This is a genomic window from Streptosporangium brasiliense, assembly GCF_030811595.1.
GTDB classification, from domain to species: Bacteria; Actinomycetota; Actinomycetes; order Streptosporangiales; family Streptosporangiaceae; genus Streptosporangium; species Streptosporangium brasiliense.
Genome location: NZ_JAUSRB010000002.1, coordinates 1,587,258 through 1,809,089, shown reverse-complemented (window position 1 = coordinate 1,809,089; position 221,832 = coordinate 1,587,258). Strand labels below are relative to the sequence as shown.

228 protein-coding genes, 4 tRNA genes and 1 other RNA gene (2 of these 233 running past the window's edge) are annotated in these 221,832 nt (G+C 70.8%); 108 read left to right on the top strand and 125 right to left on the bottom strand.

What is annotated here, in order from left to right; genetic code table 11:
• On the bottom strand, positions 1-380 hold the 5' portion of the coding sequence (locus J2S55_RS17015) for a helix-turn-helix transcriptional regulator (protein WP_306861714.1). Its footprint begins 2,308 nt before the window's first position; 380 of the gene's 2,688 nt are visible here — the first part of the coding sequence; it begins with the start codon at positions 378-380; the stop codon falls past the left edge of the window.
• Between the two features lie 98 nt (positions 381-478).
• Here J2S55_RS17015 and J2S55_RS17010 point away from each other — a divergent pair, with 98 nt between their 5' ends.
• Positions 479-889, top strand: a complete 411-nt coding sequence (locus J2S55_RS17010) for a hypothetical protein (protein WP_306861712.1) — start codon at positions 479-481, stop codon at positions 887-889.
• 984 nt (positions 890-1,873) lie between these two features.
• Positions 1,874-2,527, top strand: a complete 654-nt coding sequence (locus J2S55_RS17005) for a putative DNA-mimic protein (RefSeq protein ID WP_306861710.1) — start codon at positions 1,874-1,876, stop codon at positions 2,525-2,527.
• Positions 2,528-2,718: 191 nt separating this feature from the next.
• Here J2S55_RS17005 and J2S55_RS17000 read toward each other — a convergent pair whose 3' ends face one another.
• Together J2S55_RS17000 and J2S55_RS16995 are read right to left on the bottom strand one after the other, a co-directional pair.
• Entirely contained in the window at positions 2,719-3,228 is a 510-nt protein-coding gene (locus J2S55_RS17000; protein WP_306861708.1) for an Imm21 family immunity protein, read from the bottom strand.
• A gap of 747 nt (positions 3,229-3,975) precedes the next feature.
• On the bottom strand, positions 3,976-4,107 hold the full coding sequence (locus tag J2S55_RS16995; RefSeq protein WP_306861706.1) for a hypothetical protein: 132 nt from the start codon (positions 4,105-4,107) through the stop codon (positions 3,976-3,978).
• 517 nt (positions 4,108-4,624) lie between these two features.
• Between J2S55_RS16995 and J2S55_RS16990 the strand changes: the two genes are divergently transcribed.
• Positions 4,625-5,308 carry a maleylpyruvate isomerase N-terminal domain-containing protein gene (locus J2S55_RS16990; protein ID WP_306861704.1) on the top strand — a complete coding sequence of 228 codons (684 nt, stop codon included), beginning with the start codon at positions 4,625-4,627 and terminating at the stop codon, positions 5,306-5,308.
• Positions 5,309-5,434: 126 nt separating this feature from the next.
• On the opposite strand, the gene J2S55_RS16985 is transcribed toward J2S55_RS16990, so the two are convergent.
• The gene (locus tag J2S55_RS16985; RefSeq protein ID WP_306861702.1) at positions 5,435-5,770 is read right to left on the bottom strand and encodes a hypothetical protein; all 336 of its coding nucleotides are present in this window, start codon (positions 5,768-5,770) and stop codon (positions 5,435-5,437) included.
• Positions 5,771-5,914: 144 nt separating this feature from the next.
• Here J2S55_RS16985 and J2S55_RS16980 point away from each other — a divergent pair, with 144 nt between their 5' ends.
• Both J2S55_RS16980 and J2S55_RS16975 read left to right on the top strand, forming a co-directional pair.
• Positions 5,915-6,610, top strand: a complete 696-nt coding sequence (locus J2S55_RS16980; RefSeq protein WP_306861700.1) for a tyrosine-type recombinase/integrase — start codon at positions 5,915-5,917, stop codon at positions 6,608-6,610.
• Positions 6,595-7,080 carry a tyrosine-type recombinase/integrase gene (locus J2S55_RS16975; RefSeq protein WP_306861698.1) on the top strand — a complete coding sequence of 162 codons (486 nt, stop codon included), beginning with the start codon at positions 6,595-6,597 and terminating at the stop codon, positions 7,078-7,080. Before J2S55_RS16980 ends, J2S55_RS16975 begins: the two co-directional genes overlap by 16 nt.
• 306 nt (positions 7,081-7,386) lie before the next feature.
• Here the strand turns inward: J2S55_RS16975 and J2S55_RS16970 are convergent, their stop codons facing one another.
• Positions 7,387-7,632 carry a hypothetical protein gene (locus tag J2S55_RS16970; RefSeq protein WP_306861696.1) on the bottom strand — a complete coding sequence of 82 codons (246 nt, stop codon included), beginning with the start codon at positions 7,630-7,632 and terminating at the stop codon, positions 7,387-7,389.
• A complete protein-coding gene (locus J2S55_RS16965; protein WP_306861694.1) occupies positions 7,633-7,965 on the bottom strand; it encodes a DUF6247 family protein in 333 nt (110 codons plus the stop codon).
• A gap of 154 nt (positions 7,966-8,119) precedes the next feature.
• On the opposite strand from J2S55_RS16965, the gene J2S55_RS16960 reads away from it, so the two are divergent.
• Entirely contained in the window at positions 8,120-8,269 is a 150-nt protein-coding gene (locus J2S55_RS16960) for a hypothetical protein (RefSeq protein ID WP_306861692.1), read from the top strand.
• A 56-nt stretch (positions 8,270-8,325) separates the two neighbouring features.
• Here the strand turns inward: J2S55_RS16960 and J2S55_RS16955 are convergent.
• Positions 8,326-8,401, bottom strand: a tRNA-Ala gene (locus tag J2S55_RS16955).
• A 270-nt stretch (positions 8,402-8,671) separates the two neighbouring features.
• Between J2S55_RS16955 and J2S55_RS16950 the strand changes: the two genes are divergently transcribed.
• The gene (locus J2S55_RS16950) at positions 8,672-9,409 is read left to right on the top strand and encodes a thermonuclease family protein (RefSeq protein WP_306861690.1); all 738 of its coding nucleotides are present in this window, start codon (positions 8,672-8,674) and stop codon (positions 9,407-9,409) included.
• A gap of 190 nt (positions 9,410-9,599) precedes the next feature.
• On the opposite strand, the gene J2S55_RS16945 is transcribed toward J2S55_RS16950, so the two are convergent.
• From J2S55_RS16945 to J2S55_RS16930, 4 genes are all read right to left on the bottom strand, one after another.
• The gene (locus tag J2S55_RS16945; protein ID WP_306861688.1) at positions 9,600-10,340 is read right to left on the bottom strand and encodes an HAD-IA family hydrolase; all 741 of its coding nucleotides are present in this window, start codon (positions 10,338-10,340) and stop codon (positions 9,600-9,602) included.
• A gap of 29 nt (positions 10,341-10,369) precedes the next feature.
• The gene (locus J2S55_RS16940) at positions 10,370-10,489 is read right to left on the bottom strand and encodes a DLW-39 family protein (RefSeq protein WP_210157488.1); all 120 of its coding nucleotides are present in this window, start codon (positions 10,487-10,489) and stop codon (positions 10,370-10,372) included.
• A gap of 154 nt (positions 10,490-10,643) precedes the next feature.
• The gene (locus J2S55_RS16935; protein ID WP_306861685.1) at positions 10,644-11,054 is read right to left on the bottom strand and encodes a VOC family protein; all 411 of its coding nucleotides are present in this window, start codon (positions 11,052-11,054) and stop codon (positions 10,644-10,646) included.
• 143 nt (positions 11,055-11,197) lie between these two features.
• The gene (locus J2S55_RS16930) at positions 11,198-11,482 is read right to left on the bottom strand and encodes a GNAT family N-acetyltransferase (protein WP_306861683.1); all 285 of its coding nucleotides are present in this window, start codon (positions 11,480-11,482) and stop codon (positions 11,198-11,200) included.
• A 566-nt stretch (positions 11,483-12,048) separates the two neighbouring features.
• Here J2S55_RS16930 and J2S55_RS16925 point away from each other — a divergent pair.
• The 3 genes from J2S55_RS16925 (at position 12,049) to J2S55_RS16915 (ending at position 13,769) form a co-directional block, all read left to right on the top strand.
• Positions 12,049-12,426: an STAS domain-containing protein gene (locus tag J2S55_RS16925; protein ID WP_306861681.1), complete on the top strand. Its 378-nt coding sequence runs from the start codon at positions 12,049-12,051 to the stop codon at positions 12,424-12,426.
• Positions 12,427-12,717: 291 nt separating this feature from the next.
• Positions 12,718-13,116 carry an ATP-binding protein gene (locus J2S55_RS16920; RefSeq protein ID WP_306861680.1) on the top strand — a complete coding sequence of 133 codons (399 nt, stop codon included), beginning with the start codon at positions 12,718-12,720 and terminating at the stop codon, positions 13,114-13,116.
• Positions 13,117-13,364: 248 nt separating this feature from the next.
• Positions 13,365-13,769: a GNAT family N-acetyltransferase gene (locus J2S55_RS16915; protein ID WP_306861679.1), complete on the top strand. Its 405-nt coding sequence runs from the start codon at positions 13,365-13,367 to the stop codon at positions 13,767-13,769.
• 43 nt (positions 13,770-13,812) lie between these two features.
• Here the strand turns inward: J2S55_RS16915 and J2S55_RS16910 are convergent, their stop codons facing one another.
• Positions 13,813-14,286: an NUDIX domain-containing protein gene (locus tag J2S55_RS16910; RefSeq protein ID WP_306861678.1), complete on the bottom strand. Its 474-nt coding sequence runs from the start codon at positions 14,284-14,286 to the stop codon at positions 13,813-13,815.
• A 207-nt stretch (positions 14,287-14,493) separates the two neighbouring features.
• Between J2S55_RS16910 and J2S55_RS16905 the strand changes: the two genes are divergently transcribed.
• Positions 14,494-15,552, top strand: coding sequence for a polysaccharide deacetylase family protein (locus J2S55_RS16905; RefSeq protein WP_306861677.1), 1,059 nt, complete (start codon positions 14,494-14,496; stop codon positions 15,550-15,552).
• Between the two features lie 87 nt (positions 15,553-15,639).
• On the opposite strand, the gene J2S55_RS16900 is transcribed toward J2S55_RS16905, so the two are convergent.
• A complete protein-coding gene (locus J2S55_RS16900; protein WP_306861676.1) occupies positions 15,640-16,896 on the bottom strand; it encodes an MFS transporter in 1,257 nt (418 codons plus the stop codon).
• A gap of 353 nt (positions 16,897-17,249) precedes the next feature.
• Between J2S55_RS16900 and J2S55_RS16895 the strand changes: the two genes are divergently transcribed.
• Positions 17,250-18,266 (top strand): alpha/beta fold hydrolase, encoded by a 1,017-nt coding sequence (locus tag J2S55_RS16895; protein WP_306861675.1) that lies wholly within the window; start codon positions 17,250-17,252, stop codon positions 18,264-18,266.
• Between the two features lie 25 nt (positions 18,267-18,291).
• Here J2S55_RS16895 and J2S55_RS16890 read toward each other — a convergent pair whose 3' ends face one another.
• A complete protein-coding gene (locus J2S55_RS16890; protein WP_306861674.1) occupies positions 18,292-18,774 on the bottom strand; it encodes a metallophosphoesterase family protein in 483 nt (160 codons plus the stop codon).
• A 194-nt stretch (positions 18,775-18,968) separates the two neighbouring features.
• Here J2S55_RS16890 and J2S55_RS16885 point away from each other — a divergent pair, with 194 nt between their 5' ends.
• The 3 genes from J2S55_RS16885 to J2S55_RS16875 all read left to right on the top strand — a co-directional run bounded on the left by J2S55_RS16885 (position 18,969) and on the right by J2S55_RS16875 (position 20,481).
• On the top strand, positions 18,969-19,475 hold the full coding sequence (locus J2S55_RS16885) for a DUF6153 family protein (protein WP_306861673.1): 507 nt from the start codon (positions 18,969-18,971) through the stop codon (positions 19,473-19,475).
• An 84-nt stretch (positions 19,476-19,559) separates the two neighbouring features.
• Positions 19,560-20,201, top strand: coding sequence for a DUF305 domain-containing protein (locus J2S55_RS16880; RefSeq protein ID WP_306861672.1), 642 nt, complete (start codon positions 19,560-19,562; stop codon positions 20,199-20,201).
• 91 nt (positions 20,202-20,292) lie between these two features.
• Positions 20,293-20,481 carry a DUF4396 domain-containing protein gene (locus J2S55_RS16875; RefSeq protein ID WP_306861671.1) on the top strand — a complete coding sequence of 63 codons (189 nt, stop codon included), beginning with the start codon at positions 20,293-20,295 and terminating at the stop codon, positions 20,479-20,481.
• A 25-nt stretch (positions 20,482-20,506) separates the two neighbouring features.
• On the opposite strand, the gene J2S55_RS16870 is transcribed toward J2S55_RS16875, so the two are convergent.
• The gene (locus J2S55_RS16870) at positions 20,507-21,160 is read right to left on the bottom strand and encodes a class I SAM-dependent methyltransferase (protein WP_306861670.1); all 654 of its coding nucleotides are present in this window, start codon (positions 21,158-21,160) and stop codon (positions 20,507-20,509) included.
• Positions 21,161-21,457: 297 nt separating this feature from the next.
• Complete coding sequence (locus J2S55_RS16865; protein WP_306861669.1) at positions 21,458-22,270, bottom strand: NAD(P)H-binding protein; 813 nt, start codon at positions 22,268-22,270, stop codon at positions 21,458-21,460.
• A gap of 314 nt (positions 22,271-22,584) precedes the next feature.
• On the opposite strand from J2S55_RS16865, the gene kdpF reads away from it, so the two are divergent.
• The 4 genes from kdpF to J2S55_RS16840 all read left to right on the top strand — a co-directional run bounded on the left by kdpF (position 22,585) and on the right by J2S55_RS16840 (position 25,733).
• The gene (gene kdpF / locus J2S55_RS16860; protein WP_306861668.1) at positions 22,585-22,674 is read left to right on the top strand and encodes a K(+)-transporting ATPase subunit F; all 90 of its coding nucleotides are present in this window, start codon (positions 22,585-22,587) and stop codon (positions 22,672-22,674) included.
• On the top strand, positions 22,675-23,985 hold the full coding sequence (locus tag J2S55_RS16855; RefSeq protein WP_370879680.1) for a potassium-transporting ATPase subunit KdpA: 1,311 nt from the start codon (positions 22,675-22,677) through the stop codon (positions 23,983-23,985).
• A 4-nt stretch (positions 23,986-23,989) separates the two neighbouring features.
• On the top strand, positions 23,990-24,112 hold the full coding sequence (locus tag J2S55_RS16845) for a hypothetical protein (RefSeq protein WP_306861667.1): 123 nt from the start codon (positions 23,990-23,992) through the stop codon (positions 24,110-24,112).
• 301 nt (positions 24,113-24,413) lie between these two features.
• Positions 24,414-25,733: an MFS transporter gene (locus J2S55_RS16840; RefSeq protein WP_306861665.1), complete on the top strand. Its 1,320-nt coding sequence runs from the start codon at positions 24,414-24,416 to the stop codon at positions 25,731-25,733.
• Between the two features lie 55 nt (positions 25,734-25,788).
• Here the strand turns inward: J2S55_RS16840 and J2S55_RS16835 are convergent, their stop codons facing one another.
• The gene (locus J2S55_RS16835) at positions 25,789-26,727 is read right to left on the bottom strand and encodes a MerR family transcriptional regulator (RefSeq protein ID WP_306861663.1); all 939 of its coding nucleotides are present in this window, start codon (positions 26,725-26,727) and stop codon (positions 25,789-25,791) included.
• 160 nt (positions 26,728-26,887) lie between these two features.
• A complete protein-coding gene (locus J2S55_RS16830) occupies positions 26,888-27,562 on the bottom strand; it encodes a TetR/AcrR family transcriptional regulator (protein WP_306861661.1) in 675 nt (224 codons plus the stop codon).
• Between the two features lie 22 nt (positions 27,563-27,584).
• On the opposite strand from J2S55_RS16830, the gene J2S55_RS16825 reads away from it, so the two are divergent.
• The 4 genes from J2S55_RS16825 to J2S55_RS16810 all read left to right on the top strand — a co-directional run bounded on the left by J2S55_RS16825 (position 27,585) and on the right by J2S55_RS16810 (position 32,185).
• On the top strand, positions 27,585-28,937 hold the full coding sequence (locus J2S55_RS16825; RefSeq protein ID WP_306861659.1) for an MFS transporter: 1,353 nt from the start codon (positions 27,585-27,587) through the stop codon (positions 28,935-28,937).
• Positions 28,934-29,446: a hemerythrin domain-containing protein gene (locus tag J2S55_RS16820; protein WP_306861657.1), complete on the top strand. Its 513-nt coding sequence runs from the start codon at positions 28,934-28,936 to the stop codon at positions 29,444-29,446. The genes J2S55_RS16825 and J2S55_RS16820 overlap by 4 nt, the downstream gene beginning before the upstream one ends.
• Before the next feature lie 214 nt (positions 29,447-29,660).
• Positions 29,661-30,986 carry an ATP-binding protein gene (locus J2S55_RS16815; RefSeq protein WP_306861655.1) on the top strand — a complete coding sequence of 442 codons (1,326 nt, stop codon included), beginning with the start codon at positions 29,661-29,663 and terminating at the stop codon, positions 30,984-30,986.
• Positions 30,980-32,185 carry a tetratricopeptide repeat protein gene (locus J2S55_RS16810; protein WP_306861653.1) on the top strand — a complete coding sequence of 402 codons (1,206 nt, stop codon included), beginning with the start codon at positions 30,980-30,982 and terminating at the stop codon, positions 32,183-32,185. The genes J2S55_RS16815 and J2S55_RS16810 overlap by 7 nt, the downstream gene beginning before the upstream one ends.
• A gap of 150 nt (positions 32,186-32,335) precedes the next feature.
• On the opposite strand, the gene J2S55_RS16805 is transcribed toward J2S55_RS16810, so the two are convergent.
• Positions 32,336-32,536, bottom strand: coding sequence for a hypothetical protein (locus J2S55_RS16805; RefSeq protein ID WP_306861651.1), 201 nt, complete (start codon positions 32,534-32,536; stop codon positions 32,336-32,338).
• 375 nt (positions 32,537-32,911) lie between these two features.
• Between J2S55_RS16805 and J2S55_RS16800 the strand changes: the two genes are divergently transcribed.
• Positions 32,912-33,910 carry a TerC/Alx family metal homeostasis membrane protein gene (locus tag J2S55_RS16800; protein WP_306861649.1) on the top strand — a complete coding sequence of 333 codons (999 nt, stop codon included), beginning with the start codon at positions 32,912-32,914 and terminating at the stop codon, positions 33,908-33,910.
• A 128-nt stretch (positions 33,911-34,038) separates the two neighbouring features.
• Here J2S55_RS16800 and J2S55_RS16795 read toward each other — a convergent pair whose 3' ends face one another.
• Positions 34,039-34,638, bottom strand: a complete 600-nt coding sequence (locus tag J2S55_RS16795) for a TetR/AcrR family transcriptional regulator (protein ID WP_306861648.1) — start codon at positions 34,636-34,638, stop codon at positions 34,039-34,041.
• Between the two features lie 93 nt (positions 34,639-34,731).
• On the opposite strand from J2S55_RS16795, the gene J2S55_RS16790 reads away from it, so the two are divergent.
• The 4 genes from J2S55_RS16790 (at position 34,732) to J2S55_RS16775 (ending at position 37,828) form a co-directional block, all read left to right on the top strand.
• Positions 34,732-35,913 carry an FAD-dependent monooxygenase gene (locus J2S55_RS16790; protein ID WP_306861647.1) on the top strand — a complete coding sequence of 394 codons (1,182 nt, stop codon included), beginning with the start codon at positions 34,732-34,734 and terminating at the stop codon, positions 35,911-35,913.
• Between the two features lie 238 nt (positions 35,914-36,151).
• On the top strand, positions 36,152-36,568 hold the full coding sequence (locus tag J2S55_RS16785) for an HIT family protein (RefSeq protein ID WP_306861644.1): 417 nt from the start codon (positions 36,152-36,154) through the stop codon (positions 36,566-36,568).
• 352 nt (positions 36,569-36,920) lie between these two features.
• Positions 36,921-37,247 (top strand): PadR family transcriptional regulator, encoded by a 327-nt coding sequence (locus J2S55_RS16780; protein WP_306861642.1) that lies wholly within the window; start codon positions 36,921-36,923, stop codon positions 37,245-37,247.
• On the top strand, positions 37,247-37,828 hold the full coding sequence (locus J2S55_RS16775) for a hypothetical protein (protein WP_306861641.1): 582 nt from the start codon (positions 37,247-37,249) through the stop codon (positions 37,826-37,828). The genes J2S55_RS16780 and J2S55_RS16775 overlap by 1 nt, the downstream gene beginning before the upstream one ends.
• A 98-nt stretch (positions 37,829-37,926) precedes the next feature.
• Here J2S55_RS16775 and J2S55_RS16770 read toward each other — a convergent pair whose 3' ends face one another.
• The 11 genes from J2S55_RS16770 to dnaA form a co-directional block, all read right to left on the bottom strand.
• Positions 37,927-38,376, bottom strand: a complete 450-nt coding sequence (locus J2S55_RS16770) for a hypothetical protein (RefSeq protein ID WP_306861638.1) — start codon at positions 38,374-38,376, stop codon at positions 37,927-37,929.
• 181 nt (positions 38,377-38,557) lie between these two features.
• Positions 38,558-38,631: transfer RNA gene (locus J2S55_RS16765), tRNA-Ile, on the bottom strand.
• A gap of 138 nt (positions 38,632-38,769) precedes the next feature.
• Positions 38,770-39,414 (bottom strand): DUF3566 domain-containing protein, encoded by a 645-nt coding sequence (locus J2S55_RS16760; RefSeq protein WP_306861636.1) that lies wholly within the window; start codon positions 39,412-39,414, stop codon positions 38,770-38,772.
• 72 nt (positions 39,415-39,486) lie between these two features.
• The gene (gene gyrA, locus J2S55_RS16755; protein ID WP_306861634.1) at positions 39,487-41,997 is read right to left on the bottom strand and encodes a DNA gyrase subunit A; all 2,511 of its coding nucleotides are present in this window, start codon (positions 41,995-41,997) and stop codon (positions 39,487-39,489) included.
• A 48-nt stretch (positions 41,998-42,045) separates the two neighbouring features.
• Positions 42,046-43,989 (bottom strand): DNA topoisomerase (ATP-hydrolyzing) subunit B, encoded by a 1,944-nt coding sequence (gene gyrB, locus J2S55_RS16750; RefSeq protein ID WP_306861632.1) that lies wholly within the window; start codon positions 43,987-43,989, stop codon positions 42,046-42,048.
• 300 nt (positions 43,990-44,289) lie between these two features.
• Entirely contained in the window at positions 44,290-44,838 is a 549-nt protein-coding gene (locus J2S55_RS16745; RefSeq protein ID WP_306861630.1) for a DciA family protein, read from the bottom strand.
• Positions 44,839-44,989: 151 nt separating this feature from the next.
• Positions 44,990-46,162, bottom strand: coding sequence for a DNA replication/repair protein RecF (gene recF, locus J2S55_RS16740; protein ID WP_306861627.1), 1,173 nt, complete (start codon positions 46,160-46,162; stop codon positions 44,990-44,992).
• 323 nt (positions 46,163-46,485) lie between these two features.
• A complete protein-coding gene (gene gnd, locus J2S55_RS16735) occupies positions 46,486-47,427 on the bottom strand; it encodes a phosphogluconate dehydrogenase (NAD(+)-dependent, decarboxylating) (protein WP_306861625.1) in 942 nt (313 codons plus the stop codon).
• A gap of 32 nt (positions 47,428-47,459) precedes the next feature.
• Positions 47,460-48,197 carry a 3-keto-5-aminohexanoate cleavage protein gene (locus J2S55_RS16730; RefSeq protein WP_306861622.1) on the bottom strand — a complete coding sequence of 246 codons (738 nt, stop codon included), beginning with the start codon at positions 48,195-48,197 and terminating at the stop codon, positions 47,460-47,462.
• A gap of 63 nt (positions 48,198-48,260) precedes the next feature.
• The gene (gene dnaN, locus J2S55_RS16725; protein ID WP_306861620.1) at positions 48,261-49,400 is read right to left on the bottom strand and encodes a DNA polymerase III subunit beta; all 1,140 of its coding nucleotides are present in this window, start codon (positions 49,398-49,400) and stop codon (positions 48,261-48,263) included.
• A 572-nt stretch (positions 49,401-49,972) separates the two neighbouring features.
• Positions 49,973-51,709: a chromosomal replication initiator protein DnaA gene (gene dnaA / locus J2S55_RS16720; RefSeq protein WP_306875450.1), complete on the bottom strand. Its 1,737-nt coding sequence runs from the start codon at positions 51,707-51,709 to the stop codon at positions 49,973-49,975.
• A 533-nt stretch (positions 51,710-52,242) separates the two neighbouring features.
• Here dnaA and rpmH point away from each other — a divergent pair.
• The 8 genes from rpmH (at position 52,243) to J2S55_RS16680 (ending at position 57,662) form a co-directional block, all read left to right on the top strand.
• Positions 52,243-52,380: a 50S ribosomal protein L34 gene (gene rpmH / locus J2S55_RS16715; RefSeq protein ID WP_010849920.1), complete on the top strand. Its 138-nt coding sequence runs from the start codon at positions 52,243-52,245 to the stop codon at positions 52,378-52,380.
• A 111-nt stretch (positions 52,381-52,491) separates the two neighbouring features.
• Positions 52,492-52,866 carry a ribonuclease P protein component gene (gene rnpA, locus J2S55_RS16710; RefSeq protein WP_306861596.1) on the top strand — a complete coding sequence of 125 codons (375 nt, stop codon included), beginning with the start codon at positions 52,492-52,494 and terminating at the stop codon, positions 52,864-52,866.
• On the top strand, positions 52,863-53,144 hold the full coding sequence (yidD, locus tag J2S55_RS16705) for a membrane protein insertion efficiency factor YidD (protein WP_306861594.1): 282 nt from the start codon (positions 52,863-52,865) through the stop codon (positions 53,142-53,144). Before rnpA ends, yidD begins: the two co-directional genes overlap by 4 nt.
• A gap of 4 nt (positions 53,145-53,148) precedes the next feature.
• A complete protein-coding gene (gene yidC, locus J2S55_RS16700) occupies positions 53,149-54,099 on the top strand; it encodes a membrane protein insertase YidC (RefSeq protein ID WP_306861592.1) in 951 nt (316 codons plus the stop codon).
• 33 nt (positions 54,100-54,132) lie between these two features.
• Positions 54,133-54,636, top strand: a complete 504-nt coding sequence (locus J2S55_RS16695) for a Jag family protein (protein WP_306861590.1) — start codon at positions 54,133-54,135, stop codon at positions 54,634-54,636.
• Between the two features lie 147 nt (positions 54,637-54,783).
• The gene (gene rsmG / locus J2S55_RS16690; RefSeq protein WP_306861588.1) at positions 54,784-55,494 is read left to right on the top strand and encodes a 16S rRNA (guanine(527)-N(7))-methyltransferase RsmG; all 711 of its coding nucleotides are present in this window, start codon (positions 54,784-54,786) and stop codon (positions 55,492-55,494) included.
• Between the two features lie 296 nt (positions 55,495-55,790).
• Positions 55,791-56,603: a ParA family protein gene (locus tag J2S55_RS16685; RefSeq protein WP_306861586.1), complete on the top strand. Its 813-nt coding sequence runs from the start codon at positions 55,791-55,793 to the stop codon at positions 56,601-56,603.
• Positions 56,604-56,675: 72 nt separating this feature from the next.
• Complete coding sequence (locus J2S55_RS16680) at positions 56,676-57,662, top strand: ParB/RepB/Spo0J family partition protein (protein ID WP_370879678.1); 987 nt, start codon at positions 56,676-56,678, stop codon at positions 57,660-57,662.
• 267 nt (positions 57,663-57,929) lie between these two features.
• On the opposite strand, the gene J2S55_RS16675 is transcribed toward J2S55_RS16680, so the two are convergent.
• The 4 genes from J2S55_RS16675 to J2S55_RS16660 all read right to left on the bottom strand — a co-directional run bounded on the left by J2S55_RS16675 (position 57,930) and on the right by J2S55_RS16660 (position 63,309).
• Complete coding sequence (locus J2S55_RS16675) at positions 57,930-58,442, bottom strand: P-loop nucleotide/nucleoside kinase family protein (protein WP_306861584.1); 513 nt, start codon at positions 58,440-58,442, stop codon at positions 57,930-57,932.
• 548 nt (positions 58,443-58,990) lie between these two features.
• Positions 58,991-60,052 carry a threonine aldolase family protein gene (locus tag J2S55_RS16670; protein WP_306861582.1) on the bottom strand — a complete coding sequence of 354 codons (1,062 nt, stop codon included), beginning with the start codon at positions 60,050-60,052 and terminating at the stop codon, positions 58,991-58,993.
• A gap of 686 nt (positions 60,053-60,738) precedes the next feature.
• Positions 60,739-61,695, bottom strand: coding sequence for a D-alanine--D-alanine ligase family protein (locus J2S55_RS16665; protein ID WP_306861580.1), 957 nt, complete (start codon positions 61,693-61,695; stop codon positions 60,739-60,741).
• A 381-nt stretch (positions 61,696-62,076) separates the two neighbouring features.
• Positions 62,077-63,309 (bottom strand): aminotransferase-like domain-containing protein, encoded by a 1,233-nt coding sequence (locus tag J2S55_RS16660; protein ID WP_306875446.1) that lies wholly within the window; start codon positions 63,307-63,309, stop codon positions 62,077-62,079.
• 295 nt (positions 63,310-63,604) lie between these two features.
• Between J2S55_RS16660 and J2S55_RS16655 the strand changes: the two genes are divergently transcribed.
• Positions 63,605-64,225 carry a hypothetical protein gene (locus J2S55_RS16655; RefSeq protein ID WP_012895722.1) on the top strand — a complete coding sequence of 207 codons (621 nt, stop codon included), beginning with the start codon at positions 63,605-63,607 and terminating at the stop codon, positions 64,223-64,225.
• Between the two features lie 445 nt (positions 64,226-64,670).
• Here J2S55_RS16655 and trxA read toward each other — a convergent pair whose 3' ends face one another.
• The 8 genes from trxA to J2S55_RS16615 form a co-directional block, all read right to left on the bottom strand.
• Positions 64,671-64,994, bottom strand: coding sequence for a thioredoxin (gene trxA / locus J2S55_RS16650; RefSeq protein ID WP_306861578.1), 324 nt, complete (start codon positions 64,992-64,994; stop codon positions 64,671-64,673).
• Positions 64,995-65,030: 36 nt separating this feature from the next.
• Entirely contained in the window at positions 65,031-65,966 is a 936-nt protein-coding gene (gene trxB, locus J2S55_RS16645; protein WP_306861575.1) for a thioredoxin-disulfide reductase, read from the bottom strand.
• Positions 65,967-66,100: 134 nt separating this feature from the next.
• On the bottom strand, positions 66,101-66,967 hold the full coding sequence (locus J2S55_RS16640; RefSeq protein WP_306861573.1) for an anti-sigma factor family protein: 867 nt from the start codon (positions 66,965-66,967) through the stop codon (positions 66,101-66,103).
• Positions 66,957-67,562: an RNA polymerase sigma factor SigM gene (gene sigM, locus J2S55_RS16635; protein ID WP_306861571.1), complete on the bottom strand. Its 606-nt coding sequence runs from the start codon at positions 67,560-67,562 to the stop codon at positions 66,957-66,959. The genes J2S55_RS16640 and sigM overlap by 11 nt, the downstream gene beginning before the upstream one ends.
• 154 nt (positions 67,563-67,716) lie before the next feature.
• A complete protein-coding gene (locus tag J2S55_RS16630) occupies positions 67,717-69,243 on the bottom strand; it encodes a protein kinase family protein (protein ID WP_306861569.1) in 1,527 nt (508 codons plus the stop codon).
• A gap of 195 nt (positions 69,244-69,438) precedes the next feature.
• A complete protein-coding gene (murJ, locus tag J2S55_RS16625) occupies positions 69,439-71,043 on the bottom strand; it encodes a murein biosynthesis integral membrane protein MurJ (RefSeq protein WP_306861567.1) in 1,605 nt (534 codons plus the stop codon).
• A gap of 28 nt (positions 71,044-71,071) precedes the next feature.
• Positions 71,072-73,213 (bottom strand): DUF6049 family protein, encoded by a 2,142-nt coding sequence (locus tag J2S55_RS16620; RefSeq protein WP_306861565.1) that lies wholly within the window; start codon positions 73,211-73,213, stop codon positions 71,072-71,074.
• A 46-nt stretch (positions 73,214-73,259) separates the two neighbouring features.
• Positions 73,260-73,781, bottom strand: a complete 522-nt coding sequence (locus tag J2S55_RS16615; protein WP_306861563.1) for an aminoacyl-tRNA deacylase — start codon at positions 73,779-73,781, stop codon at positions 73,260-73,262.
• Positions 73,782-73,941: 160 nt separating this feature from the next.
• On the opposite strand from J2S55_RS16615, the gene J2S55_RS16610 reads away from it, so the two are divergent.
• Positions 73,942-75,342: a CCA tRNA nucleotidyltransferase gene (locus J2S55_RS16610; RefSeq protein WP_306861561.1), complete on the top strand. Its 1,401-nt coding sequence runs from the start codon at positions 73,942-73,944 to the stop codon at positions 75,340-75,342.
• 58 nt (positions 75,343-75,400) lie between these two features.
• A complete protein-coding gene (locus J2S55_RS16605; protein WP_306861559.1) occupies positions 75,401-76,636 on the top strand; it encodes an adenosylmethionine--8-amino-7-oxononanoate transaminase in 1,236 nt (411 codons plus the stop codon).
• Here J2S55_RS16605 and J2S55_RS16600 read toward each other — a convergent pair.
• Positions 76,590-77,888, bottom strand: a complete 1,299-nt coding sequence (locus J2S55_RS16600) for an MFS transporter (RefSeq protein WP_306861557.1) — start codon at positions 77,886-77,888, stop codon at positions 76,590-76,592. The genes J2S55_RS16605 and J2S55_RS16600 overlap by 47 nt on opposite strands.
• Before the next feature lie 138 nt (positions 77,889-78,026).
• Here J2S55_RS16600 and idi point away from each other — a divergent pair, with 138 nt between their 5' ends.
• On the top strand, positions 78,027-78,608 hold the full coding sequence (idi, locus tag J2S55_RS16595; protein ID WP_306861555.1) for an isopentenyl-diphosphate Delta-isomerase: 582 nt from the start codon (positions 78,027-78,029) through the stop codon (positions 78,606-78,608).
• 116 nt (positions 78,609-78,724) lie between these two features.
• On the opposite strand, the gene J2S55_RS16590 is transcribed toward idi, so the two are convergent.
• Together J2S55_RS16590 and J2S55_RS16585 are read right to left on the bottom strand one after the other, a co-directional pair.
• Positions 78,725-79,804 carry an inositol-3-phosphate synthase gene (locus J2S55_RS16590; protein WP_306861553.1) on the bottom strand — a complete coding sequence of 360 codons (1,080 nt, stop codon included), beginning with the start codon at positions 79,802-79,804 and terminating at the stop codon, positions 78,725-78,727.
• Positions 79,805-79,831: 27 nt separating this feature from the next.
• A complete protein-coding gene (locus J2S55_RS16585) occupies positions 79,832-80,521 on the bottom strand; it encodes a PadR family transcriptional regulator (RefSeq protein WP_306861550.1) in 690 nt (229 codons plus the stop codon).
• Between the two features lie 545 nt (positions 80,522-81,066).
• Between J2S55_RS16585 and J2S55_RS16580 the strand changes: the two genes are divergently transcribed.
• From J2S55_RS16580 to J2S55_RS16570, 3 genes are all read left to right on the top strand, one after another.
• Complete coding sequence (locus J2S55_RS16580) at positions 81,067-83,700, top strand: transglycosylase domain-containing protein (RefSeq protein WP_306861548.1); 2,634 nt, start codon at positions 81,067-81,069, stop codon at positions 83,698-83,700.
• On the top strand, positions 83,700-85,007 hold the full coding sequence (locus J2S55_RS16575) for a glycosyltransferase family 87 protein (protein WP_306861546.1): 1,308 nt from the start codon (positions 83,700-83,702) through the stop codon (positions 85,005-85,007). The genes J2S55_RS16580 and J2S55_RS16575 overlap by 1 nt, the downstream gene beginning before the upstream one ends.
• A gap of 136 nt (positions 85,008-85,143) precedes the next feature.
• Entirely contained in the window at positions 85,144-86,262 is a 1,119-nt protein-coding gene (locus tag J2S55_RS16570) for a mannosyltransferase family protein (RefSeq protein WP_306861544.1), read from the top strand.
• Between the two features lie 58 nt (positions 86,263-86,320).
• Here J2S55_RS16570 and J2S55_RS16565 read toward each other — a convergent pair whose 3' ends face one another.
• Positions 86,321-87,079 carry a deoxyribonuclease IV gene (locus tag J2S55_RS16565; protein ID WP_306861542.1) on the bottom strand — a complete coding sequence of 253 codons (759 nt, stop codon included), beginning with the start codon at positions 87,077-87,079 and terminating at the stop codon, positions 86,321-86,323.
• A 103-nt stretch (positions 87,080-87,182) separates the two neighbouring features.
• Between J2S55_RS16565 and J2S55_RS16560 the strand changes: the two genes are divergently transcribed.
• Positions 87,183-87,365 (top strand): hypothetical protein, encoded by a 183-nt coding sequence (locus tag J2S55_RS16560; protein WP_031158341.1) that lies wholly within the window; start codon positions 87,183-87,185, stop codon positions 87,363-87,365.
• A 43-nt stretch (positions 87,366-87,408) separates the two neighbouring features.
• Here the strand turns inward: J2S55_RS16560 and J2S55_RS16555 are convergent, their stop codons facing one another.
• The gene (locus J2S55_RS16555; RefSeq protein ID WP_306861539.1) at positions 87,409-87,720 is read right to left on the bottom strand and encodes a hypothetical protein; all 312 of its coding nucleotides are present in this window, start codon (positions 87,718-87,720) and stop codon (positions 87,409-87,411) included.
• A gap of 221 nt (positions 87,721-87,941) precedes the next feature.
• Here J2S55_RS16555 and rpsF point away from each other — a divergent pair, with 221 nt between their 5' ends.
• From rpsF to J2S55_RS16515, 8 genes are all read left to right on the top strand, one after another.
• The gene (gene rpsF, locus J2S55_RS16550; protein WP_196439166.1) at positions 87,942-88,232 is read left to right on the top strand and encodes a 30S ribosomal protein S6; all 291 of its coding nucleotides are present in this window, start codon (positions 87,942-87,944) and stop codon (positions 88,230-88,232) included.
• Between the two features lie 77 nt (positions 88,233-88,309).
• Positions 88,310-88,888, top strand: coding sequence for a single-stranded DNA-binding protein (locus J2S55_RS16545; protein ID WP_306861536.1), 579 nt, complete (start codon positions 88,310-88,312; stop codon positions 88,886-88,888).
• Positions 88,889-89,010: 122 nt separating this feature from the next.
• Complete coding sequence (gene rpsR / locus J2S55_RS16540; protein WP_012895699.1) at positions 89,011-89,247, top strand: 30S ribosomal protein S18; 237 nt, start codon at positions 89,011-89,013, stop codon at positions 89,245-89,247.
• 14 nt (positions 89,248-89,261) lie between these two features.
• Positions 89,262-89,708, top strand: a complete 447-nt coding sequence (gene rplI / locus J2S55_RS16535; RefSeq protein ID WP_306861523.1) for a 50S ribosomal protein L9 — start codon at positions 89,262-89,264, stop codon at positions 89,706-89,708.
• 189 nt (positions 89,709-89,897) lie between these two features.
• The gene (locus J2S55_RS16530) at positions 89,898-90,758 is read left to right on the top strand and encodes an ABC transporter substrate-binding protein (protein ID WP_306861521.1); all 861 of its coding nucleotides are present in this window, start codon (positions 89,898-89,900) and stop codon (positions 90,756-90,758) included.
• Complete coding sequence (locus J2S55_RS16525) at positions 90,755-91,024, top strand: hypothetical protein (protein ID WP_306861519.1); 270 nt, start codon at positions 90,755-90,757, stop codon at positions 91,022-91,024. The genes J2S55_RS16530 and J2S55_RS16525 overlap by 4 nt, the downstream gene beginning before the upstream one ends.
• 4 nt (positions 91,025-91,028) lie before the next feature.
• Positions 91,029-91,913 (top strand): amino acid ABC transporter permease, encoded by an 885-nt coding sequence (locus J2S55_RS16520; protein WP_306861517.1) that lies wholly within the window; start codon positions 91,029-91,031, stop codon positions 91,911-91,913.
• 76 nt (positions 91,914-91,989) lie between these two features.
• Positions 91,990-92,733: an amino acid ABC transporter ATP-binding protein gene (locus J2S55_RS16515; RefSeq protein WP_306861516.1), complete on the top strand. Its 744-nt coding sequence runs from the start codon at positions 91,990-91,992 to the stop codon at positions 92,731-92,733.
• A gap of 69 nt (positions 92,734-92,802) precedes the next feature.
• Here the strand turns inward: J2S55_RS16515 and J2S55_RS16510 are convergent, their stop codons facing one another.
• Both J2S55_RS16510 and J2S55_RS16505 read right to left on the bottom strand, forming a co-directional pair.
• Complete coding sequence (locus tag J2S55_RS16510; RefSeq protein ID WP_306861514.1) at positions 92,803-94,308, bottom strand: APC family permease; 1,506 nt, start codon at positions 94,306-94,308, stop codon at positions 92,803-92,805.
• A gap of 138 nt (positions 94,309-94,446) precedes the next feature.
• Positions 94,447-95,757 carry an MATE family efflux transporter gene (locus tag J2S55_RS16505; protein WP_306861512.1) on the bottom strand — a complete coding sequence of 437 codons (1,311 nt, stop codon included), beginning with the start codon at positions 95,755-95,757 and terminating at the stop codon, positions 94,447-94,449.
• Between the two features lie 339 nt (positions 95,758-96,096).
• Here J2S55_RS16505 and dnaB point away from each other — a divergent pair, with 339 nt between their 5' ends.
• On the top strand, positions 96,097-97,452 hold the full coding sequence (gene dnaB / locus J2S55_RS16500) for a replicative DNA helicase (RefSeq protein ID WP_306861510.1): 1,356 nt from the start codon (positions 96,097-96,099) through the stop codon (positions 97,450-97,452).
• A gap of 106 nt (positions 97,453-97,558) precedes the next feature.
• Here dnaB and J2S55_RS16495 read toward each other — a convergent pair whose 3' ends face one another.
• Together J2S55_RS16495 and J2S55_RS16490 are read right to left on the bottom strand one after the other, a co-directional pair.
• On the bottom strand, positions 97,559-98,059 hold the full coding sequence (locus tag J2S55_RS16495) for an anthrone oxygenase family protein (protein WP_306861508.1): 501 nt from the start codon (positions 98,057-98,059) through the stop codon (positions 97,559-97,561).
• Between the two features lie 89 nt (positions 98,060-98,148).
• On the bottom strand, positions 98,149-98,985 hold the full coding sequence (locus tag J2S55_RS16490) for a Rossmann-fold NAD(P)-binding domain-containing protein (protein WP_306861506.1): 837 nt from the start codon (positions 98,983-98,985) through the stop codon (positions 98,149-98,151).
• A gap of 82 nt (positions 98,986-99,067) precedes the next feature.
• Between J2S55_RS16490 and J2S55_RS16485 the strand changes: the two genes are divergently transcribed.
• Positions 99,068-100,021: an AraC family transcriptional regulator gene (locus J2S55_RS16485; RefSeq protein ID WP_306861505.1), complete on the top strand. Its 954-nt coding sequence runs from the start codon at positions 99,068-99,070 to the stop codon at positions 100,019-100,021.
• Positions 100,022-100,168: 147 nt separating this feature from the next.
• On the opposite strand, the gene J2S55_RS16480 is transcribed toward J2S55_RS16485, so the two are convergent.
• Together J2S55_RS16480 and J2S55_RS16475 are read right to left on the bottom strand one after the other, a co-directional pair.
• Positions 100,169-100,912 (bottom strand): phosphodiesterase, encoded by a 744-nt coding sequence (locus J2S55_RS16480; RefSeq protein WP_306861503.1) that lies wholly within the window; start codon positions 100,910-100,912, stop codon positions 100,169-100,171.
• 82 nt (positions 100,913-100,994) lie between these two features.
• Positions 100,995-101,927 (bottom strand): NADP-dependent oxidoreductase, encoded by a 933-nt coding sequence (locus J2S55_RS16475; RefSeq protein WP_306861501.1) that lies wholly within the window; start codon positions 101,925-101,927, stop codon positions 100,995-100,997.
• A gap of 116 nt (positions 101,928-102,043) precedes the next feature.
• Between J2S55_RS16475 and J2S55_RS16470 the strand changes: the two genes are divergently transcribed.
• Positions 102,044-102,442: a winged helix-turn-helix transcriptional regulator gene (locus tag J2S55_RS16470; protein WP_306861499.1), complete on the top strand. Its 399-nt coding sequence runs from the start codon at positions 102,044-102,046 to the stop codon at positions 102,440-102,442.
• A gap of 126 nt (positions 102,443-102,568) precedes the next feature.
• Here J2S55_RS16470 and J2S55_RS16465 read toward each other — a convergent pair whose 3' ends face one another.
• On the bottom strand, positions 102,569-103,045 hold the full coding sequence (locus J2S55_RS16465; protein ID WP_306861497.1) for an Lrp/AsnC family transcriptional regulator: 477 nt from the start codon (positions 103,043-103,045) through the stop codon (positions 102,569-102,571).
• A gap of 105 nt (positions 103,046-103,150) precedes the next feature.
• Here J2S55_RS16465 and J2S55_RS16460 point away from each other — a divergent pair, with 105 nt between their 5' ends.
• A complete protein-coding gene (locus J2S55_RS16460) occupies positions 103,151-104,050 on the top strand; it encodes an SMP-30/gluconolactonase/LRE family protein (RefSeq protein WP_306861495.1) in 900 nt (299 codons plus the stop codon).
• Between the two features lie 154 nt (positions 104,051-104,204).
• Here the strand turns inward: J2S55_RS16460 and J2S55_RS16455 are convergent, their stop codons facing one another.
• The 4 genes from J2S55_RS16455 to J2S55_RS16440 form a co-directional block, all read right to left on the bottom strand.
• Positions 104,205-104,957, bottom strand: coding sequence for an SDR family NAD(P)-dependent oxidoreductase (locus J2S55_RS16455; RefSeq protein WP_306861493.1), 753 nt, complete (start codon positions 104,955-104,957; stop codon positions 104,205-104,207).
• Between the two features lie 27 nt (positions 104,958-104,984).
• Positions 104,985-105,566 (bottom strand): TetR/AcrR family transcriptional regulator, encoded by a 582-nt coding sequence (locus J2S55_RS16450; RefSeq protein ID WP_306861491.1) that lies wholly within the window; start codon positions 105,564-105,566, stop codon positions 104,985-104,987.
• 85 nt (positions 105,567-105,651) lie between these two features.
• The gene (locus J2S55_RS16445) at positions 105,652-106,386 is read right to left on the bottom strand and encodes an ABC transporter permease (RefSeq protein WP_306861489.1); all 735 of its coding nucleotides are present in this window, start codon (positions 106,384-106,386) and stop codon (positions 105,652-105,654) included.
• Positions 106,383-107,282 (bottom strand): ABC transporter ATP-binding protein, encoded by a 900-nt coding sequence (locus J2S55_RS16440; protein WP_306861486.1) that lies wholly within the window; start codon positions 107,280-107,282, stop codon positions 106,383-106,385. Before J2S55_RS16440 ends, J2S55_RS16445 begins: the two co-directional genes overlap by 4 nt.
• A 133-nt stretch (positions 107,283-107,415) precedes the next feature.
• Between J2S55_RS16440 and J2S55_RS16435 the strand changes: the two genes are divergently transcribed.
• Together J2S55_RS16435 and J2S55_RS16430 are read left to right on the top strand one after the other, a co-directional pair.
• Positions 107,416-108,939, top strand: a complete 1,524-nt coding sequence (locus tag J2S55_RS16435) for a sensor histidine kinase (protein WP_306861483.1) — start codon at positions 107,416-107,418, stop codon at positions 108,937-108,939.
• Positions 108,936-109,601 carry a response regulator transcription factor gene (locus J2S55_RS16430; protein WP_306861481.1) on the top strand — a complete coding sequence of 222 codons (666 nt, stop codon included), beginning with the start codon at positions 108,936-108,938 and terminating at the stop codon, positions 109,599-109,601. The genes J2S55_RS16435 and J2S55_RS16430 overlap by 4 nt, the downstream gene beginning before the upstream one ends.
• Before the next feature lie 58 nt (positions 109,602-109,659).
• Here the strand turns inward: J2S55_RS16430 and J2S55_RS16425 are convergent, their stop codons facing one another.
• Complete coding sequence (locus tag J2S55_RS16425; protein ID WP_306861479.1) at positions 109,660-110,142, bottom strand: MarR family winged helix-turn-helix transcriptional regulator; 483 nt, start codon at positions 110,140-110,142, stop codon at positions 109,660-109,662.
• 98 nt (positions 110,143-110,240) lie between these two features.
• On the opposite strand from J2S55_RS16425, the gene J2S55_RS16420 reads away from it, so the two are divergent.
• On the top strand, positions 110,241-111,689 hold the full coding sequence (locus J2S55_RS16420) for an MFS transporter (protein WP_306861477.1): 1,449 nt from the start codon (positions 110,241-110,243) through the stop codon (positions 111,687-111,689).
• 70 nt (positions 111,690-111,759) lie between these two features.
• Positions 111,760-112,545, top strand: coding sequence for an alpha/beta fold hydrolase (locus J2S55_RS16415; protein WP_306861475.1), 786 nt, complete (start codon positions 111,760-111,762; stop codon positions 112,543-112,545).
• 165 nt (positions 112,546-112,710) lie between these two features.
• Here J2S55_RS16415 and J2S55_RS16410 read toward each other — a convergent pair whose 3' ends face one another.
• Complete coding sequence (locus tag J2S55_RS16410; RefSeq protein WP_306861473.1) at positions 112,711-113,364, bottom strand: response regulator; 654 nt, start codon at positions 113,362-113,364, stop codon at positions 112,711-112,713.
• Between the two features lie 295 nt (positions 113,365-113,659).
• Here J2S55_RS16410 and dnaN (J2S55_RS16405) point away from each other — a divergent pair, with 295 nt between their 5' ends.
• A complete protein-coding gene (dnaN, locus tag J2S55_RS16405; RefSeq protein ID WP_306861471.1) occupies positions 113,660-114,757 on the top strand; it encodes a DNA polymerase III subunit beta in 1,098 nt (365 codons plus the stop codon).
• A 211-nt stretch (positions 114,758-114,968) separates the two neighbouring features.
• Here the strand turns inward: dnaN (J2S55_RS16405) and J2S55_RS16400 are convergent, their stop codons facing one another.
• The 6 genes from J2S55_RS16400 to upp form a co-directional block, all read right to left on the bottom strand.
• Positions 114,969-115,658 carry a FadR/GntR family transcriptional regulator gene (locus J2S55_RS16400; RefSeq protein WP_306861469.1) on the bottom strand — a complete coding sequence of 230 codons (690 nt, stop codon included), beginning with the start codon at positions 115,656-115,658 and terminating at the stop codon, positions 114,969-114,971.
• 108 nt (positions 115,659-115,766) lie between these two features.
• Positions 115,767-117,125 carry a helix-turn-helix domain-containing protein gene (locus tag J2S55_RS16395; RefSeq protein WP_306861467.1) on the bottom strand — a complete coding sequence of 453 codons (1,359 nt, stop codon included), beginning with the start codon at positions 117,123-117,125 and terminating at the stop codon, positions 115,767-115,769.
• Between the two features lie 132 nt (positions 117,126-117,257).
• On the bottom strand, positions 117,258-117,788 hold the full coding sequence (locus J2S55_RS16390; RefSeq protein WP_012895669.1) for a PH domain-containing protein: 531 nt from the start codon (positions 117,786-117,788) through the stop codon (positions 117,258-117,260).
• Positions 117,785-117,943 (bottom strand): hypothetical protein, encoded by a 159-nt coding sequence (locus J2S55_RS16385; RefSeq protein ID WP_012895668.1) that lies wholly within the window; start codon positions 117,941-117,943, stop codon positions 117,785-117,787. The genes J2S55_RS16390 and J2S55_RS16385 overlap by 4 nt, the downstream gene beginning before the upstream one ends.
• Before the next feature lie 131 nt (positions 117,944-118,074).
• The gene (locus J2S55_RS16380; RefSeq protein ID WP_306861460.1) at positions 118,075-118,305 is read right to left on the bottom strand and encodes a hypothetical protein; all 231 of its coding nucleotides are present in this window, start codon (positions 118,303-118,305) and stop codon (positions 118,075-118,077) included.
• Positions 118,306-118,442: 137 nt separating this feature from the next.
• Positions 118,443-119,081, bottom strand: coding sequence for a uracil phosphoribosyltransferase (gene upp, locus J2S55_RS16375; RefSeq protein WP_306861458.1), 639 nt, complete (start codon positions 119,079-119,081; stop codon positions 118,443-118,445).
• Between the two features lie 166 nt (positions 119,082-119,247).
• Here upp and J2S55_RS16370 point away from each other — a divergent pair, with 166 nt between their 5' ends.
• The 4 genes from J2S55_RS16370 to J2S55_RS16355 all read left to right on the top strand — a co-directional run bounded on the left by J2S55_RS16370 (position 119,248) and on the right by J2S55_RS16355 (position 120,840).
• A complete protein-coding gene (locus J2S55_RS16370; RefSeq protein WP_370879677.1) occupies positions 119,248-119,757 on the top strand; it encodes a tRNA adenosine deaminase-associated protein in 510 nt (169 codons plus the stop codon).
• 16 nt (positions 119,758-119,773) lie between these two features.
• Positions 119,774-120,265: a tRNA adenosine deaminase-associated protein gene (locus J2S55_RS16365; protein WP_306861455.1), complete on the top strand. Its 492-nt coding sequence runs from the start codon at positions 119,774-119,776 to the stop codon at positions 120,263-120,265.
• A gap of 17 nt (positions 120,266-120,282) precedes the next feature.
• Positions 120,283-120,726 (top strand): tRNA adenosine(34) deaminase TadA, encoded by a 444-nt coding sequence (gene tadA / locus J2S55_RS16360; RefSeq protein ID WP_306875443.1) that lies wholly within the window; start codon positions 120,283-120,285, stop codon positions 120,724-120,726.
• Positions 120,727-120,750: 24 nt separating this feature from the next.
• Positions 120,751-120,840, top strand: a tRNA-Ser gene (locus tag J2S55_RS16355).
• 72 nt (positions 120,841-120,912) lie between these two features.
• Here J2S55_RS16355 and J2S55_RS16350 read toward each other — a convergent pair.
• From J2S55_RS16350 to ypfJ, 4 genes are all read right to left on the bottom strand, one after another.
• The gene (locus tag J2S55_RS16350; protein WP_306861453.1) at positions 120,913-121,296 is read right to left on the bottom strand and encodes a hypothetical protein; all 384 of its coding nucleotides are present in this window, start codon (positions 121,294-121,296) and stop codon (positions 120,913-120,915) included.
• Positions 121,293-121,526 carry a hypothetical protein gene (locus tag J2S55_RS16345; RefSeq protein WP_306861451.1) on the bottom strand — a complete coding sequence of 78 codons (234 nt, stop codon included), beginning with the start codon at positions 121,524-121,526 and terminating at the stop codon, positions 121,293-121,295. Before J2S55_RS16345 ends, J2S55_RS16350 begins: the two co-directional genes overlap by 4 nt.
• Positions 121,527-121,658: 132 nt before the next feature.
• Entirely contained in the window at positions 121,659-121,961 is a 303-nt protein-coding gene (locus tag J2S55_RS16340; RefSeq protein WP_306861449.1) for a type II toxin-antitoxin system VapB family antitoxin, read from the bottom strand.
• Between the two features lie 71 nt (positions 121,962-122,032).
• A complete protein-coding gene (gene ypfJ / locus J2S55_RS16335; protein WP_306861447.1) occupies positions 122,033-122,887 on the bottom strand; it encodes a KPN_02809 family neutral zinc metallopeptidase in 855 nt (284 codons plus the stop codon).
• 669 nt (positions 122,888-123,556) lie between these two features.
• Between ypfJ and J2S55_RS16330 the strand changes: the two genes are divergently transcribed.
• The 3 genes from J2S55_RS16330 (at position 123,557) to J2S55_RS16320 (ending at position 126,730) form a co-directional block, all read left to right on the top strand.
• Positions 123,557-124,369 (top strand): S1C family serine protease, encoded by an 813-nt coding sequence (locus J2S55_RS16330; protein WP_306861445.1) that lies wholly within the window; start codon positions 123,557-123,559, stop codon positions 124,367-124,369.
• A 562-nt stretch (positions 124,370-124,931) separates the two neighbouring features.
• Positions 124,932-125,585: a hypothetical protein gene (locus tag J2S55_RS16325; protein WP_306861443.1), complete on the top strand. Its 654-nt coding sequence runs from the start codon at positions 124,932-124,934 to the stop codon at positions 125,583-125,585.
• Positions 125,586-125,611: 26 nt separating this feature from the next.
• The gene (locus J2S55_RS16320) at positions 125,612-126,730 is read left to right on the top strand and encodes a helix-turn-helix domain-containing protein (protein ID WP_306861441.1); all 1,119 of its coding nucleotides are present in this window, start codon (positions 125,612-125,614) and stop codon (positions 126,728-126,730) included.
• A gap of 136 nt (positions 126,731-126,866) precedes the next feature.
• Here J2S55_RS16320 and J2S55_RS16315 read toward each other — a convergent pair whose 3' ends face one another.
• Together J2S55_RS16315 and J2S55_RS16310 are read right to left on the bottom strand one after the other, a co-directional pair.
• Positions 126,867-127,955: an alanine racemase gene (locus tag J2S55_RS16315; protein ID WP_306861440.1), complete on the bottom strand. Its 1,089-nt coding sequence runs from the start codon at positions 127,953-127,955 to the stop codon at positions 126,867-126,869.
• Positions 127,956-127,990: 35 nt separating this feature from the next.
• Complete coding sequence (locus J2S55_RS16310; RefSeq protein ID WP_306861438.1) at positions 127,991-128,755, bottom strand: GntR family transcriptional regulator; 765 nt, start codon at positions 128,753-128,755, stop codon at positions 127,991-127,993.
• Positions 128,756-129,121: 366 nt separating this feature from the next.
• On the opposite strand from J2S55_RS16310, the gene J2S55_RS16305 reads away from it, so the two are divergent.
• The 11 genes from J2S55_RS16305 (at position 129,122) to J2S55_RS16255 (ending at position 139,131) form a co-directional block, all read left to right on the top strand.
• The gene (locus tag J2S55_RS16305) at positions 129,122-129,478 is read left to right on the top strand and encodes a WhiB family transcriptional regulator (RefSeq protein WP_306861435.1); all 357 of its coding nucleotides are present in this window, start codon (positions 129,122-129,124) and stop codon (positions 129,476-129,478) included.
• 1 nt (position 129,479) lies between these two features.
• Positions 129,480-129,650: a hypothetical protein gene (locus J2S55_RS16300; protein ID WP_306861433.1), complete on the top strand. Its 171-nt coding sequence runs from the start codon at positions 129,480-129,482 to the stop codon at positions 129,648-129,650.
• An 18-nt stretch (positions 129,651-129,668) separates the two neighbouring features.
• Positions 129,669-130,409: a M48 family metalloprotease gene (locus J2S55_RS16295; protein ID WP_306861431.1), complete on the top strand. Its 741-nt coding sequence runs from the start codon at positions 129,669-129,671 to the stop codon at positions 130,407-130,409.
• Positions 130,409-130,795 (top strand): RRQRL motif-containing zinc-binding protein, encoded by a 387-nt coding sequence (locus J2S55_RS16290; protein ID WP_306861429.1) that lies wholly within the window; start codon positions 130,409-130,411, stop codon positions 130,793-130,795. Before J2S55_RS16295 ends, J2S55_RS16290 begins: the two co-directional genes overlap by 1 nt.
• Positions 130,792-131,745: a hypothetical protein gene (locus J2S55_RS16285; protein WP_306861427.1), complete on the top strand. Its 954-nt coding sequence runs from the start codon at positions 130,792-130,794 to the stop codon at positions 131,743-131,745. The genes J2S55_RS16290 and J2S55_RS16285 overlap by 4 nt, the downstream gene beginning before the upstream one ends.
• Positions 131,746-132,794: 1,049 nt before the next feature.
• Complete coding sequence (locus J2S55_RS16280; protein ID WP_306861425.1) at positions 132,795-133,526, top strand: hypothetical protein; 732 nt, start codon at positions 132,795-132,797, stop codon at positions 133,524-133,526.
• Positions 133,527-133,570: 44 nt separating this feature from the next.
• Positions 133,571-135,664, top strand: coding sequence for a hypothetical protein (locus J2S55_RS16275; protein WP_306861423.1), 2,094 nt, complete (start codon positions 133,571-133,573; stop codon positions 135,662-135,664).
• 210 nt (positions 135,665-135,874) lie between these two features.
• Positions 135,875-136,234: a FliH/SctL family protein gene (locus J2S55_RS16270; protein WP_306861421.1), complete on the top strand. Its 360-nt coding sequence runs from the start codon at positions 135,875-135,877 to the stop codon at positions 136,232-136,234.
• A gap of 32 nt (positions 136,235-136,266) precedes the next feature.
• A complete protein-coding gene (locus J2S55_RS16265) occupies positions 136,267-137,466 on the top strand; it encodes a DUF3631 domain-containing protein (protein WP_306861419.1) in 1,200 nt (399 codons plus the stop codon).
• A 142-nt stretch (positions 137,467-137,608) separates the two neighbouring features.
• Positions 137,609-137,869 (top strand): helix-turn-helix domain-containing protein, encoded by a 261-nt coding sequence (locus J2S55_RS16260; RefSeq protein ID WP_306861417.1) that lies wholly within the window; start codon positions 137,609-137,611, stop codon positions 137,867-137,869.
• A gap of 122 nt (positions 137,870-137,991) precedes the next feature.
• The gene (locus J2S55_RS16255; RefSeq protein WP_306861414.1) at positions 137,992-139,131 is read left to right on the top strand and encodes a tyrosine-type recombinase/integrase; all 1,140 of its coding nucleotides are present in this window, start codon (positions 137,992-137,994) and stop codon (positions 139,129-139,131) included.
• 76 nt (positions 139,132-139,207) lie between these two features.
• Here J2S55_RS16255 and J2S55_RS16250 read toward each other — a convergent pair.
• Positions 139,208-139,296: transfer RNA gene (locus J2S55_RS16250), tRNA-Ser, on the bottom strand.
• Positions 139,297-139,403: 107 nt separating this feature from the next.
• Between J2S55_RS16250 and ffs the strand changes: the two genes are divergently transcribed.
• Together ffs and J2S55_RS16240 are read left to right on the top strand one after the other, a co-directional pair.
• Positions 139,404-139,499: signal recognition particle sRNA small type (ffs, locus tag J2S55_RS16245), an RNA gene on the top strand.
• 30 nt (positions 139,500-139,529) lie between these two features.
• Positions 139,530-141,716 (top strand): DNA polymerase III subunit gamma and tau, encoded by a 2,187-nt coding sequence (locus J2S55_RS16240; RefSeq protein WP_306861412.1) that lies wholly within the window; start codon positions 139,530-139,532, stop codon positions 141,714-141,716.
• A 159-nt stretch (positions 141,717-141,875) separates the two neighbouring features.
• On the opposite strand, the gene J2S55_RS16235 is transcribed toward J2S55_RS16240, so the two are convergent.
• Entirely contained in the window at positions 141,876-143,354 is a 1,479-nt protein-coding gene (locus J2S55_RS16235; protein ID WP_306861410.1) for a helix-turn-helix domain-containing protein, read from the bottom strand.
• Between the two features lie 329 nt (positions 143,355-143,683).
• Between J2S55_RS16235 and J2S55_RS16230 the strand changes: the two genes are divergently transcribed.
• The 5 genes from J2S55_RS16230 to J2S55_RS16210 all read left to right on the top strand — a co-directional run bounded on the left by J2S55_RS16230 (position 143,684) and on the right by J2S55_RS16210 (position 147,617).
• Positions 143,684-144,037 (top strand): YbaB/EbfC family nucleoid-associated protein, encoded by a 354-nt coding sequence (locus J2S55_RS16230; protein WP_306861406.1) that lies wholly within the window; start codon positions 143,684-143,686, stop codon positions 144,035-144,037.
• 3 nt (positions 144,038-144,040) lie between these two features.
• Positions 144,041-144,640 carry a recombination mediator RecR gene (recR, locus tag J2S55_RS16225; RefSeq protein WP_306861405.1) on the top strand — a complete coding sequence of 200 codons (600 nt, stop codon included), beginning with the start codon at positions 144,041-144,043 and terminating at the stop codon, positions 144,638-144,640.
• Positions 144,633-145,163 carry a DUF5063 domain-containing protein gene (locus J2S55_RS16220; RefSeq protein ID WP_306861403.1) on the top strand — a complete coding sequence of 177 codons (531 nt, stop codon included), beginning with the start codon at positions 144,633-144,635 and terminating at the stop codon, positions 145,161-145,163. Before recR ends, J2S55_RS16220 begins: the two co-directional genes overlap by 8 nt.
• 115 nt (positions 145,164-145,278) lie before the next feature.
• Entirely contained in the window at positions 145,279-146,553 is a 1,275-nt protein-coding gene (locus J2S55_RS16215; protein WP_306861402.1) for an aspartate kinase, read from the top strand.
• Entirely contained in the window at positions 146,550-147,617 is a 1,068-nt protein-coding gene (locus J2S55_RS16210; RefSeq protein WP_306861400.1) for an aspartate-semialdehyde dehydrogenase, read from the top strand. The genes J2S55_RS16215 and J2S55_RS16210 overlap by 4 nt, the downstream gene beginning before the upstream one ends.
• A gap of 221 nt (positions 147,618-147,838) precedes the next feature.
• Here J2S55_RS16210 and J2S55_RS16205 read toward each other — a convergent pair whose 3' ends face one another.
• The gene (locus J2S55_RS16205; protein WP_306861398.1) at positions 147,839-148,561 is read right to left on the bottom strand and encodes a hypothetical protein; all 723 of its coding nucleotides are present in this window, start codon (positions 148,559-148,561) and stop codon (positions 147,839-147,841) included.
• 209 nt (positions 148,562-148,770) lie between these two features.
• On the opposite strand from J2S55_RS16205, the gene J2S55_RS16200 reads away from it, so the two are divergent.
• The gene (locus tag J2S55_RS16200; protein ID WP_306861396.1) at positions 148,771-149,391 is read left to right on the top strand and encodes a TetR family transcriptional regulator; all 621 of its coding nucleotides are present in this window, start codon (positions 148,771-148,773) and stop codon (positions 149,389-149,391) included.
• An 82-nt stretch (positions 149,392-149,473) separates the two neighbouring features.
• Complete coding sequence (locus J2S55_RS16195) at positions 149,474-150,250, top strand: bestrophin-like domain (protein ID WP_306861395.1); 777 nt, start codon at positions 149,474-149,476, stop codon at positions 150,248-150,250.
• Between the two features lie 65 nt (positions 150,251-150,315).
• Here the strand turns inward: J2S55_RS16195 and J2S55_RS16190 are convergent, their stop codons facing one another.
• Complete coding sequence (locus J2S55_RS16190; RefSeq protein ID WP_306861393.1) at positions 150,316-151,056, bottom strand: hypothetical protein; 741 nt, start codon at positions 151,054-151,056, stop codon at positions 150,316-150,318.
• 198 nt (positions 151,057-151,254) lie between these two features.
• Here J2S55_RS16190 and J2S55_RS16185 point away from each other — a divergent pair, with 198 nt between their 5' ends.
• Both J2S55_RS16185 and J2S55_RS16180 read left to right on the top strand, forming a co-directional pair.
• A complete protein-coding gene (locus tag J2S55_RS16185) occupies positions 151,255-152,223 on the top strand; it encodes an LLM class F420-dependent oxidoreductase (protein WP_306861392.1) in 969 nt (322 codons plus the stop codon).
• A gap of 206 nt (positions 152,224-152,429) precedes the next feature.
• Positions 152,430-152,768 (top strand): YkvA family protein, encoded by a 339-nt coding sequence (locus tag J2S55_RS16180; protein ID WP_306861390.1) that lies wholly within the window; start codon positions 152,430-152,432, stop codon positions 152,766-152,768.
• On the opposite strand, the gene J2S55_RS16175 is transcribed toward J2S55_RS16180, so the two are convergent.
• From J2S55_RS16175 to J2S55_RS16165, 3 genes are all read right to left on the bottom strand, one after another.
• Entirely contained in the window at positions 152,749-153,945 is a 1,197-nt protein-coding gene (locus J2S55_RS16175) for an amidohydrolase family protein (protein ID WP_306861388.1), read from the bottom strand. The genes J2S55_RS16180 and J2S55_RS16175 overlap by 20 nt on opposite strands.
• A 169-nt stretch (positions 153,946-154,114) precedes the next feature.
• Positions 154,115-154,855 carry a tyrosine-protein phosphatase gene (locus J2S55_RS16170; RefSeq protein WP_306861386.1) on the bottom strand — a complete coding sequence of 247 codons (741 nt, stop codon included), beginning with the start codon at positions 154,853-154,855 and terminating at the stop codon, positions 154,115-154,117.
• A 36-nt stretch (positions 154,856-154,891) separates the two neighbouring features.
• Positions 154,892-155,677, bottom strand: coding sequence for an SURF1 family cytochrome oxidase biogenesis protein (locus J2S55_RS16165; RefSeq protein ID WP_306861384.1), 786 nt, complete (start codon positions 155,675-155,677; stop codon positions 154,892-154,894).
• Positions 155,678-155,858: 181 nt separating this feature from the next.
• Between J2S55_RS16165 and J2S55_RS16160 the strand changes: the two genes are divergently transcribed.
• Positions 155,859-156,527, top strand: coding sequence for a VC0807 family protein (locus J2S55_RS16160; RefSeq protein WP_306861382.1), 669 nt, complete (start codon positions 155,859-155,861; stop codon positions 156,525-156,527).
• On the opposite strand, the gene J2S55_RS16155 is transcribed toward J2S55_RS16160, so the two are convergent.
• Positions 156,460-156,969, bottom strand: a complete 510-nt coding sequence (locus J2S55_RS16155) for a winged helix-turn-helix transcriptional regulator (protein WP_306861379.1) — start codon at positions 156,967-156,969, stop codon at positions 156,460-156,462. The genes J2S55_RS16160 and J2S55_RS16155 overlap by 68 nt on opposite strands.
• A gap of 87 nt (positions 156,970-157,056) precedes the next feature.
• Here J2S55_RS16155 and J2S55_RS16150 point away from each other — a divergent pair, with 87 nt between their 5' ends.
• Both J2S55_RS16150 and J2S55_RS16145 read left to right on the top strand, forming a co-directional pair.
• Positions 157,057-157,575: a GNAT family N-acetyltransferase gene (locus J2S55_RS16150; RefSeq protein ID WP_306861377.1), complete on the top strand. Its 519-nt coding sequence runs from the start codon at positions 157,057-157,059 to the stop codon at positions 157,573-157,575.
• Positions 157,576-157,699: 124 nt separating this feature from the next.
• Positions 157,700-158,296 (top strand): TetR/AcrR family transcriptional regulator, encoded by a 597-nt coding sequence (locus J2S55_RS16145; protein ID WP_306861375.1) that lies wholly within the window; start codon positions 157,700-157,702, stop codon positions 158,294-158,296.
• Between the two features lie 64 nt (positions 158,297-158,360).
• Here the strand turns inward: J2S55_RS16145 and J2S55_RS16140 are convergent, their stop codons facing one another.
• A complete protein-coding gene (locus J2S55_RS16140; RefSeq protein ID WP_306861373.1) occupies positions 158,361-158,672 on the bottom strand; it encodes a hypothetical protein in 312 nt (103 codons plus the stop codon).
• 147 nt (positions 158,673-158,819) lie between these two features.
• Between J2S55_RS16140 and J2S55_RS16135 the strand changes: the two genes are divergently transcribed.
• Entirely contained in the window at positions 158,820-160,262 is a 1,443-nt protein-coding gene (locus tag J2S55_RS16135; RefSeq protein WP_306861371.1) for a DUF7059 domain-containing protein, read from the top strand.
• A gap of 313 nt (positions 160,263-160,575) precedes the next feature.
• Here J2S55_RS16135 and J2S55_RS16130 read toward each other — a convergent pair whose 3' ends face one another.
• Positions 160,576-163,644, bottom strand: coding sequence for an AfsR/SARP family transcriptional regulator (locus J2S55_RS16130; RefSeq protein WP_306861369.1), 3,069 nt, complete (start codon positions 163,642-163,644; stop codon positions 160,576-160,578).
• 316 nt (positions 163,645-163,960) lie between these two features.
• Here J2S55_RS16130 and J2S55_RS16125 point away from each other — a divergent pair, with 316 nt between their 5' ends.
• Positions 163,961-164,455 (top strand): hypothetical protein, encoded by a 495-nt coding sequence (locus J2S55_RS16125; protein WP_306861368.1) that lies wholly within the window; start codon positions 163,961-163,963, stop codon positions 164,453-164,455.
• Between the two features lie 104 nt (positions 164,456-164,559).
• Here J2S55_RS16125 and J2S55_RS16120 read toward each other — a convergent pair whose 3' ends face one another.
• Both J2S55_RS16120 and J2S55_RS16115 read right to left on the bottom strand, forming a co-directional pair.
• Complete coding sequence (locus J2S55_RS16120; RefSeq protein ID WP_306861366.1) at positions 164,560-165,204, bottom strand: GNAT family N-acetyltransferase; 645 nt, start codon at positions 165,202-165,204, stop codon at positions 164,560-164,562.
• 185 nt (positions 165,205-165,389) lie between these two features.
• Positions 165,390-166,670, bottom strand: a complete 1,281-nt coding sequence (locus tag J2S55_RS16115; RefSeq protein ID WP_306861364.1) for a pyridoxal phosphate-dependent aminotransferase — start codon at positions 166,668-166,670, stop codon at positions 165,390-165,392.
• Between the two features lie 98 nt (positions 166,671-166,768).
• On the opposite strand from J2S55_RS16115, the gene J2S55_RS16110 reads away from it, so the two are divergent.
• Positions 166,769-167,704 carry a LysR family transcriptional regulator gene (locus tag J2S55_RS16110; RefSeq protein WP_306861362.1) on the top strand — a complete coding sequence of 312 codons (936 nt, stop codon included), beginning with the start codon at positions 166,769-166,771 and terminating at the stop codon, positions 167,702-167,704.
• A gap of 10 nt (positions 167,705-167,714) precedes the next feature.
• Entirely contained in the window at positions 167,715-168,383 is a 669-nt protein-coding gene (rnhB, locus tag J2S55_RS16105) for a ribonuclease HII (protein ID WP_306861360.1), read from the top strand.
• Here rnhB and J2S55_RS16100 read toward each other — a convergent pair.
• The gene (locus tag J2S55_RS16100; protein WP_306861358.1) at positions 168,380-168,793 is read right to left on the bottom strand and encodes a HepT-like ribonuclease domain-containing protein; all 414 of its coding nucleotides are present in this window, start codon (positions 168,791-168,793) and stop codon (positions 168,380-168,382) included. The genes rnhB and J2S55_RS16100 overlap by 4 nt on opposite strands.
• The gene (locus J2S55_RS16095; protein WP_306861356.1) at positions 168,765-169,058 is read right to left on the bottom strand and encodes a nucleotidyltransferase family protein; all 294 of its coding nucleotides are present in this window, start codon (positions 169,056-169,058) and stop codon (positions 168,765-168,767) included. Before J2S55_RS16095 ends, J2S55_RS16100 begins: the two co-directional genes overlap by 29 nt.
• Before the next feature lie 202 nt (positions 169,059-169,260).
• Between J2S55_RS16095 and J2S55_RS16090 the strand changes: the two genes are divergently transcribed.
• On the top strand, positions 169,261-170,391 hold the full coding sequence (locus J2S55_RS16090) for an LLM class flavin-dependent oxidoreductase (RefSeq protein ID WP_306861354.1): 1,131 nt from the start codon (positions 169,261-169,263) through the stop codon (positions 170,389-170,391).
• Here J2S55_RS16090 and J2S55_RS16085 read toward each other — a convergent pair.
• Together J2S55_RS16085 and J2S55_RS16080 are read right to left on the bottom strand one after the other, a co-directional pair.
• Complete coding sequence (locus tag J2S55_RS16085; protein WP_306861352.1) at positions 170,388-170,774, bottom strand: SCO5389 family protein; 387 nt, start codon at positions 170,772-170,774, stop codon at positions 170,388-170,390. The two genes, J2S55_RS16090 and J2S55_RS16085, sit on opposite strands and share 4 nt — an antisense overlap.
• Before the next feature lie 63 nt (positions 170,775-170,837).
• Positions 170,838-171,803 carry an ATP-binding protein gene (locus J2S55_RS16080; RefSeq protein ID WP_306861351.1) on the bottom strand — a complete coding sequence of 322 codons (966 nt, stop codon included), beginning with the start codon at positions 171,801-171,803 and terminating at the stop codon, positions 170,838-170,840.
• A 115-nt stretch (positions 171,804-171,918) separates the two neighbouring features.
• On the opposite strand from J2S55_RS16080, the gene J2S55_RS16075 reads away from it, so the two are divergent.
• Positions 171,919-172,233 carry a DMT family transporter gene (locus J2S55_RS16075; protein ID WP_306861349.1) on the top strand — a complete coding sequence of 105 codons (315 nt, stop codon included), beginning with the start codon at positions 171,919-171,921 and terminating at the stop codon, positions 172,231-172,233.
• On the opposite strand, the gene J2S55_RS16070 is transcribed toward J2S55_RS16075, so the two are convergent.
• The 5 genes from J2S55_RS16070 to J2S55_RS16050 all read right to left on the bottom strand — a co-directional run bounded on the left by J2S55_RS16070 (position 172,165) and on the right by J2S55_RS16050 (position 177,056).
• Entirely contained in the window at positions 172,165-172,686 is a 522-nt protein-coding gene (locus J2S55_RS16070) for an RrF2 family transcriptional regulator (protein WP_306861347.1), read from the bottom strand. The genes J2S55_RS16075 and J2S55_RS16070 overlap by 69 nt on opposite strands.
• A 4-nt stretch (positions 172,687-172,690) precedes the next feature.
• Complete coding sequence (locus tag J2S55_RS16065) at positions 172,691-173,566, bottom strand: ABC transporter permease (protein ID WP_306861345.1); 876 nt, start codon at positions 173,564-173,566, stop codon at positions 172,691-172,693.
• On the bottom strand, positions 173,556-174,347 hold the full coding sequence (locus J2S55_RS16060; RefSeq protein WP_306861343.1) for an ABC transporter ATP-binding protein: 792 nt from the start codon (positions 174,345-174,347) through the stop codon (positions 173,556-173,558). Before J2S55_RS16060 ends, J2S55_RS16065 begins: the two co-directional genes overlap by 11 nt.
• A 40-nt stretch (positions 174,348-174,387) precedes the next feature.
• Complete coding sequence (locus tag J2S55_RS16055; protein ID WP_306861341.1) at positions 174,388-175,455, bottom strand: ABC transporter substrate-binding protein; 1,068 nt, start codon at positions 175,453-175,455, stop codon at positions 174,388-174,390.
• Positions 175,456-175,676: 221 nt separating this feature from the next.
• Complete coding sequence (locus tag J2S55_RS16050; protein WP_306861339.1) at positions 175,677-177,056, bottom strand: LCP family protein; 1,380 nt, start codon at positions 177,054-177,056, stop codon at positions 175,677-175,679.
• A 232-nt stretch (positions 177,057-177,288) separates the two neighbouring features.
• Here J2S55_RS16050 and J2S55_RS16045 point away from each other — a divergent pair, with 232 nt between their 5' ends.
• Positions 177,289-178,185, top strand: a complete 897-nt coding sequence (locus J2S55_RS16045) for a hypothetical protein (RefSeq protein WP_306861337.1) — start codon at positions 177,289-177,291, stop codon at positions 178,183-178,185.
• Here the strand turns inward: J2S55_RS16045 and J2S55_RS16040 are convergent.
• The 6 genes from J2S55_RS16040 to J2S55_RS16015 all read right to left on the bottom strand — a co-directional run bounded on the left by J2S55_RS16040 (position 178,143) and on the right by J2S55_RS16015 (position 184,048).
• Positions 178,143-179,063 carry an NAD-dependent epimerase/dehydratase family protein gene (locus tag J2S55_RS16040; RefSeq protein WP_306861335.1) on the bottom strand — a complete coding sequence of 307 codons (921 nt, stop codon included), beginning with the start codon at positions 179,061-179,063 and terminating at the stop codon, positions 178,143-178,145. The two genes, J2S55_RS16045 and J2S55_RS16040, sit on opposite strands and share 43 nt — an antisense overlap.
• Positions 179,064-179,102: 39 nt before the next feature.
• On the bottom strand, positions 179,103-180,590 hold the full coding sequence (locus tag J2S55_RS16035) for a class I adenylate-forming enzyme family protein (protein ID WP_306861333.1): 1,488 nt from the start codon (positions 180,588-180,590) through the stop codon (positions 179,103-179,105).
• Positions 180,587-181,708: a cytochrome P450 gene (locus tag J2S55_RS16030; RefSeq protein WP_306861331.1), complete on the bottom strand. Its 1,122-nt coding sequence runs from the start codon at positions 181,706-181,708 to the stop codon at positions 180,587-180,589. Before J2S55_RS16030 ends, J2S55_RS16035 begins: the two co-directional genes overlap by 4 nt.
• Complete coding sequence (locus J2S55_RS16025; protein ID WP_306861329.1) at positions 181,705-182,436, bottom strand: glycosyltransferase family 2 protein; 732 nt, start codon at positions 182,434-182,436, stop codon at positions 181,705-181,707. Before J2S55_RS16025 ends, J2S55_RS16030 begins: the two co-directional genes overlap by 4 nt.
• A complete protein-coding gene (locus tag J2S55_RS16020) occupies positions 182,436-183,395 on the bottom strand; it encodes a 3-oxoacyl-ACP synthase III family protein (RefSeq protein ID WP_306861327.1) in 960 nt (319 codons plus the stop codon). The genes J2S55_RS16025 and J2S55_RS16020 overlap by 1 nt, the downstream gene beginning before the upstream one ends.
• Before the next feature lie 71 nt (positions 183,396-183,466).
• Positions 183,467-184,048 (bottom strand): TetR/AcrR family transcriptional regulator, encoded by a 582-nt coding sequence (locus J2S55_RS16015; RefSeq protein ID WP_306861325.1) that lies wholly within the window; start codon positions 184,046-184,048, stop codon positions 183,467-183,469.
• A 139-nt stretch (positions 184,049-184,187) separates the two neighbouring features.
• Here J2S55_RS16015 and J2S55_RS16010 point away from each other — a divergent pair, with 139 nt between their 5' ends.
• From J2S55_RS16010 to J2S55_RS16000, 3 genes are all read left to right on the top strand, one after another.
• Positions 184,188-185,156: an AurF N-oxygenase family protein gene (locus J2S55_RS16010; protein WP_370879676.1), complete on the top strand. Its 969-nt coding sequence runs from the start codon at positions 184,188-184,190 to the stop codon at positions 185,154-185,156.
• A gap of 184 nt (positions 185,157-185,340) precedes the next feature.
• Complete coding sequence (locus tag J2S55_RS16005; RefSeq protein WP_306861322.1) at positions 185,341-186,780, top strand: MFS transporter; 1,440 nt, start codon at positions 185,341-185,343, stop codon at positions 186,778-186,780.
• A gap of 200 nt (positions 186,781-186,980) precedes the next feature.
• Positions 186,981-187,349, top strand: coding sequence for an ArsR/SmtB family transcription factor (locus tag J2S55_RS16000; protein WP_306861321.1), 369 nt, complete (start codon positions 186,981-186,983; stop codon positions 187,347-187,349).
• Between the two features lie 108 nt (positions 187,350-187,457).
• Here the strand turns inward: J2S55_RS16000 and J2S55_RS15995 are convergent, their stop codons facing one another.
• Positions 187,458-188,444, bottom strand: coding sequence for a GlxA family transcriptional regulator (locus tag J2S55_RS15995; protein ID WP_306861320.1), 987 nt, complete (start codon positions 188,442-188,444; stop codon positions 187,458-187,460).
• Between the two features lie 115 nt (positions 188,445-188,559).
• Between J2S55_RS15995 and J2S55_RS15990 the strand changes: the two genes are divergently transcribed.
• Complete coding sequence (locus tag J2S55_RS15990) at positions 188,560-189,909, top strand: peptidoglycan-binding protein (RefSeq protein WP_306861318.1); 1,350 nt, start codon at positions 188,560-188,562, stop codon at positions 189,907-189,909.
• A gap of 108 nt (positions 189,910-190,017) precedes the next feature.
• Here the strand turns inward: J2S55_RS15990 and J2S55_RS15985 are convergent, their stop codons facing one another.
• The 3 genes from J2S55_RS15985 to J2S55_RS15975 form a co-directional block, all read right to left on the bottom strand.
• Complete coding sequence (locus J2S55_RS15985; RefSeq protein ID WP_306861316.1) at positions 190,018-191,352, bottom strand: sensor histidine kinase; 1,335 nt, start codon at positions 191,350-191,352, stop codon at positions 190,018-190,020.
• A gap of 124 nt (positions 191,353-191,476) precedes the next feature.
• Positions 191,477-194,131, bottom strand: a complete 2,655-nt coding sequence (locus J2S55_RS15980; protein WP_306861314.1) for a helix-turn-helix transcriptional regulator — start codon at positions 194,129-194,131, stop codon at positions 191,477-191,479.
• A gap of 26 nt (positions 194,132-194,157) precedes the next feature.
• On the bottom strand, positions 194,158-195,570 hold the full coding sequence (locus J2S55_RS15975; protein WP_306861312.1) for an LCP family protein: 1,413 nt from the start codon (positions 195,568-195,570) through the stop codon (positions 194,158-194,160).
• Positions 195,571-195,783: 213 nt separating this feature from the next.
• On the opposite strand from J2S55_RS15975, the gene J2S55_RS15970 reads away from it, so the two are divergent.
• Entirely contained in the window at positions 195,784-196,296 is a 513-nt protein-coding gene (locus J2S55_RS15970) for a GNAT family N-acetyltransferase (protein WP_306861310.1), read from the top strand.
• A gap of 73 nt (positions 196,297-196,369) precedes the next feature.
• Complete coding sequence (locus J2S55_RS15965) at positions 196,370-197,044, top strand: NADPH-dependent FMN reductase (RefSeq protein ID WP_306861308.1); 675 nt, start codon at positions 196,370-196,372, stop codon at positions 197,042-197,044.
• A gap of 60 nt (positions 197,045-197,104) precedes the next feature.
• Here J2S55_RS15965 and J2S55_RS15960 read toward each other — a convergent pair whose 3' ends face one another.
• On the bottom strand, positions 197,105-197,305 hold the full coding sequence (locus J2S55_RS15960) for a hypothetical protein (RefSeq protein ID WP_306861306.1): 201 nt from the start codon (positions 197,303-197,305) through the stop codon (positions 197,105-197,107).
• On the opposite strand from J2S55_RS15960, the gene J2S55_RS15955 reads away from it, so the two are divergent.
• Entirely contained in the window at positions 197,294-197,878 is a 585-nt protein-coding gene (locus J2S55_RS15955) for an ABC transporter ATP-binding protein (RefSeq protein WP_306861304.1), read from the top strand. The two genes, J2S55_RS15960 and J2S55_RS15955, sit on opposite strands and share 12 nt — an antisense overlap.
• Positions 197,879-197,954: 76 nt before the next feature.
• On the opposite strand, the gene J2S55_RS15950 is transcribed toward J2S55_RS15955, so the two are convergent.
• The 12 genes from J2S55_RS15950 to J2S55_RS15895 form a co-directional block, all read right to left on the bottom strand.
• Positions 197,955-198,527, bottom strand: coding sequence for a glycoside hydrolase family 16 protein (locus J2S55_RS15950; protein WP_306861303.1), 573 nt, complete (start codon positions 198,525-198,527; stop codon positions 197,955-197,957).
• Between the two features lie 54 nt (positions 198,528-198,581).
• Positions 198,582-198,827 carry a hypothetical protein gene (locus J2S55_RS15945; RefSeq protein WP_306861301.1) on the bottom strand — a complete coding sequence of 82 codons (246 nt, stop codon included), beginning with the start codon at positions 198,825-198,827 and terminating at the stop codon, positions 198,582-198,584.
• Entirely contained in the window at positions 198,824-200,227 is a 1,404-nt protein-coding gene (locus J2S55_RS15940) for a hypothetical protein (RefSeq protein ID WP_306861299.1), read from the bottom strand. The genes J2S55_RS15945 and J2S55_RS15940 overlap by 4 nt, the downstream gene beginning before the upstream one ends.
• Positions 200,228-200,242: 15 nt before the next feature.
• The gene (locus J2S55_RS15935; RefSeq protein ID WP_306861297.1) at positions 200,243-200,974 is read right to left on the bottom strand and encodes a hypothetical protein; all 732 of its coding nucleotides are present in this window, start codon (positions 200,972-200,974) and stop codon (positions 200,243-200,245) included.
• A 23-nt stretch (positions 200,975-200,997) separates the two neighbouring features.
• Positions 200,998-201,990 carry a MinD/ParA family ATP-binding protein gene (locus J2S55_RS15930; RefSeq protein ID WP_306861295.1) on the bottom strand — a complete coding sequence of 331 codons (993 nt, stop codon included), beginning with the start codon at positions 201,988-201,990 and terminating at the stop codon, positions 200,998-201,000.
• A 49-nt stretch (positions 201,991-202,039) separates the two neighbouring features.
• Complete coding sequence (locus tag J2S55_RS15925; RefSeq protein ID WP_306861293.1) at positions 202,040-204,136, bottom strand: hypothetical protein; 2,097 nt, start codon at positions 204,134-204,136, stop codon at positions 202,040-202,042.
• Positions 204,133-205,764: a hypothetical protein gene (locus J2S55_RS15920; RefSeq protein WP_306861291.1), complete on the bottom strand. Its 1,632-nt coding sequence runs from the start codon at positions 205,762-205,764 to the stop codon at positions 204,133-204,135. The genes J2S55_RS15925 and J2S55_RS15920 overlap by 4 nt, the downstream gene beginning before the upstream one ends.
• Before the next feature lie 27 nt (positions 205,765-205,791).
• Entirely contained in the window at positions 205,792-207,027 is a 1,236-nt protein-coding gene (locus J2S55_RS15915; RefSeq protein WP_306861289.1) for a DUF8094 domain-containing protein, read from the bottom strand.
• Between the two features lie 823 nt (positions 207,028-207,850).
• Entirely contained in the window at positions 207,851-209,410 is a 1,560-nt protein-coding gene (locus J2S55_RS15910) for an MFS transporter (RefSeq protein ID WP_306861287.1), read from the bottom strand.
• Positions 209,411-209,637: 227 nt separating this feature from the next.
• Complete coding sequence (locus J2S55_RS15905) at positions 209,638-210,444, bottom strand: DUF2267 domain-containing protein (RefSeq protein ID WP_306861285.1); 807 nt, start codon at positions 210,442-210,444, stop codon at positions 209,638-209,640.
• 369 nt (positions 210,445-210,813) lie between these two features.
• Positions 210,814-211,086 carry a GlsB/YeaQ/YmgE family stress response membrane protein gene (locus tag J2S55_RS15900; protein WP_306861283.1) on the bottom strand — a complete coding sequence of 91 codons (273 nt, stop codon included), beginning with the start codon at positions 211,084-211,086 and terminating at the stop codon, positions 210,814-210,816.
• Between the two features lie 89 nt (positions 211,087-211,175).
• Positions 211,176-212,300, bottom strand: a complete 1,125-nt coding sequence (locus tag J2S55_RS15895; RefSeq protein ID WP_306861281.1) for an epoxide hydrolase family protein — start codon at positions 212,298-212,300, stop codon at positions 211,176-211,178.
• Positions 212,301-212,537: 237 nt separating this feature from the next.
• On the opposite strand from J2S55_RS15895, the gene J2S55_RS15890 reads away from it, so the two are divergent.
• Entirely contained in the window at positions 212,538-213,824 is a 1,287-nt protein-coding gene (locus J2S55_RS15890; RefSeq protein WP_306861279.1) for an NsdA family TPR-like regulatory protein, read from the top strand.
• Between the two features lie 160 nt (positions 213,825-213,984).
• On the opposite strand, the gene J2S55_RS15885 is transcribed toward J2S55_RS15890, so the two are convergent.
• From J2S55_RS15885 to J2S55_RS15850, 8 genes are all read right to left on the bottom strand, one after another.
• Positions 213,985-214,854, bottom strand: coding sequence for a GNAT family N-acetyltransferase (locus J2S55_RS15885; RefSeq protein WP_306861277.1), 870 nt, complete (start codon positions 214,852-214,854; stop codon positions 213,985-213,987).
• On the bottom strand, positions 214,851-215,642 hold the full coding sequence (locus tag J2S55_RS15880) for a class I SAM-dependent methyltransferase (protein ID WP_306861275.1): 792 nt from the start codon (positions 215,640-215,642) through the stop codon (positions 214,851-214,853). Before J2S55_RS15880 ends, J2S55_RS15885 begins: the two co-directional genes overlap by 4 nt.
• 73 nt (positions 215,643-215,715) lie before the next feature.
• The gene (locus J2S55_RS15875; protein WP_306861273.1) at positions 215,716-216,687 is read right to left on the bottom strand and encodes a 3-oxoacyl-ACP synthase III family protein; all 972 of its coding nucleotides are present in this window, start codon (positions 216,685-216,687) and stop codon (positions 215,716-215,718) included.
• Entirely contained in the window at positions 216,675-217,529 is an 855-nt protein-coding gene (locus J2S55_RS15870) for a TauD/TfdA dioxygenase family protein (RefSeq protein ID WP_306861271.1), read from the bottom strand. Before J2S55_RS15870 ends, J2S55_RS15875 begins: the two co-directional genes overlap by 13 nt.
• 15 nt (positions 217,530-217,544) lie before the next feature.
• Positions 217,545-218,747, bottom strand: a complete 1,203-nt coding sequence (gene hemA, locus J2S55_RS15865; protein WP_306861269.1) for a 5-aminolevulinate synthase — start codon at positions 218,745-218,747, stop codon at positions 217,545-217,547.
• Positions 218,748-218,888: 141 nt separating this feature from the next.
• Positions 218,889-220,085 (bottom strand): MFS transporter, encoded by a 1,197-nt coding sequence (locus J2S55_RS15860; protein ID WP_306861267.1) that lies wholly within the window; start codon positions 220,083-220,085, stop codon positions 218,889-218,891.
• Positions 220,086-220,361: 276 nt separating this feature from the next.
• The gene (locus tag J2S55_RS15855) at positions 220,362-220,544 is read right to left on the bottom strand and encodes a hypothetical protein (RefSeq protein ID WP_306861265.1); all 183 of its coding nucleotides are present in this window, start codon (positions 220,542-220,544) and stop codon (positions 220,362-220,364) included.
• 57 nt (positions 220,545-220,601) lie between these two features.
• Positions 220,602-221,832, bottom strand: partial view of an FAD-binding oxidoreductase gene (locus J2S55_RS15850; protein ID WP_306861263.1) — the 3' portion only. The gene runs 146 nt beyond the window's last position; 1,231 of the gene's 1,377 nt are visible here — the last part of the coding sequence; its start codon lies off the right edge, out of view — the gene reads right to left on this strand; its stop codon occupies positions 220,602-220,604.

Sequence of the window (221,832 nt, the reverse complement as noted above, 5' to 3'; positions counted from 1 at the left end):
AGCAGCGCGCCATCCCCTGCGATCTCGGAGAGAAGACTCAGCGTGGCCAACCCGACCAGGAACCGGTTCTCCGGCGCGACGTCACCCAGGCCCAAAGCCCCGCTGAGTGCGGTGGCCTGCGCGTCCGGCAGTGTGCGGATCCGGCCCAGCCCGGTGCGGAGAAGGGAATGAAGCGCGGCGAAGGGCAACTCGGCCTCGGACTCGATGCCGACACCGCGCAGCACTCGCATGTCTTCCGCCCGCGCGGCGGCATGGTGCAGGAGCGCCGACTTACCGATGCCCGCCTGGCCGCGGATGACAAGAGTCCCGCTCTGGCCGGCCCTGGCCTCCGCCAGGAGCCGTTCGATGTCCGCTTGTTCCCTTGATCGCCCGTACAGCACGTTCAGGAACCTACCGTCACGATGACTGATTCGGGGTTGTGCAGACCTGCGTAGCTTCGTGATCACACGCACGTCAGCACTGCGAAGGGAACTCCCAGATGGCCACCGTCGCCAGCACCGTCAAGACCGTCACCGACGCCAAGCTGCTCCGCTTCGCCCTCAAGCAGGATGCGATGGGCTCGGGCGCCAACGGAGTCGTCTACGTCGTCGTTGCGGCGATCTTCGGCGAGCTGTTCGGCCTCCCCGCCGCCTTCCTCTACCCCATTGGTGCGTTCCTGGTCGCCTGGGCAGCCGCTCTGCTCCTCCTCGCCTCCCGGGCGACGATGAGCAAGGCCGCCGTGGGCATCGTGATGGCTGTCAACGTCGCCTGGGTCGTCGCGAGCGCGGAACTGCTCATCGCCGGTTGGTTCCCGCTGACCAACCTGGGCATCGCGCTCGTGATCGTCCAGGCCGTAGTGGTCGCCGGCTTCACCGGCCTGCTGTTCGCCGGTCTCCGCAAGTCCGCGTGAACTCGCCACAGCCCATCGGTGCCCGTCCCTGGCCAGGAGGAACGGGCACCGGAACACGCGTTGACGATGCAGGAGGCCGTAGACCAGGCACCGGCCTACCGGCCTGGGACCGTAGCAGCCAGCGGCTCGGCACGGCACGGCACGGCAGCGTCATGGAACGGCCTGCGCTGCCGACGGTCGAGCCGCCCTCCCATCCCGATGCCGGGACGCCGGGCGGGCACGGTCTCGCGGCGGCGCAGAGCACCGCCGCTTCACCGGAGGCCGTCACCCGCGTGCCAGGAAAACGAGCAAATGCGCGCACAGTACGCGGGTGAGCAGTCGTAGGCTTCAACCCGGCCGATGAGGTGAGGCGGGCGGCGTGCGGGCGCGGTTGCGGAAGCTGTATGCGGGCGGGCGAGAGTTCGTATGGACGGGCCAGATCCACCACGTGTCCGGTGAGCATGACTGTCACAGGTGTATCCGCCTGCGGGTTTGGGGTGCCGGGAAGAACAGCCGTGTGCTCCAGGCGGATCTGTTGTCAAAGGCGGTCTTGCCGTGGGGCTGTGCGACTGATTCCACCTATCCGACCCCCAAGGACGTGCGGAGGGTCATCGACCACGCCTTGACACATGGCTGGGATCCTGACCTCGCCGGCGGGGCCTTCTTCCTGAGCGAGAACGAGCACGCTTCTGAGTTCGAGCTGGCTGACTTCCTCCTCACCGATCGCCTTCGGGACGATGGGGCACCAGACCCAACCGTGCGAGTGTTCCGGGCCTTCGACGAACACGGGACCGCCGAGGTCGGATCGTTGGTTGAGCCCTCGTCTCCAGCACGCGCGCCGCGATGATCTACCGCACTCCTGACATCCTGCCTGCAAACGGGAGCCGTCACGCCGTATAGGGCTCCCGGCCCTGGTCACGCGGCGGACACTGTCCGGTGATGTGTGATCGCGGCGGACTCAGGGCGATTCACGACAGCTCATATGAGAGAGCTACGTTCTACCGCATGGGTCTTGGCATATCTGTGGGAATCGAGTCGTGGGCGAGCGACGAAGAAGGCATCACGCACTACCGCGCGGAGATGGAGAGGCTGAGCACGGCCCTGATGCAGGAAGGGGTGACATGGCGTCAGCCGGAGGAACCGGTCCGGCACGGGCCGGAGAGCACGCCGCCGTTCATGCGCAGCCATGCGGCTTCGTTCCCCTACGGGTACCTGCACTATCTGCGTAGAGTTTTCGCCCTCATGAGAAGAGAGGAGCCGGTGACACCGATCTCCGGCCAGGAAGAACTCTCCCGGGACCACTACAAGGTCGAAGACGAGATCTTCAAGCTCTACTCACACCTGCTCTGCCACTCCGACTGCGACGGCTACTACGTTCCGGTCGACTTCCACGACCCGCTCTTCCTGTCCGATGACGCGGGGATCGCCGGAGGCGGGATGGTCGGGTCAAGTCACCGTCTTCTGGCGGAGTTGCGCGAGTGCGCTCCGGTGATCGGCATCCAGATCGAGGAGGACGGGTCCCTGTCGGACACCGAAGCCTCCCGGGTGTTCGCGCTGCCGGAGAGCGCACCGTTCGAGATCGAATCTGTGGTGTGGCTCACCCTGCATGAGGCGTGCCGGGCCAGCATCGCGACCGGCTGCGCGGTCATTTTCCACTGAGTGAGCCCAGGAGATTCGAATGCTGACCGCCCTTAATGGCACGCTGATGGCACGACGATCACGCTCGCCAGTTGCCGGCAGGTGACCAGGCGCGGCTCGTCCCAGGAGAGCGACACATCTGACACGCTGAGGCCCCCGGCTCCCGACCACGGGATCCGCGGAAGGGCACAGGTGCAGAGTACGCCCCAGGATCAGGTTGCTGGCTGGAGCTGGACGAGGATCATCCAGTTGTCCTCGTCCTTCGTATAGGTGGCTCGGACCCTGTACTGTCCAGGCCCAAGATCAATAATGAGGCGCTCGTCAGGCTGCAGCTCAGCACCGGGGATTGTGGAGTCGAAGAGCACGATTGACTCCCGCACCTCCCAGTTCAGGTCTTCGTCATCGTCCCAAGCTGGCTCCGCTGCGAGGGCCAGCTTGGCCGCCTCGACCAGCTCGGCTTCGGAGTTTGCTGCGGCCCATCGCAGGAAGAGGCGTTCGGCAGGCAGGTAGGTCGTCATGGCCGGTTCGTCGCCGAGAACGAGGGCCTGCTGCGCGCCAACGGTAACAAGGCCGATGTAGCCCTCAACGGCACAGGCGCGGCCGTAGTCGCCCCAGGTCTCCACAGGACCGCTGTTGTCGTCCACACCCGCCCAGCTGTTGAGCTCGGACTTGGGGACGGCGATAAGTGGCCCTCCTGCGGTGCTGACCCATGTATGCAGCACTGCTGGCCTCGCTTTCAATGCATGACCGTTATCGGGTGGTCAGAGTACGGGCATCGGCCAAATCCTCGGAAGGCGGCGCAGACGATCGGATGTCTATTTATGACCGAGGCAGTGCCGACATACCTGGGCCAAGCGACCCGAGGAGACCGCTACCCGGTGAGCCGGTGTTGAGGAACAAAGTGCCGGATCGTCGATTGCCCCCGACCACGAGCGGAGAGCAGCCATAACGAGGCGATCGTAGGGCTGTATATGTGCGGCGGCGCGGCGCTGACGTCGGTGAATTCGCTCGGTACGGCGCGCGAGGGCCGGCGTGGCGGCCCGGCGCTGCTGCCGCCCGGGACCGGCCCCCAGCCCGCACGCCCGGGCGGCGGGCAAGCGACGGGCCGCTGTACGGCGGCCCGGGGCGCCGCCGCTTGATCTCTATGAGCACAATTCGGCAGCACTTCAACCCCGAAGACGTTCACAGAGGCTCGTGTTACGGGACCATTTGCTCTTCAGTCAACCCGGGAAGGGGCGCGACCAGCACCGGCACCTACCCCGACCTGGGCAAACGGTCTACGATGGCCCATCACTGCCCGGTCCTGTCGGCGGCCGTTGTCACTCAGATGGCCACCCAGTACGGCGACGCCTGCGATCAGGCGGAACCCAGCGCGGAATGATCGGCCGGTCCACGAGGAGATCCACCCTTCCAAACCGGTACAGCCACTCTCGTCCTACATGGACGTGACGCACCTCGCGACGATGCTTTTACTCGGGGTCGCTCAACTCTCGATATGCCTCGCGTAGCTCGGCGGTCTCCGGCATGTGGCGCGTTTCAATGGCGTTGATCACCTCAGGTGCCCTCCAGTAGCTGGACGGCACCAGCACTCCGCTTGTCATGGCCGTGAGGGCAAACCGGCCGGCCTCGTCAGGTTGGTCGGCCGTCAGCAAGGCCAGTGCCAGGCCAAGGCGCACGGACACGGCCCTGCGTGGGCGGAACGGCTTTGCGTGGGCGGAACGGCCCATCTGCGGCCGGCGCCAATGCGAAGCACCCCGAAGGGGCCGTGAAACGGTTGGGGCCGGCGGTCGGAGCGGTGGCAAGCAAGGAACAAGCCGCTACCCATCACACGGAATGTCAGTCGGAACTGCTGATGTTCGGTCTCATCGGAGGCAAAGAAGTCTCATTGGACCTGATGAATCTTGCCGTTTGTCTCACTGCCGATCATGATCGTTTTCGGTTCTCAATGTATCTGTTCCACTCCCGCGTACCTGCTCCGTGGGCACGCCGCGCCTATTTAGCTGCTCCGCTTTAGCTGCTCCGCTTTAGCTGCTCCGCTTTAGCTGCTCCGCCCTCGCGGGTCCTTTCCTCCTGGAATGATCGGCATTCATGGGATATGTCGATGGTCAAGGGGGTCCGATGTCCGGCCGCGATGCGCTGGTTGCACTGACACAAGAAAGTCGGGCGTTGTCCGCAGTCCTGCGAGATTTGGAACCGGGATGCCTGAAGCTTCCAACGAACTGCCCACCCTGGGACATGCAGGAGCTCATCGTCCACATCACCGCCAGCATCGGCCTCGGCGACACCGGCTTTCCTGATGCCGAGCCGCATGCGCCACTCGTCAGTGCGGCCGATTACTATCGCAGACCTGAACGAGACACTCAGGTCTACCGGCAAAACAACGTCGATCAGACCCAGGAACTGGCCCGGAGGATCCTCGCCTCGACCTCTGCTGCTCAGTGGTTCGACGAGATTTCCCACGACTCAATCGCCAAACTGAGCCAAGAAGATCTGGACCGCGTGGTCCTGATGCCGGGCCGCGGTGCGATGAGACTGTCCGACTGGGTCGTCACCCGTGTCATCTCCGTCGCGGCCCACGGATTGGATGTCGCATTGGCCCTAGAGCGGACGCCGTGGACCACGCCCTCTGCACTGCACGTCATGCGGCCAGTTTTCACCGCGCTGCTCGGCATGGAACTTCCCGTCGACTTGAACTGGGATGACCAAGCGTTCCTGGCCGCAGCAACCGGTCGCCGAGCTTTGACAGGGGACGAGCGCACCCTGCTTGGTCCTCGAACGGAGCGCTTCCCGCTTCTGTCCTGACGCCGTCGTTTCCATTCCATCGGGGCATTGCCATATCGTCATGATCGGCGAGGCAGAGCAGTTGGACGGCTTGGACTTCCCCGTGCGGCGCGCACACTCCGCCCGCCTCAACCACCCATCCACTGGTCACGGCTGGTCGCGATCATCCCGGAGCCGAGCGCCCACGCCGGAGGCATGGTTGTCTTTTCGCCATTGGGCGACTGCGCAGACGAATGCTCCGAGCATCATCCCGAATCCCGCCTTTACCGTGATATCGAGGGTTTCGGAGCTGGCGGCGAAGGAACCGCCGAAGACGCCGGATGAGCTGACCAGAGCAAGAAGCAGCAAGGCCGCACCGGCGCCTAAGAATCCAGCTCGGAAGATCGTGAGTGCGGCGCCAGGGCTCATGATGGCGCGCCATATGGCGTTGCCAAGAGCGACCAGAGGGAGCAGGACGAGAAGGGGGTCAAAGAAAGTCATCACAGCGGCTGATCGTAGGGCAGTAGTGATGGGATCGGAATGGCTGTGAAGGCGGGTGGCGCATCCCGATCGCGGCCCGTGTGGCGGGCGCGCGAGAATGGCCCCCAGGCCGCACGCGCCGCCATGCGGCCCGCAAGCTCGGGCCGCATGGCGGCGCGGAGCGCCGCCCTTGAAAGACGCTTCGGACGCGTTCTGCAACTGCCCTCCGGCCGGTTCCAGGCTCGTTACACCGGCCCGGATGGGGTGGACCGCCCGGCACCGGAGACCTTCGCCGCCAAAACCGACGCTGAGGTCTGGCCGACCAGGAAAGAAGCGGAGATCGTCGATGACGAGTGGATCGATCCGGACGCAGGAAAGATCACATTAGGGGAGTACGGGCAAGACTGGATCGACGAGCGGCCGAACCTCCGCCTGCGCACGGTCGAGCTGTACGGCTACCTCCTCCGTACCCACCCCGTTCCCACCTTCGGCGAGAAGGCACTGAGCGAGATCAAGGACCCGCACGTCCGACGGTGGCGGAAGAAGCTGCTGGACGCGGGGGTCAGTGAGGTCACCGTGGCCAAGGCGTACCGGCTCATCAAGGCGATTCTCACCACGGCCGTGGATGACCGGCTCATCAAGCGGAACCCCTGCCGGATCAAGGACGCCGGCCAGGAGAAGTCACCGGAACGGCCGGTGCTGACGGTGGCCCAGCTCTACAAGCTCGCCGACACGATCGAGCCGCGTTATCGGGCTCTGGTGCTGCTGGGGACTTTCGGCAGTCTACGGCGGGGGAGCCGGCCGGCCTTCAGCGCCGAGACCTCGACCTGGACGCCGGAACCGTACGCGTGGAACGTCAGTTGACGCAGCTCACCGGCAAGGGGCTCGGCTTCACCGAACCCAAGTCTGCGGCGGGCAAGCGGACCGTGGTGGTACCCGAGCTGATCCTTGAGGACCTGCGGGCGCACGTGAAGGACTTCACCCAGGACGGTGACAAGGGTCTGGTATTCACGGGACCGGATGACGGGCCGCTCCGTGACACCAACTTCAACCGGCGTGTCTGGGCTCAGGCGCTCATGGACGCGGGCCTGCCAAAGATCCACTTTCACGACCTGCGGCACACCGGAAACACCCTCGCCGCGAACGCCGGGGCGTCGATCCGGGAGCTGATGGAACGCATGGGCCACTCCAGCACGAGGGCAGCGATGATCTATCAGCACTCGACCGACGAGCGGCAGCGGGAGGTGGCCCGCAAGCTCGACGACCTCGCCCGTGGGGCACTGAAGAAGGGATCGGGCACGCAACGGGCACGGGAACGGAAGAAAGCCGAATGAAGATCGAAGCCCAGGTTACGGCAACCTGCCTGACCTGGGCTTTTCCATGTCCGAGAAGGAGTGGAGCCTAGGAGATTCGAACTCCTGACATCCTGCTTGCAAAGCACCTCACAAGGGAGCTGGACCTCGACCGACACCCCTTCTCACCTGTGCATAGGGTCCATGGTGATCCATCGCTGTCCGGCCTCGTCCGTGGGCGTTGTCACTCAGTCGGTCACTCAAAGGTCCGGCCTTCGGAAGAGCTCAGGCGTGGACTCTGGCGTCTACCAGGCGGTTTCTCAGTCCGGCGGTCGTGCATGCGCAGAATTACGGCCATTCAACACGGATGAGATACACCTCACGTTGCTCATCCAGGACTACATACGTCGCGAGCCCCCGCTCGCCGAACGCATGAGTAAGCATGTTGGCCTTGGGATTAGCCGGGTTGTACGGCTGCCCGCTCCACGGCGCAATCTCCAGCAGGGTGAGCAGCTCGGCGAGCGGATGTAGCGCTTCCGCGGGGATCGCGGCGATCTGCTCTTCGGCGAGAGGATCAAGGGTGATCTCGTACACCTACAGGTCGACCCCGCGGGCACCGAGCACCTCACGCCACGGTCTTCCGGAGGAGACCGGTTCACCGGTAAGAACCTGCTCGGCTTTGGCATGCATTCGACGGCGTCCTTCTGGATCCCGTACCGAGTCACACGCGGAGATCCACCAGCGATGGACGAAGCCGTTCAGTGCACCGAGATCCAAGCTCACTCGAACCTCATCGAGCACTGCCTTGAGCCCCGCGTCGAACGCTTCGCGGTCCTGCGGCACGACCAGGGCGGCGCGGATGGCCCTCAAGTTCTTCTCAGGCATCGGTGAGCTGGGGGGCACGAACTCCTGCGGCTGTGCGGTCATGCTGAAATCTCCTCTCCCTGCTCATAGAGCCTACAGACTCCCGATGGGCTGGCTCAGGAATCCAGTCACTCGCGCAGGCGAAAACAGAACGATGGGCTGTGGCGTACACCTAGCCGCGCAACCGAGGGCGAGGCCGGGCAACCTCAAGGCGCGGGTGGGGCCCGACAGCGACCGGGCCGCGCTGATCTACCAGCACGCGACGCGGGACGCCGACCAGAAGATCGCCGACGCGCTGAGCGCACGCGTAGAGACCGAGCAGAGGAAGAACGACGGCGGGACGGCCGTGCCGGTTCCCGTGAGCTAATGGCCCGTTAATGGCCCGAGTGCCGCACACCAAGCTCCGTAGAGAGGTGTTCTGGCTGGTGGAGCCTAGGAGATTCGAACTCCTGACATCCTGCTTGCAAAGCAGGCGCTCTGCCAACTGAGCTAAGGCCCCGAGATTCAAGCCGTTGGCCTGCGCACATGCTCCGCTTACGGCTTGCTTCAGTCGTACACCGTAGCAACATGACCGGCTTGTGCGCCACTCGGCCCCCGGGTCCGGGCCGTGGCGGGCCGGAGGTCTCGTGAGCGGGGCCGCATTCCGCGTTATCCGCCACCCGTTATTGCAATTTAGTGCACTTCTTTTATGTCTATGAACTTCCCGTTTAAAACGGTCCAAATTCTGCTAGCTTGACGGTCCGGTCCTCTCAGGAATCAGGAGTTCCATATGAGAAGAGGCAGCACGGCCATCACGCTGGCCGCCATGGTCACATTCGCCACCGCGGGCTTCGCCGTCCCGGCCGGCGCCGGGCCGGCTCTGCCGGAGGGGACCGTACGGGCCAAGGTCAAGAAGGTCGTCGACGGCGACACCCTGCTCCTCCTTTTCGGCCGCAGGACGGTGAAGGTGCGGGTGCTGGAGGTGAACGCGCCCGGCGGGAAGGAGTGCTGGGCGAAGGAGGCGGCCGCCCGGACGGCCAAGCTGCTGCCGGCGGGCTCCACGGCGTACACGCTGGCCGACAGGAAACCGCAGGACAGAAATGGCCTGAGCCTTCTCTACGTCTGGAATTCCGAAGGGATTTCCATCAATCACGATCTCCTCCGGTACGGCTATGCGAAATGGAAGTCCATGACGCCGAACGACCGATTCACCGAATCCCTCAAGAAGGAGGAGAAGCGAGCCGCCGGGCAGCGGCTCCGGGTCTGGTCGGGCAAGTGCGGCGGGACGGCCACCCCGGCGCCGGCGCCGACCCCCACCCGCACTCCGAGTCCGCCGAAGCCGACGACCACACCGGAGCCGCGCCCCACACCGCGGCCGAGCGACACGGGGAGCGGCGGCACCGATCCGCGTTTCCGGACGTGCGGTGAGGCGAACGCCGCGGGTTACGGGCCCTACCGGCGTGGAGTGGACCCCGAATACGGCTGGTACCAGGACCGCGACGGGGACGGGGTGGTCTGCGAGCGCTAGCCGTGCGCAACCTCCGCGGCCGGTACGGCCTCCGTGGTCGATACGGGCTCTGCGGTCGATACGGCCTACGCTGCCGGTACGGCCGGGCCGGCGGGACCACAGTGTCGCCGGCCCGCCAGCGGGCGCGGAGGGGCCGCAGGGCGGTGCCCGCAGGCAACTGCTCAAAAGGCGGTGGGTGCGGAGGAGCCCGTCAGAGGGCGGCTGCACCCACGGGGACCCCCACCCGCTCGCCGCCGAACACCAGGGCGGGGAAGTCGGCGATGGAGTCCAGGATGTGCGTGGCGCCGCCCTTGAGGAGGCGTTCCTTGCTGTGCACCCCGGTCAGGACACCGGCGACCACCGAAGCGCCGGAGCGCCGGCCGCAGAGCATGTCGCTCTCGGAGTCACCGGCCACCGCGACCTGGCGGACGTCCTCGATGCCGAGGCGCAGGACCGCGGCGAGGACCATGTCGGGCATGGGGCGGCCGCGCCCGGCGTCTTCCGGGCAGAGCGCGAGGTCGATCTTGTCCGACCAGCTCAGGGTGCTCAGCACGCGGCTGAGAATGCCCCGGCTGAAACCGGTGATGAGGCAGACCTTGACACCGGCGGCGCGGAGCTTCTCCAGCGCCTCGACGGTGCCGGGCAGGGGGGCCAGGCCCGCGCGCCCGATGGCGCCCTCGTAGGAGCGCTCGAAGGTCAGGTTGGCCGCCTGGGCCTGGGCCTCGTTGTCGGGGAAGATGCCCCGGAAGACCTCGATCGTCGGGCAGCCCCGAGACCGGTGCACATGCACCATGGCACGTGCGTACGCACCGGTCCCGGGCACGATGCCCTGCGTGGCGATCGCCTCGGCGAACGCCCGTTCGACCATGGCGGTATCACCGATCGTGGTGCCCGCCAGATCCAGGCAGGCGAGCCTGATGGGAGTTACTTCCCCATCTTGGGCAAGGACCATGAAAGCACCTAAATCGGTAGCAGCGTTGTTCAGTTCTCGCTGCCGGTGGCCTCGGTCCACAGGTCCAGCTCGGCGCGGTCAGCCTGCACCTTGCGCCAGACCAGCAGTCCCCCCAGGGCGACGAGCGCCAGAACGATCAGCTTCTTCACGGTGTGACCCCACTTCTTGACGGTCTCACCTGCCGGGGTGAGACAACGCCCGGTTCCAACGGTTCCCTGCAGCCTAGCAAGGGATCGGGCCATGATCCGGTGTGCGCCGACAAGCCGACGTGGCAAATCTGCGCCAACCGGGTGATCTTTATCATCATGCTGTACGATCCGCGCTCGAATGATCGCCGATCGCGACGAGTTCGACCTCGAAGCCGTCCTCGTTCTCAAGATAACCCGCGTAATGGTCGGTTCCGCCCGCATGGGGATGCCGATCGGTGAACATCAGCGTCCATCCATGCCCGGGTGCCGCCGCGACCAGCGCATCTACTCTCTCGGATCCGATTACGCCGAAGGCCAAATGATTCAGACCCGGTCGGCATCGATCATGGGAGGGGGCGGTCGACGCGGGGGACTGTTCGACGACGACATATACGCCGTCCAGCTTCCAGCTCCGGCCGGCGCCCCATTCCTGGAAGGGCTGGTATCCCAGCTCCCCGAGCAGCCATCCCCATGACCTCACGGCCCGGCCGAGGTCCGGCACCCAGAGTTCGATGTGATGCAGCATGATCCGCATCCTGCCACCACGACCGCCGGGCCGGACCGGTGCGTCACGCGCCGCCCCCGTCCGAGGCTCCGGCCCGGCGGCCCGGCGGCCCGGGGGCCAAGGGGACCAGGGGGCTAAGGGGACCAGGGGAGACGCGTGACCGATCAGCTGCCCTTGACGAGGTCGGCGTAGTCGGGGTGACGCTCGATCCAGGTCTTCACGAACGGACAGCGCGGCACGACCTTCACACCTTCGGCCCGGGCCGCGTCCAGCGCCGTGCGGACGAGCGCGCCGCCCACCCCGTTGCCCTCGAACTCCGGCTCGACCTCCGTGTGGGTGTAGATGATGAGCCCCTCGTGCCGGGTGAACTCCAGCTGGCCCGCGTGCTTGCCCTCCATCTCCGCCTCGAAGAGATCGCCGCCGGGCGAGAGCTTGACTTCGACCTGCATGGAGCCTCCTCCGTCTGGCCGCCGGACGGCGGCGCACCGATCAGCCGGTTTTCCGCGGCATTCATTCCCCGGAAATTCATGACATGCGTCGGCGGGCCGGTCAATAGTCCCGGCGGGCCGGGTGCGGACAGTCCACCGGCGCGGCCGGAGCGCGCCCCACCAGGCAGGACGGCGGCGGACACTCTCCCTAAAGGGGATCCGACGGGATTTTGAAGGATAAGTAAACTGAGGAACGATGACGATTACGGCTGCGCCGATCCACCGGCCTTTCGCGAGGTGGCCGGCGCCCTCGCGGAAGGCTTGAGATTGCGGGTGAACAACCTCGGCGTTCGGTGGGTCACTCCGGCTCCACGGTCACCGCGCCCGGTGGCCGTACGGCATGCGCCGCGCCCGGTGGCCGTACGGCGCCGCGGCTCGGTGAAGTCTTCCGCCGGCGGGGCGGGTCTGGCGCCCCGCACCGGGGCGGCCGTGATCGGACAGGCGCTCACCGGGCCCGGTCCAGGTCTTTCCGATGGCACCGCCGCGTCGGCCCCTTTCGCCCCTCCACCGTCTGCAGAGGTTTCCCTGTGAGCACTGCCGTCCATGTCACCGCCGTATCCGACGGCACCGTGGAGCTGGAACATGTGTCCCTGCTGGCACTGACCGGTGAGCTCGACTACACCAACGCCGAGCGGCTCCAGCACGATCTCCAGGAGTTGCTCGGCACGCAGTCGTGCGATCTCGTCATCGATCTGAGCGGTCTGGCCTTCTGCGACTCCACCGGGATCCAGATATTCCTGGCCATCCGGAAGCTCGTCCACGGCCGTGGGGCCAGCATCACCCTGGCGCAGCTGCACCCCCGCCTGGAGCGGCTCTTCCATCTGACCGGGCTCACCCACGCCTTCGACATCCAGCCGACCGTCGGCGACGCCGTCGAGGCCCTGCGGTCACGGCAGTCGTCGTAGCGCTCCGCCCGGTAGCGCCCCCACCCAGTAACCGCCCCACCCGGTAGCGCCCCCACCCGGGCGGCCCGTCCACACCGCCGCGCGCCGTCCCCCGGCTCGCGGACCGGCCGCCGACACCCGCACCCGTGGCCGGCGGCTCTGGGCGGACAGCCCTTCTGCCCGTATGGTCGTAAGTTGGCAATGACCGGGCAGGTGTTTAGCATCATGTAACTCGTCAGCAACGCCCTGGGTCTGGAGCGGGTCGGCTCACCTCCCGGTGACTGCCAGACAAGGCGACGTCAAGGGGGTGTCGTGACCGGCGACCACGGCCAGCACTGGCCGATCGACGACGATCTCACCGCTCTGCGTCAGCGTCTCCTTCACCACGCGGCCCAGGCCGGTATGCGCGGCGAGCGTCTGGACGACCTGCTTCTCGCCGTCAACGAGGCCGTCATCAACGTCCTGGAGCACGGCGGCGGCAAGGGCACGCTGAGCATCTGGCACAACGACACCTGCATCACCGTCGAGGTCGTCGACCCCGCGGGCACCCTGGCCCCCCGGGACATCCCCCCGGAGCGCCCCACGGGCACCGTGCGGGGCTTCGGCCTGTGGCTGATGAACGAGCTGTGCGACGAGTTCGCCATCCAGCAGGCCGAAGGGGAGTCACGCGTCCGCCTGCGGATGTTCCTGCACCCCAGCCCCGCCCGGTGACCGCGTCCACATCCCCGGGCACCGGTAACGGCCCGCCCGGTCAACCCCCGCACCCGTAGCGGCCCGCCCGGTCAACCCTCCATACCGGTAACGGTCCCCCCGGTCACACCCCCACACCGGTAACGGTCCCCCCGGTCACACCCCCACACCGGTAACGGTCCCCCCGGTCACACCGCGTCCTGCCGCAGTTGGCGTCCGCGGACCGGCCGGGGGCCGCCATCCGCACGGCACATATCAGGAGCACCTTCATGATCCGTTATACCGACGCCGTCGACACGATCGGGGCCGACCGGCTCACGGGCTTCTTCGTGGGCTGGCCGGTCGCAGCTTCGCCGGAGCAGCATCTGGCGGTCCTGCGGGGGAGTTACCGCGCGTTCGTCGCGATCGACGAGGAGACCGAGCGCGTCATCGGTTCCGTGAACATGATCAGCGACGGCGTCCTGACCGCGTACGTCCCCTGGCTCGAAGTCCTCCCCGAATACCAGGGGCAGGGGATCGGGAGCGAGCTGATGCGGCGGATCCTCGCCGACACCGAGCACCTCTACTCCATAGACCTCCTCTGCGAGGCGCCGCTCCAGCCCTACTACGAGCGCTTCGGCATGCTCCCCGTCCCCGGGATGAGCCGCCTGCGCCGCTCCGCCCTCCAGGGCTGAGACCGCGGCCCCGGGCGACCGTCGGGCGTCCGGGGCCGCCCGCTCAGCCGGGGACGGCCCTGCCGTGCTCCAAATACACCGACTCACCGAGGTCACGGGCGGCGATCGCCGCCTTGACCCGCCGGGCCAGGCGCTCGGGCAGCAGACCGTCCAGCTCCTCCACGGGGTGGTAGCCGAAGCCCGTCAGCTCCTTGTCGGCGAAAGTGATCCGCGTGAGCGCCTCCGCGCCCAGCACGCCGCCGTCGAAGACGAACAGGACGATGTCGCCCATGCCCGGGTGAGGCGCCCAGTCCGCCACGAGCAGGCGGCCGATCGGCGGGTGGATGCCCAGCTCCTCGCCGACTTCGCGGACACAGGCCTCGTAGGGTGTCTCTCCCGGCTCCACACACCCGCCGGGGATGTCCCGTTCCGGCTTGTACGACGGCTGGACGATCATGACGCGGCCGGCTCCGTCGAAGAAGAGCGCACCCGCGGCCGCCCGCGCGCGGGCAGCGGGCGGGAACCCCTGCTCACTCATGATTCCGACTGTAGGCCAACTCCGCCCGCCGGGCCACGGTCCGGCGGCGCAGCGGGCCGGTGCCCCGGCCCCGGGCCGGCGGCGAGCCCGTGCGACCCGCGCCGCCGGGTACGAAGCTTTGCCTGAGCCGGAGATCAACCCGCAGGTCAGCGGGGGATGAGGTGCTTATCGTCTGTGCGCTGGGGGGATTCGATGGGCCTTCTTAGGGTGAGCAGAGTCGGCGCGGCGGCCGTGGCGGCGGGCGCCGTACTCGTCGGGTGCATGCCGTGGCAGGGTGAGGAAGCGCAGGAGAAGAAGGACGCGGGAGTGGCCGCAGCCGCCAAGGCGTCCGCGGCGGCGGCCGGACAGGCCAACCTCCGCAAGACCCGGCTGGCGGCCGCCGCGAAGGTCCGCGCCAACGAGCTGGGACAGATCCCCGTGCTCATGTACCACCGGGTGGTGGACAAGCCGACGACCCAGGACGACCGCACTCCCGCTCAGTTCCGCGCGGAGCTGGAGCGGCTGGCCCAGGAGGGCTACGTCCCGATCACCGCGGCCGAGTACGTCACCGGCCGCATCGACATCCCCGCGGGCCGGCATCCGGTCGTCCTCACCTTCGACGACTCCTCCCCGTCGCAGTTCGACCTGGATGGGGTGGGCGCCCCCAAGCCGCTGACCGCCGTCGCCATCCTCCAGGAGGTCGCTCAGCGCCACCCCGGGTTCCGCCCGGTGGCCACGTTCTACGTGACGCGTGACATGTTCGGCAAGGCGACGCCCGAGGAGCAGGCCCAGATGCTGATGTGGCTCCACGACAAGGGGTACGACATCGGCAACCACACCCGCGACCACAAGAGCCTCCGCGGCAAGCCGGAGAAGCAGGTGAACGCCGAGGTCGCCGCAGGCCACCAGCTCATCACCAAGCTGATCAGCACCAACCCGGTCACGCTGGCACTGCCGTACGGCAACCAGCCGGACCACAAGCAGTGGGGCCTCAAGGGCGCCACGGACGGCGTCTCCTATGACTACGGCGGGGTGTTCCTCGCCGGGTACACGCCCGCGATGTCGCCCTTCAGCAAGAATTTCGACCCGCTCGGCATCCCGCGCATCCGCTCGATGGACAAGACCGGCGACTGCGCGAAGTTCTGCTCCACCGCCTGGCTCGACTGGCTGAAGGCCAACAGCGACGAGCGCTACACCTCGGACGGCGACGTGAAGTCGGTGGCCTTCCCGAAGTTCAAGTCACCGTTCGTGGTCAAGCGTTTCAGCGAGCGCGTCCTGGCCTACTGACGGCATCCGGCCGGTCCGGCGGCCGCGGCCATCGGCGCCGCGGCCGGCGTGGCCGCCACGCGCCCGCGCCCACGCCCCGCCGCGGCGTCAGTGCGCCAGGACGTCGGGCTCCTCGGCGGGCTCCGGGGCCCGCAGGTTCCGCACCCCCGGCGAGAGCAGCGCGGCGAGGGAGGCCAGGACGACGACCGCGGCGCATCCCAGCAGCGCCGGCTCCGGGCCGATCAGGATCGCCAGCGGCCCGGCCACCAGCAGGCCGATCGGGCCGAACATCAGGGACCCGAGAGCGTCGTAGGAGCTGACCCGGGACAGGGACTCGGGCGGGATCTCCCGCTGCATCGTGGTGTTCCACAGCACGCCGAACAGGTCGAAGCAGACGCCCATCACGACCGCTCCGATGACGATCGTCCACAGCGGGGCGTCCAGGCCGAGCAGCAGGTAGGGCAGCGCCGTGGGCACGGTCATGCAGGTGCCGACCAGGATGGGACGGCGGGGCCGCAGCCGGAGCGCGAGGAAGACACCGCCGATCATGCCGACCGCCTCGCCGGCCAGGACCGCCGACCAGGCCGCCGCCCCGCCCAGGTGCTCCTTGGCCACCAGCGGGCCGAGCACCCCGTGCGCGGCCTGCACGGCCATCACCAGCACCGAGAACTGCGCGACCACCACCCACAGCCACTGCCGGGAGATGAACTCGCGCCAGCCGCCGCGCAGGTCGGCCAGGACCGAGTGCCGCTCGGCCGCGGAACGCTCCGCGGGGGTGAGGCGCAGCGCCGCGACGAGCACGGCCGCCACGGCGAACATGGCGCCGCTGACGACCAGGGCCCAGCCGCCGCCGAGCAGGACCACCGTGGCCCCGCTCAGGACGAGCCCGGCGACACGCGAGACGTTGGCGCCCAGCCCCATCAGGGCGTTGGCGGTCTGCAGCCGGTCGGCGGGGACGACGTCGGGGATGATGCCGGTCAGCGCGGGGAAGAGGATCGCGATCGCAACGCCGCTGACCGCCGCCGCCGTCACCAGGGCGGGCAGCGGGGTCCACCCAGTGAGCAGCATCACGGCCAGGCAGGAGAACGCCGCCGCGTTGAGCGCCTCACCGGCCATCATCACCCGGTGCCGGGGCAGCCGGTCGGCGATCACACCGCCCACGAGCATGAACGCCACCATCGGCAGCGACTCGGCGGCGAGGACCACCGACAGCGTCGTCGCCGTCGCCCCCGGCAGCGCGAGGACGCCGAAGGCGAGGGCCACGGGTGCGAACGAGCTGCCCAGCACCGAGATGGTCCGGGCGGTGAGCAGCAGGGCGAAGCGCCGATCCCGGAGCATCTCGAGATCGTGACGGTAGCTGTGCACCCGGCCGGCTCCTTCATGGGAAAACGCAAAGGAATTCCATCCTGTCGTCTCCCGGCCGCGATGTCGCTCGGATATTCGGATACGCGTCCCTCACCCGCTGGAGACGGTCGGCGGAGCCGTGCGCGGATCCGGGCCGGGCCGGGCCGGGTCCGGGGAAACTCCCGCTCCTCCATCGGAAGTGTGAAAGGTCTGCCGGGAACGCGGAAAGGCCCGGCACTGACCGTCATACAGCCATATCTACCTGCGAAAACAGGACGGGACGCGCTGCCTTTCGGATCGTGTCGAGAATAAAATGTGGACACGGCGCGCGGAGGGTCCGGCGATCGAGACCGGTGATCGGCAAGGAGGCCCCCATGGACTACGACGTCTTCGACCTGGGTGACGTCCGGCTGCAGGGCGGCGCCACGCTCCCCGGCGCCACGCTGGCGTACAAGACCTACGGCGAGCTCGCCGCCGGCAAGGACAACGCGATCGTCTACCCGACGTGGTATTCGGGCCAGCACTACGACAACGAGTGGCTGATCGGTGAGGGCATGGCGCTCGATCCGGCGAAATACTTCATCATCGTCCCGAACATGTTCGGCAACGGACTGTCGTCGTCCCCGAGCACCGCCCCGCCGCCGCACGACCGGGCGCGGTTCCCGCACGTGACGATGTACGACAACGTCCAGGCCCAGCACCGTCTGGTCACCGAGCGGTTCGGCATCGAGCGTCTGGAGCTCGTCACGGGCTGGTCCATGGGAGCCGGGCAGACCTACCAGTGGGCGGTCAGCCATCCGGACATGGTCCGGCGGATCCTGCCCTTCTGCGGTGCGGCGAAGACCAGCCTTCACAACATCGTCTTCCTTGAGGGCGTCAAGGCGGCTCTCACCGCCGACGCGGCCTGGGACGGCGGCTGGTACTCCGGGCAGCCGGGCATCGGGCTGCGGGCGATGGCCCGTGTCTACGCGGGCTGGGGTTTCTGCCAGCAGTTCTACCGGGAGAGGATCTACGAACGCGAGCCGCTCGGCTACGGCTCCCTCGAAGACTTCCTCGTCGGCTTCTGGGAGGGCCTGTTCGTCAAACGTGACGCCAACAACCTGCTCGCCATGTTGTGGACCTGGCAGAACGCCGACGTGGGCAAGACTCCGGGGTTCGGCGACGCGGCGGAGGCGCTCGCCGCGATCCGCGCGCCGGCGATCGTCATGCCCGCCGAGCAGGACCTCTACTTCCCGCCCGAGGACAGCGAGTGGGAGGTGGCCCACCTGCCCGACGCGGAGCTGCGCGTCATCCCCGGCGCGTGGGGGCACTTCGCCGGGGGTGGCCTCAATCCGGTGGACACCGAGTTCATCGACGACGCCCTCAAGGAGCTGCTCGCCACAGACACGTAGCCGGGAGGGGCACAGGACCGGCCGGTCAGGTGACCGGGGTGATCACGGCCTCGGCGAGGACACCGTCCTCGACGCGGAGCAGCCCCAGGGTGCCGTGGGGCTGGCGGCGCCGGTCGGTCGGCGACCCGGGGTTGAAGATGCGCAGTCCGGCGTCGCTCTCGTCCAGCGGGATGTGGGAGTGGCCGAAGACCACCAGGTCGGCCGAGGGGAACCGGCGGCGCATCCGGGCGAGCCGTCCCCGTGCCGCGCCGCTGTCGTGGATCATCGCCACCCGCAGCCCGCCGAGATCGAGTTCGAGCGTCTCGGGAGCCGCTATGTCGGGTCCGTCATTGTTGCCCTTGACGACGTGGACCGGCGCGTAGGCGGCGAGCTCGTCGAGCACATCGGCGGTGCAGACGTCACCGGCGTGCAGGATCAGGTCAGCGCCGCGGAGGTGCTCGGCCACTCTTGGTGGGCAGGACTTCCAGCGCCGCGGCGCGTGGGTGTCGGCGAGGACCACTACTTTCACCGTGCCATTGTCCCGCCCGTGCTCCACGGCCCGTCGCCCGCACCCGGCGGCCCGCATGCCCACTACGGGTCTCATATCCGCCGTGCCCGGAGTGCGCCAACTACGACGGCGGTGGCTCCAAACCGCCCTTGGTCATGCCGTCCGCACCGGGGTGACCTCCTCCGATACTCTACTATTGTAGATCGTAGGTTGCCGTGTCACAGCGGCCTGACCCCGCGTGCACGGAGGCGAGGATGGACGGCTCGGCCAGGAGGCGCCCGTCGTGGCGGTCTCGCCGGCTGCTGCTCCTCGCGCTCGTCCTGGGTGTCGCCGGGATGCACACCCTCGGTCATCTGGAGCACGGCGGCCCGTCGGTCACGGCTGGACACGGCGAGGTCATGCATCGGCGGGATCTCGCGCCGGTCCCCTCGCCCCCATCGGTGTCAGAGGCCGAGTCCGCTCTCATGTCCTCGCCCGCGACGGAGGCGGCGGGCGGGCGACGGATGTCCGGCACGGGCGACGATCTTCCCGGGCCCGACCCGTCCTCGGTCTGCCTGGCCGTACTGACCGCGCTCGTCGCCGTGTCCCTCGGCGCGGCGCGGGTGCGACGGCGGGCCTCGCAGGCCGCGGCCACCGCGCGCCCGTCGTCGTCGCCTGTCGCGAGGCCGCCGCCCGACAGGACGGCACTGCGCCTGGCACGTCTCTCGGTCCTGCGCATATAGGCCGATCGCTTCGGCGGACAGTCCCCGAGACCCGCCCGCCAACGGTCGCCAGGCAGATAACACCGAACCGGAAGAGACAAGCACATGACGTTCACCGACCGACCCGCCGACCGACCCGCCGGCCGCAGGCTCGCGCTCGCCGCCGCCGGAACCGGCCTGCTCGTGCTGCTGACCGCCTGCGGCGGGGGAACCTCGTCCACGGCGGCGGGCACCGGCGCGCCCAGCGGCGCTCCGGCCGCCGCCACCGCGAGCCCGCGTCCGTCGACCTCCTTCAACGAGGCCGACGTCACCTTCGCGCAGATGATGATCCCGCATCACGAGCAGGCGGTGGAGATGGCCGAGCTCGCCGAGAAGCGGGCCACCGATCCCGAGGTCAAGACACTCGCCGCGGAGATCAAGGCCGCCCAGGACCCGGAGATCGCCACCATGACCGGCTGGCTGTCGGCCTGGGGTAAGCCCGCCACCCCGGAGGGCGGCCACGGCGGGCACGACATGCCCGGCATGATGACCGCGGAGGACATGGCCAAGCTCCAGAAGGCGAAGGGGGCGGAGTTCGACCGGATGTTCGCCGAACTGATGATCGCCCACCACAAGGGGGCGGTCGAGATGGCCCGGACCGAGCAGGCCCAGGGGGCCGCCCCCGAGGCCAAGGCGCTCGCCGGGGAGATCGTGACCGCGCAGGAGGCCGAGATCGGGCAGCTGCAGAAAATCCTCGACAGGCTCTGACAGGGCATTACGCCAGGCCGGGGCCCGGGTGCACGCGCGCTCGGGCCCCGGTGCCCCCTCGGCGGCACCAGTCGGCCGGCAAGGTGTCTCAATGGAGATCGTCGACAACGGAGTGACGATGGTGGTGCCCGGCGCCATGGACGCCGGCCTCACCTCGGTCCTGTTCTGGGGCGCTCTCGCGTTCTCCCTGCTGGTGGCCTTCCTCGTCACCACCCCGATCAACAAGTGGATCATCGGCAGGGGCAAGGGACACGCGGTGGTCCACGCCTACCACCGCTGACGTCCCCCGGGCCGCCGCGCACGGCCTACCGAGCGCCGGCGGCCGGCGGGCGTGACGCCACACCGACGATGAAGAAGGAGACCGGGGTGCGGACCTCGGGGAGCAGGAAGCGCTCCAGCCGCTCCATGACGAACCCGGCGCGCTCGATCGCCGCGGCACTGTCACGGCCGGTGTGACAGCCGCCGGCAAGGCGCGGCCACACGGTGGCGTCCAGCAGCCGCTGCACCCGGACCAGGCCGGCCGAGTCGGCCCGGACGTGCTCCAGGAAGCGCAGTTGGCCGCCGGGCTTGAGCACCCGGCGGATCTCCCGCAACGCCGAGTCGGGATCCGGCACCGAGCAGAGCACCATCGACACCACCGCGGCGTCGAAGGTCCGGTCTCCGCCTGGAAGGCGGTCGGCGAGGCCGCCGACCACCTCGACCGGGACCGGGGCCGCGCGGGCGGCCGCCCGCGCGAGCCGGCGCAGCCGCGGTTCGGGCTCCACCGCGAGCACCCGGGCGACGGTGGGCGGGTAGTGGGCGAAGGTCAGCCCGTTCCCGGCGCCCACCTCGATCACCTGGCCCGACAGCCCGGCCAGCAACGTCTGCCGGCGGGCGGCCAGGCCGTGGCGCTCCACCACCGGGCTGACGCGGGCGTAGCACCGGGCGAAGATCGGGTGGTTGACCTGGGTCTCCGGCATGGCGTCCTCCCCCCTCGCCACCAGTTCACCAGCTGACCGGCGGCCGGACCAGGCCGACGGGCCGGAGACCGGCCCCGCGTCCGTGCCATCCGGCCCCCGAGGTGCCCCGCCGTACGAGTCCGGGACGCCTGTCCTCAGTGGCACGCCCCCGACAGGGGCACCCGTCGCGCGGAGCGGCCCGCCGTAAAGACTCGGAACGGCCCGCCGTACGAGTCCGGGACGCCTGTCCTCGGCGGCACGCCCCCGACAGGGGCACCCGCCGTACAGAGTGGCCCGCCGTACGGAATGGAAGGGTGCTCAGCGGAAGTCGGCGGCGTGGTCGGCCGCCCACTGGTGGAAGGTGCGGGCGGAGACGCCGGTCAGTTCCTCGACCGTGTGGGTGACCGGCTCCGGCTCGGCCACGATCCGCGCCCAGTGGTCGAGCGCGCCGTCGACGAAGGTGGCCTCGCCCCAGGCGGCGAGCAGTTGCTCGCGCGCGACCTCCCTGGGCAGCTCCTCGTAGCGTGCCGGGCGGCCGACCGCCTCTCCGATGATGCGGACCTGCTCGGCCTGGGTCACCACCGACGGCCCGGTGAGGTCGTAGATCTTCCCGGCGTGCCCGTCGCCGGTCAGCACGACCGCGGCGACCGCGGCGATGTCCCGCTCGTGGATGAGCGACCGCCCGGCCCGCGCGTACGGCCAGCGCACGACGCCCTCGCGGATCTGCTCTGCCCACATCAGCGTGTTGACGGCGAACCCGCCGGGCCGCAGGAACGTCCATTCCAGCCCGGACTCCCTGATCAGCGCCTCCAGCCCCCCGTGGAAGGTGCCCTCCGGGTTCATCGCCGACAGGTAGACGACGCGGCGCGCGTACTTGGCGATCAGCTCCACGACCGGCGCGGCCTGCTCGGCCGCGAACCCGGGCCAGAGCAGGAACACCGACTCGACCCCGTCCAGGGCCGCCTCCACCGTCGCCGGCCGGGTCAGGTCGCCGCGCACCGCCTCGACGCCCTCCGGCAGCCGGGCGGCACCGGGGTCGCGGACCAGCGCGCGCACCGCGGCGCCGGACTCCAGCAGCTGGGACACGATGTTGCGGCCGACGTTACCGGTCGCTCCGATAACCAGAATCATGGTCTCCTCCTTGGTCGCCCCCCATCCTGAAACTTGAACTGGACTTCAAGTCAACCCCGGCCAGGAGACCCGCCCGCGGTCACCGGATGGATCCCGCCCGAGGGCATGCCGTAGGGATCGCGTCAAAACTCAACCGCACGGCGTATGAAAGCCGCCAAGAACGGCAAAGTCCCACAAATAGCCCGGTTTGCTCTCTATGTGGCCACTTGGCCGTGAAGCAACGTCCGGACTTGAGGAGTGGGGATGGCTGACGTCATCTTCGTCGCCCTGACGATCGTGATCTTCGGGCTTGTCGTGAAGGCGGTGGAGCGCCTGTGAGCGCGATCAACGCCACCGGTCTCGCAGTGGCCGTCGGCCTGGTGATCTTCATGGTCGCGGCCCTGCTCTTCCCGGAGCGTTTCTAGATGAGCACGGCCGCGGCCGGGGCCTTCTTCATCGTCTCTTTGATCGCCGCGCTGGCCCTGGTGCACAGGCCCTTCGGCGACTACATGCACCGGACTTACACGAGCACCAGGCACACCGTGGTGGAGCGCTCCGTCTACCGCCTGCTCCGCGTCCGGGCCGACGCCGAGCAGCGGTGGGGCGCCTACGCGCGCAGCCTGCTGGCCTTCTCGGTCATCTCGGTCCTGGCGGTGTACGGGATGCAGCGCCTGCAGGACAGGCTCTTCCTGAGCCTCGGTTTCGGACCGGTCCCCGACCACATCGCGTGGAACACCGCGATCAGCTTCGTCACCAACACCAACTGGCAGGCCTATTCCGGCGAGAGCACCATGGGCCACCTGACCCAGATGGCGGCGCTGGCCGTACAGAACTTCGTGTCCGCGGCGGTCGGCATGGCCGTGGCGATCGCGCTGGTGCGCGGGTTCGCCCGCAGGGGCTCCGACACCATCGGCAACTTCTGGGTGGACCTGGTGCGCGGCTCGCTCCGGATCCTGCTGCCGATCGCCTTCGTCGGCGCGCTGGTGCTGGTGGCCGGCGGTCTGGTGCAGAACTTCGCGGGCCCGCACGAGGTGACCACACTGACCGGCGGCACGCAGTCGATCACCGGCGGGCCGGTCGCCTCGCAGGAGGTCATCAAGGAGCTGGGCACCAACGGCGGCGGCTTCTACAACACCAACTCGGCCCACCCGTTCGAGAACGCCACGGCGTGGACCAACTGGTTCGAGATCTTCCTGATCCTCGTCATCCCGTTCAGCCTGACCCGCACCTTCGGCAGGATGGTCGGCCAGGTCCGCCAGGGCTACGCGATCCTCGCCGTGATGGCCACGATCGCCGTCGTCAGCGTCACGCTCACCAACGTCTTCGAGCTGCAGGGCGCGGCCACCGTCCCGCAGGCGGTCGGCGCGGCCACCCGGGCGGTTAGCGTCAACCAGGCCTGCCCCGCCCGGCCCTTCGTCGCCCGCTACCAGGGCGTCGGCGTCGAGTGCGGCAGGCCCGGAGAGGACTACGCGGCCGGCCGTACCGTCCCCGTCCGCGGCGACGCCAGGGCGGTGGTGCCCGCCGACGCGGTCACCGCCGGCGGCTCCGGCCTCGACCCGCACATCTCGGTCGCCTACGCCGAGCTGCAGGCCCCTCGGGTGGCCAGGGAGCGCGGGATCGCCGTGGAGCGGGTGAGGCGGCTCGTCAAGGAGCACACCACCGGCCGGGCGCTCGGCTTCATGGGCGAGCCGGCGGTCAACGTGCTCCAGCTCAACCTGGCCCTCGACAAGGGGTGACCCGGTGCCGCGCGGGCGGCGGGGGGCCTACCCGGACGCGGTCCCCGGGGTGGGCGAGACCTTCGCGATGCTCGGCGAGAGCCGCCGCGGACGGCGCAGGGCGACGTCCATGCCCCGCAGCCCCTGACACCGCCGCCCGTGGGCCGGCTCGATCCGCCCGGGACCGGGTATGTTCCTCCACCCTGACCGAGGCACAGGAGCAGCGGATCGGACCGGCCACCGGCGTCAGCGGCGGGCTGCCCGCCACGTCGCCGCCGGCGACCGTCGACAACGGGGCGGCTGCTGCGGCTGGGCCGTACCGACCGGAAGGAAGCTCCCATGGCGGAGGGATGTCCCACCACGGCCCAGAAGGAGCCGCCGCGCCCCGGCTGCCGCCACGGATCGCAGGAGGACCGCCGCGAGCCGGTCGCCTGCCGTGGTGACCTGGGATGAGCGCCCCCTCCGGGGCCGCCGTCCCCGCGACGGGGGACGGCGGCCGAGCGCGTCCCGGGCGCGGGTGGCGCGTCGTCGCCGCGCTGGCGGTGACCCAGACCGCCGGCTACGGCGTGCTCTACTACGCCTTCTCGGTCTTCATCACCCCGATGGGCCGCGACCTGGGCGCCGGGACCGCCTCCGTCGCCGGGGCGCTCACCACGGCGGTGCTGGTCTCGGGCCTGGCCGCCCCGCTGGTCGGCCGGTGGCTGGACGGCCACGGCGGCCGCGGCCTCATGACGGCCGGATCGGCGCTCGGCGCGCTGGCGGTGCTGGGCTGGTCGCAGGTGACCACCCTCCTCCAGCTCTATCTGATCTTCACTGTCATCGGGATCGCCTCCGCGGCGGTGCTGTACGAGGCGGCCTTCGCGGTGATCGTGGCCTGCTCCGACGCCAGGCGGCGCTCGAACGCGCTGCTGGTGCTGACCATCGTCGCGGGTTTCGCCTCCACGATCTTCCTGCCGCTCACCGGCCTGCTGGTCCAGCGGTACGGCTGGCGCACCGCCCTGGTGGTCCTCGCCCTCGGCTACGCGCTGCTCGCGGTGCCGCTGCACGCCTTGGTGCCGCGCAGCCGTACCGCCACCGAGGCGGAACCCGCGGGCGCCGGGACGGAACCCGCGGCCGTCCGTCGGGAGGCGGCCGTCCGTCGGGAGGCGGCCGTCCGTCGGGAGGCGGCCGTCCGTCGGGAGGCGGCCGTCCGGAGCGCCCTGGGCGAGCGGCCGTTCTGGCTGCTGGTCGCGGCCTTCCTCGCGCACACCGGAGCCGTCGCCGTGCTGGGGGTGCTGCTGGTGACCTATCTGACCGTTCTCGGTCACCCGCCGGTCTTCGCCGCGAGCGTGGCCGGCCTGCTGGGGGTGCTGTCGGTCACCGGGCGCCTGGTCAGCACCGGCCTGCAGAGCCGCTGGCCGGTCTCGCTGGTCACCGCGGCGATCTTCGTCCTGCAGGGCGCGGCCGCGGCGCTCCTGCCGCTGGTCGGGCGCAGCGTCCCCGGGGCGGTCACCGCGGTGGTCCTGTTCGGTCTCGGGTTCGGCGTGGCGACCATCGCCCGTCCCGCGCTGCTGGCCGACCGGTACGGCACCGCCGCCTACGCGAGCGTCAGCGGTGCGCTGGCCCTGCCCGTCACCGTGGCCAAAGCCGTCGCCCCGCTGACCGCCGCGGTGATGGCGCAGATCGTCGGCTACGCCGCGGTGATGGGCGTCGTGGCCGCCGCCTGCGTCCTCGGCGCGCTCGCCCTGTCCGCCTACCACCGCGTATCGTTCAGACCCTCATCTGATTAGCGGGTTTCCCTCATGACGCCGGCCGGTACGGCGGCGCCGGGTCGCGACCGGCCCGCTACCCCGGTATCCGGGCACGCAGGGCCTGGATGAACCAGTCGAGCGCCGGCGCCAGGCTCTCCGGGGCGGGCCAGCCGTTGACCACCGCGAGCAGCCGGAGGTACAGCTCCCGGCGAGGGTCGTTCACGCTCTCCAGCCGGGTCAACAGCCGGCGCCGGAGGTCGGCGTCGTCGGGGCGGCCGAAGACGTGCGCGTATTGAGCCGTGACCGCCGCGACCACCGGATCGGCCTGCGGCGAGGCCGGGTCGATGCCGGCCGCCAGGGCCGGGCCGACCTGGTCACGGACCATCGCGACGGAGTCGCGGCGCAGGACCGTGGCGTCGCCCTGGGCGCGCTCGGCCGCATGGTGCTCCACCATGCGGCGCATCCCGGCGCGGAAATCCGGGTCCTGGGACAGTTCGGCCAGTTCCACCCACGCCTCGACCTGACCGGCCTCGGGGTCGTCGGGCAGTTCGGGGGTCATCGAGCGCCTGGCCCCCGTGAACTCGGGGGCGGCGTCCAGGCCGCCGAAGGCGGTGTCGAGGAAGTCGCCGATCAGACGTCGGCGCTCGTCCTCGGAGAGCTTGGCCAGCTTGTGCATGAGATCAATCTCCTCAGGGGTGGATCCACGCCTGGCCACCACCGTCAGCACCGCGCGCCGCAGACGCAGCGTCCGGATCTGCACCGCCAGTGCTCCGGCGTGCGCCGCGGCGACCTCGGGGAGCGAGACCTCCCGGTCCACGACCTTCCGGATCGTGGGGAGGTCCAGGCCCAGTTCGCGCAGCGTCCGCACGAGGTCCAGGCGTGCGACGGCGTCGATGCCGTAGCGGCGGTAGCCGGCCGGGCTACGGTCGGCCGGCGGCACGATCCCCCGGTCGGAGTAGAACCGGATGGCCTTGACCGTCAGCCCGGTCCGCCGGGCCAGGTCACCGATCGAGTAGAGCGTGTCGCCGTCCATTCCTCCACCCTCGCGTCTCCCCTTACTGGAGACTCAAGCCCATCTCCTTACTGGGGACTCAAGCCCGTCCGCCGGAGACTCAAGCCCATCCGCCCACCGGCGGCAGGCCGCTCCGCACCTCCGCGTCATCCACGGACCTGACGGCCCCGCGAGCCTGCGCTCAGGCGCCTTCACTCACCGTGGGCGCGGCGTGGGGGCGCAGCAGGCCGTCCACGATCGCGCGCACGCCCTTGTCATAGGTGTCGCGGGCGGTCAGCTCCTCCCAGCGCTCGCCCAGCGCCGCCAGGCGCGGGAGCTCCGCGGGGTCGAGGGTGGCGAACACCTGGCTGCGGTAGGTCGGCCTGTCCTCCTCGCGCCTGCGCGCCGCGGCCGCCCGCGCTGTGATCTCGCCCGCCGTGTAGTGCCAGATGATCCGGTAGGCGTCCACGGCCGCCTCCGGGGACAGTCCGGCGTGCACGGCCGCATCGATGATCGTTTCCGGGTACCACAGCGCACGGACGGACATCAGGTCGTCGGCTCTCAGCACCTCGACGATCCACGGGCAGCCGACGAGCGCGCCGTGCATGGCCGTGGCGGCGGCCACGACGCGCTCGGCGGGGGAGTCATCGGGCAGTTCGGGCCTGGGCAGGCCGGCGGCGTACTCGTCTAGGAGCAGATGGAGCAGTTCGTCCTTGTCATGCACGTGGTGGTACAGGGCCATCGGCGTGGCGCCCACCTCGCGGGCCAGCCGGCGCATGGTCAGGCCCTGCGTGCCCTCCGCGTCGATGATGCGGTGGGCCGCGGACACGATGTCCGCTCTGGAGATCTTGGGAGGTCGTCCCGTACGCGCCGGCATCCTGCCATGCTACTTTCTATACATGTATAAAAAGTCCCCGTGGACGGCCGTCGGCGTGCTCGCCTTCGCCGTGGCCGTCGGCACCCTCCAGATGACGGCGGTCGTGCCGATGCTGCCGGTGCTGCAACGGCAGCTCCACGCGCCGCTGCCCCTTGTCTCCTGGACCCTCACCGCCGCACTGCTGTCGGGCGCCGTCGCCATCCCGCTGCTGTCGCGCCTGGGCGACCTGTACGGCAGACGTCCCGTCGCACTCGCCGCGCTCGGCCTGCTGGTGGCCGGAGCGCTGCTCAGCGCCGTCGCCACCACGCTTCCCCTGATCATCGCGGGCCGGGTGCTGCAGGGCATGGCCGCTCCCCTGCTGCCGCTGGCCATGGGCATCGCCAGGCAGGCCGTACCCCGCGACCGGCTCCCCACGGCCATCGGCGTGCTGAGCGCCATGATGGGGGTCGGCAGCGGCGGCGGCATGATCCTCGCCGGGCTGGTCGGAGGCGGCTACCAGGCGCTGTTCTGGATCCTGGCCGGGCTCGGCGCGGCGAGCTTCGCACTGGTCGCCGTCCTCGTCCGCGAGCCCGCCCACGCCGCGCCCGGCGGCCGTCCCGACCTGGCGGGCGCGGCGCTCGTGGCCACCTGGCTGGTCTGCCTGCTGCTCGCCGTCAACAAGGGCACGGCCTGGGGCTGGACCTCGCCGAGCACCCTCGGGCTGCTGGCGGCGGCCGCCGTGGTGGCCGTCATCTGGGTGCTGTCGGCCCGCCGTACCGCCACTCCGCTGATCGAGATCCCGATGCTCCTGCACCGGGGGACGGTCGGCGCGACGGTGGCGTCGCTGCTGCTCGGGTTCGCGCTGTTCGCCGCGATCACCACGCTGTCGTCCGTCGCACAGGGATCGCTGGGCGCCTCGGTACTCCAGGTGGGCCTGTACCTGCTGCCGACGGCCGCGCTGATGCTGGTGATCTCACTGCTGGCCGGCCGGCTGATGCGCCGGTTCACGACGTCGTCGCTGGTCGGCAGCGGGTCTCTGCTGGTGGCCGCCGCCTCGCTCTGGCTGAGCGTCTCGCACGGCACCCCGTCCGACCTGTACGGCGCCGCGGCCGTACTGGGGGTAGGCATCGGACTCGGGTACGCCGCACTCGGCACGATGGCCGTCGAGCACGTCGAACCCGCCAGGACGGCGGCGGCCGGCGGCGTGAACGCGCTGGTCAGAGTCTTCGGCAGCAGCCTGGCGGGGGTGGTGACCGCAGCCGTGATCTCCAGCGCCGGGGCGGGGTGGAGCTTCGGCGCCTCGGCGATCGCCGCCACGATCTCGGCGGCTTCCAGCTACGTACACGGCGCTCTGGCCCGAGTCCCGGACATCGCCCTGACGAAGGAGACGGCATGAACCGGGGAGACGGCATGAACCGGGAGCACGACGCGGTCCGGGAGGACGACGCGGTCCGGGAGGACGGCGCGGTCCGGGGAGACGGCGGACGGCTCATCGCGTGGGGCGACGAACTGGTGAAGCTGCACGACGGCTTCCGCCGCGACCTCGCGGAGCTGCGCCGTACGTCCAGGTCGGCTCCCGGCCCGGGGCCGACCCTGCGGGAGCACTGCCTGACATTCTGTGAGGCCCTGCACGCGCACCACACCGGGGAGGACGACGTGCTCTTCCCCCACCTGGGCGGCACGCACCCCGAGCTGGCCGACGCCCTGGCACGGCTGCGCGAGGAGCACCAGACCGTGGGACGGATGCTGGCCAGGATCCGCGCCCTGGTGGACACCGGCGACCCGGCCATGATCGAGGCCGAGCTCGACCAGCTCACCCAGGCGGTGGAGGCCCATCTGGACTACGAGGAGGAGCAGCTCGTACCACTGCTCAACCAGATGACCGACGTCCCGGAAGATCTCTGATCCAGCCGCCTGCCGGCGTTCACCGCACGCCGACCGGTGCGGGCACGGCCGCGCCGGAGAGGGCGAGCGGCAGTCCGGGCAGCCGCATCGCCCTGGTGCGGGAGATCACTTGACCACCCTCCGGGCCGTTGCCCGGGGCATGTGGAGGATCAAGGTCCGGCATCCGCGGCTGGTAGTTTGACGCCCTGAAGTCGGACAGAAGGGATGTAGCTCCGTGCTCGACGATGCCGGCCTGCAGGCGCTCCGCGAGGCGGCGCGCTTTTCTCCGGACAACCTTCCCCTGCGACGGCATCTGGCCGACCAGCTCCTCACCAAGGGCTACCTCGGCGAGGCGGAGGCGGAGTATCGCGCCGCGCTCATGCTGGCACCCCGGGATCCGGACATCACGGCCGGGCTGGCGGAGGCGTTCACCCGCCAGAGCTCGTACGGCAGCGCGCTGTCGGTCCTGGAGTCACACCTGGCGACGCCCGGTTACCCGCCGCGCATGGGCGTGATCGCGGCCAGGGCGCTGCTGGGGGAGGGCGACATGGCCGGCGCCGCCTACCGCTACCACGAGGCGGTCTCCCGCGACCCCTCCGCCGCCGACCCCGACCTGGCCGCCCGGCTGGCGGCACCGCCGCCGCAGCCCGTGGTGGCCCCGCCGAACCTCCCTCCGGAGACCAGCGCGGAGGTCGAGCGCTCCCGCTTCACCTTCGCCGACGTGGCGGGCATGGAGGCGGTCAAGGAGGCGCTGCGGATCAAGCTCCTGCTCCCCGTCCAGCAGCCGGAGCTGTTCGCCGCGTTCGGCAAGCGGGCCGGCGGCGGGGTGCTGCTCTACGGCCCGCCGGGCGCGGGCAAGACCCACCTGGCCAGAGCGGCGGCCGGTGAGCTCGGCGCGGCGTTCGTCAACGTCGGGCTGGCCGACGTCCTGGACATGTACATCGGCTCCAGCGAGCGCAACCTGCGCGCGGTGTTCGAGATGGCCCGCCGCAACCGGCCGTGCGTGTTGTTCTTCGACGAGGTCGACGCGCTGGCCGCCCGCCGCTCCGACATGCGCCAGGCGCACAGCCGGCAACTGGTCAACCAGTTCCTGGCCGAGCTCGACGGCGTGGACGACAGCGCCAACGAGGGGGTGCTGGTGCTGGCGGCCACGAACGCGCCCTGGTACGTCGACGTGGCCTTCCGCCGGCCCGGCCGCTTCGACCAGCTCGTGTTCGTGCCGCCGCCGGACGCGGCCGCGCGTGCCGCCATCCTGCGCATCCTGTGCCGCGACAAGCCGCTGGCCGAGATGGACTACGACGTGGTGGCGAAGATCACCGACCACTTCACCGGCGCCGACCTGAAGGGCCTGGTCGACCGCGCGGTGGAGGCCAAGCTCCAGCAGTCGATCAGCGCCGGCCGCCCGATCCCGCTGTCGACGCCCGACCTGCTGGCGGTGGCTCAGCAAGTCAAGCCCACCGCGGTACGCGAGTGGCTGGCCACCGCCCGCAACTACGTGCTGCACGCCAACGAGTCCGGCGCCTGGGACGAGCTGATGCCGTGGATCAAGCGCAAGTGGTGACAGTCCAGGCCACGCTCGAACGCGCGCGCAGCCTGCTCGACCTGCGCCGCCCGGTGGAGGCGGCACGGGAGCTGCGCGGCGCGATCACCCACGACCCGCAGCACCCCACCGCACACGCCCTGCTCGCCGTCGCCCTGATCGAGCAGGGCGAGGTGGCCGAGGCCGCCGCCGAGGCCGACGAGGCGGTACGGCTGGCGCCGGACTTCTGGTTCACGCACTACACGGCCGGGCAGGTGTACTACCGCGCCCACCGGCCCGACCGGGCGCTGCCGGCCGTCGAGGCCTCGCTGGCGCTGGCCCCCGAGCACGCCAACACCTGGGAACTGCTGGCCCGGGTGCGCGTGCAGAGCGACCAGTGGGCCGAGGCCGCGCAGGCGGCGCGCCAGGGGCTGCGCATCGATCCGCAGGACTCCGACCTGGTGAGCCTGCTGGCAGTGGCCCTGGTCATGCTCGGCGACGCGGCGGAGGCCAGGCCGGCCGCGGCGCTGGCCGTACGCCTGAATCCGGAGAGCGCCACCGCGCACCTGGTGTACGGCCGTGCGGAGCTGGCCTTCGGCGACCCCAGGCGGGCGGCGGAGGCCTTCCGCGAAGTGCTGCGGCTCGATCCCTCCTTCGACCACGCCAGGGACCTGCTCGTCCTGGCGCTCAAACGCCGCAACCCCCTCTACCGCGTGCTGACCCGCCTGCGCGGCAGGTTCCGCGGCGGCCGGCGCATGGCACTGCTGCTGCCCATGGCGCCACCGCTCATCGCGGTGTTCGTCCTCATCGCGGTGCTGCACTGGGCGGCGTGGGTCGCCGAGTCATGGGCGACGCTGCGCCTGCACCGCGGCCGGACCACCCGGCTGCTGCTGGAGGGCGCGCAGGCGCGCGTGGCGGTGCTCTGCTGCGTACTGCCGGTGGCGGGCGCGCTGCTGCTGGCGTCAGGCGTGGCCTCCGGGCTGGAGGCGGTGGGCACGGCCGGCGCCGCGGTGATGGCGCTGGTCACCCCCGTCCAGGAGGCGGCGCACACCGGCTCCCGGCGCGGACGGTCCGTGCTGTACGGCTGGGCGGCCCTGCTGGCCCTCGCCATCGTCACGTCGCTGGTCCTGGCGGCGTCGCCGGCCACCGCCGGGACGGGGGTAACCGTCGCGCTGCTGAGTGCCTACGCCGCGCTGGCCACGATCTGGGGGGCGACCGCCGTCCGCGGCGCGACGGGGTGAGACATGCCCGGCCGTGCCGGAGCGTCCAACCGTGCCGAAGCGTCCGGCTGTGCGGGAGCGTCCGACCATGCCGAAGCGTCCGGCTGTGCGGGAGCGTCCGGCCGTGCCGGAGCGTCCGGCCGTGCGGTGGACCGGGCGGTGCGAGCGCCCTCAGCCCCGGTGGCGGCGTCCGCGCTGAGCGGTGCCCCGGCGCCCTGCGGCGGTCATCAAAGGGCGGCACGGAGGAGGCTGCTGAACGGGGACCGGTGGCCGGCGCCGTGGCGGCCCCGGCCACAGGACGGCGACGGTGACGGCCGCGGAGACCGTCAGCAGGACGCCCAGCAGCGTTTCGAGAAGCAGCGTGACCGACATGGAGCCCTCCCTCGGCCTTGCCACGCACAGGTGGCTACGAGGACGAAGGTCTCCCCACACCCCACGTCTGACGAGGGGCCACCCCGCCGGGCCCGCCTGTGCCCAGGGGCCGTGATGACGGTCGGGATGTCGGGCGGCGGGTACTCCCCTCCGCGTTGATTCCACTATCGGCGCAGGTCGGATCCTGGTCAAATGCCGACTGCCGGCCGGAGGGGGGAGACGATACACCCTGGTTTGACCTACCCTGGGATGGCGAGGGGAGTACTTCCCAAGCGTCGATCCGGTCAGTACGGACGCTCAAGCGTCCCCGGACGGCCGCCCATGCGGTATGGGTGAAGGAGACCTCGAACGGCCAAGCACGTTCGAGGAGGTTCCATGTTCATCGAGGCAGGTCTGCCGACGGCTGATATCGAAACGATCGGTTCACTGAAACTGTGGACGATCACGGTCGCCGCCCTGGTAGTACTGCTGGCCCTGGACTTCCTGCTGACCCGGCGCCCGCACGAGGTGCGGATGCGCGAGGCGGTGGCCTGGTCGGTCTTCTACCTCACGCTGCCCGTGCTCTTCGGCGTCTATGTCTGGACGGCGTTCGGATCCACCCAGGCGGTGGAGTTCTTCACCGGCTACGTGGTGGAGAAATCGCTGTCGGTGGACAACCTGTTCGTGTTCATGCTGTTGCTGTCGGCCTTCGCGGTCCCGGCCGCGCTGGCCCAGCGGGTCCTGCTGTACGGCATCATCGGGGCACTGGTCCTGCGCGCGATCTTCATCGCGCTCGGGGCGGCCGTCCTGCAGAGCGGCACGTGGGCGTTCCTGCTGTTCGGCGGGGTACTGATCGTCACCGCCGGGAAGATCCTCAAAGACGCACTGCGCGGCGAGGAGCAGGCGGTCGACATCTCCTCCATGCGCACGGTCCGGCTGTTGCGGCGCTTCATGCCGGTCACCGACGACTACCGCGGCTCCCGCCTGGTGGTCCGCGAGGGCGGCCGCCGTGCCCTCACCCCGCTGGCGCTGGCCATCGTGGCCGTCTTCGCCACCGACATCGTCTTCGCCGTCGACTCGGTACCGGCGGTGTACGGCGTGACCGAGGACCCCTTCATCGTCTTCGCCACCAACGCCTTCGCCCTGCTGGGCCTGCGGGCGCTCTACTTCGTGCTCTTGGGCGTCCTGGCGAAGCTGCGGCACCTCAACCACGGGCTCGGCATCATCCTGGCCTTCATCGGGATCAAGCTGGTCCTGCACTGGGCACACGGCCTGTGGCCGTGGGTTCCGGAGATCCCGATCCTGCTCTCGCTCGGGGTCATCATCGCGGTCCTGGTCACCGTCACGCTGACCAGCGTCTACGCCAATCGCCGCGACGCGGAGCCCGTCCCGTAGCGCCGACGGGCCCCATGGGGCCGACGGAACCCATGGGAACGGACCACACGGGAACGGACCACACGGGAACGGACCACACGGGAACGGACCACCTGGGATGGGAACGGGCCGCCCCTCACGCCCCCTGATCAGCCGGTCAGGCCGTTGAGGAGGAGTTCGGTGAGCGTGTCGATGATCTGGTCGTCGGTGAAGGCCGGGGCGTGCTCTCCCGCGGTGAGCACGGCGTAGCCGAGCATCGACAGCATCGCGCCCATCGCGGCCGCCACCAGCGTGGGATCGCCCGGCAGCGCATGCCCTTTCTCCCGCAGGAACTCCAGATGCTCCCGGAGGGTCTCGGTCTCGGCCGTGAGGTTCTGCCAGGCGTGGCCGGATCCCGGCTTCTCGGCGGCGGATGACTGGTACATCGCCACCACGACCGGCAGATGCTCGCGGAACAGCTTCCAGATGATCGCGACGTGCCAGCGGAGCTGGGCTCGATCGGTGAGGTCGTGGTCGCGCGGATGCGGCTCGATCTCGGCGTCCGAGTCCGCTTCGAGGTCGGCCAGCAGGCTCTTGAGCAGTTCTTCCTTGCTCGCGAAGTGGTCGTAGAACGACCCGGTGGCCCGTCCCGCCGCACGGGTGATGTCCGTGATCTTGGTGTTGAGATAGCCGTCCTCCACGAACAACCGCCGGGCCGCCTCCTTGAGCGCCGCCTCGGTCTCGGCCGCCCGCGCCTTCCGAACTCCCACTGGAACTCCCCTTGACGTCCATCGACGGCCACATGATACTGAACCTGCGTTCGCCGAATACACATTCAGTGAAACTGGATTCAGGGAGCATGCATGAAGGTGATTGTCGTCGGCGCGGGAGTCGCGGGGGCCGCGAGCGCGATCGCACTGCGGCGGATCGGCGCCGAGGTCACGGTGTACGAGGCGTACGAGGACCCCGCCGGGCGGGTCGGCTCCTTCCTGAGCCTGGCCACCAACGGACTGCGCGCGCTCGACGGGCTCGCCTGCCTGGAAGAGGTCCAGCGGGCCGGCTTCGAGGTCCCACGGCAGCGCATGTGGGCCGGCTCCGGGAAGCTGCTGGGCGATGTGCCCCGGGGCCGGCTCACCGGCGACGCGCTGAACAGCGTGACGCTGATGCGCGGAGACCTCGTGGCGGCGCTCCGCGCGGCGGCCCTGCGGTCGGGCGCCCGGATCGTCACCGGCGAGCGGCTGACCGACGCGGTCACCGCCCCTGACGGTGTACGGGCCGAGTTCGCAAGCGGGCGCGTCGCGGTGGCCGACCTGCTGGTCGGCGCCGACGGCATCTGGTCCACGACCCGCGGAATCCTCGCCCCGTCCGCCCCGACGCCGACCTACGCGGGGCTTTACAGCATCTCGGGCGTCGCCGAGGGCATCGAGGTCGAGCGGGGCACGTTCAACATGGTCTTCGCCCGAAACGGCGCTTTCATCTATATACCCACCCCCGACGGCTCCCTGTGGTGGTCAGCGCAGGTCGCCGCGCCCGAGCAGCCGGCGCCGGCCGGGACCGGGGACGCGGAACGGCTGGAGCGGCTGAGCGGGCTCTACCGCTCCGAGGAGCTACCGCAGGCCATCCTCAGAGCGACGACGGCCATCCACCGGCCGACGCTCATGCACACGCTCGCCGAGGTTCCGGTGTGGCACAACGACCGCGTCGTGCTCGTGGGCGACGCCGGGCACCCGGTCGGCGCCGGGCAGGGCGCGTCCATGTCGATCGAGGACGCGCTGGTGCTCGCGCAGGCGCTTGCCGGCACCACGACGATCCCGGCCGGACTGGAGACGTACGCCCGGAGGCGGCGCGCGCGCGTCGCCAGGATGGTCAAGGCCGCCGGCGACAACCGGGACGCCAAGACCGCCGGACCGATCGGCCGCCGTCTCAACGACCTGATCATGCCGATCTTCTTCCGGCACTTCCACGAGAAGGCCACCGGCTGGCTCTACTCCCACGACCTCGGAACGCTCCCCGCCCCGGCGGAGGCGGCGGTCCGGGAAAGCTGAGCCACCGGCCGGGAACCGGCGTCGATCCCCCGCGTGTACGTGCGGACTACCCGCCACCGCGTACATCAGCACGCGACGGCCACGGCCGATCAGGTGATCGCGGCTCACCGGCCGGGCGCGACCCGCGCACGTCCGTGAGCGGCCCGGGAAAACCTGGCCGGCGGACACGTCGTTCCAGGCAGGCGGTCATGAGAAATCCGGGTGCGGGAGACCTGGCGCGGCCGAGACCATGATCCGTATGAGCATCTGCATCTTCTGCGAGATCATCGCGGGGCGAGCCGAGGCCAGCGTCGTCTACGCCGATGACAGCGTGGTGGCCATCCTGGACCGCGCCCCAGCCACGGTCGGTCATGTACTGGTGATCCCACGCACGCACATGGCCGGGCCGGCGGACGCCGATGACGCGGTCGGTGCGGCGATCTGGCGGACGGCACAGCGTGTGTCGGTCGCGTTGCGGGCGTCGGGGCTCCGCTGTGACGGAGTGTGGCTGTCATTGGCCGACGGGGAAGCCGCCGGACAGGAGGTCTCCCATCTCCACCTGCACGTGGTGCCCCGTTACCCGGGGGACGGCGTTGTGGTCACCGCTGACTGGAAGGAGCGCTCGCGTGAGCTCCTCGACCAAGACGCGGCACTGATCCGGAAGGCGCTCACCTGATTGCTCCTCCGTCAGGGGCCTCTCGCCTCGCGAGGCGCTCATCCGCCCCGGCGTGGACGAGAACACCTTCGAAGAGATGACCTTCGATGAGCTCGATGAGCTCGATGAGCTCGTGGACGAGGAAGTGATGAGTTCGGGCGTGACGGCCCCGGCTACGTCGGTGCCGTGCAGCTCGACGGCTGGGCCGTGCTCGGCGAGCTCTGGGGCTGTCGGGTCGCCGTCAATGACGGCGTGCTGGACCGTGTCTCGAACCCCAGGACAGCGGCCTGAGGAGACCTGCGCTCGGTGAGCAGGCTCGCGACACGTACAGTCGATCTTGAATTAATAGTACGGGAAGCGATATATATCAGACATGGCGCTACGCGAGCAGAGCTACCTGATATTGCTGGCCCTCTCCCAAAGCCCGCTCCATGGATACGGAGTGATCAAAACAGTGCGGGAGCTCTCCGAAGATCGCGTACGACTCGGTGCCGGCACCCTCTACGGCGCTCTGGACCGGCTGGCGGGCGACGGACTGGTGATCGTGGTCAAGGAGGAGGTCGTCTCCGGCCGGCACCGCCGCTACTACGACCTCACCGGCCATGGACGTCAGGTGCTGGCCGATGAGACTGTCCGCCTGGCGCGTCTGGCCGCCACCGCTCAGCACCGCTTGAGCCTCCAGCCCGGAATGGGAATGTGATGACCCCCGATGCCACCGCCGACTACGAGCGCCGCTGCCGGTTGCTGATACGTCTGGCCTACCCGCCCCGCTTCCGGGAGTTCCGCGGCGCGGAACTCATGGGCACTCTGATGGACCTGGCCGGACCAGATCAGAGTAGCCCGACCTTGCGCGAGTGCCTGGACGTAATCCGTGGCGGGCTCATGCTGCGCCTGCGCGAACACCCGCCGTTGTGGCACTGGTTGCTCTACCGGCTGACACCGGTCCGATTGCCCTGGAAGTATCGCTGGTGGGCCAGGGACGATATCCAAGGCCGGTTCTTCCTTGAGCGACGGCTCGCCCTTGCCCTCCTCCTCGACCTCCCGATACTCCTGGTGATCACCCAGTCGCCTCCGTCGTACGCGCACATGGTGGGAGCGCTGTTTGTCTACCTGATCGTCCTGCCATCCAAGGGCTCGATGAGACGCACGATGCTCGCCAAACACGAGTTCCACCCTGATGGCACCTCTTACTTTCCGCGTCCACCGGAATTCCACCCTGAGAGTGAGGCCTATGAGCTCCGGCCGGACCACCTCCGGAGAACACGACGGCCAGGCCACTGACGCGCTCAACGCCACCTTCCACCAGGGCTGGAGCCTTCCCGTCTTCCTTCCCGCACCGAGCAGGCAAGCATGTCCAGATCGTCAGGCTTAAGCACTGTTCATGGCCGCGTCTCGGCGTCCGCGTTGGGCTTGTCCCCGGCCCGGGTCGCGCCGGCGATCAGGACGAGCGCAGCAACAGCACCGTAGAGCGGGAGCACGAACCCAGGTCCCTGCGAGCCCTCGGGGCAATAAGGGGCGAAGAACGCAATGGTCGACAGCGCGTAGTAAGCGGCTGTCGCGAGCGCTCCACCCGCTCCTATCCAGGCGAGGAGCCGGTGCCTTTGGGGCAGTGATCGCCGTGCGGCCACGGCCAGCGCCATCAAGGTAAGGGGAAGGAGAGTGGCCATCGCGCCGAAGCCCAGGCCGAGCACATCACGACCCGTGTATCCACCTTCGGTGTCCAAATAGGCGCAGATGTAGATCTCTGTATCCACTGGCAACGAAACCCAGTTAGGAAGGGTGGACAGAAGGACGGCACCCATCCAACACAACAGTGCGCGGTGCTTCATCGCCCATATCCCCCGGGACCCCGCAACCGCTCACCCTCCGGGCGGACCTCGGGACGGGGAGGCTCAGTGTTCCGGCTGTAGCTCGTGACCTTCGGACGAGATACGACCTTAGTCACTCAGTTAGTCACTCGGAAGATCAAAAAGGCCACTTCCCTTGCTGGGAAATGGCCTCTGAGCTGGGTGGGGCTACCAGGACTTGAACCTGGGACCTCTTCCTTATCAGGGAAGCGCTCTAACCGTCTGAGCTATAGCCCCTCGTTACGAGAGAGAACGGTATCGCATCCGCCTGCTGGAGGCGAATCCGTCCCGTTCGAACAGGGAAAAGCTTACCCTGTCCGGGCACCCACTCGCGCCATGTCCCCGGCCGGTGGGCCGGGGCATGGCGACAGGTGGTTACTCGGCCTCGCTGAAGGTGACTTCCACGCCGCCGACCAGGTCGGAGGCGATGTTGTAGATGACCGAACCGAGGGTGGACAGGGCCGTGATCAGCACCACGTTCACCGCGCCGATCAGGGCGGTGTAGCCGAGGATACGGACCGGCTCGAACCAGGAGGCGACGTCCACGCCGCTGGTGGACTTGCCGTCGGCCGTCGTGAGCTGGTTCACCGTCTGGATGATGTTGTCGAACACTCCCAGGCCGGACAGCACCATGTAGAGCACCGCGACCGCGACGAACAGCACCACGAAGCAGACCAGGGAGACCACGAAGCTGAACTTCATGGCCGACCACGGCTCGATGCGGCGCAGCACCAGGTGGGCCTTGCGCGGCGCCCGCGGAGGGGTGTCGGCCGCCTTCTTGTCCCGTGTCTCCGGCGCGGGGGACGACAGGCCGCCTGGAGCCCAGGAGGAGCTGTCGTTCTCTGCCCGCGGGCGGATGCGCACGGTGGAGTCGCCGGGTTTGCCGTCCTCGATCGCCGTCACGTTCTGCCTGCCCTTGAGGTCGTCGGTTACCGAATTATCGGTCTCCGGCGTGGGCTTACCACCGTCAGCCGGTGACTCGACCACATTGGCGGCGTCCGCTTCGGTGGTCTTATCCATCTTCTCCGTCACCTGGTCGCGTGTCGATGAGGAGGCCGGACGTGGACCTGGTCTGGCCTGAGCGCACACAGGTTACTCCCCTTCCCCGTTTTGCTCGGTCTCCAACGCCTCGTTTTGCTCGGTCTCCAACGCCTCGGCATTACGGGCGAGAGCCACGACGCTGTCCCCCTCTGCGAGATTCATCAGACGTACCCCCATGGTCTGGCGACCGGACTGCTTGATCTCCCCTGCGCTGGTCCGGATAACCCCGCCGGCGGACGTGATCGCGAAAACCTCGTCCTCCGGACTGACCATGGCAGCACCAACCAGCTTGCCACGAGCACTGACGATCTTCGCAGTCAGGACGCCCTTGCCTCCCCGTCCCTGGACAGGGTACTGATCGGCCGGGGTGCGCTTGGCATACCCGCCCTCGGTCGCGATCAACACATCGTCGCCGTCGGCGATGCGGTTCATCGCCAGCAGCTCGTCCCCGTCGAGGAAACGCATGCCGATCACACCGCTGGTCGCCCGGCCCATCGGGCGCAGGGCCTCGTCGGAGGCCGTGAAGCGGATGGACTGGGCGCCGCGGGAGACCAGGAGGAGGTCGTCCTCCTCGGACACCAACCGGGCAGCGATCACTTCGTCATCTTCTCGCAGGTTGATGGCGATCAGGCCACCCGAACGCGGCGAGTCGTATTCGGACAGACGCGTCTTCTTCACCAGACCGCTGCGGGTGGCGAGCACGAGGTAGGGGGCGACCTCGTAGTCGCGCAGGTCCAGCACCTCCATGACGACCTCGTCGGGCTGCATGGCCAGCAGGTTCGCCAGGTGCTGGCCGCGGGCGTCGCGGCCGGAGTCGGGCAGCTCGTAGGCCTTGACCCGGTAGACCCTGCCCTTGTTGGTGAAGAACAGCAGCCAGTGGTGGGTCGTCGTGACGAAGAAGTGGTCGACGATGTCGTCCTGCCGGAGCTGCGCGCCGCGCACACCCTTGCCGCCGCGCTTCTGCGCCCGGTAGAGGTCGGTGTTGGTGCGCTTGGCGTAGCCGCCGCGGGTGATCGTGACGACCATGTCCTCCTCGGCGAGGAGGTCTTCGATCGACATGTCGCCCTCGTAGGCGATGATCTCCGTCTTGCGCTCGTCGCCGTACTTCGAGGCGATCTCCGAGAGCTCGTCGAAGACGATGCCCCGCTGCCGCTCGGGCGAGGCGAGGATCTCCTGGTAGTCGATGATGTGCGCCATCAGCGCGTCGTACTCATCGGTGATCTGCTGCCGCTCCAGGGCGGCCAGCTTGCGCAGCTGCATGTCGAGGATGGCCTGCGCCTGGATCTCGTCGATCTCCAGCAGCGCCATGAGGCCGCCCTGCGCGGCCGACGCCGACGGCGAGCGGCGGATGAGGGCGATGACCTCGTCCATCCGCTCGAGCGCCTTGAGCAGCGCGCGCAGGATGTGGGCCCGCTCCTCGGCCTTGCGCAGCAGGTAGCGCGTCCGGCGGACCACGACCTCGATCTGGTGGGCCACGTAGTGGCGGACGAACTGGTCCAGCCGCAGGGTCCGGGGCACGCCGTCGACCAGCGCCAGCATGTTGGCGCCGAAGGTGGTCTGGAGCTGGGTGTGCTTGTAGAGGTTGTTCAGCACGACCTTGGCGACCGCGTCGCGCTTGAGCACGATCACCAGACGCTGGCCGACCCGGGAGGAGCTCTCGTCGCGGACGTCGGCGATGCCGGTGATCCGGCCCTCCTTCACCGACTCGGCGATCGACAGTGCGAGGTTGTCGGGGTTGACCTGGTAGGGCAGCTCGGTGACGACCAGGCACTGACGCCCCTTGGCGTCCTCCTCGACCTCCACGATCGCCCGCATCGTGATCGAGCCGCGGCCGGTCCGGTAGGCGTCGTCGATGCCGCGGCGGCCGACGATCAGCGCGCCGGTCGGGAAGTCGGGGCCCTTGACCCGGGCGATCAGCGCCTCAAGCAGCTCCTCGTCACCGGCCTCGGGGTTCTGCAGGGCCCACTTGATGCCTTCGGACACCTCGCGCAGGTTGTGCGGCGGGATGTTGGTGGCCATGCCGACCGCGATGCCCGCCGAGCCGTTGACCAGCAGGTTCGGGAACCGCGACGGCAGGACCAGCGGCTCCTGGGAACGCCCGTCGTAGTTGGGCTGGAAGTCGACGGTGTCCTTGTCGATGTCACGGATCATCTCCATGGCGATCGGCGCGAGCTTGCACTCGGTGTATCGCATGGCGGCCGGCATGTCGTTGCCCGGCGACCCGAAGTTGCCCTGTCCGTCGACCAGGGTGTAGCGCAGCGCCCAGGGCTGTGCCAGCCGTACGACGGTGCCGTAGATCGAGGAGTCGCCGTGCGGGTGGTAGGAGCCCATGACGTCACCGACGACGCGGGAGCACTTGAAGTAGCCGCGGTCGGGGCGGTAGCCGCCGTCGTACATGGCGTAGAGCACGCGGCGGTGGACCGGCTTGAGTCCGTCGCGGACGTCGGGCAGCGCACGGGCCACGATGACGGACATCGCGTAGTCCATGTAGCTGCGCTGCATCTCCGACTGGATGTCGACCGGCTCGATGCGCTCTGCGGGCGGAGTGTTCACATCCGTCACGGGTGGTGGATCCCTTTCAGAGTCGGAGGAGAGGCTGTACGGCTACCGCTACACATCGAGGAAACGGACGTCTCGCGCGTTTCTGATGATGAAGGAGCGGCGGGCCTCGACGTCCTCACCCATGAGAACGCTGAACAGTTCGTCGGCCTGCGCGGCGTCGTCGAGGGTGACCTGGCGCAGGACGCGGGTCTCCGGGTTCATCGTGGTCTCCCAGAGCTGGGAGGCGTTCATCTCGCCCAGACCCTTGAACCGCTGGATGCCGTCGTGCAGGCGCGGGTCGCGCTTGCCCCGGGCCATGCCGTCCGCGATGATCGCGTCGCGCTCCGGGTCGGAGTAGGCGTAGGAGGCGTCCTCGCCCCGGCGGTCCCACTTGATCTTGTAGAGCGGCGGCTGGGAGAGGTAGACGTGCCCGGCCTCGATCAGGGGCCGCATGAAGCGGAACAGCAGCGTCAGCAGCAGCGTGTTGATGTGCTGGCCGTCGACGTCGGCGTCGGCCATCAGGATGAGCTTGTGGTAGCGGAGCTTGGCGATGTCGAACTCGTCGTGGACGCCGGTGCCCATGGCGGTGATCAGCGCCTGGACCTCGGCGTTCTTCAGCACCTTGTCGATGCGTGCCTTCTCCACGTTCAGGATCTTGCCGCGGATGGGCAGGATCGCCTGGAACTTGGAGTCGCGGCCGCCCTTGGCGGAGCCGCCCGCCGAGTCACCCTCGACGATGAACAGCTCGCACTTCTCCGGATCGCTCCACTGGCAGTCGGCCAGCTTGCCGGGCAGACCGGAACCCGACTCCAGCAGCGACTTGCGCCGGGTCAGGTCGCGGGCCTGGCGGGCCGCGATGCGGGCGCGCGCGGCCTGCAGGGACTTGTTGATGACGTCCTTGGCCTCGCCCGGGTTGCGCTCGAACCAGTCGCGCAGGTGGTCGTTGCAGGCCTTCTGGACGAACGACTTGGCCTCGGTGTTGCCCAGCTTGGTCTTGGTCTGGCCCTCGAACTGGGGGTCGGCCAGCTTCACCGAGATGATCGCGGTGAGGCCCTCACGGATGTCCTCGCCGGAGAGATTGTCGTCCTTGCCCTCCTTGAGGAACTTCTGCTCGCGGGCGTAGCGGTTGACGATCGACGTCAGCGCCGCCCGGAACCCCTCCTCGTGGGTGCCGCCCTCGGCCGTGTTGATCGTGTTGGCGAAGGTGTAGACCGACTCGCTGTAGGAGTTGTTCCACTGCATGGCGATCTCGACCGAGATCCCCTCGCCGTTCTCCTCGAAGTCGATCACCGAGAGGTGCGCGGCTTCCTTCTTGGAGTTGAGGTGCTTGACGAAGTCGGACAGGCCGCCCTCGTAGTGGTAGACCACCTCGACGGGCTCACCGTCGATGTGGTCGGGCCGCTCGTCCCGGATGGAGATCGTCAGGCCCTTGTTGAGGAAGGCCATCTCCTGGAAGCGGCGCGAGAGCGTCTCGAAGCTCCACGTCGTGGTCTCGAAGATGGTCTCGTCGGCCCAGAACGTGATCGAGGTGCCGGTCTCGCCGGTCGGCTCGCCCTTCTCCAGGGGCGCCGTCGGCCGGGAGTCCGCGTAGGACTGCCGCCAGTAGTGACCGTCGGTGCGGATCTCCACCTCCAGCCTGGTGGACAGCGCGTTCACCACGGAGACGCCGACGCCGTGCAGACCGCCGGAGACCGCGTAGGACTTGCCGTCGAACTTGCCTCCCGCGTGCAGCACGGTCAGGACGACCTCGACCGCGGGGCGCTTCTCGACGGGGTGCATGCCGACGGGGATGCCACGGCCGTTGTCCACGACCCGCACGCCGTTGTCGGGGAGCAGGGTGATCTCGATCCGGTCGGCGTGCCCGGCCAGGGCCTCGTCGACGGAGTTGTCCACGACCTCGTAGACGAGGTGGTGGAGACCGCGTTCTCCGGTCGAGCCGATGTACATACCCGGGCGCTTACGGACCGCCTCGAGTCCTTCGAGAACGGTGATTGAGCTAGCGTCGTAGGACAAGTGCGGAATCCTCCTGCCGCGGACATGCAGCGGGAGAAACGAATCTCAGCCCCGCCGTGCCCGTCACCGTCGTGAATGCCCCGATGCGCTCACCCAGGGGAGTCGGCTTACGTGCCGGGGGTGACACGCAAACGGACGTGTCCGGAATTCGGTTTCATTCTAGCGGCTCGGCGCGCGTGATGTGGCATTGACGGGCTCCAGAACGCTCTGTCGCGCGTCGACCATCCACTCAAGCATCCCCCTACACGGAGGGGGGTCATCGCGCCAGAGAGGCCGCTGATCCGTTTTCCGGGAAGTCGATCACCCGTAGGTGTCACCCGGGCCGCGGCTGCCGGTGACCCGCAGACCACCGCTGGGACGCGGCCCGTTCTGCGGGCCGCGCACCTTCACCCGCTGCACCGTTCCGTCGCCGAGCTCCTCGTTCAGGCGTCTGACCAGGGTTCTTGCCAGCAGCCGCACCTGGGTCGCCCAGGCGGTGGAGTCGGCGACCACCACGACCTCGCCGTCGGCGAAGGTCTCCGGCCGGGTGTGCGCGGCCAGATCGGAGCCGACGATCTCGTGCCAGCGGCCGAACACCCCGCCCACGGCGACGGGCTGTTCCCAGCCGCGGTCGGCCAGCAGATCGGCGATGGCCCGGCCGAAAAGCTGGGGATCGCCGAAATCCCGGCGCGGGCCGGCCGCCCTGCGCCGGGGCTCCCGGCGGGGGAGCTGCCCCCTCCTGGCCGCGTCCGCCTTGGCCTGGGCCAGCTTCTCGCGGGCCAGCGCCGCGCCCTTGGCCGCCGCGCTCCTGGCCGACCCCGCCTCCGGCGTCTCCGGCCCGGGGACGGCCCGGCCGTCCGCTCCGGGCACGGCCCGGGGCTCCCCGGACGGTGTCGCGCCGGGCTCCGGCGAGCTCCCCGCGGCCGCGCTCCTGCTCTCCCTCTCCCCAGATGCGCTCCTGATCTCTCCGGCCGCGCTCCGGGGCTCCCCGGACGGTGCCGGGCCGTGCTCCGGGGACCTGTCATCGGACACGCTGCACGCTCCCCTCGGTGACGGCGTATCGGGCCCCGACCAGCTCCGCGGGCACGTCGTCGGCGACCGCGGCGGTGATCAGCACCTGCTCGGCCGGGGCGACGATCTCGGCCAGCCGGCGGCGGCGCTGGTTGTCCAGCTCGGCGAAGACGTCGTCGAGGATCAGCACCGGATCACCGCCGTCGGCCCTGAGCAGGTCGTAGGCGGCCAGCCGGAGTGCCAGCGCGAACGACCACGACTCGCCGTGGCTGGCGTAACCGCGCGCGGGCAGCTCCCCCAGGCCGAGGAACAGGTCGTCGCGGTGCGGGCCGACGAGGGTGACGCCGCGTTCGATCTCGGAGTCGCGGACCTCCAGCAGGCCGGCCCTGAGCCGCTCCTCCAGGGTCGCGCGGTCGGCCCCGGCCTCGGTGGGGAGCGTGCCGCGATATTCCAGGCAGGCGGGGGCCGAGCCGGGCGCGAGGGCCGCGTAGGAGGCCGAGACCAGCGGCCGCAGCGCCTCGACCAGCTCCAGCCGGGCCGCGAGCAGCTCCGCGCCGTGCCTGGCCAGATGGGCGTCCCAGACCTCCAGGGTGCTCAGGGGGTCTCCGGCGCCGGCCGCGGCGAACGCCGCGTCGTGCTCGGCCCGCCGCCCGCTCCGGCCGCCCCGCCGGGCCTGCGCCGCCGTACGCAGCAGGGCGCCGCGCTGCTTGAGCACCCGGTCGTAGTCTGCGCGGACCCCCGCGAACCGGGGCGCCCTGGCCACCAGCAGGTCGTCGAGGTAGCGGCGCCGCTCGGAGGGGTCTCCCTTGACCATGGCCAGGTCCTCGGGGGCGAACAGGACCGTGCGCAGCAGCCCGACGACGTCGCGCGGGCGCGAGACCGGCGAGCGGTTCAGCCTGGCCCGGTTGGCCCGGCCCGGGTTGATCTCCAGCTCGACCAGCGCCCGCCGGTCCTCCCGGACGATCACGGACCGGATGATCGCCCGCGCCGCCCCCTGCCGCACCAGCGGCCCGTCGCTGGCGACCCGGTGGCTCGACTGCGTCGCCACGTATCCCAGCGCCTCGACCAGGTTGGTCTTGCCCTGCCCGTTGGGACCCACGAAGGCCGTGACCCCCGGCTCCAGGCCGAGGTCGACGGTGTCGTAGGACCGGAAGTCGGTCAGGGAGAGGTTGGCGACATGCACCCCAGGAAGATTAGTCGGACACGCCCCCCGCCGGGGCCTCGCCTGGTCCGTACGGCCCGCGTCCACGGGCCGGCGCGGCCCGCACGCCCGCGGGAGGACGGGCGCTGACAAGCCCGCCGCCCATCGGTCCGTCGCCGGCAGGCCGGTCGTCCACCGGTCCGTACGGCCCGCGTCCGGTGCGGGGACGCGGGTCTCCACGACCGGCGCCGTACGGGCCGGCGCGGCCCGCCCGTCGGCGGGGTTGCGGGCCCGAGCCCGTGGGAGGGCTCGGGCGCGGGTCGTACGGGGCCGGTCGATCTTCCGGCCTCCGTCGGAGACCCGGTCTACTTCTCGGCCTCCACCGGAGGGACGACGTCGGCGCCCGGGGCGTCGGCGCCCTTGGCGGTCTCGCCCTCCTTGGAGGTGACGGCGTGCCCGCCGAACTGGTTGCGCAGGGCCGCGACGACCTTCATGGCCGGCGAGTCGTCCTGCCGGGAGGCGAAGCGGGCGTAGAGCGCAGCGGTGATGACCGGCAGCGGCACCGCGTGGTCCACGGCGGCCTGCACGGTCCACCGGCCCTCGCCGGAGTCCTGCGCGTAGCCCTTCAGCTCGGCCAGGGCCGGGTCCTCGTCGAGCGCGCGGACCAGCAGGTCGAGCAGCCACGAGCGGATGACCGTGCCGTTGCGCCAGCTCTTGAAGGCACCGGGGACGTCGGTCACGACGTCGGAGGCCTCCAGCAGCTCCCAGCCCTCGGCGAAGGCCTGCATCATGCCGTACTCGATGCCGTTGTGGACCATCTTCGCGAAGTGGCCGGCGCCGACCTCACCGGCGTGGACGAAGCCGCCCTCTTCGGGCTTGAGCGTGTCGAAGATCGGCATCAGCCGCTCGACGCCCTCCTTGGAGCCGCCGACCATCAGCGCGTAGCCGTTCTCCAGGCCCCAGATCCCGCCGCTGACCCCGCAGTCGATGAAGCCGATCCCCTTGGCGCCCAGCTCGGCGGCGTGCTTCTGGTCGTCCAGATAGTGCGAGTTGCCACCGTCGATGACGATGTCGCCGGACGACAGCAGGTCGCCGAGTTCCTCGACCGTCGCCTGCGTCGGCGCCCCGGCGGGCACCATGACCCACACCGTGCGCGGCGCCTGGAGGCGGTCCACCAGGTCCTTCAGGCTGGAGACGTCACTGACCGCGGGATCGCGGTCGTATCCGACGACGTCGTGACCGCCGCGGCGCAGCCGCTCGGCCATGTTGCCGCCCATCTTGCCCAGCCCGACCATGCCGATCTGCATACGAGCACCCCCTTCAGGGTTCCATCATCCACCTACACCCGGCGTGCCAGCGCAAGCCGTACCAGATCGGCGTTTCCATCAACGGGACCGCCCACAGGGCTGTGGAGAACGTCCTCGAGACCGATGCGCGTGGCCAGACCTAATTGCCCCGCTTCATCGACAAGTATCCAGGCAGGTTCTCCCTCCCCGTGGAGCAGCCGCGGGCCGGGGACGGCGAGCTCGTCGAGACGGCCGAGCACGGCGTGCGCACGCGACACGGCGGTGTCCGCGGAGCCTCCGATGATCTCGACGAGCACCCGTACGCACTCCAGCCCGGTCTCGGCGAGCGCTTCGGCGTCGCCGATGGACCAGACCCCTGCCTCGACGCCCACGCCGAGCCGCCGAAGATCATGCCACAGGTCGGAGAAGCCGGGTTCGGAGAGGTTCACCGACGCGAAGTCCGGCCGGTCCTCCACGGGCAGCGCGGCCCAGCCCCGTACGGCCTCGCGCCGCGCCCCCGCGTCCCCGCCGGTCATCCACAGCCCTGTGCTCACCCCGACGGGGAGCCCGGGGCACGCCCGCCGCACCGCGCGGACGGCCGCACCGATGTGGACGGCGCTGAGCGTCTCGCTGCCCGCCTCGTCACGCGGATGCATGTGCACGGCCGCCGCACCCGCCTCACGGGCCTCACGGGCCGCCTCAGCGAGCTCCAGGGGCGTCAGGGGGAGGGCCGGGTGCGCCCCCGGCTCCCTGTTGCCGTTGAGACACGCCTTGATCATGGCTAGGCCCATTCACGCCTCCCCGATCCGCTCCGCGCCCGCGGACGGATCCCGGGGACGCTCCGGGACAAGTATTCAGCTGGACAGGCGGATGGGCATGATCAGGTAGCGGTAGTCGGGGACGCCCCCGTCGTCCACAGGCTTGCCGCCGGTGAGGATGGCGGGCTTGGTGGAGGTCGTCATCTGCAGGCGGGCGACGTCGGAGTCGATCGCGCCCAGGCCCTCCAGCAGGAACTGGTGGTTGAAGGCGATGTTGATGTCGTCGCCCTCGAAGTCCACCGGGAGCACCTCGACGGCCTGGGCCTCGTCGCCGCTGCCCGCCTCCAGGACGACCTCGTCGCCGCGGAAGGCCAGCCGGACCGGGGTGTTGCGCTCGGCGACCAGGGCCACGCGCTTGACGGCCTCGACGAACGCGCTCGTGGACAGGTCCGCCCGCGCGGAGAACTCGGTCGGCAGCAGCGAGCGGTATTTGGGGAACTCCGGGTCGAGCAGCCGGGTGGTGGTGCGGCGGCCGGCGCTGGAGAAGCCGATCATGCCTTCGCCGGTGCCGCCGACGGAGCTCATCGCGATCTCGACCTCGGCGCCGGTGCTCCCCAGGGCCTTGGCGGCGTCGGCGAGGGTCTTGCCCGGGATCATGGCGATCGCCGAGAAGTCGGGCTGGCCCGGCTGCCACTTCAGCTCCCGCACGGCGAGGCGGTAGCGGTCGGTGGCGGCGAGGGTGACGGTGTCGCCCTCGATCTCCATGCGCACGCCGGTCAGCATCGGCAGGGTGTCGTCCTTGCCCGCCGCCACCGCGACCTGGCCGACCGCCGAGGCGAACACGTCGCTGCCCACCCGCCCGGCGGCCGGGGGCATCGTCGGCAGGGAGGGGTAGTCCTCCACAGGCATGGTGAGAAGTGTGAACCGGGCGCTGCCACAGGTGACGACAGCCTTGGCGCCCTCCACGACGAAGTCCACAGGCTGTGCGGGCAGCGCGCGGGTGATCTCGGCGAGGAGCTTGCCCGAGACGAGCACCACGCCCGCCTCGCCGCTCTGCGGTTCGAGGGTCACCTCGGCGGAGACCTCGTAGTCGAAGCCGGAGAGCTTGAGCTGCCCCGTCTCCGTGACTTCCAGGCGCATGCCGGCCAGCACCGGCACGGAGGGACGCGCCGGAAGACTGCGTGCCGTCCATGCGACCGCCTCAGCGAGTACGTCTCGCTCGATCCGGAACATCACGTGGATCTGCCTCCTGTGTGTCGAGCGCTCTTCGCTCGATGCCTTGGGTTCGAGTGTTCACTGTCCCGCACATGCGCTCCCCGGAACCCCTCTATGGGTCTTGAGTTTCTAGTTAGAGATACAAGGGGTCATCGCATTAGGGGCTGTGGAAACTGTGGAAGATCGCTGTTTCCGCAGGTCAACTATAGTTTTTTCATCCACTGGGGGTGTGGGTGACGGGTGTGGAGAACTCGCGGGGCTGGGGAGAACCGAGCTGTACACACAGGCCATCCCCAGATCTTGGTGCCGTCGTCCACCGGTTATCCACGAGGTTTCCCCAGGTTCTCCACGGGGTAGGAAGGCGTTTTGTCCCTGGGGAAAACTCTCTTCACAGGGCGTCCCCAGGTTCTCCCCAAGTTGTCCACGAGTTGTCCCCAGGTTCTCCCCAGAGTTGTCCCCAGGCCGTGTGGGCACCCGGAACCCCCCGATCCGGCGTTGATCATGGTCGGCGGCGCCGATCGAACCCGCCGGCCGGCCCCGTACCACTGATCCACAAGGTTTTCCACAGCCTGTGCATCACGCCAGGGCGAATCTCATCCATTGCGCGACTGCTGCTTGATCCGCGTGGTGAGTTCGTTGACCTGGTTGTAGATGGACCGACGCTCCGCCATGAGCGAGCGGATCTTCCGGTCGGCGTGCATGACCGTGGTGTGGTCGCGTCCGCCGAACTGCTGACCGATCTTCGGCAGCGACATGTCGGTGAGCTCCCGGCACAGATACATGGCGATCTGCCGGGCGGTGACCAGGACGCGTGAGCGCGACCCGCCGCACAGGTCGTCGATCGACAGGCCGAAGTAGGCGGCGGTGGAGGCCATGATCGTGGCGACCGTTATCTCGGAGCCGGCGTCCTCGGTGATCAGGTCCTTGAGCACGACCTCGGTGAGCTGCAGGTCCACCGACTGCCGGTTGAGGCTGGCGAACGCGGTGACCCTGATCAGGGCCCCCTCCAGCTCGCGGATGTTGGTGGAGATGCGGCTGGCGATGTATTCCAGCACCTCGGGCGGGGCGGCCAGGCCCTCCTGGATCGCCTTCTTGCGCAGGATCGCGATGCGGGTCTCCAGCTCCGGCGGCTGGACGTCGGTGATCAGGCCCCACTCGAACCGGTTGCGGAGCCGGTCTTCCAGGGTGACGAGCTGCTTGGGCGCCCGGTCGCTGGAGATGACGATCTGCTTGTTGGCGTTGTGCAGGGTGTTGAAGGTGTGGAAGAACTCCTCCTGGGTCTGCTCCTTGCCCTCCAGGAACTGGATGTCGTCAACGAGCAGGATGTCCACGGCCCGGTAGCGGCTGCGGAAGCCGTCGGCCTTGTGGTCGCGGATGGAGTTGATGAAGTCGTTGGTGAACTCCTCAGAGCTGACGTATCTCACCCGCGCGCCGTCGTAGAGGCTCTGCGCGTAGTGGCCGATCGCGTGCAGCAGGTGGGTCTTCCCCAGGCCCGAGTCACCGTAGATGAACAGCGGGTTGTACGCCTTGGCCGGCGCCTCGGCCACCGCGACCGCGGCCGCGTGGGCGAAGCGGTTGCTGGAGCCGATGACGAAGGTCTCGAAGGTGTATTTCGGGTTCAGCCGGGCGGGTTCGCCCTGGGTGCGGCCGCCGCGGCCGTCCCATCTGTTGGGCACCGGGCCGGCCGCCGGCTGCGCGGGACGCTCGAAGGTGTCGGGCTCAGGGCGCGAGGCGGGAGGGGGCTGCGGGGTGTATCCGCCGCGGCCGTATCCGCCGCCCTGCTCGGCCGGCGGCGGGGCCGGGGAGGGCTCCGCCGGGAGGTACGGCTGAGCCGGCTCCTCCATGTGCTGGTAGGAGTAGGAGAACGGCTGGGCCTGTGGTTGGTGCTGTGGATATTCGGTGGACGGCGGTGCGGCGGGCCCGGCGGCCGGGTAGGGGTGCTGGGGCCCGGATCCGCCGTGGTGCTGGGCGTTCACCGGCTGTGCATAACCCTGCTGCTGTCCACCGCCCTGTGGATAACTCTGCGGCGGCGCCTGTGGATAGGACTCCGGGCGGGAGGCGACGCCGGAGTCGGAGCCCGTGGCGCTGGGGTCGACCATGACCGCCACCCGCATCGGGCGGCCGAACTCCTGGGAGAGCGCGTGGCTGATCAGGGGACGGAGCTTGTTCTCCAGGACATCTCTGGCGAAATCGGTGGGGGCGGCGAGCACCACGGTGTCGTTCATGAGGCCGAAGGGCCGGGTCATGCTGAGCCAGACACGCTGCTGGGACGGGACGCTCTCGTTGAGGGAGTTCTCCAGAGCCCGTGCCCACACCGCGCCGAGGTCCATTCCATCCACTGCCCGGCTCACCTCCTCCGACGCGGCCCCCGCTGAGCTCACCGCGATCTGTTTATCCACACCGATGAACCGCCGGGCGCATCGGATTCCCCCGTTGTCCACATGTCGGCCTGCCCGTGGCCCGGCGGGGTCGCTGTCTGTAATCCACAGCGAATCCACACGGTGTGCACAGCCCCCCACTTGCCGCCTGACGCATTCCGGCAGCGGAGAGTGGGTCTGGGAGGGCCGACAGTAGCCCTGTCCACAGCCGTGTTCAAGACGTTGTCCACAGCCTAGTGGCACCACGAGGGGGGCTGAGTGCACATCCTGTGGACGGCGGGGTGTCGGTGGATAAAGGGGCTGTGGATCCGTGGATAACCTAGCTCCACGTGCTTTCCGGTTTGACCTGGGACACGCGTTCCCCGTAACGTACGACGGTCGGCTTACCACGCGACGGCTATTTCGCATGCCCCGCTTACCGTAAGCCAGCCACTGCCGAGCGTCCCCATGTGCTGGGGACGCGTTTTGAAGCCTGGAGCCCACTCGTGAGCAAGCGTACTTTCCAGCCGAACAACCGTCGTCGCGCGAAGACCCACGGCTTCCGGCTGCGGATGCGCACCCGCGCCGGCCGCGCCATCCTGGCCGCCCGCCGTCGCAAGGGCCGCGCCGAGCTCTCCGCCTGACGCATCCGTTGTGCCCGGTCCGCCGGGCCAAGGCAGCAGCGTCCCGTCGCCCGCCGGCCGTGATGTCGGCGGGCGATAGCCGTACCTGCCCAGGGTCACCAAGGTTCTCGCGTGTTGCCGTCCGGGTCCCGCATGCGCCGGGGCGATGAGTTCGCAAACGCGGTCAGAAAGGGAAGCCGTGCAGGCCGTCCCGCCCTGGTCGCGCACTTGAGCGTGCGCGCGGACGGCGACGAGCCACCCCTGGTGGGATTCGTGGTGAGCCGCGCCGTGGGAGGCGCGGTCGTCCGCAACAGAGTCAAACGTCAGCTGAGACACCTCGTCCGGGACCGTCTTCACCGTCTCCCGAGAGGTAGCCTGCTGGTTGTACGCGCCAATCCATCGGCCGCGTCCGCGCGGAGCGAGCGCCTTGCCGCCGAACTCGACGTCGCGCTGGATCGTTTACTCAGGCGGCGAGAGCCTTCCAAGGCTCACATGGATGGGCGATGATGACGGCGCAGCAGATCGCCGGAGTTTCTCCGGCAGCCAGGATCCTGATGGCTCCTATCCGGTTCTACCGGACATTCGTGAGCCCTCTGCTGGGTCCCCGTTGCCGCTTCCACCCTTCGTGCAGCGCTTACGGCCTTGAGGCGATGGCCGTCCACGGTGCGTTGCGCGGCACATGGTTGACGATCCGCAGAATCGGGCGTTGCCACCCATTCCATCCCGGAGGTTTTGACCCGGTGCCCCCACGCCCGGTCCGGTCCGACGAAACGCAAGGGAGCTAGCTCGGTGGAGCTGTCCTGGCTGAATTGGCTATACACAGCCGTCGCCCAAGTCATCACCTGGATTCACCAGGGTTATAGCAGCTTCCTCGCCCCTGACAGCGGGCTGACCTGGGCGCTGACCATCATCACCCTGACCGTGCTGATGCGGCTGCTGATCTTCCCCCTCTTCCTCAAGCAGATGCGCTCGTCGAAGAAGATGCAGGAACTGGCACCGAAGGTCCAGGAGATCCGCAAGCGTTACAAGAACGACAAGCAGCGCATGAACCAGGAGGTCATGGCGCTGTACCAGGGGCAGGGGGCCAACCCGCTGGGTGGCTGTCTGCCGATCGTGGCCCAGTTCCCGATCTTCATCTCGATGTTCACCGTGCTGAACGCGATGGCCCACGGCCAGCTCAAGTTCGGCATGACGCAGCATCTCGTCGACAGCGCCCGCGCGGCGCACATCTTCGGCGCGCCCCTGCCGGCGACGTTCTGGACCGACTCGGCCGACATCATCAAGCTGGGTGCCGACCCGATCGCCACCAAGGTCGTTCTCGCGATCTTCGTGGCGATCAGCTCGCTGACCACGTTCCTCACCGTCCGGCAGAGCGTGGGCCGCTCGATGGCGCAGATGCCGGACAACCCGATGGCGCAGCAGCAGAAGATCCTGATGTACATCTCGCCGCTGTTCGCGATCTTCTCGCTGAACTTCCCCCTCGGTCTGATCCTCTACTGGGTCACCACCAACCTCTGGACCCTCGGGCAGCAGCACTGGTTCTACAGCCGCAACCCCTCCCCGGTGGTCGACGCCAAGGGCAACATGGTGACCCCCGAGCCCAAGCCGAGCCTGCTGAGCAAGGTCAAGAAGGCCGCTCCCGAGCCCGAGGCGCCGCCCGCGCCGCCGGAGCCCAAGCCGACCCGCCAGCAGCCGACCCGCCAGCCGCGCAGCAAGCGGACCGGTAGCAAGAAGTCCTGACGACAACCTGACAGCACGAAGGAGTGGCCGGACGTGACCGAGGCCGAGGCCGAAAAGGAGACCGTGAAGGCGGCTCCGGATCTCGCTGCGCTGGAGCAGGAAGGCGAGATCGCGGCGGACTACGTCGAGGGTCTGCTCGACATCGCCGACATCGACGGTGACATCGACATGGACGTCGAGGGCGATCGCGCCGTGGTGTCGGTCGTGGACATCAAGGGCGGCGACCTCGTGGGCCCCAACGGCGAGGTGCTGGAGGCGATCCAGGAGCTGACCCGGCTCGCCGTCCACCGCCAGACCGGAGAGCGCTCGCGGCTCATGCTCGACATCGGCGGCTACCGCGACCGCCGCCGGACGGAGCTGCGCGAGCTCGGCAGCAAAGTCGCCGCGGACGTCAAGCGCAACGGCGAGCCGAAGGCGCTGCAGCCGATGACCCCGTTCGAGCGCAAGATCGTGCACGACGCGGTCGCGGCGGCGGGGCTGCGGAGCGAGTCCGAGGGCGAGGAGCCCCGGCGTTTCGTGGTGGTCCTGCCCGCATAACGCAGACAGGCACAGACACTGGCCGCCGTCCCCGGTTCCCGGGGACGGCGGCCTTTTTCGCGGCCCGCCCTTGTGCGCCCGTACGGGACGGGCCGTTAGCCTTAGAAAATCCTGACCCAGACAGTCCCGAGGAAGAGTGAGCGTCGAGTGAACGAGCAGATCCCCGAGCCGCCCGAGGTCGCGCGCGAGGTGTTCACCGGCGACGCCTGGTCCAGAGCGGAGGCGTTCGCGGCGTTGCTGGCCGGGCCCGGGGTGGTGCGCGGGCTGCTCGGGCCCCGCGAGGTGCCCCGCATCTGGGACCGCCACCTGCTCAACTGCGCGGTGGTCGCCGAGGCCGTCCCCGCCGACGTGCGGCTGGTCGACATCGGCTCGGGCGCCGGTCTGCCCGGCCTGGTCCTGGCGATCGTACGGCCGGACATCAAGGTCACGCTCCTGGAGCCGCTCCTGCGCCGGACGGTGTTCCTGGAGGAGTGCGTGGAGGCGCTGAAGCTCGACAACGTCGAGGTGCTGCGCGGCCGGGCTGAGGAGTTCGTGGGGAAACGCGAGTTCGACGTGGCCTGCGCGCGCGCCGTGGCGCCGCTCGACCGGCTGCTGAAGTGGTCGCTGCCGCTGTTGCGCGAAGGGGGCGAGCTTCTCGCGATGAAGGGAGAGCGGGCAGCGGAGGAGCTGGCGGACGCCGAGGGGCAATTGCGGTCCAGTGGGGTGCAGACCGCCGAGCTTGTATCGGTCGGGCACGGTAAGGTCGAGCCGCCTGCAACTCTCATCCGAGTGGTCGCCGGTCGGACCCCCGAAGGAGCGCGGCAGGCCTCTCGCCGGAAGGATCGTGAATCGCGATCGAAGCGGGCACGACGCCAGTAGACAGACCGAGTAAAGCGAGTACGAGGCCAGTGAGTGACCGTGTGAATGCGATCGTCAGCGCGGCGGGCGGTCTCGGCTGGCCGGAGAATCCTGTCACCCCGCCCCATCGACGCTCCTCTGGCCTGGGATGGCCCGCACCGGCTCCCGCCCCCGTAGCCAGCTCGGTTGAAAGGACGACGACCGTGACCCAGACCCCCCTTAATCCCGGCGACTCGCCGCTGGTACGAGAGGCACTCAGCTCAGTGGTTTCACGTGAAACATCGGCCCAGACGACCACGGCGGCTCCTGGAGGTTCCATGGGGACCCGGGGGGAAGGCTGGCCCCGCCCTCCCAAGACACGCATCTTCACCGTCGCCAACCAGAAGGGCGGGGTGGGCAAGACCACGACCTCGGTGAACCTGGCGGCGGCGCTGTCCATGCACGGGCAGCGGGTGCTCGTGGTCGACCTCGACCCGCAGGGCAACGCCTCCACGGCGCTGTCCATCGAGCACCGTGGCGACGTGCCCGACATGTACAAGGTCCTGGTGGAGGACATGTCCCTGGCGGAGGTCGTCAAGGAGGTCCCGGAGATGCCCGGGCTCTACTGCGCCCCCGCCACGATCGACCTGGCCGGCGCCGAGATCGAGCTGGTCTCCATGGTGGCCCGGGAGGCCCGCCTCCAGCGCGCGCTGGCCGCGTACAAAGAGATCGAGCTCGACTACGTCTTCATCGACTGCCCGCCGTCGCTCGGCCTGCTGACCGTCAACGCGTTGATGGCCGCCAACGAGCTGCTGGTCCCCATCCAGTGCGAGTACTACGCGCTGGAAGGTCTCGGCCAGCTGCTCCGGAACGTGGACCTCGTCCGCGCCCATCTGAACCCCGCGCTTGATCTGTCCACCATCCTGCTGACGATGTACGACGGGCGGACCCGGCTCGCCTCCCAGGTCGCCGAGGAGGTCCGCTCCCACTTCGGTGACACCGTGCTGAACACACTGATCCCCCGGAGCGTCCGGGTCTCCGAGGCCCCGAGCTACGGCCAGTCAGTCATGACCTACGACCCGGGCTCCAGCGGTGCGATGGCCTACATGGACGCCGCCCGCGAGATGGCACATCGTGGCGCGGCCGTGTGAACGTTGACAGACTTACGGCTGTCGTCGTCGTGGGAACGCCGAGGGCGCAGACCTTGAGCCGTGGGAGGGGCAGTGAGTAAGCAGCCGAGAAGAGGGATGGGCGGTAAGGGGTTGGCGGCCCTCATTCCGACGGGCCCACCCCCGGCGCAGACCGTGGCGCCGTCGGCGACCGCGACGATGGTCGCGCCGGAGCCGGTCGCGCAGCGGCAGCCGGCCCCGGACCTCAGGCCGGTCGCGGGGGCCTACTTCCTTGAGATCCCGATCGAGGACATCGAGCCGAACCCCCGTCAGCCCCGGGAGATCTTCGACGATCAGGCGCTGGAGGACCTGGCCACCTCGATCCGCGAGGTGGGCCTGCTCCAGCCCGTCGTGGTGCGCTCGGTGGACGGAGAGCGCTACGAGCTCATCATGGGGGAGCGCCGCTGGCGCGCCTCCAAGCTCGCCGGGCTCAAGGAGATCCCGGCGATCGTGCGGAGCACCCAGGAGGACAAGCTCCTCCTGGACGCGCTCATCGAGAACCTCCAGCGCGAGCAGCTCAACCCCCTGGAGGAGGCGGCGGCCTACCGGCAGCTGATCGACGACTTCGACGCGACCCACGAGCAGCTCGCCGCCCGCATCGGCCGTTCCCGCTCCCACGTGACGAACACGCTCCGGCTGCTCAACCTTCCTCCCCGGGTCCAGCTCCGTCTGTCGGCCGGCACGATCACCGCCGGGCACGGCCGCGCTCTGCTGACCCTGGACGACCCCGCGGCGCAGGAGCGGCTCGCCGACCGGATCGTGGCCGAGCTGCTGTCGGTCCGCGCCGTCGAGGAGATCGTGGCGGTGGGGGATGCCAAGGCGGCCCCGGCGCCTGCGCAGAAGACCTCGAGGGCGAAGCCGGCCGAGGAGCCCGCGCTCCGGCACCTGGCCGACCGTCTCTCCGACCGTTTCGAGACGCGGGTGAAGGTGGACTTCGGCCGCCGCAAGGGCCGGATCGTGGTGGAGTTCGCGACCATCGACGATCTGGAGCGCATCATCGGGACCATGGCCCCGGGCTCCATGCAGACAGCCGAGGAGTGACCCTCCCCTCCACGGACGAGGTTTCGAGGGCGGGCTCCCTGTTTCACGTGAAACAGGGAGCCCGCCCTCTTCTGTCCGCTCTCTTCTTGTCCAAGGGGGATACGGCGCCGGTACGGCAGGCGGAGGGAGAGCCGTCCCCGGGGCGTAGGTGCCTGGAAGGGGCCAGGGATGCCGCCGGGTCCCGTTCCGTGGATCAGCTGAGACGCCGCGCGCGGCGCCGGCCTCCGCCGGCTGCGGACATCGTTCCGAAGCGCTCGACAGGGGACCTCAGCGAGCATCGCCGAGGTGGGCCATGGCGACCCGCGCGTTGTCGGCCAGCGGAGCGGTGGAGTCGAGTATCAGGCGCTCCTCGCGCCAGGCGTCGAAGTTCGCGCGTCGCGCATCCACCGATGCCCAGGTCGGCTCGGCGAACCCGTCGATATCGCGCTGACGGGCCTCAAGCCGTCGCCGATGCAAGGCGCGGTCGGGACAGACCACTTCGATGTAGCGCAGCGCCACACCCCGCCGGCGGGCCAGGGCGCGCCACTGCTCCCGCGCCTCCTCGGCATCGTTCACCGCGTCGACGATGACTGTCTGCCCGAGTGCGAGAACGTCGGAGGCGAGCGCCTCCACCACGACGTAGGCCGCCAGCCCGGTCGGCTGGCCGCGCCCCACCCCCGCTCTCCACATCGCCGCCTCCACCGGGTCAACCGACAGCACCGGTGCTGGAAGCAGACGGCCCAGCTCTTGAGCGATGGAACTCTTGCCGACGCCGGGCAGGCCGCTCATCACGATCAGCATGACCGGAACACTGCCACACGGCACCGACAAGGCTTGTCCATGCCGGGGAAGACCTCTCGATGATCGTCGGCCGCGCCGCTGAACCGGTCGGCGCCTCCGACCTGATTCCGGAACACTCAGCGAGCCGGTGGCTCCCAAGGGCATCTCGCCCTGCCGCCTACCCACTCCGAGTACGGTGACCCTCCGCGTACCAGTGCCCTGTCCTCAACGGTGGCGTCGTTCTCAACGGTGGCATCCGGAAAGTGCGCGCCGGCATCGACTGAAGCGGCATCCCTGAGCGCTGCGGTCTCCGGTCGATCGTCCACCGTGGCCGGTCCGTGCGGGGCCGCTGTTTCACGTGAAACGGCGGCGTGGAGGACATGGCTCCCGGAAACCCGCCCCTCTGGCGAAGATCTTCTGTTTCACGTGAAACAGAAGACCAGCGAACGGCGCTCTCTGTTTCACGTGAAACCCTGCCCCAGGGGACCGTGCTTCTGTTTCACGTGAAACTCCGCCCCGAGAGGCGATGCCTCCGTTTCACGTGAAACAGTCGCTCCTTGAGGCGGTGATCACGCGCCGCTGCTCGCTCCGTGGACGGCGAGACGGATGTCGGAGACGAAGGTGTCGACATGCTCGGCCGTGGTGTCGAAGGATGTCACCCACCGCACCACGTTCTCGTCGGCGTCCCAGACATGGAAGAGATAGCGCTGCTGGAGCTCGGCGATCGCCTTCTCCGGGAGGACCGGGAAGACGGAATTGGACTGGACGGGGTAGCGGAGCGAGACGCCGGGAAGACCGGCGACGCCGTCGGAGAGGCGGTGGGCCATCGCGTTGGCGTGGGTCGCGTTCTCGCGCCAGAGACCACCGGTGAGGAGCGCGGTCAGCTGGGCTGAGACATAGCGCATCTTGGAGGCGAGCTGCATGCCCTGCTTGCGCAGGAACAGTGCCGGAGCGTCCAGCTCGGGATTGAGGATGACGAGCGCCTCCGCGCCCATGGCGCCGTTCTTGGTGCCGCCGAAGCTGAACAGGTCCACCCCCGCGTCCGTGGTCAGCGCGCGCATCGAGCAGTCGAGCCAGGCCGCCGCGTTCGCCAGGCGAGCGCCGTCCACATGAAGGAAGAGGCCACGCGCGTGGGCGAACTCCGCGAGCTCGGCGATCTCGTCAGCGGTGTAGCAGGTGCCGCACTCGGTCGCCTGGGAGATGGAGATGACGCGGGGCTGGGAGCGTTGCACGTTACCCAGTGCGGAGAGCTCGCCACGGATGCCGTCAACCGTTATCTTGCCGTTCTCCGTGGGGAGGGGGACCAGCTTGGCGCCGAGCAGGCGTTCGGCGGCACCGCACTCGCTGGTGTTGATGTGGGCCGTGGCGGGGCAGAGCACGGCGTCGTAGGAGCGCAGGGTGAGACCCAGCCCCACGACGTTGGCGCCGGTGCCGTTGAACATGGGGTAGACGGTCGCCCCGGCGCCGAACTCGGCACGGAAGACGTCCTCCATGGCCCGGGTCCAGCTGTCTCCGCCATAGGCGGGGGCATCTCCGGTGTTCGCGTCGACGACGGCGGAGAGAACCGCGGGGTGCACGCCCGCGTGGTTGTCGCTGGCGAAACTCTTGGGGAAGGGGGTGGGAGTCAGCACAGGGCCAGCCTAGGCGAGCGGCTCCCGTGACCCGCCGGTACGCCGCCGTGCCCCCGCGACCGTTGCATCCCTGCGCGCTGCTGTACCCCCGCGTGCTGCCGTACCTCTGAGCGCCGCCGTACCCCCGCGGCCGTTGTATCTCTGTGCGCCGCCGTACCTCTGAGCGCCGCCGCACCCCCGCGGCCGTTGTATCCCTGCGCCCCCACGGATGCCGTTCCCTCCTCCACCGATCAGCGGGTCCGGAGTGCTCCGCCGATCAGATCATCCGGAGGCGGTGGAGAGGCACGGCACCCGTGGGGGTCGCAGTGGCCACCCCGGATCGGGAGAACGGCATGAGGATCATCTGGAGCGGACGGTCCTGCCCAAGGCAGAGAGCGGCCCGGCATGGCGGGCGGAGCGACCGAGGCGGCGTCAGGAGCTTTCCGGCGACAGGATCTGTCCGGTGCGGGGCTTGTCCAGTGCGGGGCTGTCCGGATCCGGAGAGCAGGGCTGTCCGGAGACAGGAGCGGGCGCTCCTGGCGGCCGTCCCGGCCGGGACCGGGGCACCCGGGTGTGAGATCTGGGGTAGGGACTCCTGGGCTGTGAGACAGGGACGCCCGGCACCGTTCTGGGACGGAGTGATTCCATCCAGGGGTGCCGGGCGGCCGGTCCAGGACGCCGGGCGGTCAGGATGCGGGGCGGCGGGGTCAGGCGGCGCCACGGGCGGCGGCGCGCTCCAGCAGCACCCGGCAGACAGTGCCGAGGTCGTCGCCGGCGGCTTCGACGGCCATGGGGAGCAGGGAGGTCTCGGTCATGCCGGGGGCGACGTTGACCTCCAGGAAATGCGGCAGGCCGTCCCTGTCGACGATGAGGTCGGTGCGGGAGATGTCACGGAGACCGAGGGCGGTGTGCGCGGTCACCGCCATCTCGGCGCAGGCGGCCAAGGCTTCGGGCGACAGGCGGGCAGGGGCGAAGAACTCGGTGTGGCCGGCGGTGTAACGGGCCGCGTAGTCGTACACGCCCTTGTCGGGAACGATCTCCACGGGGGGCAGGGCCACCGGGCCCTCGCCGAGGTCGACCACCGCCACGCCCACCTCGACGCCTTCGACGCAGCGCTCGATCAATGCGGTGTCACCGTAGGCGAAGCAGCCGACCATGGCGGCCGGGAGGTCTTCGGCGGTGCGGACGGTCGACGCGCCGAGCGCGGAGCCGCCTCGGGAGGGCTTGACGAACAGGGGGAGCCCGAGGCGTTCCACGATGCGGGTCAGCACGGTGGAGGCGCCGAGGTCGTGGAAGGTCTCCTTGGGGAGCGTCACCGAGTCGGGAGTGCGCAGACCGACGGAGCGGACGACCGTCTTGGCGGTGGGTTTGTCGAAGGCCACGCGGCAGGCGTCGGGGCCGGCGCCGACGTAGGGGACGGAGAGGAGTTCGAGGACCGAGCGGATGGCGCCGTCCTCGCCCGCCCCACCGTGGAGGGTGACGAAGACCGCGTCCGGCGGATCGGCGAGGATGGACGGCACCAGCGAGGCGTCGGTGTCACGGGTCTCCACGACGATCCCCGCGTTGCGCAGCACCTCGCTCACCCGGCGGCCCGAGCGGAGGGACACCTCCCGCTCGTAGGACAGTCCGCCTGCCAGGACGAGCACATAGCCCAGATCACTCACCCGAAATACCTCTCTACGCAGCCTGCGCCGGACCAAGGGAGACGCTCACCACGATCAGGGTGATCGCCGCACAACGGCGCCGGAAATCACCGTACGGCAACTCGCCGCCCCGGCGCGCACCCGAGGGAGCCCATGTCGGCGGCCGCCTGTCATAGCGGGCGCCCGCCGAGGAAGGTGCCGGGTGAGGATCCGGGCCCCGGGCGCTCGCGCGGAATCGGGCGAGGACTGGTCCTGAGGATGATCCGCGCTGATGTGGGCGGGCTGGGGACCAGAGCCCCGGGGGGTCCGCGCCGATCTGGCCGGACGAGGGACCAGAGCCCCGGGGGGTCCGCGCTGATGTGGTCGGGCGAGGACTGGCCCCGGGGGTGTGTCCGGGTGGGATCAGGCGAGATCCGGCCCCGGGGTGTCCACGCCGATGTGGTCGGGCGAGGAGCCGGTGCCGAACGTGTCGCGCAGCCGCAGCTCCTGCTCGATCACTCCGGCCAGGCGGCGGACGCCTTCGCGGATGCGGTCGGGCTCCGGGTAGCAGTAGGACAGCCGCATGTGGCGGGCGCCGCCGCCGTCGGCGTAGAAGCCGGTGCCCGGGACGAAGGCCACCCGTTCGGAGACCGCGCGGGGCAGCAGCGCCTTGGAGTCGAGCCCCTCCGGGAGGGTGGCCCAGACGAAGAAACCACCGCTGGGGCGGGTCCAGGTGACGTCGGCGGGCATCAGGGCCTCAAGCGAGCTGATCATGGCGTCCCGGCGCTCGCGGTAGAGGACCTGGAAGGACTTGATCTGCTCACGCCACGGCTGGGTGGCGAGGTATTGGCCGACGGCGAGCTGGGTGAAGGAGGAGTGGGACAGGACCGCGGACTCCATCGCCAGCACCAGCTTGTCGCGGATGGCGTGCGGGGCGAGTGCCCAGCCGACCCGGAAACCGGGGGCCAGGGTCTTGGAGAACGAGCCGAGATAGACGACGCCGTCGGCGTTGTCGGCACGCAGCGCCCGCATGGGCTCGCCGTCGAACCCGAGCATGCCGTACGGGTTGTCCTCGACGATCAGCACGCCTGCCCGCTGGCAGATGTCGAGCACCTGCTGCCTGCGCGCGGTGTTGAGCGTCACCCCCGCCGGGTTCTGGAAGGTGGGGATCGTGTAGAGGAACTTGATCGGGCTGCCCGCGGTCTTCAGGGCGTAGATCGTCTGGGCGAGCGACTCGGGGATGATCCCCTCGGCGTCCATGGCGATGTGGACGACCTTGGCCTGGTAGGCGGAGAAGGTGCCCAGGGCGCCGACGTAGGAGGGACCCTCGGCGAGCACGACGTCGCCGGGGTCGATGAAGATCCGGGTGATCAGATCGAGGGCCTGCTGCGAACCGACCGTCACGACGACGTCGTCGGAGTTGGCCTCGATCCCTTCCATGCGCATGACGTCGCAGATCTGCTCACGCAGATGTGGGTCTCCCTGCCCGGAGCCGTACTGAAGCGCGACCGGGCCGCGGCGGGCCACCAGGTCGGCGACGAGCTCTCCCACGGTGTCGAGGGGGAGCGCGGTGACGTACGGCATGCCGCCGGCCAGCGAGACCACCTCGGGCCTCGACGCGACGGCGAAAAGAGCTCGAACCTCGGAGGCGACCATCCCGGCAGCTCGTGCGGCGTACCGATCGACGTAGGCATCGATCCGCGACCCCTGGGCCGCGATGGTCTGACCGTGATCTGAGTCTTGGGGCACGGTCCACCTCCTAGGTCATGTGGAGCACATGGTGCTCATGCTAGAGAAACCAGGGTACGTCAGTGGCGGTTGTCGTCTGCGTGGGGGGACGGGAGACCCTGAAACAGAGGCCCTCCCTGAGCTACGATGCCAGCTGAAGACGTCGTTTTCGCGCGGTTTTCGCCATGGCTTGCGCTCGTCTCGCCAGGATTGGGGCCAACAGGTGTCGCGTCGGCTGGCAAACGTCACACTCGACAATCTCGATGACCTGCCGCGCCGGTGCCGCCGGTGCGTCTTCTGGGAGCTCGACCCCGTCAACGGGAACCGGGCGGTCGAGGTGGGCGATCCGGGGCTGGAGAAAGAGGCCTGGATCTCCTCCACGCTGCTGGAGTGGGGGAGCTGCGGCAAGATCGTCTATGTGGACGGGGTGGCGGCCGGGTTCGTGCTCTACGCGCCGCCGCACTACGTGCCGCGCTCGGTGGCCTTCCCGACCTCGCCGGTCAGTGCCGACGCCGTGCTGCTGATGACGGCGCACATCGTCCCGGAGTTCTCCGGCGGCGGTCTGGGCCGGATGCTGGTCCAGGGTGTGGCCAAGGACCTGACCCGGCGCGGGGTCCGGGCGATCGAGGCGTTCGGCGACCTGAAGTGGGAGCAGCCGGGGGCCTGCCTGATGCCCGCCGACTACCTGCTCTCGGTGGGGTTCAAGACGGTCCGGCCGCATCTGCGCTTTCCCCGGCTCCGCCTTGAGCTCAAGACCGCCGTGTCGTGGCGCGAGGATGTCGAGGTGGCGCTGGAGAGGCTGCTGGGCTCCATGAGCCCGGAGAGGGCGCTACGGCCCGTCTGACGGTCTCTCCCCCCCGGCCCCGCCCCCGGGCCGCGCCCCCGCCCGGAGAGGGCGTCACGGCCGCCCTGTGAGGCGCTACGGCACGCCTGCCACTCGCGCCGGCCCTCAGTCGGCCGGCGCAAGCCGTACATGCCTCGGCCGGCGCAAGCCGTACATGCCTCGGCCGGCGCAAGCCGTACATGCCTCGGCCGGCGCAAGCCGTACATGCCTCGGCCGGCGCAAGCCGCACACCCTTCGGCCGGCGCAAGCCGTACATCCCTCGGCCGGCGCAAGCCGCACACCCCTCGCGGGGCCGCTCCGCCGTACCGGGGCGCGCGCCGCCGGACCCGCCACGGACGCGCGGAAGCCCCCTGCCGTCGGGCGAGGGGGCTTTCGCTGGGTGGGTGTGCCGCTCGGAAGCGGGTGGTACGGCGTGCGCTGTGGGGTGCGACCAGCCGCAGGGGGCCTAGATGATGCCCTCGAGCTCGCGGAGCAGCATGGCCTTCGGCTTCGCACCGATGATCTGCTTCACGACCTCTCCGTTCTTATAGACGTTCAGGGTCGGAATCTGGAGTACGCCGTAATTGCCGGCAGTTGACGGATTCTCGTCGACGTTCAGCTTGACGATGGTCAGCTTCTCGGCCTGCTCGTTGGCGATCTCCTCCAGGATCGGCGCGACCTGGCGGCACGGGCCGCACCACTCGGCCCAGAAGTCAACGATGACGGGCTTGTCGCTCTTGAGGACGTCGGCGTCGAAGCTGGCGTCGGTCACGTTCTTGATGGCACCCAAGGTTGCTGCTCTCCCTATCCGAGGTTGCGGTCGGTCTCAGTTGTCGTCGTGGTCGCTCAGCCAGCGCTCGGCGTCCAGCGACGCGGCGGTGCCGGTGCCGGCGGCGGTGATGGCCTGGCGGTAGGTGTGGTCGACGACGTCGCCGGCGGCGAAGACACCGTCCAGGTTGGTGCGCGTGGAGGGGGAGTCGACCTTGATGTAGCCCTCGTCGTCGAGCTCCACCTGGCCCTTGACGAGCTCGGTGCGGGGGTCGTGACCGATCGCGATGAACAGGCCGGTGGCCGCGAGCTCGCTCTCCTCGCCGGTCTTGAGGTTGCGCAGGCGCACCCCGCTGACCTTGTTCTCGCCCAGGACGTCGACGACCTCGCTGTCCCAGACGAAGCGGATCTTCTCGTTCGCGAACGCGCGGTCCTGCATGATCTTGCTGGCGCGCAGCTCGTCGCGGCGGTGCACGACGGTCACCGAGCCGGCGAACCGGGTGAGGAAGATGGCCTCCTCCATGGCGGTGTCGCCGCCGCCGACGACCACGATGTCCTGGCCGCGGAAGAAGAAGCCGTCACAGGTGGCACACCAGGAGACGCCGTGGCCGGACAGCCGCTTCTCGTTGGGCACGCCCAGCTCGCGGTAGCCGGAGCCCATGGCCAGGATGACGGCCTTGGCGTGGTAGGTGTCGGTGGCGGTCTTGACGACCTTGGGAGTGACGGTCAGGTCGACCTCGACGACGTCGTCGGCGACCAGCTCGGCGCCGAACCGCTCGGCCTGCTTGCGCATGCTGTCCATGAGGTCGGGGCCCATGATGCCGTCGGGGAACCCGGGGAAGTTCTCCACCTCGGTGGTGTTCATCAGCGCGCCGCCGGCAGTGACCGATCCCTCGAAGATCAGGGGCTTGAGGTCCGCACGCGCGGAGTAGACGGCCGCCGTGTAGCCGGCGGGACCCGATCCAATGATGATCACATTCCGGACGTCCATCACTGCTGCGCCTCTCCCTTTGTCATTGCCAGTGGCGTCAACAGATCCTAGGCGTCGGTGATTCCCGGGTGAGACGAGAAGGCCCGGCATGGACGGATCCATACCGGGCTTCTCCTTGGATGGGGTGTTACCGGAGGTTAGTTCCAGCTTGCGAGGGCCGGCTTGCGCAGGTCCTCACACTGCAGACCCACGACGTGGACGCTGACCGAGTTCTTGGCCTTGTTCTGCCAGAAGACCATGATGTTGGCCTCCTGACCGTTGTAGAGGCCCTGGTCCACGGCGAACGGAGACTTCCCGACCTTGCCGGTGACCTGCTGGACGCACTGCTGGAGCTTGGCGCCGGCGCTCATGTCCTTGGCGTCGACGATCTGCGCCGGACCGATGTAGTCGAGCAGCGAGCCTCTCAGCTCCCGGTCGGTGTAGTTCCAGTTGCTGTCGGTCACCTGGTAGCCCTGACCGGAGGCGGCCAGAGGCTGGGCGGTCGGGCTGCCGCGGTCCGCGCCCGGGGCGGAGAGAACACCGCTCGTCACCACGGTCCCGCCGACCACCGCCGCCAGCACTCCCGCCGCCGCGACGGGCATCGCCCACCGGCGCCGGCGTGTGGCCCTGCGCTGCCTGGCCGGAGTGATGGTGCCGTCGTCGCCGACGACCCCGAGCCGTGTCACCGGCTCCGGTTCAGGCTCGGGGAGAGGGGCACTCTCCCACGGCGCGTCGCGCATTATGTCGTCCCAGGCCGGTGCTTCCACCAGGCCCACTCCACCTCCACGGAAGCTTTCGGCCTCTGCGGCCAGCGCGCGGTCGATCCTGAGCGCGACTCCCATCGGCATCGCCGGGGTAGGCGTCGCCGACAGCACCTCGCGGACCGCTGCCAGGTCGGCAAGGCTCTCGCCACAGGGATCGCAGACCGCGAGATGCTCGCGTACCTGCAGGGCCGTGGCGGCGTCGAGGAGACCTTCGGCCAGTTCGGCCAAGATCTCCAGGTCGTAGTGCGTATCACCCGTCACGAAGTTCTGCTCCCTTCGCGGATGAGACGCGATTCAGGTCGGATCGGTTCCGTAGGTGGGCAAGAATTGGGGCGAGTTTCGCGCGTCCGCGGGCGCATCTGCTCTTCACCGTGCCGCTCGGCACCTCCAGGACCTGGGCGGCGTCCTCGACGGAGTAGCCCATCATGTCCACGAGCACCAGCGCGGCCCGCTGGTCGGCGGGCAGGAGCTTGAGCGCGGCCGAGACCTCCATGGAGACCTCGCGCTCGGCCGTCTGGTCGAGCACCGGGGTGTCGCGCTCGGCGGCCTCGACGAGCTCGTCGTCGGCGACCGGGCGTACGGATTTCCTGCGCATGCGGTCGAGGCAGGCGTTGACCACGATGCGGTGCAGCCACGTGGTGACGGCGGCCTCGCCGCGGAAGCTGTCGGCCTTGCGATAGGCCGAGACGAAGGCGTCCTGTACGGCGTCGGCCGCCTCGTCAGGGTCGCCCAGCGTACGCAGGGCGACCGCCCACATGCGGTCGCGATGACGCTTGACTATTTCACTGAAAGCGTGCGGATCCCCGGCGATGTGCCGGGTCAGCAGCTCGGCGTCGGACACTGCGGCCCGCGCCATCTGCTGTTCCGCCGCTGGCGGGGTCTCGGGTGGGGAATTCACAAGGAGAGTCCTGCTGCCGGTCCGGGGAGAACACCACTACGTGATAGATGGTGCCACGAAATCTCCCATGATCGTCAACAAGACGGGTAAAACCGATCAAATCGCGCTGGCGTCACTTCGTGGCGAGAACCTTGACCTCATGCACGGTGCCGCGGTACTTGCCCTGGTAGGTCGGCATCTTGGTGAACCAGACCAGGACGTGGCGGCCCTTCTTCGGAGAGTCGGAGCTGAAGGTCTTCTTGCCCGAGGCGTCGGTGGACTTGCCGAGCACGGTCATGTCCTTCAGGTTCTGGGAGTCGCCGACCCTGATCTCCACGGCGCCGCCGGAACCGCTGCCGAAGTCGACCGACACCTGCTTCACCGGCATGCTCTGGTCCAGGGTGAGCATCAGTCCGACGCCGTCCTTCAACCGGCCGAAGTCCTCGGAGTTGTAGGACTCGGAGTGCCAGTCGGTGGAGGGCTTGCCGTCCACCGCGTAGAGGGCGAGCTCCGGCCGCTCGGCGCCGTCGGTGCCCAGCGGGTCGAAGCCGGTGGCGGCGGCGGGCCTCACCTCGCGGGTGGCGGCCTTCGCGGTCGGCGTGGGCGTGGCGGTCCCCTCCGCGACCGGGGTGCCGGCGTTGCCGATGCTGCGGCCGAGCGTCCAGGCGCCCAGGCCGACGGCCACCATCACCAGCAGCACGACCATGGTCATGACGACCTTGTTGACCATTCCGCCGCCGCCCGCCGGCCGCGGCTGCTGGTAGTGGTGCTGCGGCAGGGGGGTGGGCGGGCTGGGGCGCGGGGGTGACGGGGTCTCGACGCCCTCCGAGCGCGAGGCCGTCATCGGGGAGGGGGACGGCGCCACCGCCGCGGGCATCGGCATGGGCATCGGGGTGGGCCGGGGCACCGAGGCGAGGACCTCGGCGATCGCCTCCGGCGTCGTCAGCGGCTCGATGCCGCGCCTGCTCTCGGGCAGGATCGCCCGGCAGGTGATGGTGTCGAGGTAGCCGGGGACGCCCGCGGTGACCTGGCGCGGCGTGCAGAAGTGACCGTCGTCCATGGGGGCGGCGGGCAGCCCGCTCTCCTGCTCCTCGCCCGGCCAGTGGCCGGTCAGCCCGGCGTACAGCAGGCGGCCGAGCCCCTCGGCGTCGGTCCTGGCCGGGTCGTCGCTCGTCACGTCGGCCAGGACGGCGTCGACACCCACCCCCAGCAGCTTGACCGTGCTGCCGGCCGTCCACACCAGGTGCTCGGGGGTCAGGCACAGGTGGGCCAGGTCGGCCTCGTGCGCGTGGGCCAGCGCCTCGGCGGCCTCGGCCACCAGCGCGGCGGCCCGCTCCGGCTCCAGCGGTCCAGCGGTGATCATGTCGGTGAGGGTCTCCCCGCTCACCCATTCGCTGACGACGTAGGAGTGGCCGTTGTCCTCGGTGGCGTCGAAGACCTGGGTCAGCCTGGGGTCGGTCAGCCGGCTGGCGGCGCGGGCGGCCGTGACGACCTCGTTGAGGCGGGGGAAGCCGGGGTCGAACGTGTGCACGGCGACGGGCCGGGCGAGCACCTCGTCGATGGCCTTCCACAGGGTGGCCCCGCCGGACTCGTGGACGCGGTCCTCGAGGCGGAAACGCTCTGCCAGCTTCGTGCCGGGCTCGACGGCGGGGGAACTCATGAGCGCTCCGTAACTGAGAACACGACAGCGCCATGCCGGGTTGACACATCAGGACACATCACGTGATGCCGGGTGGATCCGCCCACGCCCTCCTGCTTCCATTAGCCGCATGTCGTCACACGCGTCGCACCATGGTAGTCCCGCGCCGGTTCCGCCCGTGATCTGGTTGTCAGACGCTTGGGACAACCCTTTGGGTTACCGGCCTACCCTGCCCGCAACCATTCCAACGATCGAACTCACTTCCGGGATACGCATCCGGTGTGCGATGACCAGGTAGAGAACCATACCGAGACCGCCGCCCGCGGCCAGCATGATGGCCGCGCTGAGCGGGGTCAGGTCGGTCAGCTCCTGCGTGAGCCAGAGCACGCCGAGGGCGACCAGCGCGGCCGGGAGCGCGGCGACGTACATCCGCGACAGCCCGGCGGCCACGGCGCGCCCCTGAAGGCCCCGCACCCGGCGGGCGGCGAGGGTCCAGGCGATCGCGGTGCCCACCACGTAGGTGATCGCGAACGCGGCGGCCAGGCCCATCACCACGTACTCCGCCGGGAGGAGGGAGTAGGCGAGCAGGCTGAGCGCGATGCTCACCACGGTGTTGCCCGCGCCGATGAAGACCGGCGTGCGCGTGTCGCCGAAGGCGTAGAAGACGCGCAGCAGGAGCTGGAAGATCGAGAACGGGACCAGCGCCAGGCCGAAGACCTGCAGCACGTTGCCGATGTAGACCGCCGAGTCGATGGTCATGGTGCCCCACGAGAAGATCAGCACGGTCACCGCGGGCCCCAGCACCATCAGCATCAGCCCGGCGGGGACGAGCAGCGCCGACACCAGCCGCACGCCGGAGGCGAACTCCTCCCGGACCGACTCCAGCTGCCCGTCGTGCACCGCCCGGCTCATCCGGGGCAGCATCGCGGTGATCACCGAGACCGCGATGATCCCGTAGGGGAGCTGGAAGAGCTGGAAGGCGGAGGCGTAGGCGGAGTTGCCCGCTCCGGGCGCCGCCTCACCCGCGCCGGAGGAGAGCCTGGTGGTGACGAGGAAGGCGATCTGGCTGACGCCGACGTAGGCGAAGGTCCAGACCGCGGTCCGGCCCATCTCGCCGAGCCCGGCGTCGCGCAGGTCGAACCTGGGCCGGAACCGGAAGCCCGCCCGGTGCAGCGAGACGACCAGCACCAGGCACTGGGCCACGATCCCGGCGGTGGTGCCCAGGCCGAGCAGCGCCAGGTCGGCGCCGGTGACCTTGTCGATGTCGGCGCCCGCGTCGCCGAGCAGCAGGTAGTAGACCACCAGGACGCCGATCATCACCACGTTGTTCAGCACCGGCGCCCACATGGGGGCGCCGAACCGGTCGCGGGTGTTGAGGATCGCCCCGGCGATGGCCCCGATGCCGAAGAAGGCGATCTGCGGCAGGATGTACTGGGCCAGCGTGACCGCGACCTCGATCTTCCGGGCGTTCCAGCCCTCGGTGTAGAGGCCGATCAGCGGGCGGGCGAGCAGCACGGCCAGCACCGCGACCAGGGTCAGCACCACGGTCCCCAGCGTCATCAGCCGCTGCTCGTAGGCCCGGCCGCCGTCGGGGTCGTTCTTCTGCCGTTTGACGATCATCGGGACGACGACGCTGCTCAGGATCCCGCCGATGAGGAAATCGAACAGGATGAACGGGATCGCGTAGGCGACGTTGTAGGCGTCGCCCACGTAGGCGGTGCTGATCGCCGCGGCGAGCAACGCCGTACGGACGAAACCCGTGACGCGGGAGACCATCGTCCCCGCCGCCATGATCGCGCTCGCACGCAGAACCCTGCTCATCCGCTCTCCTCCGCTAAACCGCTGGTGCTCAGGACTCGGTGCCGGCCGGTGCGCTCGCCCGCCGGGGCGGCACGGAGGCCGCCGCGGCGCGGCGGGTCCCCCGCCGGCGCAGGACGCGCATGATCACCGCTGCCAGCATCACCAGGAGCGCCGCTCCGACGATCACCAGGGCGATCCCGGTGTAGCCGGTGGTCCGCACGGTCAGCTCGACGGGTCTGCCGTATTTGCGGCCGTCCTCCGTGGTGAGCTGGACCGTCACGGTGGTCTGCCCGCCGGTCGTCGTGGTCGCGGTCATCGGGACGCGGATGGTCCGGTTCTGGCCGCCCCGGATCACGATCGGGTCGTCCTGGGCCTCGTAGGGCTCGATCTTCAGCAGGTTGGGCTGGTCGGAGGTCACCTCCAGCTTGACCTCGACCTCGTTGCCGTCGACGTCCGGGCCCAGCCCGTTGTGGACGGTGATCGGCACCTCTCCGTTCTTGCCGGCCAGCGTGCGGACCTGGGTCTGCTCGGTGCCGGTGATGGAGATCTTCCCGATCCGCTCGTCGACGGCGGTCCCGACCTGCTTGACGTACGGCGTGGCGGTCTCAGCCCTGTCCCGCCAGGCGGAGGAGGTGAGCCGGAGCAGCGCGAGGTCGAAGACGTTGGCGTCCTGCCCGGTGGTCACCGTGGACGTCAGGTCGGCGCGGGCGGCCACCCGCCTGACACTCGACACGTACGGCCTGCCGAGCTCCTTGCGCCGGTCCTGGTCGGTGTAGGTCAGGTCGGTCCGGGCCGTGGGGACGCCCTTGCCCTTCTTGATCGCGTCGAGCGTGGCCGGGGCGAGCCACGGCAGGGTGGCGGCCGTCTTGGTCAGGTCGGTCACATAGGCCGGGTCCGGGTTCCAGCGCCGGGGCGGGGCGCCGATCACGGTCCTGGAGGTGGTGACGGGCTCGGAGCCGATCATCGCGGTCTCCGCGATGAACCGCTGGCGGTTCAGCAGGGCCGCGCCGGGGACGGAGGTGTCGGCGCCGATGACCTCGCTCAGCGCCGTGTCGGCGACCAGCGCGGTGACCGGGCCGCTCACGCTCTCCACGGTCGCGGAGGCGTCCGGGGTGGTGGCGGACGGGATCGCCGGCGGCAGGTTCGGCGCGTTCAGCAGCACGGTGCGGACGCCGCCGGTGGCCAGCAGGTCCAGCCCGTCGTAGTCGAGCAGCCCGTTCGCCGGCCAGTTGACGTCGGTGCGGACGTCGCGGCCGAGGATCTCCTTGGCGACGGTCCCGGCCGCCTTGATCCCGGTCGAGGTGATGTCGTCGACGCCGTTGTGGGCCAGCGCGGCCACGTCGGGGTCGGCGTAGGGGGTGGCCACGACCGGAGGCTCGGCGAGGGCCGTGCGGAGCTCACCGAGCCACTTGGCGGCCGTGGCGTCCGCCGGGTGGCTCTCGCCCGCCTCCTCGGTCCGGACCGTGTGCGCCTTGCTCAGCGCCCGCGCGTCGTCGAGCAGGGCGGGGTCGACCACCCAGGTGAGCCCCTTGGCCGAGGCCGTGTCCTGGGCGATCTTCAGCAGGTTGCCCAGGCGCTTGCCCTCGGCCATGGACGCCGACAGGCCGTCGTTGACGAAGATGCGGTCGTCGGCCCGGCGGGGCTGGTCGATGATCGGCAGGACCATGGCGAGCCTGGTGCGGGGCACCTTGGTGCCCTTGGGCAGGTAGGTGACGAAGGTGCGCTGGACGGCGAGCTGCTGGCCGAGCGGGTCGAGCACCTCGACCATGACCGGGTAGACGCCGAACCGGGACAGGCCCAGCTGCTGCGCCGTGGTGGGGAACTCCCACGGCACCTTGGCCGAGGGCGCGACCTGCGGGACGCTGGACTGGGTCCAGGTGACGGGCTGGAACGCCTGGCCGCTCAGGTAGGACGCCATGTCGGCGCGCTGGGCGAACGGCTGGGACGAGTAGCGCATCCGGATCCGGAGGTTGGTGAGGGCCTCGGTGCCGGGGTTGGTGAAGGAGCCGGAGATCTTGATCTCGGACGTCGGCTCACGGGGCACGTCGGGGCTGATCGCCTCCACCACGAGCTGTGGGCTCTGGCGGCTCACCGTGGTCGTCTGGGCGTTCGCCGTAGCAGGAAACACCACGGCCGCTGTGGAGAGCAGCGTGGTGGTGAGCACGGCGAGCAGCGCGGCCTTGTTGATCACATGCCGGCCATGGGTCGAGTACGGCGCACGCCCGTAATGCTATGGCCTATCCAGCGAGGGGAAAGGTCGTCTGCTCTCTCCGTGACCGGGAATGGACTAGGTCAATGGGCTTCCCTGAGACAAGTGTGAGCAGGTGGTCGGCGCGTATCCGCAGCGCCGTGTGACGCTCCCCGGTGGGAGTGTGAACGATCTGCGCGGTCCCGGTGAGCCGCTCGTCGACCAGCACGGTCAGCCCGTCGGGCAGCAGCAGCGGGCAGATCAGCCCGGCGGCGTAGTCGGTGACGGAGTTCACGGTGAAGGCCGAGGCGGGCCGGACCCGGCGGGCGCCCAGGGTGCCGCCGATCACGCCGAGCGGGAGGGGGGATCCGACAGTGCTGACGACCGCGACGGACTCGCGGCCGATCCGGGTCGTGACCTCGAAGACTGTGACCTCCACGCAGGTCGCCGGGCTCGCGGACAGCAGCTCCGGCAGCTCGTCGACGCATGTCATCGCGCGCGGAAGGCGTACGATCTCATGGTGGACCTGGTGTGCGAGGAGCCAGCGGTGGATCGCGAGGGCGTCCTTCATGTATGTGCTCCTTGCCTCGACGCACGGCCCCCGACGGTCTCCTGACTGACCGTAACCTGGTGATCGCTTCAGGTGTATCCCCAGAGGGGAACATGTTCCGTAACCGAAGGACCTACCCGGCTTGTCCCTTTCAAATCTGTCTGAGAGCCAGCGACACGGCATGAGCGAGCTGTTCCGAAAGATCGCTCCTGTGGCCGATGAGCTCGGCGAACTGTTCGCCGCCCGGGGGTACCAGATCGCCCTCGTGGGCGGCTCCGTCCGCGACGTCTTCCTCGGCAGGATCGGCAACGATCTCGACCTGACCACGGACGCGCGCCCTGAGGCGGTCCTGGAGCTCATCCGGGACTGGGCCGACTCCATCTGGACGATCGGCATCGACTTCGGCACGGTCGGCGTGCGCAAGGGCAACTGGCTGCTGGAGATCACCACCTACCGCAGCGAGTCCTACGGCCCCGCCTCGCGCAAGCCCGAGGTGGCCTACGGCGACACGCTGGAGGGCGACCTCGCCCGGCGTGACTTCGCGGTCAACGCGATGGCGCTGCGCCTGCCGTCCCGCGAGTTCGTGGACCCGCACGGCGGCCTCGACGACCTGCACGCCAGGGTGCTGCGCACGCCCGGCCCTCCCGAGCGGTCCTTCGACGACGACCCGCTGCGGATGCTCCGCGCCGCCAGGTTCGCCAGCCAGCTCGGCTTCGCCGTGGACCCCGGGGCGTTCGCCGCGATGACCGCGATGGCCGAGCGGATCGAGATCGTCTCGGCCGAGCGGATCCGCGACGAGCTGAACAAGCTGATCTGCGGCGAGCACCCCCGCGAGGGGCTCAAGATCCTCGTCGACTCCGGGCTCGCCTCCCACGTCCTGCCCGAGCTGCCCAAGCTCCGTCTGGAGATCGACGAGCACCACCGGCACAAGGACGTCTACGAGCACACGCTGATCGTGCTGGAGCAGGCGATCGACCTGGAGGAGAGCGGCCCCGACCGCATCCTGCGCTGGGCGGCGCTCCTGCATGACGTGGGCAAGCCCAAGACCCGCCGCCACGAGCCCGGCGGGCGGGTCTCCTTCCACCACCACGAGGTGGTGGGCGCGCAGCTGGCCAAGAAGCGCATGTCGGAGCTGAAGTTCCCCAAGGACGTGGTGGCCGACGTCTCCCGCCTGGTGGAGCTCCACCTGCGCTTCCACGGCTACGGCACCGGGGAGTGGACCGACTCGGCGGTGCGCCGCTACGTCCGCGACGGCGGGCACCTGCTCGAACGCCTGCACAAGCTGACCCGCGCCGACTGCACCACGCGCAACAGGCGCAAGGCCCAGGTCCTGTCCCGGACCTACGACCAGCTCGAGGAGCGCATCGCCCGGCTGGCCGACGAGGAGGAGCTGGGGAAGATCCGCCCCGAGCTCGACGGCAACGAGATCCAGGCGCTCCTGGGTGTCGCCCCGGGCCCGGTCGTCGGCCGCGCCTACAAGTTCCTCCTGGACATGCGCCTGGACAAGGGCGTCATCGGCAAGGAGGCCGCCGCCGACGCACTGCGCGGGTGGGCTCACGAGAACGGGCTGCTCCCTGAGTAGGGGCGCGGGCCACGACGGCGCGGTGGGCCCGGACGGCCTCGCGGGCCCGGACGGCGCCGTGAGCCCCGACGGTCTCGCGGGCCTGGACCGTGAGCACGTCTGGCACCCCTACGCGGCCGTGCCGCCGCGGGGGCCGGTCCACGTGGTCTCCCGGGCCGAGGGGGTACGGCTGACGCTCGCCGACGGCCGGGAGCTGGTCGACGGGATGTCGTCGTGGTGGGCGGCGATCCACGGCTACAACCACCCCCGGCTCAACCAGGCGCTGAAGGACCAGGTCGAGGACATGGCGCACGTCATGTTCGGCGGGCTCACCCACGGGCCCGCCGTACGGCTGGCCCACACGCTGGCCACCATGACCGGGCTGCCGAAGGTGTTCATCGCCGACTCCGGCTCGGTGGCCGTCGAGGTCGCGATCAAGATGGCCTTCCAGTTCACCGGCAGGAGCCGCCTGCTCACGGTCAGGGGCGGATACCACGGCGACACCTTCGGGGCGATGGCCGTCTGCGACCCGGTCAACGGCATGCACCACCTGTTCTCCGGCGCGCTGCCCCGGCACGTGTTCGCCGAACGGCCGCCGGCGGAGTTCGACGAGGGCTACGCGGTCCGGCTGGCGGAGCTGGTCGCCCGGCACGCCCACGAGCTGGCGGCGATCATCGTGGAGCCGGTCGTCCAGGGGGCGGGCGGCATGCACTTCTACCACCCGGCCTACCTGCGCCGGCTCCGCGAACTGGCCGACGAGCACGGCGTCCTGCTGATCGCCGACGAGATCGCCACCGGGTTCGGCCGGACCGGTGAGCTGTTCGGGTGCGACCACGCCGGCGTGCGGCCCGACATCATGTGCCTGGGCAAGGCGCTGACCGGCGGCTACCTGTCGCTGGCCGCGACGCTGTGCACCGAGCGGGTGGCGGCGGGCATCGGGGTGCTGATGCACGGGCCGACCTTCATGGGCAACCCGCTGGCCACCGCCGTCGCCGGCGCCTCCCTGGAGCTCCTGGCGGAGCGTCCGTGGCGCGAGGAGGTCAAGCGGATCGAGACCGGCCTGGCCGAGGGCCTGGCGGAGGCCGCGCGGGCGCCCGGGGTCAAGGACGTGCGGGTGCTGGGCGCGATCGGGGTCGTCGAGACCCACGAGCCCGTCGACGTCGCGGCGGTCCAGGACGTCGTCATGCGGCACGGGGTCTGGCTCCGCCCGTTCGGCCGGCTGATCTACACGATGCCGCCCTACTCGATCGGCGACGACCTGGAGAGGATCACGACGGCGATGACGGCAGCGGCTCGGGCGCTCGGCCCGGGGTGACCACCCGGTAGAGCGCCGCGCCGCCCACGTATCCGGCGGTGATGAGCCCCAGCACCAGCATCGACCGGCCGTCGGCCGGCAGCAGTGTCGCGGCCAGCGCCGCGGCCAGCACGTAGGTGCCGTTGAAGAGCATGTCGTAGATCGAGAAGGCCCGGCCGAGATAGGCGTCCTCGACGTCACGCTGGACGCTCGTGTCCGCGCAGATCTTGATGCTCTGCCCGGCGACGCCGAGCACGAAGCCGCCGACCGCGAAGCCCCACTGCTGGAAGGAGAAGCAGAGGGCGAACGTCAGCACCCCGGCGGTGGCGAGCATGGCCGGCACCCACCGCTCGATGCCGAAGCGCTCGGTGGCCCACGGCGTGACCAGGATGGCCAGGGCGTAGCCGACCCCGGAGGTGGCGACCACGAGGGAGGCGGCGTTCAGTGCGTCCTCGGCGCTGTCGGCGAAGTAGTAGCGCGACAGCATCACCAGCATCGCCGTGCACATGCCGTACATGAACCGGTGGGTGGCCATCGCCCCCATCGCGGCCGCGGCGGCCCGGTGGTGGACGATGTGCCGCACGCCGTCGGCCATGCCGGTCAGCACGTGGCGCACGGCCTCGCGGGCCTGCGGCCGGTCGGGGTCGTAGGCCGGGCCGAGCAGCCGCCTGTCCATGGTCCTGGAGATGAGCGCGCTGAACCCGAAGACGAGGCCGGAGACGATCAGCAGCACCGCGGTGCCCTGGTGGTCGGCCCCGAAGACCTTCCGCAGCAGGTAGCCCGCGCCCACGCCGACGAAGGTCAGCACGGTGCCGGAGGTGGGGGTGACCGCGTTGGCCACCATCAGCCGGTCGGCCAGGACGACGTGCGGGAGCGAGGCCCCCAGCGCGGCGAGGAAGAAGCGGTTGACCCCGAGGACGGCGAGCGCGGCGGTGTAGAAGAGCCCGTCGGGGGCGCCGGCGGCGACGAGGGCCGCGGCCACCAGCAGCAGCGCCCCGCGGACCATCGGTGCGATCACCAGGATCTGCCGCCGGGACCAGCGGTCGATGAACACGCCGACGAAGGGCCCCAGGATCGAGTAGGGCAGGAACAGCACGGCCAGCCCGGCGGCGATCGCGACGGCGCTGGTGCTCTTCTCCGGGCTGAAGAAGGCGAATCCGGTTACGCCGAACTGGAAGATCCCGTCGGAGAACTGTGAGACCAGGCGGGTGCCGAACAGCCGCCGGAAGTCCCGACCTTCCAGGACCACGCGTAGATCGGATACGAATGACACGCGCTCAGCCTACGCTCGACCGCCCCCGCGGAGACATCAGGAACTTCCCTGATATGCGTGAACGGACATTTCCTCACCTTTCGTGATCTAAAGCTGATCGGACATGACAGAGCGGCATGGTCACGTACCCTCGATCGGGTGACGCCTCATGAACACGTCGTGCTCGTCGACCCCGAGGGCAACGCGATCGGCACGGCCCCCAAGGCCGTGGTGCACGGTCCCGACACCCCTCTCCACCTCGCCTTCTCCAGCTACGTGTTCGACGGGCAGGGGCGGGTGCTGCTCACCCGCAGGGCGTCGCACAAGATCACCTGGCCCGGGGTGTGGACCAACAGCTGCTGCGGCCACCCCCTGCCCGGCGAGCCGATGCCGGAGGCGGTGACCCGCCGGCTCGCCCACGAGCTGGGGCTGCGGGCCGGCCGGGTCGACCTGCTGCTGCCGCGCTTCTCCTACCGGGCGGTCATGGACAGCGGGATCGTCGAGCACGAGCTCTGCCCGGTCTACCGGGTGGTCGTCGGGTCCGACGCGGTGCCCAACCCCGACGAGGTCGACGACGTGCGCTGGATGCCGTGGAAGGAGTTCGTCGACGGGGTGCTCGGCCACCGGCTGGCCGTCTCCCCGTGGTGCCTCGAACAGCTCCCCCATCTGGCCGAACTCGGCGCCGACCCCCTCGCCTGGCCGGTCGCCGACCCGGCCGGGCTGCCCGCCGCCGCCCGCTGACCACCGCCCGCTGACCACCGTCGCCGGCCCGGCCGACAGATCCGGCCGCCGGCCCGGCCGAAAGACGCGGACAGGCCCCCGCCCGGACGGGCGGGGGCCTGTTCACTGCCGGGCGCTCAGCGCTCGACCTCGCCGCGGATGAACTTCTCCACGTATTCGCGGGCCTCGTCGTCGGAATACTGCTCCGGCGGGGACTTCATGAAGTAGGAGGAGGCCGACAGGATCGGCCCGGCGATGCCCCGGTCCAGGGCGATCTTCGCGGCGCGGACCGCGTCGATGATGATGCCGGCGGAGTTGGGGGAGTCCCAGACCTCCAGCTTGTACTCCAGGTTCAGCGGGGTGTCGCCGAAGGACCTGCCCTCCAGGCGGACGTAGGCCCACTTGCGGTCGTCGAGCCACGGCACGTGGTCCGACGGGCCGATGTGCACGTCGGCCTTGCCCATCTCGTGCGGGATCTGGGAGGTGACGGACTGGGTCTTGGAGATCTTCTTGGACTGCAGGCGCTTGCGCTCCAGCATGTTCATGAAGTCCATGTTCCCGCCGAAGTTGAGCTGGTAGGTGCGGAGCAGCTCGACCCCGCGGTCCTCGAACAGCTTGGCCATCACGCGGTGCGTGATGGTGGCGCCGACCTGGGACTTGATGTCGTCGCCGACGATCGGGACACCGGCGTCGGTGAACTTCTGGGCCCACACCGGGTCGGAGGCGATGAACACCGGCAGCGCGTTGACGAAGGCGACCTTGGCGTCGAGGGCGCACTGGGCGTAGAAGCGGTCCGCCTCCTCCGACCCGACGGGCAGATAGGAGACCAGGACGTCGACCTTGCTGTCCTTGAGGACCTGCACGACGTCGACCGGGATCTCGTCGGACTCCTCGATCATGTCGCGGTAGAACTCGCCGAGACCGTCGAAGGTGTGGCCGCGCTGCACGGTGACGCCCAGGGGCGGCACGTCGCAGATCTTGATGGTGTTGTTCTCCGAGGCCACGATCGCCTCGGACAGGTCACGCCCGACCTTCTTGGCGTCGACGTCGAAAGCCGCGACGAACTCGACGTCGCCGACGTGGTAGTCGCCGAACTTGACGTGCATCAGGCCCGGCACCCGGGCGCCGGGGTCGGCGTCCCTGTAGTAGTGCACGCCCTGCACGAGCGACGTGGCACAGTTGCCTACACCGACAATGGCTACGCGCACCGAACCCATGGCACTCGCTCCCCTTGTTCTGAGTGGTCAGTTGTCTTCCGGGGCGGCACGCCGCCCCGAGTCATCCGCTCCGGGCGCGGGCGCCCGGAGCGTTCCTTCTTGTGTGGACTGTCCTTGTGCGGACTGCCGCTCTTCGTCGGCCGAGGAGCCGCGTCGCTCGGTGGCGATCAGCTCATTCAACCAGCGCACTTCGCGTTCGACCGACTCCAGGCCGTGACGCTGCAGCTCAAGGGTGTAGCTGTCGAGCCGCTCCCTCGTGCGGGCGAGAGCCGTGCGCACGCCGTCCAGCCGCTCCTCCAGCCGGCTGCGGCGTCCTTCCAGGATGCGCAGGCGGACCTCGGCCTCGGTGTGCCTGAAGAAGGCGAAATGGACCCCGAAGCTCTCGTCCTCCCAGGCGGACGGGCCTGCCTGGGTGAGGAGCTCCTGGAGCCGTTCCTTGCCCTCCGCGGTCAGCTTGTAGACGATCTTCGACCGACGCCCGGTGAGCGTTATGGGGCTCTCCGTAGGGGCAGAGGCCGTGTCGGACGCGCTGTCCTCCACGATGAGCCCGTCGGTCAGCAGCTGCCGGAGGCAAGGGTAGAGCGAACCGTAGGAGAACGCCCGGAACATGCCGAGCAGAGCGTTGAGCCGTTTGCGCAGCTCATAGCCGTGTAATGGGGTCTCGTGCAGCGACCCGAGCACGGCGAGCTCCAGCACGCCACCGCGTCCACCGGCCACTGGAAACCACCACCTCTCGCGCCGATGTATCGAGCCGATACATCTTGAGGATACGTCGAACCAACATATCTCTGCAATTAACGACTTTCCCAAGAGGTTGGGAGCAAACAGTAAAAAGCCGTAGTGTGACGCCTATGTGGTCATGGCGAATGGTGGCGGGCGATGGCCCCCGCATGGCCGGGACCGCCTTCCAATACGGGGAATCCCACGCTCACGTGGGAGAGGTCTGCCAAGGTTGTTCTCGGAACCACCCGCAGGTCTCGTCCGTCCCCGGGAATGGAGATCCACCCGCAGGAGTCGGCTACCACTAAGCCAAGGTGGTGAGATCCTCCGTGATCTGGAGGTAATCTCACCCGCCAGCACGCCGTCGTAGACCCCGATGACCCGAACGAGGACGCGTGAGTCACAGCAACAGCCATGACCCGGAGCCGGACGGACGCCAGCAGCGCCCGGACGCGTCGGCTCGCCAGGGGCGGCGCCGTCGCTCGAACCCAGGTGCCGCTCCCCGTGCAGTTCCCCCGCCCCAGCCGTCCCAAACCGGTGACATGAGCTGGAACCAGTCCCAGGCGCAGACGCAGGTGCAAGGGCGGGCGCAGGGCATGGGACCCGACCCTCGGGACTTCGGGCGGGCACCGCAGGGCGCCGGGTACGACCCCCGGGAGACCGGCCGGATGCCGCAGGGCGCCGGGTACGACCCGCAGGGCGCCGGGCCGCGCCGGCGCGACACCGACCCGGGCGGGGGCCGTCGCCCCGAGGCCGCCTTCGAGGACACCCAGGCCATGCTCGCCGCCCAGGCCAGAAGCGAGCGGTCGGCGGGCTCCGGCCCCGGTGACACCGGCGGGCGCGGCAGGCGGGGGCGCGGCACGCGCGGCGCGGCGGGCCCGCAGGGGCGCGCGGGCTCCGGCGGGCCGGGGGGTCCCGCCGGACGCGGTCCCGGCGACGGAGACGGCCCCGGCGACGATGACGGGCACGACAGGCCGGGGCGCCAGGGCTGGAAGCGCTTCCTGCCCAACTGGAAGATCGTGGTGGCCAGCTTCACCGTCCTCGCCGCGGGCGTCTTCGGCATGATCGCGGTCGCCTACGCCAACACGCCCGTCCCCAAGGTGACCCAGGACAGCGTCGACGACCAGGGCAGCGTCATCTACTACAGCGACAAGAGCGTGCTCGCCCGCCTCGGCGTCAAACGGACGATCGTGACGATCGACAAGATCCCGCGGCACGTCCAGGACGCGGTGATCGCCGCGGAGAACCGCAGCTTCCGCGAGGACAACGGCATCGACTTCAAGGGCATGGCCAGATCGCTGCTGAGCACCGTGAGCGGCGAGCAGGTCCAGGGCGCCTCGACCATCACCCAGCAGATGGCCCGTAACTACTACGGCGGCCTCAGCCAGGAACGGTCGATCCAGCGGAAGATCAAGGAGATCTTCGTCGCGGTCAAGCTGGACAAGGAACTGTCCAAGGACACGATCCTCGCGCAGTATCTCAACACCATCTACTTCGGCCGCGGCGCCTACGGCATCCAGGCCGCCGCGCAGGCGTTCTTCAACAAGAACGTCGGCGAGCTGACCCCGCAGATGGGCGCCTACCTCGCCGGCCGCATCCAGAACCCCGACGCCTTCGACCAGGCCGAGAAGGCCAAGAACCTGGCCCCCACCCAGGAGCGCTACGACTACGTGATCAAGGGCATGGCCCAGCTCGACCCCGGCAAGTACGGCCCGCTGCCCGCCAAGTTCCCCACGGCCCCCAAGCGGATCGCCCTGCGGACCAAGGACTACTACCAGGGCATCAAGGGCTACATGATCACCGAGATCCTCCGGGAGCTCGAGAAGCGGGGCATCAGCCAGGAGGACGTCGAGCAGCGCGGTTACAAGATCTACTCGACGTTCGACAAGAAGCTGATGCTCGCGGCCAAGAAGGCCGTCGAGGAGAACACCTCCGGTCTCTCCTCCGAGATCCACACCGGGCTCGCGGCCGTCGACCCCCGCAACGGGAGGGTCGTCGCCTTCTACGGGGGCCCCAGCTTCACCAAGCGTGAGTGGAACGACGCGTTCATGTCCGAGAAGCAGGCGGCGTCGGCGTTCAAGCCCTACGTCCTGGCCGCCTGGCTGGAGGAGGGCAACAGCCTCAACAGCTACCTGTCGGGCAAGGGGCCGATCAAGGCGCCGGGCACCAAGGACATCAAGAACTCCCACGACGTCCCCGGCGGCTCGGTCAACACCATCAGGGCCACCGCCGAGTCCATCAACACGGCGTTCGTGCAGATGGGCATGGAGGTCGGCCTGGACAAGGTCATCCAGATCGCGGCCGGCGCGGGCCTCAGTGAGCAGAAGCTCAAGGAGACCCAGGCCAGGCACGCCTTCGCGCTCACCATCGGGTCGGGCCCGGTCACCCCGGTCCAGCAGGCCGGCGGCTACTCGATCTTCGCCAACGAGGGCAAGCACTACGAGAACCACGTCGTGATCGAGGTCACCGACCGCGACAAGACGAAGGTGATCAAGGAGAGCGTCCAGCCGACCCAGGTCATCAGCCCCGACAGCGCGGCCGACGCCATCGTCGCGCTGCAGCAGGTGGTCAAGGACCCGCGCGGCACCGGCAGGGCCGCGGCCCTGCCCGACCGGCCGGTGGCGGGCAAGACCGGCACCAACGACGAGAACAAGGAAGCCTGGTTCGTCGGGTTCACCCCGCAGCTGTCCACCGCCGTCGGCATGTACCGGCAGGACAAGAAGACCAACGGCGAGATCTCGCTGGGCGCCGACATCCAGGGCGCCACCTACCCCACCCGGGTGTGGCACGCCTTCATGGCGGAGGCCATGAAGGGCAAGGAGGTCCTCCAGTTCCCGCCGCGCGCCAACGTCGGCGCGGACAAGAACCTCGCGCCCAAGCCCGTCCCGACGCCGACCCCGACGCCGGAGCCCGACGACCAGGGCTGCCTGCCCGGGGACATCACCTGCGACTCCGGCGACGGCACCGGCTTCCCCGACGAGGATGGCCAGCCGACCACGCCCGACGACCAGGGCTGCCTGCCCGGGGACATCACCTGCGACTCCGGCGACGGCACCGGTCTCCCCGACGGTGACGGCGGCGACATCGGTGACGGCGGCGACATCGGCAGCGGCGGCGGCGCTCCCCCGGCGGTCGCGCCGGACCCCCGGCACCGGTCGTCCGGGCAGCGTCCCTGATGGACAGCCTCCAGTCGGCGCGGAGCACGGTGTCCGGCCTCGGCGCGCGGGCGGTCCCCTACGTGCCCCTGGCCCTGTTCGCGGGGCTGGGGGCGGTGCTCGCCTACCTGTGGAAGTGGCCCTGCCGCTTCGGCGGGGCCTGGAACCACGGGACCCTGCAGTTCACGAACTTCTGCTACACCGACATCTACCCGCTGTGGTGGAACGAGAAGCTGAACGAGGGCAAGGTCCCCTACTTCGGTCATCCGGTGGAGTATCCCGTCGGCATCGGCGGGATCATGGAGTTCTTCCGCCGGATCGTCACGCCCATGAGCGACCCCGGGACGGCGTTCTACGACCTGACCGTGATCCTCATGGCGCTCTGCCTGGTCGTCGGCGTGCTGCTGATGGCCGCGCTGGCCGGGCCGGCCCGGCGCTGGGACGCGCTCTGGTACGCCCTGGCCCCCGCGCTGATCCTGACCGCCTACATCAACTGGGACCTGGCCGCCAACGCCCTGGCGCTGGGCGCGCTGCTCGCCTGGGCGAAGCAGCGGCAGTGGCTGGCCGGCGTCCTGCTCGGTCTGGCGATCGCCACCAAGTTCTACCCGCTGATGTTCCTCGGCCCGCTGTTCCTGCTGACGCTGCGGACCGGTAAATGGATGCCGTTCCTCAAGACGGTCGGCGGCGCGGCCGGGATCTGGCTCCTCGTCAACGTGCCGATCATGTTGACGGCCTTCGACGGTTGGAAGCGGTTCTACGTCTTCAGCCAGGAGCGCCCGGCCGACTGGGGCTCGATCTGGTATTTCTTCAACCAGAAGCAGTGGCCGATCCTCGGCGACGCCGAGCGGCTCGACACGCTGGGTGTCCTGTCGCTGGCGGCGTTCTGCCTGGCGATCGCGGTGCTCACGGTGACGGCCAAGACCCGTCCCCGGCTGATGCAGCTGTGCTTCCTCACCCTGGCCGCGTTCATGCTGACCAACAAGGTGTGGTCGCCCCAGTACGTGCTCTGGCTGGTCCCGTTCGCGGTGCTGGCCCGGCCCAACTGGAAGGCGATCGCGCTCTGGCAGGTCGCCGAGTGCTGGTACTTCTTCGCGATCTGGCTCTATCTGGTCGGCATCCAGCCGGGCAACGAGGCGCTGGGCATCTCCGGCGACACCTACTTCACCGCGGTGTGGGGCCGGGCGATCACCATCCTGATCATGATGGGTCTCGTCGTGCGGGACGTCCTGCGGCCGGACAAGGACGTGATCCGGCAGGACGGGACCGACGACCAGGCCGGTGGCGTCTTCGACGGGGCCCCCGACCGGTTCAGGATCGCGCTCTCGTAGTCTCTCCCGGTCCCCGGCGGGCCGCTGTCCCGCGGCTCCCGGTGGCCGCTGTCCCGCGTCGACTGGCCAGTGGTGGTCAATTTCATGACATTTCCGGCTGGCCGTAGAGCATCCTGATCCACCACAATTCCAGCATATGATCACCCCCCGCGAGTCTCCGCGCGACACCGCGACGGAGGCACTCATGCTCTGGCTGAGCTCCCGGCTGGGAATCGTCGTCCTCGCCGTCGTGGGGGCCGGGGCGATGTCGGGGGGAGAAGCCGTTGCGCCGTTCCTGGACCGCTGGAAGCACTGGGACACCGCGCTCCTCATCACCATCGCCGAGCACGGCTACGGCGGCGACCCCGCCGCCGAACCGGACAAGGGGCTGCCCGCGTTCTTCCCGGGGATGCCGTTGACGCTCCGCGCGGTGCACGCGGTCGTGGGCGACTGGACGCTCGCCGGGCTGCTGATCTCCTTCGTGGCCGGCGCCGTCGCGACGGTGGCGCTGGCCAGGCTCGCCGAGTTCGAGGGGCCGCCGGGCGCCGGATGGCGCGCGGTGCTGGCGCTGCTGCTCTGGCCGATGTCGGTGTTCCTGTTCACCGGCTACAGCGAGGCCCTGTTCCTGGCCTTCGCGATCCCGGCCTGGCTGGCGGCGCGTCAGGGCCGCTGGCCGCTGGCCGCCGGCCTCGCGGCGGGCGCCTCCTGCATGCGGATCACCGGACTGTTCCTGGCCCTCGCGCTGATCGTGGAGTTCTTCACCAGGCGGCAGGCCGTACGGCAGGCGTGGCTGCTGGTGCTGCCGTTCGTGCCGCTGGCGCTCTACTCCGCCTACCACTACAGCCGCAGCGGTGACTGGATGGCGTGGAAGCACGCCCAGGAGGCCGGGTGGGGGCGGCACATGGTGTGGCCGTGGGAGTCGCTGATCACGACGTGGAACTCGGCCATGGGAGAGGGGCGGTTCGCCTGGGCGTTCCGGCTGGAGATAGCCGGGGCGGTCGTCGGGGTCGGGCTCGTGCTGGTCCTGCTCTACCTGCGGCGGTGGAGCGAGTTCATCTATGTGGGGCTCCAGGTCGGCGCCCTGGTCTGCTCCGCCTACTACCTGTCGATCCCGCGCTCGGCGCTGCTGTGGTGGCCGCTCTTCCTGCTCATCGCGCGGGCCGGCACTCCGGGCGCGCGCTGGAGACGGTGGGTGATCCTCGGCTACGCGCTGGTGGTCGGCCCGCTGATGGTGCTCAACACGCTGACTTTCATGGACGGCGCCTGGGTGGGATAACTCTCCTTACCCACCCTTGGCGCGGAGTAATCCAGAAAAGTTATCCACAGGCTGTGGATCAAATGCGCTTCCTGAGGAGGGCGATGTCCTCGGCCTGGCCGGCGGCCGGCGTCTCCACCACGATCGGCGCGCCCGCGCTCCGGCACACCGCGAGGATGGCCTCGGTGTCGATCTGACCCGCGCCGAGGTTGGCGTGCCGGTCGGCGCCGGAGCCCGCGGCGTCGCGCGAGTCGTTGCAGTGGATCAGGTCGATCCGGCCGGTGATCGCCATGATCCGCTCGACCACGTCGGTCAGGTCCTCGCCGCCCGCGTGGGCGTGGCAGGTGTCCAGGCAGAAGCCCACGTCGAAGCCGTCGAGGGCCTCCCACAGCCGGGCGATCCGCTCCAGTCTGCGGGCCATCGCGTTGTCGCCGCCCGCCGTGTTCTCGATGAGCACCGGGACCTCGTGCTCCGCCAGGCGCTCGAAGACCTTGCGCCAGTTGTCGAAGCCCTTCTGCGGGTCGTCGCCGGCGTTGACGTGGCCGCCGTGGACGATCAGGCCCTTGGCGCCGACCTCGGCCGCCGCGGCGAGGTGGGCGCTCAGCAGCTTGCGGCTGGGGATGCGGATCCGGTTGTTGAGGGTCGCCACGTTGATTACGTAGGGGGCGTGGACGTAGACGTCCACGTCGGAATCCTTGATCTCCCGGGCCTTGTCGCCGACGACCGGGCCCTTCCAGCTCTGTGGATCACCGAGGAAGAACTGCACGACCTCGGCGTCGCGTGCCCTGGCGTGGGCGAGTGGGTCGTCCTGGTCGACATGGGCTCCGATACGCGGCATGTGTTCGAGCGTAACCCGTTTCGAGGGGCTGTTCACGGGAAGTCGCACGGCGCGCCCCGATGCCCGCTCCCCCCCTCGCGCGGGCCGAACGCAAGGAGTCGAAGTGGCTTACTACCGAAGAGGGATCAGCCTGATCGGCCTGATCTACATCCTGGTCGGCCTCTACGTGGCCTGGGTCTACGACTACATCACCCCCAAGCTCCTGAAGGACGTCGCCGAGGCGTTGCTGGCGGTCTTCCTCTGGTTCCTCGTCCTGCTCGGCGTCGACCTGCGGCTGGGCGGCTAGCCGTACGGGCCGGACGGGCGTGGCCGCCGGGCGGGCGGGGACCCTACGGGTAGAAACCACCGTGGTAGATGCCGAGGGCCACGCCCACGAACGAGGCCACGATGCCGACGATGTTCAGTGCACGCTCGGCCGTCGTGGCCGAGACGTACTGCGAGTAGAGACCTCCGAAGAACCCCACCGTCCCCAGCCACGCCCCGACCGCGTGGGCGCTGGGGACGAAGGCGCTCAGGAAGGCGATCAGCCCGCAGGCGAGCGTCACGACGCTCAGGACGTTCTCGACGGGGTGCCGTCGCCCGTCGCTGTTCAGTCTGAACCGGGACGGTCGGCCCCCGGTGGAACGGAACACGTGAGGCATGGCTCACCACCCCCTCTCCCCATGGTAGGGAGGTGCCCGGCGCGGCGGCCGTCCAACCCTTGACAGACTGGTAGGCTGGCACGGCTACGTTGCATGGGGCGTGTCATCGCCCGCCCTCCACCACGGCCGCCGAAATGGGCGTCCGGGGTGAAGACGTCAGCGTCCTCCTGTCACGGCACGGTGTCGTGACCGCAAGAGTCCAGAGGAGGTTGGAAGCCAGCATGCGTCGTTACGAGATGATGGTCATTCTCGACCCTTCGCTCGATGAGCGTACGGTGGCCCCTTCCCTCGACCAGTTCCTCACGGTCGTCCGCAATGACGGCGGCACCGTGGAGAAGGTCGACGTGTGGGGCCGTCGGCGGCTGTCCTACGACATCGCGAAGAAGCCCGAGGGCATCTACGCCGTCATCGACCTGACCGCTGAGCCCGCCACGGTCAAGGAGCTCGACCGGCAGATGAACCTCAACGAGGGCATCCTGCGCACCAAGGTCCTGCGTCCGGACGTGCACTAATCCCCGGCATTTTGTCGGGCGGCAGCCGTACTCTGAGCCGATAACCAGCTAAGGCCGCAGGAAGGGCAGCGCTAGCCATGGCAGCAGGCGACACCACGATCACCATCGTCGGCAATCTCGTCGACGACCCGGAGCTGCGGTTCACCCCGACGGGGCAGGCTGTGGCCCGGTTCCGCATCGCATCCACTCCCCGGTTCCTCGACAAGACGACCAACGAGTGGAAGGACGGCGAAGGCCTGTTCCTGACCTGCAACGTGTGGCGGCAGGCGGCGGAGAACGTCGCCGAGAGCCTCCAGCGCGGCATGCGGGTCATCGTTCAGGGACGGCTGCGCCAGCGGTCTTACGAGACCAAGGAAGGCGAGAAGCGCACGGTCTACGAGGTCGAGGTCGACGAGGTCGGCCCCTCCCTGCGTAACGCGACCGCCAAGGTCAACAAGACCGCCCGTCAGGGCGGTGGCGGTGGCGGCGGCTTCGGCGGCGGTCCCGCCAACGACCCGTGGGCCTCCGCGGCGCCCGCCGCCCCCCAGGGGGGCGGCTACGGCGGCGGTGGTAACAACTACGGCGGCGGTGGCGGCGGCGGCGGCTTCGGCGGCGGCCAGCAGCAGGGCGGCGGCAACTTCGGCGGCGGCGACTTCAGCGACGAACCGCCCTTCTAAGCCGAGCCCTCCAGGTCGGGCGGCCGTCCTGTCCGGACGGCCGGAGACCGCATCCTGAAACCCAGTCCATATCCGCAGCGACCATTCCCGCCGCACGGCGGGGCTCTGAAAGGAGCACCACGATGGCCAAGCCGGCACTGCGCAAGCCTAAGAAGAAGGTTTGCCTGTTCTGCCATGACAAGATCTCCTACGTCGACTACAAGGACACGGCGCTGCTCCGGAAGTTCATCTCCGACCGCGGCAAGATCCGTGCCCGCCGGGTGACGGGCAACTGCACCCAGCACCAGCGTGACGTGGCGACCGCTATCAAGAACGCTCGTGAGATGGCGCTCCTGCCGTACATGAGCACCGCGCGCTAAGGAGGTCCGGACAGATGAAGCTCATTCTCACCAGTGAGGTCTCCGGCCTCGGCGCCCCCGGCGACATCGTCGAGGTCAAGAGCGGCTACGGCCGTAACTACCTGCTCCCCCGCGGCTTCGCGATCCTGTGGACGCGCGGCGGCGAGAAGCAGATCGCCTCGATCAAGAAGGCCCGCGACGCCCGCGAGATCCGCGACCTGGGCACCGCCCAGGAGGTCGCCGGCCAGCTCAAGGCCCTGAAGGTGGTCCTGAAGACGAAGGCCGGCGAGTCCGGCCGGCTCTTCGGCTCCATCACCACGGGCGACGTCGCCGAGGCGGTCAAGGCCGCCGGCGGCCCGCTGCTTGACCGCCGCCGTATCGAGATCGCTCCCGCGATCAAGAGCCTCGGCTCCCACCGGGTCAGCGTCAAGCTGCACCCGGAGGTCTCCGCGTCCCTCGACATCGAGGTCGTCGCGGCCTGACCGGCCATGCGTGAGGAGGGCCCTTCCCGCTCGCGGGGAGGGCCCTTTCCGTGCAGGTAGGGGCCCTTTCCGTATGGGAGGGTCTCCGTATGGAGAGATGACGGGCATCCGGATAGCGAGACTGCGTCACTCGGGGTCACCATGCGTCCGTAGAATTCGTGAGTCGTTGCTTGATTTTGGAGGTTTGTCATGGTTCGTCCTTCGATGCTGCTTGCGCTCGGCGCCCTCGCGGTGGCCGCCGTGGCATGTGCGCCGGCTTCGGAAACGACGGCCAAGGCGAGTCCGTCCGCCCCGGCCACCTGCGCCAAGGACCAACTCACGCTGAAGACCCCGGGCAAGCTGACCATCGGCACCGACAAGCCCGCCTACGAGCCCTGGTTCAAGGACGACGACCCGGCCAACGGCAAGGGCTTCGAGAGCGCGGTGGCCCACGCCGTCGCCAAGCAGCTCGGCTTCGACACCGGCGAGGTGACCTGGGCCACGGTGAAGTTCGACTCCGCCTTCGCCCCCGGCGCCAAGCAGTTCGACTTCGACCTCAACCAGGTCTCGGTGACCCCTGACCGGGCCAAGGTCGTCGACTTCAGCAAGGGCTACTACACGGTCAAGCAGGCCGTGGTCGCGCTGGACGGCTCCAAGGTGGCCTCCGCGACGGACCTGGCCGCCCTCAAGGACGCCAAGATCGGCGTGCAGGTCGGCACCACCTCCCTGCAGGCGGTCAAGGACGTCATCAAGCCGGCGGCCGAGCCGAACGTCTACAACGAGCAGATCGACGCGGTGAACGCGCTGAAGAACAAGCAGGTCGACGCGGTGGTGGTAGACCTGCCCACGGCCTTCTACGTGACCGCCGCCCAGGTCGAGAACTCCAAGATCGTCGGCCAGTTCGGCGCCACCTCCGGCACGCCCGAGGTCTTCGGCGCGGTCTTCGAGAAGGGGAGCCCGCTGGTGGGCTGCGTGAACGAGGCGATCGACAAGCTGACCTCCTCCGGCGAGCTGGCCAAGATCGAGACCGAGTGGCTCGGCTCGGCCGCGGGCGCCCCGGAGCTGAAGTGAGCCGGACGAGCATCCCCGGTGCCGGTCTGAGGCCGGCGCCGGTCGCCCCGCCGGCCCGGGACGGTCTGCGCGGCCGCGACGGCCTGCGTGCCCTGGGGGGTCTGCCCGTCCGCGACGGCCTGCCTGTCCGTGACGGCCTGCGCGTCCTGGGCGGTCTGCCCGTCCGCGACGGCCTGCGCGGCTGGGACGGCCTGCGCGGCTGGGACGGCCTGCGTGCCCTGGGCGGTCTGCCCGTCCGGGGCGCCGCCCCCGCCGGAGAGCGGTGATCGCGTGACGGCTCCCACCGAGGAGAACGGTGATCCCGTGACGGTGACCCGGGCCGGCTGGGTGAAGAGCGGGCGGCAGGTGGAGCGGGAGCGGCTCCGCAGGAACAGGTCCATCCGGTCGAGCTCGATCGCGACCGCCTCGACCATCCTGCTGATCGTCCTGCTCGTCTGGGGGTTCACCAACTCGCCTGGCTGGCCCCGGGTCCAGGAGACGTTCTTCGACCCCGAGCAGTTCGCCAAGGCGCTGCCGGACGTGCTGAGCGGGTTCCTGCTCAACGTCAAGATCTTCCTTATCGCCGAGCCGCTGATCCTGATCCTGGGCCTGCTGGTCGCGCTGGCCCGCAACCTCACGGCGCCGGTGTTCTTCCCGCTGCGCGCGCTCGCGGTGGCCTACACCGACATCTTCCGCGGTGTGCCCACGATCCTGGTCATCTACCTCGTCGGCTTCGGCCTGCCCGCGCTCGGCCTGCAGGGCGTGCCGACGGATCTGGCGACGCTGGGCGTCATCGCGCTCACGCTGTCCTACGGGGCGTACGTGGCCGAGGTGTTCCGGGCGGGCATCGACTCGGTGCACCCGAGCCAGTGGGCGGCCGCCCGGTCCCTCGGCCTCAACCACGGCAAGACCATGCGTTACGTGGTGGTGCCGCAGGCCGCGCGCCGGGTCGTGCCGCCGCTGCTCAACGACTTCGTCTCGCTGCAGAAGGACACCGCGCTGGTGGCCACCATCGGCCCGCTGGAGGCCCTGCGCCAGGCGCAGATCCACGCCGCCAGCACCTTCAACTACACGCCCTACCTGGTCGCGGCGCTGCTGTTCATCCTGCTCACCATCCCCATGGCCCGCTTCACCGACTATCTGGCGGCCCGGTCGCAGCGGCGGCGGGGCCAGTGAACGCGCGCGGCGGGCGGCCCGGCGGGCCCGGCAGTCCCGACCCACGGCCCGGCGGCCCGCCGGGTGAGGAGAACCCATGAGCCTGCTGACCATCGAGGGCGTCTGGAAGAACTACCACGGCCACAGCGTGCTGCGCGGGATCGACCTGTCGGTCGAGGCGCACGAGGTGGTCTGCCTCATCGGCGCCTCCGGCTCGGGGAAGTCCACGCTGCTGCGCTGCGTGAACCTGCTGGAGACCGTCGACGACGGCACGATCCACCTGGACGGCGACGAGATCACCGACGTCCGGGCCGACGCCGACGACGTGCGCAGGCGCATGGGCATCGTGTTCCAGGCGTTCAACCTCTTCCCGCACATGACGGTGCTGGACAACATCACGCTGGCCCCGCGCAAGGTGCACGGGGTCGGCCGGGAGCAGGCCGAGGAGCAGGCGCGTGAGCTGCTGGCCCGGTTCGGCCTGGCGGACAAGGCGGGCGCCTACCCCGACCGGCTCTCCGGCGGCCAGCAGCAGCGCGCCGCCATCATCCGGGCCCTGGCCACCCGGCCCCGCCTGATGCTGCTGGACGAGGTCACCTCGGCGCTGGACCCGGCGCTGGTCAAGGAGGTGCTGGAGATCATCCGGGAGCTCAAGGAGGGCGGGATGACCATGATCCTGACCACTCACGAGATGGGCTTCTGCCGGGAGATCGCCGACACCGTCTGCTTCCTGGACGGCGGCGTGCTCCTGGAGCGCGGCACCCCCGAGCAGATCTTCACCGAGCCCCGGCAGCCCCGGACCCGGGAGTTCCTGCAGAGCGTGCTCGACGCCCGGCGGATGTAGGGCTTCCCCACGGCGGACCTCGGCGGCGCGCCCGGCCGGAGGCTCGGCCGCGGGGTTCGGCGGCGGGGCTCAGCGGCGGTGCCGGCCGCGGATCTCGGGGCCGAGCGGGTCCGCCGGGGGCCGTACACCGGCGAGCACGCTGTTGCGCCTGCCGTACACCAGGTAGACCAGCACGCCGAAGGCCATCCAGGCGGCGAAGTACAGCCAGGTGATGACCTGCAGGTTCACCAGCAGCCACAGGCAGGCGGCGATCGAGGCGATCGGCACGCCGGGGGAGAGCGGGACGCGGAAGCCGCGCGGCAGGTCGGGCATCGTCCGCCGCATCCTGATCACTCCGGCGGACACGGCGATGAACACGAACAGGGTGCCGATCACGACCAGTGGTTCGAGTGTCAGCACCGGCACGAGCTCGGCCAGCAGGATCGCCAGACCGCCGATGAGCAGGGTGACCCTGGTCGGGCTGTGGTAGCTCCGGTTGATCCTGGCCAGCGGGCGGGGGATAAGCCCGTCGCGGGCCATGGAGAACATCACGCGGGTCAGGCCGACGATCAGCACCAGGACGACCGTGGTGAGGCCGAGGACCGCACCGATGTTGATGATGTGCACCATGAAGCCCTCGCCCGCCTGGCGGAAGGCGTTGGCGAGCGGGGCCTTCGGGCTGATCTTGTCGTAGGAGGTCATGCCGACCATCACCACCGCGACCGCGATGTAGATCACCGTGGTGATCACCAGGCTGCGGATGATGCCCCTCGGGATCGACCGGGGGGCGTCCTCGGCCTCCTCGGCCGCGGTGGCCACGATGTCGAACCCGATGTAGGCGAAGGCGATGACCGCCGAGGCGGCGAAGATGCCGAACCAGCCGAACGCGCTCGTCTGGCCGAAGAGGATGCCCAGCAGCGGCGAGTGCAGGGTGTCGGCGGCCGTCTCGACGGGGGCCGCCGGGACCGGGATGGTCGAGAGGTTGTGCTGGTCGAAGTGCTTGGCGCCGACCACGATGACCGCGCCGACGGCCAGCAGCTTGGCGACCACGATGATCCACAGGGTGCGCAGGCCGACCCGGGCGCCCAGCGCCACCACGGCCGTCAGCGCCACCAGGATGAACAGTGCGAACAGGTCGAAGCCCTCGGCCTGGCCGGTGATCTTGGTCAGCGGGCCGGGCAGGCGCACGCCGAGGTCGGCGAGCATCTGGGCGGCGTAGAGGGACCAGGCCCGGGCCACCACCGCGGTGGCCAGCAGCAGCTCCATCACCAGCGCCCAGCCGACGATCCAGGCCCACACCTCGCCGAAGATGACGTAGGTGAAGGTGTAGGCGCTGCCGGAGGTCGGCATGGCCGACGCCAGCTCCGCGAAGCAGAAGGCCACGAGCAGACTGGTGATTCCGGCGATCATGAAGGAGAGGATCACTCCGGGGCCCGCCATGGTGGCCGCCTGGCGGCCGGCGACGCTGAAGATGCCCGCGCCGATCATGACGCCGACACCCAGTACGATGAGGTCCGCACGGCCGTAGGCTTTGGGCAGACCGTGGCGCGCACCTGTCCACCGGTCCGTGGCCTCGCTCGGCGGTAGGCGACGCACGATCGATGAAGCTGCACCTTCGGGCACGACGCGACCCAATCATGGGGGGGTGAAGACCCTTTTGTCGGACGTGTTCACAGTGCCGCAGGGGAATGCCTCGTACAAGGGGTAGCCGGTCACGTGGTGGACACCGCCAGATCACGCACCGATCACCAGCCACGCTCTGCCGTAGGCGCGCAATCCCAGAGTGACCAGCCGGGCCGTCATCCACACCCCCAGCGCCAGCCACAGCGCGATCAGGCCGCCGCCGACGGTGACCACCAGCAGCGCGGCGGGCAGGTAGGCGAGCGTCGTCCACAGGCTCGCCCAGGCGAGATAGCGCTGGTCACCGGCGCCGATCAGCACCCCGTCCAGGACGAACACCACCCCGGCGGCCGGCTGCAGGGCCGCCGCCACCCAGAGCAGGCCGAGCAGCTCCCCGGCCACCGCCGGGTCGGCGCCGAACAGGGCGGGGACGAACGGCCTGGCCACGACCAGGGCGAGCCCGAGCACCACGCCTGAGCCGATCCCCCACATGACCATCCTCCGGGTCGCCGCCCGGGTCCCGGCCACGTCGCCGGCGCCCAGGGTGCGGCCGGTGATGGCCTGCCCGGCGATGGCGATGGCGTCCAGGGCGAAGGCCAGCAGGGTCCAGATCCTGAAGGCGACCGTGTGGGCCTCGATCTGGGTCTCGCCCATGCGGGTGGCCACGGCCGCCGAGACGGTCAGCACCATCTGCATGCACGCCGTACGGACGACCAGGGCGACCCCGGCCGAGCCCGCCGCCCTGATGCCCGCCAGATCGGGCCGGAGCGGCGCCTTGTGCCGCCCGAACACCAGGGCGAGATAGACCGCGGCGCCGAGCGACTGGGCCAGCACCGTGCCCCAGGCCGAGCCCGCGACGCCCCAGCCCAGGCCCAGGACGAACACGATGTTGAGCACCGCGTTGAGCGTGAAGGAGCCGACGGACACCAGCAGCGGGGTGGCGGTGTCCTGCAAACCGCGCAGCACGCCGGTCCCGGCCAGTACGAGCAGCATGGCCGGGACGCCCAGCAGGCTGATCCTCAGATAGGTCACCGCCTGCCGGGCCAGCTCGCCCTCGGCGCCGATCAGCTGGACCAGCCAGGGCGCGAGCGGCCACACCACCACGATGATCGCCAGCCCGACCCCGGCCGCCAGCCAGAGGCCGTCCACCCCCTGCCGCATCGCCTGCCGGTGGTTGCCCGCGCCGATCTGCCGGGCCACCGCCGCCGTCGTGCCGTAGGCCAGGAACACGCACAGTCCCACCAGGACGCTCAGCACGGTGCTCGCCACCCCCAGCGCGCCGAGCGCGGGAGCGGGCAGGCGGCCGACGACGACGGTGTCGGTCAGCAGGAACAGCGGCTCGGCGACCAGCGCTCCGAAGGCCGGTACGGCCAGCCGGAGGATCTGCCTGTCGTGGTCGCGGCCGGCTCTGGGGGTAAGAGGCACGGATCCATTGTGCCTCTTACTCACAGGGGCGCCCCCAAAAGGATCAGCGGGACAGTCCGTACCGTGTGAGGAGAGTCTCGGCGTGTCGCCCCAACTTTCTTTCCTCCACAGGCAGTGGATGACGTTTCCCCAGTACAGAAGGCCTTCCGGCGCTGTGGAAAAGAGTTATCCACAGAACTGTCCCCAGGGTGCCCACATCTCTGGGGAAGAAGTGCACACCTTATCCACACCCCTGTCGACAGGTTGCGTTGCCACTTGGTCCGAGGAGCGGCGAGACTGTCAGACTGGTCGGCTAAAAATTGGGGATGGCGTAACTGTGTTCGAAAGAGGGGGTGTGCGGTGAGCATCGCGGAGCCACCGGTCTTCGAGCCGGGATTCGAGCGCACCCCGCCGAACAACATCGAGGCCGAGCAGTCCGTGCTCGGCGGCATGCTGCTTTCCAAAGACGCCATCGCCGACGTGGTCGAGATCCTGCGGTCCGACGACTTCTACCGCCCGGCCCACCAGATCATCTACGACATCATCACCGACCTCTACGGCCGCGGTGACCCCGCCGACGCCGTCACCATCTTCGACGAGCTGCAGAAGCGCGGCGAGGTCGCCCGGGTCGGCGGCGGCGCCTACCTCCACACGCTGACCGCCGTCGTCCCCACCGCGGCCAACGCCGGCTACTACGCGCGGATCGTCCGCGAGCAGGCCATCCTGCGGAGGCTGATCGAGGCCGGCACCCGCATCGTCTCCTACGGGTACGGCGGGCAGGACGAGGAGGTCGACGACCTCGTCGACCGCGCCCAGGCCGAGATCTACAAGGTCACCGAGCGCCGCACCTCCGAGGACTACGTCCCGCTGGCCGACATCATGCCCGGCGCCCTCGACGAACTGGAGGCGATCGGCGGCCGGGGCGGTCAGATGGTCGGCGTCCCCACCGGCTTCCAGGATCTCGACGCCCTCACCAACGGCCTCCACCCCGGCCAGATGATCGTCGTGGCCGCGCGCCCGGCCATCGGCAAGTCGACCCTGGGACTGGATTTCGCCCGTTCTGCAGCTATCAAGCACGGTATGACCACCGTCGTGTTCTCGCTGGAGATGTCGCGCAACGAGATCACGATGCGCCTGTTGTCCGCCGAGGCACGGGTGGCGCTGCACAACATGCGCTCGGGCACGATGACCGACGACGACTGGGCCAAGCTGGCCCGGCGGATGGGTGAGGTGGCCGAGGCGCCGCTGTTCATCGACGACTCGCCCAACATGTCGATGATGGAGATCCGGGCCAAGTGCCGCCGTCTCAAGCAGCGCAACGAGCTGCGCTTCGTCATCATCGACTACCTGCAGCTGATGTCCTCGCCGAAGAAGACCGAGAGCCGCCAGAACGAGGTCTCGGAGATCTCCCGGGCCATCAAGCTCCTCGCCAAGGAGCTGGAGGTCCCGGTCATCGCCATCTCCCAGCTCAACCGTGGCCCCGAGCAGCGGACCGACAAGCGCCCCATGGTCAGCGACCTCCGCGAGTCGGGCAGCATCGAGCAGGACGCGGACATGGTCATCCTTCTCCACCGGGAAGACGCCTACGAGCGCGAATCGCCCCGGGCGGGCGAGGCGGACCTGATCGTGGCCAAGCACCGTAACGGCCCCACCGCCACGGTCACCGTGGCCTTCCAGGGCCACTACAGCCGTTTCGTCGACATGGCCCCCCACTAGCGACACACCCGGACCGCCGGAGGACCGGACCCCGGGTGTTCCGGCGGGTCCGGTCCTCGACGTGGGCGGCGCGCCGGGGTGCCCGGGGCGCCCCGGCCCGGCCGGGTCAGGCGGTGCCCCCGTGCACGATCAGGGCCCAGACGAGACAGCCGAAGGCGGCCGTGGACGCCACCGCGCGGACGGTGTTCCAGCGGACCCACTTGGCCTCGAACGCCTGGCGGACCGCCGCGGGGTCGGCGATCGCGGCGGGGTCGCCGGCCGCGGCGAGCTGGTCGTTGAGCGGTACGTTGACGGCGAAGGTGACGACGAGCACCACCCCGTACAGCACGAGGCCGGCCACGATCCAGGGGAGCACGGGCCGGCCGCCCCCGCTGAGGTGCAACGCCCCCGCCGCGATGGTCAGGATCAGCGCGCCGGCGAACGCGAGGGCGAACCAGCCGTTGAGGATCTTCACGTTGATCCACTGCATCGCGCTGATGAAGCTCCGGTCGTCCGTGCGGTTCAGGCCGAGCATGACCGCGCAGGCGAACGAGTAGAACAGGCCGGCGGTGAGCCCCATGGTCAGTGTGGACGCGGCCAGTGTGGCGGTTCTCAACAACTCGAACATCCCATCCTCCGTCAATGAAGATCAAATTTCTGGCGTGGAGCCCGGGCCCGCTCCCGCCGGGCCCGGCTCCGCACCCATGGTCCCGGCCCTCAGCCGTTCCAGACGCCGGTGGCCGCGGCGTCTCGCGCGTAGTCGGCGAAATCCCGGGGCTCCCGGCCCAGGGCGCGCCGGACGCCGTCGCTCAGATGGGCGTTGCGGCCGTCCAGGACCTTGGTGAACAGCCCGGTCAGCAGCGTCGCCTCCCCGGCCGGCATGCCGTACTCCACGAGCGCGGCCACGTACTGCTCCGGGGAGACCGGCAAGTACCGTACCTCCCGGCCGGCGGCTTCCGCGATCTCCTGGGCGGCGTCGGTGAAGGTGAGCAGCCGGGGGCCGGTCAGCTCGTAGATCTGGCCCGCGTGCCCGTCCTGCGTCAGCGCCGCGACCGCGACGTCCGCGATGTCGTCGGCGTCGACGAACGGCTCCGCCATGTCCCCAGCCGGCAGCGCGACCACGCCGCTGAGCACCGGCTCCAGCAGGTAGTGCTCGCTGAAGTTCTGGCAGAACCAGCTCGCCCGCAGGATCGTCCACTCGGTGCCGGCCTCCTGCATCGCCCGCTCGCAGACCTGGGCCTCCTCCTCGCCCCGGCCGGACAGCAGGACGAGCCGCCGGACGCCGCTGTCGGCCGCCAGCCCGGCGAACGAGCCGATCGCGGCGGCGGCGCCGGGGAAGGCCAGGTCCGGGTAGTACGTCACGTACACCGACTCCACGTCCCGCAGCGCGGGCGCCCAGGTGGCCTGGTCGTCCCAGTCGAAGGGGGGCCTGCCGGAGCGGGAGCCGACCCGGACCGGCAGGTCGCGGGCGGTGAGCCGGTCCACCACCCGGCGTCCGGTCTTGCCCGTGCCGCCGAGGACCAGTGTCGTTGCCTGTCGCGTGTTTTCCGTCATGCCATTAGTGAAGCGCCTGAAGGGTTGGACGGAACATGGTTGAGAGACGCAACTCCATGTTTGTGCGTCTAAAATCAGGCGCATGGATGTACTCGCGGGTCTTCTGGACGGGCCGAGAGCCCGGGGCGCGTTCCTGCTGCGGTCGATCCTGTCCCCGCCCTGGTCCATGCGGATCCAGGACCGGGCGCCGCTCACCCTGGTGGCCATGATGCGGGGCCGGGCGTGGGTGGTCCCCGACAGCGGCGAGCCCGTGCGGCTGGGCCCCGGGGATGTCGCGATCATGCGCGGCCCGGATCCCTACACGGTCGCCGACGACCCGGCGACCCCGCCCCAGGTGGTGATCCATCCCGGGCAGCACTGCACGACCCTGCGGGGCGAGCCCCTGGAGCAGGCGATGGACCTGGGCGTGCGGACCTGGGGCAACAGCCCGGACGGCTCGACGATGATGCTCACCGGCACCTACCAGATGCACGGGGAGGTCAGCCGGCGGCTGCTCGCGGCGCTGCCCGCCCTGCTGGTCCTGCCCGACGACGCCTGGGACTGCCCGCTCATCCCGCTGCTCGGCGACGAGATCGTCAAGGACGACCCGGGCCAGGGGGCCGTTCTCGACCGGCTGCTCGACCTGCTGCTCATCGCCGTCCTGCGGGCCTGGTTCGCCCGCCCGGAGGCGGAGGCCCCGGCCTGGTACCGGGCCCACAGCGACCCCGTGGTGGGACGGGCCCTGCGGATGCTCCACAACAATCCGGCCCATCCCTGGACCGTGGCCGCGCTGGCCGCCGGGACCGGCGTCTCGCGCGCCTCGCTGGCGCGCCGCTTCACCGACCTGGTCGGCGAGCCGCCCATGGCCTTCCTCACCGGCTGGCGGCTGGCCATGGCCGCCGACCTGCTGCGCGAGAGCGACGTGACCATCGGCGCGGTGGCCCGGCAGGTCGGCTACGGCAGTTCCTTCGCGCTCAGCGCCGCCTTCAAGCGCGTGTTCGGCGTCAGCCCGCAGGAGCACCGCGGCCTGAAGGCCCATGACGAGGCCGTGGCCTGAAGGTCCGCGGGGCCGCCCTCGGCGGGCACCCCGTTCCCGCCGGGAGGCGTGGCGGCGGAGCGGGCGCCGGAGGGTCCCGCGGCGTCGGCCCGCGCGGCGGGTCGGGCGCCCTCCCACCCGGTGGGAGGGCGCCTGTGCCGTACGGGTTCAGACGACCGGGCGCACGTGGGTGGTGAGGCGGCCGCCCTCGAAGAGATGGACGGCGAACTGGGGCGGCAGGCCGTAGTCGACGGGGACCGGCGCGGTGGTCTCCTGGGGGAGCAGCGCGGTGGAGATGACTCCGGGGGCGACGATCAGCGGCAGCCCGGCGAAGGTCGTGCTCGCCGCCGTGTGGGCGTGACCGGCGATCACGGCCACCACCTGGGGATGCCGCCGCAGGACCTGCTCCAGCCGCTCCGGGGCGCGCAGTCCGATGCCGTCGACGTAGGGGATGCCCAGCGCCACCGCCGGGTGGTGCATCCCCACGATGACCGGGGTCGCGGGCGACTCGGCGAGGACGGTCTCCAGCCAGGCGATCGTCTCGTCCTCCAGGAAGCCCTCCGGCCGTCCGGGGATGCTGGAGTCGCACAGGGCCACGGTCAGGCCGTCGAGCCGCAGGACCTGGTTGACCGGGCCGTCGCCGTCGCCGTCCTTGCTGAGCAGGACCTTGCGGAAGGCCGCGCGGGCGTCGTGGTTGCCCGGGCACACCACCGTCGGGTAGCGCGAGGCGAGCAGCTCGCGCGCGATCTCATACTCCTCGACCGCGCCGTGGTCGGCGATGTCCCCGCTCACGATGACGGCGTCCAGCGGCCCGGGGAGGCCCTCCAGGTGCCGCATGACGGCCCGGGTCCGCTCGACGCTGTCCGGGGAGCCGCCGATGTGGATGTCGCTTATGTGCGCCAGTGTCAGCATGCCCCAACGGTGCCACACGCCGCTCCGTCCCGGCGCTCGCGGTACGGCCCGCGCACTGCCGGCCGTACCGGTGGGAGGGACGTCAGGGGAGCAGGACCAGGCGGCCGCGGAGGCCGCCCGCGGCGAGGCGGTCGTGGGCGGCCGCGGCCTGGTCGAGTGGGAAGGTGCCGGCCACCCTGAGGGTCAGCCGGCCGTCGTCGGCGAGCCTGGCGAGCTCGGCCAGCCGGGCCCCGTCGGCGCGGATCCAGACGTTGGCCACCCGGGTGCCGCGCAGCGCGACGGGCGCGCCGCCGAGCACGGCCACGTAGCAGCCGCCGCCGCGCACCGCGGTGAGCGCGGCCGTGCCGACCGAGGCGGCGTCGATCGCGCCGTCCGTCCCGCCCGGCACCAGCTCCCGTACGGCGGAGCCCAGCTCGGCGTCGCGGGGCACGAAGAACTCGGCGCCGAAGCCCCGGACGAGATCCTCGTCCCCGGCCCCCGCCACGGCGACCACCCGCAGCCCGCGCGCCACCGCCAGCTCGACGGCGTAGCCGCCGACCCCGCCGGCCGCCCCGGTCACCAGCAGGGTCTGGCCCGCGGCCAGGCCGGCGAGGTCCAGGGCCTGGTCGGCGGTGAGGCCGTTGAGCGGGAGCGTGGCCGCCTGGGCCGGGGTCGCGCGGACGGGGGCGGGGGCCACCGCGCCGGCGTCCAGCACGATCTGCTCGGCGTAGGCGCCCAGGGGGAGGTCGAGCCGGTCGGCCAGGCCGATCACCCGGTCGCCCACCGCGAACCCGGTGACCCCGGCGCCGGTCTCCTCGACCACCCCGGCCACGTCCCAGCCGAGCCCGTGGACCTCGCGCCGCTCGGCCAGCCCGCCCTCGACGAGCGCCCCGGTCCGGACCGCCACGTCGACCGGGTTGACGCCCGCCGCCTCCACCCGTATCCGCACCTGACCGGTGCCGGGACGGGGGACCGGCACCTCCTCGACCTCCAGGGTCCCGGACCCGCCGAACGTACGGACCACAACCGCGCGCATCCTCGCCTCCATCGCTTTCTCCCTCGCCGATCGGCTGACTGAGACGAACCTATGGAGTGTTACTCTCCATCGGGAAGTACGCACGTGAAGGTACGTACCGCACCGGAAGGAGCGCCATGGCCACCCAGACGGCCGCGCAGCGGCGAGAGGGCGCGCGGGCCGCCTACGACGCCTACCTGGCGGCCTGCCCGGCCAGGGAGCTGCTCGACACCATCAGCGACAAGTGGGTCAGCCTGGTCCTGAACGCGCTGTCGGACGGTCCGCTGCGCTACAGCGACCTGGGCCGGATCATCGCGGGCGTCAGCCAGAAGATGCTCACCCAGACCCTGCGCGGCATGGAGCGCGACGGCCTGGTCTCCCGCACGGTCACCCCCTCGGTGCCGGTCCGCGTCGACTACGCCCTCACCGAGCTCGGCCGTGACCTTCAGCCGCTCATGCGGGCCATCAAGGCGTGGGCCGAGAGCCACATCGAGCAGGTCCACAGCGCCCGCGAGGCCTACGACACCCGCGCCTGACCGCGCGGGGCCGCGCGGGGCCGCGGCCGATCGGGCGGATCGGCGACGGATCGGACCCCGCACTCCGCACCCGGCGCCCGCCGGACGCCGGGAGCACGGCCTGACCGGGCGGGGCCGCGGTGGGATCTAGGAGGGCCGCTCCTGGCCGCGCGGGCTGTCACCCCGGGGATCGAGGGGGCGTTCGAAGAACGTCTCCAGCACGACCACGGTCTGGGTGCTCGTGACACCGGGGACGTCGTGCAGGCGCCTGAGCACGGCCTGCAGGTCCTCGGGGCTGGAGGTGCGCACCTTGACCAGCAGGGAGGCGGCCCCGGCGACGATGTGGGCCTCCTCGATCCAGGGCAGCGCGGCGAGCGCGGCGGCGGTCTCCTCGCCGCCCATCCACGCGTTGGCGTCGATCATCACGAAGGCCGCCACGCCCTTGCCGACCGCCGCCGGGTCGACGTCCACCGAGGTCCGCCTGATCACACCACGCAGGCGGAGCTTGCGCACACGCTCGTGGGTGGCCCCGCTGGACAGGCCCACGGCCTCGCCGAGCGCGGCGTACGACTGGGTGGCGTCGGCCTGGAGCAGGGCGAGGAGTTCACGGTCGATGTTGTCCACGGTGAGCATCGTACTACCGAACGTAAGTCGGTAGTGAAAGGTATTGACCGAATGCCATCCTGTGTTCTTAAGTATGCACAGAACGAAATCCTAAGGACGGGGACGATGGAGACGATCGAGGCGCGCTTCGAGACGCTGGACGACCGGTTCAAGGCATGCCGTGGCGACGACCGCATCGAGCGGCTCCACACGGGCTGCCGGTGGGCCGAAGGCCCGGTCTACTTCCCGGCGGGCCGTTACCTGCTCTGGAGCGACATCCCCAACGACCGGATGCTCCGCTGGGACGAGATGACCGGCGCGGTCGGCCCGTTCCGGCAGCCCGCCGGCTACACCAACGGCCACACCGTCGACCGCGAGGGCCGGCTGGTCTCCTGCGAGCAGGGCAACCGCCGGGTCACCAGGACCGAGCACGACGGCTCCATCACGGTGATCGCCGAGCGTTGGGAGGGCAGGCGCCTCAACAGCCCCAACGACGTGGTGGTGAAGTCGGACGGAACGATCTGGTTCACCGATCCGTCCTACGGCATCGACACCGACTACGAGGGCCACCGCGCGGAGAGCGAGATCGGAGCCTGCCACGTCTACCGCGTGGACCCGGCCACCGGGGAGGTCCGGATGGTGGCCGGCGACTTCGTCCGCCCCAACGGCCTGGCCTTCTCCACCGACGAGTCCACGCTCTACGTCGTCGACACCAGGGTCAACCACATCCGCTCGTTCGGTGTGAACGGGGACGGCACGCTCTCGGGCGGCGAGGTGCTGGCCAAGTGCGCCGTGGGCGTCTTCGACGGCATCCGCGTGGACACCGCCGGGCGGATCTGGGCCGCGGCCGGGGACGGCGTGCACTGCTTCGACCCCGACGGCACGCTGATCGGCAAGATCCACATTCCCGAGGCGGTGTCCAACCTCTGCTTCGGCGGCCTGAAGCGCAACCAACTGTTCATCACGGCCACGTCCTCGGTCTACACCATCCTGCTCACCGTGAACGGCGCCCCCCGGCCCTCGTAGGCCACCCGGCCGGGCGGGGCCGCCACCGCCATGGCCGGCCCGGCCGCACACTCCGGCCCCGGTCACGATGTGCCGCCGGGGCGGCGTCGCCCGGTCACCGGTCACGGCCCGCGGACCGGGCAGGGCCGCGGTGGGGCCGCGGTAGGCGTGCCGGTCAGGCCGTGGAGCCGCCGTCGACCACGATGTCGCTCCCGACGACGAAGCCCGCGTCCTCGGAGGCGAGCCAGAGGACGGTGCCGGTGATCTCGTCGAGGGAGCCGACCCGGCCGATCGGGAGCTGCTGCTTCACGCGGGCCGCCCGGTCGGCCTCCGTCTCGCCCGGGCGCATGGACATCGCGGTGTCGTGCGGGCCGGGGCTGACAGTGTTGATCCGGATGCCCCGGCCGATGTATTCCAGCGCCGCGGTGCGCGTCAGTGCCGTCACCCCCGCCTTGGAGGCGGCGTAGGCGCCGAACCCGGGGATGCGCTTGTGCGCCCCCATCTGTGAGCTGAAGTTGACGATGACCCCGCCGCCGCCGGCCAGCATCGCCGGGATCTCATGCTTCATCGACAGGAAGGTCCCGGTCAGGTTGATGTCGACCACCCGGGCGAAGTCCTCCCAGGCCTGGTCGGCCACCTCGCCCGTGGCGAGCACCCCGGCGTTGTTGATCGCGATGTCCAGCCTGCCGTACCGCTCCACGATCTGCTCCACCAGCCCGGCGACCGAGGCGGAGTCGGAGACGTCCACGGTCAGGGCGGCGGCCCGGCCGTCCTCGGCCTCGATCAGCTTCACGGTCTGGCCGAGCGCCTCGTGCCCCCGGGCGGCGACCACGACCTGGGCGCCCTCGCGGGCGAATCCCCGTGCGACGGCCCGGCCGATGCCCGCCCCGCCCCCGGTCACCAGAACCACCTTGTCCTGAAATTTCATGACTGCTCCAAAAAAATAATTGATCGATCAGTCCAGAACCCTGAGCGCCTGGGCGGCGGCGTCACGCAGGCGTGCGGGGTCCGGCATCCCCTTGGCCGTCAGCCGTAGCCCCTGCAGGAAGACCAGCAGGAACCGGGCCAGCGCCCGCGGGTCGCGGTCGGCGGCCAGCTCCCCCTGCGCCTGCGCCCGGATGAGCGCCGAGGCCAGCGCGGTCTCCAGCGCGGTCCAGTTGGCGTCGACGAACCTGGCGACCGCGTCGTCGCCGGGGAGCAGCTCCCCGGCCGCGTTCGCGATCATGCAGCCGCGCCGTCGCTGGTCACGGATGGAGTCTTCGGCGTAGAACTCCACCAGGCGGCGTACGGCCGGCAGTGCGGCCCCCGGCTGCGACAGCATCTCCACCGGCGAGGGTTCCCTGGTCTCCAGGTAACGTCGCAGGGCCTTCAGGTAGAGATCGTGCTTGCCGCCGAAGGTGGCGTACAGGCTCGCCCGGCCGATCCCCAGGTGCCCCACCAGGTCGGCCATCGAGGTCGCCTCGTAGCCGCGCTCCCAGAACAGCTCCAGCGCCGCCTGGAGGGCGGTGTCCGGATCGAACTCCTTCGTTCTCGCCATGGGGGGACCGTAGACCAAAATGGAACGATCGGTCAAGTAAGGTGTGCGTCGCCCACCTCGGCGCCGGGCGCCCCGGGCCGGGGGACTACTCCCACCGGAACAGCCGTGCGGCCAGCACGCCGGTGACGAGCACGGTCGCCGCCATCACCACCAGGTGCAGCGGCTGGGGCGCGTGGCCCGCCCACGTGTCGCGCAGCGCCTGGGCGAACGGCGCCATCGGCAGGAAGTCGCCGATCCGCCGCACCAGGTCCGGCAGGAGCTCCCGGGGGACCCACATGCCTGCCACGAACAGCAGGGGGAACATCAGCAGCGAGCCGATGCCGGGGGCGGTCTTGGCGTTGGGCGCCATGGCGGCGATCAGCAGGCCGAGCCCGAACATCGAGGCGGTGCCGAGCAGGAACACGCCCGCGAACGCCAGGGGGCTCCTGGGCGCGGCCACGCCGAGGACCAGGTTGCCCAGGACGATCATCAGGCCGGTCGCGACGGCCGCCACCACCAGGTTGTTCACCACCTGGGCGACCAGCAGCCGGACCGGGCTGACCGGGGTGGTCGACATCCGGCGCAGCACGCCGTTGTCCCGGTAGGTCACCAGGACGCTGGGCAGCGCGGTCAGCGCCATCGTCACCACGGACAGGATCACCATCATGCCGGGGAGCTGGGTGTCGATCACCCGCTGCCCGCCCAGCTCCGGGCTCGCCTCCTGGAAGCCGGGGATGCTGCCCAGCCCCAGCAGGAGCGCCAGCGGGAGCAGGACCGCCATGACCGGGCCGCCCGGCTCCCGCAGGAAGAGCTTCGCCTCGGTCAGGATCATCTTGTTCATTCGGAGATCTTCTTTCCGGTGAGGGCGAGGAAGGCGTCGTCGAGGGTGGCCTGCTCGACCCGCAGGTCGGCGGGGACGACGCCGGCCGAGGCCAGGGCGGTGGTGACCGCGACGAGCAGGTCGCCGGTGCCGGTGACCTCGATCCGGCCGCCCTCGCGGCTCACCTCGGTCACCTCGGGCAGGGCGTCGAGCACCGCGCCGTCGAAGGCCCCGATGGGCCGGAACCTGAGGCGCTGGTGGGCAGCGGCCCGGGAGACCAGGCCGGAGGGGCTGTCGACGGCGACCACCCGGCCGGCGTCGATCACCGCCAGCCGGTCGCAGAGCCGCTCGGCCTCCTCCATGAAGTGGGTGACCAGCACGATCGTCACCCCGTCGGCGCGGACCTGCTCGATGAGCTCCCAGGTGTCGCGGCGGGCCTGCGGGTCGAGACCCGTGGTCAGCTCGTCCAGGATCGCCACCCGAGGGGCACCGACCAGCGCGAGCGCGATGGACAGCCGCTGCTGCTGGCCGCCGGAGAGCTTGCCGTAGAAGGTGTCCCGCTTGTCGCCGAGCCCGACCCGCTCCAGCAGCGCGCCCCAGTCGGCCGGCGCCCGGTAGAAGGAGGCGTAGAGGTCGAGCGCCTCCCAGACCTTGATCTTCGCGGGCAGCGCGGAGCTCTGCAGCTGGACGCCGAGCCGCTCCTTGAGCTCCGCGCCGTCCAGGCCGCCGAGCACCCGCACGGTCCCGGAGTCGGGGGTGCGCAGGCCGGCGACGCACTCGACGGTCGTCGTCTTGCCGGCGCCGTTGGGGCCGAGAACGCCGAAGATCTCGCCCTCCTCGACAGTGAACGACACGTCGTCCACCGCGAGCTGGTCGCGGTATCGCTTACGGAGGTTGCTCACCTCGATGACCTTCATGCCGACGACGCTAGGAACTCCGCGAGCCGTACAGAATCCGTCTGGGCACCCGGCGGGGGTGTAGCCAGCTCCACCCCCGGACGGCGTCCAGCGCCACTGGGCACGACCGGCCCGATGGTCGAGACTTTCGGGCATGAGGCGACACGTGGTGACGATCGGCCGGGCTCTGGCTCTCGGGGCGTTGGCCCTGATGGACGTCGTCCTGTTCGGGCTGGCCCTGCTCACCGCCGCCCTGACCGCGCTGGGGCTGATCTTCGTCTTCACTCCCGTGGTCAGGCTGATCAGGCGCCGCACGATGCTCGCCAGGAGACTGGCCGGCCGATGGCTGGGCGCCGAGATAGCGCCGTCCTACCTCCCGCCCCCGCCCCCGCCCCGGCGCCAGCCCGACGGCTGGTACCGCTATGAGCGCCAGCTCTACAAGACGCCGCGCTGGCCCGAGTGGAACAACCGCTGGAAGTGGATGTTCACCGACCCGGCCACCTGGCGGGACGGGCTCTGGCTGTCGCTGAACCCGCTCGCCGGCGGGGTCCTGCTGCTGCCCCTGGCCGCGGTCGGGTACGGCCTGGCCATGCCGTGGTACTGGACCCCGGCGGCCGCCCCCCTGGGAGTGGCCGTCGCCGTGGCCGGGGTGGCCGCGACGCCCTGGCTGCTGCGCTGCTACACGTGGTGGACCCGGCTGCTGCTGTCGCCCACCGCCAAGTCCATGCTGGCGGGCCGGGTCCAGCGGCTCGACCAGGTCAGGCTGGAGGCGGCCGACTCCCAGGCGGCCGAGCTGCGGCGGATCGAGCGCGACCTGCACGACGGGGCCCAGGCCAGGCTCGTCGCCATGGGCATGACGCTCGGCGCGGTCGAGGAGCTGGTGGACAAGGACCCGGTCGCGGCCAAGGCGCTGCTGGCCAAGGTGCGCGATGCCTCGTCCGTGGCGCTCACCGAGCTGCGCGACCTGGTCCGTGGCATCCACCCGCCGGTCCTGGCCGAGCGCGGCCTCGGCGACGCCGTACGCGCCCTGGCGCTGGACAGCCCGCTGCAGGTCACGGTCACCGTCGCGATGAAGTCCCGGCCCGAGTCGCCCGTCGAGTCGGCGGCCTACTTCTCGATCAGCGAACTGCTCACCAACGCGGCCCGGCACGGAGGCGCGGACCGCGTGTGGATCGACATCAGCGACCGGGGCAGGGCGCTGCGCGTCACCGTCACCGACGACGGCTCGGGCGGCGCCGACCCCTCCCGGGGCAGCGGCCTGCGGGGCATCGAGCGGCGGCTGGCGGCCTTCGACGGGGTGCTCGCGCTCAGCAGCCCGGCCGGCGGCCCGACCACGGCCACCCTCGACCTGCCGAACGCGTCCGGCTGGGACGCCCCGCCGGACAAGCCCTCGCTGCCCCGGCGCAAGGCCGTCCTCGTCGCGCTCGGCTGGGGGCTGGGCTGGCTCCCCCTGTTCCCGCAGGGCCTGGTCGCGATGATCGTCAAGCTCGCCGGCGAGGAGAAGTTCAGCTGGTTCTACGCCCTCTACCTGCCCGGGCCGTGGCAGTGGCCGGCCATCGTCCTCAACATCCTGCTGGGCCTGGCCCTGTACGGCATGGCTCTGGCGATCCCCATCGCGCACTCGCGCAGGCAGTGGATGGCAGAGGTGATGACGGCCCGTCTATGGTTGGGCAAGTGAGCCCCCGAGTCGTCATCGCCGAGGACCTCTACCTGCTCAGAGACGGCCTGGTCCACCTGCTCCAGGCTCATGGTTTCGAGGTCGTCGCGGCGGTAGAGTCCGGGCCCGAGCTGCTGAGTGCGCTGACCGGCGAGCGGCCCGACGTCGCCGTGGTCGACGTACGGCTGCCGCCCACCTTCACCGACGAGGGACTCCAGGCCGCGCTTGCCGCTCGCCGGGCCGTCCCCGGCCTGCCGGTGCTGGTGCTCTCCCAGCACGTCGAGCAGCTCTACGCCCGCGAGCTGCTGGCCGACGGCTCCGGGGCGGTCGGCTACCTCCTGAAGGACCGGGTGTTCAACGCCGAGCAGTTCGTCGACGCGGTCCGCCGCGTCGCCGCCGGGGGCACCGCGATGGACCCCGAGGTGATCGCCAAGCTTCTGGTCAGCACCGCCCGGCACGGGCCGCTCGGCGCGCTGACCCCGCGCGAGCGCGAGGTGCTGGAGCTGATGGCCGAGGGCCGTTCCAACGCCGCCATCTCCCAGCGCCTGTTCCTCAGCGAGAGCGCGGTCGGCAAGCACACGGCCAGCATCTTCGGCAAGCTCGGCCTCGCCCCGTCCGACGACGACAACCGCCGGGTGCTGGCCGTCCTGACCTACCTCAACGCCGCCCGCTCCCAGCCGTAGCCGCTCCGCCCCGGGCCCCGGCCGCCGGGCGGCCCGGTGGACGGCCCCGGTCACCGCCCTAGTCGCGCCCGAACGGGGTCATGACCTTGCAGCCGCCGGGGATCTCGCGCGCCTGGGCGTGCAGGCTGTCGGAGAAGCGGCCGAGCAGTGCGATCAGCTGCTCGCGCTCCCCGGCGGTGAACGTCTCGGAGAGCAGGCGCTCGACAGCCGACGCGGACGCGTCGGCCTCCTCCAGGGCGGCCCTTCCCTTCTCGGTCAGGCGGGTCTCCAGCACGTTGCGGTGCCATGGGTGCGCGGTCCGCTCGACGAGCCCCTTGTTCTCCAGGTTGCCCAGGGTCGTGGCCATCGTCTGCGGGGTGACCAGGCACGCGCGGGCCAGCGCGGCGGCCGACATGCCGGGGCTCTCCCCCAGGAAGTAGAGCGCCTGGTACTGCGGCACGGTCAGGCCGGACGGCTTGAGCACCATGTGCTTGAGCGCCATCAACTCCTGCTCCACCCGCTTGACGTGGCTTCCCAACCGCTCGTCCGGAGGCATTCCCATGCACAGAATCCTACCCAACGACAGGGTTTGACTAGTTATCAGAGTTCTGTCTATCGTCAGCTCTCGTCTTAAAGGCTGAACTCTGAGAGGCGATAGCCGTGGCGCTTACCCGACAGGCCGGGCACCGGCCGGGGATCACCCTGGCCACCGTGGCCGTGGCGGGCACGATGCTGCCGATCTCCGTGATGGCTCCGGCCCTCGCCCTGTCCGCCCTCGGGCGGGAGCTGGGGGCCGGGCTGGTCGGCCAGCAGTGGGTCCTGCACGGATACAACGTCGCGTTCGCCGCGTGCATGCTTCCCGCCGGGGCACTGGCCGACCGGTTCGGCCGCAGGCGGGTCTTCGCGCTCGGCACGCTGCTGTTCGCGCTCGCCTCGCTGGTCTGCGCCCTCGCGCCGACGATCCTGGTGATGGACCTGGCCAGGGCCGTGCAGGGCGCCGCGGCGACCGGCGTGCTGACCGCGGGCAGCGCGGTCCTGGCCGGCGCCTTCGAGGGCGGGGCCCGGGCCCGGGCGTTCGGCGTCCTCGGCACGGCCTTCGGCGCGGGCATCGCGCTCGGGCCCGTCATCGGCGGAGGGCTGCTCGCGCTGGGCGGCTGGCGGGCGGTGTTCCTGTCCAACGTCGTGGTCGCGGTGGCCGCGGTCGCCCTCGGCGTGCCGCACATGAGGGAGTCCCGCGACCCCGGCGCCACGCGCTTCGACCGGGCCGGGGCACTGACCTTCACCGGCGCGCTCGCCCTGTTCACCCTCGCCACCGTCGAGGGGCCGCAGCTCGGCTGGGCGCACGGGGGCGTCCTGGCGATGTTCGCCGGGGCGGCCGGGCTGCTGCTGGCCTTCGTCGGGATCGAGACGCGCAGCGTCCGCCCGATGCTCGACCTGGGCCTGCTGCGCGACCGCCGCTTCCTCGCGGTCATCTGGATGGTGTTCGCGATGGGCTTCGGGTTCGTCGCCCCCGGCACCTACCTGCCGCTCTACTTCCGCTCGGTCGGCGGAGCGGGTCCGCTCGACGCCGGGCTCAGCATGGTCCCGCTGGGCCTGCCGGTGCTGCTGGTGCCGCCGGTGGCCGGAGCCCTCCTCCGGAGATTCTCGCTGCGCGCGCTGCTGACCGCCGCCCTGGCCCTGATCGCCGTGGGAGACCTGTGGCTGGTGACGCTGACCCCCACCGGGGGCTGGACCCAGGTCGCCGGACCGCTGACCGTCCTCGGCCTGGGCGTCGGACTGGCATTCGGCCTGATCGACAACGCGGCGGTCAGCGCCGCGCCGCCCGAGCGGGCCGGGATGGCCTCCGGGGTGTTCAACACCATGCGTCTGGCCGGTGAGGCGGTGGCGGTCAGCGTCACCGGGGCCGTGCTGGTCAGCCTGACCCGGTCAGGTCTGGACGGCGACCGCGACCTCGCCAACCGCGTGGTCGCCGGAGACCTGGCCGGGATCCCGCCGCACGCCGCCGACGTCTACACCGACTCCCTGCGCCTGACCCTCCTCGCGATCGCCGTCTTCACCGCCGTCTCCGCGGCCGTCTTCCTCTCCCTGAACCGCCGCGCCCGTCCCTGAGCCACCGGACCCGTTCGAACCGCCGGCCCCGTCCATCCCCCGGCCAACCGCCTCACCCCAAGGAGACCCCATGCCTCTCGTGACCGTGGGCACCACATCCGTCGACTACCGCGTCAGCGGTTCGGGCCCCGGCCTGGTGCTCGTCCACGGCACCGGCGCCGACGCCGACAGCAACTGGGCGCCGCTCGTCGAGGCCGTCGGGCACCGCTTCACCGTGGTGGCGGTCAACCTGCCCGGCGCCGGAGAGACCGCCGACAGGGGGGAGCCGCTGACCGTGGAGGGGCTCGCCGACCAGGTGGCCGCGGCCGCGGCGGACGCCGGGCTGGCGGAGTACCACATCGTCGGCCACTCCCTCGGCGCGGTCGTCGCCACCGCCGTGGCCGCCCGCCGTACCGATGAGGTGCTGTCGCTGTTCGCCCACGCGGGATGGGTCACCAGCGGCCCCCGGGAGATCTTCCAGTTCGACTACTGGGCCCGGCTGCTCCGCGCCGACAAGGAACTGCTCGCCCGGCTGCTCCAGCTCACCGCGATGAGCCCGGCCACGCTCGCGGCCCGCGGGACCGGTGACTTCGAGGACGCCGCGGCCGGGTTCACCGCCCTGCTCGACGGGCGGATCCTGCGGCAGATCGAGCTGGACGCCAGGGTGGACATCTCCCCGATGCTCCAGCGGATCAAGGCCCCGGCCATGTTCCTCGCCGGCGCCCACGACCTGATCGTGCCCCCGCGCCACCAGCGGGAGCTGGCCGACCGCGTCTACGGCGCCGGCTACCGCGAGGTCGAGGGCGGCCACGCCCTGCCGTTCGAGAACCCGGAGCTGTTCGTGGCGGTCGTCGCGGAGTGGCTGGACGGGTTCTGACGGGCCGGGCGCGGCGGACGGCCCCGCCGTGCCCGCGGAGGGCGGTCCGGCGCCCGGCCGATCTCGGCCGTCATGGGGGCCTCGCCGTGCCCGCGCGGGAGGGCGGCACGGTGCGCTCCTGGCGGAGACGCGGGAGAGGCCCCGCCGTGCCCGCGCGGGAGGGCGTCAGCCGCGCCCGATCAGCCCGGTCTCGTAGGCCGTGATGACCGCCTGCACCCGGTCGCGCAGTCCGAGCTTGGTCAGCACGTTGCTCACGTGGGTCTTGACCGTGTGCTCGCTGACCACCATCGTGGCCGCGATCTCGGCGTTGGACAGGCCGCGGCCGAGGAGCCCGAGGGTCTCGCGTTCCCTGGCGGTCAGCGCGTCGAGCCCGGCCACCGGGGCCGAGGGCCTGACCTGCTTGCGGACCATGTCGTCGATCAGCCGCCGGGTCACCGACGGCGCGAGCAGCGACTCGCCGGCGGCCACCACCCGGACCGCGTGGACCAGGTCGTCGCGGCGCACGTCCTTCAGCAGGAACCCGCTGGCCCCGGCGTGCAGCGCGTCGTAGACGTAGTCGTCCTGGTCGAACGTGGTCAGCATGAGCACCTTGGTGGAGGTCTCCTCGCAGACCACCCGGGCGGCCGCGATGCCGTCCATCCTGGGCATCCTGATGTCGAGCAGCAGCAGGTCGGGCCGGTGCTCGCGGACCGCGGCGACCGCCTCGGCCCCGTCGCCCGCCTCGGCCACGACGGCGATGTCCGGCTGGGCATCCAGGATCATGGAGAACCCGCCCCTGACCAGCTCCTGGTCGTCGGCCACCACCACACGGATGCTCATCAGCCAGCCTTCCCCTTCTACGGAGCCTTCCGGAGGATTCCGGAGCTTCCCGGAGCTTCTCCTCGAAGCCCGACCCGTGCCGGGGAGCCTCGCATGTACGACCATATTGGTCGGCGCCTCGGCCCGTGCCTGCCGGGCGGTCCGAGCCCCTCCCCTGTTGTACGGCCGGCCGCTCCCGTCCGCATGGAGGAGATATGCGGTGGCTGGGAGGTTCTTGTCGGTCCCACCGGCTACGGTGCTGTTGACGTACGGCCACCGCGGATGGCGGTGCCGTTCAGGACGGAGGGATGATCAGGTGAAGATCCAGGTTGACCGTGATGTCCTGGCCGACGCGGTGGCCTGGGTCGCCCGGGCGCTGCCGAACCGTCCGGCCCTCCCCGTGCTCTCCGGGCTGCTGCTGGAGGCCGACGACGACCTCGTGCTGTCGGCCTTCGACTACGACGTCTCCGCCCGGGCCTCGATCGAGGCCGACGTGGCGGAGCCGGGCCGGGTGCTGATCCCCGGCCGGATCCTTGCGGAGATCACCCGGAGCCTGCCCGCCGAGCCGGTGGAGATCGCCATCAGCGGTTCCGAGGCGGTGCTGACCTGCGGCAGCGCCGAGTTCGGCCTGCTCACCATGCCGGTGGAAGACTTCCCGACCCTGCCGGCCATGCCGCCGAAGATCGGTGCGGTCGGCGGCGGGGTCTTCGCCAGCGCGGTCGGCCAGGTGGCCCCCGCGGCCAGCCGCGACGAGACGCTCCCCATGCTGACGGGCATCCGGGTCGACATCTCCGGCGAGACCGTGGCCATGGCCGCCACCGACCGCTACCGGATCGCGGCCAGGGAGTTCGGCTGGCGTCCCGAGCGGCCCGGCGGCACGGCCGCGGCCATGGTGCCCGCCCGGGTGCTGGTCGAGGTGGCCAAGTCACTGCGCGGCGGCGAGGTGTCGATGGCGCTGGGCGACGGGGTCGCGGGGTTCGAGAGCGTCGGCCGGAGCACCACGGTCCGCCTGCTCGACGAGCAGTTCATCGACTACCGCGCGCGGCTGACCGACGACTGGCCGATCCGGGCCGACGTCCGGGTGGCCCCGTTCATCAGCGCGATCAAGCGCGTCGCGCTGGTCGCCGAGCGCAACACCGCGATCCGGCTGTCGTTCGGTCAAGGTCAGGTGCTCATCCAGGCGGGCGGGGGCGACATCGGCCGCGGCGCCGAGGTCCTGGACGCCGAGCTGTCCGGTGAGGGCATCCAGATCGCCTTCCAGTCCCAGTTCCTGCTGGACGGCCTGGCCGGGGTCGAGACCGAATATGTCCGGCTCAACCTGCAGTCCCCGAGCCGGCCGGCTCTCATCACCGAGGTCCCCGGCGACGCCGACCCCGCCTTCCGCTATCTCGTGATGTCCCTGCGCCTGCCCTGACGGCCTTCACCCGGCGCCGCCCTCCCTCCCCCCTCCTGAGAACCTCAGGTGGCGCCTGAAGGGCCTCAGGGCGGCGCCTGACCGGCTTCCCGCCGGGCTCCCGCTCCAGTCCGGCGCGACGATCTCAGACGACGTGAAAGGGCCCCACCCCCGCCGGGGGTGGGGCCCTTTCAACGTCGGGGCGGGAGGGGTGGTGAGGAGGTGGGAGAAGTCAGGAGGAGAGCTCCTGAGCCTCGGTCAGGGCGATCAGGATGTGCTCCATGCACGCGTGGCCGGCGCGCTCGGCGGCGGCCGCGTCACCGGCCGCGATGGCGCGGGCGATGGCCTCGTGCGGGATGTAGGTGCTGTTGAGCGAGGTGCCCGCGGCGGTGATGCTCGCCCGCAGGGCGGCCGAGAAGTCCTCGTAGAGGTCGATCAGGACCAGGTTGTGGGTGGCCTGGACGACGGCGATGTGGAAGGCGAGGTCGGCCTCGACGAACGCGTTGGGCTCGCCGAGCTCCCAGGCGCGCTCCCGTTCGGCCAGGGCGGCCTCGATGCGGACGATGTCGGCGTCGCTGCGCCTCGTCGCGGCCAGCCGGGCGGCCTCGACCTCCAGCGCGCGCCGTACTTCCAGGATCTCCAGCTGCTCGGCGGTGCGCAGCCGCCGCAGCATGGCCCCTGACAGCTCGCTGGTGGCGCGGACGTAGGTGCCATCGCCCTGGCGGCACTCCAGCAGCCCGGCATGGGTGAGCGCCCGCACCGCCTCGCGCACGGTGTTGCGACCGACCCCGAGCTGTTCGGCGAGCACGGTCTCGGTGGGAATCTTCGCGTGCATCTGCCAGGAGTTCGAAGTGATCTGCTCCTTGAGCTGATCGATCACCTGGTCGACGAGAGACGCACGCTGCGCCGTACGCAGACTCACAGTCCGCCTCCTCCGGGGAAACCAATCATCCTATGAGTCAATGACTGGTCGACCATAATAATTCCGGAGGCGGAAAAACAAATCCGGAGCCCCAGCGGGTGAGTGGCTTTACCGAACCAGCGCCGAATCGACCGTCACACCAACCATCGCACTCCGGACTCCGGCCGCTTCGAGCGCCCTACGGTATGCGCTCGCCTGCTCCTCGCCGGCACCGACCCGGCTGTAGAGGTCGCCGAGCTCGCGCCAGACCCGCGCGACCTCCCGGTCGGGACCGGCGGTCCCGGAGCGCAGGCCGTCGAGCAGCCCGCAGGCGCTGTTCAGGATGGCCGTGACGTCGCCCTCGCCGCGGGTGAGCGCGACCTGGGCCAGGACCAGATGGGCGGTGGCCGCCGTGACGCCGCTCTGCCCGCCCGGCGTGTCGAGGACGGACCCGGCCAGGTCGGCCGCACCCTCCACGTTGCCGCTGCGGAGCTGGACGTAGGCGAGCACCACCAGGCTCTTGGCGTGGTCGTGCGCCCGGTCGGAGAACGCGCCGAAGACCCCGCTCGCGGCGGTCGCGAGCTCGTGGGCCTCGTCGAGCCGCTCCTCGCCGGCGGAGGCGGTGAAGCGCGACCAGTCCATCGCGATGCGGGCCAGCCGGAAGGCCATCCGGGCCGGACGGCCGGTGGCGATCGCGTCGTCGGCCAGGCGGACGGCCAGCGCCGAGTCCTCGCCCTCGGCGGCGGCGATGCTCGCCTGCCAGAGGGAGTGGATCTCGGCGACGCGGTTGACCACGGCCGACACGCCGTTGACCGACAGGATGTGCCGGACGTAGGACAGGCCGGGAGAGTCCGGCCCGCGGCTGGCCTCGGTCTCCATCAGGGAGGCGGCCAGATCGACGGCGATCTCGCCCTGCGTCAGGGCCAGCCGGTTCACCTGGGTGAGGGCCTGGGCCGCCAGGTCATGGGCGCGCAGGGTGTCGCCGGCACGCTGGTAGCAGCGGCTCAGCGCCACGGTCAGGGGCAGGTCGGCCAGCCGTTCGGGGTGGGCGGCCGCCTCGCGGCGGAGCCGCTCGAACGCCTCCACCGCCGGGCCGATCCGGCCCTGGGCCTCCAGGGCGCGGGCCCGGCCGAGCCGCGCGTGCGCGGCCAGCATGGCGTTCTCCTCGCCGACGACCTTGACGATCTCGCCGAACCGCTCGGCGGCGGCGGACGGGTCGCCGTGCTGCAGCTCCAGCTCGGCGTGGCGCAGCCCCAGCTCGGTGTCGATGCGCTGACGCGGCTCGATCCCGTGCAGCAGGAACTCGGTGGTGCACCCCAGCCGTTCGGCGAGAAGGCGCGCGACCACCGGAGTCGGCGTGCGCTTGCCCGACTCGATGAGGGAGACGTAACTGTCGGAGAGGTCAGGCCCGGCTAGCTGGGCCTGGGACATGCGCCTACTCAGCCGCAGTCCGCGGACGCGGTCACCGATGGTTCCCTGACTCGGCATCTGATCTCTCAGGGCGGGGGATGGTCAATGTTCCCGCCATGATTGCATGAAGCAGTCGAATCGGGTAACCCCACGTGAAGAATCCTCAGGTGGACTCTTGTGGAGCCCCATGCCATAAAGGACATGGGGGGACTAATCATCCGAGTCGTTGCCTCCGGGGAACAGCATCTGGCAGACCTCCAGGTAGAGGGTCTCCGGATACGGGATATAGGTGACCGTCGACAAAGCCTGATCTTGACCGGCCGATTCCAGGACGAACTCGCCGTAGCCCAGCATCCGGCCGAGCAACGAGCGCTGGAAGCTCATGTCCGTCACCTTGCCGAGCGGCATCATCGCGACCTTGCGCGTGATCAGGCCCGTGGTGAGAAGCATGCGCTTGGAGGTGACCACGAAGTAGTCGACCGACCACTCCGCCACCTTCCACACGAAGCGGATCAGTAACAGGAGCCATGCCCACCAGACGATGACGAGCGCGCCGCCACCGCCTTGGTCGCCGAACCACTTGCTGAGCAGTCCGGCGAGGATCAGGCCGCCGAAGACCTCGGCGACCGGACGGAGCAGTACGGCCGGGTGACGCCGCACCATGATGACCTGGTGTTCGTGGGGGAGTAGGTAGCGGTTGACCGACGAGGGAGCGGAGTCCCCGTGGGTCACTAACCTCATGACAGATGGGAAACGAACTGGGCCAGGGAATTGGCCGCCGTGTATACCGTGTCCATGGCACCCCTCACCGCGTTCGCCGCGTCACCTGGTCGGGTGAACAGGAAAAACGCCACGAAGGCGGCACCGCCATACGTGAGAACTTTCTTGACCTGCACTGCGGCCTCCTACTACCACTGCCCACTGCACCCGCCGTATACATTACCCACGCCATAGGCGAGGTAAAGCGCATCAGCCATTACGGTCTCGGCCCGTCCCGAAAGCCCTGCTCCGGCTGATGTGTTCTGCGTCACCCGCGCTCACTCGCGACCAGCGCGAGGACCTCCAGGTGTTTGCGGGCGATCCGCTCGACCAGCCCGGGATGGGCGTGGCCGGTGACCTCCAGCGCGCCGTAGTGCGCCGCCGCGATGCAGCGGATCACGGTGGTCGCCGGGTGCACTTCGGAAAACTCATCCCGCAGCGCGGCGCTGACGTCCTCGTAGGGATCCGGTTCCGCGTCCGGGATGACTCGCTCGCTCATGGTTCTCCCTGGTGTGCGCCCACGGCCCGGTAGACCGGGGACACAGAAGAGATGTCTTCGTCACTACCGGTACCCACATAAGCACACTGTGTAACAGAGAAGTGGCGGAACGACTCTCCCTTGGGAAGGAAGATTACTTAGACGACCCCGTAAAGACGGTCGCCGGCGTCACCGAGACCCGGAACGATGTAGCCGTGCTCGTTCAGCCGCTCGTCCAGAGCCGCGGTCACCAGGCGGATCGGCCTGTCGGTGCCGGCGAAGACCTCGTCCATGTGGGCGATGCCCTCGGGGGCGGCCAGCAGGCACAGCGCGGTCACGTCGTCGGCGCCGCGCTCGAAGAGGAACTCGATCGCCGCGGCCAGGGTCCCGCCGGTGGCCAGCATCGGGTCGACCACGTAGACCTGCCGGCCGGACAGGTCGTCGGGCAGGCGGGTGGCGTAGGTCTCCGCCTTCAGCGTGGACTCGTTGCGGATCATCCCGAGGAAGCCGACCTCGGCCGTGGGCAGCAGCCGGGTCATGCCGTCCAGCATGCCCAGGCCGGCGCGGAGGATGGGGACCACCAGCGGGTACGGCTGGGCCAGCCGTACGCCCTTGGCGGCGGCGACGGGGGTCGCCACCGTCACCTCGGTGGTGCGGACCTGACGGGTCGCCTCGTAGGCGAGCAGCGTCACCAACTCGTCGGCCAGACGCCGGAAAGTGGGCGAATCCGTGTTCACGTCCCGCAGCACCGTCAGCTTGTGGGCCACCAGCGGGTGGTCTACGACCAGGGTCTCCATGGGCGCCAACGGTATCTCGGATGGCAGCTCAGGAGATAACAGACCACACGTACGTGACATCGCCCGCTCACGCGGATTTGATCACAATTTGGTCGGAGAGGCGTACGGTGATGGGCTGGTTCTGAAAGCATTGACATCCGTAGTGAACGCATCGGTGGGGATGACCATGGCAGACGAAGACTCGCTGGACTTTGCCATCGTGGTCTATCGCGAGGACGAGACCTGGGAAGCGGAGATGCTCCCGGTGGCGCTCGTCTCGGATCTCGACGGCCTGATTCACGCCCTGCGCCAGCAGCCGAGCATGAACGGGACGATTGGCCTGGTCGCCGTTGGGGATGAGTTCTTCGTGGCGTTACGGGTGTTCGGTGAGCGGGTGGAGGTCTTCCTCTCCGACATCGCCGCGTCCTGGGACTTCCCGCTCGCGCAGCAGGCGCTGGAATACCTCGACGTGCCGGTCCCCGACGAGGACGAGCTCGAGGCGATCCTCCAGGACGAGGAGACGGCGCTCCCCGCAGGGGACCTGTCGATCTTCGCCGACCTGGGCCTCGACGAGATGGAGCTCGGCATCCTGTCCGGAGACATCGACCTGCTCCCCGAGGACGTGCTGTCCAGCATCGCCGCGCGGCTGGGGTTCTCCGAGCCGTTCGAACGCGCCATCGACTCGGTGTTCGGCTGACCTCGGGAGATCGGCCATGGCCTCCAGACCATCCGGCAACAGCGTGTTCTCGGCAGCCTTCGTCCGCACCGCGGACGGATGGAACGGCGCGGAGGTCGACCTCAGCGCCGCCGAGATAGCCGACGACCTGGGCGACGCCGTCCAGGAGCACCTCGGGCTCACCGGCGACGAGCTGGCCCTGCTCTGCGTGGAGGTGGAGGACGAGTGGTTCGCGATCGTCCGCTACCAGGGCGACCAGGAGCCCCGCACGTTCCTCTCGGACGCCCAGGCCGGGATCTCCGACGAGCTCGGAGAGCTCTTCAGCGAGCTGGCCGGGGTCGCGCCGGACAAGGACACCCCCGATCTGGGCGTACGGCCCGCAGGGGACTTCGAGCTGCTGAGCGACCTCGGCGTGAGCCCCGAGGAGCTCATCGAGCTCAGCATGGAGGAGGGCGTGCTCCCCGCGGACACGCTCTCGGTGATCGCCGAGCGGCTCGCCTTCGCCGAGGAGCTCGATCGGCTGCGGTGACCGACTACGTCCCGCAGATGCGGCTCGCCCTGGCGCAGGCCGCGGCCGCCGGCGCCCGTGGCGAGGTGCCGGTCGGAGCGGTCGTCCTCGGCCCCGACGGGGCGGTGCTGGCGCAGGCCGGCAACGACCGGGTGTCCCTGCGCGATCCCACCGCGCACGCCGAGGTCCTCGCCCTGCGGGAGGCCGCGCGGGCCCGCGGGGAGTGGCGGCTGACCGGCTGCACGCTGGTGGTCACGTTGGAGCCCTGCACGATGTGCGCGGGGGCCGCGGTGCTGGCCAGGATCGACCGCGTCGTGTACGGTGCCGCGGACGCCAAGGGCGGGGCCGCCGGCTCGCTCTGGGACGTGATACGGGACCGCCGTCTCAACCACCGGCCCGAGGTCGTCATGGGCGTGCTGGCCGACGAGTGCGCCGGCGTTCTCACCGAGTTCTTCGCCGTCCGCCGGATGCGCGAGCAATAGTGGTTATCCGGTAAGCTGCTCGGCGGTGGTGTCGCCTAGTGGCCGAGGGCGCACGCCTCGAAAGCGTGTGATGGGGCAACTCATCCGTGGGTTCAAATCCCACCACCACCGCCACCGAGAAAGGCCCCTGACCCGGTCGAACGGGTCAGGGGCCTTCTCCGTGTCGGCTCCCCCGCTCCCGGCCTGTCAGGCGGGGCTCCGCAGCAGGTCCGTCCCCGACGCCGGCATGTCCAGCAGCGTCGCGCTGTCCCGCTCCGACAGGCCCGCCTCGCGCAGCCGTACGGCGAGGGCGCGGGCGCTCTCGTCGAGCTGCGCACGCTCGCGCCGGTAGGAGGTGAGCACCTCCTGGGGCAGGCCGGGCAGCTCGTAGACGTATTCGACGGAGACGGGGGTCTCCTCGGGGAGACCGAGGCAGAAATGCTTGACCGCCTCCACCTCTTCGACCAGCTCGGCCAGGCTCTCGCCGGAAACGCTGCCCGGGGCGCCGACGGCGAGGGCCACCCACACGTCGCCCCCGGTGTCGAGCGCTCTGCTGCGAGTGACCTTGAAGGTCAGGTGGTGGGCGGTCATTCCATCCAGTCCCTTCCGAAAACGCGCTCCAGGTCTGTGGCCAGATGGGCCAGTGCTTCGAGTGTGACACCTCGGACGGGGACGGTGGCGCGTGCTATGACGATCTGGTCGGTGTCGAGCAGATGGAGCAGCCGCACCGACCTGGTGGTCTCGACCCAGTCGACCCGCAGCCCGTGCCGGCGGGCGAGCTCGTAGATCCGGTCACGGATCTCTTGGTAGGTGCTCAGCACCCGGTAAAGCTAACGAGGCCCGGGGCGCCCGAGGAAGGTCTTTCATGATTCGGTCACGGGGTCCCGGGCCGAATCCCCTCCACCGCCGGACGGAAAAGGGCTCCCGGGATGCCGGGAGCCCTTTCGGCGTTCTCAGTTGTCCGCGGGGATCTCCAGGACGCGGGCGTGCAGGACCGAGCGCTGGTGCAGCGCCGAGCGCAGCGCGCGGTGCAGGCCGTCCTCCAGGTAGAGGTCGCCGCGCCACTGCACCACGTGCGGGAACAGATCACCGTAGAACGTGGAGTCCTTGGCGAGCAGGGAGTGCAGGTCGAGCACCGCTTTGGTGGTGATCAGCGTGTCGAGCCGGACCTGTCGCGGCGGTATCTGCGCCCACTCGCGATGCGAGAGGCCGTGCTCGGGGTAGGGCCGTCCGTCACCGATCAACTTGAAGATCACACTATGTAGTTTAGGAGAGATTCGGACCGTTTGCCTGCCCAGTTGCTCTTATCGCAGCTCAGCGGCCTCTGTCAGATGTCGCCGGCGAAGGTGTCGCACCTGGTGGGGTCGCCGCTCTCGTAACCGGTGGTGAACCACTTGACACGCTGCGCCGACGTTCCGTGGGTGAAGCCCTCGGGGTCGATCCGGCCCTGGGTGCGCTCCTGGATGCTGTCGTCGCCCACCGCCGCGGCCGCGCTGAGCGCCTCCTCGATGTCGGTCTGGGTGAAGGGCTTCTCGAACAGGCCGGTCTCGTAGGCGTTCTTGGCCCAGGCTCCGGAGTAGCAGTCGGCCTGCAGTTCCAGCCGGACCGAGCCGCTCTCCGGCCCCTGTCGGTCGCCCTGGGCCCTGGCGTTGGTGCCGAGCAGGTTCTGCACGTGGTGACCGTACTCGTGCCCGATCACGTAGGCCTGGGCGAACGGCCCGCCCTTGGCGCCGAACCTGCTCTCAAGCTGCTCGAAGAAGGACAGATCAAGGTAGACCTTCTGGTCGGCCGGGCAGTAGAACGGGCCGACCGAGGAGTCGGCCGCGCCGCAGGCGGTGTTGACCTGGCCGGAGAACAGGACGGTCTTGGCGGGCCGGTAGTCCTGCACGACCTTGGGCCAGTAGTCCTGGATGCTGTTGACCACGCCGACCACCCGGCACTCCTCGTTCTGGTCGGCGTCCTGCCCCGACTTGCACTGGGCGCTCAGGTCGGAGCTGGGGCCCACCGGCGCGGGGTCGCCGCCGGTGATGTCGCCGGGATTGATCCCGAATATCAGCGCCACGATGAGCGCGAGGATCCCGGCCGCACCGCCGCCGACCGCGAGGCCGCCTCCGGGGATCCTTCCCCGGCCGCCGCTCTCGACCTGTGAGCTGTCCAGCTGGGCATCGTCCTTGAAATCCATCGCCGACGTCCCTTCGATCCGCTTGGGACCCTCCGACTGCCCCCGGAGGGGCCGGGCATGCCGGGGGGCTGGGGTGCCTCCGCGGGGACGCCGCGACGCCGTGGCCCGCCGGGCCGGTGGCGGGGCGGGCGACCTGCGCTGTCGCGCCCGCTCCGCGGCCGGGCGCGTCCCTGCCGTTGGCTCTGTCAGACATTCCCTCGCACGGTCCTGTCTACGCCGCCCGGCGGCCGCCGCCCGGCCGGCTCCGCCCCGTCGTCACCGGGGCCGTCCGCGGCCGGCGCTCCGGGCGCCGGCCGCGGACGGCTCCCCGCGCCCCCGCCGGCCGGATTGGTCGCACCACTCTGTGCGAAACATGTATCTCCATTTACGTCTTTCCCCTGCTAAATGGGCAAATGCTTCGTTATGAGGGAAGCGCGGACTGTAATCATCACGCTACTCGCCGCGTCGGTGGTGTTCGCCGGCGGCGGCCCTGGCACCGACCCGCGACCGTCGGGCAAGAGGGCCGGCACCGTCGCCGTCCCGGCGGCGAGGACTCCAACGGCGCTGGAGGCCTCCTACAGCCAGAGCATCGCCAGGGTGTTGCCGTCCATCGTGCAGATCTCCTCGGAGGTCGGTCCGTTGGCGGTCGCCGAGGGTTCGGGCATCGTCTATGACAAATCTGGTCATATCGTGACAAATGACCATGTGGTGAGGGGTGCCAAGAATTTCGAGATCACACTGGCCACGGGCGGCACTCCTCGGACCGCCAGGTTGGTGGGCTCCGACGAGGCCAGCGACCTGGCCGTGCTCAAGGTGGTCGATCCGGCCGGTCTCGTCCCCACCGACTTCGGCGACTCCAGCGAGCTGTCCATCGGCGAGTTCGTGCTGGCCATGGGCAACCCGCTGGGCCTGTCGGGCAGCGTGACCGACGGCATCGTCTCCGGGCTGGACCGCAGTGTCTCCTTCCCGGCCGAGCCCGGCGCCGCTGCCGGATCCACGATCGGCGGCCTCATCCAGACCTCCGCCCCGATCCAGGAGGGCAACAGCGGCGGCGCCCTGATCGACCTCGCGGGGGAGGTCGTCGGCATCCTGATCGCCAACGTCGTCAACACCGAGACGGGCGCCACGGTTCCGGGCATCGGCTTCGCGATCCCGTCCAACACCGCCACCCGTGTCGTCAGCCAGCTCATCAAGAACGGCAAGGTCACCGACACCGAACGGGCCACTCTTGGCGTCGCGGTGCAGACCGTGGTCAGCCGCCGGGGCCGGCCGGCAGGCGTCGGCGTCCTGCGGGCGGCCGAGGGCACCGGCGCGCCGCAGGCGGCCATCAAGCCCGGGAGCGTGATCGTCTCGGTCGACGGCACCCCGACCCTGACCGCGCAGGCCCTGGCCAAGGTGCTCGCCGCCCGTAAGCCCGGCCACCGGGCCAAGGTGAAGCTCCGGCGGCCCGACGGCTCCCCCGCCACCACGACCGTGACGCTCGGGAAGCTCCCCGCCGACTGACCGGGCGGGGACGGCCCCGGCTGAGACCCGGACCGGGGTCCGGACGCAAAGAAGCCCGCTCCATGCTGGAGCGGGCTTCCGTGTGATGGCGGAGGATAGGAGATTCGAACTCCTGAGGGGTTGCCCCCAACACGCTTTCCAAGACTGTGGAACTCTGTTCAGCTCTGATCAGAGCAGTCTCGACCAGGCGTGGAGGGGGCGGACGGGACCCTGATGAACGGCCCCGGATGGACATGAACTGAGACCCAAACTGAGCCCTTGGCCGAAGCGCTGAGGGCGATTCTAGGGAGATCAGCGGTGCTCTCCCGTCTCTTGTGGCGCTCTGTCTCAATGGCGCTCTGTCGCTCTCTCAGAGCCACGGTTCGTGAGGTTGGTCGTTCTTGGTGGGCCCCGCCGAAGGTCAGTCAGATGGTGCCGTTCAGGTCCCCGGCGGCAGTACTCGATCGATCTGGTGAAGGTGATCTAACCCCATTGGTTCTTCACCTGGGACTCTTCTTGCGATCTTCTTGTTTTTCCCCCTCACTTGAGGGAGGATTTCCTGCAATCGACTAAGGAGGCGCCTGTGGAACGGGCTGTCCATACCGAGAAGGGGGCCGTGGATCGGCTCGCCCAGCTAGGACTCAAGGTGGAGGAGATCCACGCGGCGTTGAACGCCGGCGTGGGGGAGTCGCGCACATGGTCGGAGGACGCTCCGGTGGCGATGGCCGGCATGGCGCGATGGGGACGGATCAACGAGCACCTGCGCATCAGCAAGTCGAAGCACGAGTGGCGCGCCGAGAACCCCCGAAACCTGCCGCTCACGATCCACCCCACGGGAGCCTTCGCGATCGTGGCGACGACCGGCGACGCGCAGACTGGGTCGAAAACGGGCGCCCCACCGACCACCAAATACGCCAAGGGCGCGACGTATCAAAAAGTCGTCCAGGACAACGGGCAGGTCCAACTGCCTCTGTTTGTCGACGCCGAGGTCGGGCCCGTGCTGCACGACATAGCAGCCGAGCAACCACGCGCCACCTGGGTTCTGCTGTACTACGTGACCGAGCGCGCCGTCTTCGTTGAGCTGTCCCTGCCGGGATCCATCACTGAGCAGGGCTACGTCGACTACTGGCGCGAAAGAATCCTGATCCCGCCCTACGTCATCGAGAGCGTGTCCGTTGGCAGCGAAGAGCCCAGGGAAGGCGAGCAGGGCGTCGACGTTGCTGTTGAGCGCCGCTGACGCCCAACAGGGTAGAAAACGGCATTATGAACAATAAGCACCAGTTCAGCCCATCGCGGTTGAAACTAGCACGTAAGCGCCGGGGTATGACCCTGGTCCGGTTGGAGCAGCTCAGCGGCATTAGCACGCGCACCCTATCGGGGTATGAGAACGTCCGCAGCGACAGCCGGGAGCATATGACCGACAAGATATTGGAGACGCTGGCGCACGCCTTGCAAGTGCCAGCGATGTTCTTGACCGCGGAGGACATCGAGGAGATCCCGTTGGAGGCGGTGAGCTTCCGCGCGCCGAGCAAGCTCACCGCCGGCCAGCGGGACATGGCGCTGGCGGCCGCCCGCATCGCCATCATGATCAATGAGTGGGTGGAGGAGCGGTTCCGCCTGCCCGAGCCCGACATCCCCACCCTGACCGGCAGGGATCCGGAGTTGGCGGCCGAGCAGGTGCGCAACCTGTGGCAGTTGGGCGTGGCACCGATTCCCAACCTGGTGCACCTGCTGGAGGCGCACGGGACGAGAGTGTTCTCCCTGGCCGAGGAATGCTTGGAGGTCGATGCATTCTCCTTCTACTGGAAGGGCACACCATATGTGATCATCAACACTCGCAAGTCGGGCGAGCGCGGCCGCTTTGACGCCGCACATGAACTCGGCCACCTGGTGTTGCACCCTGAACATGAGGTCCCACACGGCAAACTGGCTGAACAGCAGGCCCAGCGCTTCGCCTCAGCCTTCTTGATGCCGCCTACTGCAGTACGCGCCAAGCGGCTCAACAATGCGACCGTGGATCGGGTCCTGGCTGCGAAGAAGACCTGGAAAGTCTCGGCGATGGCACTGACTTACCGGTTGCATGAACTCGACCTGGTGACCGAGTGGGGATACCGCACCTTGGCGACGAACCTGTCCCGAATGGGCTACCGGCGCCAGGAGCCCGACGGTATCGACCGGGAATCCTCGCAATTGCTGGCTAAGGTCTTTGGCGCGCTTCGCGCTGAGGGAGTCACCGTCGCCCATATGGCCCGTGCCCTGCATCTCAGTCCTGAGGAGATCAACCAGCACGTGTTCGGTCTGGTACCAACTCCTGTCGCTGCGGTGCGAGGCGGGGGGCATACGACACCGCCCCGCCCGCCTGCGCTTCAACTGGTGAAGTGATCTAAGGGCTCCCGCGATTGACGTTCGGGAGCCCTTCACACTTCTCAGCCTGAGTGATCGGACGGACTCAAAGTTCCCAAAGACCGAGAGCCCCGGGGAAGGGTTTCCGGGGCTCTCGTGGCAAGTGAGGCGGGGCTCAGCCGAGATAGTGGAAGGTCGGCTTCGGGTGCATGAGGAAGTCATGGTGGGAGATGTTCCAGGCGTAGGCGCCGGCCATGAGGAACTCGACCATGTCGCCCGGCTTCAGGCTCACCGGGACGTGCTTCGCCATGGTGTCCTTCGGCGTGCAGAGCTGGCCGACGATCGTGGTCGGCTCGCCTGACTCCTCGATGACCATGGGCTGACTGTGTCCCTTGGTCGCAGGGGTGCGGATGTGGTGGGTGCCGCCCGCGACCACCGCGAACAGTTCGCCGTGGACGCGCTTGACGTCGATGACCCGGGTGACGTACCGCCCGCAGTACACCGACAGGGACCGGCCCGGCTCGATCCGCAGAACCTCGCCAGGGCGCCGTAGCGCGGCCAGGCCCTCGCCGTAGGTCTTCCAGTCGAACCGGGCGCCAGGGTCGGTGTAGTCGACGGCCATGCCGCCGCCAAGGTTGATCTCGGTGACGCCCAGGCCGCGCGCGTAGTCGAGGATCGCGTTGACCAACTCCAGCATCTGGGGCGCGTCCAAGCCGCTGGCCAGGTGTGCATGGATACCGCGCAGTCGTACCGCATCCTGGCCGGCGAGCAGGTCGAGGCACTCGGCAATGCCTGCCGGGTCCATGCCGAAGGGGGTCGCCCCGCCGCCCATGGCCAAGGACGCGCCGCTGATCGGGATGTCGAGGTTGACCCTGAGCAGCACGTCGGCGGAGCGGCCCGCCGCGAACAGGCGCCGGATCTCGCTGGGACTCTCGATGTGCAGCCGGTGGACGTCGGCGAAGAGTTCGGCGTCGGTCTTGCCGGGGCCGCCCAGCGCGATCGGTGTTTCGGGGAAGAACTCGCGCACGTGGGCAAGCTCTCCCCCGGATGCCACCTCGAAGCCATCGACGTATGGCGCGATCACCTGCAACAGCTTCGGATCGGGATTGGCCTTGACCGCGTAGTAGATCTCGGTGTCGCCGAGGGCGGCCCGTACGGTGGCCATGTGGGCGTCCAGGTCGGCAAGGTCGTACACGTACGCGGGCAGTTCGCCGGCGTCGGCCAGTTCCAAGGCCCGGGCGCGCACTGGCAGTGTGGCTGTCATCGCATCGTCTCCGATCGGGTCGTGTTCAGGCCGTATCAGGCAAGCGGAAAGGTGTTTTCGATCACCAGGTAGTGAGCAGGTGTGACCGTGATGGTCACCTCCACAGCCTGCCCGCCTTCGGTCCTGCCGACATGGATGATCTCGAAAACGGTCCGCTCCGGGCTGATCTCCAGGGCGTCGGCTTCCACCTCCGTGGGAGGCCGGACGATGACGCGCTCGGTCGCCTCGGTCTGCGGGTAGCCCAGTTCGGCCAGCGCCGACTTGACGCCACCGTGGATGACTGGTCCTGCCTCTTCCAGGACGGTTCCCTCAGCGATGGACAGCGGGAACCAGGAGGCGTTCAAGCGCACAGGGATACCCGAGGCGAGCAGGCGCCTCCGGCGAACGAGGGCGTTCTCTTCGCCCCGCGTCAGCCCGAGGACATCGGCGACCTCGTCCGGTGGGATGGCCCGCTCGGTCGTGATCTCGTGCTGCGGTTCGAGTCCTGCCGCGCGTACCTCCGCGTCGAACGCGCCGCGGGCCTGTCCGCTTTCGCGGACCTCGCGTGAGTAGCGCGCCGGTGAGTGCAGCATCGGCGGAATGTAGGTGACCATGGTTCCCCTCCCTTGACGAGGGCGGATCATGCCCTCTGCTGCGAGTACCTGCATTGCCCTGTTGACCAAGCTCCGTGACGCGCCGTACCGCTCGGCGAGTACCGGCTCAGCCGGGAAGACCGTGGCAGGCGGGTAGACGCCGCTCACGATCTCTTCCCGCATCTGGGCAGCGATCTGACGGAAGCCCAACTTGCTCGGGTAGCCCATTTCTCCCTCTTTGTCCGAGTCGTTCTCTCGGGTTAAACATCAAACGTTTGATGTTTATTGACAGCAGGGTCCGACGGGTTCATCATCAGAGCTATCGACAAACGTTTGACGTTTCAATTCGGCAGCATACCTGCCTCGTCAGATCGAGTCGAACAGCCAATTGAAAAGCCGGGATGCGGCCAGTCGCCAAACCAGATCCGCATCCCGGCACCTCAAGAGAGGCGCTACCAGCATGTCCCACCTCACAGCCCCGGCCAACATGCACCGGGACCCCTGCCCCTGCCACTGCTGCGGCGGTGGTGGATGGATGACCTCCACTCAGATCTGCGGTGTCTGCGACGGCACCGGTCAGTGCGGGGGGCACCGATGAGTACTCTCGCCATCCCGTTCCCCGCCGCTCACCCCGCCCTGATCCTCTTCGACGCCATCACCGACGGCATGTCGCAGCAGTTGGCCGAGGACGCGCTGTGTGGAGCTGACCCCGAGCTGCACACCGGCCCGGACGCCTTCACCGGCGAGCCGGCCGACGAGCGGGCCGCCCGCGAGCAGGTGGCCCGCGAGGTCTGCGCCGAGTGCCCGGTCCGGGCGCTGTGCCTGAACCGCGCGGTGCGTCTGCGCCCCGACGACGGGGTGTGGGCGGGTCTGACCGCTGCCGAGGTCAACGAGCTGGCCGACCTGCTGGCCACGGTCGGGCTGGCCGAGCAGCGCGCCGAGGTGGCCTGACATGGGCCGCTTTCAGTGCCTTGACTGCGCGACCGAGCACCACGGCGCCACCTGGTGCCCGCGCTGCCGTACGGCCCGCGCGCAGGTGGAGATCTGCCGCTCCCACGGCGCCCGCTCCGTCGCCCGGTGCGGCACCTGCCGCATCCTCATCCGTTCCCAGTCCGGCCTCTGAGCCGAGGAGGTGACCCCCATGACCATCGCCCCTACTCACATCCCCACCGTCTCCTACAGCGAGCCCACCGACCTGCCTGGCCTGGCCGAGCTGGTGTGCGCGTTGCGCCACTGCGCGCAGTTGCCCGGCCTGCTGATCCGCGTCACCCCCGACCTGGGCGGCAACGCCGAAGCTTTCGGGAGCCGATGCGACCGCGCCCCGCACGTTGACCTGGGCGCCGACCTGCTGGCCGATTCGAACTCGCTGCCGCTGTATGGCGTGCTGGCCCACGAGATCGCCCACCACGCCCTCGACCACGGCGATACCCGACCGTTCTGGCACAGCCCGGTGTGGCTGGCCAAGGCCGCGCTGCTGAGCGGCTTGGTCATGCGCTTGCCCCTGCTGATCTTGGCCGTTCTGGTCTGCGTCGTGCTGACCGCGGCTTTGGCCAGTGCCCGCCGGGAGCGGCTACAGGAATACGACGCCGACACCCATGCGGTGCGACTGCTGGACGCTGCCGGGTTGCCCGGCCGGCGCCTGGTCGCCGCGGCGCTGGCCGACCTGGCCGACGAACCCCCCGGCTACCGGCTGATCGGCTGGCTCTTCGACGGTCACCCCAGTGCGCGCGCCCGGCGCCGCACCCTGGCCACCGGCCGCCCGGCCCGCCGTCTGCGCTGGGCACTGCTGTGGCAGCGCACCCCCACCCCCACCGTCGCGCCCGGTTTCACCTGCACGGCGTGCGGGCTGGGCTGCTCGGACGGCACGGGGGTGGGCGCGTGATGAGCCGCATCCGTGCCCGCTTCTGGGACCCTGCCGGGGAGCGTCACAGCATCCCCACCTACCCATGGCGGATGGCGCCGACGCACCTGCTCACGCTGCGCCAGCTCACCGCCGAAGGGCTGCGGCCCGGCGGGCAAGGTGTCCAGGCGCAGATCCTGTGGACCTCGCGCCGGCACGGCGCCCCCGGGGTCCGCGCGGCCTACCTGTATGACCGCCGGTTCGCGCTGCCCAAGCGCACCGCGACGCCCCGGCAGTTGGAGGCGCTGGCGAAGGCCAATGCCGCCCGCCGTACCTGCCCCGACTGCGGGCGCGACGCCGGATATGTGCTGCCGCGCCACCTGGGCACCTGCCTGGACTGCGCCGAGACGGCGGGGGTGGCCGCATGACCATCACACCACGTACGGTCGGCCGCCGCGACTGGGTAGCCGATCTTGGGATCGCCGTGGTGGCGCTGGCCGCGCTGGTCTCCAGCGCCAGCGCGCTGGCCGGTCTGGCCAAACTCGCCGCCTGGGGCGATCAACTCGCTCTGCTGCTGCCGGTGATGGTGGACGCCTACGGCATCACCTCCACCCGCATCTGGCTGTCGAAGTCCACCCGATCGGCCCGAGTGCGCAAGCACGCCGCCGGCAACGCGACAGCGGCGATCGTGATGAGCGTGGTCGGCAACGTCGTCTACCACGCCATCGAGGCCGGCGCGCTGCACCTGCCGGCCTGGGTGCTGGTGGTCGCGGTGTCCGTCGTCCCGCCGATCACGATCGGGCTGCTGTCGCATCTGGTCGCGCTGCGCTCCGGCGACACCGTACCGGCGCCCGCCGCTACGGAGCAGGAGTCGCAGCCCGTACGGACCGAACCGCTGCCCCGTACCGAGGAGGTGTCGCCCGCTGTCTCGGCACCCGCGCTCGCCGTCGCTTCGGACGCGCCCCGGGCGATCGCCTCCGCCCCTACGGAGTCGCCCCGTACGGAGGTGGTGGAGCTGGCGTCCGTACGGGCCGACCGTACGGCCAAGCAGCCCGCGACCCCGTACGGGCGGATGGACCGTGGAGCGTTCATCGCCGGACTGATCGCCGAGATCTGGCAGGCCGAGGTCGAAGGCCGTACGTGGGAGCCGGACTATCCCGTACTGGAGGAGCGGTCGGGCTATCGCCGCTCGTGGTGTGAGAAGGCCGTACGTGAGGCCCGCGAGTTCGCCGCCAGCGACACCCCGTCGCCGATCACGGCCGAGGCGCTGGCGCTGGTCGCCACCGGCACCGCCCCGGCCGATCTCACAGAGCCGGAGGCCCGCCCGCTCGCCGTCCTGTCGCACGGCGAGTCCGCCGCCGGAGGTGAGCATCGATGACCGCCGAACACGCCGTCGAACCCGAGGCGCCCGCCGCACCCACCCTCGATGAGCAGGCCGTTCAGCCGGTCGCATCCGCCACCGAGACGCCTGGCGACCCTGCGCAGCACAGCGCCGAACAGTCCGCGCAGGGCGAGGGCGACCAGTCCAAGCGGGGAGTGCCCGCCGGGCAACTGGCCGCCGGGGGACTGTCGGCCGCCACCGCTGTGCTGACGGGGCTGTACCAGCTCGCCGGGCCGTGGGGCCTGGCCGCCGGAAGCGCCGCCGCCGGGGGTGGAGCACTGGCCTACCTCCGGCGCCGGCGCCGGGACCGTACGGCCCGCCCACCGGGGGCGAGTAGATCGTCCGAGCAGAGGCGGCGCGGTGCTGGCCGTACGGGCGGTACGGGAAGTGCGTCGTCCGGCAGCGCCGGCCGTACGGGCGGGCTGCTGGGCCGCCGGGGCCGTTCCGGCGCACGGTCGGCTCCGGTGGCCTCAGCCGCCCACGGTACGGACCGGGCGCGGACCGGTCAGGGACGCGCCCCGTACGGCGGAGCGTCCGGCACGCCGTACGGAGGTGCGGCCCGTACGACAAAGCGCACCGGCCGTACGGGCGCCGAGACCGGTAAGGCGGGTTCGCCGTCTGCCAGGCGCCGGAGCCGCCGGGACCGGGCGGGCTACAGCAAGCATGGCATCCGGCGCGCGGCCGGTGGCGCCATACGGGCGACCCGCCGAGGCGCCCGCCAGGTCGGCGGCGCCGTACGGGCGACCGGACGCGATGCCCGGCGCGCCGGAGCGTGGGCCGACCGAGCGACCGGGCACCGGGCAAGCCGCGCCTTTTCAGCCACCGGCCGAGGCACCCGCCGGGCGATGGCCGCCACCGGACGCGGCATGCGCCAAGCGGGCCGCACCGCCCGGCGGCACGCTGGCCGTGCTGGGGCGTGGGCCGACCGGCGCACCGGCCAGAGAGCGAGCGCCGCGTGGGCCGCCGCCCGTACCGCCCGCGGATTCGGCGCCGCGCGCCGCGCCGCGCTCACCGCCCGGTCCGGCGCACGCCGGTGGGATGCGGAGATGACCGCCGGGCTGGTGGCGCTGGTGGCCTGGCTGACCGGCTGGTGGCGCCACCGCGAGACCCGCAAAGCCACGTCCGAAACCATGACCGAGAACAACCCCGGCGACGCACCCGAGACGACTGCGGAGGTCTCGGGTGACGGCGACCCGGCCCTCACTGTGGGCGCCGAGTGCCCGCGCTGCGGAACCAAGCACACGGCAACCATCCCCAGCGAGGAGCAGGAGATCTGGGTCACCTGCCCGTGCGGCTTCAAGATCCGCTTCTACTGCGCGCCGAACGACCCGCCTGACGACTGGGACGAGTCGGCCGGCCAGGCCAAGACCACGGCGACCGGCTCGGATCGGCGCCGTCACCCCTACACCGCACCAACCAGCACCTACAGGAGGACCCGCGCCATGACCACCTTCCCGCTGGCCGCCACGGCCGCCGAGATGAACGCCGCCGCCGCCAGCCACGCGCCCGCCGACATGTGGGTGGTCTCCCGGGAGCTGGACCAGCTCACCGAGGTACCCGCCTACGTGGCGCTGGCGATCCGCACCTACACCACCCGCCTTCAGGCCGAATACCCCATCGACCCCGCCGTGGTCGAGGCGATCCATCGCCTGTATCAGGCTCAGGCCGAGCTGGTGGGCCTGGCCGAGGAGATCGGGCCGCTGTTTCGCCGGGCGCACGCCGACGACCTCAAGCGCGAGGAGGCACCGCGCACCAACGAACCGCTGTGGAACGTCTGACCCGCCCCTGACCGACGCGACCTGACACGGAAGGAGACACGAAGGTGGGCACCACCACGACCCCCACCCCGCGCCCCGACTGGTCCCTGACCCCGCGCGGCACGGTCAGCGCGACCGCCCAAGGCGCGCTCGCTCTGGCCGCGCTGGCGAGCATCGGCGACCTGACCGGCCTGAACCCGATCTGGGGCGGCGCCGCCACCGCCGCCGGCGCGCTGGGCACGGTCGTGGTCAGTGCCCACCACGATCACGGCCCCGCTTCGCTGCTGTATCGGCTGGGCTGCTGGCTGGGCGCCGGCGCCTGGTGGACCTACACCCTGGCCACCACCCCATGGAACCTCAACACCTTCGCCGCCCTGGGCATCGGCGCCCTGACCGCCGGTCTGCTGGCCCCGCTGGGCCGCCACACCCCCCGCGCACCCCGGCGGCCCGGTACCGCTCTGGTACTGCGCCACACCAGCCGCATCGGCGCCGAATGGGAAGCCCGCATCCAGCGGGTCTGCCGCCTGCGGGTCACCGTCACCGACGTGACCATGTGGGCCACCCGGACCGGCTACGACGTCCACCTCGACCTGCCCGGAGCAGGCTCCACCCTGGCGCAGATCTCCGGCGCCGCCGACGCGCTGGCCACCGACGCCCGGCTTCCCGAGGGCTGCGGAGTGGAGGTCGGCCCCGGCATGCACCGCGCCGCCGTCGTGCTGCGCGTGTCCACCGTCAACCGCCTGGAAGAGGAGGTCCCGTTCCCGCCGCTGACGACCAGCGCGAGCATCACCGACCCGGTCGAGATCGGCGAATACCGCAACGGCGACGTCGTGCAGGTCCCGATGCGCCAAGCCTCCGCCCTGGTCATCGGCCAGACCGGATCGGGCAAGACGATCCTGCTCAACGTGCTGACCTCCGGAGTGGCCCGCTGCCGGGACGCGCTGGTGTGGCACATCGACCTCAACGGCGGAAGCCTGTCGCAGATGTGGCTGGCACCCTGGCTGGACGGGCGTACCGACCGGCCGGCGGTTGACTGGGCCGCCTCCACCCCCGCCGAAGCGCTCGACATGGCCCTGGCCGCGCTGCGCATCGCCAAGGACCGCAAGACCTCCGCCCGGAAACTCAAAATCGCCGCCGACACCACCCTCATGCCGGTCTCCCCCGACCTGCCCGAGATCGTCATCTTCCTCGACGAGGGCGCCGAGGCCGTCTCCCCCGGCGACCGGTCGGTGCGCGAGCTGCGCGAGGCCTTGGAGGAGATCCAGCGCATCGGCCGCGACTCGGCGGTGCGGATTGTCGCTTCCTCGCTGCGCTCGACCTCCGACGTGCTGCCTCCGATGATCAAAAAGATGTCGCACGTGCGGATCGCCATGTACGTGCAAGACCAGTCCGAGCTGGGCCTGATGTATGAGCACAACCGGGCGGTCAACGTCGCCGACCTGCCCGGACCGGGCTGCGGGTTCGTCCAGATCGGCCAGGCCACGCCGCGCCCGTTCAAGGGCCAGTACATGCTGCCCTCTACCGTCATCTCCGCCGCCGTGCAGATCGCCGCTGTACGGCCCGAGCTGGACGAGCGCGCCCAACGGTTCGCCGGACGCGCTTATGCCGACCGCTACGAGCGCATGCACGCGGCGTTCACCGACCACGACACCGACGACGCCGAGGGCTACGAGCGGGCCATCCCCGCCGCCCCGGTGGCGCCGGCGCGGCATCTGACCGTGCTACCCGGCGGAGGCGGCGCCGAAGCCTGGGCCGACCCGTTCGACCTCGCCCGGCACCGCCCGGCCGCCCCGGCACCCACGTCGGCCGCCGCATGGCCTGAACCGCGCCGGCCGATCCTGCGCGCCGAGCAGATCCACCCCGTCAACCCCGCTCCGCAGACCCGCCCCGTCCCGCCGATCATGGCTCGCGCGCTGGCCGCGTTCGCCGCCGCCGACGCCGAACGGCTGCACTCGGCCGAGCTGGCCGACGCACTCGGCCTGTCCCAGACCGAACTGGCCGACGCGCTACGCCCCTACGGCATCGCCCCGCTGGAACAGCCGTTCAAACGCAGCGGCACCCGCGCCCGCGGCTACGCCCTGGAGGACTTCCGCGTCATCGCCGGGGGTCACACCCCCGGGTCACAGGCGAGGGTCACACCGGGTCACAGCGCCCTGTGACCCGCACACCCCGCCCGTGACCCCCCTGTGCACCACCTGACCGGCACAAACAGTCGGGTGTGACCCCCGTGCGGGTCACACCCACTGCCCCCTCCCCAAGCCCGAAAACAGCCCTTGACCCCCTCCCTCCGCCCGGGGGTCACAGGGTCACACCCTGCTGCCCGGAAAGCGCCACCACGCCATCAGCACACCACTCGGAGGACTCCCGTCATGACTCGCCCGACCACGGTTTCGACACCTGTGCCCTATGCCCTGGCCGCCGCACTCGTGGCTGATCTAGACGGCCAGCACCGCCGCGAGCGTCAGGCATACGAGCAGGGCTACCGCGATGGTCACCGCTCCGGCTGGGAGATCGGCTACGGCCACGCTCACCAGGAGATGGCCGACCGCTGGGCCGCTCTTGCCGCTCAGATCCGCAACCTGTCGCGGACCCCAACTCACGCCGAACTCGAAGTCCGCCGATGGGACGGCCGCCGCGAGGACTTCGGCAGACCCCGCCCCGGCGACCGCCAAGGCCGCCGACTCGCCGCAGCCAACGCCACAGCGATCCCGCGTCGGCGGAGCGCATGACCAGCCCACTCACCCGTCCAGGAGCCAATCGCATGACCCAGCCCCGCACCGACAACAGCACCCAGGGCGCGCAACTGCTGGACGCCCTGCTGGACGCGCTGACCCGCTACGTCATCCTGCCGACCCCGGAAGCCGCGCACGCGGTCACGTTGTGGATCGCCGCCACTCACGCCCAACCCGCATGGGCGCACGCACCCCGCCTGGTGATCCGCGGCCCAGAAAAGCGCTGCGGCAAGTCCCGCCTGCTGGATGTGGTCGAGGCCACGTGCCATGAGCCGTTCATCACCGTCAACGCCAGCACCCCGGCCGTTTACCGGTCCATCAGCGAGGACCCGCCCACGATGTTGGTCGATGAGGCGGACACCATCTTCGGCCCGAAAGCCGATGGCAACGAGGACCTACGCGGCCTGCTGAACGCCGGCCACCAGCGCAACCGGCCCGCCAAGCGCTACGACGCCGCACTGAACCGGGTGGAATCCATCCCGACGTTCGCCATGGCCGCGCTCGCCGGTATCGGCGCGATGCCAGACACCATCGAGGACCGGGCGGTGGTGGTGCGGATGCGCCGGCGTGGCCCCGGCGAAACTGTCGCCCCCTACCGGCACCGCCGCGACCGGCCCGCGCTGCGCCAACTGGCTGAGCAGTTCGCCGCATGGCTGCGCGCCGACCTGGCCACCCTGGAACAGGCCGAACCGGCGATGCCGGTGGAAGACCGCGCCGCCGACACCTGGGAACCCCTGGTCGCCGTCGCCGACCACGCCGGCGGGCACTGGCCGGAGCGCGCCCGCGCCGCCGTGCTCACGCTGACCGCCGAGGCCGACGACAACAGCGAGACCTCGATCCGGGTCCGGCTGCTGGCCGACTGCCGCACCGTGTTCGGCACCGATCCCGCGCTGCCGACTGCAGTCCTGCTGGAGCGGCTCAAGGCAGACCCTGAGGCGCCCTGGGCCGACTACGGACCGACCGGCCTGACCGCGAGGAAGCTCGGGGTGATCCTGCACGAGTACGACATCCGTTCGGCCAACATCCGCTTCCTGGACGGCACCCAGGCCAAGGGTTACCAGCGCGCCGACTTCCTCGACTCCTGGGCGCGCTACTGCCCCCTGCCGGCCGTCCCGGAGACCCCGGAGGACAGCGAGATCCCGCTGTTCGAGGGGGGTAGCCGTCCCAACCGTCCCAACCTCGTCATCGCAGGTCAGAGCGGGACGGCTCGAATCCGTGGGACGGGTTAACCGTCCCAGCCAAACAACCCGTCCCAGCCTGACCAGCACAAATGAGGTTGGGACGGTTGGGACGGATACCCCTCCTGAACTTGTTCGCCCGCACCCGCAGAACAGTCAAAAACACTGCGCTCGATGAGGAGAACACCCCGTCATGACCATCGCAGCGCCGGACAGTGTCCGGCTCGACCTGACCACCGTCGTGGACCCGGCGGACATGCCCCTGTTGCTCACGGTGGAAGAGGCCGCCCGGCAGCTCAGGATCGGCCGGACCCAGATGTGGCGCCTCGTGACGACCGGCGCCGTGGAGTCCGTCTTCATCGGCCGACTCCGCCGCGTGCCGATCGAGTGCCTGCACGAGTACGTGACCAATCTGCTGGCCAACGGTGGTCAGCGACAGAAGACCGCGGCCTGAGGGAGGACTGAATGGGACGTAAGCCGAATGGTGCCTCATCGATCTACCTGGGCAAGGACGGCAAGTGGCATGGGCGAGTGACCATGGGCGTCAAGGACGATGGCACCCCGGACCGTCGGCATGTGAAGCGCAAGAACGAATCCGAGGTCATCAGAGCGGTTCGCGAGCTGGAGCGAGAGCGGGACAGCGGAGCCGTTCGCAAGGCTGGCCGGTGGACCGTCGAGAAGTGGCTCACGCACTGGATTGAGACCATCGCCGTTCCGCCAGCCATTCGCGAGACATCGCACTCGGGTTACCGGGTGGACGTCTACACCCACCTGATCCCCGGTGTCGGAGCTCACCGGCTCGACAAGCTGAGCCCCGAGCACCTCGAAAAGCTCTACGCCAAGATGCAGCGGGCGGGCAAGTCCGCGGGCACCGCCCACCACGTCCACAGGACGGCCAGGACGGCGCTCAACGTGGCCGTACGGCGCGGATACCTCCTCCGGAATCCTGCGACCCTCGCCAAGGCTCCGACGCTCAGTGAGGAGGAGGTAGAGCCGTACGAGATCACCGAGATTCGACGGCTACTCAAGGCCGCCGACGCGCTACCGCGCAACAGCGCACGGTGGGCCATCGCGCTCTCCCTCGGTCTGCGACAAGGCGAGGCTCTTGGCATGAAGTGGGCAGATGTGGACCTCGACCGGGGCACCCTCCGCGTACGGAGGGGCCGCCAGCGCCCGAAGTACGCCCATGGGTGCGGGGAGACCTGCGGGAAGAAGGCGGGCTACTGCCCGGAGCGGAAGCAGACCAACCCGGACACGGCCGATACCAAGTCGCGGGCGGGCCGGCGCGCGATCGGGCTTCCTGGCCAACTCGTCACGCTGCTTCGCCAGCACCGAGAGGAGCAGGACAGGGACCGCGTGGACGCTCGGCAGCTCTGGCATGACGAGGGATGGGTGTTCGCCACCCCGACCGGCCGCGCGCTCAACCCGAACACCGACTACCACCAGTGGAAAGACTTGCTCAAGGCCGCCGGGCTCCGGGACGCCCGGCTGCACGACGCCCGGCACACCGCCGCGACGGTTCTCCTGATTCTGGGCGTGCCGATGCCGACCGTCATGTCCATCATGGGATGGGCGAGCGCCGACATGGCCAGGCGCTACCAGCACGTCACCGACACCATCCGGCAGGCCGTGGCGGAGCAGGTTGGTGGACTGCTCTGGCAGGCCGCCGAAGAGGCTGCGGACGGGAGCGAAAAGCCCTTCGGAAAGGCCGACTGAGACCCAAACTGAGACCTTGACGCACGAAAGCCCGCTCCGGGATGGAGCGGGCTTCTGTGTCTTGGCTGGTGAGCCGTGGCGGAGGATAGGAGATTCGAACTCCTGAGGGGTTGCCCCCAACACGCTTTCCAAGCGTGCGCCCTAGGCCAACTAGGCGAATCCTCCGTGGAGAAGCTTACCGAACTTTCAGGAGTGCGTAGACCACATATCTCAGGGGTCCGGGCGCTGCGCATTCGATACCCCGAGCACTCCGCGCAGAGGCTAGACTGTCCCAGGACCCCTCGCGCGGCGTCATCCTGTGAACCTCCCCAGGGCCGGAAGGCAGCAAGGATAAGCAGGCTCTGGCGGGTGTGCGAGGGGTCTCTTCGTTTCAGGCCCCTCGCAGGTGGGAGCGTCGCATGAGTCTTGCGCTCTACCGCAAGTACCGGCCCGGGACCTTCGCGGAGGTCAAGGGACAGGAGCACGTCACCGAGCCGCTGCGGCAGGCGCTGCGGAGCGGCCGGATCAACCACGCCTACCTGTTCAGCGGCCCCCGGGGCTGTGGCAAGACCTCCAGCGCCCGGATCCTGGCCCGCTCGCTCAACTGCGAGAAGGGCCCGACCCCCGATCCCTGCGGGGAGTGCGAGTCCTGCGTGGCGCTGGCCCCCACCGGCCCCGGCCACCTCGACGTCATCGAGATCGATGCCGCCTCGCACGGCGGTGTGGACGATGCCCGCGACCTGCGTGAGCGGGCCTTCTTCGCACCCGTGTCGGCGCGTTTCAAGATCTACATCATCGACGAGGCGCACATGGTGACCCGCGAGGGTTTCAACGCGCTGCTCAAGCTCGTCGAGGAGCCCCCGCCGCACCTGAAGTTCGTCTTCGCGACCACCGAGCCCGAGAAGGTCATCGGGACGATCAAGTCCCGGACCCACCACTACCCGTTCCGGCTGATCCCGCCCACGGCGCTGCGCGCGCTCATGGAGGAGATCCTCACCTCCGAGAAGGTCCCCTTCGAGCCCGCCGCGCTGCCGCTGGTGGTCCGGGCGGGCGCCGGCTCGGCGCGTGACTCGCTGTCGATCCTCGACCAGCTGTTCGCCGGGTCGGACGAGGCCGGCATCACCTACGCGCGCGCGGTCTCCCTGCTGGGTTACACCGACGGCGACCTGCTCGACGACGTGGTCGCCGCCTTCGCCTCCCGTGACGGCGCGCGGGTGTTCCAGACCGTCAACCGGGTGATCGAGGGTGGGCACGACCCCCGCCGCTTCGCCATGGACCTGCTGGAGCGCTTCCGCGACCTGGTGATCCTGGCCAACGTGCCGGAGGCGGCCACCAGCGGGCTGCTCGACCGGCCCGCCGACGAGCTGGAGCGGCTCCAGGCGCAGGCGGCCTCCATGGGGCCGGCCGAGCTGACCCGCGCCGCGGAGATCTTCAACGCGGGCCTGACCGAGATGCGCGGCGCGGCCTCGCCCCGGCTGCTGCTTGAGCTGATGTGCGCCCGGACGCTGCTGCCCGGGGCGGCGCAGGGGGAGGGCGCCCTGCTGGCCAGGCTGGAGCGGCTGGAGAAGGGCGGCGTCGCGGCGGCCCCCGCGGTTCTCCCCGCGGCTTACGCGGCCCCCGCCGTGGCGTCCTCCGCCCCGGTGGTCCATGCGGCGCCGGCGCCCCAGGTCCCGCCGCCCGTCCCGCCCGTCGCCGTCGCGGCCCCCGCCGCGCCCGCCCAGCAGCCCCGCGCCCAGGCGGGCGACGACTGGCCGGAGCCGGTCCGGCCCGGCGCCCCGGCACCCGAGCCCCAACCCCACTCCCCATCCCCGTCACAGCCCCAGTCCCAGCAGGGATCCGGCGCTCCGGCGGCCGCACCGGTCTCCGACGCCGGGGGCGGGGCCGTACAGCAGGCATGGCCGCAGGTGCTCGGGGTGCTCAAGCAGCGCAGCATCGTCGTCTGGGCGAACGTGAACACCAACGCCCAGGTCGTCGGGGTCGAGGGCAAGGTCGTCACGCTCGGCTTCACCCAGGTCGGCGCGATGCGCAACTTCACCGGAGGCGGCAAGGACGCGGTGGTCGCGGCGGCGCTGCAGGACGTGCTGGGCGGCACCTGGAAGGTCGAGGCCGTCGTGTCCGGCGGCGGGCCCGGCCCGTCCGGCGGCGCCCGTCCCCCGGCCGGGCCGCCTCCGAGCCCGTCCCCGGCGCGCCAGGAGCCCGCTCCCAGGCCGGACCCCGCCCCGGCGGCCCAGCAGGCCCCGGGGGTCCGGCAGGTCCCGGCGGCTCCGGCCGTCCAGGAGGCCCCGGCCCGGCAGGCCCCGCCCGCCACCGACGAGTCCTGGCCGGACGCGCCGCTCCCGGACGACCCCGGTTCGCCTCCCAGCCCGAGTCCCGGCCTGGCCGCCGCGCGCTCGGCGGCCAGGGCCGCCGCCCAGTCGGGCCCCAGGGCCTCCGGCGGTGGCAAGCCGGCCTGGCCGGACGCGGTGCCGGGCCGCAAGCCCGCCGTCGAGACCGACGAGGTCGACCCGCTGAACGACGCGGACGCCGACGTCGACGAGCTCACCGGCATGGCGCTCATCCAGCGCGAGCTCGGCGGCCAGATCATCGGCGAGATCGACCACACCTGACGGCGGTCAGGCGTCCACCGGCCGGCGCGCGCCGCTCCGGCGGTGAGGGCGCGGAGCCGCGCCGCCGGGCGGACGAGACCCGCGTCCCGGTCCGTCGCCGCGGCGCTCCGGGGCTGACGGCGCGCCCGCGGCCGTCCATGGGGTCCGGGGCCGGCGGGGTCAGGGCAGGTCGAGGCCGGCCAGGCGGATCCGTGCGGCCACGGTGCGGTGGTCGTCGGGCGGGAGCGCGGCGATGAGCCGCTCCAGGACCTGGATGTCGTTTCTGGCGTATTCGGTCTCCGCGTAGGCCCACAGGTCGTCGGGGGCGCCCCGCAGCAGCAGGCGGGCGCGGACCTGGCCCTCCAGCTCCTCGCGCTCGCGGCGGATGGCGGGGGCCTCGGAGCGCGGCAGCAGCGGGCCGCCGTAGGCGCGGGCGATCGGGGCGGCGTCCTCGGCGGCGAGCAGATCCTTGAGCCTGAGGAAGTCGGCCTCGACCGCGCAGGCCAGGCGGTACGGCTTGGCGGAGATGGCGGGGCCGAGCTGGGCGCGGAGGCGGTGGATCTCGGCGCGGACGGTCACCGGGTTGCCCTGGTCGCCGTACAGGTGGAAGGAGAGCCGGCCGGCCGTCATGCCGTGCGGGTTGAGGGCGAGCACCGTGAGGATCTCGGCATGGCGCGGGGACAGCGGGACGCGGACCCCGTCGAGGTGGGCCGAGGGGTGCTCGGTGCCGAGAAAGGACAGGGTGAGCACGGGGACGCGCGCCGGGTCGCCGAGGCGGAGCAGGAAGCCCCCGTCGAGCGGGTCGAGGAAGGCCGTCCGGCCGTCGGGCAGGATCACCCGGTCGCCCGACTCCGGCAGGCGGACGCGCTCGCCCCAGCGCAGGGCCCGGTCGCCGGCGACGACGCGTCCGGTCGCGGTGACCAGTGCGCCCGGCTCGCCGCGCAGCGCCCGCAGGCGCCCCTCGTGGCGGGCGCGGAAGCGGCCGTCGCGCTCGTGCATGCGTAGCGCGAGGTGGCTCTCGGCCAGGCGCGCGGTGGTCTCGACGAGCGTGACGGTCGCCGGGTGCAGGGCGCGCGTGGTCCCGCTGATGTCGATGCAGCCCAGCACGTCGCCGCTGTCGGGGTCGATGACCGGGGCGGCGGAGCAGGACCAGACGTGGAGCGCCCTGACCAGGTGCTCGGCGGAGAAGACGTGGACCGGCCGCCGGGCCGCGAGCGCGGTGCCCATGCCGTTGGTCCCGATCGCGCGCTCGCCCCAGTGGAAGCCGTCGGCCAGGCCCACCTCGTCGGCCCGGTGCATCACCCGGCGGTCGCCGTCGCGCCAGAGCACCCGCCCGTCGGCGTCGGCGACGATCAGGATGTGCGCGCTCGCCTCGGCGGTCTCCAGGAGCGTCCCGGTGACCAGCGGCAGCAGCGCGCTCATGGGGTGGGCCGCCCTGACCTCGCGGATGTCCTGCCTGCCGAAGGCGGGCGGGGCCGACGGGGTCTCGGGGTCGATGCCGGCGTCCATGGACCGCCGCCACGACGCGGAGATCAGGCTCCGCGGCGCTCCGCCGCCCGGCCGCTCGCCGCCCGGCCCGGCCTCGTGCAGGCGGCGCAGCCGTACCGAGTAGGCGTCCAGATCGGGGACCGGGACGGCTCCGGGGTGGCCGTCGGGCATCTGCTCCCCCCTGCAATCAAGCCGATGGCCGAAGCATCGGTGGTGAGACCCCCTGCCCGCAACCCGTTCGGGCAAAAGGATGCGCGAAGCGTGACCGGACGGACGCAACCTGTGTGCAACCTGGGCCTGGCTAGGTTTCTGGGCACACGCCGTCGGGTGCGGCCGCTTCGGTGCGTGTGCGTCGGGTCCCGGGCGTCTGGAGGGGGGCCGGGACCCGACCGGGGGTTTAGCACCCCTCCCTGGGGAACACGTGCTGGGGCCAGTACAAGACCTGGCCGGAACCCCGTAGGCTCGTGACGACTGATGTCACGGACGAGGAGCACACGACGGTGAACCCAGGGGATGTCAACCTGCAGCAGCTGCTGGAGCAGGCACAGCTCATGCAGCAGCAGCTTGTCAGCGCCCAGCAGGAGCTCAACGACGCGGAGGTCGAGGGCTCGGCGGGCGGCGGACTTGTCGTGGCCACGGTCAACGGTGGCGGCGAGCTGCTGGAGCTGAAGATCAGTCCGGAGGCCGTCGATCCCGGTGACCCCCAGGAGACGGCCGACACCATCGCCGACCTGGTCATCGCCGCGATCCGCGACGCGGTGCGCGCCGCCGCCGACCTCCAGCAGGAGAAACTCGGCCCGCTCGCACAGGGGCTGGGCGGCGGGAGCGGGCTCGGCCAGCTGCCCGGATTCTGAGCCATGTACGAAGGGGTCGTCCAGAACCTGATCGACGAGCTGGGGATGCTGCCCGGCGTCGGTCCCAAGAGCGCGCAGCGGATCGCGTTCCACCTGCTGGCCGCCGAGCCGGCCGATGTGAAGCGGCTCGCCCACGCGCTGCTGGAGGTCAAGGAGAAGGTCCGCTTCTGCCGGGTCTGCGGGAACGTCGCGGCCGAGGAGGAGTGCCGGATCTGCCGTGACGCCCGGCGCGATCCCCACGTGATCTGCGTCGTGGAGGAGTCCAAGGACGTGGTGGCCATCGAGAAGACCCGCGAGTTCCGGGGCCGCTACCACGTGCTCGGCGGGGCGATCAGCCCGATCGACGGGGTGGGCCCCGACGACCTGCGGATCCGCGAGCTGATGACGCGCCTGGCCGACGGCCGGGTGACCGAGCTGATCCTCGCCACCGACCCCAACCTGGAGGGGGAGGCGACGGCGACGTATCTCGCCCGTCTGGTGAAGCCGATGGGTCTGAAAGTCACACGACTGGCCAGCGGCCTGCCGGTAGGCGGTGACCTCGAATACGCCGACGAGGTCACTCTGGGCCGCGCGTTCGAAGGAAGGAGGTTGCTGGATGTCTGACGCATGGAGTGCTCTGGCCGAACGGATCGCCGAGCACACGGAGAACTACATCGACGGCCTGACCCGGCTGGCCGGCGGCGAGGGCGGAGACGCCATCCTGCCGCTGCTGCTGGTGGAGGTGGCCCAGGTCAGTTCGGCGGGCGCGCAGCTCGGTGCCAGCCAGGACGTGATCCTGTCCGGCAACTGGGAGCCGCACCTGAGCGAGGACCCGGACGTCGACGCCGTCCGCACGGCTCTCGCCGAGCGGCTGGGCCCGGTGGACGACTACGCCGAGGTCTTCGACCCCTACAAGGACACCTCGGTCACGCCCTACCGCCTGTCGGACGACCTGACCGCGGTGGCGGCCGATCTCATCCACGGTCTCCGGCACTACCGGGCGGGCCGCCCGCTGGAGGCGCTGTGGTGGTGGCAATACTCCTACTTCAACACCTGGGGCAACCACGCCGGGGCGGCGATGCGGGCTCTCCAGGCGCTCGTCGCGCATACCCGTCTTGACGTCGCGGAAGAGCGCACGATGGTGTGATTGTCCACATACACAATGGTGTGATTGTCCACATAGTGGGCCAGACCAGGGGTGATCTACCAGAGCGACAGTAGACTGTGAGCTCCACAGCCCTAGATTGCTTCGGAGACATCTCGTGGCGCTCGTTGTTCAAAAGTACGGTGGTTCGTCCGTCGCCGACGCGTCCTGCATCAAGCGGGTCGCCCAGCGGATCGTCGCGACGAAAAAAGCCGGCAACGACGTCGTGGTGATCGTTTCGGCGATGGGCGACACCACCGATGAGTTGCTGGACCTCGCCCAGCAGGTCTCGCCGCTGCCGCCGGGCCGTGAGCTCGACATGCTGCTCACCTCCGGTGAGCGCATCTCCATGGCGCTGCTGGCGATGGCGATCGCCAACCTGGGGCAGGAGGCGCGCTCGTTCACCGGCTCCCAGGCCGGCGTGATCACCGACTCCTCCCACGGCCGCGCGCGCATCATCGACGTCACGCCCGGCCGGATCCGCGAGGCCCTCGACGGCGGCCAGGTCGCGATCGTGGCCGGCTTCCAGGGCGTCTCCCAGGACACCAAGGACATCACCACGCTCGGCCGGGGAGGCTCCGACACGACCGCGGTCGCGCTCGCCGCGGCCCTGAACGCGGACGTGTGTGAGATCTACACCGATGTGGACGGCGTCTTCACCGCGGATCCGCGCATCGTCCCGGCGGCCCGTAAGATCCCCAAGATCTCCTACGAGGAGATGATGGAGATGGCGGCCTGCGGCGCGAAGATCCTGCATCTGCGCTGCGTCGAGTACGCTCGCCGCTTCCACCTGCCGATCCACGTCAGAAGTTCGTTCAGCACCAAGGAAGGCACGTGGGTCGTCTCCGACCCCGACAGTGAAGGAACAGAGATGGAGCAGCCCATCATCTCCGGCGTCGCGCACGACCGGAGCGAGGCCAAGATCACCGTTGTCGGGGTCCCCGACAAGGTTGGCGAGGCTGCCACGATCTTCAAAACGCTGGCCGACGCCGAAATCAACATCGACATGATCGTGCAGAACGTGTCGGCGGCGACGACCGGTCGGACGGACATCTCCTTCACGCTGCCCACGAGCGACGGCTCCACGGCACTCACCGCACTGAAGAAGATCCAGGAGCGCATCGGCTTCGAGTCGCTGCTCTTCGACGACCAGATCGGAAAGGTCTCGCTGATCGGTGCGGGCATGCGCTCGCACCCCGGCGTCACGGCGACGTTCTTCGCCGCCATCGCCGACGCGGGCGTGAACATCGAGATGATCTCCACTTCGGAGATCCGCATCTCGGTGATCGTCGGGCAGGACGAGGTGGACGCGGCGGTCACCGCCGCGCACCACGCGTTCAATCTCGACGCCGACCAGGTTGAAGCTGTGATCTACGGAGGTACCGGGCGATGAGCCGCAAGCCCACTCTTGCTCTGATCGGTGCGACCGGTGCCGTCGGCACCGTCATGCGCGACATCATCACCAGCCGGGACGACATCTACGGCGAGATCAAGCTCGTCGCGTCCGCCCGGTCGGCGGGCAAGGTCCTGCAGGTCCGCGGGGAGGACCTGGTCGTCCAGGAGCTGACTCCCGAGGTCTTCGACGGCGTCGACATCGCGATCTTCGACGTGCCGGACGAGGTCTCCGCGGTCTGGGTGCCGGTCGCCGCCGAGCGCGGCGCGATCGCCATCGACAAGTCGGGCACCTTCCGGATGAACCCCGAGGTCCCGCTGGTCGTGCCGGAGGTCAACCCCGAGGCCGCGCGCAACCGGCCGCTGGGCATCATCTCCACCCCCAACTGCACCACGCTGTCGATGATGGCCGCGATGGGCGCGCTCCACGAGCAGTACAACCTGCGCGAGCTGGTGGTCGCCTCCTACCAGGCGGTCTCCGGCGCCGGTGTGGCCGGCTCGGCCCGCCTCTACGACGAGGTCGAGGCCCTCGCGGGTGACCGGACGGTCGGGCAGAGCGCCGGTGACGTGCGCAAGGCCCTGCAGAACAAGCTGGGCGAGGGCGAGTCGCCGTTCCCGGCGCCGGTGGCCTTCAACGTCGTGCCGTGGGCGGGGTCGCTCAAGGACGGCGGCTGGGCCTCCGAGGAGATCAAGCTCCGCAACGAGTCCCGGAAGATCCTCGGGATCGACGACCTGAAGGTCTCGGCGACCTGCGTCCGCGTACCGGTGATCACCACCCACTCGCTGGCCGTGCACGCGACCTTCGAGCGTGAGATCACCGTCGCCGACGCGCACCGGATCCTGGAGGCCGCCCCGACCGTGGTCGTCATGGACGACCCGGCCAACGGCGTCTTCCCGACCCCGGCCGACGTCGTCGGCACCGACCCCACCTACGTGGGCCGTGTCCGCCAGGCGCTCGACTTCCCCAACACCCTGGACCTGTTCGTCTGCGGAGACAACCTCCGCAAGGGTGCGGCGCTGAACGCGGCGGAGATCGCCGAGCTGGTCGCGGCCGAGTTCGCGTAGGTCACGGACCCGCCATGGGCGCGGGTCCGCCGTGGTTCCCGGGCCCGCGTGGTCCCGCCCGCCGTACGGCCGGAAGACGCCTTCCGGCCGTACGGCGGCGCCGGGCGGCGCGGGCTCAGCCGTACGTCGGCGCCGGGCGCCATGAGTTCAGCCGTACGGCGGGGCCGGGCACCACGGGCGTCACCGGACACCACGGGCGCCGGAGGAAGAGACCACGGGGGTCAGAGGAAGAGAATGTCCCAGTGGTCGGACTCGCGGGCGTAGACGGTCCCCTCGTCCCGGTAGAGGGCGGCCCCGTCGCCGCGGACGCCGTCGAGGACGTGCTCGCGGGTGATGTAGCCGTTGATGCAGGGGTTGAGCTCGATGTCCAGCTTGTAGCCCCGGTGGTGGCTGTAGCGGCCGGGGGCGTGGCCGACCTCGGTGCCACCGGTGACGACGACGGGGCAGCCGCTGCGGCGCTTCAGCGCGATCACGTTCTCCACGGTGGCGGCCCGCACCGCCTCAAGTGAGGTGCAGGTCCCCACCCTGCGGTTGCTGCACCCCCCGGACGACATCCAGCGCAGGCCGGCGTTGCGCAGCAACTGTGTGGCCTGCGCGTGGCCGAGCCGTACCGGCTGGCCCGGGGCGGACTTCCCGCCCGGCCGCCCGGACTCCCCGCCCGGCCGCCCGGCCGTACTGACCGCGCTCGCCTGCCGGTACAGGCTCCGGGCGTAGCGCCGGGCGGCGGCCAGGACGCCGGCGTCGTAGGCCCCGACTGCCGTGGCCCGGAGCCGGGCGGGCCGGACGGCGGCGGGCGCCCCCGCGGCCGTCACGGCGATGGACGGGCGCGGGCTGTCGGCCGCGGCGGTGCCGTGCGAGGCCAGCGCGATGAGTGATATCTGCAGTGCCAGCAGTGCCCCGGCCGTGAGCCGCGCACGCCGCTGTTTACAGGGACGTGTCCCCATACATTTATCCCTTGTGACGGGAGCCCTCCCACCGAAAGGATCAATCCCACATTGGAACCGGTATGACCCCTCTGGGGGGGTGGATTTTGCCCTGCGATGGCGATCATCGTGATCCGCGATGACCTCACGGCGCCATGGGTCGTACAGTGACGAACGTGGCCGAGCCGACTCAGAGAAGCAGGGGATCAGACAAGACTCGCGAAGTCATCGTGGAGACCGCTTTACGGCTGTTCCGCGAGCGCGGATACGAGGCCACCACGATGCGGGCCATCGCCGCCGAGGCCGGCGTCTCGGTGGGGAACGCCTACTACTACTTCGCCTCCAAGGAAGCCCTGGTCCAGGCGTACTACGACCGGGCGCAGGCCGAGCACGAGGCCGCCTGCGAGGAGCTGCTGGCCACCGAGCGCTCCTTCGCCCCGCGCCTGGGCGGGGTGCTGCGGGAGTGGGTGCGCGTCTCGGAGCCCTATCACGAGTTCGCGGTGAAGTTCTTCAAGCACGCGGCGGAGCCGAGCAACCCCCTCAGCCCGTTCAGCGCCGAGTCGTCGCCCGCCCGGGACGCCGCGATCGCGATCTACCGCAGGGTGGTGGAGGGGGCGGCCGACCGGATGGACGCCGAGCTCAGGGCGGAGCTGCCGGAGCTGCTCTGGCTGATGTCGATGGGGGTCGTGCTGTTCTGGGTGCACGACACCTCGGAGGGGTGCCGGCGGACCTACCGGTTCATCGAGCTCAGCGTGCCGCTGGTGGACCGGCTGGTCGGGCTCTCCCATCTGCCGGGCCTGCGGGGGGTCGCCCGGGACTTCATCGCGGGGGTCCACGAACTCCGTGAGTGACGTCCGGCGCGAACCACGAGAATTCCAGTAACGAACACATTACCCTCGGTAGTTACTTCGGTGACGAGTTCGAGGGAGTCTCATGGGCTGGGTAACCATGCTGGTCGTGGCGGCCGTCGCGATCACGATGATCGCGCTTCTCGTGCTCAGGCGGCGGGGCAGGGCGGAGGAGGGCGGCGGCTCCGCGTCGGTGGACTTCTCCGCCAACCTCGCCCTCGCCGTCTACCTGCTGGTGCTGGCCTACGCCGCGGTGCTCTGCCGGGACGCCCTGTCGACCTCGCAGGCCGACGTCCAGGCCGAGGCGGAGGTCCTCACCGAGATGTACTGGTCGGTGGCGCCGATCCCGGAGGCGGCGCCGATCCGGGCGCAGATCCGCGACTACTCCGCCAGGAGCGTCGACCTCGACTGGCCGCTGATGACCAAGGGGCAGATGTCCCCGATCCCCACGCTGATGCTGGAGGACATGCGGGCCGCGACGATCCGGCTGCGGCCCGCCGGCGAGGAGAGCAAGGGCCTGCAGCAGGACGCGCTCAGCCATCTGTCCGAGGCCGCCCACGCGCGCGCCCTCCGCACGGCCGACGCCGGCACGGGCCTGGAGAGCATCTTCGTGATCTCAATGATCATCTCCGGGCTGCTGGTGATCGCGCTGCCCTGGACGCTCGGGGCCAGGCCCACACTCCCGTCGATCATCGGCGACGCCGTCAGGGTGGGCGTGGTCGTCATCGGGATCGGCTTCATCATGCTGATCAGCCACCCGTTCGCGGGGCTGGGCGCCGTCGGGCCGGACGCCTTCAAGGCGGCGCAGAAGCAGTACGACCAGATCGACGAGCGGTTCCCGGTGAGATACGCCGCCGAATAGCGGCCCGGCGCGGCGTCCGGGGCCCGCCGGCGGATCTCCGCCGGCGGGCTCCCGCGTCTTCTCCGCTACCGGCGGGCCCTGCCGTTCAGCGCGGCGACCGCGGTGACCGAGATCACGCCGGTGAAGACCACCAGGATGACCAGCCTGCGGTCGGTGCCCCGGCGCCGGTCGGTGAAGCGGGCCGGCGCCGCCCGTCGCTCCAGGGGGCGGGCGGAGGGGAGCGGCCGGGGCGTGGGGGTCGGGGTCGGGGTGGGAGTGGCCGACGGCGGGGCGACGGCCCGGCTGGGCTGGGGCCTCGGCGGCGCGGGCGGCTCGACGGGCCGGGGCGTGGGCGGCCGGGGCGTCGGCGGCCGCGGGACCGTCGGCGTGGGAGGCGGGGGAGCCGTCGGATACGGAGGCTCGGGCGTGGGATATCCCGGCCCGGGATATTCGGGATCGGGATATCCGGGGCCGGGATGTTCAGGCTCGGGATACTCCGGCTCCGGGTGATCGTCGGCGGGGTGTCCGGGCTCCTCCGGGAAGGGCGGTGGAGGCTCGGCCGGGTGCCCCGGGTGTCGGAGCCCCGCCGCCTCCGCGAGCGCCCTGAGGACCGCTCTCGGGGCCGCGCCGGGCGCCGGCACGGAGGGCGTCGGGGTCGGGGCGGCGGTCCCGGGCGGCGGCCCGCCGTGCTCGGATCTGCGGCAGTGGCCGGGAGGGGCCGTCCGGCCGTCGGCGGAGGCCGCGGCGCCGGCCGATCCCGCCGGTACGGGCGCGGCGATACAGGCCGCCAGGACCGCCGCGCCGAGTAGTCGCCGTCGTTGTCTCACGCGCCTGTTCATCGTCACCCGAACGTTCTAACACCTAACGCACGGTGATGAAGGGGTAAGTGAGCAGGCGGTAAAGATCGTTCCAAGGAACATACCGTCCGGTTGGTATGGTCAATCCATTGACGGCCCCCCGATCGGGTGCGGCAAGCTACATCAGAATGTCGTTCTGGACAGCGACCACGGACACGGAGGCGGCAGATGGCTACAGGCGCACGCTGGGGGATGACGGTTCCCTTCTACGACCGCACGCTGGCCGGATCCAGGGAACTGGTCGCCGAACTGCCCGGGCTCGGCTACACCGACGTCTGGTCGGCAGAGGTCAACGGCGTCGACGGCTTCGTGCCGCTGGCACTGGCCGCCGAATGGGCCCCCGGCCTGCGGCTCGGCAGCGCGATCGTCCCGGTCTCCACCCGGGGGCCCGGCCTGCTGGCCATGTCGGCCGCCACGCTCGCCGACCTCGCCCCCGGACGGTTCGTCCTGGGCGTCGGGGCCTCCTCCCCGGCCATCGTCGAGCGGTGGAACGCCGGTGAGTTCGTCAGGCCGTTCGCCAGGACCAGAGACACCCTGCGCTTCCTGAGGAGGGCCCTCGCGGGGGAGAAGGTCACCGAGAAGTACGAGACGTTCGAGGTGAAGGGCTTCAGGCTGGAGCGCGCCCCCGAGGTCCCGCCGAAGATCGTGCTCGCCGCGCTGCGGCCCCGGATGCTCCGCCTGGCCGCCGCCGAGGCCGACGGCGCGATCACCAACTGGCTCTCGCCGCAGGACGTGCGGAAGGTCAGGGCCGAGCTCACCCCGGAGACCGAGCTGATCGCCCGGCTGTTCGTGTGCGTCAGCGAGGACGCGGAGCGGGTGCGGGAGCTCGGCCGGCGGATGCTCGCCGCCTATCTGACCGTCCCGGTCTACGCCGCCTTCCACGAGTGGCTGGGGCGCGGTGAGGTGCTGCGGCCGATGCATGAGGCCTGGGCCGCGGGCGACCGCCAGGCGGCCCTCAAGGCCATCCCGGACGAGGTCGTGGACGCGCTCGTCGTGCACGGCGACGCGGCGACGTGCCGGGCCAGGATCCGGGAGTACGTGGACAGCGGGCTGGACACCCCGGTGCTCGCCCCCATCCCCGGTGGCGAGGTCCCGATCGCGCAGGCCGTACGGGAGCTGGCTCCCGCCGCGGGATGACCCGGCGGGCCGTACAGGAGCCGGCTCCCGGCGCGGGACGGCCCGGCGGCCGCAGGAACCCGCCACGGGATGACCCATCGGGCGGCGGGAACCCGGCGCGGGATGGCCCGGCTGGCCGCGGGAACCCGGCGCGGAGGTGACGCGTTATATCGTGAAACGGCGGGGTAGTAAGCCGCCAGACGAACGTGCTCCGAGGAGGTTCCCCCATGGCGAAGGCGGCGCGTGCGGCACAGGCCTGGCGGACGTACAAGAGCGTGACGGAGCCGGGCTCGCCCGGCCTCGGCGCCCGTCTGCGGGCCATCCCGAAGATGATCGGCGCGGTGATGCGCGGGCGGTATCCCGGCATGGGCAAGAGCAAGCTGGCCATGATGGGCCTGGGCGTGCTCTACATCCTCTCGCCGGTCGACGTCGTCCCGGACTTCCTGGTGCTCATCGGGGTGGCCGACGACTTCGGCGTCTTCCTCTGGCTGATGGGCTCGCTGCTCGGCGAGAGCGGCCGCTACGTCGACTGGGAGCGCAGGCAGGTCAGAGCTTTTCCATCCTGAGCCAGGCGCGGGAGGGCAGCGGGTGGCCGAACAGGCGGGCGGCGTTGCCGTAGGCCACCCTGGCGATGTCGGCGGGCGGCAGGCTGCCCAGGTTCGTCGCGACGGCCTTCTGCGTGTCGGGCCAGGTGGAGTCGGAGTGCGGGTAGCCGCTCTCCAGCAGGACGTGCTCCAGGCCCACCGCCAGGCGCACCCCTGACAGGGCGTGGTCGTTGAGCGTGCCGAAGAAGAAGTTGCGGCGCAGGACCTCGCTGGGCTTCAGGCCGCCCTCCCAGGCCGCCTCGCCCGCGACCGGGTGGTCCAGGGCGTAGTCGGCCCGCTCGGCCAGCATCGGCAGCCAGCCCACGCCGCCCTCCACGATCAGGATCCGCAGCGCGGGGAAGCGCAGCGGCACGCCCGACCAGAGCCAGTCGGCGCAGGCGAACATGGCGCTGGCCGGCATCAGGGTGGTGATCGCCTCGATCGGGGTGTCCGGGGACGGCACCGGGGCCCAGGAGCCCGCGCCTGCGTGCAGGCAGACGACGGTCCCCGTCTCCTCGCACGCCTGGAAGAACGGGTCCCAGTGGTCGCTGTGGATGGACGGCAGGCGCAGGCGCGTGGGGAACTCGGGGAAGAGCACGGCCTTGAAACCGCGGGTCGCGTTCTCCCGGATCTCCTTGGCGGCGATCTCCGGGTCGGTCAGCCAGGGGAGCTGCAGGGCGATGATCCGCTCCGGGTAGGTGCCCGCCCAGACGTCGACGTGCCAGTCGTTCCACGCCCGCAGGACCGACAGCCCCAGCTCCTGGTCGCGGGTCTTGGCGAAGACCATCCCGGACTGCCCGGCCAGCATGCCGGGGAAGCACAGTGCCGCCCAGACGCCGGCCCGGTCCATGTCCTCGATGCGGGCCTCGATGTCGTGGCAGCCCGGCCGCATGTGCTCGAACCGCACCGGGTCGAGCGTCCACTGCTCGCGCGGCAGGCCGGCGCCCACGTCGAGCCCGGCGCACGGGTAGGTGGCCCCGCCGTAGCGCCAGACCTGGTGACCCGACTCGGTCTCGACCACCTTGGGGGCGAGGTCGGCGTATTTCTCGGGGAGCCGGCCTTCGAACATGTCGGGCGGCTCGATCAAATGATCATCGGCTGAAACGATCACATAATCCCGCCGCCTGGGCTCGGGGTCGGGGAGCAGCGGCGTAGTCACGCGGTAAACCGTACGTCGCTGGCATAACACTCATCAAGCTGCGAGGTCTCCGCTTGGTATCTGTAATGCCTCCCCACCGGTCCCGGGGCCGCCACAGGGGGAAAGGCGGCGGCCCCGGGGGCGGACCCGCCCTGAGGGTGCTGCTCTTGGCGGGCCCTGATCGGTGCCCCTACCCAGAGATCGTCCGAATATCGGGATTTTTCAGAAGATGTTGTCGAAGGGAAGTTATGACCTTTTCGTCGATTTTCAGGATCCGCGCGCAGTAGTCGCGGACCGGGCCGAGTTCGGTCAGGAACAGCCGCATCGCCTCGGCGGGCGCCTGGCCGAAACCCGGCCACGGCACCGGCTCGCCCGGATTCTCCCGCTGCCAGTACGCGATCAGCCGGGGCGTGGCCAGCCCGGTCAGCGCGTAGTCGGCGATCACGTCCTCCTCCGGCACCGACAGCAGCCGCAGCACCAGTGCCGTGAGCACCCCGGTGCGGTCCTTGCCCGCCGCGCAGTGGACCACCACCGGGGCGTTGCCCGCCTCGGCGATCATCTCCAGGGCGCTCCTGATCTCGACCTTCCCGTCGTGGGCCACCTCGTGGTAGCGGTCGGCGAAGAACCGGGCGATCCCGGCGTCGGGCAGGTAGTCACGCTCGACGTTCCAGCGCCGGTGCTCCACCGAGAAGTTGTGGTAGAGCGGGCCGTGGGGCGCCCGGCCCCGGCGCTCGACCTCCTCGGGATGGCGCAGGTCGATCACCGTCCGGACGCCGAGCGCCTCGAAGCGGCCGAGGTCGTCGTCGGCGAGCCAGTGCAGCGAGTCGGACCGGTAGAGCCGCTGCCAGCGCACCTCCAGCCCGTCTTCGGTGGAGTATCCGCCCACGTCCCGGAAATTGTGCAGCCGCGCGAACTCGATATGCCGGATCACGGGCTCCAACCTATCCAGCGCCGGGTGGCGGGGACATCAGGCGTCGACGGGGTGGGCCGCCTTCTTGGCCTCCTCGGCCCTGAGGTCGGCGGCCTCCCGGCGGATCAGCAGCGCCCAGCCGCCGACCGCGATCCCGATGAACAGCCACCACTGCACGCCGTAGGCCAGGTTGAGCCCGCCGCCCGCGCCGACGTCCGGCTCGGGCACCGGGGCCGGCGCCGCCGCTGCCTTGGGCGACTGCTCGGTCAGCTCCACGTATCCGCCCAGGAGCTTGTACGGCAGGCCCCGCCCGATCGCCTCGGTGTTGATCAGCAGGACCTGGCCCGGCGGGAGGCCCGCCCGGTCCTGGATGCCCGAGGACTCCTCGGTCTCGGTGGGCCGTATCCGGCCGGTGACAGTCACCTCACCCGTGCTCGGCGCGGGCACCTCGGGGAGGGCGTCGGCCGTGGCGCCCGCCTTGACCCAGCCCCGGTTGACCAGCACGCCCCGGCCGTTGCCGATGTCCAGCGGGGTGAGCACGTAGAAGCCGACCACGCTGTCCTGGACGCGGCGGCGGACCAGGAGCTGGTGGGCCGCGTCGAACGTCCCCGTCGCCGTCACAGGGTGGTATTTGTCCTGGACGCGCACCGTGCCGCCGGGCGTGGTCAGCCTGTCCACGGGCACGGGCGCGGCCGCCAGGTTGGCGGTGACCTCGTGACTGGTGGTGGACCGCTCCTCGTAACGCCCGAACTGCCATTGCCCCAGGAACACGAAAGCGGGGATGACCAGCAGGACCACCACGTGAAGGGCGAGCCATCGAGGAGTCAGAAGGAACCGGTACACGCTCCCAAGAGTAGGCACCGGGGGCACCGCTCTCTCCCTCGACCACGTCTTCCGCCGTAGTAGGGTGCCCGGAACGCCCGATCGTCGGAGTCGCGGGAAGTCTTCCGGACGCTCCGGACATCCCGTACGGTCGGGTGGATCCATCCCCGGAACGTTCCATGATCTCCGGAGCCCGCGCCTGATGACTCTGCTCCTGTCGCCCCCCGTGGTCCCGGTCGCGCTGCCCCGGCTCGGGGCGCTGCTGCGGCACGCCGCACCCCGGGTGCTGGAGGGGATGATCCTCCCGGTCGCCGTCTTCTACGTCGGGCTGGTGTTCTTCGGCCCGTACGGCGCGCTGGCCGTGGCGGTGGCCTGGGTCTACGGCGGGATCGCCTGGCGGCTGGCCAGGCGCGGGCCGGTGCCCGGCACGGTGATCCTGGCCGCCGGGACGATCACGGTCCGGATGGTGCTGGCCTGGGTGGCCGAGAACCCCGCGCTGTTCTTCCTGCCGTCCTGTCTCGGTGTCTTCTGCGCGAGCATGGGCTTCCTGCTCACCGCGCGGCTGCGGCGGCCGCTGGTCCAGCGGGTGGCGACCGACCTGGTCCCGTTCCCCGAGCACCTGCTGGAGCATCCGCGGATGCGCCGCTTCTTCGTGGGGCAGTCGGTGCTGTGGGGCGGCGCGCAACTCCTCAATGCGGGGCTGAGCCTGTGGCTGCTGCTCAGCCAGCCCCTGGAGACCTACCTGCTCGTGCGGACCACGGCGGTCGCGGTGCTGCTCGGCGGCGCGGCGCTGATCTCGGTGCTCAGCCTCCGGCGCTGCCTGCGCGCGCTACGGCGGGCGGGCGCAGACCCGGCCCTGGGTGCGGGGTGACCTCCCGGGGGCCGGCGACCTCGTGGCCGTCGGCGCAGCGGAAGTGCTGTTCGAGCGGGGCCCCGCAGCCGCGGTGGGTCAGCAGCACCGCCGGCCCCTCCCGGTCGGCGAGATAGCGGTCACCCCACCGCATCAGCGCGACCATGGTCGGGTAGAGGTCGAGCCCCATCTGGGTCAGCCGGTATTCGTCCCGGCGGCGCTGGCCGGGCTCGCGGTAGGGGACCTTGCGCAGCAGCCCCTCATCCACCAGCCGGGTCAGCCGGGCGCTGAGCACCTGTCTGGGCGCCCCGGTGGCGGCCTGCATGTCGGCGAAGCGGCGGACCCCCCTGAACGCCTCCCTGAGCACGAGGAACGACCACTTCTCGCCGACGATGGCCAAGGCGCGCTCGATGGAGCAGTTGTTCACCCGCAGGGGCATGTCACCGGAGGCCGCCTCACTCATGTCCGCATCGTAAGTCGCCATGGCGTCACCTCCAACGCCATCTAAGTCTAGTTGACATACTCAGCCTGGCGGGGCGACTCTAAGTCCATGATGCGAACTCAGCTCGCGTGGGCGCACCACGGCCCGTCGCCGGCCGTACCCGGCGACGGCGTCGAGATCCGGCCGGCCCGGGCGGACGACGAGGAGCGGATCCGTCGCTTCCTCGCGGGACTGTCGCCGCGGACGCAGACGCAGCGATTCTTCACCCGGATCACCCGGCCGAGCGCGAGCCTGGTCAGGGCGCTGCTCGCGGTGGACGAGCGACGGGACGCGCTGCTCGCCGTACGCGGGGAGAGCGTCGTCGGCCACGCGATGAGCTTCAAGGGGGATGCGACCGACATCGAGATCGCCCTGGTGGTGGCCGACGAGTGGCAGGGGCGCGGGGTCGGCTCCCGGCTCACCCGGCGGCTGCTCCGCCGGGCCTCCGTCGGCGGGGCCCGGACGCTCGGGATGGACGTGCTCGGCGACAACCGCAAGGTGCTGTCGATGGTCCGCAGAGCGTGGCCGGAGGCGACCATGCGGGCCTCCGGCGGGGCCGTCCAGGTGACGGCGGCGGTGGACCTGTGACCCGTCCGGGGCGGTCTCCCAGGTCTGGGGCGGGCCGTCGCAGCCGAGGCGATATGCTCGACTCGATCTGAGGCGTCCCCGCGATATTTGCGGAACAAGGTTCTGTTGCCGCACCATTGACCTTGTGAAGAGTGCCAAGAGCGGACGCGACGGCCGCACCCGGATCATCGAGGGTGCCCTGCGCCGATTCAGCCAGGACGGCGTCTCGGCCACCACACTGGCCAGCCTCCGCGAGGAGAGCGGCGTCAGCGTCGGTAGTTTTTACCACCACTTCGCGAGCAAGGAACACGTCTACGGCGTGCTCTACGCCGACACCCTCCGGATGTATCAGGAGGTCTTCCTCGCCGAGCTGCAGCGGCACGAGGGCGCCAAGGAGGGCATCGAGGCCATCGTCGCACTGCACATGGCCTGGTGCGGCGAGAACCGCGAGCGGGCGCACCTGCTGATCAGCGAACGGCCGCCCAAGCGCGACGAGCCGGGCGGCACCGAGGTGTCGGATTCGCGCCGTGCGTTCTTCAAGCAGGTCTCCGACTGGTGGCGCCCCCACATGAAGGACGGCCTGCTCCAGCCGGTCCACCCGACCATGTGCTACGTGCTCTGGCTCGGCCCCGCCACCGAGATGTGCCGCCTGTGGTTCGCCGGCGCCCACCAGCCCACCCAGGAGGAGATAGCGGGCCTGTGCGAGGCGGCCTGGCAGAGCCTGCGCCAGCAGCCCGCCTGACCCCGGACCCGCGCGGGCTCCGTCCCCGGGGGGCCTCGGCGCGCTCCCGCCGGCAGGCACGGCCTCAGCGCGCTCCCGCCAGCCGGCGCAGCCGGGTGGGGACCCGCCAGACCTCCTCGTCCAGCGAGATGTCCAGCCGCAGGTCCTGGCGGCGGCGGCGCAGGCCGGGCACGCGCACCCGGTCGCAGACGTCGAACCTGCCGCGCCGGGGATAGCCGAAGCCCAGCTCCCCGGGCAGGACCCGCAGCTCGTCCCGGTTGCCGCAGCGGGGACAGGTCCAGGCGACCAGGTCCATCCCCCGGTTGTAGTCGTGGCAGGCGCGGAAATACTCATCAGGGCGGAAACGGGACTCACAGGCGAAGCATGGGATCAACATCACGGATCCTTTGAGCGGATGAGGCGGCTCTACAGAATTACCCCTCCGTGCTTGAGGTCGGCTTGCAGAATGCTTACGCAATCTGTAACAGTCTGATCACTCTGTGCATCGAGGGGGTGATGAGGCCGCTGATGCGAGGATGGCCCGGTGAACGATCTGCCTGTCCGGCTCAGGGAGCTACTGCTCGACGCCGGCTACACCATCGACGGCGTCCGCGAGCGGCTCGGCGAGGTCGCCGCCACCGCGCTCTCCCGCGAGGAGACGGTGCCCGCCCTGCGCGCCACCCGCGACAGAGACCTCCTCGGCACGCTGATCCGGCTGTGGTGGCTCGGCGTGCCGGTGGACGCGCCCGCCGCCCTCCCGGTGGCCGACCTGGCCGCCGCCGGCCTGGTGAGGGCGGAGGCGGGCCGGATCACCTCCACGGTCCACCTGCAGCCCTGGGAGACGGGCGGCTACGTCGTCTCCGACCGCAAGGTCAGGCCCGGCGACCCCGCCCTGCGCGAGGAGCACGTCGTCGGCGCGGGCGGGGCCTCGGCGAACCTGGCCCAGCTGGTCTCCCGCCGCCCGGTGGGGCGCGCCCTCGACCTCGGCACCGGGTGCGGGGTGCAGGTGCTGCACCTGGCCGGCCGGGCCGAGGAGATCGTGGCCACCGACGTCAATCCCCGCGCCCTGGAGATGGCCCGGCTGAGCTGGGCGCTGTCCGGGGTCGAGGGGGTGGAGGCCCGGCGCGGCTCCCTGTTCGATCCCGTCGAGGGCGACCGCTTCGACCTGATCGTCTCCAACCCGCCGTTCGTGATCTCCCCCGCCGGCCGGTTCACCTACCGGGAGTCCGGCTCCGCGGCCGACGGCTTCTGCCGCGACCTCGTACGGCTGGCCCCCCGCTTCCTCGCGCCCGGCGGCACCTGCCAGCTGCTGGCCAACTGGCTGCACGTCGGCGGCGAAGACTGGCGGGACCGGGTGGGCGGCTGGCTGACCGGGACCGGCTGCGACGGCTGGGTGGTGCAGCGGGACGTGCAGGACCCGGCCGAATACGTGGAGCTGTGGCTGCGGGACGCCGCCGAGCAGGGCACCCCCCGCTACCGCGAGCTCTACGACGGCTGGCTCGGCTGGTTCGAGTCCCTCGGCGTCACCGGGATCGGCTTCGGCTGGATCACCGTGCACGACTCCGGCAGCCTCGACCCGGTCGTGCGGGTCGAGGAGTTCGGCCAGCGGGTGGAGCTGCCGGTCGGCGGCTACGTCGACGGGGTGCTGGGCTCGATCGCCGCGGCGCACCGGCTGTCCGACGAGGAGCTGCTGGGCGCCCGGCTGGCGCTGGCCGACGGCGTGCTGGAGGAACGGATCGGCCCGCCCGGCGCGGAGGACCCGGCGAGGATCACGCTCAGGCAGACCGGCGGGCTGCGCCGCAGTGCACAGGTGGGGACCGTGGAAGCGGCTCTCGCCGGGGTCTGCGACGGTGATTATCCACTGGACCCGCTGCTCGCCGCGATCGCGGAGCTCACCGGGGAGGACCCCGATGAGCTGCGGTCCAAGGCCCCCGGAGCGCTCCGCCCACTGATCGCCGAAGGGTTTTTCCACATATCCACAGGGTGATCGTCCACAGGCTGTGGATATCCCTGCCGATCGCTTTTTGATCGAATGTTGAGCGCCGGGGGACATGCTCTGGCTGTGGGCACGGATCCCGGGGGGAAAGGGACCGTGTTCGAGTCCGGCCGGTCGTCGAAGTGAGGCGGCCGGCCACCGGGTGACGCACCGGATGACCGGGCCCCCTACGCGTCACCCGATGGCCTGACGGCTGGCCGGGCACCCACATCCATCCGACTCCAGGCTCAGACCGACAGGGACCCCGGTGATCAACCACTTCTGGATGACGCGTTTAGACGACGACCTGTACGACGGACTCGGGTCAGTTGCCGACGTGGTCGCGATCGAGCAGGGCACGCAGGTCCGCGGCCTCGGGCGCGCCGAGCCTGACGAAGATGTCATGGGCGCGCTGGAGACAGTCGCGGCTGCGGGCGGTGCTGCCGAGCCCCGCGAGCGCCCTGCCTAGCACCCACAGCGACAGCGCCTCGCCGTACGGGTGGCCGATCTCGCGGCTGACCGTCAGGGCCTGCTCCGCGTGGCGGGTGGCATCGGAGAACCGGCCGGCGGTGATGAACGTCTCGGCCAGCCGCGAGCAGACCCGCTGCTCCCACACCCGCTGCTTGCTGGCCCGGAAGAAAGCCAGGCACTCGGCATGATGGTGGACCGCCTCGTTGAGCCGCCCGACCCGCGACAGGACCATCCCCAGGTGGTAGCGGGCCCGGGCGGTGCCCGCGCTGGAGCCCATCTCGATGAAGACGGCCAGCCCCTGCTCGGCGGCGGCGGTCGCCTCTTCCTGCTGGCCCAGGAACAGGTGGTCGCGGGCGGAGTAGCTGAGCGCCAGGGCCTCACCGCCCCGCGCGCCGACCTCCCTGAACACCTCGCGCGCCGAGTCGAACCAGGCCAGCGCCTCCACGTGGCGGCGCCGGCGGCCGGCCACGACGGCCAGCGCGTTCATCGCCTCGCCGGTGACGATCCGGTCGCCCCCGGCGGCCAGGTCCAGCGACGCCCGGAACTCGCTGTCGGCCTCGGCCAGCCGGTTGGCGCCGAACAGCACCCGGCCCAGCACGTAGTGGCAGCGCAGCTCGCTGGAGGTGGCGCCGAGCCGCTGGGCGACGGCCAGCATCTCCCTGGTCCGCTGCTCGAACTCCCGGGCGTGGCTGCCCGACTCCAGCAGCGGCTCCATGGCCAGCAGCAGGTCGGCGCCGGGCAGCAGGGCCTCGGCCGCCCGGGCGCCGCTCGCCTGGGCGATCGACGCGAACAGTGACTCCGCCTCGACCGACAGCCAGGCCACGGCCTCGTCGGCCGAGCCGAACGCGTGGCCCGGCCCGGCCACCGCGAGCTGGTCGGCGACCGTGCTGCCTTCGTAGGCGAGCCGGTGCGCCGACCGCGCGGAGGCCAGGTAGAAGTCGAGCAGCCGGCGCAGCGCGGGCGCGCCCTCCCCGTCGGCGGCGGCGCCCGCCGCCCCGGCCGGCGGTCCGGTCTCCCCCTCGGCGCGCTCCGCGGTGCGGCGGGCGAAGAGCTTGAGCAGGTCGTGGAAGCGGTAGCGGCCGGGGGCGGGGGCCTCCAGCAGGCTGGCGTCCACCAGGGACTCCAGGATGTCCTCGGTGTCCATCGGGCTCAGCGCGAGCAGCGCGGCGGCGGCCCCGATCGAGATGTCCGGGCCGCCGGGCAGGGAGAGCAGCCGGAACGCCCGGGCCTGCGCCGGGCCGAGCTGGCCGTAACCGAGGGCGAAGGTCGCCTCCACCGCCAGGTTGCCCACGCGCATCTCGTCCAGGCGGCGGCGCTCGTCGGCCAGCCGGGACACCAGCGAGGCGACCGTCCAGGAGGCGCGGGCGGCCAGGCGCGCCGCCACGATCCGCACCGCGAGCGGCAGGAAGCCGCAGGCGGCGACGGCGTCCATGGCGGCGGCGCGCTCGGCGGCCACCCGCTCGGCGCCGGCGACCGTGCCGAACAGGCCCAGCGCCTCGTCCGGCTCCATGACGTCCAGGTCGACCAGCCGGGCCGAGGCCAGGTCGGCGAGCTTGTGACGGCTGGTCACGATCGCCGCGCAACCGGTCGAGCCGGGCAGCAGGTGGCTGACCTGGGCGGCGTCCCTGGCGTTGTCGAGCAGCACCAGCATCCGCCGCTCGGCCAGGATCGAGCGGAACAGCGCCGACCGCTCGGCCAGGCCGTCCGGGATGACGTCGGCGGGCAGGCCGAGCCCGCGGAGGAAGGCCGCCAGCACGGACTCGGGGGCGGCCGGATCCTCACCGTATCCGCGCAGGTCGGCGTAGAGCTGGCCGTCGGGGAACAGGTCGTGCAGGGTGTGGGCGACGTGCACCGCGAGCGTCGTCTTGCCGACCCCTCCGATCCCGGAGATGGCGGCCACCGGCACCCCGTCGGCCCCGCCCTGGGTGGACAGCAGGGTGCACAGCCGGGCGACGATCTGGCGGCGGCCGGTGAAATCGTTCACCGCCGCGGGGAGCTGCGCCGGGCGTGGCAGCTCGGGGATCACGGGCTCGGCGGCCTCCGCCTCCCGGACGGGCCCGGCGGCGTCGGCGGGCGTGGGCCGTACCGGGTCGGCGCCGGAGACGGAGGCGGGAGCGGGGGCGGAGACCGGGGCGGGGGTGAGGCCCGGGTCTCCGGTGAGGATCCGTTGGTGCAGGGCGCTCAGGTCGGGGCCCGGCTCGATGCCGAGCTCCTCGATCAGCGCGGCGCGGGTGTCGGCGAAGGCCGCCAGCGCCTCGGCCTGCCGCCCGCACCGGTAGTAGGCCAGCATGAGCTGGGCCCGCAGCCGCTCGCGGAGCGGGTGGTCGGCGGTCAGTGCGATCAGCTCGGAGACGACGTCGGCGTGCCGGCCCAGCTCCAGGTCCAGGTCCATCAGGGTCTCCAGCACGCTCATCCGGCGCTCGACGAGCCGGTCGCGCTGGTGCTCGGCGTAGGGGCCGACGGCCCCGGCCAGTGGCTCGCCGGTGCACAGCGCGAGGCTCGCGCGCAGGCTCTCGGCGGCCCCGGCGAGGTCGCCGGCGCGGCGGGCGGTCTCGGCCTCCTGGACGCCCTGGTCGAAGAGGCTCAGGTCGAGGACACCGCCGTTCAGGCGCAGCGCGTAGCCCCGGCCGACCGAGGTGAGCAGCTCGGGGCGGGTGCGGGGGGACCTGCCGGGCTCCAGCACGGCCCGCAGCCGGGAGACGTAGGTGCGCAGCGCCCCGAGGGCGCGTGGCGGGGCGTCCTCCCCCCAGACCGCGTCGATCACCTCGCCCGGCGTGACCGCCCGGTTCTCGCGCAGCAGCAGCATCGCCAGGATGGAACGTTGCAAAGGAGTGCCCAGATCGAGCTCGATGCCGCCACGCCACGCCTGGACAGGGCCGAGTACGGCGAAGCGCAGTCCGTCTCCGCTGTCCTGAACGGCCATTTCTCTGATCTCCGCATCAATGGAAAGTTTTATGGCCAAATGATAGATCCTTGGTTGCTTACTCCATAGATGGCCGCTCGCTCGTTAACCGAAGCGTTGATTAGCCGTCAATCGGGCGTTGAGCCGTCAACGTGATGCTGAGGGCTGTCGGGCATGGCGCCATACGGGGGCTGCCATGCCCGACATGTCAGTAGTTTGCAGGCGCCGATCAGGCGTTGATAAAGGCACTGTAAGTGCGGTGCAGGCGGTGCGCCTTATCAATGAGCCATGGCTCCTCCACCAGGAAAAGGGAGCCGCCCCACCCTCAGGGAGAACCATGATGCGCCGCACCACCCGCACCCTCATGGGCCTGGCCGCCGCCACCGCCGTCATCGCGGCCGGCGTCCCGGCCCTGGCCACCTCCGCCTCGGCCGCCACGCTCACCGCGAGCACGACCGCCACCAGTGACTACGACGACTACTGGGGCTACGACTACTCCAAGTACTACGACGACTCCCGCGCCAAGGCCAAGGGGCGCGTGTGGACCGACGGCTTCGACAGGGTCCACGTCCAGGGCAAGCTCTACGACAAGTACTCGCCGAGCTGGCTGTGCGGCTACGCCCAGGTCAAGTTCGAGAACGAGGACGGCGACGAGTCCTACTACTGGAGCAAGAAGTGCGGCTCCAGCGGCTACCAGAACTTCCACTTCTGGAAGGGCGACGTCGACAACGTCCAGGTCCGGGTCTGCTACTGGGACAACAACCAGGCCAAGAAGAAGCTGTGCGGCAGGTGGGACTACATCTACGAGGTCGACGGCGACGACGACGAGTGAGGCCGGAGGCCGGCCGGACCGGCCGCCGGAGGAACATCAGGCCCGCCCGGAGTCCCGGGCGGGCCTTTCTGTTCCATGAAGTCATCGAAGTTTCGGGGACGCCTCTACGCGGCCTCGACCAGACCGAGCCGCGCGTGGAGCCGTTCTCGGACGAGCGGCCACTCGGAGCTCAGGATCGAGTAGTAGGCGGTATCTCGGACCGTGTCGTCGGCGCCTCGGGTCTCAGCCCGTCGCACACCGTCGAGGTGTGCGCCGAGGGCCTCGATGGCGGCCCGGGAGCGTACGTTCCGTACGTCAGCCTTGAGCGTGATGCGGTGGACCTGCCAGGTCTCGAAGGCGAGTGAGAGCATCAGGTATTTGCTCTCCCGGTTGACACCCGTGCCCTGGGCCGAAGCGGCCAGCCAGGTGTAACCGATGTCCGCCACGGACGGGACCTCGCCCACCGCACCATGTGCACCCGGCGGCCAGGGCATGGGGCCCTGCCAGTACTCCAGGTTCATGAGACGGGTGGCACCGACGACGCGGTCGGTGTGCAGCCACCGGATGGCGAAGGGCATCGTGCGGCCCTCCGCCTGCTCAGCCAGAGTGGCCTCCACGTAGGAGACCATCTCGCCCCGGCCATGGGGGACGCGAGTGAAGGCGTAAGTAGAACGGTCTTCACTCGCCGCGGCGACGAGGTCGTCGACGGCCGCGAGGCTGAGCGGTTCCAGGCGCACGGAGCGCCCGGACAGGGTGACAAAAGCGGGCATGAGCACATGATGAGGGCTCTTCGCGATGCCCGGTGCCAAATGACACGGGACATCTTGGTGAGCATCCAGGAAAATGCCTGTCTCCCTGGCGCGTGAAGCGCAAAAGCGCAGGTCAGCCGCGCGGATGTGGTCTCAGGCGCCGGTGCCACCCGAGTAAATTTTCCCCCAAGTGCGGCTGTCGGTGATCACCCCGCCGCCGGGGTCGGGACCAGGGCTGTGCGCACGAGCCTGCTGGGGACCCGTCGCGCCGTGTTGAGGCCGGTCAGAGCCTCGCTCAGGTGGTCCAGCGAGGCCGAGATCCAGGGCAGTCCGAGGGGGTCGGCGGAGCCCAGCGCGGCCAGTCGCCGCTCGGTCGTCTCGCCGTACAGGAGGCTGGTCGCCACCCGCACCCGCAGGGCCCTGGGATCGTCGCCGAAGGCGTGTCCGGGGAGCACTCCGACGCCGTGGCTGTCGAGCAGGTCCGCGGTCAGCTCGGCGGAGGTCGCGTAGGCCAGCCCGGTGAAGTCGGGGTAGAGGTAGAAGCCGCCCTGCGGCGCGTCCACCCGCACACCTGCCCGGACGAACCTCTCATGCACCGCCCGCGCCACCGTGCCGTGCAGCCTGCGGCTGTCGTCGATCCGCTCGACGAGCTCGGCGGGCTCGGTGTAGGCGTAGGCCGCCGCCTGCTGGACGGGGGCCGCGGGGCTGGACCAGATCTCGCTGGCCACGGCGAGCAGCCGGTCGCGCAGCGCCACGGACGGGAGCCGGGCGACGCCGATCCGCCAGCCGCCGAGGGCGAGGCTCTTGCTGAGCCCGCTGGTGATCACGGTGCGTTCGGGGGCCAGGTCGGCCGGGCTGAGGAAGCGCGCGGCGGGGTCGTGGACGAGATCGCGGTAGATCTCATCAGAGATGATCATGAGATCGAGGTCGCGGGCGACCTCGGCGATCCGCCTGATCGTGTGCGCGGCGGCCAGCGTGCCGGTGGGGTTGTCGGGCAGCGTGACCAGCAGCGAGCGCACCTCGCGCCCCTGGGATCGCGCGTGCAGGACCGCGGAGGCGACCCGCTCGGGGTCCGGCACCCCTCCCTCGCCGGGGGGCGCCGGTACGAGCAGGGGACGTGCCCCGACCAGGTCCGCCTGGGCGGCGTAGCTGACCCAGCTCGGCATCGGCAGCACGATGTCGCCGCCGATCGCCAGCAGCAGGCCGTACAGCAGGGACTTGCTCCCGGGGCCGCAGACCACCAGCTCCGGATCGGTGGGCAGGCCCCGCCGGTGCCAGTATCCGGCCGCCGACTCGCGCAGCGCGGCCGCCCCGGCCACCGGCCCGTATCCGTTGTGCTCGGAGGCGGCGATCAGCCGCTCGCGCAGCGCCGGATGAACGGGCAGACCGGCCTCTCCGAAGGCCAGGTGCAGCACGCGCTCACCGGCGCGCCGTCTTCGTTCGATGTCCTCGTTGGCCGCCAACGTGGCGGAGAGCGTCACGTTCATGGGGAGTCCTCTCGCTCATTGCGGAACGTTCCCAAGCGTGGTGGGCTGTAGGCATCAGCACAAGCTTTGGTTACTGTGGGTAGGCATAAGGAAGTCTGATGCTCGATCTGCGCCGTCTGGCGGTGATCTGCGAGTTCGCCCGCCGGGGAAGCATCGCGGCCACCGCCGCCTCCCTCGGCTACAGCCCGTCGGCGGTCTCCCAGCAGCTGGCGGCCCTGGAACGGGAGGCCGGGGCCGTGCTCCTCGACCGGACCGCGCGCAGCGCGGAGCTGACCGACGCCGGGCGCCGCCTGGTCGAGCACGCCGAACGGATCCTGTCCATGGTCGAGACCGCCGAGTCCGACCTGTCCGCCCAGGCGGCGACCCCTTCCGGCCGGGTCACCGTCACCGCCTTCCCCACCGCCGCGGTGGCCTTCGCGCCCGCCCTGGCCCGGACGCTGCGCCGGCACACCGCGCTGACCCTGCGGATGGGTCAGGGACGCTCCGGGCGGGGGATGCGCGAGGTCCAGTCGGGCGAGGTGGACATCGCCCTGGTGGACGACTGGTACGGCCGGGTGCGCGAGTCCGACACGCTGCGGGTCTTCCCGCTGCTGCACGATCCGCTGGTGCTCGTGGTGCCGCGCAAGCACCGCCTCGCCTCGCTGGACGAGCCCGTGGACCTGCGGGAGCTCCGTGACGAGCCGTGGATGGCCACCCCGGACGGCGAGCCCTCCCGCCTGGCCGTCGACCGCCTGCTGGCCGACTTCGGCGGCGCCCAGCCGGTGCCGTGGGAGTTCGAGGGCCTGGGCACCATCCTCGGCCTGGTCGCCAAGGGCATCGGCATCGCGGCCGTCCCCGCCCTGGCCCTGGCCTCCGGGGTCCGCGGCATCGTCGTCCGCGAGTTTCCCGGCGCCCCGGTCGGCCGCGACGTCCACGCCGTCGCCCGTGCCTCCGGCGTCCACCGCCCCGCCGTCTCCGTCACCCTGCGCGCCGTCCACGTCGCCGCCCGCCTGCTGGCCGCCGACCTGGAGGCGGTGGAGCTCGCCGCCCGGTAACGTCGGGGGCGTGCCTCCCTCCTACGCGCTTGAGCGACTGCTGTCGGCCGGCGGGACGAAGACAGTGGCCGGGGTCGACGAGGTCGGGCGAGGGGCCTGGGCCGGGCCGGTGGCGGTCTGCGCGGTCGTCACGGACCTGTCGGAGCCGCCCGCGGGCCTGACCGACTCCAAGATGCTCAGCCCCGCCCGCCGTGCGTCCATGGTGGCCGAGATCACCGGCTGGGCGGCCGGGATCGGGTACGGCGAGGCGTCGCACGAGGAGATCGACGAGCTCGGCATGACCGAGGCCCTGCGCCGGGCGGCCAGACGGGCGCTGGCGGAGCTGCCGGTCAGGCCCGACGCGGTCATCCTCGACGGCAAGCACGACTACCTGGGCGCGCCGTGGCCGGTCCGGTGCGAGATCAAAGGTGATCTGTCCTGCGTCTCCGTGGCCGCCGCCTCGGTGATCGCCAAGGTCCGCCGCGACGCCTACATGGCCTCACTCGGACTGGCGGACTACGGCTTCGCCGACAACGCGGGCTACCCCTCCCCGGTTCACCAGAAGGCCCTGGCCGAGCTCGGCCCGACCGAGCACCACCGGCTGTCCTGGTCCTACCTGGACGACCTGCCCCGCTGGCGCCACCTCAAGAGACACCGCAACCCCCTGGCCGGAGAGGGCCAGCTAGGGCTGTTCGGCTAGGAAAGCCGCCCGCCGGCCGAGCCACCGGGTGGTTCAAGCTGTTTCGCGGAGTCGGGGTTGATCAGCCAGAGAAGGTCCAGCGCATGCCTTTCCAGGATGGGGACATCGACTTTGGACGTTTTCCAGACCGCGCTGAGGTCTATCGAGAAGTAGGCATGGGCGAGGATGTTCCGGAGGCCCCGGATGGATCGCCAGGCGACCTCGGGACGCCTGGCTCTGGTGGCTTCGCTTATGCCGTTCGCGGCTTCGCCGATGTTCATGATCTTCCACTGCACGGCTGACTGCAGCTGCTCGTCATGGAGCCACTGATCTTCCTCTACGCCCTTGAGAAAGGTCGCGATGGATCGCGCAGACTTGACGATGTCGGCGAGGTAGAGCTCGTCACGCCGCGTAGAGGACTCGGGCGTCATGCAGGATCTGATCCTTGATCGTCTCATTGAGGTAGCGCTTGGCCACCAGGTCGACAGGGCGGTCGAAGAGAGCCTCTAGCTCCTCCTGAAGCGTCATGATCTCAAGGAGGCCGAGCGGGGCGCCCTCGGCGTGGACGTACAGGAGGTCGAGGTCGCTGTCCGGCCGCTCCTCTCCTCGCGCGGCGGATCCGAAGACGGACAGCTCGCTGATGCCGAACTGCTGGCACAGCTCGGTAAGCCGTGCTTTCACCGCGTCAAAGTTCATCTCCGCCTCCCTCTCCATCGTGCCATGCGTCCTGGTCCGAACTCGGTGGTGTGACGTTCTTTCTCGGAATGACGACGATCTCACCGTCTATCTTCGCGAAGGCGACGTTGTCGCCTGTCCGGGGTCCTGGATCTCCGCGGGGTCCGGCCGGAACGGCGATCCGGCCTTCCCTGTCCACGCGCGCCGTTTCAAAGTACTCACCATGCGTATCGGTGTCTTTCTGATTGCGGCCGGGTTCCCGGGGCGGGAGCCGGGGGCGGTGTTGCGGGAGACGGTGGAGGCGGTCGTCGCCGCCGAGGAGGCGGGGTTCGACGACGCGTGGATCGCCGAGCACCACTTCATGCCGTACGGCGTGTGCCCGTCGGCGGTGACGCTGGCCGGGGTGGCGCTGGGCCGTACCTCGCGGATCCGGGTCGGGACGGCGGTGAGCGTGCTGTCGACCCGGCACCCGGTCGACCTCGCGGAGCAGGCGGCGGTCCTCGACCAGGTCTCCGGGGGGCGGTTCACGCTCGGTGTCGGGAGGGGCGGGCCGTGGGTGGACCTGGAGGTGTTCGGGACGGGGCTGGCGCGGTTCGAGCGCGGCTTCGCCGAGTCGCTCGACCTGCTGTGCAGGGCCCTGGGCCGGGAGACGGTCTCGGCGGACGGGGAGTTCTTCCGGTTCAGGGAGGTGCCCATGGTGCCCGCGGTCCGGCTCCGGCCGGTCGTCGCCTGCACCTCGCCGGAGACCGTGGCGCTCGCCGCCGATCGAGGGCTTCCGATGCTGCTGGGCATGCACATCGGGGACGAGGAGAAGGCCGCCATGCTCCGCGACTACCGGGAGGCGGCCGTACGGCGGGCGCCGGGCGGCCGGGAGGGCGGGGAGCCAGGCGGACGGGGACCTGGCGCCGGAGGGGCCGACGGGGAGGCGGTCCGGGGGCCCGGCGGGCGGGGACCTGGCGCCGGCGGGGGGCTGGGCGGGCCGGCGGGGCCGCCCACGCCCGGACACGTGGCGGCGGTCGTGGGGCACGTGGGCGACTCGACGGCGCAGGCCGTCAGGGAACTGAAGGAGGCCATGCCGCGGTGGCTGGAGCCGGGGCTGGCGGGATACGTGCCGGTGGACGGCCGGCCGCGGCCCCGGCGCGACATCGGCCGGTATGTGGACTTCCTGTGCGACACGCACCCCGTCGGCTCGCCCGGCCGCTGCGTGGAGAGGATCACCCGGACCGTGGAGGCCACCGGGCTGCGGCACCTGATCCTCATGGTCGAGGGCGCGGGCGAGCAGGCCCGCACCCTCGGCAACATCAGGCGGCTCGGGGCGGAGGTGCTGCCCCGGGTCCGTGGACGGCGCCCCTAGCAGTCGACCAGTTCGGGCATCTGGTTGAGGATCTGGGACCTGGCGGTGACGAACTCCGCGTGGGCCTCGGTGGCCGACGGGTGGAAGACCGCGACCCGGTGGCAGTTCTGGAAGGCCAGCCGGACCCCGAAGTGCCGCTCCAGGGCGCCGCGCATGGAGTCGCTGGCGAGGCAGCGCAGGAGCTGGCCGCGGGCGCTCTCGTCCGGCGGCGGGACGGTGTTGTCGGTGAACTCGGCGCCGCTGCGGTAACGCTGCTCGACCAGCTCGCTGATCACCGACCAGGCGTAGGGCAGGGAGTCGCGGACGCAGGCGACGAATGCCTCGTCGTCCACGTCGCCGGCTTTCGCCTGATCGAGAAGATCGTTCGAAACGGTCAGCGACATGCTGCGTTCTCCTCTCAGAAGGGGATCGTTCAGACACTAGGTCGGGCCCGCTGAGCGCTCCATCTAGCGCAGGAGCGACACTCGCGTGGGCCCGAAGACGAAGTCGGGGTCGATCTGGGCGGCGAGGTCTTCCCCGGTGGCCCTGTCCGCCCAGGCCGCGGCGTTCCTGAGATGGAACTCCACGGCCTGGCGGCCGAACCGGGGCCAGTCCTTCTCCTGGGCGTCCAGGTGCTTCAGGAGCCTGCCCAGGGCCTCGGTGTTGGCCGGCTCCAGGTCCTCCAGGGTGAAACGGCGCCCCTGCTCCATCGCCCGGACCGCCGCCGAGTGCTCCAGGCACACCAGCAGGTCCTCGCCGACGTGCTCGCGCAGGAACTCGACGTCCTCCGGCCCGTGCACCTTGTTGCCCACCACCGCCACCGGCACGCCGTAGCCGGCCGCGTAGTCGCGGTATTGCCGGTAGACCCCCACGCCCTGCCGGGTCGGCTCGGCCACCAGGAACGTCATGTCGAAACGGGTGAACAGCCCCGAGGCGAAGGAGTCGGCCCCGGCGGTCATGTCGACCACCACGTATTCGCCCGCCCCGTCGACGAGGTGGTTGAGATACAGCTCCACCGCGCCGACCTTGGAGTGGTAGCAGGCCACCCCGAGGTCGTCGTCGTCGAACGGGCCGGTGACCATCAGCCGCGCTCCGTCCGGGGTGGCGGCGGTGAAGGCGGCGTGGATCGGGTCGTCGGGCTCCTCCAGGCGCAGCAGCCGCGAGCCGCGGCCGGGCGGGGTGGTCTTGACCATCGTCGCGGCCGAGGAGATGCGCGGGTTGACCCCGCGCAGGAACTCCTTGATCTCGCTCAGGTGCGCGCCCATCGGCCGGGGCAGCGCACCCTCCGCCACACCCAGGGCCATGCCCAGGTGCTGGTTGATGTCGGCGTCGATCGCGACGACCGGCCGGCCCCGGCGGGCGGTGTATCTCGCGAACAGCGCCGACACGGTCGTCTTGCCGCTGCCGCCCTTACCGACGAATGCCACCCTCACGACGACGATCCAATCTGATTATGAAAATCATTGCAACCTCTGACCGTGGTTATCATGCCACGGTCGGTGAGCGCGCGTGACGGGTACGGCGAGGAAAGGGATCGGGAGGCGGCCGGTGGCGTGGTTGATTCTGGTGGTGTCCGGAGCGATGGAGACGGCCTGGGCGGTCGCCCTGGAGAGATCCGACGGGTTCTCCAGGCCGCTGCCCACCGTGATCTTCGTGGTGACGCTGGTCCTGAGCATGGCCGGGCTCGGCTACGCGTTGAAGTTCATCCCGGTCGGCACCGCCTACGCGGTGTGGGTCGGGATCGGCGCGGTCGGCACGGCGCTCGTCGGCATGGTCTGGCTCGACGAGCCGTCGTCAGCGGCCCGGATCGCCTGCCTGCTGCTGGTGGTGGCCGGGATCGTCGGCCTGAAGGTCTTCCACTGACCGGCGCGGGTCCCGCGGCCCCTTCACCGCCTGGTCGTACTGGGCGTGGCCGGGGCGGGCGTCGGGGAGCGCGTCCTTGGCGATGTGGGCGAGGGTGATCTCGGTGAGCAGCGTCTCCTCGTGCTCGCGCAGCAGGCTCCACACGTCGGCCAGGGGCCCGGCGACCCCCGGGTAGCCGCCGTGCTGGGAGTGCTCGGGGTTGCCCTCGACCACCATGACCACATCGGCCAGAGTGATCTCCTCGGCCGGCCGGGCCAGCCAGTAGCCCCCGTCGGGGCCGCGCTGGCTGTGGATGAGCCCGGCCCGCCGCAGTTGCAGCAGGATGTTGTCCAGGAACCTCCGGGGGATGTTCTGCGCCACCGCGATCTTCTCGGCGGGCACGGGGCCGGGCGGCGCGGCGGCCAGTTCGGTGGCGGCCCGCAGCGCGTACTGGGTTCTGGCGGAGATCCGCATGGCGTCAGTTGCGCACCTGCTGGAGGCCCCAGCGGCGGCGCAGGGAGTTGTCGGCTGTCTCGAACAGCAGGTCCACCCCGATGCCGATGACCAGAATAATGATCATGGTGGCGAGCAGGCCGGCCGAGTCGGCGAGCTCGCGGTCGTAGTAGAGCCGCTCGCCCAGCGAGGACTGGTGGGCGATGATGACCACCAGCTCGCCGGCCATCAGCGAGCGCCAGGCGAAGGCCCAGCCCTGCTTGAGCCCGGCGAGGAACGACGGCAGCGACGCCGGCAGGATCACGTGGCGGTAGAGCTGGAGGCGGCGGAAGCCGAGCACGTGGCCGGCGCGCAGCAGGATCGGCGGCGTGTAGTCCACCCCGCCGATCAGGCCGTTGGCGATGGACGGCACGGCGCCGAGGATGACCACGAAGGTGATCGCGCTCTCGGTCAGCCCGAACAGCAGGATGGCCAGCGGGAACCAGGCGATCGACGGCATGGTCTGCAGACCGGTGATCAGCGAGCCGAAGGCGGCCCTGAGCACCCGGACCCGGGACACCAGCGCTCCGATGACCAGCCCGGCCAGCACCGACACGGCGAAGCCGGACACCGCGCGGCGCATCGTCACGCCGATGGCCTCCCAGTATTCGCCGCTGGTCAGGCGGTCGGCGAGGACCGGGACCACGTCGGTCGGCCCGGCGAAGACGTAGTCCGGCCAGAAGCCGGCCCACACCACGCCCTGCCAGATCGCCAGCACCATGCCGGCCGCCAGTGCCATCGGCCAGACGCGGCCCCAGATCCGGGGGGCGAGCCTGCTGCGCGTGCCGCCGCCCAGCTCCAGGGCGTCGAGTCCGGCGAGCTGCCGGGCATGGGTGTCGGGGGTCACCTGGTCAACGGCCATGGCGCATCACCTCCTCGCGCAGGCGGCCGGTTATGGCTCCGGCGATCTCGGCCACCTCCGCCGAGTCGGTGCGGCGGGGCCGGTCGAGGGTGACCGCGAAGTCCTCGACGACCCGGCCGGGGCGGCTGCTGAGCAGGACCACCCGGTCGCCGAGCCGTACGGCCTCGCGGACGTTGTGGGTGACGAACAGCACGCTGAGACCGCGCTCGCGCCAGATCCGCTCCAGCTCGTCGTGGAGCAGGTCGCGGGTCATCGCGTCCAGGGCGCCGAACGGCTCGTCCATCAGCAGCACGTCCGCGTCCTGGGCGAGCGCGCGGGCCAGGGACACCCGCTGGCGCATGCCGCCCGACAGCTCGTGCGGGCGCTTGGCGCCGAAGCCGCCCAGATGGACGATCTCCAGGAACTCCCCCGCCCTGGCCTGACGGTCGCGCTTGGCCACGCCCTGGACCCGCAGCGCCATCTCGACGTTGGCCGAGACGGTGAGCCAGGGGAACAGGGCGGGTTCCTGGAACATCATGGCGATCTTGCGGCCCTCGGTGCCGATCCGGCCCGCCGTGGGGTTGTCGAGCCCGGCGACCAGGGAGAGCAGCGTGCTCTTGCCGCAGCCGGAGGCGCCGAGCAGGCAGACGAACTCGCCCGGCTCGACGGAGAGCGAGACGTTGTCGAGGGCCAGGAGACCGTTCTTGCCCTGGCCGTAGATCTTGGAGACGCCGTCCAGCCGGACCGCGGGCGGCGAGCCCGCGGTCCGGCCTTCCGTCCGCTCCCTGAGCGGAGCTGTCATGTGCCCTCCTCCTGGGGGACCTGGGGGACCGATCGGGCGTTTACTTGTCGACGACCGCGGTCTCGCCCTTGGCCTTGAGGATCTCGTTGAGGGGGTTGAGGTCGTAGATGCCGTTCAGGTCGACCGGCTGCAGCAGCCCGATCTTGATCGCGTGGTCCGCGCTGCCGATCAGCGAGGAGGCGATCGGGTCGTTGGTGAAGGTGATGTTCTTGAAGACGCTGTCGAGGACCTCCTGCTTGAGCGGCTTGCCGCTCAGCTTCTCCAGCGCGCTGTTGACGGTCTTGGCGGCGTCGGCCGGGTCGGCGTTGATCGCGGCGTTGGACTCGACGTGCCCTTCGAGGAGCTGCTTGACCGTCTCGGGGTGCTGGGCGGCGAACTCCTGGCGGACGATCAGGTGGGTGATGACGAACTGCTTGTCCGGCCAGAGGTCGCGCTCGTCGACGAGGATCTTGCCCTTGCTCTCCAGGACCAGGCGGCTGGCGAACGGCTCGGGCACCCAGGCGCCGTCGATGTCGCCGGTGGCGAAGGTCTGCAGGGTCTGCGAGTTCTCCTGCGGGACGATGTTGACGTCGCCGCCGCCCTTGGTGTCGGTCTTCAGGCCCTTCTCCTGCAGCCAGTAGCGCAGGGCAACGTCCTGGGTGTTGCCGAGCTGCGGTGTGGCGATCTTCTTGCCCCTGAGGTCCTCGACCCCGTTGATCTCGGGCTTGACGACCAGGTAGACGCCGCCGGAGGCCGAGCCCGCGACGATCTTGATCGCCTTGCCCTTGGACTTGGCCCAGGCGTTGATGGCCGGGTTGGGGCCGATGTAGGTGGCGTCGACCGCGCCCGAGAAGACCGCCTCGATCGCGGCCGGGCCGGCGTTGAAGGTGCTGGTCTTGAGCTTGGTGGCGCCGAGGTGCTTGGCGAACAGGCCCTTCTCGATGCCGACCAGCGCCGTGGAGTGGGTGATGTTGGGGAAGTATCCGAGCCGGACCTCCGCGAGCTTGTCCCCGCCGCCGGCGGAGGCCGCCGTCCCCGTCGTCTCCGAGCCCCCGCAGGCGGTCGCCAAGGTCGTGAGCGCCAGTGCGGCCAGTGCGGCCACCACCCCGCGGACCCTGCGAGCGTTCATGACTACTCCCTAATTCCTACTTAATAAGTCGGTTATGCGTATATAAGAACCCGCACTGCCTACCAGTCAAGTAGGAATCATGGAGAACGGTTCATCGTTACCGCTCTGTGTTCTTCCGTGCCGTCTCGGTCACTCCCGGGCCGGGTCGCGGCCGCGGAGGAGAGACGGGGGCGCCTGTGCCGGACCGGTCCGGCACAGGCGCGTAGAGGCCGGGCCGCGCGTCAGTCGCAGGCGAAGTCGAGGGTGATGGCGCCGTGCACGTCGTCCTTGCGGGGAATCTTGGCGGAGCCGGCCTTGGACGGCTTGGCGGCGTCGGCTGCCGACTTCGCCAGGATCGAGCTGACCTTGTGCTTGATCAAACGGTAGTCGGGGTCAGCGGTGTTGATCAGCGGGGGGACGAACTGGAAACTCTTGATCCTGGAGTCCTTCACCTTGTCGGACAGGTCGATCAGGTTCGGCAGCAGCCCCTGCGGGATGTCGGTGGAGACGGCGTGCACCGTGGCGTCGGCCAGCTTCTCGAAGCTCCGCAGCACCGTCACCGGGTCGGCCTGTTTGGCGACGGCGTTCATCAGGCACTTCTGCCTGCCCATCCGGACGTAGTCGTCGCTGTAGGTGCGGGCCCGGCCGAACCAGAGCGCCTCCTCGCCCGACAGCTTCCGGGTGCCCGCCTGGATCAGGCCCTCGTTCTCCCTGCCGTACACGATGGGCTCCTTGACGGTGAGCTTCACCCCGCCCATCGCGTCGATGATCGCGGCGAAGCCGCTCATGTCGACCATCGCGTAGTGGGTGATGTCGAGCCCGGTGATGTCGCTGAGCGTCCTCTTGAGCAGGGTCGGGCCGCGCTGGCCCTTGGGGACGCCCGGGACCATGCTGGGGTAGTCCTCGGCGTACTGGAAGACCTCGTTGAGCAGGCCCGGGCTGTAGGGGGGCTCGCCCCCGAAGCCGTAGGGGAACTGCTCGCGGGGCGGTCCGGCCGGCATCGGGACGTGCTCCAGGTTCCTCGGCAGGCCGAACAGCACGGTGTCGCCGGTCCGGGTGTCGATGCTGGCGACGGTCATGCTGTCGGTGCGCACGCCGGGCCTCTTGGGCGCCGCGTCGGCGCCGATCAGCAGGATGTTGACCCGCTCGCGGCCCTTCCAGGGGTCCACCGGGATCGGGGCGGTGGTGGCGGCGAACACCGAGGTGACCACGTGCTGGGAGACGAAGGCCAGGCGGGCGGCGTAGACCATCGGGGTGACCACCGCGACGCACAGCAGGCCGACCGCGAGGGCCGAGAGGTAGCGGGCGGGGCGGGTCAGCGACTCCGGGCGGACCAGTTGGTAGGAGCGGACGACCACGGCCACGGTGGCGGCGGCCAGCAGCAGGGCGCCCAGCGCGAAGCTCCACAGCCAGGCCGGCTGCACGGCCAGGGAGAGCAGCTCCGTCCTGACCCTCAGCAGGGTGACCACGATGGCGGTGACGAGGGTCAGATAGATCCCCATCAGGAGGGCGCCCGTCACGCGCCGGCCCACCCACAGGTGGGCCAGACCCCACAGAGCGGCTGAGCCCAGCGTCAGCGCCAGGCCCGTTCTGATGCTCTGACCACCCCGTTTACCTGCCATCTTTCTAACATCTCCTGTCCGTGGGATCCACGTGTCACAGGTTAGTAACGGTTGTCGGATGAATGGGCTATGTTGCTGCGCGACGCGCGGAGAAGTCCAGGTCAAGCTTCGGTGAGTGGAGCCTGACGTTTCGGGCGATCACTGATCTCCAAATTGCGGTCAAAAAGGACACCTGCCGGGTTTTTGCAGGTGGGGATGGGGATTCCCAGGTAAGGCCGGGGAGGGGGATCCTGTGCGAGCGGTAATCAGTGCGATCTTGATCGTGCTCGGCTGCGTCACCGCGCCGCTCGCTCTCACCGGGTTCTGGGTGGCGGGCGACATCGCCGACACCGATCGCTACGTCGGGACCATGGCCCCGCTGGCCACCGACCCGGACATCCGGGAAGAGGTCGTCGAACACGTCACGGTCGCGATCACCGGACCGCTCCGGAAACGGACGCCCTCGCCCGCCGAGGACCTCGTCCGCACGCTGGTGGAGGGGGTCGTCGCCGGTGAGGGCTTCCCTTCCCTCTGGGAGGACGCCAACAGGGTGGCGCACCGGCAGCTCGTCGCGGTCCTGTCGGGCGACGGCGGCCAGGGGGCGCCGGAGGACGGCACCGTCAGCATCGACCTCACCCCGGTGTACGACCGGGTCAGGGCCCCGGTGGACGACCTGATGAGGCAGGAGCTGGGCGCCCCCCTCCCCGCCCTGCGCCCGGTGATCGAACTGTCCTCCTCCGCCGACCTGGTCAGGGTGCGGGCCCTCTACACCTGGTCGCTCAGGTTGAAATGGGTGCTGCCGGTCCTGTCCCTGGCCTTCCTCGTGGCGGGTGTGGCGCTGGCGGGCGACCGGATGAGGGCGCTGCTGGGGGCCGGTCTCGGCCTGGCTGCGAGCATGCTCGTGCTGGCCGCCGGTCTGGCCGTGATCCGCGACGTCTACCTGCCCGAATACCTGAGCAGCGCGATGTCGGACGCCGCCGCCACCACCGTCTTCGACACGCTGACCGGATCCCTGAGGGCCGGCCTGCGCGTGATCTTCGCTGTCGGCCTGGCCCTGGCCGGGACGGCCTTCTTCCTGGCCCACCGGGCGCGGCGGGCCGGCCGCCGTCACCAGCCGGCGGCGCCCGCGAACGACGTCGCCGCGGGCTGAAAGCCCAGCCGGTCACGGGCGGCGGTGATGTCGAGGGTCCGTTCCACCGCCAGGTGACCCGCGGCGTAGCGGGTCAGCCGGGGCGGACGCGGGCGGCCGAGCAGACGGAAGGCGGTCTCGGCGGCGGCGGCGAGGGGGCCGACCAGCTTGAGGGGCAGATAGTACGGCTCGGCGTCGATGCCGCGTTCGCCGAGGATCGCGCGCAGGGCGTCGTCGAGGACGACCGGCCGGGCGTCGGTCACGTTGAAGACGCCGTTGCCGACGGGGCCGGCGGCGGCCAGCAGGCAGGCCCGGACCAGGTTGTCCACCGAGGTCAGGCTGACCAGCTGGCGCCCGTCGCCCACCGCCAGGAGCCTGTTCCCCCGGACCGCCCCCAGGACCCGGGGGAGCAGGGTCGTGTCGCCCGGCCCGTAGACGGCGTGCGGCCGCAGGACGACCGCCTCCCCCAGGACCCGCTCCGCGGCGGCCTTGGCGGCGCCGTAGGCGTTGACGTACCGGCTGACCGGGGCCAGGTCCTCGGTGGCCATGACGGTCGGCCGGAACGGGTCGTAGACGCTGGCCGTGCTCACGTGCACGAACCTGGCCCCCGGGAAGGCCGCGGCCGCGTTGCGGGTCCCGTCCACGTTGGCCGCCCAGATCTCCTCCGGCGGCCCCCAGTCGGTGACGCTCCCGGCGCAGTGGACCACCGCGTCCACCTCCGGCAGCTCCGGCCGGCCGCCCAGGAGATCCCAGGACGTGTACGGCGCGCCGCCCACATGCCCGGGTGCCACCGACGGCCGCCTGCCGAAGGCGGAGACCTCCCACCCCTCGGCCACGGCCGCGCGGCAGACCGCCCCGCCGACGAATCCCGACGCCCCCGTCACCCCGACCCTCAGCACGTCGCGCCCCCTGTCCCGGGCAGGCCCCCGGTCCCCCGCTCAGCCACGGCGGGTGACCAGGTCGCGGAGGGCGGCGCGGTCGAGCTTGTCGGCACGGCCGGAGCGGGGGAAGGCGTCGAGGGGTTCGACGCGGTCGGGGAGGGCCGCGGCGTCCATGATCGCCGGGAGGGCCTTCCTCAGCCGGCTCCCGTCGTAGCCGTCGGCGGGGATGACGGCCAGCACGACCTCCTCGTCCCCGGTCTCGGGGTCGGCGAGCCCGACGATCGCGGCCTCGGCCACTCCGGGCAGCGCGGCCACGGCCGGCTCGTAGAGGCCGGGGTAGATGTTCACCCCGTCGCGGAGGATCATGTCCTTCTTCCGGCCGAGCAGGACGAGCCGGCCGTCCTCGACACGGACCAGGTCCCCGGTGGCGATCTCCTCCAGCGGGTCCTCGCCGAGATAGCGCCGGGCGAGGTGCGGCCCGGAGACGAACAGCTCGCCGTCGTCCGCGATCCGGACGCCGACCCCCGGCAGGGGCGCCCCGAGCAGGTCGCCCTCGGACTGGGCCAGCTTCTCCCGTGCCGAGGCGATCGCGATCGGCAGCGCCTCGGTCATCGCGTAGACCGACAGCACCTCCGGCCCGGACTCGATCGCCCGGCGGAGCACGGCCGGGGGCGCGGGGGCCGCGCCGAGCAGCAGGTAGCGCAGGGTCGCGGGCAGTTCGGGCGCCCGGCGGAGCAGCCTGTCCAGGTGCACCGGGACGGCGAAGGCGTGGGTGGCCCCCCGGGCGGCCAGTTCCCCGGCGAGGTCCCCGCCCCCGGGCAGCGACCAGGTGGCCCCGGCCAGGAGCGCCGGCAGCCCCAGCATGAGCTGGTCGGTGTGCACGACGTCGCCGGGGCCCAGCGGGAACGCGCTCCGGAAGAGCGTCAGCCCCGCGGCCAGGGACCCCCGCGTGTGCACCACACCCCGGGGCCGCGCGGTGGTCCCCGACGTGAAGATCACCGCCGCCGGCTGGTCCGCGGTGGGGGCGGCGGCGTCCGGGGCGTCGGCGCCCGGCGTCCGGAGGATCCGGGACAGGCGCAGGGCTCCGCGGGGGACCCCGGGCAGCCAGGGGCCCGTGTGGAGGTGGCGGACGGGGTGTCCCGGAAGGGGGTCGCGGAGGCTGGGCAGCAGCAGGCCGCGGCGGCGGGCCAGGCCCTTGAGCGGGCCGCTCAGGGTGTAGAGCAGGGACTCGGCGACCACCCACCTGGGCCGGGTGGCGGCCATGCGGGCGGCGAGCACCTCGGGGGCCAGCCCGGGGTCGGCGAGCACGAGCGTCCCGCCCGCCGCCACCGCCCCCAGCGCGAGCGCGACCGCGTCCACTCCCGGCCGCACCGCGAACAGCACGCCGTCCCCGGGCCGCAGCCCGGTCATGGCGCCGCGGACGGCGTCCACCCGGCGGGCCAGCTCGCCGTAGGCGATCTCGCGGCCGCGGCCGTCGATGATGGCGGTCCGTCCGGGCTCCCGGCCGGCGGTGGCCATGATCCCGGTGATGATGTCGTCGTTCATGTCGCGGCGATCCACAGGTGTTCGTAGGTGGGGATGAGGACCCTCCTCGCGGCGCGCCGCCGTACGACGCGCACGCGGTGGGAGAGCAGCACCGACGCCACCGCCCGGATCTCGGCCAGGGCCAGGGGGTAGCCGATGCAGAAGTGCGGGCCCGCGCCGAACCAGAGCCTGCGCAGCTCGGGCGGGTGCCCTCGGGAGGGGTCGAACGGGCCGTACGCCCGGGCGCAGTTGTGGGTCACGATCAGCACCCGGTCGCCGGGCCGTACCGCCACCCGGCCGATCCGCGCGGCCGCGCCCACCGAGCGCAGCATCACCGGCGTCGGGGTGGTGATCCGCATGGCCTCCTCGATCACCTGGTCGAGGTCGTCCACCCGCGTCCGGTGGTCGTGCAGGAGGGCGATCAGCCGGGGCACGAAGGTGGCGACGGTCTCGGTGCCGGTCAGGAAGAACGCGCCGGCCGCGCCCCTGGCCTCGGCGGCGGACAGTCCCTGCGCGCGCATCCGGCCCATGACGGTGGAGTCGTCCCCGGCCTCGTAGGCGGCCTGCGCGATGTCCCCGATCCCGTCCAGCACCCGCTTGGCGACCGCCACCTGCCGCTCCCGCAGCCGCCGGGACCTCAGCGAGACCATCGAGACGACCCGCTCCCCGTCGGCGAACAGCTCGCGGGCGCGGGCCTCGGAGACGTCGCCCAGTCCGATCACCCGGCAGATCACCGCCCCGGCCATCACCCGCATGGCGTCGACCAGGTCGACCGTCTCCCCGCGCCCCAGCCGCGCGGAGAGGGCCTCCAACGGCTCCCGCAGCACGTCGGCGACCAGCGCCGAGACGTAGGCGGAGGTGAACAGCGGCATCAGCTTGCGGCGCAGCGCCAGGTGACCGGGGCCCTCCATGTTGAGCAGCACCGAGGGGCCGAGCACCGGCGTCCACAGGTCGCCGGGCGATCCGGGGCCGTCCTTGCGGAAGCGCTCGTCGGTCAGCACGGCGCGCGCGGTGGCGGCGTCGTTGACCACGACCCCCAGTCCGGGGACGCGGACCACCGGCCCCAGACGGGCCAGCAGCCGCATGAGCGGATAGACGAAGGGGTGCGCGGCCAGGTAGAGGCGGGCCTCGTGGTTCACCGGATATCGATCACTTCTGGACGGTAGCGGTGGTCGGCGTACCAGGCCAGGGTGCCCGCCAGGCCGTAGGCCCGCAGCCGCCGGACCGAGCCGAAGACCACCACGTCGCGGCGTGAGCCGTAGGCGGTGGTGAGCTTGCGGACCCGGTTGACCAGGGCGCGGTCCTCGTGGACCTCCTCGATCGCGGTCCTCGGGAAGCCGCCCGCCCGCTCGTAGAGCGCGGCGGTGATGGCCAGGGTCGCGCCGGGCATCATCACGTACGGCCCGAGATACTCCGGCGAGCGGTTGCCCGGCCGGAAGCGGCCGAACGTCGCGGCCACGTCCACCACGAACGGGATGAACCGCCGCTCCCAGAACTTCAGCGGGAACTCGTCGGTCCGGGGCACGAGCCGGCCGCCGACCATCTCCAGCCCGTCGCCGAACGCCCGCCGGATGTTGCGCACCCAGTCGGGGCGGGGCAGGCAGTCGGCGTCGGTCCTGGCCAGATGGGTCGCGCCGTGCGTGATGGCGTGGCGCATCCCGGTGTCGGAGGCGGCGCCGGTGCCCTTGCGGGTCTCGGTGATCACCTTGACGCCGTGCCGCCGGACGATCTCGACGGTGTCGTCGGTGCTCGCGTTGTCCACCACGACCAGCGTGAAGTCACGGTCGTCCTGCCCGGCCAGCGCCCGGAGCGTCGCCTCGATGCCGGCGGCCTCGTTGTAGGCCGGAACGATCACCCAGAGGTCCATCACATCTCCGCCAGCATCACGCCCGTGCTGATCCCGCCGCCCAGGCCGAGCAGCGCGACCCGGTCACCCGGCTCCCACCCGCCCAGCGCGAGCTGGAGCGGCAGCGTGGTCGAGGCGCAGTTGCCGTGCTCGGGCAGGCTGATCACGAGCTTCTCCTCGGGGATGTCCAGCACCCGCGCGAGGAAGCGCAGGTAGGGCAGCGCCACCTGGTGCACCGCCACGACGGCGAAGTCGTCCCAGCTCAGGCCGGTGCGCTTGAGCGCGTTGTGGAAGATGTCCGGGCCGGTCAGCTCGAACGCCTCCTTCAGCCGCCGCCCGTCACCCCGGAAGTAGGAGTATTCGGGGTCGCGCGGATGCGCCGATCCGCCCCCCGGCAGGGTGCCGATCGCCCACGCCGTGGAGTCGGCCGAGAAGTCGCGGTAGAAAATGCCACGTTCCAAATCCGAGGTGACCAGCACCGCGGCGCCGGTGTCGGACAGCGTGTATCCGGCGAAGGAGTCCACGAACTGCGCCCGGTCCCTGACCCGCCACCGGATCGCCCGTGAGGGGACCTCGCCCGAGCAGACCAGCACCTTGCGGTGCGCGCCGGACAGGATCAGCGCCTCGGCCACCTGGATCCCGTTGAGCATGCTGTTGCAGGCGTTCTTGACGTCGAACACCGGGCAGGACAGGCCGAGCTTGGCCGCCGTGATGTGCGCGGTCGCGGGCTCGACCATGTCCTGCGAGGCTGATGCGAAGATCAGTAGATCGGCGTCGGCGTGATCGAGCTTGCGGGCGGCCTCCGCCGCCAGGTCGGACGCCTGCTGGTCGTCGCGGGCGACGTGCCGTGATCGGATTCCCGTCAGCCGCTCGACGACGCCTCGGTAGGGCACGTATCCCTCGATCCGCTGCTCCACCTCCGCGCTGGTCAGCGTCTGTTCCGGCAGATACGTCGCGACGCCCGTGATCCGGGCTCTCATCGCTCCCCCTATGAAACGTCAAATCTCCTTATGTCCGCGCAATGTATCGAAAAGAATGACAATTGTCCTGGTCATGACGGCGGGATGAGGCCGATGCGCATCAGGGCGTCGATGTAGCCGCGCAGCTCGGCGGGGTCGTCGAGGTCGGCCGTCAGGCTGGGGGTGGTGATGAGGGAGAGGATGAGCCGCACCCCCCATTCGATCACCGTGTCGATCCGCACGTCGGCGGCCCCCGCGCGGGCGAAGGCCCGGCCGAGCGGGGGCGCCACCGCGTCGACGGCCAGGCGCAGCAGCGGGCCGGCGTTGACCGTGAACCGGGGGAGCACCACCTCCGGCTGTTCCAGGAGCATCTTGCGCAGCAGGGCGTGGCGCCGGGCGTAGGTGACGCTGAAGGCCACTATCTCGGCGAGCTGCTCCCTGATCGGGCCGGGCCGTTCGAGCAGCGGCCGCGCGATGTCGAGGAAGCGGCCGACCTCCCGGTGCAGGAGCGCGTCCAGGATGGCCTGCTGGTCCCCCACGTGCTTGTAGACCGTGGGCCGCGAGACCGCGGCCCGCTCGGCGATGAGCCGGTGGATCCGGGCGCTCAGCCCGATCTCCAGGAAGCACTCCTCGGCCGCGTCGAGGATCCGCCCCCGGATGTCCTCTTCACTCATCGGGTGCTGCTCCTGTCGCGGTCACGGGGTTGTGGCGATCGTACCCGGGGCGGGTCTGTGAGATCGGACACACCTTTACGGATGATTGTGAAATGTAAACGGAAGGTGTTGACCGGCCGCCACCCGAGATTTACGTTTCATGAGAAAACGTAAATCGCCGGTTGGGAGACTCCCCGTGACGATCGCGCCCCCGGACCGCGAGCAGACCGCCGAGCGGCTGCTGCGCACCTCGGCCAAGCACTCCCACGACCCGCTGACCGAGATCGACTGGGAGGCCCCGCTCGCCGAGGGGCGCCCCTTCGCCCCGCCCCACCGCGCCTCCCTGTACGGCACGGCGCTGTGGGAGGAACTCGACGAGGAGCGGCGGACCGAACTGACCAGACACGAGACGGCCAGCGTCGCGAGCGTCGGCATCTGGTTCGAGTGCCTGCTCATCCGCGTGCTCGTGCGGCACATCTACGACCAGGACCCCACGACCAAACACGTCCAGTACGCCCTCACCGAGATCGGCGACGAGACCCGCCATTCCGTGATGTTCGCCCGGATGATCGACAAGTTCGGCTGCCCGGCCTACGGCCCCGACCGCGTCGCCCGCCTGCTGGGCCGGTCGGTGGTGCTGGTGCTGCGGCAGATCTCCGGGCTGGCCGGGACCCTGTTCGTGGAGGAGATCCTCGACGCCCTGCAGCGCGAGGCCATGGCCGACGAGTCGCTGCAGCCGCTGGTCCGTCAGGTCTCCCGGATCCACGTGGTGGAGGAGGCCCGGCACATCCGCTACGCCAAGCAGGAGCTCGCCCGCCAGTGGACGGCCGCCGGGCCGCTCGCCCGCGCCTACCACCGGCTGGTCCTCGGCGGCGCCGTCTACCTCGCGACGACCCGCCTGGTCCACCCCGGCGCCTACGCCGCCGTCGGGCTCGACCCGCGGCGGGCCCGCAGGGTCGCCGCCCGCAACCCGCACTACCGGCGGACCCTCGCGTGGGCGGCGGGCAAGGTGGTGGCCGAACTCGGCGGCCTCGGGATGATCAAAGGGCCCGGCAGGCTCCTGTGGCGCCGGGCCGGACTCCTGCCCGCCCGGCCCGCGAGGCCCGGCGGGAGCGCGGTCGCGGGCTGACGGCGGGGCGGGGCGTGGTCCCGGGCCGGCGGCGGGTCGGGGCGCGGTCATGGGTCGACGGCGGGGTCGGGGCGCGGTCGCGGGTTGGCGGTGTGCGCGGCCGGGCGGTGCGCCGGTCCGGGCTGACCTGCGGAGACGGAGGGCCCTGGCATGGGGTGATCGCCGCTGGGTAGCCGGTGGCGCCATGAGCGACGTTCGGACGGGGACGGTGACCACGAAGGTCCCCGCGCGGTTGGACCGGCTGCCATGGTCACGGTGGCACTGGATGATCATCATCGGGCTCGGGACCGTGTGGATCCTCGACGGTCTCGAAGTGACGATCATCGGGAACCTCTCGGCCCAGCTGGCCAAGGACGGCAGCGGCCTGGAGATCACCCAGACCCAGGTGGCCGGTACGGCGGCGGCCCTCTACGTGGCCGGGGCGTGTCTCGGGGCGTTGTTCTTCGGCTGGCTCACCGACAGGTTCGGCCGCAAGAAGCTGTTCATCATCACGATGATCGTCTATCTGATCGCCACCGCGGCGACCGCGCTGTCGTTCTCCGCGTGGTGGTTCTTCCTGTTCCGGTTCCTGACCGGGTTCGGCATCGGCGGGGAGTACGCCGCGATCAACTCCGCCATCGACGAGCTGATCCCCAGCCGCCATCGCGGCCGGATCGACATCATCATCAACGGCAGCTACTGGCTCGGCGCCGCCGGCGGCGCGCTGCTGACCGTCCCGCTGCTGGACAACTTCGCGGTGAACGTGGGCTGGCGCATCGCGTTCGGCCTGGGCGTGGTCCTCGGCCTGGGCATCCTCATCGTCCGGCGGCACGTGCCCGAGAGCCCGCGCTGGCTGTTCATCCACGGCCGGGACCGGGAGGCCGAGGAGCTGGTCGACGGCATCGAGGAGCAGATCCAGCGGGACAAGGACGTCCGGCTGGAGGAGCCCTCGCGGGCCATGACCATCCACCAGCGCAGGTCGATCGGCTTCGGCCGGATCGCGCACACCATGGTCGCCCGCTACCCCAAGCGCACGATCCTCGGCTTCTCGCTCTTCGTCGGGCAGGCGTTCCTGTACAACGCCATCACCTTCGGGTACGCCCAGATCCTGTCGACCTTCTTCAAGATCGACACCAGCACGGGCTACTTCTTCGCCGTCATCGCCGTGGGCAACTTCCTCGGACCGCTGCTGCTCGGGCCGCTGTTCGACACCCTCGGCCGGGTCCCCATGATCTCCGGTACCTACATCGGATCCGGGGTGCTGCTGCTCGGCACGGCCTGGCTGTTCGCCCAGGGCGCGCTGACCGCGGTCACGCTGACCGCCTGCTGGTGCGTCGTGCTCTTCTTCGCCTCGGCCGGGGCGAGCGCGGCCTACCTGACGGTCAGCGAGATCTTCCCGATGGAGACCCGGGCCATGGCCATCGCGTTCTTCTACGCGATCGGCACCTTCGTCGGCGGCGTCGCCGGCCCGCTCGTCTTCGCCAACCTGGTCGAGAGCGGCCGGCCGGGCGACACCGCGCTGGCCTTCTGCATCGGCGCGGCCCTCATGATCGTGGCCGGGCTGGTGGAGGTGTTCCTCGGGGTCAAGGCCGAACGCAAGAGCCTGGAGGACATCGCCGAGCCGCTGAGCGCCGCGCCGGCCTGAGGGGGGGCTCCGCACCGGCCTGAGGGGCTCCGCGCCGGCCTGAGAGGGGCCTCCGTGACCCGGGGGTCCCGGGGCGGGGCGGGCTGGCGCGGTTCAGCGGTTCAGCGGTGCGGTGGCGCGGTTTATCTGGTACGCCCGCAGGACAGATAGCTTGATACGATAGTCATTATCATTTGAGCACCTGTTCAGGAGTTTGTCCCATGGATGTCCTCACCGGTCTGGACGCATGCACCACCATGGAACCGGATGAGGACAGAGTGGCGGCCACCCGCGACCGGCTCGTCACCCCCGAGGAGGCGACCCAGCTCGCCGAGCTGTTCCGGCTGCTGGGCGACCCGACCCGGGCCCAGCTGCTGTACGCCCTGCTCGAAGCCGGTGAGCTGTGCGTCTGCGACCTCACCGAGACGGTCGAGGTCAGCGACACCGCCGTGTCGCACGCGCTCAGGCTGCTGCGGACCGCGGGCATCGTGGCCAGCCGCCGGGCCGGACGGATGATCTACTACCGTCTCGCCGACGTCCACGTGCGGATGCTCCTCGACCTCAGCCGCGAGCACCTCCGCCACGGCTGACCCGCCCGACCACGCCCGCCCTGGTCACGCCCGCCCGGCCGTACTCGCCGGGCCACGCCCGCCCGGTCACGGTCGGCGGGCCTTACCCGTCCGGCGGCCGGGCGCGGTTCAGACCTCGGCCATCTCCAGGCCGGGCTCGACCGGCCGGAACGTGCGACGGTAGGCCATCGGCGAGACGCCGACGGCCGCCTGCAGATGCTGCCGGAGGGAGGTGGCCGTGCCGAAGCCGGCCCGCTCGGCGACGCCGTCCACCGGTAGGTCACTGGTCTCCAGCAGGCGGCGGGCCAGCTCCAGCCGCTGTACGACGAGCCACTGGCCCGGGCTGATCCCCATCTCGTCGCGGAAACGCCGGGTGAAGGTGCGCCGGCTCATCCGGGCGTGGGCGGCCAGCTCGGCGAGGGGGAGCGGCAGGTGCAGGCGCTCCAGCGCCCAGGTCCTGGTCGCGGCGGTGGTGGCCGTGGACTGCCCGGGCATCGGACGCTCGATGAACTGGGCCTGGCCGCCGTCGCGCCACGGCGGGACGACGCATCGGCGGGCCACCCGGTTGGCCACCTCGCTGCCGTGGTCACGGCGGACGATGTGCAGGCAGAGATCGACCCCCGCGGCCACGCCGGCCGAGGTCAGCACGTCCCCGTCGTCCACGAACAGCACGTTGGGGTCGACGTCGACCTGGGGGAACAGCTTCTGGAAATGCTCGGCGCTGCTCCAGTGGGTGGTCGCCCGGCGGCCGTCGAGCAGCCCGGCCGCCGCGAGGACGTAGGCGGCGGTGCAGATCGAGACCAGGCGCGCACCCGGCCGGATGCGGCCGAGCGCCTCGGCCAGCGGCTCGGGGAGCCGTCCCTCGCCGGCTATCGGGCCGAGCGCGTGGGTGGCCGGGATCACCACGGTGTCCGCGGTGGCCAGCGCCTCGGCTCCGTGCCCCACCGAGATCGAGAAGTCGGAGTCGGTGCGGACCGGGCCGCCGTCGACGGTGCAGGTGATCACCTCGTAGAGCGGCTCCCCGTCCGGACCCTTGGCCACGCCGAAGATCCGAGCCGGGATGCCCAGCTCGAAGGGGATGACACCGTCAAGAGCGAACACGACGACCCTCTGCATGGCTCGATTCTTTCATGTGATGTATTCAGGCCAGATCCGCCAGGGGGAATGTCGGGATTGATTCTTTGCGATATCCGCCAAGGCTTTCCTGTAGAGCCGGGGTATTCATCGCCATGTGATCAAATATCTGGCGGGAGCGGTGATCGTGGCTGTGGGGGTGATAGGGCTCCCGGCCCCGGTGTCGGCCAAGGACCGGACCCTGCACCCCGGCGACTACACCAAGGCCGTGGAGCGGCTGCAACGACGGCTGCAGGAGCTGAAGTTCTTCCCGGGCCTGCGGGACGGCTACTACGGCGCGGAGACCCAGGTCGCGGTCTGGGCGTTCCAGAAGTCGCAGGGGCTGAAGGCCAAGGACGAGGTCGGACCGGAGACCTGGCAGGCGCTGGCCCACCCGCACCGGCCGGTGCCGCTCGTCCCCACGGGACAGCCCCGGCGGGTCGAGATCGACCTGCGCCGCCAGCTCCTCACCGTCTACCGCCATGACCACCCGATGATCACCTCCCACGTCTCGACGGGCAGCGGCACGTACTTCTGCCAGTACGGCAACAGCTCCAGCACGCCCACCCCGGCGGGGGACTTCCACATCGTCGAACGTGAGCGGTACCGGAGCGCGGATCCGCTGGTGACGACGTACGAGACGCTCTCCTTCGAGAGGGGACCCGCCGGCGACTTCATGAGCGCCGTCACGGGCGGCGTCGCCAGCGGTTTCACGGACGCGGCCGGCCACGGCGCCGGAGCGGGCCCCAGGGACCGGCCGGCCGGGGGGCCGGCACGCTCGACCCACGCGGCCCGTCCGGACCACGCGGTGCGTCCGGACCACGCGGTGCGTCCGGTGGAGGGGCGCCATCCGGCCCGTCCGGACCGTGCGGTGCGCCAGGACCATGCGGTGCGTTCGGACCGTGCGGGACGTCCGGACGGTGCGGCCCGTGCGGACCATGCGGTGCGTCCGGTGGAGGGGCGCCATCCGGCCCGTCCGGACCGTGCGGTGCGCCAGGACCATGCGCCGCGTCCGGTGAAGGGGCGCCACTCGGCCCGTCCGGGTCATGCGGGGCGTCCGGACGGTGGGGTGCGCCAGGACCATGCGGTGCGTCCGGCGGAGGGGCGCCATCCGGCACGTCCGGTGCTTTCGATCAAGTCGGAGGTCCCGGCCGGCGCCACCGGTCCGGTACGGCCGGCGTTCCCGGTCACCCCTGCCCGGCCGGCGTTCCCGGCCGGGGCCGTCCACCCGCTCCAGGCCGCCCGACAGGACCGGCCGGACCGGCCGCTCCGGCCGGACCACCCGCTCCATCCGCTCTACCAGGACTCCCCGGCCTCACAGGCCGCCTCGGTGCCCTCGGCTCCTCCGGCCGCCCCGGCGCCGCCTCTCGCCTCCGGGTGTGTGCGTATCCCGCCGCACATCGCCGAGCGGATCTTCCACCTGGTAGCCGTGGGGGACCCGGTCCACGTCCGGCGTGAGACACCGTAGGCCCCGGGCGAGATGCCAAGCTCCAGCGCGAGATGCCAAGGACCTGGTGTGAGACGCCAAGACCCCGGGGCGAGATGTCATGGGCCCCGGGGTGAGACGCCGTAGACCCTAGATGGGGAGGTTGGTGGACAGCGGCAGCCGGAGGACCAGCCGGGCGCCGCGGCCGTTGGTGCTGTCGGCGGCGTACAGCTTGCCGCGGTGCGCGGAGGCGATGTCCCTGGCGATGGGCAGGCCCAGGCCCGTCCCTCCGGCGTCGCGGCCGCGTGCGGAGTCCAGGCGGGTGAACCTCTGGAAGACCCGTTCGCGCTGGTCCGTCGGGATGCCGAGGCCGTCGTCGGCGACCTCCAGCACGGCCTCCCCTCCTTCGCTGCCGACGTAGACCTCGACCTCGCCCGCCGCGTGCCGGTCGGCGTTGGCCAGCAGGTTGGTCAGCAGCCGGGAGAGCTGGAGCCTGCTGCCCTGGACCACCACGTCGGGCTTGAGGCGCATGAGCACCTCGTGCCGGGGCGGCCGCCGCTCCACCTCGGTGGTGACGAGCTGGGCGAGGTCGATCTGTTCGAGCGAGTCCTGCACGCCCGCGTCGAGGCGGGCGAGCATGAGCAGGTCGTTCACGATGGCCTGGAGCCGCTCCGCGTCGGCCAGCGCCGAGCGCATCGTCTCGCTGGGGTCCTCGGCCTCGGGATCGGCCAGTGCCAGTTCGAGCTTGGCGCGCAGCCCGGTCAGCGGGGTGCGCAGTTCGTGGGAGGCGTCGGAGGCGAAGCGGCGCTGGTTCTCCAGGGACCGTTCGAGCTGGTTGAGGGTCGCGTTGACGGTCTGGGTGAGTTCCGTCAGCTCGTCCGCCTTGTCCGGCACAGTCATCCGGCGGCTGAGATCGGAGGCCCCGGTTATCTCGGCCATCTCGGTGCGCATCCGCCTCACCGGCTCCAGGGTCCGGCCGACCAGCCGCCAGGTGCCCCAGCCGAGCAGCGCGAGCATCGCCAGGGAGAAGGCGGCCAGCGCGATCTCCAGGATGGGGCCGGCGAGTATCGGCGGCTCGGGCTCCGCCGCGTAGACCATGACGTCGCCGTAGGAGGACGCTCTGTGCTGGAGGCCTGCGGTGACGAAGCAGGTCCGGCCCTCTCCGGGCACCGTCGCGCAGGTCGTGTCGACCACCCGGGTGTCACCGCCGGTGGGCCACAGGTGGCTGATCGGGGGCTGTCCCTTCATCGCCGGGCTGGCGGCCAGGACCCGGCCGTCGTGGGAGACGACCTGGAGATATCCGACCTGGTTTATCGGTAATGTGCTGACCGGCGGCCCCTTGCCGACGGCCTCGTAGGTCTGCCGGGCCGCCACGGTGGCGGTGTCGACGGTCTCCTCCAGCACCCTGGCGCGCACACCCAGCGACGTCGCGAGCGCTCCGACCCCCAGAACCAGCGCGGATATCAGCAGCACGGTGATCGTCATCCGGCTCTGGATCGAACGCAGGCACGGCGGTATAGCCACATTTCCCCCTGAAAAATCCTTTCACATATTTATAGGTGAAAGGTATTCATTGGAAAGTAAAGGCTTTCTATTATGTTATGTCCAATTAATCGGAAAGAGTAAGGGAGCCGAGCTCGCCCCGGGAGGCGACGCCGAGCTTGGGATAGGCCTTGTAGAGGTGGTATCCCACCGTCCGCGGGCTGAGGAAGAGCTGGGCCGCGATATCCCGGTTGGACAGGCCCTGCGCCGCCAGCCGTACGATCTGCAGCTCCTGCGGGGTGAGCCGGGCCAGCGGTCCGGGCGCGGGCGCGGCGGGCGCGGCCGAACCGGTGGCGCCCAGCTCCGCACGCGCCCGGCCGGCCCACGGGGTGGCCTCCAGGCGCTCGAAGGTCTCCAGGGCGGCGCGCAGATGGGCGCGGGCGTCGGCCTTGCGCCGGGCACGACGGAGCCACTCGCCGTAGAGCAGCTCGGTCCTGGCCCGCTCGAAGGGCCGCCCGTCGAGCTTCAACGCCGCGGTGAAATGCTCCTCCGAGTCTTCGAGCAGGGCACGGCAGCGCAGCACCAGGGCCTCGGCCCACGGCTGCCGCGTGTGGTGGCCCCACTCCCGATAGCGGGCGAAGGCCCCGGCCGCGCGCTCCGGGGCGCCGAGCCGTACGGCCGCCTCCACCAGATCGGGCACGCACCGTGTCTCGGACACGTGGTGCCCGCCCGCCATGGGTTCGAGGCGGGAGAGCGCGGCCTCCACCCGGCCGTGACCGAGGTCGAGCATGCCCAGTGCCCAGGCCACCCAACGGCTGCCCGCCGTGCCGTCCTCGAGGGCCGCGTCCGCCAGGGCCCGGCAGCGCCCGTCGTCACCTTCGACCGCGGCGAGATAGGCCAGGAAGCTGTTCATCTGGCTGACCCACTGCCGCTGTCCGGTGTCGCGCGCGATGCGGAGGCTCTCGGTGGCGACGGTCAGCGCGTCACGGTGCCGGCCGTGGAAGAGCTCGGTCTCGGCGAGGAAGAACAGCAGCGTCGGCAGCACCCCGATGTCGCCCCGGGTCCGGGCCTCGGCGACCAGCGCCGCGGCGGTCTCGCGGACCTCCCCGTCCTGGCCGGACGCCAGCCCGAACCCGCAGGCCTGGACGAGGTCGCGCGGGCCGTCCAGGCCCGCCTGCCGGGACGCGGCGACCGTCTCGGTCAGCGACGGCGGGGCGTCCGGCCGGGACAGGACGGCGATGAGGAAGCCGACGACCGGCGCGAGCGGGTCGCCGGCGGGCAGCTCCAGGGCGTCGAGCCTGGCCCTGGTGCGGTCGAGCTCGGGCGCGCCGATGTACCAGGCGGTGTGCAGCGCCTGCGTGAGCATCCGCGCGGCCCGGGGGCCGTCCGCCGTCGCGGCCCCGTCGAGCAGCGCCTCGTGCGCGGTGTGCAGCGACCCGCGCAGGAAGTCGGCGGTCGCCCGGACATGGGTGAGCCGTGCCTGGAGCGCCGCTCCCTCGGCCGCCTCGGTGTCCTGCCCGGCCAGCGCGGCGAGCTGCTGGGCACCCCGCTCGGCCAGTGCCCCGGCCCGGTCCAGCTCGCCGGCCCAGGCCGCCGTCTCCGCGGCCAGCGTCAGCCGCCGGGCCCGGGTCCCGGGCTGCGCGCTGAGCCGGGCCGCCCGCTCGTAGGCGGTGGCCGCGGCGGCGTGGCCGTTGCGGCCGCTCGCGCGCGCGGCGGTCCGCTCCAGTTCGGCGGCCACGTCCTCGTCCGGGCCGGTCGCCGCCATGGCCAGGTGCCAGGCGCGCCGGTCGGCGTCGTCGGGGCCGTCCAGCGAGGCGGCCAGCGCCTTGTGGACGGCCAGGCGCAGGCTGGGCGGGATCCCCTGGTAGACGGCGGCCCGGACCAGGGGGTGCCGGAAGGTCATGGTCCCCTCGCTGACCCTGACCAGGTCCGCGCTCTCGGCCGGGTGGAGGTCCTCAAGGAAGTCCCCGAACACCGCCGCCGCCCGCAGCACGACGTTCAGGTCGCCGGTGTCCTCGGCTGCGGCCACCGCGAGCAGGCCCTGCGTCGCCTCGGGCAGCCGCTTGACCTGGCTGAGGAAGGCGTCCTGGACCCGGCTGGTGAGCGGCAGCGCCGTACCGTCGGTGGGCGCGGCGGCGGGCAGCTCGATCAGCGCGAGCGGGTTGCCCCGCGCCTCGGCCAGCACGCGGTAGCGCACGACCGGATCGACTCCGGCGCCCAGCAGGGCCGCGGCGGACGGGGCGTCGAGCCCCTTCAGCGGCAGTTCCGCCAGCCCCGGCGCGGTGAAGGGCTCCCGCGCGGCGAGGATCAGCGCGACCCCCTCGGCGTCGAGCCGCCGCGCGGCGAACAGCAGCGCCTCGGTCGAGGCCCGGTCGAGCCACTGCGCGTCGTCCACCATCACCAGCAGCGGGCCGTCCTCGGCCAGCTCCGACAGCAGGGACAGCACGCCCAGACCGACCAGCAGCCGGTCCCCGGCCTCCACGGCGGCCAGCCCGAAGGCGGCCCGCAGCGCCCGCTCCTGCTGCTCGGGCAGTGTCCCGATCCGGTCGGACACCGGCCGCAGCAGCAGGTGCAGTCCGGCGAACGGCAGCTCGGCCTCCGACTCCACCCCGGTGCCGCGGATCACCCGCAGGTCCCCGGCGGCGGTGGCCGCGTAGTCCAGCAGGGCGGTCTTGCCGATGCCCGGCTCGCCCCGGACGAGCAGGGCGCCGCTCCGGCCCGCCCGGGAGTCCGCCAGCAGCCGGTCGATGGCGGCCTGCTCGGCGGCCCTCCCGTACAACATGCCCCGACCCTACTCAAAAGGGACGATCAGGCGCTCGCGCAGGAGTCGTGGGTGGCGTCGAAGCCCTTGAGGCTGTCGGTGTCGTCCTGGCGGAGGGGCCTGAGGCCCTTCCAGTCGTCGCCGATGGTCAGGACGAGCCGTGCCGTGACGGCCCCGGGGACGGGCCTGGCGGTGGAGGCGAGCAGGTCGCGGGTGAGGGTCGGCGCCCCCGGCGCGCCGTTCGGGGAGTAGGCGATCGTGGTCTTCGGGTACGGCTTGCGCGGCGCATCCCCGATCTTGGCGATGTGGTAGCCCCGCTCCTCCAGGACGGCGGCCACCTGGGTGGCCAGGTGGGAGCGGCCGGTCCCGTTGCGCACCTCGACCTGGATCTTCGACCGGGCCACCTTGGACTGGCCGCCCTTGACCCCCGAACCGGCGACCGTCCTGTCCCGGGCGACGATCTGGAACAGCTTCCTGCTCTGCGGCTCGACCCATTCCACCCGGCCGGGATAGGTGACCGAGTATCGCCAGGGGGTGGTGATGAAGTGGATCTGCCCGGCGGCCAGGCCCTGGGCGCTGGTCGCCAGGTCCTTCATGACCAGGGGGGTGAGGCCGGGGTCGGTGGTGACCGACCTGGTGGCCGCGTCGAGGAAGCCGAAGAGCTTCGTCGGGTTGGTGAGCGTCTCACCGCTCATGACCTTCTTGACCATGGAAGCGATGAACATCTGCTGCCGCTGGATGCGCCCGATGTCGGAGCCGTCGCCCAGGCTGTAGCGGGCCCGGACGTAGCCCAGGGCCTGCTCGCCCTTGAGGGTCTGTCGGCCGGCGGCCAGCGTGAGCAGGGCCTTCTTGTCGTGGATCGGCTCGGGCACGCACACCTCGACGCCGCCGACCGCGTCGACCATGCCCTTGAACCCGGTGAAGTCGACTTTCACGAAGTGGTCGATGTGGATGCCGGTGAGCGACTCGACGGTCTTCCAGGTGCAGGCGATCCCGCCGGAGTTGAACGACTCGTTGATCATGCCCAGGTGCGCCCGCTGGCCGGGGAGTCCCTGCCTGGCCCGGCACTCGGGGAGCTGGACCATCGAATCCCGGGGGAAGCTGACGACCATCGCGTTGTCCCGCTTCGGCGAGATGTGCGCCAGCATGATGGTGTCGGTCCGCTCGCCGGGGAACCTGCCGTATTTGGCGTTCTTGCCGCCGCGCTGGTCCGAGCCGACCACCAGGACGTTCAGTGCCTTGGTGGCGACCTTGACCGGCCGCTTCCCCAGGTCGTCCGCCTGGACGTCGGTGTGCTTGACGTTCCCGGCCAGCTTGACGTAGACACCGCCGACCGTCGCCGCCACCGCGACCACGACGACGGTGACGGCGGCCACCAGCCACCACAGCCACCTGCGGCGCCGCCGGGGCGGCCGCTGCTCCGCGGGCCTTGGGGGCGCGTCGGTCAACCCGCTGCTCACGTGACTCCTGAGGGGATGGGCCTGGGTGGGCACCCGTGGCCGATGGGCCGGATTCCGGCCGTCGCCGAGTGTACTAATCACCCATAAAGGGCGGATAAGAACCCGCGACAGGCCCCTCCGAGCCGGACCTCCCGGGCCGGACGGCCCGGTGGCGGTCCCGCCCCGGGACGGCCGAGCCACGGTCCGTCCTGCGACGCCTGTTACGATCCGCCGATGATTATCCGCGATGGGAATCTTGACGACGTTCCGGCGGTTCTCGGGATGTTCGACAGTGCGGTGGCGTGGCTGACCGCGCAGGGCCGTACCGGCCAGTGGGGCAGTGAGCCGTTCTCCGCCAGCACGGCCCGCGTCGAGCGGGTCACCTCCTGGGCGTCCTCCGGCGGGATGCGCATCGCCGAGATCGACGGCGAGCCCGCCGGATGCGTGGTCCTGGGTCCCGCGATGGACTACGTCACCCCGGCCTCGGAGCCGGAGCTGTACGTCCAGGGGCTGGTCATCGACCAGCGCTTCCACGGCCGCGGCGTCGGCTCCGCCCTGCTGGAGCGGGCCCGCGCCGAGGCGGTGGAGCTGGGGGTGCCGCTGCTCAGGGTCGACTGCTACGCCGGTGACGACGGCCGGTTGGTGAAGTACTACGAGAGCCAGGGCTTCACCAGGACCGAGCCGTTCAAGGTGAACGAGTGGCCCGGCCAGCTCCTGGAGATGCGCCTGCCCACCGGTCCCGCTTGACCTCAACCGCACTGGAGGTTGCACGGTGGTCCCTCAGGGCATCGACCCGATCGACCTGTAGGAGGAGGCCGCCGTGCCGGACATCGCAGTCATCATCGCAAGCACCCGGGAGGGCGGTCTCGGGACGACGGTGGGGCGGTGGTTCCTGGAGCGGATCGGGCGGCGGGCCGACCTGAACGTGGACGTGATCGACCTGGGCCGCACCCCGCTCCCCCCGCTCCGGCCCATGAGCTCCGGCGGCGCCGAGGGTTCCGGCGGTGCGGGCCGTCCCGACGGTGCGGGCTCCGGAGGTGAAGGGCGTCCCGGCGGTGAGGGTCGTCCCGACGGTGCCGGGGCCTCCGGCGGCACCGGGAGCGAGACCCGTGAGCTCGCCGCCAGGATCGGCGCCGCCGACGGCTTCGTCGTGATCACCCCGGAGTACAACCACGGCTACCCCGCCGCGCTGAAGCTGGTCATCGACTCGGTCCGCCACGAGTGGGCGGCCAAGCCGGTCGGCTACGTCTCGTACGGCGGGCGCTCCGGGGGGCTGCACGCGGTGGAGCAGCTCCGCCTGGTCTTCGCCGAGCTGCACGTGGTCTCCCTGCGCGACACCGTCAGCCTCCAACTGGCGCACGGCCGGTCCGACGCGGCGGGGCGGCAGGCAGAGCTGGAGGGCGCCGAGGGTGCGGTCAAGGTCATGCTCGACCAGCTCACCTGGTGGGCGACCACCCTGCGGGAGGGCCGGGCGGCCCGGCCGTACATCCGCTGAGCGCCCTACGAGCGGACGTCACACGCACGAAACATCAGGAGAGGAGGATTGACCAGGTATTTATCGTGACTTGGGGGATCTGCGGTCGGCGCTCTCGATCCCCGTTACCGGGGCGAGCATCCCATCCGCACACTCGCCTACCTCTTCAAGGAAGACAGCCTCAAGCTTCTCGTCGGGGTCTTCGCCTTCCTGGTCAAGCACAGCCCCACCTGGCTGCTGCCGCTCGTCACCGCCAACGTCGTCGACATCGTGGTCGGCCACCGCCCCATCGGGGGTCTGCGGCCCACCTCCGGCCGGATCCTGCTCGACGGCCGTGACATGGAGACGCTGGACCTGCGCACCTACCGCAGGTTCCTGTCGGTCGTGCCGCAGGAGTCCATCCTGTTCGAGGGCAGCATCAGGGAGAACGTCACCTACGGCATGGCCGACGTCTCCGAGGACCGGGTACGGCAGGCGCTCCGGGACGCCAACGCGCTGGAGTTCATCGACCGGCTGCCCGACGGGCTCGACACGGTGGTGGGAGAGCGGGGCGCCCGCCTGTCCGGCGGGCAGAAGCAGCGCCTGGCCGTCGCCCGCGCCCTGATCCGCGACCCGCGCGTACTGATCCTGGACGAGGCGACCTCCGCCCTGGACAACCGGCCGGAGGCGCTCATCCAGGAGGCGCTGGCCCGCCTGGTCGCCGGGCGCACGGTCTTCGTCGTCGCCCACCGGCTGTCGACCATCCGCGGCGCCGACCGCATCGTGGTCATGCGCGACGGCGGGATCGAGGAGGTGGGCACCCACGAGGAGCTGCTGCGGCTGCGCGGCGTCTACGCCGGGCTGCTGAGCGCCTAGGAGCCCCCGGAGGGCGCGGGACCCGGTCCCGTGCCCTTCCCACGGGCCTCATCCCGTGCTCTTCCCGCGGGCCTCATCATCCCGTGCCGCCGGACTCCAGCGGGTGGAAGCGGAGCCAGTCGACCTCCATCCACGCCTCCCCCGGGCTGCCGTGACCGGGGAACCAGTCCAGCTGCAGGCAGACCGACATCGGGCTGCGGGTGGACATGGACGAGCGGAACCACTCCCGCCCGTCGAGATAGCCGACGACCCCGCTGGGACTGTTCTCCACCGCGTAGGTGTGCCAGTCGGTCATGTCCACCTCGGAGTAGGACTGCTCCTCGCCCTGGGGGGTCTGCAGGAAGAAGTTCGCCCGCCACCTGCCGGGACGGTCCATCACCCCCAGGAAGTCGATCTCCTCGCCCGTGGCGCTGTGCACGCCTCCGCCGCCGCCGTCCGGCCACAGCAGGGCGATGGGGTGGTAGGAGTCCGCCCCCTCGTACATCCGGACGCGGGTCTCCCAGCGTCCGTACGCCGCGCTGTGCCGGCGGCCCAGTCCGGCCGTGGTGCCGTCGGCGCGGCCGTACAGGTAGAGCGATCCGTTCCCGATGAAGAGCTGGTCGGGAGAGCGGCGGCCCTTGTTGTCGTGTCCGGGCGAGTCGTAGATCACCCATTCGGCCGGATCGAGGTAGTCGTCGAACTCCGCGCACCAGGCCGGCGCCCCTCAGCCATGGATCGCGGCGGCGCTGGAATCGCCGGCCGAGCCGGTGGGATCGACCGAGTCGGTCGAGTCGGTGAAACCGGTGGATTCGGTGGATTCGGTGGAGTCGGTGGGGCCGGTCGAGGGAGCGCACGGAGCCGCCTCGGCCGTGCCGGAGACCACCTCGCCCTGGGCGGAGCCGAGGGCGCTCACCGTCAGCATGGCCACCATGCTGAACACGGCCAGCCGCACGTGCGATCGAGTGATCATGACTGCTGCTCCCAGGATCTCGCGCAGAGCGCCGAGGGGCTGAAACTCCAGCAGCCGGCCCTGACGGGGGCCGGGGCCCACAGGGCGGAGACGCCTGGCACGGAGGCGAGGGGGAAGGGCGGCGGCGCGAAGGCCCACAGGGGCGCCGCCTGCCGCCTGGCGGTCAGCGGGTTACCGGGCAGTTCCCAGGTGCGGCCGCGCCAGGGCGCGAGGCTCCAGCACGAGGCGTCCTGGGGGCGGCAGAAGTCCGTGGCGGAGGTGCGCGCCAGCGGCGGCAGCGGGAGGACGGCCTGGAGCGGCAGGGGCGAGGTCGGCGCCACGAGAGGCCGGCGGTCCCCGGGTCCCCCGGTCGCCTCCTCGGCGGGGGCGTCCGGGACGAGGGAGGTCGTCGGGTTGGACGCCGGCTCGGCCGTCCGCGCCGGCGGGGCCGGCTCCGGAGCGGCGGTCTGCTGAGCCGTCGAGGTGGCGCGGGGCGCCGAGGTGGCCGTGGCGCCGGTCGTCGGGCTCGGCGTGGACCTGGCCTTCTCCTTCTCCTGCCCCTTCCTCTCCCCCTTCTCCTGCTCCTTCGGCGGGGCCGGACTGGAGGTGGGGCGTGCGGTGGCCGGCCGGGAGGTCGTGGGTCTCGCGCTGGCGGCCGGCTCCGGCGCGGGCTTGGCGGGCCTGTCCGGCGGGTCCGGTTCGCCGGTCCGGCCCGGCCCGGCCGTATGCGCGGAGGTGGGTCCGGCGGTGGCGCCCGGTCCGGGTGTGCCGCCGGGCTCGGCCGTGGTGGCCGGGGCCGGCGTGGGGGCGGGCTCGGCGGAGGACCCGCCGCCGGGCCTGTCGCTCCCGTCCGGGGCCGGCTCCGGCGCGCCGTTCTTGGCCGGGGCCGATGACGTGCCGGCTTCGGGGAGTTTCGCCAGATACATCTCCGGGTCGGTGCCCTTCGGACGCGCCGGGGCGCTCCTGTCCCCGCTCCGGGGACGCCTGTGTGCCGGTGGCTCCGAGGAGCGTGCGGCCTCGCGCTCCGGTGGCCTGCTGGAGGCGTGCGGCGCGGGATCCTCCCCGCCGCTGTCCGGTGTGGGAGCCTCCCCGCCCTCACCGCCGTCCGGGGCGGGGCCTCCGGCGTCCTCCGATGGAGGGCTCTCCGCACCGTCCGGCGTCCCTCCCTCGGGACCGGAGGGTTCGATCTCGGACGGGCTCTCCGCCTCCGCGGACGGCGGCTCCGGCTCCGGCTGCGGGGGCTGCCCGGCGACGGGAGGGTCGACCACCGGCGCCGTCGTCGGGGGCGCGGCGGCGGACCGGCCGTGGTCCGCCATGGCGGACCACGGCTGGGCGACGACCGCGCCGGCCGTCGCGGACACCCCTGCCAGGAGGAGGCCGGAGACCAAGGTGACGCGCCGAGACGAGTTACGTGGGGGCATGGGTGCCTCCTCGGTCTATGAGGTGGGCTCGGGGCCGGAGATGGGTTTCCAGCCCGCGGCGGTGAACTCGGGGGTGCCGGGCAGGGCGACCTCGGGCACCGCGGCGGAGACGGGATCGGGGATGTTGACCCAGTCGCCCCGGCCCCGCATGCCGGGATGCCACGCCATGAGCAGACTCATGGCGTACGGGCTGGAGTAGGTCGGGTCGGTGTCCTGGGCGCCCTTGGTCGCGGTCACCTGGACCAGGACGGACACCTGGATCTGGTCCTTGGCACGGGCCCGCCACTGGACCCCGATCGTCCTCGTCCGCATGGCGGCCCCGTCGGGGAGCTTGCCGGCCTTGGGGAGGCCGAGGGTCTCGCGCCATCCGGCGACGGCGGCCCGCGCGCCGGCCCGGGCCGCCTCCTGCTGCTCCGGCGGGGCGTACAGGACCGCCGCCTGCTCGGCCTGCTCGATGTCCAGTGTCCACGCCGCCTCCAGTGTGGCGGCCGCCGCCGAGACCGCCCCCAGCTCGGTGTGGGGGAACCCGACGGGATAGCCGGCGTCGCCCTCGTAGCCGGAGGGCGGGGCGAGCGCGACGGTGCCGGCGGCGGCCGGGTCCGCGGTCCGGGCCGTCGAGGTGACGGGCTCGGGCCGCAGGAAGTGCCACGCGCCGATCATCAGCAGGATCGCCCCCACGATGGAGACGACCACGACGATCATCCGCCGGGAGTTGTGGGGCGGGGGGCCCAGATCCCAGTCGAGCACGGGGTCCTCGGCGGCTGGCCTCACTACTTGCCCCGATCGGGACGCTGGCCGAACGCCTGGCCGGCGGCGGCGGCCAGGCGCAGGTAGGCACCCCGGGTGGTGGGCCGGAGGCGGGCCAGGTCGACCTCGGCGCCCTCCTTGAGGTGCGGGTCGTAGGGGACGCGGATGACGGTGCGGCAGCGGGAGCCGAAATGACGTTCCAGCAGCTCCACGTCCACGTCGGACTTGGGCTCCACGGCGTTCAGCACGACGATGGCGTTCTTGACCAGGTCCGCGTACCCGTGAGCGGTGAGCCAGTCCAGCGTCGCGGCGGCCGAGCTCGCCCCGTCCACCGCGACCAGGCTGACCAGCACGATCTGGTCGGCCAGCTCCAGCGTCGCCCCCATGGCCCCGTGGAGCAGCCCGGTCCCGCAGTCGGTGATGCAGATCGAGTAGTAGCGCTCGATGAGCCCGGCGACCGTGCGGTAGTCCTCGGCGTTGAACGCCTCGCTCACGGCGGGATCGGTGTCGGAGGCGAGAACCTCCAGCCGGGCGGTCGACTGGGAGGTGAAGGCGCGCGCGTCGGCGTAGCGGACGATGTGGGGGGCTTCGGCGAGCAGCGTGCGGATGGTCGCCGCCGTCTCGGACTTGACCTTGATCCCGAGGGTCCCCCGGTCGGGGTTGGCGTCGATCGCGATGACCCGGTCTCCCCGCAGGGAGGCCAGGGTGTTGCCCAGGGCGGCGGTCGTCGTGGTCTTGCCGACCCCGCCCTTGAGGCTCATGACCGCGATCCGGTGGTGCCCGCTCGCCACGGGGGTCTGGGCCTGGGCTATCAGCGTGCGGCGCTCCACCTCCGTGGCCGACTCCGCCGGGATGATCTTCCCGCCGGAGAGCTGCCAGATGAGCCGCCGCCACCCGCCGGTGGGCTCGGGGCGCCGGTTGATGAGCAGGTGTTCGGCGGTGAGGGGGACCGTCTCCTGGAACTGCTCCGCCGGAGCGGACGGCGAGCTCTGGATCCGGGGGGACGTCTCCGTCATGGCCAAGGTCCTTTCAGAGAACTTTCGCAGAGCAGGGGGGACGGGGCTGTCAGCAGGTGAGCCAGCGCACCGTCGTGGTGATCGAGTCGTCGGGTCCGTGGACGGTCAGGGGGGCGGTGACGGAGGAGGGGACGCCGCACCATTGGCGGATCCGATGGGCGCGCAGCGTGATCACACTGGTCCGTCCCTGCTCCAGGGTGCCGTTGGACGGGCTCACGGCCAGCCCGGGCGCCGTTATCCGCCAGTCGAGGGCGGCCCCGGAGATGGTGAGGACCAGGCTGCCCTGGCCGAACTCGTCCAGGGTCACCACAGGGGGGATCCGCAGCCGTGCGGCGAGCCCGCTCCGGGGGGCGGGGGCGGTGCCGGCCGTGGTGTCCTGGACGGCGGAGGACTGCAGGGAACCGGCGGGCCGCTCGGTCCCGATGGCGGGCCCGAGGAGGTTCATGCCCGTCAGGGTGCCCGCGGCCCCGGCGACCACGATGATGACGATCTTGATGGTGGTGCTCCGGACCCGTTCCCCCGCCCATGCGAGCGCCTCCACGAACCGGACGCCGGGGCCGAAGCGCACCCCCTCGGGCTCGCCGGTCGCTCTGGCGTAGGCCCGGACCGCCGGCGCCCGCCTGTCGCCGGACCTGCCGGCGGACGGCTGGCCGGTGATGGCGGGGATGGCGGGGTTGGTGGCGGTCATGTCGTTCTCGCGCACCCGCGTCTGCGAGAGCAGCGCGTCGTACAGGGGGGTGTCCTGTGAGGACGGGGCCGGGGGCGGGGACAGAGCGGAGCGCGGCCGGGCCGTCCCTGCCGGCAGCGTCGGCAGGGACGGAAAGGTGGGACGCTCCGGCAGCACGGGAAGGTACGGAAGCGTGGAGCGGTCCGAACGGTCCGCGCGCTCCACCCGGTCCACCCGGCTCGCGCGGCCCGCGCGGTCCCCCGGGTCCGTGCGGTCCGCCGGGGCCGTGCGATCCGTGCGGTTCATGCGATCCGCCCGGTCCCCCGGGTCCGTGCGGTCCGCCCGGTCCATCCGGTCCGTGCGGTCCCCCCGGTCCGTGCGGTCTGAACGGTCCGGATGGTCCGCGCGTTCTGGGCGATCCGTGCGATCCGTGCGGTCTGGACGGTCGGGGCGGTCCGCGCGGTCAGGGCGGTCGGGCCGGGGGGGACTGGCAGGACGGCGGGGTGTGGAACGGTCCGGGCGGACGGGGAGGTACGGGAGGGTGGAGCGGTCCGGTCTGGCCGTACGGCCCGGCCGTACGGCCCGGCCGGGCCGGGTCTCCTCCTGCGGCGGCGTGCGCGCTCCGGGGTCCGCCGCCTCGGCGGGCGTGGGAGCGCTCTTCGGTTCGGGCGGTTGCGTGGGGGGCGGGAGGGAGTCGAGGAGCCGCCGCCGCACCTCGGCGGTGAGGGGCGGGATCCGCGGGTGGGAGATCATCTGCGGGACCGTGTAGCGGATGTTGATCGGCCGCGTGCACGCGGAGCACTTGATCATGTGGGACAGCAGGTCCGTACGGGCCTCTTCGAACTCGGCGGTAGAGAGCGTCCGCCGCCCGTCGGACCCGTCGGACTCGTCGAACCCGTCAGGCCCGTCGAACCCGTCGGGGTCGGCGGGCTCACCGAGCCCGCCGGGGAACAGGGCCTCGATCAGCGGGGGGAGCTCCGGGCAGGTGCCGCGGCCGTGTTGGATGGCGTCCAGGCCGCTCACGAGGGTCTCGATCAGGTCCTGGGTGCGTGTCGCCAGCCTGCCGACCTCCTCCACGGGCATCGCCAGCATGTGGGACAGGTCGAGGGGGGCCAGCTCGTGGCGGTACATCAACCTGAGCGTCTCGGTGCCCAGCGGGTCGACGATCGTCCAGACGCGCTCGATCAGCCGGGCGTCCGGCATGCCCGGCCCGGCTTCCGGGACGTACTGCTCCCGGTAGCCGGGCGCGGCGCGGCAGTCACGCCGGAGCACGGCGAGCAACCACCCCCGGGCGGTGATGTCCCGGGGCGCCGGCTGGGCCTGGCAGGCGGCCAGCGCGGAGGTGACCGCCGCCAGCGCCCGGTCGGGGGCGAGATGGTAGGCGGCGTAGTCCATCAGGTGCGCGCCGTGCTCACCCACCCAGGTCGCCCCCTGGCCGGGACCGAGCACGGCGCGCCCAGCTCGGGGGCGAGTGCTCATGGGCCGGTGTATCCGAACGGGTCCGGGTGGACCTGACTGGTATCGGACTGGACGGCCGGGTCCGGCTGGATCTGGCCGGGGCCGTTGTCGGGCTGGACCTGGCGGGTGTCGGGCTGGACCCGTTGGGTGTCGGGCAGGACGGCCTGGTCCGGCTGGTCCGGCTGGACCTGACCGTTGTCCGGCTGGACCTGGCGGGTGTCGGGCTGGACCTGGTCGTTGTCCGGCTGGACCTGGCCGTTGTCGGGCCGGGCGGGCGGGGCGGTGGAGGGGTCGGTCACCACGAGCTCAAGGTTCCGCTCGGGTAGACCGGTGAACTTGGTCCAGTTGCTGACCTCACCGGGTGCCGGCTCCGCGTAGAGCCAGCGGATGAAGGCGGGCCACTGGCAGGAGTCGCGGGGGATGGCCGGGCCGCCGTCCTGGGACGCGCCCAGCCGCTGAAGCTCGGCGGCCGAGTAGTCCCGGCACGGAGGGGTGCCCGGCGGGGCGATGTTGAGGTCCCACACGCCGTTCTCGTCCGTGTAGCGCATGTTCTTGTCCAGCCCCAGGGCCTCCTGGGCCCGCCGGAGCAGCTCCGGGTCCCGGAAGATCGGCAGGGAGTCGCCGTCTCCGGAGACCTCACCGTTCGGAAGCGGCGTGGCGGGCTGCAGCACGCTTCCGTCGGGAGCCTGGGACGGGTTCTGGGCCGTGCGCTGGTCGGGCTGGGGGAGCTGCGTGTCCTGGGACGGCGCGGGGGTGGGAGTCCCCGGAGGGCGGGTGTCCGAGGGGCCGGGGGTCGCCGTGGGCGTGGCCTGCTCACCGGCGCTCGCCGACGGGGTGGGCGTCGCCGAGTCCGCCGGAGGTTTCGGTGTCTCGGCGGGGACCGTGGGCTTGGCGACGTCCGTGGGCTGGGCCGGCGTGCCGGTGTCCGAGGGCTGGGCGGGCTTGGGGGTCGGCTGCTCCTTCTCCCGCTCGACGTCGACCTTCTTCTCGGTCTTCTTCTCGGCCTGCTCGATCCGGCTGCCGCTCTCCGAGATGTCACCGGCGATCTTCTTCGTCGGCGCCGGCGCGGGGGGAGGCGTGGAGCGGCCCGACTTCGCCGGTGGCGGCTGCGCCGCCGTCGAGCGGCGGGTCTCCGGGGCGGGCTGCAGCGGCGCCGTCGAGCGGCGGGGCTCCGGAGCGGGCTGCGCCGCCGTCGAGCGGCGGGGCTCCGGGGCCGAGGACTCCCGCTTGGGCGGCGACGACGCCGTGCTCTTGGGGTTTCCGGGCCGCTGCAGGGCGGAGGCGGCACTCGCCAGGACGGCGAGCGAGACGCAGCCTCCCCCGCCGCCTCCGACCGCGTGCCCGTCGGTGGTGGTGGTCAGGCAGACCCGGGGAGACTCCTTGGGACCGTCGCCGGTGATGGTGCTGCCCTCGTCGGCGCCGGAGAGCGGGAGAGTCGGGTCCCCGTCGGCCGAGCCACGGGACTTCCACGCCTGCTCGCCGTCGTCGAGGTGGTAGGTGCCGGCCGCCAGGCGCATCACCCTCTCCTCGGCGGGATGCGAACGGGCGGCGATGACGGTTCCCAGCCCGGCACCGGCCCCGAACACGCCGATCGCAATACTTGCAGTGATCACCGTCGCGCGTGATGCCTTACGTGAGGGTGTCATCATGGATGTTCCTCTTCTTCCAGGGGGGTGTCAGTCGCCGTGGCTCTCCAGGACGTCGCTCCACTCGCCCAGCACGCGGACGGGCTCGATGGAACCGGCGGGAGGGACATGGGCTACGTACATGCGTCCGTAGGTCGCGCTCACCGAGCGGGTGAAGGACCGGTTCCCGGTGCGGACGGCGGCCGACCCCTTCAGGGTGACCTTCGCTCCCACGCGCTCAGCCTTGCGCGCGTCGACGGAGCGGGCCGCGTACCAGATCAGGGCGCCCCCGTCGCTGGTCCTCAACGAGCGCACCGGGCCTTCGAGCTGGTATGACAGCCTGAGGGACCAGCCTGCCTCCTCCAACTGGGCGCGTTCCTGCTGCCAGAACTCCACGGTCTCGCTCGTCCACGGCCCGTCGGCGAAGGTCGGGTCCAGCTCGGCGCCCGCCAGGCTCGCCAGGTGGGCGCTCGCGACCTCACGCGGGGTCGCGAGCAGTTCGGAGGTGTTCTCGGGCAGGCTCGTGGCGTAGCCGTCGGCGTCAGTCGCGATCTTGGGGAACCGGGCGGGGGTGGCCCGCGTGTCCGCCGCCGACGCCACCAGCCGCCATCCGGCGGGGGTGGAGCTCATCACGTCGGTGATCCGGGCGACCCCCGGCTCGTAGGAGACCGCCACGAACCAGTCGGGGGTGCCCTCGACATGGCGGGGGATCCACACCTGCGGATTGGGCCAGATCCCCGACGCCACCGACTCGCCCTCCAGCCGGGCGGTCTTGAAGCTCGCCCGCGTCATCTCCAGCGCGAGCCCGTGCTCCAGCTTGCCCATCGCGGCCTGGTCCAGGGTGGCCTGGGCCGCTGACAGCCCCCGCTGGTAGCGGCCGTGGATGCGGTAGACCTCCTTGGTGGAGAGCTGGGACGAGCGGGCTCTGGCCGGAGGGGCGGCGGACGGGGAGCCGACGGGCGGAGGGGGCAGGGGCACCGGGGTGATGGATGGCGGGACGGTGACCCTGGCCCTGATCCGTGCCTGTTCGGTGCCGGCGGCCTTGGGCCTGGGGGACGGCGCGGCGGTGCCCTCGGCGTCGGGAGCCGGTGCGGAGGGCGCCGGTGTGCGCCCGCCGTCCGGGGCGGAGGGGGCCGCTGTGCTCTTCCCGCCGGGGGCCGGTGCGGAGGGCGCCGGTGTGCGCCCGCTGTCGGAGGCGGAGGGGGACGGCGTGCCCTTCCCGCTCGGGGCCGGTGTGGAGGGGGCCGGTGTCGAGGGCGGAGGGACCGCCGCCTCCCAGCCCGTCACGGAGGGCCGGGGGGTCGGGTTGGCGACCAGGGCCTGCGGCCCGGAGGTGTCTCTCGTGGTGAGCCAGACCCCCGCCCCGGCGAAGATCGATAAAATCGCCCCGGACAGAATGACCTTCCGCCAATCGAATGCGGCGAGTCGCTCGGGATGCCAGTCGGACGAGTGGTCCGATTCGTGCTGGGCGGAAGCGTCACCGCGGCCAGAGGGCCCAGGCTGCCTATCTGGGAAATCTGATGCGCGCCATGACATAGGTCCAAATATTAGACTGACCGTGATCTATTGGGAAGGTAAAGGGGTTGAGTAATTGGCACTTATGGCTATTGGTTTATAAATAACACATAAGCCATAATAGGGCATGTCCGAAATAGGTGCCATGCTGACCTGCCGATCTCGTGCCAACAGGTCATATCGGCACTTCTCTAGAGATTTACCTGCACCCTCTGCGCTCAGCTGACACTCCGGCTTTCCCGTTGATCTGTTATTTCCCTGGGGTGGGCTTGATGTTCGCCCTATGTTGAGTTTCCGGTTCCCCGGCGGGGTGTCAAGAGGAGGATCCGCGGAGGCGGCTTCGTTTTCGCGGAACGGATTGCCGCGGGCGCTTGCCGGGATCCGATATGAATGGCCTTCACGTATTCGGCCCGTCCGGCCGGGCCACCGGATCGAGGAATCAGGTCACCGTCTTTCCGGTCCGGAACGGCGATCGAACTCGATTTCGGATGACCTCTCCGTCCGCTCCACCGGCCGCCCGCCACACCCGTCCGCGCTCACCTGTACCCGCTCGCGTCCGTGTTCACTCGCGCCGGCCCACGCCCGCCGGGAGCGGCTAGCGGAGCGCGGCGGGCCCGTCCTGAGTCCTGTCCCCGTCGGCGGGGGCCGGCTCGGAGATCACCTTGGGGACGCCGCGCAGGGCGGGCAGCGTGGCCGCCGCGAGGAGCGCGAGCAGCACCGCGCCGGTCGTCACGGTCGTCTGCATGCTGTCGACGAAGGTCTGCCTGGCGGCCTCGGCGACCGTCTCCGCCAGCCGCGCGGGCAGGGCGGCGGCGACCTCCAACGCCCCGCCGAGCGACTCCCTGATCTGGGCCGCCGCCTCCGCGGGCACCTCGACCGGGAGCCTCAGGTCGGCGCGGTAGGCGCCGGTCAGCACACTCCCGAGTACGGCGATGCCCAGCGCGCCGCCCATCTCCTGACCGGTCTCCGCGATCGCGGACGCCGCGCCCGCCCGCTCCTTGGGGACCGAGGCGAGGATGGTGTCGTTGGTGACGGCGAAGGTGAATCCGGTGCCCACCGAGGCGACGATCATCGCGGTCACCATGTACGCGTAGACCGTGTCCACGTCGAGCCGGCCGTACAGGAAGAATCCGGCGGCGGTGAGGGCGAGCCCGAGGGAGACGACCCGCGCCCGGCCCAGGACGGTGACCAGCGGGCCCGCCAGCGCCCCGCCCACCGCCGCGCCCAGGCCGCCGGGCAGGCCCGCCAGCCCCGACATGAGAGGCGACCAGCCCAGGACGAGCTGGAAATACTGGGCGAAGGCGAGTGACGCGGCGAGCATCGAGAAGATGCAGACGACGTTGGCCCCGACAGCCGCCGAGAAGGCGCGGTGCCGGAAGAGCCGGACGTCGATGAGGGGCTCCGCCAGCCGGGTCTGCCGCCGGGTGAACAGGACGAGCGAGACGATGCCGACCGCGGCGGCCACCCAGACGCCGGGCTCGGCGAGGCCGTCGTGGACGGCGGTCTTGAGCGCGTAGACGACACCGACGACGCCGGCGGCCGACAGCGGCACGCTCACCAGGTCGATCCGGCCCGGCCCGGGGTCGCGCGACTCGGGCAGCACGACGGAGCCGACGATGACGATCAGCGCGGCGACCGGCACGTTGACGAGGAAGACGGAGCCCCACCAGAAGGAGTTGAGGAGCGCTCCGCCGACCATGGGACCGAGGGCGAAGCCCAGCGCGGAGACGCTGCTCCAGATGCCGATCGCGGTGGTCCGCTCCCTCGGGTCGGTGAAGACGTTCCTGATCATCGACAGGGTGGACGGCATGATGGTGGCGCCCGCGGCGCCGAGCAGCGCCCGGGCCGCGATGAGCGACTCCGGCGTCGGCGCGTAGGCGGTCAGGGCCGAGGCGGTCCCGAAGGCCGTCATACCGACGAGCAGGAGCCGCTTGCGGCCGATCCGGTCGCCGAGGTTGCCCATGGTGACCAGGAGCCCGGCCAGCGCGAAGCCGTACACGTCGACGATCCACAGGAACTGGGGGGCCGAGGGGCGCATCGCCTCGACCAGCTTGGGCGCGGCCTGGTGCAGCACCGTGAGGTCGACGGCGAGCAGCGACACGGCGAGGCAGGCGATCGCCAGCGTGCCCCATTTGCGGGGTGAGGGAGAAGCCATGTGAGGAGCGTCGGCCCCGGCGTTGACGGACCGCTGACCGGACGCTGACGGTCCACCGGTGACGGCACGGATCCACCGGAAGCAGGAGCGTGCCCGCAGGCGGTCCGCACCGGCCGTGCCCGTCCCGCGTGCCCGTCCCGCGTGCCCGCAGGCGGTCCGCACCGGTCGCGCCCGTCCCGCGCGTCCGTACGGCGGGGCCCGTCCGCCGGGCGGACGGGCCCCGCCTGTTACCCCTGCCTCATCAGCGGCCGGTATTCGCCGGGGAGCTGGGCGACCGTGTCGTGGTACTCCCTGTCGCCGATGGTCTCGCGCAGCGCCGCGAACACGGCCCGCACGTCTCTGGCGGCCTCCGCCCGGTCGGCCCCGGCGCGCATGGCGACGTCGTGCAGGAAGACGTCGGGCGACAGCGGCACGGTGCCGCCGCGCCCCCTGGCCCGGCCCCGCCGCAGGGCGGGGCGGAGCGGCGGGGGCAGGAGCGGCGTCAGGCCGTCGGCCTGGCCCGCCGGCAGCCGCAGGCCCAGCATCTCCAGCACCGCCTCGGTGGCGCGGCGAGCGCGGGCGCGGTCGGTCGGGGCGCCTTCCGCGACGCGGTCGAGGAGCTCCTCGCCGGACAGGCGGCCCGTGAACGGCGGCTCGTCCTCGGCCGGCGGGGGCGCCGCGGCCACCGCGGTGTCCATGAGCGGGTAGAAGTCCGGGGGCAGCTCGGCGCGGAGGTCCTCGAACCCGTCGGGACCCACCGCCCGCCACAGCGCGGCCAGCACGCCGCGCGCCTGCTCCGCGACCGCCTCGGCGTCGAGCCCGGTGTGCTCCGCGATGCGCCGGACGAACTCGTCGACGTGGAACCGTTCGGGCGGACCGGTGGGTTCGACGGACGGGCGCAGCGGTTCCGGAAGGCGCCGGCCGAGCCGCTCGGCCTCCCCGGGGGTGACGCGCCGGGCGAGCGTGCGGAGGGTCAGACGGGTGACGCTCTCCGCCTCCTCGTCCGAGATGTCGGCGACCTGCCCGACGATCGTGACGAACTCCTGGTAGTCCATGTCGTCCTGCCTCGGCCGCGGGGCGGCTGTCAGGCGGGGCCGGCCGACGGCGGCGGCCGGTGCCGCTGGATCCGGGACCGCAGGGCCCTGCGCCCGCGCCGGTGTGGGGAGCGGGCCACCGCGAGGCCCCCGCGGCGCGACCACCTGCCGGCGCACACGACGACCTCTCACCACGACGACCTCTCACCACGACGACCTCTCACCACGAGGTCATGCGGCGCCTCATCCAGTTAACCCCTCTCCTCGACGCGGGGGCAAGCGGACAGGCGGCGGCCCCGGTCCGGGAGCGGGTCGCTCCTGGACCGGGGCCGCCGGATGCCCGCCGGTCGGTGTCACCGTCCCGCGGTCGCCCCTGTCGAGGCGGACTTTCTAGTGGACGCGGCGCCTGCCGTACATGCTCACGGCCAGGATCACGCCGACCGCCGCCAGGCCGATCTGCAGGAGCAGCTCGATCCAGTCGATGCCGCCGGTCGAGGCCACTCCCAGCGCCCCCGCGAGGGCGGTGCCGATGAGGGCGGCGACGATTCCGATCACGATGGTCAGCCAGATCGGGATGTTCTGCTTGCCCGGGACCACCAGACGGCCCAGGGCCCCGATGATGGCTCCGATGACTATGGCGGTGATGATGCCGGTAACCGTCATGTTCACGCTCCCTGTAGGTCGGGTGACAGACGAGTGCCCTGGGAGAGGCGGCTGACACGTAACAGATCGGTTGCGACCGGATCCGGAGGTCAGCCGAGCTTGCCGAAGAACTCGCGGACGTCGCCGACCAGCAGCTCAGGCTGCTCCAGCGAGAGGAAGTTGCCGCCGCGCTCGAACTCGGTCCAGTGGACGACATTGCTGTCGCGCTCGGCGAAGCGGCGGATGGCGACGTCGGTGCCGAGGGCGACGGCCACCCCGGTGGGGACGGTGCCGCGCTCCTTGGGAGCCCACGCTCCCGGGTCGTGGGCCATCTCGTAGTAGAGGTTGGCCGAGGAGCCCGCGGTGCCGGTGAACCAGTAGACGCTGACGTTGGTCAGCAGGTGGTCGCGGCCCACGGCGTCCTCGGGCAGCTCGGCGGCCGGGTCGGTCCATTCCTTGAACTTCTCGGTGATCCAGGCGAGCTGCCCGACCGGCGAGTCGTGCAGGCCGTAGGCGAGGGTCTGCGGGCGGGTGGACTGGATGACGTTGAAGCCCATCATGTCGTCCCGGAAGTTCTGCAGCCGGGCCAGGCGCTCCTGCTCGCCTCCGGTCAGGCCGGCGAAGTCGGCCGGGTCCTCGGAGGGGAAGGTGACCAGGCCGTTGACGTGGACGCCGATGACGCGGTCGGGGGCCTGGCGGCCCATCTCGATCGCGATCCAGGCGCCCCCGCCGCCGCCCTGGACGCCGTAGCGCTCGTAGCCGAGGCGGGCCATCAGCTCGACGAACGCGCTCGCGATCTTCCCGGTGTTCCAGCCGGGGCCGCTGAGCGGGCCGGAGAAACCGACCCCGGGCGTCGAGGTGACGATCACGTGGAAGTCCCGCGACAGCGGCTCGATCACCTCGGTGAACTGCGTGAACGAACCGGGCCAGTCGTGCATGAGCAGCAGCGGCGTGGCGTCGGCGTTGGCCGAGCGCACGTGCGCGAAGTGGATGTTCTGCCCGTCGACCTCGGTGGTGAACTGCGGGAACTCGTTCAGCCGGGCCTCGGCCCCGCGCCAGTCGTAGCCGTCGGCCCAGTAGTCGGCCAGCCCCTTCAGGTAGTCCACCGGCACGCCCCGGCTCCAGCCGGTGCCGGGGATCTCGCCGCTCCAGCGGGTGCGGCCGAGGCGCTTACGCAGATCGTCGAGGTCGGCCTGGGAGATCTCGATGCGGAAGGGGCGGATCTCGGTGCTCATGGAATGTTCCCTTCGAGGCGTTCTTGCTGACCTCAGTCTATCAGAACGGAATGCTTCATTCCACAAATTTAGGCCACCTGTGGGGATGGATGGTGGTGAGGGGGCGCCGCTGTACGTGCGGGGATCGCGTAATCTATACTAAACCGGTAGGTTGTGTCCGATATGGTGGACGTGGATTAGGCTCCGATGTGACAGCAGTGGGTAAAGCCGGCAGCAGCGCAGAAGGAGGCGGCTTCCGTGTGCGCTACCACGCAGCTCCAAGGTTTCCTCGACAGGCTCGGCTGGTCGCCCGAGCAGCTCGCGCGAGAGATCAACCACATCCGCGGCAGTGAGGGCATCAGCCCGAAGGCGCCCTACCACTGGCTCAGAGGGGCCTACCCGCGGCGCGACATACCGCACGCGGTGGCCAAGGTCCTGTCCGAGCGCCTCGGTGAGCCGATCGACGTCAGCATGATCTGGCCTGACCGGTCCATGCCGAACATCGGTTCCCGGATGATCGCCCCTGCCGGAGCCGCCCCGGATCCCTCCGCCGGCCGTTCCGACCTCACGCCGCTGATCCGGGACTCCTGCGACTCGATCAGGCTGGCCAGACGCGTGTCGGTGACCAACATGGACGAGGCCGCCCTGGAACGGGTGAACAGCGAGCTCGTCGCGATCTCCGTCTCCTACTTCCACGTGCCGCCCGGCTCCCTCATCCACCGGGCAGTGCTCCTGCGCGACCGCATAGCCACGTCGCTGGCAGGGCCCCAGCGGCCGTCACAGAAGAGGAAGCTGCTCTCGCTCGGGGCGAAGTGCTGCGCGCTGCTGGCGTGGATGGCCGACGACCTCGGAGACCCGCGGGCCGCCCAGAACCACGCCTCGGCCGCCTGGGAGCTGGCGGAGCTGGCCGACCACCATGAGGCGCGGCGCTGGGTCCGTCTCGCCCAGGCCAGGCAGGCGTTCTGGATGGGCGACTTCATGGAGGCGGCCCAGCGCACCGGCGAGGCGCTGACCTACCGGGCGGACGACGGCCTCGACGCCTTCCTCACGCTCCTGCGGGCCCGGTCGTGGGCCGCCATCGGGTTGGAGAAGGACGCGCAGCAGGCCGTGGCCGGCTGGCTGGACGGCCCGCGCGACGCCCCGGCACGGGACGGCGGCGTCTTCGTCCTGCAGAGGGACCGGCAGTCCTATCTCGTCGGCGCCACCTACCTCGCGCTGGACCAGCCGGACCGGGCGCTGCGGGAGTTCCGAGGGTTCTTCGACCACTTCGAGGCGCTCGCGCCGGGCCGGCGCTTCTACGGGGTAGAGGCTCTCACCCGCATCGACGCCCTCCGCGCCCACCTGCGGTACGGGGAGGTCGACGAGGCGGCCGGGGCGGTCGGGCCCGTCTTCGACCTGCGGCCCGAGAAGACCATCAACATGATCCAGATCGCGCTGCGGGAGGCGCTCGGCGAGCTCAGGCGGTATCCGGACGCGGACGCGCGCGTCCGTGACCTCGCGGAGCGGACGGAGAGGTTCCTGTCCCGCACCGGCCCGGCACGCTGACGCCCACCGGTACGGCGGGCCGACGCCCACCGGCCGGCGCGCCGACACCCGCCGGTACGGCCGGCCGGCGGCTCCCCGCACGGGCGCGCCGGCGTCCGCCGGTACGGCATAGCCGGCGCCGGACCGGCACGGGCCCCGGGACGTCTCCCGGGGCCCCTGGTCAGCCGATCGCCCCCGTGACCGGCGTGAACAGCCGGGTGCGGTCGCCGGGGAGGTCGTCGCCGTGGACCATGACCGCCGTGCCGCCCGTTTCCCGGAGGCCGTGCTCCTCCAGCCAGGCGCGCAGCTCCGGCCGGTGGCCGTCGAGGTCGATCCGTACCGGGCCGTCGACGGCCGGGGCCAGGCCGGACAGCAGCGCCGCCGCGGTGCCGGAGTCCTCGGCGACCAGCGGCCCGACGACGGGGCCGTCGACCCCGCGCCAGAGGCCCGCGAACCCGCGGACGCCCGCCGGCCCCTCGACCAGGCGGATCTGCTCGGCGGCGGAGAACAGGCGGGTGAACAGCTCGGTACGGCCGGCGCCGAAGACCTCGGTGTCCAGGGCGACCACCGCGGGGAGGTCGGACGGGTCCGCCTCGCGGGACGGTCCCCCCGGCCGGCCGCCGGAGCGCAGGCGGCCGGCATACCTGGTGCACGTGCCGGTCACCCGGAAACCGAGGTCCGCGTACATCCGCCGCCCGTACTCGGTCGCGGTCAGCCAGATGCTCGCGGCCTCGGCGCGCTCCGTCGCGTATCTCATCAGCCCGCGGCCGAGGCCGCGGCGGCCGTGCCGGCGGGCGACCAGCAGCCCACCGACCGTGGTGAGCGTGCCGCCGTACCGGGCCAGCGCCACCGTCGCGGCCAGCCCTCCGGCGGGGTCGTCGATCCCGTACACCTCACCGAGCGCGAACAGCAGGTCCCACGCACGGTACTCGGCGGGCCAGCCACGATCCTGGGCCAGCCGGAGGCAGTCGGCGAAATCCTCATAACCCAGCCGCCGGACCGCCTCCCGCGGGACCACCTCCCGCGGGACCGCCTCCCGCGGGACCGTCACGGCCGACGGCCCACGACCGACGCCACCACGCCGAACCACTCGGCCATGTGCGGGCCGTCCTCGGAGGCGAGGAAGCGCTCGACCTCCTCCGCGGTGACGTAGCCCTTCTCCACCAGGGTCGGCCCCGTCTGCCGGATCGTCGGGCGGATCCACCGGTGGAACTGCTCGCCCCAGCCCTCCCAGCCCGCGAGCGAGGGCGTCAGCCGTACGTCGACCTCGGTCAGTCCCAGCCGGGCGACGAGCCCGGGCAGCCGCCGGGTCCAGCGCATGTCGCCACCCTGCGAGTTCATCTGCTCGACGATCGCCCGCAGGACCCCGCCCCACTCCGGATGGGCCGTGTCGTCGGAGGGGAACCAGTAGCCGTCCACGACCGCCAGCCATCCGCCCGGCGCCAGCCAGTCGACGAGGCGGGCCAGCACGTCCTCGCGCTCGGGCAGGTGCTTGAGCACGGACCGGGCGTGGATGAGGTCGAAGGAGCCCTCGGGGAAATCCTCCTCACGTATGTCGAAGGTGCGCACCGTCAGGTTCGGCGCGCGCTCCGCGTCGAGGTAGCGCGGGTCGATGTCCGCCGACACCACGCTCCCTCCCGGGTAGCGGTCCGCCAGCCAGTAGGACATGGAGCCGGCTCCCGAGGCCATGTCCAGGATCCTCGGGGCGGAGCCCAGGGGGAGCTTCTCGACGGCCGCGATGCTCAGCGGGTCCAGGGCGTTCTCCAGCAGTTGGAGCCGCCGCAGTTCGGTGGGGATGTCCTTGCTCAGGACACCCGTGCCATAGGGATCGTGTCTCATGTCCAGCCCTTCCCTGTCGTGGGGGACGGGACCGCCCGCCGCTCACGGCGGGCGGCCGCCGTCCCCGCGGAGATCACACCTGGCCGTCCGGCCGGTACCGCAGGGCCATGACGCCCCAGCTGAAGCCCATGGCGCTGGTGGCGAGCAGGATCAGGTCGCCGTGCCGGAGGCCGCCGCCGTCCAGCAGCCCGCGGAGGGCGATCATGGTGTCCGCGCCGCCCATGTGGCCCAGCCGGTCGTAGTTGAAGACGCTGCGGTCCGCCGGGATGCCGGTCTCCCGCAGGAGCCGCTCGTGCATGGACCTGTCCCCCTGGTTGATCAGGAAGTGGGACACATCCGACGCCCGTGCGCCGAGCGCGCCCAGCGTCTCGCCGACGAGCGCGGTGAAGTTCTCCACGTAGGCCGCCGCGAGCCCGCCGCGGTGCCCGTTGCGGCGGATCACGACCCGGTCCGGCCGGTGCTCGCCGGTGTAGTAGTCCGACCAGCTCGGATCGGTCCGCATGGCCGAGTGCAGCACCTCGAAGGCGTAGTCCTCACGCGCCAGGAGCATCGCCGCGGCGGCGTCGCCCAGGTTGAACAGCGCCTTGGAACCGGGATCGCGGTAGTCGACCATCGTGCCCAGCCGGTCGCCGACGAGCACCAGCACGTACTCGGCGCGGCCCGCCGCGATCCCGTCCAGCCCGGTCCGGACCGCCGTCATCCCGGCGTTGCAGAAGTTGCCGATCTCGAAGCAGTGGGCGCGCTCGATGCCGAGTCCGAGGGCCACCCTGGCCGCCGGCGACCAGAACGGGACGTCCCACTCGCCGGAGCCGGCGAATATCACCTGCCGGATGGCGCCGGGCTCCACCTGCGTGCGCTTCAGGACGGCTCTGGCCGCTTCGAGCGCCAGCTCCCACGACCGCTCGTCCGGGCCGAGGACCGGGAAGCTCCTGGAATGGGTGATCTCCAGGATCTCGGGGACCGGGACCCCCGACATGGCGGACATGTGCCGCACGCTGACGCGCGAGGTGGGGAAGGCGACCTCCAGGTCGGCTATTCCGCCCACGGCTGCTCGGCTTCGATGCTGACCCGGTGCACGGTCCGGGCCACCCCGGGTTCGACGTCGGTCGCCGCGTGCAGGGTCGTGGAGGTCTTCCACACCACGAGGTCGTCAGGGGTCCAGCGGTGGGTGTAGACGTGGTCCGGGTCCTGGATGAGGCTGTCGAGCAGGGTGAAGAACGCCTCGTTCTCGTTGGCGTCGAAGCCCTGCACCGAGTCCATGTACTCCGGGGCGCCGTATAGATACGTCTGCTTGGTGAAGGGGTCCTGCCGCACCAGCGGGTGCTCGACCTTCGGGTGCTTCTCCTCGATCCAGGCCCTGTACTCGGCCGTCGACAGTCCCACGTGCTCGCTGCGGATGCGCAGGCGCTTGGCCACGGTGTGCCACGCCTTGCGGTCGTCGATCTTCTTCTTCCAGTCGTCGGGCAGCCGGTCGTAGACGTCGACGGCGCTGGCGAACAGGGTGTGGCCGCTGGTCTGCGGGACGTTCACGCCGTGCAGCATGGTGTATTCGGCGGGCTTGGCGACGAAGGACGAGTCCTGGTGCCAGAAGTTGCCGACCCGGGCCACGCCGATGGACTTGTTGTCCCGCACCTCGTTGGAGGAGATCATGATCTCCGGCAGCTCCGGGTAGCGGTACTGCTCCAGCACGAAGGGGATGGGCCTGCCGATGCGGACCGCGAGGTCCACCTGCTGCCGGGGCGTCACCTCGATCCCCCGGATGATCACGAGTTCGCGCTGGTGGAGAGCGGTGACCAGTTCGTCGAAGACGTCGTCCCGCTGCAGGTCCTCGTAGGTGACGCCGGTCAGTTCCGCGCCGATGAAGGGGGTCAGGTCGATCCTGTCCATTGCCGTCTCCTTGGTTCACACGCGGGTGAGGCTGTCTTCCAGGGCGTACGCGAAGTGTTCGATCTGTTCGGCCGTCCGGTACGGGGCGACGGTGACGCGCAGCCGCTCCGTCCCGAGCGGGACGGACGGGAAGTTGATCGGCTGGACGTAGATGAGGTGGTCCTCCAGGAGGAGGTCGGCCACCTTGCGGACGCGGTCGCTGCCGGGCACCATCACCGGGATGATGTGGTGCTCCCCGTCGATGAAGGGGATGCCGGCCGACCGCAGGGCGGCTTTCATGCGCAGTGAGTTGTCGGTCAGCGCCCGGCGCAGGTCGTCGCCGCGCCGGACGAGGTCCAGGCCCTTCATCGTGGCGTCCATGCAGGCCTGCGGAAGGGAGGTGGTGAAGATGAAGCCGGGGGCGTAGGAGCGCACGTAGTCCAGGGCCGTGTCGGGGCCCGCGACGTATCCGCCGACCGTCCCGATGGCCTTGCCGAAGACGCCCTGGACGAAGGTCGGCCGCGTCTCTCCGATCTCCTCGCAGATCCCCGCGCCGGTCGGGCCCTTGACCCCGATGGCGTGCGTCTCGTCGAGGTAGGTCAGGGCGTCGTACTGCTCGGCCAGGTCGCATATGGCGCTGATCGGGGACGCGTCGGCGTCCATCGAGTACACCGACTCGAAGACGATCATCTTGGGCCGCGACCTGTCGTACTCGGCCAGGCAGCGCTCAAGCTCGACCAGATCATTATGCTGAAATATCCGCTTTTCGCATTTCGCCCGGCGGATCCCCTCGATGAGGGAGCGGTGATTGTTCTCATCCGAGATGACCACCATGTCCGGGACCGCCGACAGCAGCACGCTGAGCGTCTCGAAGTTCGCCACGTAGCCGCTGGAGAATATGAGCGCGCGCTCCTTCCCGTGCCAGCCGGCCAGCTCTGATTCCAGCTCGACATGAGTGACGCTCGTCCCGCCGATGTTGCGCGAACCGCCCATGCTGGTGCCGTGCAGCGCGGTCGAGTCGATCTGTGCCTTGATGAGATCCGGGTGCTGGCTCAGGCCGAGATAGTCATTGCTGCACCACACCTGGACCTCATGGCCCATACGCAGGGTCTGCCCCGGGCTGGCGGCCATGTGCGCGGTGGAGAAATAGTGCCGGTAAAGGCCCTTGCTCTTGAGCTCCTGGAGCTTTTTCGCAAATGTTTCGAATACGTGGGGCCGGGTGGGGACTTTTGTGGGCATGCGCATCCTTCGCTGATTGTCCTCCGCCCTCACCGTGATGGTGTCCCGCCACCGGGGCGGTCGGGCGGACGTCTTCGGAGCCGGGCTCGCTGTGGCTGGCGAACGCATGTGACTGGACAAGCGTCGGAACAGTCCTGACCGTCAGGACCGATGTCCGCGAGAGGGGACGGGGGTGTTGATCCCGCGTGTGGGTCCGCCGCGCGTCTCCAGCGCGCCGGAGGCGATGGTCAGCGCGAGCGCGGCGGCCGCCATGATCGCGCCGATCCAGTTGGGCGAGGTGTAGCCGTATCCGGCGTCGATGCTCAGGCCCCCGAGGTAGGCGCCCAGCGCGATGCCGACGTTGGAGGCCGAGACCGTGACGACCGCCGCGAGGGTCGGCGCCCCCTCGGCCTTGCTGATCACCCGGGTCATCAGCCCCGGGACGGTGGCGAACCCGGCGACGCCGAGCAGCGCGAAGGTGATCGCCGCCGGCACCGGGGAGCGGGCGGTGAAGGCGAACACGGCCAGCACGGCCGTGAGCGCGGCGAGCGCGGCCCCGAGGGTGGGCAGCAGCGCGCGGTCGGCGTACCGGCCGCCGAGCGTGTTGCCCACGACCAGGCCGACGCCGAAGAGGGCGAGCAGGGGGGTGAGCGCCTCCTCCGAGTACCCCGTCACCTCGGTCAGCATCGGCGCGACGTAGCTGAAGGAGGCGAACAGCGCGCCGAGGCTCAGCGCGGTCATGGCCAGCGCCAGCCCCACCTGCGGCCGGCGCAGGACCGCCAGCTCCCGGCCCAGCCGGGCATCGGCCTGCGACCGCTGCGCGGGGATCAGCCGGGCGATGCCGGCGAGGCCGACCAGCCCGATGCCGACGAGCATCCAGAAGGTGACACGCCAGCCGAAGTTCTGCCCGACCCAGGTGCCCAGCGGCGCCCCGACGACGTTGGCGGCGGCGCCACCGGTGAAGACCATCGCGATCGCGCGGGCTTTCCTGCTCTCCTCGACCAGGTCGGCGGCCACGACGGAGGCGACTCCCAGGAAGGCGCCGTGGCAGATCGCGGTCGTGATCCGGCCCAGCATCAGCAGCGCGTAGCCGGGCGCCAGGGCCGACAGCAGATTGCCGCAGATGAAAATCACCATGAGGATGAGGAGCATGTTCTTGCGGGGCATCCGGATGCCGGCCGCGACCAGCAGCGGCCCGCCCACGACGACGCCCAGCGCGTATCCGGATATGAGGAAACCGGCTGTCGTGATGCTGACCGAAAGGTCGCCGGCGACGTTGGGCAGCAGCCCCATGACCACGAATTCCGTGGTCCCGATCCCGAAAGAACTCAATGTGAGCGCGAGCAGGGCGAGCGGCATTCCAGCGGGCTCCCTTGATGCGTATGACGGCTGATGGGCGGCACCGGACATCATTTGAACGGACGGTTTTTCATCGGGCACGTGAATGAGGGGAGAACGGGGGCCGCTCTCACCGGGAAAACCTGTTCGGCTACGGTGCCGATCCGGTCGCCGGCCATATTGATTTCCCGCCGGCCCATTCAGAGCACTCTCAAGAAGTGAACCCCACCCGCGCGCTCCCCCGCAATCCGTGCTGCGGTCAGTTTGGTCAGAACGCGGTCAGAATGGTCAGAACTGTTAACTTCGGGTTTTCCCGGCCGCGCCGCCCCGCAGGAGTTCCGCGAACAGCCGCTCCCACATGGGGGTGACGGCCGCGGCGGCGGGTGTCGCGGCGGGCGCGGGGCCCGCTCCGCCGGCCCGGCTGACCTGGAGTCCGGTGAACCTGACCAGGACGTTGTCGACCGTGCGCCGCCAGTTCATGCCGAGGGAGGTTACTCAGCTTTCCTGGCAGTTAACTGTGTGTGCCGGGCCACACCGTCACCGCGTGCCGCCGTGCGGCCGCTCCGGCCGCTGGTCGAGGACCGGGTAGTTGCTGCGGAAGACGCCGTGGGGGTCGCGGGCGCGCTTGAGGTCGCGGAGCCGGGTGATGGTGTCGCCGGTGAAGGCCGCCGCGGCCCGCTCGCCCGGGGCGAGATAGGTGTACGGCTTGCGCCCGCTGGTGTGCGGCACGAGCGCGGCCGCGATCTCGCTCTGGCGTTCCCCGACGGCCGCCGCGGCCTCGGGCGTCGAGGGGATGCCGAACATGTAGAGCGAGTACGGCTCGGTCAGGTGCCCGCAGGCGCCGCCGCCCTCCGCCGGGCGGGCCAGCGCGCCGCCCAGGTGCCGGATCTGCACGCTGAGCAGCGGGTCGATGGGCCGCGACAGCAGCACCTGGGCCGCCGCGTCGTCGAGACCGGTCAGCAGCTCCCCGCGCGACAGGCCCGCCCCGGGGTCGGTCGGCTCGGCGCAGATGCCGCCCAGCTCGGCCACCGGCAGGACGCCCCGGCTGTCCATGACGGCCCCGCCGATCTTGTCCAGGCGGCGCAGCAGGTCCTGCCCCTCCCCGCCCTCCCCCAAAAAGGTCGCGTCCACCGCCACCAGCGCCTTCCCCCGCAGCAGATCAGGCAGGAAGGGCAGCGGCGGGAAACTCAACAGATCGAACCAGACGCTGAGCTCCTCGGGCGCGTCCGCGGTGATCTCCCGGAAGGCCTCCAGCACCTCCGCCGCCCGCTCGGCCGGCCACATGACCCGCCCGCCGTACAACCGCGGCGCCGGATACAGCTCGAACTCCACCGCCGTCACCAACGCGAAGTCCCCACCACCGCCACGCAGCGCCCAGAACAGCTCCGGATCGGACCCGGCGCTCACCCGCGCCCGGCGCCCCTCGGCGTCCACCACCTCGAAGGCCCGCACACTGTCGGCGGCGAACCCGTGACGGCGGCCGAACCAGCTCAGCCCGCCACCCAGGGTGTAGCCGGTCACGCTGACCACCGGCGAGCTGCCCGCCAGCCCGGTCAGGCCGTGCGGGCCCGCCGCGGCCAGCACCTGCCCCCATTGCACCCCCGCGCCCACCCGGGCCACCCGCTCCGCCGGCCGCACCTCCAGGTCACCGAGCCGCCCGGTGCGCAGCAGGATCACCCCGTCGGCCGAACCACTGGCGCCGTGCCCGCTGGGCTGGGCCGCCACCGCCAGCCCCGCCAGCCGGGCGTAGCCGACCACCGCGGCCACG

What these genes read in the sequence shown, in the direction of transcription:
- J2S55_RS17010 (WP_306861712.1), top strand. Translation starts at nt 479, where the DNA reads ATGGCCACCGTCGCCAGCACCGTCAAGACCGTCACCGACGCCAAGCTG.
- J2S55_RS17005 (WP_306861710.1), top strand. Translation starts at nt 1,874, where the DNA reads ATGGGTCTTGGCATATCTGTGGGAATCGAGTCGTGGGCGAGCGACGAA.
- J2S55_RS16995 (WP_306861706.1), bottom strand. Translation starts at nt 4,107, where the DNA reads ATGACAAGCGGAGTGCTGGTGCCGTCCAGCTACTGGAGGGCACCTGAG.
- J2S55_RS16990 (WP_306861704.1), top strand. Translation starts at nt 4,625, where the DNA reads ATGTCCGGCCGCGATGCGCTGGTTGCACTGACACAAGAAAGTCGGGCG.
- J2S55_RS16980 (WP_306861700.1), top strand. Translation starts at nt 5,915, where the DNA reads ATGGCGGCGCGGAGCGCCGCCCTTGAAAGACGCTTCGGACGCGTTCTG.
- J2S55_RS16965 (WP_306861694.1), bottom strand. Translation starts at nt 7,965, where the DNA reads ATGACCGCACAGCCGCAGGAGTTCGTGCCCCCCAGCTCACCGATGCCT.
- J2S55_RS16950 (WP_306861690.1), top strand. Translation starts at nt 8,672, where the DNA reads ATGAGAAGAGGCAGCACGGCCATCACGCTGGCCGCCATGGTCACATTC.
- J2S55_RS16945 (WP_306861688.1), bottom strand. Translation starts at nt 10,340, where the DNA reads ATGGTCCTTGCCCAAGATGGGGAAGTAACTCCCATCAGGCTCGCCTGC.
- J2S55_RS16935 (WP_306861685.1), bottom strand. Translation starts at nt 11,054, where the DNA reads ATGCTGCATCACATCGAACTCTGGGTGCCGGACCTCGGCCGGGCCGTG.
- J2S55_RS16930 (WP_306861683.1), bottom strand. Translation starts at nt 11,482, where the DNA reads ATGCAGGTCGAAGTCAAGCTCTCGCCCGGCGGCGATCTCTTCGAGGCG.
- J2S55_RS16915 (WP_306861679.1), top strand. Translation starts at nt 13,365, where the DNA reads ATGATCCGTTATACCGACGCCGTCGACACGATCGGGGCCGACCGGCTC.
- J2S55_RS16910 (WP_306861678.1), bottom strand. Translation starts at nt 14,286, where the DNA reads ATGAGTGAGCAGGGGTTCCCGCCCGCTGCCCGCGCGCGGGCGGCCGCG.
- J2S55_RS16895 (WP_306861675.1), top strand. Translation starts at nt 17,250, where the DNA reads ATGGACTACGACGTCTTCGACCTGGGTGACGTCCGGCTGCAGGGCGGC.
- J2S55_RS16880 (WP_306861672.1), top strand. Translation starts at nt 19,560, where the DNA reads ATGACGTTCACCGACCGACCCGCCGACCGACCCGCCGGCCGCAGGCTC.
- J2S55_RS16875 (WP_306861671.1), top strand. Translation starts at nt 20,293, where the DNA reads ATGGAGATCGTCGACAACGGAGTGACGATGGTGGTGCCCGGCGCCATG.
- J2S55_RS16870 (WP_306861670.1), bottom strand. Translation starts at nt 21,160, where the DNA reads ATGCCGGAGACCCAGGTCAACCACCCGATCTTCGCCCGGTGCTACGCC.
- J2S55_RS16865 (WP_306861669.1), bottom strand. Translation starts at nt 22,270, where the DNA reads ATGATTCTGGTTATCGGAGCGACCGGTAACGTCGGCCGCAACATCGTG.
- J2S55_RS16855 (WP_370879680.1), top strand. Translation starts at nt 22,675, where the DNA reads ATGAGCACGGCCGCGGCCGGGGCCTTCTTCATCGTCTCTTTGATCGCC.
- J2S55_RS16840 (WP_306861665.1), top strand. Translation starts at nt 24,414, where the DNA reads ATGAGCGCCCCCTCCGGGGCCGCCGTCCCCGCGACGGGGGACGGCGGC.
- J2S55_RS16835 (WP_306861663.1), bottom strand. Translation starts at nt 26,727, where the DNA reads ATGGACGGCGACACGCTCTACTCGATCGGTGACCTGGCCCGGCGGACC.
- J2S55_RS16830 (WP_306861661.1), bottom strand. Translation starts at nt 27,562, where the DNA reads ATGCCGGCGCGTACGGGACGACCTCCCAAGATCTCCAGAGCGGACATC.
- J2S55_RS16825 (WP_306861659.1), top strand. Translation starts at nt 27,585, where the DNA reads ATGTATAAAAAGTCCCCGTGGACGGCCGTCGGCGTGCTCGCCTTCGCC.
- J2S55_RS16820 (WP_306861657.1), top strand. Translation starts at nt 28,934, where the DNA reads ATGAACCGGGGAGACGGCATGAACCGGGAGCACGACGCGGTCCGGGAG.
- J2S55_RS16805 (WP_306861651.1), bottom strand. Translation starts at nt 32,536, where the DNA reads ATGTCGGTCACGCTGCTTCTCGAAACGCTGCTGGGCGTCCTGCTGACG.
- J2S55_RS16800 (WP_306861649.1), top strand. Translation starts at nt 32,912, where the DNA reads ATGTTCATCGAGGCAGGTCTGCCGACGGCTGATATCGAAACGATCGGT.
- J2S55_RS16790 (WP_306861647.1), top strand. Translation starts at nt 34,732, where the DNA reads ATGAAGGTGATTGTCGTCGGCGCGGGAGTCGCGGGGGCCGCGAGCGCG.
- J2S55_RS16785 (WP_306861644.1), top strand. Translation starts at nt 36,152, where the DNA reads ATGAGCATCTGCATCTTCTGCGAGATCATCGCGGGGCGAGCCGAGGCC.
- J2S55_RS16780 (WP_306861642.1), top strand. Translation starts at nt 36,921, where the DNA reads ATGGCGCTACGCGAGCAGAGCTACCTGATATTGCTGGCCCTCTCCCAA.
- J2S55_RS16775 (WP_306861641.1), top strand. Translation starts at nt 37,247, where the DNA reads ATGACCCCCGATGCCACCGCCGACTACGAGCGCCGCTGCCGGTTGCTG.
- J2S55_RS16770 (WP_306861638.1), bottom strand. Translation starts at nt 38,376, where the DNA reads ATGAAGCACCGCGCACTGTTGTGTTGGATGGGTGCCGTCCTTCTGTCC.
- J2S55_RS16760 (WP_306861636.1), bottom strand. Translation starts at nt 39,414, where the DNA reads ATGGATAAGACCACCGAAGCGGACGCCGCCAATGTGGTCGAGTCACCG.
- gnd (WP_306861625.1), bottom strand. Translation starts at nt 47,427, where the DNA reads ATGCAGATCGGCATGGTCGGGCTGGGCAAGATGGGCGGCAACATGGCC.
- J2S55_RS16730 (WP_306861622.1), bottom strand. Translation starts at nt 48,197, where the DNA reads ATGGGCCTAGCCATGATCAAGGCGTGTCTCAACGGCAACAGGGAGCCG.
- dnaA (WP_306875450.1), bottom strand. Translation starts at nt 51,709, where the DNA reads ATGGACCTCGGCGCGGTGTGGGCACGGGCTCTGGAGAACTCCCTCAAC.
- yidD (WP_306861594.1), top strand. Translation starts at nt 52,863, where the DNA reads ATGATGACGGCGCAGCAGATCGCCGGAGTTTCTCCGGCAGCCAGGATC.
- J2S55_RS16685 (WP_306861586.1), top strand. Translation starts at nt 55,791, where the DNA reads ATGGGGACCCGGGGGGAAGGCTGGCCCCGCCCTCCCAAGACACGCATC.
- J2S55_RS16675 (WP_306861584.1), bottom strand. Translation starts at nt 58,442, where the DNA reads ATGCTGATCGTGATGAGCGGCCTGCCCGGCGTCGGCAAGAGTTCCATC.
- J2S55_RS16660 (WP_306875446.1), bottom strand. Translation starts at nt 63,309, where the DNA reads ATGGTCGCCTCCGAGGTTCGAGCTCTTTTCGCCGTCGCGTCGAGGCCC.
- sigM (WP_306861571.1), bottom strand. Translation starts at nt 67,562, where the DNA reads ATGGCGCGGGCCGCAGTGTCCGACGCCGAGCTGCTGACCCGGCACATC.
- J2S55_RS16630 (WP_306861569.1), bottom strand. Translation starts at nt 69,243, where the DNA reads ATGAGTTCCCCCGCCGTCGAGCCCGGCACGAAGCTGGCAGAGCGTTTC.
- murJ (WP_306861567.1), bottom strand. Translation starts at nt 71,043, where the DNA reads ATGAGCAGGGTTCTGCGTGCGAGCGCGATCATGGCGGCGGGGACGATG.
- J2S55_RS16615 (WP_306861563.1), bottom strand. Translation starts at nt 73,781, where the DNA reads ATGAAGGACGCCCTCGCGATCCACCGCTGGCTCCTCGCACACCAGGTC.
- J2S55_RS16610 (WP_306861561.1), top strand. Translation starts at nt 73,942, where the DNA reads ATGAGCGAGCTGTTCCGAAAGATCGCTCCTGTGGCCGATGAGCTCGGC.
- J2S55_RS16590 (WP_306861553.1), bottom strand. Translation starts at nt 79,804, where the DNA reads ATGGGTTCGGTGCGCGTAGCCATTGTCGGTGTAGGCAACTGTGCCACG.
- J2S55_RS16580 (WP_306861548.1), top strand. Translation starts at nt 81,067, where the DNA reads ATGAGCTGGAACCAGTCCCAGGCGCAGACGCAGGTGCAAGGGCGGGCG.
- J2S55_RS16575 (WP_306861546.1), top strand. Translation starts at nt 83,700, where the DNA reads ATGGACAGCCTCCAGTCGGCGCGGAGCACGGTGTCCGGCCTCGGCGCG.
- J2S55_RS16570 (WP_306861544.1), top strand. Translation starts at nt 85,144, where the DNA reads ATGATCACCCCCCGCGAGTCTCCGCGCGACACCGCGACGGAGGCACTC.
- J2S55_RS16565 (WP_306861542.1), bottom strand. Translation starts at nt 87,079, where the DNA reads ATGCCGCGTATCGGAGCCCATGTCGACCAGGACGACCCACTCGCCCAC.
- J2S55_RS16555 (WP_306861539.1), bottom strand. Translation starts at nt 87,720, where the DNA reads ATGCCTCACGTGTTCCGTTCCACCGGGGGCCGACCGTCCCGGTTCAGA.
- rpsF (WP_196439166.1), top strand. Translation starts at nt 87,942, where the DNA reads ATGCGTCGTTACGAGATGATGGTCATTCTCGACCCTTCGCTCGATGAG.
- J2S55_RS16545 (WP_306861536.1), top strand. Translation starts at nt 88,310, where the DNA reads ATGGCAGCAGGCGACACCACGATCACCATCGTCGGCAATCTCGTCGAC.
- rpsR (WP_012895699.1), top strand. Translation starts at nt 89,011, where the DNA reads ATGGCCAAGCCGGCACTGCGCAAGCCTAAGAAGAAGGTTTGCCTGTTC.
- rplI (WP_306861523.1), top strand. Translation starts at nt 89,262, where the DNA reads ATGAAGCTCATTCTCACCAGTGAGGTCTCCGGCCTCGGCGCCCCCGGC.
- J2S55_RS16530 (WP_306861521.1), top strand. Translation starts at nt 89,898, where the DNA reads ATGGTTCGTCCTTCGATGCTGCTTGCGCTCGGCGCCCTCGCGGTGGCC.
- J2S55_RS16515 (WP_306861516.1), top strand. Translation starts at nt 91,990, where the DNA reads ATGAGCCTGCTGACCATCGAGGGCGTCTGGAAGAACTACCACGGCCAC.
- J2S55_RS16495 (WP_306861508.1), bottom strand. Translation starts at nt 98,059, where the DNA reads ATGTTCGAGTTGTTGAGAACCGCCACACTGGCCGCGTCCACACTGACC.
- J2S55_RS16490 (WP_306861506.1), bottom strand. Translation starts at nt 98,985, where the DNA reads ATGACGGAAAACACGCGACAGGCAACGACACTGGTCCTCGGCGGCACG.
- J2S55_RS16485 (WP_306861505.1), top strand. Translation starts at nt 99,068, where the DNA reads ATGGATGTACTCGCGGGTCTTCTGGACGGGCCGAGAGCCCGGGGCGCG.
- J2S55_RS16480 (WP_306861503.1), bottom strand. Translation starts at nt 100,912, where the DNA reads ATGCTGACACTGGCGCACATAAGCGACATCCACATCGGCGGCTCCCCG.
- J2S55_RS16475 (WP_306861501.1), bottom strand. Translation starts at nt 101,927, where the DNA reads ATGCGCGCGGTTGTGGTCCGTACGTTCGGCGGGTCCGGGACCCTGGAG.
- J2S55_RS16470 (WP_306861499.1), top strand. Translation starts at nt 102,044, where the DNA reads ATGGCCACCCAGACGGCCGCGCAGCGGCGAGAGGGCGCGCGGGCCGCC.
- J2S55_RS16460 (WP_306861495.1), top strand. Translation starts at nt 103,151, where the DNA reads ATGGAGACGATCGAGGCGCGCTTCGAGACGCTGGACGACCGGTTCAAG.
- J2S55_RS16455 (WP_306861493.1), bottom strand. Translation starts at nt 104,957, where the DNA reads ATGAAATTTCAGGACAAGGTGGTTCTGGTGACCGGGGGCGGGGCGGGC.
- J2S55_RS16450 (WP_306861491.1), bottom strand. Translation starts at nt 105,566, where the DNA reads ATGGCGAGAACGAAGGAGTTCGATCCGGACACCGCCCTCCAGGCGGCG.
- J2S55_RS16445 (WP_306861489.1), bottom strand. Translation starts at nt 106,386, where the DNA reads ATGAACAAGATGATCCTGACCGAGGCGAAGCTCTTCCTGCGGGAGCCG.
- J2S55_RS16440 (WP_306861486.1), bottom strand. Translation starts at nt 107,282, where the DNA reads ATGAAGGTCATCGAGGTGAGCAACCTCCGTAAGCGATACCGCGACCAG.
- J2S55_RS16435 (WP_306861483.1), top strand. Translation starts at nt 107,416, where the DNA reads ATGAGGCGACACGTGGTGACGATCGGCCGGGCTCTGGCTCTCGGGGCG.
- J2S55_RS16425 (WP_306861479.1), bottom strand. Translation starts at nt 110,142, where the DNA reads ATGGGAATGCCTCCGGACGAGCGGTTGGGAAGCCACGTCAAGCGGGTG.
- J2S55_RS16415 (WP_306861475.1), top strand. Translation starts at nt 111,760, where the DNA reads ATGCCTCTCGTGACCGTGGGCACCACATCCGTCGACTACCGCGTCAGC.
- J2S55_RS16410 (WP_306861473.1), bottom strand. Translation starts at nt 113,364, where the DNA reads ATGAGCATCCGTGTGGTGGTGGCCGACGACCAGGAGCTGGTCAGGGGC.
- J2S55_RS16395 (WP_306861467.1), bottom strand. Translation starts at nt 117,125, where the DNA reads ATGCCGAGTCAGGGAACCATCGGTGACCGCGTCCGCGGACTGCGGCTG.
- J2S55_RS16390 (WP_012895669.1), bottom strand. Translation starts at nt 117,788, where the DNA reads ATGAGGTTAGTGACCCACGGGGACTCCGCTCCCTCGTCGGTCAACCGC.
- J2S55_RS16380 (WP_306861460.1), bottom strand. Translation starts at nt 118,305, where the DNA reads ATGAGCGAGCGAGTCATCCCGGACGCGGAACCGGATCCCTACGAGGAC.
- upp (WP_306861458.1), bottom strand. Translation starts at nt 119,081, where the DNA reads ATGGAGACCCTGGTCGTAGACCACCCGCTGGTGGCCCACAAGCTGACG.
- J2S55_RS16370 (WP_370879677.1), top strand. Translation starts at nt 119,248, where the DNA reads ATGGCAGACGAAGACTCGCTGGACTTTGCCATCGTGGTCTATCGCGAG.
- J2S55_RS16365 (WP_306861455.1), top strand. Translation starts at nt 119,774, where the DNA reads ATGGCCTCCAGACCATCCGGCAACAGCGTGTTCTCGGCAGCCTTCGTC.
- tadA (WP_306875443.1), top strand. Translation starts at nt 120,283, where the DNA reads ATGCGGCTCGCCCTGGCGCAGGCCGCGGCCGCCGGCGCCCGTGGCGAG.
- J2S55_RS16350 (WP_306861453.1), bottom strand. Translation starts at nt 121,296, where the DNA reads ATGACCGCCCACCACCTGACCTTCAAGGTCACTCGCAGCAGAGCGCTC.
- ypfJ (WP_306861447.1), bottom strand. Translation starts at nt 122,887, where the DNA reads ATGGATTTCAAGGACGATGCCCAGCTGGACAGCTCACAGGTCGAGAGC.
- J2S55_RS16320 (WP_306861441.1), top strand. Translation starts at nt 125,612, where the DNA reads ATGAACAATAAGCACCAGTTCAGCCCATCGCGGTTGAAACTAGCACGT.
- J2S55_RS16315 (WP_306861440.1), bottom strand. Translation starts at nt 127,955, where the DNA reads ATGACAGCCACACTGCCAGTGCGCGCCCGGGCCTTGGAACTGGCCGAC.
- J2S55_RS16310 (WP_306861438.1), bottom strand. Translation starts at nt 128,755, where the DNA reads ATGGGCTACCCGAGCAAGTTGGGCTTCCGTCAGATCGCTGCCCAGATG.
- J2S55_RS16305 (WP_306861435.1), top strand. Translation starts at nt 129,122, where the DNA reads ATGAGTACTCTCGCCATCCCGTTCCCCGCCGCTCACCCCGCCCTGATC.
- J2S55_RS16300 (WP_306861433.1), top strand. Translation starts at nt 129,480, where the DNA reads ATGGGCCGCTTTCAGTGCCTTGACTGCGCGACCGAGCACCACGGCGCC.
- J2S55_RS16295 (WP_306861431.1), top strand. Translation starts at nt 129,669, where the DNA reads ATGACCATCGCCCCTACTCACATCCCCACCGTCTCCTACAGCGAGCCC.
- J2S55_RS16290 (WP_306861429.1), top strand. Translation starts at nt 130,409, where the DNA reads ATGAGCCGCATCCGTGCCCGCTTCTGGGACCCTGCCGGGGAGCGTCAC.
- J2S55_RS16285 (WP_306861427.1), top strand. Translation starts at nt 130,792, where the DNA reads ATGACCATCACACCACGTACGGTCGGCCGCCGCGACTGGGTAGCCGAT.
- J2S55_RS16280 (WP_306861425.1), top strand. Translation starts at nt 132,795, where the DNA reads ATGACCGCCGGGCTGGTGGCGCTGGTGGCCTGGCTGACCGGCTGGTGG.
- J2S55_RS16270 (WP_306861421.1), top strand. Translation starts at nt 135,875, where the DNA reads ATGACTCGCCCGACCACGGTTTCGACACCTGTGCCCTATGCCCTGGCC.
- J2S55_RS16265 (WP_306861419.1), top strand. Translation starts at nt 136,267, where the DNA reads ATGACCCAGCCCCGCACCGACAACAGCACCCAGGGCGCGCAACTGCTG.
- J2S55_RS16260 (WP_306861417.1), top strand. Translation starts at nt 137,609, where the DNA reads ATGACCATCGCAGCGCCGGACAGTGTCCGGCTCGACCTGACCACCGTC.
- J2S55_RS16240 (WP_306861412.1), top strand. Translation starts at nt 139,530, where the DNA reads ATGAGTCTTGCGCTCTACCGCAAGTACCGGCCCGGGACCTTCGCGGAG.
- J2S55_RS16235 (WP_306861410.1), bottom strand. Translation starts at nt 143,354, where the DNA reads ATGCCCGACGGCCACCCCGGAGCCGTCCCGGTCCCCGATCTGGACGCC.
- recR (WP_306861405.1), top strand. Translation starts at nt 144,041, where the DNA reads ATGTACGAAGGGGTCGTCCAGAACCTGATCGACGAGCTGGGGATGCTG.
- J2S55_RS16220 (WP_306861403.1), top strand. Translation starts at nt 144,633, where the DNA reads ATGTCTGACGCATGGAGTGCTCTGGCCGAACGGATCGCCGAGCACACG.
- J2S55_RS16210 (WP_306861400.1), top strand. Translation starts at nt 146,550, where the DNA reads ATGAGCCGCAAGCCCACTCTTGCTCTGATCGGTGCGACCGGTGCCGTC.
- J2S55_RS16205 (WP_306861398.1), bottom strand. Translation starts at nt 148,561, where the DNA reads ATGGGGACACGTCCCTGTAAACAGCGGCGTGCGCGGCTCACGGCCGGG.
- J2S55_RS16195 (WP_306861395.1), top strand. Translation starts at nt 149,474, where the DNA reads ATGGGCTGGGTAACCATGCTGGTCGTGGCGGCCGTCGCGATCACGATG.
- J2S55_RS16185 (WP_306861392.1), top strand. Translation starts at nt 151,255, where the DNA reads ATGGCTACAGGCGCACGCTGGGGGATGACGGTTCCCTTCTACGACCGC.
- J2S55_RS16180 (WP_306861390.1), top strand. Translation starts at nt 152,430, where the DNA reads ATGGCGAAGGCGGCGCGTGCGGCACAGGCCTGGCGGACGTACAAGAGC.
- J2S55_RS16160 (WP_306861382.1), top strand. Translation starts at nt 155,859, where the DNA reads ATGACTCTGCTCCTGTCGCCCCCCGTGGTCCCGGTCGCGCTGCCCCGG.
- J2S55_RS16155 (WP_306861379.1), bottom strand. Translation starts at nt 156,969, where the DNA reads ATGAGTGAGGCGGCCTCCGGTGACATGCCCCTGCGGGTGAACAACTGC.
- J2S55_RS16150 (WP_306861377.1), top strand. Translation starts at nt 157,057, where the DNA reads ATGATGCGAACTCAGCTCGCGTGGGCGCACCACGGCCCGTCGCCGGCC.
- J2S55_RS16140 (WP_306861373.1), bottom strand. Translation starts at nt 158,672, where the DNA reads ATGTTGATCCCATGCTTCGCCTGTGAGTCCCGTTTCCGCCCTGATGAG.
- J2S55_RS16130 (WP_306861369.1), bottom strand. Translation starts at nt 163,644, where the DNA reads ATGGCCGTTCAGGACAGCGGAGACGGACTGCGCTTCGCCGTACTCGGC.
- J2S55_RS16125 (WP_306861368.1), top strand. Translation starts at nt 163,961, where the DNA reads ATGATGCGCCGCACCACCCGCACCCTCATGGGCCTGGCCGCCGCCACC.
- J2S55_RS16120 (WP_306861366.1), bottom strand. Translation starts at nt 165,204, where the DNA reads ATGCCCGCTTTTGTCACCCTGTCCGGGCGCTCCGTGCGCCTGGAACCG.
- J2S55_RS16115 (WP_306861364.1), bottom strand. Translation starts at nt 166,670, where the DNA reads ATGAACGTGACGCTCTCCGCCACGTTGGCGGCCAACGAGGACATCGAA.
- J2S55_RS16110 (WP_306861362.1), top strand. Translation starts at nt 166,769, where the DNA reads ATGCTCGATCTGCGCCGTCTGGCGGTGATCTGCGAGTTCGCCCGCCGG.
- J2S55_RS16100 (WP_306861358.1), bottom strand. Translation starts at nt 168,793, where the DNA reads ATGACGCCCGAGTCCTCTACGCGGCGTGACGAGCTCTACCTCGCCGAC.
- J2S55_RS16095 (WP_306861356.1), bottom strand. Translation starts at nt 169,058, where the DNA reads ATGAACTTTGACGCGGTGAAAGCACGGCTTACCGAGCTGTGCCAGCAG.
- J2S55_RS16090 (WP_306861354.1), top strand. Translation starts at nt 169,261, where the DNA reads ATGCGTATCGGTGTCTTTCTGATTGCGGCCGGGTTCCCGGGGCGGGAG.
- J2S55_RS16085 (WP_306861352.1), bottom strand. Translation starts at nt 170,774, where the DNA reads ATGTCGCTGACCGTTTCGAACGATCTTCTCGATCAGGCGAAAGCCGGC.
- J2S55_RS16070 (WP_306861347.1), bottom strand. Translation starts at nt 172,686, where the DNA reads ATGCGGATCTCCGCCAGAACCCAGTACGCGCTGCGGGCCGCCACCGAA.
- J2S55_RS16065 (WP_306861345.1), bottom strand. Translation starts at nt 173,566, where the DNA reads ATGGCCGTTGACCAGGTGACCCCCGACACCCATGCCCGGCAGCTCGCC.
- J2S55_RS16060 (WP_306861343.1), bottom strand. Translation starts at nt 174,347, where the DNA reads ATGACAGCTCCGCTCAGGGAGCGGACGGAAGGCCGGACCGCGGGCTCG.
- J2S55_RS16055 (WP_306861341.1), bottom strand. Translation starts at nt 175,455, where the DNA reads ATGAACGCTCGCAGGGTCCGCGGGGTGGTGGCCGCACTGGCCGCACTG.
- J2S55_RS16050 (WP_306861339.1), bottom strand. Translation starts at nt 177,056, where the DNA reads ATGGCAGGTAAACGGGGTGGTCAGAGCATCAGAACGGGCCTGGCGCTG.
- J2S55_RS16035 (WP_306861333.1), bottom strand. Translation starts at nt 180,590, where the DNA reads ATGAACGACGACATCATCACCGGGATCATGGCCACCGCCGGCCGGGAG.
- J2S55_RS16025 (WP_306861329.1), bottom strand. Translation starts at nt 182,436, where the DNA reads ATGGACCTCTGGGTGATCGTTCCGGCCTACAACGAGGCCGCCGGCATC.
- J2S55_RS16020 (WP_306861327.1), bottom strand. Translation starts at nt 183,395, where the DNA reads ATGAGAGCCCGGATCACGGGCGTCGCGACGTATCTGCCGGAACAGACG.
- J2S55_RS16015 (WP_306861325.1), bottom strand. Translation starts at nt 184,048, where the DNA reads ATGAGTGAAGAGGACATCCGGGGGCGGATCCTCGACGCGGCCGAGGAG.
- J2S55_RS16010 (WP_370879676.1), top strand. Translation starts at nt 184,188, where the DNA reads ATGAGAAAACGTAAATCGCCGGTTGGGAGACTCCCCGTGACGATCGCG.
- J2S55_RS16005 (WP_306861322.1), top strand. Translation starts at nt 185,341, where the DNA reads ATGAGCGACGTTCGGACGGGGACGGTGACCACGAAGGTCCCCGCGCGG.
- J2S55_RS16000 (WP_306861321.1), top strand. Translation starts at nt 186,981, where the DNA reads ATGGATGTCCTCACCGGTCTGGACGCATGCACCACCATGGAACCGGAT.
- J2S55_RS15995 (WP_306861320.1), bottom strand. Translation starts at nt 188,444, where the DNA reads ATGCAGAGGGTCGTCGTGTTCGCTCTTGACGGTGTCATCCCCTTCGAG.
- J2S55_RS15985 (WP_306861316.1), bottom strand. Translation starts at nt 191,352, where the DNA reads ATGACGATCACCGTGCTGCTGATATCCGCGCTGGTTCTGGGGGTCGGA.
- J2S55_RS15980 (WP_306861314.1), bottom strand. Translation starts at nt 194,131, where the DNA reads ATGTTGTACGGGAGGGCCGCCGAGCAGGCCGCCATCGACCGGCTGCTG.
- J2S55_RS15970 (WP_306861310.1), top strand. Translation starts at nt 195,784, where the DNA reads ATGATTATCCGCGATGGGAATCTTGACGACGTTCCGGCGGTTCTCGGG.
- J2S55_RS15945 (WP_306861301.1), bottom strand. Translation starts at nt 198,827, where the DNA reads ATGATCACTCGATCGCACGTGCGGCTGGCCGTGTTCAGCATGGTGGCC.
- J2S55_RS15940 (WP_306861299.1), bottom strand. Translation starts at nt 200,227, where the DNA reads ATGCCCCCACGTAACTCGTCTCGGCGCGTCACCTTGGTCTCCGGCCTC.
- J2S55_RS15930 (WP_306861295.1), bottom strand. Translation starts at nt 201,990, where the DNA reads ATGACGGAGACGTCCCCCCGGATCCAGAGCTCGCCGTCCGCTCCGGCG.
- J2S55_RS15925 (WP_306861293.1), bottom strand. Translation starts at nt 204,136, where the DNA reads ATGAGCACTCGCCCCCGAGCTGGGCGCGCCGTGCTCGGTCCCGGCCAG.
- J2S55_RS15920 (WP_306861291.1), bottom strand. Translation starts at nt 205,764, where the DNA reads ATGATGACACCCTCACGTAAGGCATCACGCGCGACGGTGATCACTGCA.
- J2S55_RS15910 (WP_306861287.1), bottom strand. Translation starts at nt 209,410, where the DNA reads ATGGCTTCTCCCTCACCCCGCAAATGGGGCACGCTGGCGATCGCCTGC.
- J2S55_RS15905 (WP_306861285.1), bottom strand. Translation starts at nt 210,444, where the DNA reads ATGGACTACCAGGAGTTCGTCACGATCGTCGGGCAGGTCGCCGACATC.
- J2S55_RS15900 (WP_306861283.1), bottom strand. Translation starts at nt 211,086, where the DNA reads ATGACGGTTACCGGCATCATCACCGCCATAGTCATCGGAGCCATCATC.
- J2S55_RS15895 (WP_306861281.1), bottom strand. Translation starts at nt 212,300, where the DNA reads ATGAGCACCGAGATCCGCCCCTTCCGCATCGAGATCTCCCAGGCCGAC.
- J2S55_RS15880 (WP_306861275.1), bottom strand. Translation starts at nt 215,642, where the DNA reads ATGAGACACGATCCCTATGGCACGGGTGTCCTGAGCAAGGACATCCCC.
- J2S55_RS15870 (WP_306861271.1), bottom strand. Translation starts at nt 217,529, where the DNA reads ATGGACAGGATCGACCTGACCCCCTTCATCGGCGCGGAACTGACCGGC.
- hemA (WP_306861269.1), bottom strand. Translation starts at nt 218,747, where the DNA reads ATGCCCACAAAAGTCCCCACCCGGCCCCACGTATTCGAAACATTTGCG.
- J2S55_RS15860 (WP_306861267.1), bottom strand. Translation starts at nt 220,085, where the DNA reads ATGCCGCTCGCCCTGCTCGCGCTCACATTGAGTTCTTTCGGGATCGGG.
- J2S55_RS15855 (WP_306861265.1), bottom strand. Translation starts at nt 220,544, where the DNA reads ATGAACTGGCGGCGCACGGTCGACAACGTCCTGGTCAGGTTCACCGGA.